The organism is Ignavibacteriales bacterium (genome assembly GCA_020635255.1).
Lineage (GTDB): Bacteria > Bacteroidota > Ignavibacteria > Tepidaquicellales > Tepidaquicellaceae > JAEYVS01.
On sequence record JACKAC010000001.1, the window covers coordinates 885,857 to 1,116,542 of the forward strand.

201 protein-coding genes and 1 pseudogene (2 of these 202 cut by a window edge) are annotated in these 230,686 nt (G+C 40.7%); 127 read left to right on the plus strand and 75 right to left on the minus strand.

Annotated features, from left to right (window positions below; all coding sequences use genetic code 11):
* From H6614_04055 to H6614_04090, 8 genes are all read left to right on the plus strand, one after another.
* Window positions 1-144, plus strand: partial view of an aminopeptidase P family protein gene (locus H6614_04055; protein ID MCB9242820.1) — the final stretch only. 924 nt of this gene lie to the left of the window's left edge; 144 of the gene's 1,068 nt are visible here — the last part of the coding sequence; its start codon lies off the left edge, out of view; the stop codon is at window positions 142-144.
* Window positions 145-176: 32 nt separating this feature from the next.
* Window positions 177-1,454 (plus strand): glycosyltransferase family 4 protein, encoded by a 1,278-nt coding sequence (locus H6614_04060; GenBank protein MCB9242821.1) that lies wholly within the window; start codon window positions 177-179, stop codon window positions 1,452-1,454.
* Window positions 1,455-1,485: 31 nt separating this feature from the next.
* On the plus strand, window positions 1,486-2,778 hold the full coding sequence (gene purD, locus H6614_04065) for a phosphoribosylamine--glycine ligase (GenBank protein ID MCB9242822.1): 1,293 nt from the start codon (window positions 1,486-1,488) through the stop codon (window positions 2,776-2,778).
* Window positions 2,778-3,800, plus strand: a complete 1,023-nt coding sequence (gene galE / locus H6614_04070; protein MCB9242823.1) for a UDP-glucose 4-epimerase GalE — start codon at window positions 2,778-2,780, stop codon at window positions 3,798-3,800. Before purD ends, galE begins: the two co-directional genes overlap by 1 nt.
* Entirely contained in the window at window positions 3,800-4,741 is a 942-nt protein-coding gene (gene meaB / locus H6614_04075; protein ID MCB9242824.1) for a methylmalonyl Co-A mutase-associated GTPase MeaB, read from the plus strand. Before galE ends, meaB begins: the two co-directional genes overlap by 1 nt.
* Before the next feature lie 247 nt (window positions 4,742-4,988).
* The gene (locus H6614_04080; GenBank protein MCB9242825.1) at window positions 4,989-7,133 is read left to right on the plus strand and encodes a peptidylprolyl isomerase; all 2,145 of its coding nucleotides are present in this window, start codon (window positions 4,989-4,991) and stop codon (window positions 7,131-7,133) included.
* A gap of 268 nt (window positions 7,134-7,401) precedes the next feature.
* A complete protein-coding gene (locus H6614_04085) occupies window positions 7,402-9,498 on the plus strand; it encodes a tungsten formylmethanofuran dehydrogenase (GenBank protein ID MCB9242826.1) in 2,097 nt (698 codons plus the stop codon).
* 484 nt (window positions 9,499-9,982) lie between these two features.
* Complete coding sequence (locus H6614_04090; protein ID MCB9242827.1) at window positions 9,983-10,180, plus strand: cold shock domain-containing protein; 198 nt, start codon at window positions 9,983-9,985, stop codon at window positions 10,178-10,180.
* A gap of 387 nt (window positions 10,181-10,567) precedes the next feature.
* On the opposite strand, the gene H6614_04095 is transcribed toward H6614_04090, so the two are convergent.
* The 4 genes from H6614_04095 to H6614_04110 all read right to left on the minus strand — a co-directional run bounded on the left by H6614_04095 (window position 10,568) and on the right by H6614_04110 (window position 16,036).
* On the minus strand, window positions 10,568-11,566 hold the full coding sequence (locus H6614_04095; GenBank protein MCB9242828.1) for a hypothetical protein: 999 nt from the start codon (window positions 11,564-11,566) through the stop codon (window positions 10,568-10,570).
* 338 nt (window positions 11,567-11,904) lie between these two features.
* On the minus strand, window positions 11,905-12,348 hold the full coding sequence (locus tag H6614_04100) for a hypothetical protein (protein MCB9242829.1): 444 nt from the start codon (window positions 12,346-12,348) through the stop codon (window positions 11,905-11,907).
* 15 nt (window positions 12,349-12,363) lie between these two features.
* Entirely contained in the window at window positions 12,364-15,216 is a 2,853-nt protein-coding gene (locus tag H6614_04105; GenBank protein ID MCB9242830.1) for an N-6 DNA methylase, read from the minus strand.
* A 277-nt stretch (window positions 15,217-15,493) separates the two neighbouring features.
* Window positions 15,494-16,036, minus strand: a complete 543-nt coding sequence (locus tag H6614_04110; protein ID MCB9242831.1) for a VCBS repeat-containing protein — start codon at window positions 16,034-16,036, stop codon at window positions 15,494-15,496.
* Window positions 16,037-16,139: 103 nt separating this feature from the next.
* On the opposite strand from H6614_04110, the gene rfbA reads away from it, so the two are divergent.
* The 11 genes from rfbA to H6614_04165 all read left to right on the plus strand — a co-directional run bounded on the left by rfbA (window position 16,140) and on the right by H6614_04165 (window position 27,661).
* Entirely contained in the window at window positions 16,140-17,009 is an 870-nt protein-coding gene (gene rfbA / locus H6614_04115) for a glucose-1-phosphate thymidylyltransferase RfbA (protein MCB9242832.1), read from the plus strand.
* A complete protein-coding gene (gene rfbC / locus H6614_04120; GenBank protein MCB9242833.1) occupies window positions 17,006-17,554 on the plus strand; it encodes a dTDP-4-dehydrorhamnose 3,5-epimerase in 549 nt (182 codons plus the stop codon). The genes rfbA and rfbC overlap by 4 nt, the downstream gene beginning before the upstream one ends.
* A 481-nt stretch (window positions 17,555-18,035) precedes the next feature.
* A complete protein-coding gene (queF, locus tag H6614_04125) occupies window positions 18,036-18,416 on the plus strand; it encodes an NADPH-dependent 7-cyano-7-deazaguanine reductase QueF (protein MCB9242834.1) in 381 nt (126 codons plus the stop codon).
* Window positions 18,417-19,034: 618 nt separating this feature from the next.
* Window positions 19,035-19,376: a hypothetical protein gene (locus tag H6614_04130; protein MCB9242835.1), complete on the plus strand. Its 342-nt coding sequence runs from the start codon at window positions 19,035-19,037 to the stop codon at window positions 19,374-19,376.
* Window positions 19,377-19,467: 91 nt separating this feature from the next.
* Window positions 19,468-19,686 carry a hypothetical protein gene (locus H6614_04135; GenBank protein ID MCB9242836.1) on the plus strand — a complete coding sequence of 73 codons (219 nt, stop codon included), beginning with the start codon at window positions 19,468-19,470 and terminating at the stop codon, window positions 19,684-19,686.
* Between the two features lie 660 nt (window positions 19,687-20,346).
* On the plus strand, window positions 20,347-20,706 hold the full coding sequence (locus H6614_04140; GenBank protein ID MCB9242837.1) for an endonuclease domain-containing protein: 360 nt from the start codon (window positions 20,347-20,349) through the stop codon (window positions 20,704-20,706).
* A 6-nt stretch (window positions 20,707-20,712) separates the two neighbouring features.
* Window positions 20,713-21,936, plus strand: coding sequence for a hypothetical protein (locus tag H6614_04145; protein MCB9242838.1), 1,224 nt, complete (start codon window positions 20,713-20,715; stop codon window positions 21,934-21,936).
* Between the two features lie 9 nt (window positions 21,937-21,945).
* Entirely contained in the window at window positions 21,946-23,175 is a 1,230-nt protein-coding gene (locus H6614_04150) for a hypothetical protein (GenBank protein MCB9242839.1), read from the plus strand.
* A 261-nt stretch (window positions 23,176-23,436) separates the two neighbouring features.
* A complete protein-coding gene (gene fumC, locus H6614_04155) occupies window positions 23,437-24,837 on the plus strand; it encodes a class II fumarate hydratase (GenBank protein ID MCB9242840.1) in 1,401 nt (466 codons plus the stop codon).
* Window positions 24,838-25,130: 293 nt separating this feature from the next.
* Window positions 25,131-26,357 (plus strand): hypothetical protein, encoded by a 1,227-nt coding sequence (locus H6614_04160; protein ID MCB9242841.1) that lies wholly within the window; start codon window positions 25,131-25,133, stop codon window positions 26,355-26,357.
* A gap of 65 nt (window positions 26,358-26,422) precedes the next feature.
* Window positions 26,423-27,661, plus strand: coding sequence for a hypothetical protein (locus H6614_04165; protein MCB9242842.1), 1,239 nt, complete (start codon window positions 26,423-26,425; stop codon window positions 27,659-27,661).
* A 63-nt stretch (window positions 27,662-27,724) separates the two neighbouring features.
* Here H6614_04165 and H6614_04170 read toward each other — a convergent pair whose 3' ends face one another.
* The gene (locus H6614_04170) at window positions 27,725-29,134 is read right to left on the minus strand and encodes a choice-of-anchor B family protein (protein ID MCB9242843.1); all 1,410 of its coding nucleotides are present in this window, start codon (window positions 29,132-29,134) and stop codon (window positions 27,725-27,727) included.
* Window positions 29,135-29,301: 167 nt separating this feature from the next.
* Between H6614_04170 and H6614_04175 the strand changes: the two genes are divergently transcribed.
* Window positions 29,302-29,964, plus strand: coding sequence for a nitroreductase family protein (locus H6614_04175; GenBank protein MCB9242844.1), 663 nt, complete (start codon window positions 29,302-29,304; stop codon window positions 29,962-29,964).
* Here the strand turns inward: H6614_04175 and H6614_04180 are convergent.
* Both H6614_04180 and H6614_04185 read right to left on the minus strand, forming a co-directional pair.
* Window positions 29,961-30,446 carry a TlpA family protein disulfide reductase gene (locus H6614_04180; protein MCB9242845.1) on the minus strand — a complete coding sequence of 162 codons (486 nt, stop codon included), beginning with the start codon at window positions 30,444-30,446 and terminating at the stop codon, window positions 29,961-29,963. The two genes, H6614_04175 and H6614_04180, sit on opposite strands and share 4 nt — an antisense overlap.
* A 70-nt stretch (window positions 30,447-30,516) precedes the next feature.
* Window positions 30,517-31,098: a redoxin domain-containing protein gene (locus tag H6614_04185; GenBank protein MCB9242846.1), complete on the minus strand. Its 582-nt coding sequence runs from the start codon at window positions 31,096-31,098 to the stop codon at window positions 30,517-30,519.
* Between the two features lie 100 nt (window positions 31,099-31,198).
* On the opposite strand from H6614_04185, the gene H6614_04190 reads away from it, so the two are divergent.
* The 4 genes from H6614_04190 to H6614_04205 all read left to right on the plus strand — a co-directional run bounded on the left by H6614_04190 (window position 31,199) and on the right by H6614_04205 (window position 36,223).
* A complete protein-coding gene (locus H6614_04190) occupies window positions 31,199-32,506 on the plus strand; it encodes an acetyl-CoA hydrolase/transferase family protein (protein MCB9242847.1) in 1,308 nt (435 codons plus the stop codon).
* 69 nt (window positions 32,507-32,575) lie between these two features.
* On the plus strand, window positions 32,576-33,259 hold the full coding sequence (gene queC / locus H6614_04195) for a 7-cyano-7-deazaguanine synthase QueC (GenBank protein MCB9242848.1): 684 nt from the start codon (window positions 32,576-32,578) through the stop codon (window positions 33,257-33,259).
* Window positions 33,259-34,410: an AI-2E family transporter gene (locus H6614_04200; protein ID MCB9242849.1), complete on the plus strand. Its 1,152-nt coding sequence runs from the start codon at window positions 33,259-33,261 to the stop codon at window positions 34,408-34,410. The genes queC and H6614_04200 overlap by 1 nt, the downstream gene beginning before the upstream one ends.
* A 25-nt stretch (window positions 34,411-34,435) precedes the next feature.
* Window positions 34,436-36,223: a phosphoenolpyruvate carboxykinase (GTP) gene (locus H6614_04205; GenBank protein ID MCB9242850.1), complete on the plus strand. Its 1,788-nt coding sequence runs from the start codon at window positions 34,436-34,438 to the stop codon at window positions 36,221-36,223.
* A gap of 141 nt (window positions 36,224-36,364) precedes the next feature.
* On the opposite strand, the gene H6614_04210 is transcribed toward H6614_04205, so the two are convergent.
* The 14 genes from H6614_04210 to H6614_04275 form a co-directional block, all read right to left on the minus strand.
* Window positions 36,365-36,730: a nuclear transport factor 2 family protein gene (locus H6614_04210; GenBank protein ID MCB9242851.1), complete on the minus strand. Its 366-nt coding sequence runs from the start codon at window positions 36,728-36,730 to the stop codon at window positions 36,365-36,367.
* 119 nt (window positions 36,731-36,849) lie between these two features.
* Window positions 36,850-37,188, minus strand: coding sequence for a T9SS type A sorting domain-containing protein (locus H6614_04215; protein ID MCB9242852.1), 339 nt, complete (start codon window positions 37,186-37,188; stop codon window positions 36,850-36,852).
* A gap of 1,221 nt (window positions 37,189-38,409) precedes the next feature.
* Window positions 38,410-38,994 carry a hypothetical protein gene (locus H6614_04220; protein MCB9242853.1) on the minus strand — a complete coding sequence of 195 codons (585 nt, stop codon included), beginning with the start codon at window positions 38,992-38,994 and terminating at the stop codon, window positions 38,410-38,412.
* A gap of 19 nt (window positions 38,995-39,013) precedes the next feature.
* Window positions 39,014-39,379, minus strand: coding sequence for a DUF2200 domain-containing protein (locus tag H6614_04225; protein ID MCB9242854.1), 366 nt, complete (start codon window positions 39,377-39,379; stop codon window positions 39,014-39,016).
* 28 nt (window positions 39,380-39,407) lie between these two features.
* Window positions 39,408-40,052 carry a pyridoxamine 5'-phosphate oxidase gene (pdxH, locus tag H6614_04230; GenBank protein MCB9242855.1) on the minus strand — a complete coding sequence of 215 codons (645 nt, stop codon included), beginning with the start codon at window positions 40,050-40,052 and terminating at the stop codon, window positions 39,408-39,410.
* Complete coding sequence (locus H6614_04235; protein ID MCB9242856.1) at window positions 40,053-40,850, minus strand: hypothetical protein; 798 nt, start codon at window positions 40,848-40,850, stop codon at window positions 40,053-40,055.
* A gap of 48 nt (window positions 40,851-40,898) precedes the next feature.
* Entirely contained in the window at window positions 40,899-42,125 is a 1,227-nt protein-coding gene (locus H6614_04240) for a hypothetical protein (GenBank protein ID MCB9242857.1), read from the minus strand.
* A gap of 120 nt (window positions 42,126-42,245) precedes the next feature.
* Window positions 42,246-43,133 (minus strand): hypothetical protein, encoded by an 888-nt coding sequence (locus H6614_04245; GenBank protein MCB9242858.1) that lies wholly within the window; start codon window positions 43,131-43,133, stop codon window positions 42,246-42,248.
* 80 nt (window positions 43,134-43,213) lie between these two features.
* A complete protein-coding gene (locus H6614_04250; GenBank protein ID MCB9242859.1) occupies window positions 43,214-45,364 on the minus strand; it encodes a T9SS type A sorting domain-containing protein in 2,151 nt (716 codons plus the stop codon).
* Between the two features lie 77 nt (window positions 45,365-45,441).
* Window positions 45,442-47,550, minus strand: a complete 2,109-nt coding sequence (locus tag H6614_04255; protein ID MCB9242860.1) for a T9SS type A sorting domain-containing protein — start codon at window positions 47,548-47,550, stop codon at window positions 45,442-45,444.
* Window positions 47,551-47,569: 19 nt separating this feature from the next.
* Window positions 47,570-49,312, minus strand: a complete 1,743-nt coding sequence (locus tag H6614_04260; GenBank protein MCB9242861.1) for a glycoside hydrolase family 3 C-terminal domain-containing protein — start codon at window positions 49,310-49,312, stop codon at window positions 47,570-47,572.
* 27 nt (window positions 49,313-49,339) lie between these two features.
* Complete coding sequence (locus H6614_04265) at window positions 49,340-50,128, minus strand: slipin family protein (protein MCB9242862.1); 789 nt, start codon at window positions 50,126-50,128, stop codon at window positions 49,340-49,342.
* A 93-nt stretch (window positions 50,129-50,221) separates the two neighbouring features.
* The gene (locus H6614_04270; GenBank protein ID MCB9242863.1) at window positions 50,222-51,658 is read right to left on the minus strand and encodes a DUF389 domain-containing protein; all 1,437 of its coding nucleotides are present in this window, start codon (window positions 51,656-51,658) and stop codon (window positions 50,222-50,224) included.
* A gap of 14 nt (window positions 51,659-51,672) precedes the next feature.
* Window positions 51,673-52,626, minus strand: a complete 954-nt coding sequence (locus tag H6614_04275; protein ID MCB9242864.1) for a tRNA-dihydrouridine synthase — start codon at window positions 52,624-52,626, stop codon at window positions 51,673-51,675.
* A 433-nt stretch (window positions 52,627-53,059) separates the two neighbouring features.
* Here H6614_04275 and H6614_04280 point away from each other — a divergent pair, with 433 nt between their 5' ends.
* Window positions 53,060-53,302: a hypothetical protein gene (locus tag H6614_04280; GenBank protein MCB9242865.1), complete on the plus strand. Its 243-nt coding sequence runs from the start codon at window positions 53,060-53,062 to the stop codon at window positions 53,300-53,302.
* 26 nt (window positions 53,303-53,328) lie between these two features.
* On the opposite strand, the gene H6614_04285 is transcribed toward H6614_04280, so the two are convergent.
* The 4 genes from H6614_04285 to H6614_04300 all read right to left on the minus strand — a co-directional run bounded on the left by H6614_04285 (window position 53,329) and on the right by H6614_04300 (window position 57,820).
* Window positions 53,329-54,753: a serine hydrolase gene (locus tag H6614_04285; protein MCB9242866.1), complete on the minus strand. Its 1,425-nt coding sequence runs from the start codon at window positions 54,751-54,753 to the stop codon at window positions 53,329-53,331.
* Window positions 54,754-54,769: 16 nt separating this feature from the next.
* On the minus strand, window positions 54,770-56,158 hold the full coding sequence (locus tag H6614_04290) for an aspartyl protease family protein (protein MCB9242867.1): 1,389 nt from the start codon (window positions 56,156-56,158) through the stop codon (window positions 54,770-54,772).
* Between the two features lie 77 nt (window positions 56,159-56,235).
* Window positions 56,236-57,246 (minus strand): hypothetical protein, encoded by a 1,011-nt coding sequence (locus tag H6614_04295; GenBank protein MCB9242868.1) that lies wholly within the window; start codon window positions 57,244-57,246, stop codon window positions 56,236-56,238.
* Entirely contained in the window at window positions 57,203-57,820 is a 618-nt protein-coding gene (locus H6614_04300) for an RNA polymerase sigma factor (GenBank protein ID MCB9242869.1), read from the minus strand. Before H6614_04300 ends, H6614_04295 begins: the two co-directional genes overlap by 44 nt.
* Window positions 57,821-57,995: 175 nt before the next feature.
* Here H6614_04300 and H6614_04305 point away from each other — a divergent pair, with 175 nt between their 5' ends.
* The 5 genes from H6614_04305 (at window position 57,996) to H6614_04325 (ending at window position 73,390) form a co-directional block, all read left to right on the plus strand.
* Window positions 57,996-60,359, plus strand: coding sequence for a S8 family serine peptidase (locus H6614_04305; GenBank protein ID MCB9242870.1), 2,364 nt, complete (start codon window positions 57,996-57,998; stop codon window positions 60,357-60,359).
* Between the two features lie 207 nt (window positions 60,360-60,566).
* Window positions 60,567-63,674, plus strand: a complete 3,108-nt coding sequence (locus H6614_04310; protein MCB9242871.1) for a T9SS type A sorting domain-containing protein — start codon at window positions 60,567-60,569, stop codon at window positions 63,672-63,674.
* Between the two features lie 97 nt (window positions 63,675-63,771).
* Window positions 63,772-67,017 (plus strand): T9SS type A sorting domain-containing protein, encoded by a 3,246-nt coding sequence (locus tag H6614_04315; protein MCB9242872.1) that lies wholly within the window; start codon window positions 63,772-63,774, stop codon window positions 67,015-67,017.
* A gap of 272 nt (window positions 67,018-67,289) precedes the next feature.
* Window positions 67,290-70,145 (plus strand): T9SS type A sorting domain-containing protein, encoded by a 2,856-nt coding sequence (locus H6614_04320; protein ID MCB9242873.1) that lies wholly within the window; start codon window positions 67,290-67,292, stop codon window positions 70,143-70,145.
* Window positions 70,146-70,351: 206 nt separating this feature from the next.
* On the plus strand, window positions 70,352-73,390 hold the full coding sequence (locus H6614_04325) for a S8 family peptidase (GenBank protein ID MCB9242874.1): 3,039 nt from the start codon (window positions 70,352-70,354) through the stop codon (window positions 73,388-73,390).
* Between the two features lie 30 nt (window positions 73,391-73,420).
* On the opposite strand, the gene H6614_04330 is transcribed toward H6614_04325, so the two are convergent.
* Window positions 73,421-73,627 (minus strand): hypothetical protein, encoded by a 207-nt coding sequence (locus tag H6614_04330; protein ID MCB9242875.1) that lies wholly within the window; start codon window positions 73,625-73,627, stop codon window positions 73,421-73,423.
* A 114-nt stretch (window positions 73,628-73,741) separates the two neighbouring features.
* Here H6614_04330 and H6614_04335 point away from each other — a divergent pair, with 114 nt between their 5' ends.
* From H6614_04335 to ispE, 6 genes are all read left to right on the plus strand, one after another.
* Window positions 73,742-73,972, plus strand: coding sequence for a hypothetical protein (locus H6614_04335; protein ID MCB9242876.1), 231 nt, complete (start codon window positions 73,742-73,744; stop codon window positions 73,970-73,972).
* A complete protein-coding gene (locus tag H6614_04340; GenBank protein MCB9242877.1) occupies window positions 73,969-74,820 on the plus strand; it encodes a prolyl oligopeptidase family serine peptidase in 852 nt (283 codons plus the stop codon). The genes H6614_04335 and H6614_04340 overlap by 4 nt, the downstream gene beginning before the upstream one ends.
* 64 nt (window positions 74,821-74,884) lie before the next feature.
* A complete protein-coding gene (locus H6614_04345) occupies window positions 74,885-75,325 on the plus strand; it encodes a BrxA/BrxB family bacilliredoxin (protein ID MCB9242878.1) in 441 nt (146 codons plus the stop codon).
* A 206-nt stretch (window positions 75,326-75,531) separates the two neighbouring features.
* Window positions 75,532-78,060 carry an ATP-dependent Clp protease ATP-binding subunit gene (locus tag H6614_04350; GenBank protein MCB9242879.1) on the plus strand — a complete coding sequence of 843 codons (2,529 nt, stop codon included), beginning with the start codon at window positions 75,532-75,534 and terminating at the stop codon, window positions 78,058-78,060.
* A 7-nt stretch (window positions 78,061-78,067) separates the two neighbouring features.
* On the plus strand, window positions 78,068-79,078 hold the full coding sequence (locus H6614_04355; protein MCB9242880.1) for a ketoacyl-ACP synthase III: 1,011 nt from the start codon (window positions 78,068-78,070) through the stop codon (window positions 79,076-79,078).
* An 18-nt stretch (window positions 79,079-79,096) separates the two neighbouring features.
* Window positions 79,097-79,999, plus strand: coding sequence for a 4-(cytidine 5'-diphospho)-2-C-methyl-D-erythritol kinase (gene ispE / locus H6614_04360; GenBank protein MCB9242881.1), 903 nt, complete (start codon window positions 79,097-79,099; stop codon window positions 79,997-79,999).
* On the opposite strand, the gene H6614_04365 is transcribed toward ispE, so the two are convergent.
* Genes H6614_04365 through H6614_04380 form a run of 4 tightly spaced genes read right to left on the minus strand, consistent with a single transcriptional unit; the run spans window position 79,962 to window position 84,204 of the window.
* On the minus strand, window positions 79,962-80,873 hold the full coding sequence (locus H6614_04365; protein ID MCB9242882.1) for a hypothetical protein: 912 nt from the start codon (window positions 80,871-80,873) through the stop codon (window positions 79,962-79,964). The genes ispE and H6614_04365 overlap by 38 nt on opposite strands.
* Window position 80,874: 1 nt before the next feature.
* Window positions 80,875-81,609: a tRNA pseudouridine(38-40) synthase TruA gene (gene truA / locus H6614_04370; protein ID MCB9242883.1), complete on the minus strand. Its 735-nt coding sequence runs from the start codon at window positions 81,607-81,609 to the stop codon at window positions 80,875-80,877.
* Between the two features lie 5 nt (window positions 81,610-81,614).
* On the minus strand, window positions 81,615-82,364 hold the full coding sequence (locus H6614_04375; protein MCB9242884.1) for a hypothetical protein: 750 nt from the start codon (window positions 82,362-82,364) through the stop codon (window positions 81,615-81,617).
* A gap of 4 nt (window positions 82,365-82,368) precedes the next feature.
* Window positions 82,369-84,204 (minus strand): thioredoxin fold domain-containing protein, encoded by a 1,836-nt coding sequence (locus tag H6614_04380; GenBank protein ID MCB9242885.1) that lies wholly within the window; start codon window positions 84,202-84,204, stop codon window positions 82,369-82,371.
* A gap of 348 nt (window positions 84,205-84,552) precedes the next feature.
* On the opposite strand from H6614_04380, the gene H6614_04385 reads away from it, so the two are divergent.
* From H6614_04385 to ggt, 5 genes are all read left to right on the plus strand, one after another.
* Window positions 84,553-84,807: a hypothetical protein gene (locus tag H6614_04385; protein MCB9242886.1), complete on the plus strand. Its 255-nt coding sequence runs from the start codon at window positions 84,553-84,555 to the stop codon at window positions 84,805-84,807.
* Window positions 84,808-84,885: 78 nt separating this feature from the next.
* A complete protein-coding gene (locus H6614_04390; protein MCB9242887.1) occupies window positions 84,886-85,488 on the plus strand; it encodes a hypothetical protein in 603 nt (200 codons plus the stop codon).
* Window positions 85,489-85,540: 52 nt separating this feature from the next.
* Window positions 85,541-86,158, plus strand: a complete 618-nt coding sequence (locus H6614_04395) for a hypothetical protein (GenBank protein MCB9242888.1) — start codon at window positions 85,541-85,543, stop codon at window positions 86,156-86,158.
* 29 nt (window positions 86,159-86,187) lie between these two features.
* Window positions 86,188-87,000: an NAD+ synthase gene (locus H6614_04400; GenBank protein ID MCB9242889.1), complete on the plus strand. Its 813-nt coding sequence runs from the start codon at window positions 86,188-86,190 to the stop codon at window positions 86,998-87,000.
* Between the two features lie 290 nt (window positions 87,001-87,290).
* Complete coding sequence (gene ggt, locus H6614_04405; GenBank protein ID MCB9242890.1) at window positions 87,291-88,997, plus strand: gamma-glutamyltransferase; 1,707 nt, start codon at window positions 87,291-87,293, stop codon at window positions 88,995-88,997.
* A gap of 5 nt (window positions 88,998-89,002) precedes the next feature.
* Here ggt and H6614_04410 read toward each other — a convergent pair whose 3' ends face one another.
* From H6614_04410 to H6614_04425, 4 genes are all read right to left on the minus strand, one after another.
* Entirely contained in the window at window positions 89,003-89,299 is a 297-nt protein-coding gene (locus H6614_04410) for a T9SS type A sorting domain-containing protein (GenBank protein ID MCB9242891.1), read from the minus strand.
* 15 nt (window positions 89,300-89,314) lie between these two features.
* On the minus strand, window positions 89,315-90,796 hold the full coding sequence (locus H6614_04415) for a hypothetical protein (protein ID MCB9242892.1): 1,482 nt from the start codon (window positions 90,794-90,796) through the stop codon (window positions 89,315-89,317).
* Between the two features lie 72 nt (window positions 90,797-90,868).
* Entirely contained in the window at window positions 90,869-92,008 is a 1,140-nt protein-coding gene (locus H6614_04420; GenBank protein ID MCB9242893.1) for a lipase family protein, read from the minus strand.
* Window positions 92,009-92,257: 249 nt separating this feature from the next.
* Window positions 92,258-92,569, minus strand: coding sequence for a hypothetical protein (locus tag H6614_04425; protein ID MCB9242894.1), 312 nt, complete (start codon window positions 92,567-92,569; stop codon window positions 92,258-92,260).
* Window positions 92,570-92,836: 267 nt separating this feature from the next.
* Between H6614_04425 and H6614_04430 the strand changes: the two genes are divergently transcribed.
* The 4 genes from H6614_04430 (at window position 92,837) to H6614_04445 (ending at window position 96,432) form a co-directional block, all read left to right on the plus strand.
* Entirely contained in the window at window positions 92,837-93,526 is a 690-nt protein-coding gene (locus tag H6614_04430) for a hypothetical protein (GenBank protein ID MCB9242895.1), read from the plus strand.
* A complete protein-coding gene (locus tag H6614_04435; GenBank protein ID MCB9242896.1) occupies window positions 93,523-94,680 on the plus strand; it encodes a DUF262 domain-containing protein in 1,158 nt (385 codons plus the stop codon). The genes H6614_04430 and H6614_04435 overlap by 4 nt, the downstream gene beginning before the upstream one ends.
* Before the next feature lie 235 nt (window positions 94,681-94,915).
* Window positions 94,916-95,722 (plus strand): CRISPR-associated endoribonuclease Cas6, encoded by an 807-nt coding sequence (gene cas6, locus H6614_04440; GenBank protein MCB9242897.1) that lies wholly within the window; start codon window positions 94,916-94,918, stop codon window positions 95,720-95,722.
* A gap of 251 nt (window positions 95,723-95,973) precedes the next feature.
* Window positions 95,974-96,432: a hypothetical protein gene (locus tag H6614_04445; protein ID MCB9242898.1), complete on the plus strand. Its 459-nt coding sequence runs from the start codon at window positions 95,974-95,976 to the stop codon at window positions 96,430-96,432.
* A gap of 79 nt (window positions 96,433-96,511) precedes the next feature.
* Here H6614_04445 and H6614_04450 read toward each other — a convergent pair whose 3' ends face one another.
* Complete coding sequence (locus tag H6614_04450; GenBank protein MCB9242899.1) at window positions 96,512-96,679, minus strand: hypothetical protein; 168 nt, start codon at window positions 96,677-96,679, stop codon at window positions 96,512-96,514.
* 83 nt (window positions 96,680-96,762) lie between these two features.
* Here H6614_04450 and H6614_04455 point away from each other — a divergent pair, with 83 nt between their 5' ends.
* Window positions 96,763-100,431 (plus strand): multifunctional oxoglutarate decarboxylase/oxoglutarate dehydrogenase thiamine pyrophosphate-binding subunit/dihydrolipoyllysine-residue succinyltransferase subunit, encoded by a 3,669-nt coding sequence (locus tag H6614_04455; protein MCB9242900.1) that lies wholly within the window; start codon window positions 96,763-96,765, stop codon window positions 100,429-100,431.
* Window positions 100,432-100,702: 271 nt separating this feature from the next.
* Here H6614_04455 and mnmH read toward each other — a convergent pair whose 3' ends face one another.
* From mnmH to H6614_04470, 3 genes are all read right to left on the minus strand, one after another.
* Complete coding sequence (gene mnmH, locus H6614_04460) at window positions 100,703-101,875, minus strand: tRNA 2-selenouridine(34) synthase MnmH (protein MCB9242901.1); 1,173 nt, start codon at window positions 101,873-101,875, stop codon at window positions 100,703-100,705.
* 424 nt (window positions 101,876-102,299) lie between these two features.
* Window positions 102,300-103,340, minus strand: coding sequence for a selenide, water dikinase SelD (selD, locus tag H6614_04465; protein MCB9242902.1), 1,041 nt, complete (start codon window positions 103,338-103,340; stop codon window positions 102,300-102,302).
* An 11-nt stretch (window positions 103,341-103,351) separates the two neighbouring features.
* Entirely contained in the window at window positions 103,352-104,014 is a 663-nt protein-coding gene (locus H6614_04470) for a DUF2569 family protein (protein ID MCB9242903.1), read from the minus strand.
* A 113-nt stretch (window positions 104,015-104,127) separates the two neighbouring features.
* On the opposite strand from H6614_04470, the gene H6614_04475 reads away from it, so the two are divergent.
* Window positions 104,128-105,096 (plus strand): transketolase family protein, encoded by a 969-nt coding sequence (locus H6614_04475; protein ID MCB9242904.1) that lies wholly within the window; start codon window positions 104,128-104,130, stop codon window positions 105,094-105,096.
* 50 nt (window positions 105,097-105,146) lie between these two features.
* Entirely contained in the window at window positions 105,147-106,334 is a 1,188-nt protein-coding gene (locus H6614_04480; GenBank protein MCB9242905.1) for a trypsin-like peptidase domain-containing protein, read from the plus strand.
* Between the two features lie 204 nt (window positions 106,335-106,538).
* Here H6614_04480 and H6614_04485 read toward each other — a convergent pair whose 3' ends face one another.
* Window positions 106,539-106,958: a polymer-forming cytoskeletal protein gene (locus H6614_04485; protein ID MCB9242906.1), complete on the minus strand. Its 420-nt coding sequence runs from the start codon at window positions 106,956-106,958 to the stop codon at window positions 106,539-106,541.
* 8 nt (window positions 106,959-106,966) lie between these two features.
* Entirely contained in the window at window positions 106,967-107,797 is an 831-nt protein-coding gene (locus tag H6614_04490; GenBank protein ID MCB9242907.1) for a M23 family metallopeptidase, read from the minus strand.
* A 165-nt stretch (window positions 107,798-107,962) separates the two neighbouring features.
* Between H6614_04490 and H6614_04495 the strand changes: the two genes are divergently transcribed.
* The 10 genes from H6614_04495 to lexA all read left to right on the plus strand — a co-directional run bounded on the left by H6614_04495 (window position 107,963) and on the right by lexA (window position 115,237).
* The gene (locus H6614_04495; GenBank protein MCB9242908.1) at window positions 107,963-109,363 is read left to right on the plus strand and encodes an FAD-binding protein; all 1,401 of its coding nucleotides are present in this window, start codon (window positions 107,963-107,965) and stop codon (window positions 109,361-109,363) included.
* Window positions 109,364-109,410: 47 nt separating this feature from the next.
* The gene (locus tag H6614_04500; protein MCB9242909.1) at window positions 109,411-109,812 is read left to right on the plus strand and encodes an acyl-CoA thioesterase; all 402 of its coding nucleotides are present in this window, start codon (window positions 109,411-109,413) and stop codon (window positions 109,810-109,812) included.
* A gap of 6 nt (window positions 109,813-109,818) precedes the next feature.
* Window positions 109,819-110,211, plus strand: a complete 393-nt coding sequence (locus tag H6614_04505; protein MCB9242910.1) for a hypothetical protein — start codon at window positions 109,819-109,821, stop codon at window positions 110,209-110,211.
* Between the two features lie 2 nt (window positions 110,212-110,213).
* A complete protein-coding gene (gene nadC / locus H6614_04510; GenBank protein MCB9242911.1) occupies window positions 110,214-111,077 on the plus strand; it encodes a carboxylating nicotinate-nucleotide diphosphorylase in 864 nt (287 codons plus the stop codon).
* Between the two features lie 81 nt (window positions 111,078-111,158).
* Window positions 111,159-111,683, plus strand: coding sequence for a hypothetical protein (locus tag H6614_04515; protein ID MCB9242912.1), 525 nt, complete (start codon window positions 111,159-111,161; stop codon window positions 111,681-111,683).
* A 33-nt stretch (window positions 111,684-111,716) separates the two neighbouring features.
* Window positions 111,717-112,148, plus strand: a complete 432-nt coding sequence (locus tag H6614_04520; protein MCB9242913.1) for a hypothetical protein — start codon at window positions 111,717-111,719, stop codon at window positions 112,146-112,148.
* A gap of 74 nt (window positions 112,149-112,222) precedes the next feature.
* Window positions 112,223-112,645: a hypothetical protein gene (locus H6614_04525; GenBank protein MCB9242914.1), complete on the plus strand. Its 423-nt coding sequence runs from the start codon at window positions 112,223-112,225 to the stop codon at window positions 112,643-112,645.
* 28 nt (window positions 112,646-112,673) lie between these two features.
* On the plus strand, window positions 112,674-113,075 hold the full coding sequence (locus H6614_04530; protein ID MCB9242915.1) for a hypothetical protein: 402 nt from the start codon (window positions 112,674-112,676) through the stop codon (window positions 113,073-113,075).
* A gap of 77 nt (window positions 113,076-113,152) precedes the next feature.
* Window positions 113,153-114,580: an oligosaccharide flippase family protein gene (locus H6614_04535; protein ID MCB9242916.1), complete on the plus strand. Its 1,428-nt coding sequence runs from the start codon at window positions 113,153-113,155 to the stop codon at window positions 114,578-114,580.
* A 42-nt stretch (window positions 114,581-114,622) separates the two neighbouring features.
* A complete protein-coding gene (lexA, locus tag H6614_04540; protein MCB9242917.1) occupies window positions 114,623-115,237 on the plus strand; it encodes a transcriptional repressor LexA in 615 nt (204 codons plus the stop codon).
* A 1-nt stretch (window position 115,238) separates the two neighbouring features.
* Here lexA and H6614_04545 read toward each other — a convergent pair whose 3' ends face one another.
* The 6 genes from H6614_04545 to H6614_04570 form a co-directional block, all read right to left on the minus strand.
* The gene (locus H6614_04545) at window positions 115,239-116,531 is read right to left on the minus strand and encodes an adenylosuccinate lyase (protein MCB9242918.1); all 1,293 of its coding nucleotides are present in this window, start codon (window positions 116,529-116,531) and stop codon (window positions 115,239-115,241) included.
* 40 nt (window positions 116,532-116,571) lie between these two features.
* Window positions 116,572-119,091, minus strand: a complete 2,520-nt coding sequence (locus H6614_04550; GenBank protein MCB9242919.1) for a SpoIIE family protein phosphatase — start codon at window positions 119,089-119,091, stop codon at window positions 116,572-116,574.
* Window positions 119,092-119,094: 3 nt separating this feature from the next.
* A complete protein-coding gene (locus tag H6614_04555; GenBank protein MCB9242920.1) occupies window positions 119,095-121,578 on the minus strand; it encodes a SpoIIE family protein phosphatase in 2,484 nt (827 codons plus the stop codon).
* 110 nt (window positions 121,579-121,688) lie between these two features.
* The gene (locus tag H6614_04560) at window positions 121,689-124,439 is read right to left on the minus strand and encodes a patatin-like phospholipase family protein (protein ID MCB9242921.1); all 2,751 of its coding nucleotides are present in this window, start codon (window positions 124,437-124,439) and stop codon (window positions 121,689-121,691) included.
* Window positions 124,436-125,851 carry a sodium:solute symporter family protein gene (locus tag H6614_04565; GenBank protein ID MCB9242922.1) on the minus strand — a complete coding sequence of 472 codons (1,416 nt, stop codon included), beginning with the start codon at window positions 125,849-125,851 and terminating at the stop codon, window positions 124,436-124,438. The genes H6614_04560 and H6614_04565 overlap by 4 nt, the downstream gene beginning before the upstream one ends.
* A 2-nt stretch (window positions 125,852-125,853) precedes the next feature.
* Window positions 125,854-126,492: a thiamine diphosphokinase gene (locus tag H6614_04570; GenBank protein ID MCB9242923.1), complete on the minus strand. Its 639-nt coding sequence runs from the start codon at window positions 126,490-126,492 to the stop codon at window positions 125,854-125,856.
* A 115-nt stretch (window positions 126,493-126,607) separates the two neighbouring features.
* On the opposite strand from H6614_04570, the gene H6614_04575 reads away from it, so the two are divergent.
* Together H6614_04575 and H6614_04580 are read left to right on the plus strand one after the other, a co-directional pair.
* Window positions 126,608-128,746: a BatA domain-containing protein gene (locus tag H6614_04575; GenBank protein MCB9242924.1), complete on the plus strand. Its 2,139-nt coding sequence runs from the start codon at window positions 126,608-126,610 to the stop codon at window positions 128,744-128,746.
* A gap of 35 nt (window positions 128,747-128,781) precedes the next feature.
* Window positions 128,782-129,702 carry a hypothetical protein gene (locus H6614_04580; protein MCB9242925.1) on the plus strand — a complete coding sequence of 307 codons (921 nt, stop codon included), beginning with the start codon at window positions 128,782-128,784 and terminating at the stop codon, window positions 129,700-129,702.
* Window positions 129,703-129,730: 28 nt separating this feature from the next.
* Here the strand turns inward: H6614_04580 and H6614_04585 are convergent, their stop codons facing one another.
* From H6614_04585 to alaS, 3 genes are read right to left on the minus strand one after another with little or no spacing between them, the layout of a single operon-like run.
* Window positions 129,731-131,353, minus strand: a complete 1,623-nt coding sequence (locus tag H6614_04585) for a DUF885 domain-containing protein (GenBank protein MCB9242926.1) — start codon at window positions 131,351-131,353, stop codon at window positions 129,731-129,733.
* Window positions 131,354-131,361: 8 nt separating this feature from the next.
* Complete coding sequence (locus tag H6614_04590) at window positions 131,362-132,366, minus strand: hypothetical protein (GenBank protein MCB9242927.1); 1,005 nt, start codon at window positions 132,364-132,366, stop codon at window positions 131,362-131,364.
* The gene (gene alaS / locus H6614_04595) at window positions 132,363-135,095 is read right to left on the minus strand and encodes an alanine--tRNA ligase (protein MCB9242928.1); all 2,733 of its coding nucleotides are present in this window, start codon (window positions 135,093-135,095) and stop codon (window positions 132,363-132,365) included. Before alaS ends, H6614_04590 begins: the two co-directional genes overlap by 4 nt.
* A 194-nt stretch (window positions 135,096-135,289) precedes the next feature.
* Between alaS and gcvH the strand changes: the two genes are divergently transcribed.
* From gcvH to H6614_04650, 11 genes are all read left to right on the plus strand, one after another.
* Window positions 135,290-135,673 carry a glycine cleavage system protein GcvH gene (gcvH, locus tag H6614_04600; protein MCB9242929.1) on the plus strand — a complete coding sequence of 128 codons (384 nt, stop codon included), beginning with the start codon at window positions 135,290-135,292 and terminating at the stop codon, window positions 135,671-135,673.
* A gap of 21 nt (window positions 135,674-135,694) precedes the next feature.
* On the plus strand, window positions 135,695-136,198 hold the full coding sequence (locus H6614_04605; GenBank protein MCB9242930.1) for a DUF177 domain-containing protein: 504 nt from the start codon (window positions 135,695-135,697) through the stop codon (window positions 136,196-136,198).
* 17 nt (window positions 136,199-136,215) lie between these two features.
* A complete protein-coding gene (gene rpmF / locus H6614_04610; GenBank protein ID MCB9242931.1) occupies window positions 136,216-136,395 on the plus strand; it encodes a 50S ribosomal protein L32 in 180 nt (59 codons plus the stop codon).
* 25 nt (window positions 136,396-136,420) lie between these two features.
* A complete protein-coding gene (gene plsX / locus H6614_04615) occupies window positions 136,421-137,425 on the plus strand; it encodes a phosphate acyltransferase PlsX (GenBank protein ID MCB9242932.1) in 1,005 nt (334 codons plus the stop codon).
* Between the two features lie 56 nt (window positions 137,426-137,481).
* The gene (locus H6614_04620; protein MCB9242933.1) at window positions 137,482-137,691 is read left to right on the plus strand and encodes a hypothetical protein; all 210 of its coding nucleotides are present in this window, start codon (window positions 137,482-137,484) and stop codon (window positions 137,689-137,691) included.
* Between the two features lie 14 nt (window positions 137,692-137,705).
* Window positions 137,706-137,918, plus strand: coding sequence for a 50S ribosomal protein L28 (gene rpmB, locus H6614_04625; GenBank protein MCB9242934.1), 213 nt, complete (start codon window positions 137,706-137,708; stop codon window positions 137,916-137,918).
* A gap of 123 nt (window positions 137,919-138,041) precedes the next feature.
* Window positions 138,042-139,190, plus strand: coding sequence for a tRNA guanosine(34) transglycosylase Tgt (gene tgt, locus H6614_04630; protein ID MCB9242935.1), 1,149 nt, complete (start codon window positions 138,042-138,044; stop codon window positions 139,188-139,190).
* Window positions 139,191-139,267: 77 nt separating this feature from the next.
* A complete protein-coding gene (gene yajC / locus H6614_04635) occupies window positions 139,268-139,555 on the plus strand; it encodes a preprotein translocase subunit YajC (protein MCB9242936.1) in 288 nt (95 codons plus the stop codon).
* Window positions 139,556-139,566: 11 nt separating this feature from the next.
* Complete coding sequence (locus tag H6614_04640) at window positions 139,567-140,799, plus strand: bifunctional 3,4-dihydroxy-2-butanone-4-phosphate synthase/GTP cyclohydrolase II (protein ID MCB9242937.1); 1,233 nt, start codon at window positions 139,567-139,569, stop codon at window positions 140,797-140,799.
* 23 nt (window positions 140,800-140,822) lie between these two features.
* Window positions 140,823-141,305 carry a transcription elongation factor GreA gene (gene greA, locus H6614_04645; GenBank protein MCB9242938.1) on the plus strand — a complete coding sequence of 161 codons (483 nt, stop codon included), beginning with the start codon at window positions 140,823-140,825 and terminating at the stop codon, window positions 141,303-141,305.
* Window positions 141,305-142,216 (plus strand): MCE family protein, encoded by a 912-nt coding sequence (locus H6614_04650; protein ID MCB9242939.1) that lies wholly within the window; start codon window positions 141,305-141,307, stop codon window positions 142,214-142,216. Before greA ends, H6614_04650 begins: the two co-directional genes overlap by 1 nt.
* Here the strand turns inward: H6614_04650 and porQ are convergent.
* The 7 genes from porQ to H6614_04685 all read right to left on the minus strand — a co-directional run bounded on the left by porQ (window position 142,213) and on the right by H6614_04685 (window position 150,609).
* Entirely contained in the window at window positions 142,213-143,166 is a 954-nt protein-coding gene (gene porQ, locus H6614_04655; protein MCB9242940.1) for a type IX secretion system protein PorQ, read from the minus strand. The genes H6614_04650 and porQ overlap by 4 nt on opposite strands.
* Window positions 143,167-143,281: 115 nt before the next feature.
* Window positions 143,282-143,551: an acylphosphatase gene (locus tag H6614_04660; GenBank protein ID MCB9242941.1), complete on the minus strand. Its 270-nt coding sequence runs from the start codon at window positions 143,549-143,551 to the stop codon at window positions 143,282-143,284.
* A 4-nt stretch (window positions 143,552-143,555) separates the two neighbouring features.
* Complete coding sequence (locus H6614_04665) at window positions 143,556-145,532, minus strand: T9SS type A sorting domain-containing protein (protein MCB9242942.1); 1,977 nt, start codon at window positions 145,530-145,532, stop codon at window positions 143,556-143,558.
* Window positions 145,533-145,581: 49 nt separating this feature from the next.
* Window positions 145,582-146,490 carry a DMT family transporter gene (locus tag H6614_04670; GenBank protein MCB9242943.1) on the minus strand — a complete coding sequence of 303 codons (909 nt, stop codon included), beginning with the start codon at window positions 146,488-146,490 and terminating at the stop codon, window positions 145,582-145,584.
* Between the two features lie 3 nt (window positions 146,491-146,493).
* Complete coding sequence (locus H6614_04675; protein MCB9242944.1) at window positions 146,494-147,384, minus strand: decaprenyl-phosphate phosphoribosyltransferase; 891 nt, start codon at window positions 147,382-147,384, stop codon at window positions 146,494-146,496.
* 2 nt (window positions 147,385-147,386) lie between these two features.
* Window positions 147,387-148,871, minus strand: a complete 1,485-nt coding sequence (locus tag H6614_04680; GenBank protein MCB9242945.1) for a glycosyltransferase family 39 protein — start codon at window positions 148,869-148,871, stop codon at window positions 147,387-147,389.
* A gap of 64 nt (window positions 148,872-148,935) precedes the next feature.
* Window positions 148,936-150,609, minus strand: coding sequence for a methylmalonyl-CoA mutase family protein (locus H6614_04685; GenBank protein MCB9242946.1), 1,674 nt, complete (start codon window positions 150,607-150,609; stop codon window positions 148,936-148,938).
* A 332-nt stretch (window positions 150,610-150,941) separates the two neighbouring features.
* Between H6614_04685 and H6614_04690 the strand changes: the two genes are divergently transcribed.
* Together H6614_04690 and H6614_04695 are read left to right on the plus strand one after the other, a co-directional pair.
* Window positions 150,942-152,444 carry a hypothetical protein gene (locus tag H6614_04690; GenBank protein MCB9242947.1) on the plus strand — a complete coding sequence of 501 codons (1,503 nt, stop codon included), beginning with the start codon at window positions 150,942-150,944 and terminating at the stop codon, window positions 152,442-152,444.
* A gap of 246 nt (window positions 152,445-152,690) precedes the next feature.
* Entirely contained in the window at window positions 152,691-154,181 is a 1,491-nt protein-coding gene (locus tag H6614_04695; GenBank protein ID MCB9242948.1) for a hypothetical protein, read from the plus strand.
* Window position 154,182: 1 nt separating this feature from the next.
* On the opposite strand, the gene H6614_04700 is transcribed toward H6614_04695, so the two are convergent.
* From H6614_04700 to H6614_04710, 3 genes are read right to left on the minus strand one after another with little or no spacing between them, the layout of a single operon-like run.
* A complete protein-coding gene (locus H6614_04700; GenBank protein ID MCB9242949.1) occupies window positions 154,183-154,935 on the minus strand; it encodes a hypothetical protein in 753 nt (250 codons plus the stop codon).
* A 33-nt stretch (window positions 154,936-154,968) separates the two neighbouring features.
* Window positions 154,969-155,598 (minus strand): glycoside hydrolase family 25 protein, encoded by a 630-nt coding sequence (locus H6614_04705; protein MCB9242950.1) that lies wholly within the window; start codon window positions 155,596-155,598, stop codon window positions 154,969-154,971.
* Between the two features lie 32 nt (window positions 155,599-155,630).
* Window positions 155,631-155,852, minus strand: a complete 222-nt coding sequence (locus H6614_04710; protein ID MCB9242951.1) for a hypothetical protein — start codon at window positions 155,850-155,852, stop codon at window positions 155,631-155,633.
* Between the two features lie 183 nt (window positions 155,853-156,035).
* Between H6614_04710 and H6614_04715 the strand changes: the two genes are divergently transcribed.
* The 3 genes from H6614_04715 (at window position 156,036) to H6614_04725 (ending at window position 160,556) form a co-directional block, all read left to right on the plus strand.
* Window positions 156,036-157,613, plus strand: a complete 1,578-nt coding sequence (locus tag H6614_04715; GenBank protein ID MCB9242952.1) for a hypothetical protein — start codon at window positions 156,036-156,038, stop codon at window positions 157,611-157,613.
* A 61-nt stretch (window positions 157,614-157,674) separates the two neighbouring features.
* A complete protein-coding gene (locus H6614_04720; GenBank protein MCB9242953.1) occupies window positions 157,675-160,110 on the plus strand; it encodes a transketolase in 2,436 nt (811 codons plus the stop codon).
* Window positions 160,110-160,556, plus strand: a complete 447-nt coding sequence (locus H6614_04725; GenBank protein MCB9242954.1) for a DinB family protein — start codon at window positions 160,110-160,112, stop codon at window positions 160,554-160,556. The genes H6614_04720 and H6614_04725 overlap by 1 nt, the downstream gene beginning before the upstream one ends.
* On the opposite strand, the gene H6614_04730 is transcribed toward H6614_04725, so the two are convergent.
* Together H6614_04730 and H6614_04735 are read right to left on the minus strand one after the other, a co-directional pair.
* A complete protein-coding gene (locus tag H6614_04730; protein ID MCB9242955.1) occupies window positions 160,550-161,317 on the minus strand; it encodes a hypothetical protein in 768 nt (255 codons plus the stop codon). The two genes, H6614_04725 and H6614_04730, sit on opposite strands and share 7 nt — an antisense overlap.
* A complete protein-coding gene (locus tag H6614_04735) occupies window positions 161,239-161,841 on the minus strand; it encodes a sigma-70 family RNA polymerase sigma factor (protein MCB9242956.1) in 603 nt (200 codons plus the stop codon). Before H6614_04735 ends, H6614_04730 begins: the two co-directional genes overlap by 79 nt.
* Window positions 161,842-161,994: 153 nt before the next feature.
* On the opposite strand from H6614_04735, the gene H6614_04740 reads away from it, so the two are divergent.
* The 3 genes from H6614_04740 to H6614_04750 all read left to right on the plus strand — a co-directional run bounded on the left by H6614_04740 (window position 161,995) and on the right by H6614_04750 (window position 165,929).
* Window positions 161,995-162,432, plus strand: a complete 438-nt coding sequence (locus H6614_04740) for a hypothetical protein (protein MCB9242957.1) — start codon at window positions 161,995-161,997, stop codon at window positions 162,430-162,432.
* A 120-nt stretch (window positions 162,433-162,552) separates the two neighbouring features.
* Window positions 162,553-162,924: a hypothetical protein gene (locus H6614_04745; protein ID MCB9242958.1), complete on the plus strand. Its 372-nt coding sequence runs from the start codon at window positions 162,553-162,555 to the stop codon at window positions 162,922-162,924.
* A gap of 254 nt (window positions 162,925-163,178) precedes the next feature.
* A complete protein-coding gene (locus H6614_04750; GenBank protein MCB9242959.1) occupies window positions 163,179-165,929 on the plus strand; it encodes a CHAT domain-containing protein in 2,751 nt (916 codons plus the stop codon).
* Here H6614_04750 and mutL read toward each other — a convergent pair.
* From mutL to H6614_04775, 5 genes are all read right to left on the minus strand, one after another.
* Complete coding sequence (mutL, locus tag H6614_04755) at window positions 165,926-167,743, minus strand: DNA mismatch repair endonuclease MutL (protein ID MCB9242960.1); 1,818 nt, start codon at window positions 167,741-167,743, stop codon at window positions 165,926-165,928. The genes H6614_04750 and mutL overlap by 4 nt on opposite strands.
* Entirely contained in the window at window positions 167,740-168,693 is a 954-nt protein-coding gene (ftsY, locus tag H6614_04760; protein MCB9242961.1) for a signal recognition particle-docking protein FtsY, read from the minus strand. The genes mutL and ftsY overlap by 4 nt, the downstream gene beginning before the upstream one ends.
* An 86-nt stretch (window positions 168,694-168,779) precedes the next feature.
* Window positions 168,780-169,925, minus strand: coding sequence for an acyl-CoA dehydrogenase family protein (locus H6614_04765; GenBank protein ID MCB9242962.1), 1,146 nt, complete (start codon window positions 169,923-169,925; stop codon window positions 168,780-168,782).
* A 91-nt stretch (window positions 169,926-170,016) separates the two neighbouring features.
* Window positions 170,017-170,589: an orotate phosphoribosyltransferase gene (locus H6614_04770; protein MCB9242963.1), complete on the minus strand. Its 573-nt coding sequence runs from the start codon at window positions 170,587-170,589 to the stop codon at window positions 170,017-170,019.
* Between the two features lies 1 nt (window position 170,590).
* Window positions 170,591-171,406 carry a glutamate racemase gene (locus tag H6614_04775; GenBank protein ID MCB9242964.1) on the minus strand — a complete coding sequence of 272 codons (816 nt, stop codon included), beginning with the start codon at window positions 171,404-171,406 and terminating at the stop codon, window positions 170,591-170,593.
* 403 nt (window positions 171,407-171,809) lie between these two features.
* Between H6614_04775 and H6614_04780 the strand changes: the two genes are divergently transcribed.
* The 3 genes from H6614_04780 (at window position 171,810) to H6614_04790 (ending at window position 175,339) form a co-directional block, all read left to right on the plus strand.
* Window positions 171,810-173,474, plus strand: coding sequence for a T9SS type A sorting domain-containing protein (locus H6614_04780; protein ID MCB9242965.1), 1,665 nt, complete (start codon window positions 171,810-171,812; stop codon window positions 173,472-173,474).
* A gap of 231 nt (window positions 173,475-173,705) precedes the next feature.
* Window positions 173,706-174,800, plus strand: coding sequence for a T9SS type A sorting domain-containing protein (locus H6614_04785; protein ID MCB9242966.1), 1,095 nt, complete (start codon window positions 173,706-173,708; stop codon window positions 174,798-174,800).
* A 134-nt stretch (window positions 174,801-174,934) separates the two neighbouring features.
* Window positions 174,935-175,339: a T9SS type A sorting domain-containing protein gene (locus H6614_04790; protein ID MCB9242967.1), complete on the plus strand. Its 405-nt coding sequence runs from the start codon at window positions 174,935-174,937 to the stop codon at window positions 175,337-175,339.
* A gap of 49 nt (window positions 175,340-175,388) precedes the next feature.
* Here H6614_04790 and H6614_04795 read toward each other — a convergent pair whose 3' ends face one another.
* Window positions 175,389-176,225, minus strand: coding sequence for a universal stress protein (locus tag H6614_04795; protein MCB9242968.1), 837 nt, complete (start codon window positions 176,223-176,225; stop codon window positions 175,389-175,391).
* 121 nt (window positions 176,226-176,346) lie between these two features.
* Here H6614_04795 and H6614_04800 point away from each other — a divergent pair, with 121 nt between their 5' ends.
* Entirely contained in the window at window positions 176,347-177,153 is an 807-nt protein-coding gene (locus H6614_04800; protein MCB9242969.1) for an ABC transporter ATP-binding protein, read from the plus strand.
* Here the strand turns inward: H6614_04800 and pta are convergent.
* Window positions 177,142-178,110 carry a phosphate acetyltransferase gene (gene pta / locus H6614_04805; GenBank protein ID MCB9242970.1) on the minus strand — a complete coding sequence of 323 codons (969 nt, stop codon included), beginning with the start codon at window positions 178,108-178,110 and terminating at the stop codon, window positions 177,142-177,144. The genes H6614_04800 and pta overlap by 12 nt on opposite strands.
* 3 nt (window positions 178,111-178,113) lie before the next feature.
* A complete protein-coding gene (gene mnmA, locus H6614_04810; protein ID MCB9242971.1) occupies window positions 178,114-179,211 on the minus strand; it encodes a tRNA 2-thiouridine(34) synthase MnmA in 1,098 nt (365 codons plus the stop codon).
* A 141-nt stretch (window positions 179,212-179,352) separates the two neighbouring features.
* On the opposite strand from mnmA, the gene H6614_04815 reads away from it, so the two are divergent.
* A complete protein-coding gene (locus tag H6614_04815; GenBank protein ID MCB9242972.1) occupies window positions 179,353-181,062 on the plus strand; it encodes a caspase family protein in 1,710 nt (569 codons plus the stop codon).
* Between the two features lie 101 nt (window positions 181,063-181,163).
* Window positions 181,164-181,934, plus strand: a complete 771-nt coding sequence (locus H6614_04820; protein ID MCB9242973.1) for a hypothetical protein — start codon at window positions 181,164-181,166, stop codon at window positions 181,932-181,934.
* A 10-nt stretch (window positions 181,935-181,944) separates the two neighbouring features.
* Here the strand turns inward: H6614_04820 and H6614_04825 are convergent, their stop codons facing one another.
* Window positions 181,945-182,451 (minus strand): DUF805 domain-containing protein, encoded by a 507-nt coding sequence (locus tag H6614_04825; GenBank protein ID MCB9242974.1) that lies wholly within the window; start codon window positions 182,449-182,451, stop codon window positions 181,945-181,947.
* 99 nt (window positions 182,452-182,550) lie between these two features.
* Between H6614_04825 and H6614_04830 the strand changes: the two genes are divergently transcribed.
* From H6614_04830 to H6614_04920, 19 genes are all read left to right on the plus strand, one after another.
* The gene (locus H6614_04830) at window positions 182,551-184,950 is read left to right on the plus strand and encodes a phenylalanine--tRNA ligase subunit beta (protein ID MCB9242975.1); all 2,400 of its coding nucleotides are present in this window, start codon (window positions 182,551-182,553) and stop codon (window positions 184,948-184,950) included.
* 8 nt (window positions 184,951-184,958) lie between these two features.
* Window positions 184,959-185,336 carry a hypothetical protein gene (locus H6614_04835; GenBank protein ID MCB9242976.1) on the plus strand — a complete coding sequence of 126 codons (378 nt, stop codon included), beginning with the start codon at window positions 184,959-184,961 and terminating at the stop codon, window positions 185,334-185,336.
* Window positions 185,337-185,432: 96 nt separating this feature from the next.
* Entirely contained in the window at window positions 185,433-185,732 is a 300-nt protein-coding gene (locus H6614_04840) for a cell division protein ZapA (GenBank protein ID MCB9242977.1), read from the plus strand.
* A 369-nt stretch (window positions 185,733-186,101) separates the two neighbouring features.
* The gene (rny, locus tag H6614_04845; GenBank protein MCB9242978.1) at window positions 186,102-187,754 is read left to right on the plus strand and encodes a ribonuclease Y; all 1,653 of its coding nucleotides are present in this window, start codon (window positions 186,102-186,104) and stop codon (window positions 187,752-187,754) included.
* Between the two features lie 57 nt (window positions 187,755-187,811).
* Window positions 187,812-188,435 (plus strand): dephospho-CoA kinase, encoded by a 624-nt coding sequence (locus H6614_04850; GenBank protein MCB9242979.1) that lies wholly within the window; start codon window positions 187,812-187,814, stop codon window positions 188,433-188,435.
* Between the two features lie 9 nt (window positions 188,436-188,444).
* A complete protein-coding gene (locus H6614_04855; protein ID MCB9242980.1) occupies window positions 188,445-188,741 on the plus strand; it encodes a hypothetical protein in 297 nt (98 codons plus the stop codon).
* Window positions 188,742-189,010: 269 nt separating this feature from the next.
* Entirely contained in the window at window positions 189,011-189,436 is a 426-nt protein-coding gene (locus H6614_04860; protein MCB9242981.1) for an HNH endonuclease, read from the plus strand.
* A gap of 131 nt (window positions 189,437-189,567) precedes the next feature.
* A complete protein-coding gene (locus H6614_04865) occupies window positions 189,568-191,055 on the plus strand; it encodes an aldehyde dehydrogenase (GenBank protein ID MCB9242982.1) in 1,488 nt (495 codons plus the stop codon).
* Between the two features lie 20 nt (window positions 191,056-191,075).
* Window positions 191,076-192,773, plus strand: a complete 1,698-nt coding sequence (locus tag H6614_04870) for a short-chain dehydrogenase (GenBank protein ID MCB9242983.1) — start codon at window positions 191,076-191,078, stop codon at window positions 192,771-192,773.
* A 28-nt stretch (window positions 192,774-192,801) separates the two neighbouring features.
* Window positions 192,802-194,346, plus strand: a complete 1,545-nt coding sequence (locus H6614_04875; GenBank protein ID MCB9242984.1) for an NADH-quinone oxidoreductase subunit M — start codon at window positions 192,802-192,804, stop codon at window positions 194,344-194,346.
* 39 nt (window positions 194,347-194,385) lie between these two features.
* Window positions 194,386-195,648, plus strand: a complete 1,263-nt coding sequence (locus H6614_04880; protein MCB9242985.1) for a sodium:proton antiporter — start codon at window positions 194,386-194,388, stop codon at window positions 195,646-195,648.
* A gap of 63 nt (window positions 195,649-195,711) precedes the next feature.
* Window positions 195,712-197,310 (plus strand): S41 family peptidase, encoded by a 1,599-nt coding sequence (locus H6614_04885; protein MCB9242986.1) that lies wholly within the window; start codon window positions 195,712-195,714, stop codon window positions 197,308-197,310.
* A gap of 85 nt (window positions 197,311-197,395) precedes the next feature.
* A complete protein-coding gene (locus H6614_04890) occupies window positions 197,396-198,199 on the plus strand; it encodes a DUF3108 domain-containing protein (protein MCB9242987.1) in 804 nt (267 codons plus the stop codon).
* A 73-nt stretch (window positions 198,200-198,272) separates the two neighbouring features.
* A complete protein-coding gene (gene lolA / locus H6614_04895; protein MCB9242988.1) occupies window positions 198,273-198,908 on the plus strand; it encodes an outer membrane lipoprotein chaperone LolA in 636 nt (211 codons plus the stop codon).
* Window positions 198,908-199,456, plus strand: a complete 549-nt coding sequence (locus H6614_04900; GenBank protein MCB9242989.1) for a hypothetical protein — start codon at window positions 198,908-198,910, stop codon at window positions 199,454-199,456. Before lolA ends, H6614_04900 begins: the two co-directional genes overlap by 1 nt.
* A 3-nt stretch (window positions 199,457-199,459) precedes the next feature.
* Window positions 199,460-199,756 carry a hypothetical protein gene (locus H6614_04905; GenBank protein ID MCB9242990.1) on the plus strand — a complete coding sequence of 99 codons (297 nt, stop codon included), beginning with the start codon at window positions 199,460-199,462 and terminating at the stop codon, window positions 199,754-199,756.
* Between the two features lie 88 nt (window positions 199,757-199,844).
* Window positions 199,845-200,867: a flippase-like domain-containing protein gene (locus H6614_04910; protein MCB9242991.1), complete on the plus strand. Its 1,023-nt coding sequence runs from the start codon at window positions 199,845-199,847 to the stop codon at window positions 200,865-200,867.
* 29 nt (window positions 200,868-200,896) lie between these two features.
* Complete coding sequence (locus H6614_04915; GenBank protein MCB9242992.1) at window positions 200,897-201,907, plus strand: DUF368 domain-containing protein; 1,011 nt, start codon at window positions 200,897-200,899, stop codon at window positions 201,905-201,907.
* A 118-nt stretch (window positions 201,908-202,025) separates the two neighbouring features.
* A complete protein-coding gene (locus H6614_04920; protein MCB9242993.1) occupies window positions 202,026-202,418 on the plus strand; it encodes a hypothetical protein in 393 nt (130 codons plus the stop codon).
* Window positions 202,419-202,440: 22 nt separating this feature from the next.
* Here the strand turns inward: H6614_04920 and H6614_04925 are convergent, their stop codons facing one another.
* Window positions 202,441-202,758 carry a hypothetical protein gene (locus tag H6614_04925; GenBank protein MCB9242994.1) on the minus strand — a complete coding sequence of 106 codons (318 nt, stop codon included), beginning with the start codon at window positions 202,756-202,758 and terminating at the stop codon, window positions 202,441-202,443.
* Window positions 202,759-203,247: 489 nt separating this feature from the next.
* On the opposite strand from H6614_04925, the gene H6614_04930 reads away from it, so the two are divergent.
* On the plus strand, window positions 203,248-204,246 hold the full coding sequence (locus H6614_04930; protein MCB9242995.1) for a dipeptide ABC transporter ATP-binding protein: 999 nt from the start codon (window positions 203,248-203,250) through the stop codon (window positions 204,244-204,246).
* Window positions 204,247-204,294: 48 nt separating this feature from the next.
* Window positions 204,295-204,918 (plus strand): hypothetical protein, encoded by a 624-nt coding sequence (locus tag H6614_04935; GenBank protein ID MCB9242996.1) that lies wholly within the window; start codon window positions 204,295-204,297, stop codon window positions 204,916-204,918.
* 43 nt (window positions 204,919-204,961) lie between these two features.
* On the opposite strand, the gene H6614_04940 is transcribed toward H6614_04935, so the two are convergent.
* Window positions 204,962-205,402 carry a DoxX family protein gene (locus H6614_04940; protein ID MCB9242997.1) on the minus strand — a complete coding sequence of 147 codons (441 nt, stop codon included), beginning with the start codon at window positions 205,400-205,402 and terminating at the stop codon, window positions 204,962-204,964.
* A 153-nt stretch (window positions 205,403-205,555) separates the two neighbouring features.
* Here H6614_04940 and H6614_04945 point away from each other — a divergent pair, with 153 nt between their 5' ends.
* On the plus strand, window positions 205,556-205,939 hold the full coding sequence (locus H6614_04945) for a helix-turn-helix transcriptional regulator (protein ID MCB9242998.1): 384 nt from the start codon (window positions 205,556-205,558) through the stop codon (window positions 205,937-205,939).
* A gap of 85 nt (window positions 205,940-206,024) precedes the next feature.
* Window positions 206,025-208,595 carry a TonB-dependent receptor gene (locus tag H6614_04950; protein ID MCB9242999.1) on the plus strand — a complete coding sequence of 857 codons (2,571 nt, stop codon included), beginning with the start codon at window positions 206,025-206,027 and terminating at the stop codon, window positions 208,593-208,595.
* Here the strand turns inward: H6614_04950 and H6614_04955 are convergent.
* Window positions 208,592-208,924: a hypothetical protein gene (locus tag H6614_04955; GenBank protein MCB9243000.1), complete on the minus strand. Its 333-nt coding sequence runs from the start codon at window positions 208,922-208,924 to the stop codon at window positions 208,592-208,594. The genes H6614_04950 and H6614_04955 overlap by 4 nt on opposite strands.
* Before the next feature lie 232 nt (window positions 208,925-209,156).
* Between H6614_04955 and purN the strand changes: the two genes are divergently transcribed.
* The 19 genes and pseudogenes from purN to H6614_05050 all read left to right on the plus strand — a co-directional run bounded on the left by purN (window position 209,157) and on the right by H6614_05050 (window position 228,938).
* A complete protein-coding gene (gene purN, locus H6614_04960; GenBank protein MCB9243001.1) occupies window positions 209,157-209,753 on the plus strand; it encodes a phosphoribosylglycinamide formyltransferase in 597 nt (198 codons plus the stop codon).
* A 12-nt stretch (window positions 209,754-209,765) separates the two neighbouring features.
* The gene (purH, locus tag H6614_04965) at window positions 209,766-211,358 is read left to right on the plus strand and encodes a bifunctional phosphoribosylaminoimidazolecarboxamide formyltransferase/IMP cyclohydrolase (protein MCB9243002.1); all 1,593 of its coding nucleotides are present in this window, start codon (window positions 209,766-209,768) and stop codon (window positions 211,356-211,358) included.
* 43 nt (window positions 211,359-211,401) lie between these two features.
* Window positions 211,402-212,418 carry a rod shape-determining protein gene (locus H6614_04970; GenBank protein ID MCB9243003.1) on the plus strand — a complete coding sequence of 339 codons (1,017 nt, stop codon included), beginning with the start codon at window positions 211,402-211,404 and terminating at the stop codon, window positions 212,416-212,418.
* A gap of 80 nt (window positions 212,419-212,498) precedes the next feature.
* Complete coding sequence (mreC, locus tag H6614_04975; protein MCB9243004.1) at window positions 212,499-213,335, plus strand: rod shape-determining protein MreC; 837 nt, start codon at window positions 212,499-212,501, stop codon at window positions 213,333-213,335.
* 13 nt (window positions 213,336-213,348) lie between these two features.
* Window positions 213,349-213,849: a rod shape-determining protein MreD gene (gene mreD, locus H6614_04980; GenBank protein MCB9243005.1), complete on the plus strand. Its 501-nt coding sequence runs from the start codon at window positions 213,349-213,351 to the stop codon at window positions 213,847-213,849.
* A gap of 1 nt (window position 213,850) precedes the next feature.
* Entirely contained in the window at window positions 213,851-215,641 is a 1,791-nt protein-coding gene (gene mrdA, locus H6614_04985) for a penicillin-binding protein 2 (protein ID MCB9243006.1), read from the plus strand.
* On the plus strand, window positions 215,642-216,874 hold the full coding sequence (rodA, locus tag H6614_04990; protein MCB9243007.1) for a rod shape-determining protein RodA: 1,233 nt from the start codon (window positions 215,642-215,644) through the stop codon (window positions 216,872-216,874). It abuts the gene before it with no gap.
* Between the two features lie 36 nt (window positions 216,875-216,910).
* Complete coding sequence (locus H6614_04995) at window positions 216,911-217,447, plus strand: dCTP deaminase (GenBank protein MCB9243008.1); 537 nt, start codon at window positions 216,911-216,913, stop codon at window positions 217,445-217,447.
* 14 nt (window positions 217,448-217,461) lie between these two features.
* The gene (pyrF, locus tag H6614_05000; GenBank protein MCB9243009.1) at window positions 217,462-218,277 is read left to right on the plus strand and encodes an orotidine-5'-phosphate decarboxylase; all 816 of its coding nucleotides are present in this window, start codon (window positions 217,462-217,464) and stop codon (window positions 218,275-218,277) included.
* Between the two features lie 39 nt (window positions 218,278-218,316).
* The gene (locus H6614_05005) at window positions 218,317-220,047 is read left to right on the plus strand and encodes an ABC transporter substrate-binding protein (protein MCB9243010.1); all 1,731 of its coding nucleotides are present in this window, start codon (window positions 218,317-218,319) and stop codon (window positions 220,045-220,047) included.
* A gap of 87 nt (window positions 220,048-220,134) precedes the next feature.
* Window positions 220,135-220,791 (plus strand): C40 family peptidase, encoded by a 657-nt coding sequence (locus tag H6614_05010; GenBank protein MCB9243011.1) that lies wholly within the window; start codon window positions 220,135-220,137, stop codon window positions 220,789-220,791.
* Between the two features lie 107 nt (window positions 220,792-220,898).
* Window positions 220,899-221,822, plus strand: coding sequence for an ABC transporter permease (locus tag H6614_05015; protein MCB9243012.1), 924 nt, complete (start codon window positions 220,899-220,901; stop codon window positions 221,820-221,822).
* 129 nt (window positions 221,823-221,951) lie between these two features.
* A pseudogene (locus tag H6614_05020) lies at window positions 221,952-222,959 on the plus strand (ABC transporter permease).
* 229 nt (window positions 222,960-223,188) lie between these two features.
* Window positions 223,189-224,193 (plus strand): DNA-protecting protein DprA, encoded by a 1,005-nt coding sequence (dprA, locus tag H6614_05025; GenBank protein MCB9243013.1) that lies wholly within the window; start codon window positions 223,189-223,191, stop codon window positions 224,191-224,193.
* Window positions 224,190-224,756, plus strand: coding sequence for a DUF3109 family protein (locus H6614_05030; GenBank protein MCB9243014.1), 567 nt, complete (start codon window positions 224,190-224,192; stop codon window positions 224,754-224,756). Before dprA ends, H6614_05030 begins: the two co-directional genes overlap by 4 nt.
* Window positions 224,749-226,173, plus strand: coding sequence for an RNA polymerase factor sigma-54 (gene rpoN, locus H6614_05035; GenBank protein ID MCB9243015.1), 1,425 nt, complete (start codon window positions 224,749-224,751; stop codon window positions 226,171-226,173). The genes H6614_05030 and rpoN overlap by 8 nt, the downstream gene beginning before the upstream one ends.
* Before the next feature lie 13 nt (window positions 226,174-226,186).
* Window positions 226,187-226,723 (plus strand): ATP-dependent protease subunit HslV, encoded by a 537-nt coding sequence (gene hslV / locus H6614_05040; protein MCB9243016.1) that lies wholly within the window; start codon window positions 226,187-226,189, stop codon window positions 226,721-226,723.
* Window positions 226,724-226,734: 11 nt separating this feature from the next.
* Window positions 226,735-228,207 carry an ATP-dependent protease ATPase subunit HslU gene (gene hslU / locus H6614_05045; GenBank protein MCB9243017.1) on the plus strand — a complete coding sequence of 491 codons (1,473 nt, stop codon included), beginning with the start codon at window positions 226,735-226,737 and terminating at the stop codon, window positions 228,205-228,207.
* Between the two features lie 14 nt (window positions 228,208-228,221).
* Window positions 228,222-228,938, plus strand: coding sequence for a hypothetical protein (locus H6614_05050; protein ID MCB9243018.1), 717 nt, complete (start codon window positions 228,222-228,224; stop codon window positions 228,936-228,938).
* Window positions 228,939-229,003: 65 nt separating this feature from the next.
* Here H6614_05050 and H6614_05055 read toward each other — a convergent pair whose 3' ends face one another.
* Together H6614_05055 and H6614_05060 are read right to left on the minus strand one after the other, a co-directional pair.
* The gene (locus tag H6614_05055; GenBank protein ID MCB9243019.1) at window positions 229,004-230,146 is read right to left on the minus strand and encodes an acyl-CoA dehydrogenase; all 1,143 of its coding nucleotides are present in this window, start codon (window positions 230,144-230,146) and stop codon (window positions 229,004-229,006) included.
* A gap of 45 nt (window positions 230,147-230,191) precedes the next feature.
* On the minus strand, window positions 230,192-230,686 hold the 3' portion of the coding sequence (locus H6614_05060; GenBank protein MCB9243020.1) for a 3-hydroxybutyryl-CoA dehydrogenase. 354 nt of this gene lie beyond the right edge of the window; only the last 495 of its 849 coding nucleotides appear in the window; the start codon falls outside the window, past its right edge; it ends in the stop codon at window positions 230,192-230,194.

Genomic DNA, 230,686 nt, shown 5'->3' on the forward strand with positions numbered 1-230,686 from the left:
CTTAAAGTAAATAATGTTGTTACTGTTGAGCCCGGTATATATGTAGAAGGACTGGGCGGTGTCAGGATCGAAGATGACGTTGTGGTAACCGATGACGGATGCGAGATATTAAACAAAACGACTAAAGACCTTGTTGTTCTTTAGTGCAGGTTTTATTAATTAGCATGAGGTAGTATTTGAACAAGGTTTTAATTATCTCCTATTATTTTCCACCGATGGGCATGGGGGGTGTGCAGAGAACGCTGAAGTTTGCTAAGTATCTGCCCCAGTTCGGCTGGCAGCCGGTTGTCATTACTGACAGCCCTAAAAAATACTTTGCCGTCGATGAGTCGCTTCTCGATGAAGCTCTGCGCAGTAACATCATTATCGAGAGAACTGGTAAGGAAAAGTTCAATCCAAAGAACATACAGATCAAAGCCCCTGCGGAAAAATTCCGTAAGCTGAGAAGCACCTTATCGCAGTTTATTTTTGTCCCCGATAGTAAGATTGGTTTCAAGAAAAAAGCTCTGAAAAAGATTGACGAGATATGGGATTCTTACGGAGGCTTCGATCTTGTTTACTCGACTGCTCCGCCATATACGGACCACCTCATCGGGCTTGAAGTCAAAAAGAGATACAATATCCCTCTCGTGCTCGATTACCGCGACGCATGGGTAGACAGTCCGGTGCTTAATTATTACCCGACTTCTTATCATAAGCTAAAGAATATCCGCCTCGAAAAATCCGTTATCGGAGGCGCTAATAAGGTCATTACAACGAATAGAAGAGTTAAAGAATATATCATAGCACGCTACGGAAATATAGAGTATAATGATGTTCGGATAATCCCGCACGGTTACGATACCGAGGACTTCGAGATCGCCTCGAGAGAGCCCATGGAAAAACCTAAACGCATGAGGATAACTTACTCCGGCAGTTTCTACACCAGGGACCCCGGGTATTACTTTGATGCTATAAAACTTCTCTTCGATAAGTTTCCTGAACTGAAAGACAAGATCGAATTTTGTTTTATCGGGCACGTTACTGAGGAGAATAGAAAGCTTATAAAAGAGTATGGCATTGCGGATAACGTTGTGCTTACAGGTTACCTGAATCACATTGATTGTGTGCGCTACATCATGTCGTCCGATATTCTTTTCCTTCTCATCAGCAGGGGAGAAAACGAAGATGCCGCCATGCCCGGAAAGGTTGGTGAGTATATAGGAAGCAGAAAGCCGATAATTGCGTGCATACCCGAGGGTGTTACAAAGAAATATCTCGAAAACTACGGCGCGATTACTTTTATTCCGGATGAAGATTCCGCGGAGATCGTAAAAGCCGTTCTCGACTATTACGAATTATACAAAAAAGGCGAACTGCCAAAACCGGATGAAGCGGTTGTCACGCAGTTCGACAGGAAAAAAATGACTGAGGAACTTGCTACTGAGTTTAACTACCTCTTGTCTATTGAATAAAATCTGATTCTTTAACAAAATTCTTTTGAAAGTGAATATCCTGCTTGTAGGTAACGGTGGAAGGGAAAATGCCCTTGCCTGGAGGATCTATACTTCTCCTTCTTTTAGAGATTCCGGTTCTAAAATGTACTGCACACTGGGAAGCCCCGGCATTGACCGCTTTGCCGAACCCATTAATATTAAACCCGATGACATTTCTGCTCTTGTAGATTTTGCTAAGGACAATTCGATTGATTTTACTGTCGTCGGTCCTGAAATTCCGCTTGCCCTGGGCATCGTTGATGAATTTACAAAGAACGGTTTAAAAATATTCGGTCCCACAAAGTCCGCGTCACGCATCGAATCAAGTAAAAAGTATGCAAAGGAGTTAATGAGGGCTCACGGCATTCCTACCGCTTCGTTCGAAACGTTTGGTAAAGATAATATCACTGAAGCTGAAGCATATCTTCGCTCGATAAATTACCCGGTCGTAATAAAAGCCGACGGGCTTGCTGCCGGAAAAGGTGTTATCATTGCTGAGTCCTTCGATGAAGCCCTGGCGACCGTAAAGAGTTTTACCGAAGAGAACATCTTCGGAGAATCCGGTTGGAGCTTTGTTGTTGAAGAGTTCATTACCGGCAACGAGGTTTCCGTCTTTGCAATAACAGACGGTGAAAATTATGTTATCCTCCCGTCCTCGCAGGATCATAAAAAGATATTCGACGGCGACGAAGGAAAAAATACCGGCGGAATGGGTGCTTACGCCCCTGCTGATAAATTTCTCGATGAAGAGCTCCTCATGGAAGTAAAAGAAATTATTATAGATAAGACACTGTATGCTCTTAGCGAAGATAAATCTAAATTTAAAGGCTGTCTCTTTGCTGGACTGATGATTGATAAGGATAGAAAACCCTACGTGATAGAGTTTAACTGCCGTTTTGGCGATCCGGAAACTCAGGCATTACTCCCTATAATAAAATCCGACTTCCTTAAACTTCTTCTCGCTTCCGCTGAGGGAAAGATAGCGGATTACAAGCTCGAAACGGAAAGAGGTTCATGCGCATGCGTCGTTATTGCATCGGGAGGCTACCCGGACGACTACGAAAAAGGAAAGGTTATAACAGGTCTGGACGATATGGACGGACCTACGCTGGTATTTCATGCAGGAACGAAGTATGGTGTTGACAAAGAACAGGTCGTTACAAACGGCGGTCGTGTGTTAAGCGTTGTCGCGCGAGGCAGTTCGCTCGCTGAGGCTGTCGCCACTGTCTATGAAAATGTTGATAAAATAAAGTTCGACGGTATGCACTACAGAAAAGATATCGGGCACAGGAGTCTCGGCTAATGAAAGTTCTCGTAACAGGTGGAACGGGTTACATAGGTTCGCATACCGCGGTTGAATTACAAAACGCCGGCTATGATGTCATTATAATTGACAATCTTTCTAATTCCAATATCGAAGTTCTCGACGGCATAGAAAAGATCACCGGCATACGCCCCGCTTTCGAAAAGATCGATCTTACTGACCTTGCTTCGCTGACTGCCTTCTTCGAGAATAATAAAGACATCGAAGCCGTTATCCACTTCGCCGCGTTTAAAGCTGTCGGCGAGTCCGTACTTAATCCCCTAAAATATTACCACAATAATATCGGCGGAACGATAAACCTGGTTAAACTTACAAATGCTCACGGGATAAATAACTTTGTCTTTTCGTCTTCCTGCACGGTTTATGGCGAGACCTCTGACCTTCCCGTTAGTGAAAACTCTCCTATAAAAGAGGCATTTTCACCATACGGCTACACTAAACAGGTTAACGAACAGATTTTAAAAGACACCTCGCGTGTATCTGACCTTAAAGCAATTACCTTACGTTACTTTAATCCCATCGGCGCTCATGAGTCCGCTTTAATTGGTGAACTCCCTACGGGCGTCCCCGATAATCTCGTCCCGTATATTACACAGACTGCCATCGGCAGACGGGAGATACTTACCGTGAACGGAAACGACTATGACACGCCCGACGGCACTAATATCCGCGACTACATTCACGTCGTCGACCTGGCAAAAGCTCACGTAAAAGCTCTCGACAGGCTCGTCGAAAACAAGAATACGGAAAAGTTTGAAGTCTTCAATCTCGGCACTGGAAAAGGCTCCTCCGTTATGGAGGTCATACAGGCATTCGAGAGGGTATCCGGTGAAAAACTGAATTACAAGATAGGTCCGCGAAGAGCCGGCGATATTACCAGTATCTACTCCGATACAAAAAAAGCTAATGAAGTCCTCGGGTGGAAAGTCGAAAAAGATCTCGATGATATGCTCCGCACTGCGTGGAACTGGGAGCTGGCAAACGCAAAGAAACAAAGCTAATGGAAGTGAACGAACAATTTATTAATGATCTGAGAAACGGTGACAAACGCGCCATCTCGCGTGCTATTTCCATTGTTGAGGACGGCTCAGCTGGCAGTACCGAACTACTAAAAGACATTTTTAAATACACCGGCAAAGCTCACCGCATTGGTATAACCGGTCCTCCCGGCGCCGGAAAATCTTCAATTACAAATTGTCTCGCTAAAATGCTCATCGACAGCGGTCATAAGGTCGGCATTATTGCCGTCGACCCGACGAGCCCGTTCACAGGGGGAGCGTTACTTGGTGACAGGATACGCATGCAGGAGGTTGGACTGCTTCCCGAGGTATTTATTCGCTCTATGGCAACACGAGGCAGTCTCGGTGGTCTCAGCAAATCCGTCGTCGAAGCATGCGACATACTCGACGCCTCCGGAAAAGATTTTATTCTTATAGAAACAGTCGGCGTGGGTCAGTCGGAACTAGACATCGCTCAGACCTGCGATACGACCGTTGTCGTTCTCGTTCCCGAATCCGGCGACGCGGTGCAGGCTATGAAAGCAGGGCTTATGGAGATTGCCGATATTTTCGTCGTCAATAAATCCGATAGGGAAGGTGCTGCGGGTGTTGCGACCACGATTAGAAATATCATTCACCTGAAACCCCCGTCCGAAGATAACTGGGAGATCAAAGTGTTAAATACGGCGAGCATCAAAAACGAGGGCATCACAGAACTGCTCGAGGAAATTATGCGCCATACAAATCACCTCGAGGAAAGCGGGTTCCTTCGAAAAAAACGAACCTCTAACCTCGTTAAAAAGATAAACGAGCTGGTAAACGACCGTCTGCAGACCACTTTCTGGAATTCTGCCCATACTGAGGACCTAAAGAAGAATCTTCCCTCTATTTACGAGAGGAATAATGACCCATACACTTATGTCGATAATTTGCTGAAGACTTAGTTTGTCATTCCCGCGAAAGCGGGAATCTAGATTAAGCAATTCTGGACGAGAATATTCCTGCTTTCGGTTACAGTGCTATTTACGAGTTAAGCTTAAGATAATTTGATATTGCTGCATAAAGGCGAGTCTGTTACTGGATAGAGGGTTTATGTCATTGATTTTACTGATTAAAACAGGTAGGTTTCATGTTTGATTTGTTTAATTATTCAATTTAATTACGGTTTTCACAGAAGTATAAACAACTTAAATGGCGAATAGAAATAGATATCATCATAGTACCGGTATAATGAATAAAATGAGGGATAAAATGCCCCTCATCATTATTATACTTATTGTTGCCTTCCTTGCTACCATTGTTTTTGAATGGGGTATGGAATATATGGGAATGAGCAAAGGCGGTAACGTTTTTGCAAAGGTCAACGGAGAAGAAATTACTGCCGCGGATTTTGAACAGGCTGTGCAGTCAAGGATACAACAGATCAGAGCTAATAATCCTACAGCGGATATAGACGATGCCACGATGGAACAGATCAGGACACAAGTGTGGGATGAAATGGTGCAGAATATTCTCCTTAACCAGGAAATGAAAAAGCTTGGCATCAAAGTGAACGATCAGGAAGTTCTCGATTGGATATACAAAAGACCTGAAACACTCCCGGAAAATATTCGCCAGTATTTTATGGACTCCACAGGAGTTTTCAATTACGAATCATACCAGGCCGCGCTCGCTTCTAAAGAACCTCAGGTCGTTCAGTTCTGGAGCCAGGTTGAGCAGGGTCTCAGGAGAACTCTCGAACTTCAGAAACTGCAAAACGTCATCACGGCATCTATCCTCGTTAGCGAACAGGAAGTTTTACAGAAATACAAAGACGATAATTTAAAAGCTAGCTTCGAATACCTGCTTCTACCTGTTAGCGGAGTTACCGACCCGTCGGTCAATAACGTTACTGACGAACAGATGAGAGCTTATTACGAAGCGCATAAATCAGATTTCACTCAGCAGGAAGCCGTCCGCTTCAATTATCTTATAGTGCCGGAGACTCCTTCCGCGCAGGACTCTATTGATACTGAGAACCGCATTAAGGCTCTCCTTACCGAGTTTAAGACTCTCGATCCCGCTGATTCATCTTTCATCGAGTTTGTAAATAACAACTCCGAAACTAAATACGTTGCGGATTTCCAAAAGCCTAACGCTATCAAAAGCGGTGCAATGAAGTTCCTCATGGGCGCGCAAAATGGCGACGTTTCGGACGTAATTAAAGATGAAGACGGTTTCAAGATTGTTAAATTGATCGAATCTAAGGACGGGGAAGATACATACGTAAAAGCTTCTCACATACTTATAAACTTTGGTACCGACACTGCCGCGGCAAAGCAAAAAGCCGATGAGCTGTTGAAAAAAATTAATGATGGTTCCGACTTTGGTGAACTGGCATTCCAGCTTTCTGAAGACCCAAGCGCTAAACAAAATCGCGGTAATCTCGGTTGGTTTACAAAAGGCGCTATGGTGAAAGAGTTCGAAGATGCCTCGTTCAATAATCCGGTTGGTTCTGTAGTCGGTCCTATAAAGACGCAGTTCGGCTATCACATAATCAAGATTGAAGATAAGACTAATAAAGAATTTAAGTTTTCTGAAATAAAAGAATCGATAAAACCTGGTCCAACGACAAAACAGATCGCGAAGGTTAAAGCAGAAGAGATATATAATAAAACTAAGGACGGCAAGACGCTCGATTCGCTCGCAGTCGAATATAAATTCCCTGTCACAAATTCCGGTGACGTATTCAAAAACGGTTCCGTGCCTATCGCGCCCGGTAATACAAGCCTTGTTAAATTTGGTTTTGACAATGACCCCGGTAAAGCGCATTCTCCCGTAAAGGTACAGGGCGGATATGCCGTTATGCAGATCACTGAAAAGATACCCGCGGGATATAAGAACTTCGATGAAATAAAACAGACTCTTATTATGCCTAAGGTGATACTTGAGAATAAATATAATATTCTTAAAGCTAAAGCCGATGCGCTGGCTTCTCAGGTTCAGGGCGGTAATTTCTCCGCTGTTGCCGAGGCAAATAAAGAGGTGGCGTTTGAAACCATTGACAGCATGACTTATGCCGCGCCGTCACCGAATGTCGGGATGGATTATAACCTTCTCAATACTGTCTTTAGTATGGAACCCGGACAGGTTTCCGGTCCTGTAAAAGGTCTCAAAGGCTATTACTTTGTGAAGGTATTGAATAAGACGCCGTTTAACGAACAACTTTATATTGCGCAGGCTCCGCAGATACGCGCGCAGATTTACCAGCAAAAACAACAGCAGGTCGTACAGGCTTGGCTCACTAACCTAAAAGAAAGAGCCGACATAGAGGACAACCGCGACCTCTACCTGTAGTGTATAGTTTGTCATCCCCGCGAAAGCGGGGATCCAGACCCACCGTTTGAACGAGAATTATTTTCTATTCGGTCTCGGTATTTTCTACGATTATAACGCGCCTGAAGGCGCGTTTTTTATACCGGGGTATTATCCCTGAAAATTGAATTTATTCCCACCTCTAAAAAACCTATCTTACATGATTAATTCAAAATTTTCATTACTTATGCCGTTCTTGGTGATGCGCCGTTGTTGGTGTTATCACCAACAAAAATAACCTAAAGACTTAATGTCCGTTTCTATAGACAAAGATACACTCGAAAAAGCCTACCGCCTCATGCGTACGGCGCGTGCAATGGCTCGCATTTACGACGAGAACCGCCAGATAACCAAATACGTCCACTCCACATCTGCGGGACATGAAGCCATACAGCTTTCGCTTGCGTTCCAGATACTGCCTATAGACTTTGTCAGCCTCTATTACCGTGATGAATCCGTGCTCCTCGGTCTTGGCTTCGAGCCGTATGAACTCATGCTCCAGCTCCTTGCCAAAGCCGATGACCCGTTCACGGGAGGTAGAAGCTACTACGGTCACCCGGCGATTAGGCGCGAAGGATTCCCGACCATTCCGCACCAGTCAAGCGCGACAGGTATGCAGGTTATCCCCGCGACCGGTATGGCGCATGCATTATCTTATTTGCAGTCTGCCAGGCTTGCCGACTGGGCAAAAAGCAGCGCAAGCGGAAAGAGTGACTATAAAGGTGAGCTCCCCATTGCGATTTGCTCTCTCGGAGACGGCTCCATTACGGAAGGCGAGGTTGCCGAGGCGTTCCAGATGGCTGTCCTCAAAAAACTTCCCATACTATACTTTGTGCAAGATAATGACTGGGCGATTTCCGCAAGCGGTGACGAGATGTCTGCGATGGATGCTTATGAATACGCCGCGGGTTTCAAAGGAATGAAACGCATGCGCGCTAATGGCTCCGACTTCGAGGACTCCTTCCGAAAGGTTGCGTCGGCGATGAAATATGTTCGCGAGGAACGCGCTCCCATGCTTCTCCATGCGAAAGTCCCGCTCCTTGGTCACCATACATCTGGTGTCCGCAAAGAGTGGTACCGTTCCGATTCTGACTTGGCTAAGCACGCGAAGGACGACCCGATTCCTAAAATGAAAAAACTCCTCGAAAAAGCCGGCGTTCCTGCTTCCACCATCACACGTATTGAAAACGAAGCTGAGGAAAAAGCCGCTGCAGATTTCCAGCGTGCGGTTGATGCCCCTGAACCTGCGCCCGAGGAATTATACAAATACGAGTTTGCTCCTACTCCTATTACTGAAGAGAAGGGGACACGCAAGCCCGATGGCAAAGACCCTGTAGTTATGGTTGATGCCGCGCTCTTTGCCGTGAATGAAATTATGCGTGATAATCCCAACGCCATCCTGTATGGACAGGACGTAGGCAGAAGACTCGGCGGGGTTTTTCGTGAAGCCGCCACTCTCGCAGAAAAATACGGTGACGCCCGCGTTTTTAATACACCTATCACCGAAGCATACATCGTCGGCTCTACGGTCGGAATGTCTGCGGTCGGTGTGCGTCCCTTCGTCGAGATACAGTTCGCGGATTACGCGTGGGCGGGTGTGAATCAGCTCGTCGTGGAAATTTCAAAATCCCATTACCTCTCGTGCGGAAAATTTCCCGTGTCGTGTGTGATAAGGATACCTGTCGGTGCGTACGGCGGCGGTGGTCCTTACCATTCCGATTGTATCGAATCCAGCTTCCTCCCGATACGAGGCATAAAGATCGCGTATCCCAGCAATGCTGCCGACATGAAAGGCCTCATGAAGTCCGCGTGGTACGATCCCAATCCCGTCGTGATGTTCGAACACAAAGGACTCTACTGGAGCAAAGTCCCCGGCACCGATCTCGCGAAATGTCCCGAGCCGTCGGAAGATTACGTCATCCCCTTCGGAAAAGCCCGCGTCTTCCAGTCCGCCGACGATTCTAAAGTAGAAAGAGGGGAGTCCGTCACCGTGATTACCTACGGTATGGGCGTCCACTGGGCGGTCAACGCCTCCAAAAAATTCCCCGGGCAGGTCGAAGTCCTGGATCTCCGCACCCTAAATCCCCTCGACGAAGAAGCCATCTACGCTTCCGTAAAAAAACACGGCAAAGCTCTTGTCGTTACCGAAGAGCAGATACTAAACTCATTCGCTGAATCTCTTGCCGGAAGGATATCCCGCGAGTGCTTCCAATCACTCGACGCTCCAGTACAGTTCGTCGGCTCCGTTAATGTCCCCGCCGTCCCGCTCAACATGGGACTCGAAAAAGAAATGCTTCCCGGCGTTCCCCGCGTCGAAAAAGCCATCGAAGACCTCCTTGGTTATTAAATGTCATTCCTTGTCTTTTTCATTTCGGCCGTGTGTAAGTTGTCGGCTGGATCCCGGCTTGCCGGGAGGAAGTAAAATTGTGAGGCTTTTTGCGCCACTATGCTCTGCAGAGTGCGGGAAAATTCTGTCTGAACGACCCCGAGGATTCGGGGGAGTGAGTTTATTTTCCCGAGCAAAAAACGCAGCAATTGTTAGACAATTTACACCCCGAGCCTTGATTTTTTGGTTCTTTTGCATCAAGGCAAAAGAACATAATTCCTTTCCTTCGTTTTCTCAGTGTCTCCGTGGTTAAATAGTTTTAAAATTCGCATTAATTTGTGTTAATTAGTGGTATAGCCCTTATTTTTTTGCTTGGTTTTTTTCAATTATTATAGTTATTTTTGTACCAGTATTAGTTAAATAGTGTAGTGAGCGTCTAAATTTTACCTCCGCATATACAACTCTTACGAATTTAAAAATTTTTATACATTTTAACACAAGTTTAATGAAAAGTACGATCAAGAGATTGACCGACAAAAATTTCGGCTTCATCGCTGCGGAAAATTCCGACAAGGACATTTTCTTTCACGCCAGCAAGCTCGTCGATGTAAACTTCAGCGACCTCGAAGTAGGTGACGAAGTTACATTCGATGTAGAGAATTCCGAAAAAGGACCTGCTGCTGTAAACGTTCAGCGTGCGTAAAGCTCCTTAAACAAGTCTTACTAAAAAAGCCCTCTTACAAAGAGGGTTTTTTTATGCCCAAAATATCTTTTTGCGGTCTATGACTATTCAGGAAGATGACTCTTAGAGCGTGGTTCTTTCGGCCGTGTGTAAATTGTCGGCTGGATCCCGGCTTGCCGGGAGGAAGTAAAATTGTGAGGCTTTTTGCGTCACTCTGTATTGCAGAGTGCGGAAAAATTCTGTTTGAACGAGCGAAGCGAAGTGAGTTTATTTTTCCGAGCAAAAAACGTAACAATTGTTAGACAATTTACACCCGAGCCTTGATTTTTTGGTTCTTTTGCATCAAGGCAAAAGAACATAAACATTTCTTTCTTTCTTCTTCGGCTTTTCGCCGGGTTGTGTCATTGCCTAAACAACTCCCTTCACATCCTTCTCCCTTATCTCTCCCGCGTTCACGAACAATCTCTTCATCGCACCCGTATCCACCGTACGCGGGTTCCTTATTTTCATCGCGATCAGCCTCAGCATATTCTCCGCCGTGATAAATGACGGGGGACACCCCGTCTCCGACTGCACCCTGAATATCCACGCCGGAGGTATCAGCCCGAATTCCGACGACACCGTAAGAAAATACACCATGTCGAAGCCCCGTCCCGTCAGCACCTTCCTCTGCTCGCGTATGTACTCGCACACCCGCCTGTCATCCGTACCCGGTGTGTAACGGCTCTTCCGCGACTTAGCGTCGTAGATGACCGCGTACTTACTTATCGGGTCCTCCGCGACCCCGTCCGGCATGCGCCCCTTGCCCTGACCGTAAGCCCGCACCTCGTAACCCAGCATCCCGAATGCCTCCGCGCACTTCCTCTCGAATGCCAGCGCCTGCCCGTTCCCGTAAGCCAGCTCTATCAGCCCCGACACCGACGGCGGAACCGACATATAAAGACCCTCGCTCTCCGCCATCTCCGGTTTCCTCTCCCTTCGTTCGGCCTCCGTCAGCAGTCCCTTCCTCTCGATCACCTCCCGCACGTCCGCCCACTCCGGCTTACCCTCAGCCCACGCGTAGAAGACATTGCACATCTCCGCCCACCTGCATTTGAACCGCCTCGTGTAAGCGCTTTGTATCGGTTTCAGCTCCCTGTACAGCCAGTCCGACTGTGTCGGTCTCCTCCCGGTCTCCCGCAAAAATCCCCCCAGGGTCTCCATATAATCCTCGTCCCTGTACACTCTCGACTTAAACTTGTAAGGTGTGTCTCCCGCCTCCTCCATCAGCTCCCCGTACGAGCGGAAGCCCTTTATCACGTCGCGCCTCTTCACCCGTGTTATCCTGTGAAACTCCTCCCCCGAAGGCTTCCTCCCCAGGTTCCGCTTCAACGTATAATAAATGTCTAAGATTTCCTCTCTGGTCATAACTATGAATTCCCTCCTAGTTTATCCCGCACTTGATGCGGGAGAGGGGTGTAGGGGTGGGTTGAATCTGGCTTTAAACTCAAACTCCTCATATGCTCTCCAAATGATTAATTACCAACTCACCCAAAATAGCAAATGCCATCCCCCAAAAATAGGATATAAAGGTTATATACGCATCTATACTTTTTTCTTAAATGTCATTCTGTCCGAAGGACTCCTTCGGAGAGCGGAGCGAAGAATCTTGTTAATGCGCGTAACCTGCCTCGGGCGGGTATCTATACTTTTTTTCTTTGAAAAAAGCGTAAAATATACCATCTTTATTTTTTACATTTAAGTGTCTATATCCTTACAATAGGATTGGGAACCTTTGTAGAAACAATCGTAGATAATCTACCTCTACCGTTTTGATTGTTAACTCCCTGATGCCAATTTTTATATTTTGCTGCAACGATTGCTTTATCTAGTTGCCACCAAACATTGTAATTGCCTTTGGTGCCAGTTTCCTCAAAAAAGATAAAAGCTGAAGTATTATGGAGTAAAGATCCTATCTCAGAAAATCCATTGGTCCTTCTAGTACCATTCGGATACTCTTTAGAAATTGAAATTTTTTTAGTAAAAGGTTTGAATCCTAATTTGTTAGGTGGGAAAACATTAACATTTATGTAAGTAGTCCTTCTGTGGTTTGGGAAGAAAGCTTTTGCTACTCTAAGTACAAATTGAAGTTGCTGTTGACCTCCACCAGTTTCCCAAGCATGTCGTTCAACAATTAAAGTTTTTGCCATGATAATTCTCTTATATTAGTTAGAGTTTTCAATTAATTTTATTTCTCGATTATTTAGTTTGTAAATTGAATATACGTGGTTATTTATCTCGTTATCTAGGGCTTTAAACTTACTTTCATACAGGTTCTTGTCTTTTTCTATTTTAGATTCATATAGTAATTTATTGGTTTTAATTATTTCTTTAACCAACTTTGTCAATCTTTCTATTTTATTTTTATCACTACAAATCTTTATTGGAAACTGGCTTAATTGGTTTATCTTTAATTCCGAGAAGAGCTTACCTTTGCGAGGTTGTATTTTTCGGTAAAACCAGGTCATTAATTTTGAGTTTAAAATACCCAATATATAAAATAAATCGATATCTTTCCCTTGTGGGATGCAAACAAAAACATTATTACTAAAATAATATCCTTCGGTATCAATATTAGCCAAAACAAAATCGCCGGTTCGTCTTACAACAATCTTATCATTTTCAAAATACTCTGGCTTTCCTAGCCCAGCATACTCTCCCTTTTCTTTGTCAATCAACTCTTTTTTGTAGTTTGCCCACATCCCTTGCCATTTCAGAAAATATCTTTTTATTTCGTCTCTTCCAAATATTAATCTTTTACAAAATGGATTGATGTTTTCTGGAATAAATAATTTTCCTCTTATATTTCCTGAATGGATTCCTTCTCTAATGATGAATAAATCTCCGAATTTCGTATATAATTTAAATTTATCAAGGATATTTTTAGTTTCTGCATCTAAGAATAAATTAAATTTAAATCCATCAAGTTCTCGAAACAAACTTTGATGAATTTTCTTTTCAACAGGTTTGTCTTCATTATGAATATATACTTCTATCGAATTAGTTTTATTGTTTGAATTAATTTCTGAAATAATTGAAATTACATCGAGGTTTACACTTTCAAATACCATTCCCCAGTAATCTATTTTTTTTATTTTATGTTGTTCCAAAATTAATTTTCGCGTAGAATCATATTGTTTTAAAAGAAGTATATCCGGAAGGACCAAACCGAAGTATCCTCTTTGTCTTATTAGCTTTGTAGATTTCTCTATAAAAAATCTAAAGAAATCTAGAATACCAATTATTGAGGATGGGTACGTTTTCAGTAAGTATTGCTTTTCAATATTTGAAAATTTGACAGCCTTCTGACCCCAAGGCGGATTACCAAGAACAACGTCAAATCCACCCTTTTTCATAATATCCGGAAACCTATCCTCAAAATTCATAGCGTTTATTTTTTTTTCTTCCTCAGTTGGGAATAGATTTCCCTCGTAAATATCAGTTCCAATAAGGGAATTCCCACAAATAATATTTCGACTTAAATCTGGTAATAGTTTTTCCTTCATCATAACTAATTGTTCATCAGCAGATGCCATAGTCTCATCTTCTAATAATTTAAGGAATAGTGAAAGCTGTGTTACTTCTACTGCCTGATAATCGATATCGACTCCATAAATATTATTTAAAAGTATTTGTTGCTTTTGGTGTAATCTAAGCCCATAAGTACCTTTTTCATCATTATACTTGCATCCCGCTTTTTTTGCTTCATCAGGATGATTATTAAACCATTTCCCGTGGTATCTAATTAAAGTATCAAAAACAGTTATAAGGAATGATCCACTTCCGCAGGAAATATCTGCGAAACTCATTTTTGATATTTCGTTGGGGCTCTTTCCTTCTATAAATTCCTTTATAGTATTTTGAACTATGTAATCAACTATATATTGAGGTGTATAATATACACCACCTGACTTGCGTACTTCAGGTTTTTCCTCAATCGTTGCCATTTTACTTGTCGAGCTAACAACTTTTCCAAGGAATCTTTCATAAATTGAACCTAATATGTGAATAGGAATTTGAGCGAAATTGTATGGAGAATTTACATGGGATAAATCATTACAAATATCTTCAAAGATTTTGTAAGCAGGAGGTTTGAAATCTAATTCATCTATTAAATGTTTTTTAAAAACTAATCCATTATATTTAGTATCAAGCTTTCTACTTTCTGAAATAAATTCCTTCCATAAATCTCCTTTGCTTCCTAGTCCATCTATAATATGTTCTGGTTCTATAAGTTTATCCTCCAAAAATCTAATGAATACAAGTCTGTCAATTATTCTCTGCACTGTCTCTGTTAAAACTTCGCCTGTAAAGGATGGATTTGATTTCTTTATAGCTCGGGCAAGTACTTCCCTAATTTCATCTAATTCTTTTAGAAATGAATCATCAACCTGTTGGAAACCACCTTTAAATAATCCCTTTTGAAAATTTTTCTTAGGTTTAGGCATATACAGATCAGCAAATCTGTCGAGTGACCCTTTTGATACATCCTCTCGGGAGAATAGGTGGTAGATTTTTCTAAATTTTTCTTCAATAGTATATTGGGAGTAGTGGTACTGCTGAATACATCTATCAATAGATGTTTTAACATCTGGTTTAAAACGTGAGTCAATTATGTGAAATTCTTCAAAGTCAGTTAGAACTGCTACGGAATGTTGTGAATTCCACCCATATCTTACTGCTTGAAAATAATCATCAGCTTTTTTTAGAGATTTAGATGGTTTTTTTGCTTCTACATAAAACTTAGAATCAGTGAAGTTTGGTGATAAGCTGAAAGAATAATCAGCCTTTTTTTGAGCTGTTCCAACCTTTACATTTTTCTCTACTTTTACTTCTTGCTCATAAGGATTTTTTTGAATATCGTGATTTACATCCCACCCAAGTGCTATAAAAAATTTATCAATAAAATCTTTTCTAACTTGTGCTTCGGAATATTCAGGAGAAAGGTATTGTTTTTCGTGAGTTTTGAAATCCTCAACTAATTGTTTTACTTGTTCAAATGCGGATTCAAATGACATTTTATAGTATGGATTACAATTTTTTGAAAATACTGTTTATGTTTTGGATTTTCAATAAAGATTATTGTGATACAGGGTGGACTCTACCAAAAAAAGGCGGTCACAGACCGTCTTTAAAACTAGTTTTCTTATTGGGACTATCCCCCATTTTACAAAGGGTCTACGACCTCGTAGAGGGGGACTAAGGGGGGTTATATAAACAAAAAAGGCGGCTTGCGCCGCCTTAATAAAATCTTTTCTCAGTGTCCTTTGTGCCTCAGTGGCAGATCTTTATTCCTTACAAAATCGCTATCAACAATACCACTATCACCAGCACCAGTATTATCGTTATCAAAGTATAATGATCCAGGAACATTGAATTCTCCAGCTTCTGCACCTCGTAATTCGTTGTGTTCGTCTTCTTATCGAACGTCTTACCCATCACCGCAAAAACATCCAGGTCATTATCACCATCCGCGTCCGCGAAAAAGACCGGCACGGGCATCCCGTCGAAGAATGTATTGTACGTCCCCACGTCACCATACTCCTTATCCTCCAGCACAAAGACCGGCGCCTCATTACTTCCCGTATTCCTGTAGAATTCCACGTTACCCTCTGAGCTGAAATTCAGAATATCGAACACATTATCACCATCCACGTCCACTATCGCCGGTTCATTGATTTTTAGATTATTATTAAGAAATTTTTCCGCTATTTTTTCAATATCCTGTTTTGTGTATGTCTTTGGATTAACAGGAGGTTCGTTATCGGCGTATGAACTTGTAAATGCGGTCAGCGAGATAAAAAAGGTCAGGGCGGTAATTAAAATTGTGGTTTTCATTGCTTCGGGGTTTAATTTAATAAAAGATAACCAACACGATTTAAAATTTCAAAAGTAAAAACGTGCCTCGGCTATAAAAGTGGGGCATAGAAGGGATTTTTTAATGAAGGGAATTATTCTTGCGGGCGGTGCGGGGAGCCGGATGTACCCCGTCTCAAAGGTTTACAGCAAACAGCTCACGCTCATCTATGACAAACCGCTCATTTACTATCCGCTCTCTATACTAATGCTCGGACGCATCCGTGACATACTCATAATTTCTAACGAAGAAACGATTCCGCTCTACGAAAAACTCTTCGGCGACGGCAAACACCTCGGCATCAATATCGAGTACGCCTTACAGCCCGCGCCTAACGGAATAGCCGAAGCCTTTATCATCGGCGAAAAATTTATCGGCAATGACAGTGTTACACTCATACTCGGCGATAATATCTTCTACGGTAATCTCTCCTTCTTCTATAACGGTTTGGAGAATAACGACGGCGCGACGATCTTTGGTTACCGCGTCAATGACCCGGAGCGCTACGGAATAGTAGAATTCGATAAATCCGGCAAAGCCATCTCCATCGAAGAAAAACCCAAAGCGCCAAGATCCAATTACGCTGTCCCCGGACTATACATTTACAACAATGACGTTGTCGGCATAGCAAAAAATATGGAACCCTCCGCCCGCGGCGAGCTCGAGATCACCGACGTAAATAAAGATTACCTCTCCCGCGAAAAACTCTACGTAGAAAAGATCGGACGCGGGGTCGCGTGGCTGGATACCGGTACACCCGAGGCGCTCCTCCAGGCATCGAATTTCTTCGGTGTCATCGAGGACCGCCAGGGCCTGAAGGTGGCCTGCATAGAGGAAATTGCCTACGCGCGCGGCTATATCTCGCACGAGGAGCTCGATCGGCTCGTCCACGCGATGCCCGCGTCCCTCTACCGCACCTACCTCACTAAATTCCTCGCGGAGGCCAGCGCGTGAAGGTAACGAAAACAAACCTAGCGGGCGTCCTGCTGATCGAGCCGCGGATATTTCCGGATGAGCGGGGATTTTTTTTCGAGTCGTATAATGAGGAGCGGTATGTGCAGGAGGGTGTGGACGTGAGCTTCGTGCAGGATAATGTGAGTAAGTCGAAGCGGGGTACGATACGGGGATTACATTACCAGGTGGGGGAGTACGCGCAAGGGAAGCTGTGCCAGGTGGTAAAGGGGCGAGTACTGGACGTGGCAGCGGACATAAGGCACGGGTCACCGACATATGGTGAGTATGCCGAGGCAGAGCTGACCGAGGATAATCATATGCAGATATGGATACCACCGGGGTTCGCGCATGGATTTAGTGTTTTGTCGGATGAGGCGATATTCCTTTATAAGTGTACAGCATACTATAATAAGGAAAGCGAGCGGAGTATAATGTATAATGATCCGGATCTCAGGATAGACTGGCGCGTGGAGGCGGAGAACATTTCGGAGAAGGATATGCAGGGAGTGGCGTTTAAGGATATAGGGAAGGATTTTGTATATTAGTTATTTTGTATTTGTTCTTTTGCTTGCCCAAAAGAACACAAAGAAAATTTTTTACGTACTTTTGTCTTGCCACAAAAGTACCCCCGTAGGGGCAGGCAAAAAGGCACGGCTTAATGAAAACATTTGACTTCGTCATAGTTCTTTTGCCTTGATGCAAAAGAACCAAAAGATCAAGGCCAGGCGTAAATACGTCTAACAATTGTTCCGTTTTTTGCTCGGGAAAATAAACTCGCGGTTAAATGCAGTCTTAAATATCAGGTTCACTATTGCTCAAACAATATTTTCCCATCCCGACTTCGTCGGGAGCGCAAAAAGCCTCACAATTTTACCCTCCGACGAGTCGGAGGGACGACGATTTCCGCGATGGCCGGGATTAGAAGGAATTAACTTTTGTAATAATTAGTCAAACGATTTCATAATGCCGTAAGGAACCGCCTTCGGCGATTTTGGGTTAGATTTTTAATAATTAAAAAAGCATTTCATGAAGAAATTTGATGTGAAGAAGACGGATGAAAATAAGGTGAAGCTATTGGAGGTGTTCGATAATTCATTTCCGGGAAGGGATTATATTATCGAGCATCACGCGGACGAGTTCACCTCTGTATGTCCGAAGACCGGGCAGCCGGATTTTGGCATGATAACGATAACGTACATCGCGAAGAAGAAGTGTGTGGAGCTGAAGTCACTGAAGTACTATCTGCAATCGTACAGGAACGAAGGGATATTCTACGAGAACGTTGTGAACAGGATTCTGGAAGACCTGGTGAGCGTATTAAAGCCGAAGTGGATGGAGGTGAAGGGTGAATTCACGGTGAGGGGAGGAATATATTCAGTGGTAAAGGCGGAGCACAGATCAAAGTGAACATTGACTTCGTCATAGTTCTTTTGCCTTGATGTAAATTTTCTCATGTACTTTTGACCGCGCAAAAGTACCCCCGTAAGGGGCAGGCAAAAACGCGCCGGCTTAAAATTTTGTACTTGTTCTTTTGCTTGCCCAAAAGAACCAAAAGGGCAGCCTAACGTAAATCGTCTAAAATTATTTCATTCAATGCTACGGCAAAAAAACTCGCTTCGCTCGGACAGTTTTTGCCGTCCGTTCCGCCTTGCGGGAACGACGCATTTCACTCATAATTTCTTAACGCCGATTTCCGTAATGGCTATCGATCACCTTCGGTGATCATGGACGACGATTTTCGTATGGCTATTAATCACCTTTCGGTGATCATGGCCGACGATTTCCGCGATGGCCGGTTTATAAAGAGGTATAATTAAAGTTTTTTAACGACGATTTTCGTATGGTTTTAGTAGTGTGGTTTTAAGTGCAATTTTATAATGCCGTTTTTATCGTTACACGTTTCAAGTTTGTATTAAGGGATAAAAGTTTTAGAGACGTTTTAAGTACATGGTCTGGATTCCCGTCCTACAAGTCGGATCATAGACTTTCGCGGGAATGACAATTTGAAGGGGTAAATTTTAAAAAATGTTATATATAATAGTCGGGATATTTTTGGTGTCGTCGTTTTTGGGAAGCCGTTTGTTTAAGAGAGTTATAAAGGGTGATCACCCGTCGAAGAAGTTAGCTGCACCGCACGGGATATTGAATGGTATAGGGATAGTTCTTTTGATAGTATATATCTCATATTCTGAGAATATTCCGGTTTTACTTCCTTTTGGAGTATTTTTTATTGCGGCGGGACTGGGATCTGTGATGTTTGTTAGGGACATAATGGAGGTGGAAATTCCGAAATGGCTGGCATACGTGCACGCGGTACTGGCTACGAGCGGGTTATTAATATTGATATTTATGGCATTTTCGGGGTGATAAATATAAAATATTATGAATATTTAAATTGATACTAAAATCTATTCTTTTTATTTTACAATAGTTTCGAAACTAATTATTCAAAAAATCCATGGACGTAAAAGAAATCAAACAATCTTCACACACAATTTTTCCGCCAGCCGGCTCATGGGACAAAGCATGTGAAAAGTCACATTCTATATTTCCTCCGGCAGGATCATGGGAAAATGCGAGCGAGAAATCTCACTCAATATTTCCACCTGCAGGATCATGGGATAATGCAAATGTGAAATCACATTCTATTTTTCCTCCGGCAGGATCATGGAAGTAAGAGTTTATTAGTTTACAAGTTAAAGTCTTGGAGGTATTATACCTCTAAGACTTTTTTTGTTTTACCTCACCCCCAGCCCCTCTCCTTTATAAGGAGAGGGGAGCAAGAGTAAAGTGATCAGGCGGGGTGATCTTTAGTATCAGAAATGTGCGACTTAATTATGGTACCTGTTCTTTTACCTGTTTAAGATATTTTATGTACTTTTGCCTCGCCGCAAAAGTACCAAAAAGGCGCGGCTTAAAATCTTGTACCTGTTCTTTTGCTTGCCCAAAAGAACCAAAAGGGCAGCCTAACGTAAATCGTCTAAAATTATTTCGTTCAATGCTACGGCAAAAAAACTCGCTTCGCTCGGACAGTTTTTGCCGTCCGTTCGCCTTGCGGGAACGACGCATTTCACTCATAATTTCTTAACGCCGATTTCCGTAATGGCTATTAATCACCTTTCGGTGATCATGAACGGCGATTTCCGCGAGGGCCGGTTTAAGAAGGGTATAATGCTGATTGGAACTCGCTATGGGGGTTATGGGTGGACAGTTATGAGCGGACGGATTTTTCTTAATTGGTTAGGGGATTTTACCTCACCCCCAGCCCCTCTCCTTGTAAAGGAGAGGGGAGCCAGAGTAGCTTTGGCATAGAAGCGCATTTATTAAGAATCCGGTAATGACAAAGATTTATAATAAAGTTTCAGAGAAGGAGAAAAGGAGAGAGCTTAGGAAGAAATCAACTGATGCAGAGTCATTTTTATGGGAATATTTGAAAAATGGAAAGGTTGAAGGAATAAGGTTTAAGAGGCAATATAGTGTTGAACGGTTTGTTCTTGATTTCTATGCTCCAAAGTTGAAGTTGGCAATTGAAGTTGACGGACCGATTCACGATAAAAAGGAGCAAGCCGAACATGATGAAATGAGATCAGATTTTTTATTGAATACAGGAATAAAATTTATCAGATTTAAAAATGAGGAAATTCAGAATAACATTTTTAAAGTAATTGAAAGAATTAAAAAAATAGTTAATAAATAAATAGAAATGGATAGGAAAGAGTTAATAAAATTGAAGTGCGACCTGCTGGTGAACGGTTTGCGACTGACAGAGCTAAGGTACGACCTGATGGACCAGGGATGGGACGAGGAGAGGGCAATGTGCTTTTTACCGGCAGAGCTGAGACTTCCTCACGAAATATATTGCCAGATAAGGGAGAACCCGGAAGCAAACTTCAGGCTGAGGATCGGAAACGGCAAGCTGTACGTACAGGATAGGAACAGCGATGAAGTATGCGACGCGGATTTTGTAGGACTGCCCGCGTTCGCGAAGAACTTCACATCAGATCTAACAGCATTTGAGAAGATCGTAGTATATAACGGGACATGCAATTTGAACTTCACCTGGAATTATTATTGTGATTATTTCAGGACGGGACATGAGTGCAGGTTTTGCAACCTGACTCCGGCGCAGGATTTTTACCCGGAAGAGAACATATCAAACGCGAGAAAGAACGCAAAGCAGGTTTCCGACGTAATCGCGGCGGCTAAGAAATATCACACAGATCCAAAGTCAATTCTCACGAGAGGTACACCGCACGACAAGCAGGGGCTTGGCGGAACCATACAGATACTTGAGGAACTCGCTGAGAGATTCCCATTTACGAATGACAGGGAAAGGACAAAGGTATTGATGACTATTTCCCCAACTAAGAACATAGAAGACGTTAAATTGATCCATGAGCTTGGACTGCATTCGGTTTCATATAATTTCGAGGTATTCGATAAGGGATACTGGAAGGCGATCGTGCCGGGCAAGGACGCGAACATAGGCAGAGACCTGTGGGAAGAGTCACTGATAAAAGCGGTCGATCATTTTGGCAGAGGAAGAGTGTTTACAGCAATGATTGCAGGACTCGAACCGAAGAAAACATTGCTGGAAGGTGTGCAGTGGAGCAGTGAGAGGGGAATAATCCCGATCGTTGTGCCGTTTAGTCCGGAGACAGGAAGCCAGTTCGAAGGATTCAGACCTCCGACATACCAGTGGATGATGGATACACACTTGGAAGCGGCTGATATAATTTTAAAGAACATGGATTTTATAGGTACAGAAGAATACTGGAAAGAGGACGCCCCGATATGCGGAGACTGTTTCACGGGCGGGATATTATTCGATATATTAAGAGAAAATGCGGGATTGAACGATCATCATTGCGGACATGAGCTGAGTAAGACGAAACAAGAAGAAGAAAGCTCCGAAGTAACAAATTAATTTTAATTAATGACATTAGACCAGGCAATAAGGCTAAAGGCAGACCTTTTAATAAAGGGGCTGAAGATAACAGATGAAGCGCTGACGACAGTCGGGCAGGGCGGACTCGAGAAAGTCTTTTGGGTCTTCGAGATGACACCGGCAACTCATAAAGGGACGGGGGACGGTACAAGACCTCTTCCAAATGACATGCTATTGCCATACGGATTGTACGCGGATGTAAGGTACAGTCCGACATCGCCTTACACTGTTCACGCGAGCGGAGACGCAATTATATTGATACATGAGGGTAAGGAGCTATGCGAAGTCAAATGGCCGATCAGACCGGATTTTTATGATAAGGTTACGAGAAGCGGTGAGAACATGAAGAAGGTTTCCTCGATGAGAGGGGACTGCGGGTTAAGAGTATGCTTTGACAATGCGTGTAACTACTTTGCGACGAAGGAGCAGTGTAAATTCTGTAACATCGTACCGGCGAGGCAGAGGAACAGGGATCATGTAGTAACGAGAAAAGAGGCGGATGATATATATGATTGTGTGAAGGAAGCAATATTCCATAACCCGGTATGCACACACCTTGCAATGACAGCCGGAGCGGCAAAGGATGACGGGTTAGGAAATCTACCTCAGATACTCGAAGGATTGAAGCCATTGCTGACGGAGAAATATTTCCCGATAGTTACTGCGATCACTGCAACCAGGGATAAGGAAGAAACGGAATATCTTTGCAGTACGGGAATAAGCTCGGTAGCGTTTAATTTGGAAATATGGGACGAGGAGTTATTCAATGTGATCTGCCCGGGTAAGACAAGAAGGGTAGGAAGAGAGAGATGGATAGAGTCGCTTAAGGAAGCGAGGGATCTATTAAAGCCGGCGAGAGCTTTAAGTTCGTTCGTAGTGGGGCTCGAGTCAAAGGAATCGGTGCTGGAAGGAATAGAGTATCTTTCTTCGGAAGGAATATTCCCGATAATGAGCCCGTTCATTCCAATGGTCGGTACTGAGTATGAAGGCAAGGAGGCTCCTACAACTGATTGGATATGGGACGTGCATGAGGAAGCGACCGACATTATTTATAAGAACCTTCCGGATGCGTTTTGTGATGAGATATGGGACGGTGATATTGGAATATGTCCGTCATGTACTACAACGAAGTTGTTTTTTGATTTTATGAGGAGGGTGGTGCCGAGAGAGAATCCGAAGAGGGAAGTGTCGCCGGGGAGCGTCGAGGCGTTTGTTTAGTTTGAATAAGGTTTTTGTTTATAGAGGCGAGCGATGCTCGCCTTTTTTGTTGTAACCCCCCTTAGTCCCACCTTTGTAAAAGGGGGGAAATCTCATTTACGACGAATCAAGTTTTCAAGAAGGAAATAAATACATAAAAGTGTACTAAATAACTGGTCTAGATTCCCGCTTTCGCGGGAATGACATAATTAGAGGGTTATTTTTAAATTTATATTGCTTTGATTTATTAGTATTTTTAAGGATAAAATTAAATTTACGACAATGTCATTCAGGATGGAACACGATACAATGGGTGAAGTGAGGGTGCCTTCGGATAAGTATTGGGGGGCACAAACACAGCGCTCGAAGGATAATTTTAAGATCGGCACAAGGAAAATGCCGAAAGAGGTGGTTTATGCTTTTGCTTACCTTAAGAAGGCGGCAGCAATGGCGAATTATGAAAGCGAGATATTGCCGAAGGATAAGATGGAACTGATAAAGCAGGTGTGTGATGAGATACTGGAGGGAAAGCTGGACGACCAGTTCCCGCTGGTAGTATGGCAAACAGGTTCCGGTACACAGTCTAATATGAATATGAATGAGGTGATCGCGAACAGAGGGCATGTGCTGAATGGCGGTAAACTGGATGACAAAGATAAATTCCTCCACCCGAATGATGACGTGAATAAGTCACAGTCGTCTAACGATACATTTCCTACAGCTATGAATATAGCGGCGATGAAGATGATATGCGAGAATACCATACCGAACGTGGAGAAGCTGAGAAACACACTGGCGGAGAAATCGGAGAAGTTCATGGACGTGGTAAAGATCGGGAGGACTCATTTTATGGATGCGACGCCACTGACACTTGGGCAGGAGTTTTCCGGGTATGTGGCGCAGTTAGATCACGGGATTCGGGCGCTAAAGAATACGCTGGAGCATCTATCGGAGCTTGCGCTGGGCGGATCGGCGGTAGGTACAGGATTGAACGTGCCGGAAGGATACGCTGAGATGGTGGCTCAATATATCAGTGAATTAACCGGATATGATTTTAAGACTGCCCCGAACAAGTTCGAAGCGCTGGCGGCGAATGACGCAATGGTGGAGTCTTCGGGGGCGCTAAAGACGCTGGCGGTAAGTCTGATGAAAATAGCAAACGATATCAGGATGCTGGCGAGCGGACCGAGGAGCGGGATTGGTGAGATATTGATACCTGAGAACGAGCCGGGGTCATCTATAATGCCGGGAAAAGTGAACCCGACACAGGTGGAGGCGATGACGATGGTCTGCGCGCAGGTGATAGGGAACGATACTGCGATATCGGTTGGGGGAATGACTGGACATTTCGAGCTGAATGTATTTAAGCCGATGATGATATACAACCTGCTGAACTCGGCGAGACTGCTGGGTGACGCGAGCAGGTCGTTTAATAATAACTGTGTGGTGGGAATAGAGCCGAACTATCCAATGATAGACAAGCATGTCGAGAATTCCCTGATGCTGGTGACGGCGCTGAATCCGCACATAGGATATGAGAACGCAGCAAAAATAGCCAAGAAGGCGCATAAGGAGAATAAGACTCTTAGAGAGGCGGCGATAGAGCTGGGGTTATTGACGGATCAGGAATTTACTGAGAAGGTGGATCCGAAGAAGATGGTGGGGAATTTGAGAAAGGAATAGTTTTTAACCACCAAGACACGGAGACACAAAGAAAAAGACTTATACCACGAATTACACAAATAGGCACGAATTAAAAAATTATTTCTCCTTGACATAAAGGATGAGATTTTATAATTTAATCCGGTTGTAAAAGCAATCATAAACTACACAATCTACTAACAGAGCAACACTTCTACGTTTTAAGTTTTCATTTACAAATCTAAATCGAGGCGCAGGGAAAGACATATACCTTTTTTAGTGCAAAACCACACTAAATAAAGGAGGTCATAGTGTTGAAATATGTCAAAAGGGGAATGTATTTTATATTCCTTGCGATATCGTCCATTCAGTTCGGGTGTGATGAGGGTGTTACACCGGATCCGCCACAAGCTTACACATTTACTGTCTCCGGAAATATAGGGAGTTTTTGGGGAGAGCCTAAGTCAAACCTAAGAGTTACCGTAGATACAAATACTGTATATACCGATGCGGGGGGAAATTTTACAATTCCTGATATAGCTCCTCCGTATGATCTTAATATTTTCGACACAGATAAGAATTCTTATTACAAACTGGAAGGTGTAAATTATGACAGTGTAAAGTTTTTTACGAAGCTTCCTGAGAGTTATTCCAATCAATGCTATTTATGGGTTACTACTACGCCATCACCGCTACCAAACAATATCAAAGCAAAGTATATATTCACAGACGGTAAATATTTAAATGCATACGGTGACGCAAATCCGTCTACAGGCGATTACATAAGGCTAAGAGATTACAGTTTAATGACAGGCAGGCTGTATCTGATCGGTTACAAAACCGACGCGAGCGGTAAGGTAGTGTCATACGAAAAATTCGGTGAAAAGACCGTAACACTCAACTCAGGGGGGAATGTTAGTGTGAATTTCGATACCTCAGAGATCTCGTTCAATCCTTCAGAGACAACAGTATCAGGTACGTTTACAAATGGAACAGGGACCAGTAACTTTGGGCTTGTAACGCTATCTTTCGGAAAATATGAGACCCCGAATTATGCGACTCCACTTTCTTTTGGCGGCTTAGTCAGCGGAAATAATTTTTCTTTCCTGGTACCGACAAACCTGCCGGGCTTACTAAAAGTGAGAATGTATAATGAATCAGCAGGACCTGATGAACCCAGACAAAAGATGTGGGTTGCAGTGGATCCAAACTCACCGGGAGGTACCTTTGCTCTTAAGGAGATACCGAACTTGATAGAACCGTCCGAAGGCGCGGTAATAAGCAATACAACTACTTTTAAATTTACCGGAGGCAATGATGCCGATATTTATGTGGTAGGTATCACGCATGGACTTAACCGATATTATTTATTTACTAAATCGACTGAGTTTACGGTAACGAGTTTTGCATCACTTGGAATAAGCTGGGATCCGGGGCAGGTTTATTCGTGGAACGTTTCGAGGATAGGGGAATTTTATAACGTAACAAACTATATTCTTAATCCCGCTATTTTGAACAGCTACGAGTCAGTTTCAAAAACACGTACATTCGTGGCGCAATAAGTCAAGTAAATAGTCTAACCACATTAATAAAGGAGGTCGTAATGTTGAAATATGTGAAAAGGGGAATGTATTTTATATTCCTTGCAGTTTCGTCCATTCAATTCGGGTGTGATGACGGTGGAGTTACACCGGATCCGCAATCACAAAACATTATTACAGTATCAGGAAATGTAATAAGTTTTTGGGGGGAACCTAAAGCTAACATCAAAGTATCTACTGACTCAGTGACAGTATATACAGATGCGCAGGGTAATTTTACAATTCCTGATGTAGTGACTCCCTATACTTTATACATTTCAGATTCAGCTTCGAGCCAGTTTTATGTTTTAAAGAATTTAACCACACCTGTGGTTAAATTCTTGTTTACGTCCAGTCCATACGGTATATCTACAAATACCTGTGGATTAAAGGTTATAGTTCCGCAGAATGGATTGACAAATAGTTCGCAGGCAAGATTTATATTTACAGATGGAAAAGGTGTAAATGCATATGGTTTGGTGAACTCGATCAATTATTATGAGCAAATAAGACTTGGAAGTACCTCAGTTGTGAATGGGAAGGTTATAGTATTAGGATACACAGAAGTAAATTCAAAGGTAAATTCCTATGGAAATTTTGGATATAAGAATCTAACCCTAAGTGCCGGATCATTAACAACGATAACTTTTGACTCATCGGAGATCGCATTTAATCCTGATGAAAGTGTAATATCCGGTAGTTTTTTGAATTGTACTCCGGGGAATTTATCCGGAGGATTTACAATTTATTTTGGTGAAAACCACAGTCCAAATTATACATCACAAATGGCATTTGGTTCTCTGAATTCGGATAAGGATTTCAATTATGTAGTACCGGCAAATTTACCTATTTTCTATAAGCCATTTATATTCACACAAGAGCTAGGCTCTCAAAGCAGTTTTAAAAAATGCCGAATCGCAATTAACCCCGGGGCAACCGGAGTAAACTATGAATTGCCTTCCAGTTCGACACTTTTAACCCCTTCTGAAGGTGCAGGAATTGCAGATCTTAATACTGAATTTACTTTTACCGGAGTCAACAGACCGGGTATATATGTATTAAGGATCTATGTGGGATCAAAAAGCTATGCTATTTATACAAACGAATTCAGTTCAACCCTTGAATGCTTAAGGCAGTTAGGATTCACTCTATCCCAAGGGAAAACATATATGTGGTCAGTTCAATATATCGGAGATTATTCGACTTTAGATGGATATGTAAATGATCCCCGAAATTTGACTCAATATAGTTCGGAATCGGATCAAAGAATGTTTACAGCACAGTGATTATTACAATCCCCCGTTCTACCACCGGGGGATCGTTGATTATTCCAATGAGGTACTGCTTTGTTATTTGACAAGTAACATCTTTTTTGTTTGCGAGAGTTCGCCTGCGGTAAGTGTATAGAAATATACCCCGCTGGCCAGTTTAAGCTTAGCAGTTTCGAAAGTAACACTGTGAGAACCGGACTGCATATATCCGTTTATCAATTGAGCGATCTCTTTTCCGTTGGCATCGTAAATCTTCAGGGAGACATCGGCGCTTTTGGGTATAGAGAAGTTTATTTCCGTCGAGGGATTGAACGGGTTAGGGTAATTCTGCTTCAGTTCAAAGCCGTCAACGAGTGAGCTGTTATTTGTTATACCGACGGAATTTCCAAATCCTAGGACAAACAATCCGCGGTTCATATCGGATGCAACGATCTTACCGGAAGGGAATTTAAACACGCCCCAGCATCCGGCGTAATCACTGTTATTATTCTGCGGGTGAGTATCATACCACGCGATCTGAACGGGGTTTTCCGGGTCGGAGATATCGAGTACATAAACTCCTGCAGTGTAGTGCGCAATAACAGCGGTATCTCCGTAAATTTCGATATTATGAATACGGGCGGTTGTGATACCTGTCGGCTGCCACGTGGCAACCTGTACCGGGTTTTGAATATCCTGGATATCCCAGACTTTCAGCAAACGCGGGAGCGCGCCTACTTCATCCGTGGTCATAATATAATTTTTATCAACTGTAAGCGCGGAATTATGCGTCGATGGATTAGGAAGATTAAGCCATTCATGAACCAGCTTAAGGCTGTCTTTATTAGTCGCGTCAATAACACTAAGGTAACCGTCGTTAATACAGGCGGCATAAATAGTATCATCAATTATCCTTGCGTCGTGAACATAATGGTTGTTCCATTTTCCTCTGACGGTTGGATTTTCAGGATCGACGGAGAGGTCCAGTACAACAGTTCCGTGACCAAATCCTGCATTAGCGCCGTTAAGGTAAAGGTAAGGTCCGCTCTGCGAGATAGAATGTGTAGAGCTGTGACCGGGAGCAAGGAATTTGCCGACGTATCTGACCGAATCGGGAAGATACTGGAGGTCGAATATTTTCACACCGCTGGTATCGGCTTCGGAAACAACATAGGCATAGTGAGAATAAACTTTCATTTCACGCCACAGGTTACCCTGGTCGGGTGCGTGCATAGAGTCGATCATAATGAATGCGGCGATCTCTGTTATATTAGAAGAGTCAGTTACGTCATAAAACACGGGACCCAGGGCAGCACCCAGTATAGCATACTCCCTATTATCGGGAGCGACATATCCCCAGATGGCGGCATAATTCCACGGAGCACCGAACTGCGGAGGTATGGCATAATCATCTATATTTGCTATGAGATGCATATTTCCGTTAGGGAGCTGAGCAAAGGATGATGAAGAAATGATGAGGGTGATGATAAGAGTAAGTATCTTATTCATGGGCGGTTTTTTACTGATTATTCGTAATTTAAGTGAAAAAGTTTCAAAGACATTATTATAATGTAAATACTTACAGATGTTAATAAGTTGTGGATAAGTAGGTTTATAATCCTATAAAATTGTTCATAAATATGTTAATATTCTAATTTTTAAGTTAATAAGCGAAAATGGAATATAAATTCGAGAGGTTTACACTCCACAGATACAGCGATGAGGAGATGCGTGAGAGGGGGAGAGAATTTTACGAGATGATGAACAGGAGGCGGACGGTGAGGAAATTCTCGCCGGAGAAATTCGATATAAAACTGCTTGAATACGCGATAATGACTGCGGGGACTGCTCCTTCAGGGGCGCATAAACAGCCGTGGAGATTTGTGATAGTGGAATCGCCGGAAGTGAAGAAAGAGATACGAATAGCGGCGGAGAAGGAGGAAAAGGAGAGCTATGAGCACAGGATGCCTGAAACGTGGCTGAAGGACCTGGAACCGCTTGGAACGGACTGGCATAAGGAATTTCTTGAGACAGCGCCGTATTTGATCGTGGTATTTCGTGTGGATTATGGAGTGGATGAGGATGGTGAAAAATATAAACATTATTACGTGAGCGAGTCGGTGGGGATCGCAACGGGGATGCTGATAACGGCGCTTCACAATATGGGGCTAGGTACGCTGACGCATACACCGTCGCCGATGAATTTTTTAAGAGATATACTGGACAGACCGAAGAATGAAAAGCCGTTCGTGCTGATACCAGTCGGCTACCCGGCTGATGACTGCGAGGTGCCGGTGCTTACAAGAAAGGAAGCGGATGAAATAATGTTTAAGGTTTAGTCCAGGAGTTTCTGTACTGATTCTTCGAATACATCGTATGTTCGTGCCCCAACCATCGTAACGGAGAGCTTGCCGTCCTTATTATACATGAACGTGCCTGGAAGTCCTCCCTCCCAATTAATATCCATATAGTTTATAAGCTGTTCGTCTTTCTCGAAATTGTTATAGTACGTAGTAAAGTCCACGCCCTGTTCCTTCAGGAAGGGGATGGTCTGTGTCTCGAAGGTCTCGGGGAAGTCGAGCGAAACAAAAATGAGCTTGACGCCCTTGTCTTTGTAATTATTGTAGAGCTTTACGAGCTCGGGGAATTCTTCTTTGCATGGCGCGCACCAGTAAGCCCACATATTGAAAACGAGGACATTGCCGATATTGGCTTCGCGAATGCTGTCGAGAGTATTCTGGTCCGCGGGAAGAAAATCCTGCGAGAAGGAATATTGTGAAAAGATGATAAGGAATACGGGTATAATGAGAAATTTTTTCACGCAGATAGAATTTAATAATAAAAAGCCCGGCAGTGCATTAGCATTATCTACCGGGCAAACTTTTTTGTGTTTAGTTCTTAATTGTACAGCCGAATGCTTTTGTTTCGGCAACGGTTATTGTCTCACCGTTAACGAATTGTGTGAGCGCGTTTTTAAGGTCCTGTGAAGTAACCTTACTAGCGTCGCGGTCATCATCTATCCTTCCGTGGTAGATAACTTTCATAGTGCTGTTATCGATCACGAAAACTTCAGGAGTTCTTTCAGCGCCGAATTCAAGAGCTAGTGAGCTGTTCTGGTCTTTAAGAACCGGGAAAGCATAGCCTTTTCCGGCAGCGTGCTTTTCAACTTCCTCCGAACTCTCTGTATTATTGGAGTTCATACCCCAGAATACGATACCCTGTGAAGAAAACTCGTTTGCAAGAGCATTAAGCCTGTCTGTATATGGCTGAACGTAAGGACATTCTACTGACATAAAGACGATCACGGTAGCATTTCCACCTGATTGGCTGAGCGTGTAAGTATTTCCGTCGTAATTGCTGATGCTGACATCGGATACCACGTCACCTACACCGTATCCATTGGACGCGAATGAAGATATTGCGAATGCAAAAACAAAAAACAGTGAAAAAAGAAGAGAATTAATTTTTTTCATTAATGTTCCCTTTCATTATGTTTATATTTAGAAGCTTATTTCCAAAAACACCAATATATCCTAAAAAGTTCTGAGAAAAAATTCACAAAATAACCTATAAATGCAGAAAAAAACTCCTAAAATTGTATCTGCCGAAACGGCTTTAAAAGCCATAAATCCGGGGGATAATGTATTTATTCACTCAAACTGCGCCTACCCGGAGATACTTGTCGAGGCTCTATGTGACCGCTATGAAGAGCTGAGTGACGTAGTAATATCGCACTTAATGACATTCCAGAAAGCCCGCTATGTGGACGTGGGGATGGAAAATTATTTTACACATAATTCACTATTTACAGGGTCTAATGTAAGGAAAGCTGTGAACGAGGGGAGAGCGGATTTTACGCCGGTGTTCCTATCGGAGATACCGATAATGATGGAGCATGGAATAATCCCCGTCGATGCGGTGCTGTTGCAATTGTCTCCGCCGGACGTGCACGGGTTTTGTTCCTTCGGGGTGAGCAATGAGTGCTCGAAAGTGGCGGCTGAGTGCGCGAAGACGGTTATAGCGCAGATAAATCCCAATATGCCGAGAGTGCTGGGAAATAATTTCATAAATATAAATCATATCGATTATATAGTGGAAGCAGACACGCCGATCGCGGAGCTCCCAATGACAGCAAAGAATCTTTCCGATGAGGAGAAGTCGATTTACCAGAGGATAGGCGCGAACATCGCGTCGCTGATAGAAGACGGTTCGACTTTACAGATGGGAATAGGAGTGATCCCGGACGCGGTACTGCCATATCTGACAGAGAAAAACGATCTTGGTATTCACACGGAGATGTTTTCAGACAGTCTCATCGATCTGATAGAGAAGGGAGTGGTTAATGGGGAGAAGAAAACTTTTCTGCCCGGTAAGGTGGTATCATCATTTGTGCTGGGAAGCAGGGGGTTATTTGATTACATAGATAATAACCCGCTGATAGAATTCAGGGGATCAAAGGAGGTGAACGATCCGTTTACGATAGCGAGGAACAACAAGATGATCTCTATAAATTCAGCTATAGAGATAGACCTATCGGGGCAGGTGTGCGCGGATTCGATTGGGACGAAGATATATTCGGGATTCGGCGGGCAGGTGGACTTCATAAGGGGAGCGGCGAGGTCGGACGGAGGAAAGCCGATAATCGCAATCCCGTCCACTGCAAAGGGCGGTACAATCTCGAAGATAGTGCCATTCCTGACGCAGGGAGCGGGTGTGACTACGACGAGGGCGGACGTGCATTATGTGATAACAGAGCATGGAATCGCAAATCTATTCGGAAAAACGATACGCGAGAGGGCAAGGGCGCTGATAGATATAGCGCATCCGGATTTCAGGGATGAACTGGAACAAAAGGCAAGAGAAATTAAGTACTTATGGTGAGGGAGGAGTCAAAAACAGACTTCAATATAAGGCTTATTATTAGTAACTTTTATTTTTACGCGGATTTGAATGGATAGAGAAAAGGAAATAGCTGTGGTGCTGGTGAGTGGTGGAATGGACAGCGCATTGACGGCGGGGTATGCTCACCGTGAATATGAGCTTGCATTTCTGCACGTGAACTACGGTCAGAGGACGGAGGAGAGGGAGCTAAAGGCATTTAATGACATAGCTGAGTATTACGGTGCGGATAGAAGACTGGTCGTGGATATTTCACATCTCAAGGACATAGGCGGATCGTCGCTTACGGATGAAAAGATGGAGGTCGCACAGGCAGACCTGGATTCTAAGGAGATACCGACAAGCTATGTGCCGTTCAGGAACGCAAACATACTTTCGATAGCAGTGAGCTGGGCGGAGGTACTCGGTGCAACAAAGATATACATAGGAGCGGTGGAAGAAGATTCGAGCGGATACCCGGATTGCAGGAAAGAGTTTTTCGATGCATTTAATAAGATGGTAGAGAAGGGTACAAAGCCCGACACGCATATAGAGGTAGTTACACCAATAATCGATCTAACAAAGAAAGATATAGTTTTGAAGTCGGTGGAGATGGGATCGCCTCTTCACCTGACATGGTCATGTTATAAGAACAATGATGAAGCATGCGGAGAGTGCGACAGCTGCGCATTACGGTTGAGAGGATTCAAACAGGCAGGGGTGGAAGACCCCATTAAGTATAAAGTTTTAGCATAATGGATCTAAAGTCTCCCCAAAATACAAAATACCTCAGAGCGCTTACGATCATCGCATCGATATTGCTGGTTGGTTTCGCGGTTTTTGTATTGAAGGAGCTACAGGGAATACTCGTTCCGCTCGTAATAGCAATATTCATAGCGCTGTTATTCCAGCCTTTTTACAGATGGATGAAGTCGAAGAAGATACCGGGGTTTGTAGCTATCATCGTAATCATCCTCATCATTGTAATCATTTCCAACATCACAAGCGTATTTGTCTATGCGGGGATAAACTCCATTACGGCTAACTCAGTATATTATGAGACAAAGTTCACCGAAATGTACATGAACGCCGCTCATTTTTTAAAAATCTCGCCTGACCAGATCGCAAGCATACAAGAATCACTGCAGTTAAAAAACCTCATGATGGAGAGCAGTGTTACGGGCGCAGTATCGGGAATATTTTCCGGGATATTGAGTATATTCAGTAATTTTGTTTTGATATTAATATACGTGATATTTTTGCTGTCGGAATTCGGAAGTATGAGGAAGCGTATTGTCAAAGCATTTACACAAGAGAAAGCGTCCGCTTTGTACAAGACATTTACGGATATATTTGATGACGTAAGGAAGTATATAATCGGAAAGACGTTACTGTCACTGGCGCAGGCGATAGTGATATGGGTGATACTGTTCTTTGCCGGAGTAGAGTTCGCGTTTATGTGGGCTTTCATTTTTTTCATAACGGATTACATACCGTATATAGGTTCGATAGTGGTAACGGTATTCGTAGGATTCGCGATGATATTCCAGTTCGGGGATTTTCTATACCCGGTATTTATTGTCGTGCTATTGACCGTAGTGCAGAACGTAAAGGGTAACATGGTCGAGCCAAAGGTGCTTGGCGACAGGCTGGACCTCAGCCCGATATTGCTGCTCGTATCGCTATTGTTTTGGGGATATGTATGGGGTATTGTCGGAATGATACTGGCGTACCCGATAATGAGCATGATAAAGATCGTGCTAATGAACTTCCCGCAAACAAGGTCTATAGCAATACTGATGAGCTATAACCTGACATCGAAGAATTATATGGAGATGAAAGAGTCGTCCAAGCTGGACAGGCTATTAAAGAAAACAAAAATAAAAGATAAATTAACCGAAGAATAAAAAAATCTAAACTTACGGAGTAAAAATGACTGACAATCAAAAACTCAAAGACTGGGTGGAGGACGTAGCCGGTCTTTGTAAACCTGATAAAATTCATTGGTGCGACGGATCAGACGAAGAAGCGGCGGAGCTGATAAAGCTATGCATCGACAACGGATCCTTTACTAAACTAAATGATGAAAAACGTCCAAACAGTTACCTGGTGAGATCAGACCCAAATGACGTTGCGAGGGTTGAAGACAGGACATTCATATGTTCAGAAAAGGAAATAGACGCAGGACCAACTAACAACTGGAAAGATCCTTCGGAAATGAGAGAAACCCTCATGAAGCTTCTCGACGGAAGCATGAAGGGAAGAACGATGTATGTAATCCCGTACAGCATGGGACCGCTTGGCTCAAACATTTCTCATATAGGTGTTGAAATCTCAGATTCTCCATACGTGGTGCTAAACATGCGTATTATGACAAGAATGGGACAGAAGGTGCTTGACACTCTTGGAAACGGCGATTTTGTGAAGTGTCTGCATACTGTAGGTTATCCGCTGGAAGAAGGTCAAGAAGATATAGCATGGCCATGTAATGACAACAAGTATATAGTTCATTTCCCGGAAGAGAGGAGCATAGTATCCTACGGAAGCGGTTACGGCGGAAATGCGCTACTCGGTAAAAAGTGTTTCGCGCTCAGGATAGCATCTGTAATGGCGAGAGACCAGGGGTGGCTTGCAGAGCACATGCTGATAGTAGGAATTACATCACCAGAAGGAGAGAAAAAGTATATAGCGGCGGCTTTTCCGAGCGCATGCGGTAAAACCAACCTTGCAATGCTCACACCGTCCCTTCCGGGGTGGAAAGTGGAAACGGTGGGTGACGACATTGCCTGGATGAAATTCGGCGAGGATGGAAGACTATACGCTATAAACCCGGAAGCAGGATTTTTTGGAGTGGCGCCGGGAACGTCTTATAAGACGAACGCGAACGCTATGGAAACCATGAAAGAGAATTCGATATTTACTAACGTCGCACTAACCGATGACGGCGACGTATGGTGGGAAGGAATGACAGATGAGAAACCGGCTCACCTGATCGACTGGCATGGAAATGACTGGACTCCGGCATCGGAGACGCCTTCATCGCATCCAAACTCACGTTTTACGACCCCGGCAAGTCAATGCCCGACGATAGACCCCGCATGGGAAGATCCTAAGGGAGTTCCGATCTCGGCAATAGTATTCGGTGGCAGGAGAGCGTCATTCGTTCCTCTTGTAACGGAAGCATTTAGCTGGCAACACGGAGTATTTTTGGGAGCGTCGGTGTCATCGGAAATGACGGCAGCGGCTGCAGGAACGATAGGAAAGCTAAGGCACGATCCGTTTGCGATGTTACCTTTCTGCGGATATAACATGGGAGACTATTTTAATCACTGGCTGGAAATGGGTAAGAACGCACCGGACAAAGAAAAACTGCCGAAGGTATTTTACGTGAACTGGTTCAGGAAAGACGGCGACGGTAACTTCATGTGGCCCGGATTCGGAGATAATATAAGGGTGCTTAAATGGATAACGCAGAGGGTGGATGGACGATCTGACTTTACGGAGACGCCGATAGGGAATCTACCGGCAGAAGGAGCGATAGACACGACAGGGCTGGATATTTCAAACGAAACGATGAACAAACTCTTCACACTGGATAAGGAAGAGGGGCTCAGAGAATCCGAGGAACTGGCAGATTATTTTAAGATGTTCGGCGACAGGCTTCCGAAAGAGATCCAGGAGGAAGCTAATGCGTACAGAGATAGATTCGTGAATTCGTAAGTTGATTGCTATATTGATATAACAAAAAGGCGAGTGAGAACTCGCCTTTTTTGTTACCTCACCCCCAGCCCCTCTCCTTATAAAGGAGAGGGGAGTTAGAGATAAAATTATTATCAAATTCCATGTTAGATATTGAACAAATTATTCAGCTGTGAGAGGTGAATTGTCTATGTAGATAAGATAATCTTTTATCTTATCGCCGTCCATTTTGAATATATTAACAAACTCTACAGGAACAACTTTATCATCGAGGCGAGTATAGGTAACGCGTCCCTGCCAGACGATATCGCCTTCATCATCGACCCAGGTTTTGAGTATTTCGTGAGAGCTTCCTTTTATTGTCGAGAAGAACCAGTCCACGACCTTTTCTATTTCAGCCGTACCATAAACGGCAGGGGCATTACCGAAGCGGAACTGTCCGTCGGGAGTTATGAAAGAAGCGAATTTTTTCGCGTCTCTTGCATCAATCGATGATGCTACATCTTCCAGAAATGATCTTACATCCATTATAAATCAATTTTGTTTTTAGATAATCCTTTAAAATAATAATTTTGGAATTTTTCTTAAACGTAAAAAAACCCCGCATTTATGCAAATACGGGGCTAAAATGTAATTTTGTAAGGAATTTATTTGAGTAATACCATTTTTTTCGTTTCTCTATAGTTTCCGGCTGTAAGGGTGTAGAAGTAAACTCCGCTGGATAGATTCGAGGCGTCGAAATTATATTCGTATTCGCCTGCGGTATGGTAACGGTTAACAAGAGTGGATACTTCTTTGCCGAGAGAATTATAAATTTTTACGACAGCAACGCCGTTAGTTGGTATAGCAAAACGGATCTTTGTTGACGGGTTGAACGGGTTAGGATAATTTGAGTATAATTTATACTCGTTCGGAACGATGCCCGTTTGATTTCCAACATTCACAAGTGTAGATGGATCGTAAAGCGAAATATATTGGCCAACCATTGTTGTTATTGTTCTAACCAACGCGCCGGTAGATGAATTGATCTCATGTAACCCTGCCGGGTTGGTTGTAAGGTAGTTACCGTTTCCCAGTTTGTAAACACCGTAATTGGTTGTTACGCCATTCAAAAGGGAAGTCTGGTTTCCGGCTGAATCGAAAGTCACAATCCCTGCCGCAGTTCCGGTAAGATTAGCAACAGCGAAGCTGTCACCTGGGTGAACGTAAATTTGCTGGAAGAAATTATAAGTGCCGGTAATTCCGACGCCGATATATGTACCGTCGAAAGTATATTTGTTCAATTTTGTACCTGCGCTCATACTGACAAGAAGGTCACCGGAACGGTATGCAAGATTGAACGGACTAGTAATATTGGTATCAATAAATGTGCCAAGATTAACTCCGGCGGTATCGAACTCCTGTATGGTGTTTGTGTTTGCGCCTGCGCCGACTGCAACCAATAGATTGCCATTAGGACGAATAAGTATTCCTCTAACGTTGTCGAGAATAGAGGTATTGACGCCACCCATGGGAGCGAATATTCCGAGAGAAGCACCAGTCGTATCATACTCAAAAACCCCGTCGCTTACTTGATCTGATACAAGGATAGTCGCGCGTGAAGTCAATAAAGCGAGCTTTGGGGTTGCGAAATTAGGAGTGCTATTCGGAAAAAAGTTAGGATCGACCACGTCACCGGTTTGGATGTCAACCATGACTATTCTATCCAGCCCTGAATCAGGCACTAGAAGCCATGGTCCATTACCTCTTTCATGTACTTCAGGATCGAAGAGTCCGTTGGTATTATCGATAAGTTCGCCATTTCCGTAATATATTCTGCCTGTGGAAATATCGTATTGAGCAATCAGTTCGTCGTAGAACATTGTCTTTGAACCGATCTCAGGGTGAGCGAAATTCGTAATTACACCGTAAACTATTTTTCCATCTTCCATACCCATAACATCAATTTTGATATTACCGGGAAGAAGAACACTGAGCGGCATGTGATTAGATCTTGCCAGGTCCCGAGCTTCTTTAAGGTGCGCCTGCCTGTCTTGCTGTTTAAGCAGGAGGTCCATAAAGCTTATGCGCGGCGATGCTGTGGTTGAAAGTGCCGTTATAAAAAGGATACTCACTCCAAGAACGATTCGAAAAAGTAAAGATTTCATTGTTATCCTCCGGATGATTTATATTCTAAAATATAACTTTTAAAAAAGTAAATTAAAACGTTAGTTGTTCTCTTTTTTCAGGTCTTCGATAGTTTTACCTGAAATGACGGATTCGTCTTCTTTCAGAATGTCTTTTTTTGTGGCGTATTCGTCCTTTTTCTTTATGAGGAGCCATGCGTTATCCTGCTTAGCGGATCTCATGTGCACGAGCGCAAATTCTCCTTTGAGTTTTTCGCCGTGAAGGATGAATTTTAGGTCGCCTTTTTTGAGTCCCTCTTCCAACACTTTCTCGTTTTCTTTTAAGCCCGTGACTCCGGGAGCATTATAATAACCGCGGTCCCACACAATTACTTCGCCAGCGCCGTAATTTCCCTTAGGGATAACACCTTCGAAATTCCTGTAGTCGAGAGGGTGATCTTCCACGCGCATGGCTAGGTGTTTTACGGAGGGATCCATTGAGGGACCTTTTGGAATGGCCCAGCTGGGCATTACGCCGTTTAGTTCAAGGCGGAAATCATAGTGGAGGTGGGAAGCATTATGTTCCTGGACGACGAAGTGAAGTTTTCCGGATTCCTTTTCTTTTTTCCCGGCGGGTTCACCGGATTCTTTAGTGTCACGTTTTTCGTTGTACTTTTTGAGAGTCATGGATTCTAAGCGGAGATTTCTATGCTGTTCTTAAAATTTTATCCATCTTTTTCCCTTTAGCTAATTCATCAACTAACTTATCAAGATATCTTACCTGTTTGGTTAGGGGATTGTCAATTTCTTCTATCCGGTATCCACAAATTGTGCCTATTATCAAGTTTGCATTTGGATTTAGCTTTGCTTTCTTAAAAAAGACTTCAAAGGATGCTTTATCATCAATTAATTTTTGAAGCTTTTTATCGGTATAGCCAGTCAGCCATTTTATTACCTGATGGAGTTCATCTTTTGTCCTGCCTTTCTTCTCGACTTTTGTGATATAGTGTGGATAAACCGAAGCAAAGGTCATTTTTGCTATCCGCTCATTATGTTCGGGAGTAATTTTCATTGTTTGATTTATTGTTTTGGTGGTAGATCTAAGGGTTGAGTCTAGTTATCACCCAGTTACCGTTTTCAAGTTTATATGTAATACGATCGTGCAGGCGGTTTTCGCGTCCCTGCCAGAACTCAAATTCATCCGGGACAAGCCTGTATCCGCCCCAATTTTCCGGCATAGGTATTTCTTTCTCGTTGTATTGAGCGGAAGCGATGTTGAATTTTTTAAGAAGTTCATCACGACTTTCCAGAGGGGCGCTCTGATGCGAAACGAATGCTGCTATCTGGCTATCGCGTGGACGTGAGTGGAAATATTCTTCAGATTCCTGCGCAGAGATCTTTTCGATCTTCCCGTCTATCCTGACCTGTCTGTGGTGGTCGCTCCAATAAAAGAGGAGCGACGCATATGGATTTATGAGAAGGTCGCGTCCTTTACGGCTGGAGTAGTTGGTAAAGAATACGAAACCGCTATTGTCGAATTCTTTAAGCAGGACAATGCGCGCGCCGGGGCGGTTATTTTCTCCGCAAGTGGATAGTACCATTGCATTGGCGTCGGGACGATCCTGTTTGAGGAATTCTTTGAACCATGTATCAAATTGTGTGAACGGCTCAGGGGAAACATTCTTTTCGTCCAATTCACCGGACTCATAGTCAAATCTCATGTCTTTCAGGTCGCGGTTTACCATCTATTTCAAATATAATGATTTCATAGAATTCTTTATCGAGTCGGAGATTATTTCTTTGCCAACACCGGAGTTAGAAATCGAAGTGCTGATTATCATTGTATTGTCGTCATTATTGAATTTCTTGTCCCCGTTTGAATCTTCGGTGATATACATATAGATACGGTCGTTTGCATCATCGGTCTTCCAGTCGATGAGCTGTATCCTGTCAGGAGAGATTTGCCTGACATCCTTTCCGTAAAGGGAGCATTTATAGACGGTCTCACCGTCGTCGCCATCTATGTCATTGTCATTATTGTAATCCTGTTCAGATAGTGTGAATATAATGAAATTGCCCTGCGTGGTGTCAGCTCCGCGTTCTGACGGGATGTAAAATTTATTAATAAATGCTTTGCGGTCGAGCAGTGAGTAACACGTACTGTCAGAGCTATTGTAAAATAATACGTTGTACATATTGCCATAGTTGAGCCTATTATAGCTGTCGGAATATCTGGTGTAGAGCTGTTCAGGTGAAAAATACTCACGCTTGAGCTTTCCGAATATATCTTCATCCGTGCTGGCGAGACGTACCGGTATTAATACGTAGGGTGAATTTCCAAGCAGGTACGGGTTTCCGTAAACGATCTTCATTTGTACTTCCTCGGCGTCCTCATCTTCATCTTTGCCGGATCTTTCAAATTTCTCCGACCTGTCTTTATCTTTTTCGGCATCTTCGTCTTTGTCTCTGTCCCTAAAGCGGTTGCAAGCCACCACTACCGCAAAGAGGACAAAAACGGCTAAAATAAATTTAAACTTTCCCATAATCATCCTTTTTTTATTAAAATAACAAAGCTTTTGGTATTAATAAACTTATTTCCTAATCAGATCAATATTGCCGATGTATTTGCTCATAATTTCCTCGGAAGGAAATTCGACATTTTCGTTGTATAGGTATTTATTAAAGTAATTAACCATAAGTTCATCCATCAAAGGGATAAAAGTGATCTGATTGACGTCACCGGTGAAGGATCCTTTGTCGAATACAGGTGGATAGGCTATCATATCGGTAAAAGCAAAGTGGTATGTCTTTGGGATAATAATAGTGTATAGATCGCCGGAGCCGGACTTCAGTATGGCATCGTTCATAAGTTTGTTTGCGTCGCTGTAAATCATAGCGTAGCTGAAATTGAGATCCTTTCCCAGCAGGTCACCATACTGGAAGCCGTCCATATTCATTACAGCTTTGATACGGCTGTCGTAGAGGGCGAGCTGTCCGGACATAGCTCCACCGAACGAATGTCCGAGAGCGCCAATATTTTGTTTGTCCATTTTGTCCAGCAGAAATAAGGGGATCATACCCGACGGACTGTCGAGTTGGTTTAGGAGGAATTCCGCATCTTTTACCCATTCCTTGAGGCTTTCCTGCGCGATGGGGGAGTTTTCAAGAACGCTTTTGGTTGCTTCTATTCTCTCTTCATCCGTCGAGGCATTTTTCATAACGGCATACTCCATGAGATTTTCCTGAAGCATTTGATTAGCGCGTTCTTCAGAAAGGTATATAGATTTGCCCCCGGTTTCGATTTCAACAGATTCATACGGGTGTGTAAGGCTAAGGACGATAAAGCCATTCGATGCAAGTTCCTCCGCCATAAAGGTATAAAGTTCGGGTATTCCCAACCCGTACCCGTGTGAAAAAATAATCACCGGGTATGAAGAGCGGTTGCCGGAGACAGTCGCGTTTACGTAAGAGTTCGTATTAACTTCGCCGATAAGGTCGAAAAGTTTTTCCGGGATGTCGAACATGTTCCAGAAATATTTCAGTGTGTCAGCATTGTAGCCGGCGAGATATTTAAGGGTTACATTCCCGGATACATCATCAGCGGGGTACCACGCGCGTACGGTGAATTCACGGAAGTCGTATTTTTCCTCGGTAAATGTTTCTTCCCGATAAACATCTTTTAGAGTGAAATTCGTTGTGCCTACGCTGTAATTACCTGTGGGGGTAGGGAGTGAGAAGGTCTGAGAGAAACCGTGAAGGCTCAATAAAAGAAGTAAAGCAAAGAAAAGCGTTATTTTTAGCAATATGTATCTTCGCATAATTCAAATTACCAAAGAGGGATCGCAAATAAAATGATATAAAAAAGAAGGGAAGACCGAAGTCTTCCCCGTTCTCATTTAAACGATATCGGAGGGATATCTTGGTAAAATGAGAGACTCTTAGAAAGTGAACGTCATACCTACCTTGTAGGTATCGAAGCTTAGCGGTGCTTCTCCTCCAAAGGGCCAGTTCATCTCTGAGCGTCTTAGCTCGTAGATACCATATGAGTATCCGCTCCTCAAGGCAAAGTTTACGATTGTACCGAGTATAGGAGAGTTGTGCATTACATTATCTATGAATTCACCCAGAAAGAATGAGCCGACAGTTTCAACGAGCATGCTACCCATTTGCACTGCAAAGAGGTGTCTCGGAAAAACGATGGCTCTTTCATATTTAGCCTGCAGTGTGATTAGCGGCACGATCTGCAAGTTAATACCGCTCTCGGTCAGTGTACCGAAGCGGAATGTTTCGTTGAAATTACTAAGGAGATCTGCGTCATTCTGTGATAATGTAACGTTGTCTTTCATGTCAAATCTCGACCATACGAATGCGCCGGAAGTATAAGGCATGATAGCGCTTTTGCCAAGCTCTACGCCATAACCTTCTTTGTAGCCGAGTCCGAATCTCCACGTTTGGGAATTCAGTTCGTTCGTATTGAGATTTGAATTAAGATCTGTGGAAGCGAGACTCAGGAATGAGTACCCGTTTCTGTATTTAAGTACACTCTTACCGTATCTGCTATTGCTTTGAGTAGAATAACCGAGTTTAAGCTCGAGCATTCCGGCGTTATTTATTTTTTCATTAAGTCCATTCAGACTTATATCAGAAATACCATAGGACATTTCCAGGATAGGTTTATCGAGGAACCTGCCCCTGGGGAAATCGTGATTTGTAACGACTTCCTGTTTAAGGTTGCTTAAGTCTATGGTACCAATATCTTGTGAAAATGAATTGTTGGAAAGAAGCAAAAGAAAAGAAAATAGCGAAATAATAGTAGTTTTTGTCATCCTCAGCCCCTCAAAATTAGGTTTATTATAGTTTAGATGTAAGTGGGACCAAAAAGGTTGCATTAAATATGAAAAAAAAATTATTTTAAAAACGTCATTTTTCGTGTAGAAATGAAACTTCCGGTTTTGAGTATGTAGAAATAAATTCCGGATGAAAGGTTCTCCGGGTTCCAACAGTAGCTGTAAGAGCCGGGTTTGAGATCTTGATTTACGAGGGTCGAAACCTCTCTGCCGGTGATGTCATATATCTTCAGCTGAACGAAGCCATTTTTGGCAATATCGAAAGCGATATTTGTAGATGGATTGAAGGGGTTGGGGTAATTTTGATGCAGTGAGAAACCGTCGGGAATTTGCGAAGAAATTTGATTAATGCCAGAGGTAAAATTACCACCTCCGTTAGTTGTTTTTAAAATTGTTGCGTTTTCCCCAACAATAATTCCAGTGTTATCATTAAAAAAATGGATATCATACAAATAATTATTTGTTGGTACATAAAGTGGATACCAGTTCTCACCAAAATTAGTACTTTTATAAATTATACCTGTGCCAGCAAGGTATCCTACACTGTCAGATGAAAAATAAGTATTCTGAAATATTGTGGTTGCAAGAGTTCCGGGCAGTTTTTGAGTCCAATTTATTCCTCCGTTAGTGGATTTAAGAAGTCCTCTACCGGCCGCATATACAGTATTTTGATCGACAGCATATAAAGATAAAATATATTGATTATCCAGGTTTGAAATAAGAGCCCAGTTTTGTCCGGAATTGGTTGTTTTATAAATTGAAGCCATATATGGATGGACATAACCGGAAAGGAAACCGGTATTTTCATCGGCAAAGATAATGTTATCCAATTCAATATTACCAAGATTCATATGTAAAGACCAATTATTTCCTGAATCGGTAGTTCTAAAAATATTTCCGTCATTATCTACAGTATATCCAAGTGTTTGGTTAACAAATTTAATACTTTGTAAACTGCCTGATGGAATAGCAATAGAATCGGCAACGAACCAGTTATTACCCCCGTTCGTTGTTTTAAGCAAATCTCCATTCCAACTATTTCCTCTCACGCAGTATCCTGTTGAGCTGTTAATGAAATCAACATCCGCAATATGATTATAAATTGTTGAAGTAAGGGTATTGACATTATTCCAATTTTCGCCGCTGTTGGTTGTTTTTAAAAGCGCTCCGGTCCACCCTACAACGAAGCCGGTATTTTGGTCAATAAAACATGCAGATAGCAATCTTGTTGAGGCAGTCCCATTTCCTGTAGGACCGCTAATATTGCTCCAGTTTAAACCACCATTTGACGTTGAGATAATATTATTTGATCCAGTGATATAACCTGTATTAACATTATCGAAATGCATTTCTAAGGGATGGAAGATACTGTATTCTTTCTCGGTCCAGTTTGCACCAGAATTTGTAGTAAAGTACAAGCTTTTTCCCATTACGTATCCAGTCGAGTAATCGAAAAAGTGACCGTAGCCGCCTACCAGGGAATCAGGATTACCAAGAGTATCCCATGTTAAGCCACGGTCGGTTGTCAAATAAGTAAGGTAATCGTGAAAAGCGAACCCGGTATCGCTATTAATGAACTGCATGTTGTTAACTAATCCTAGGCTGGTTATTATTACCGTCCAATTAATACCTCCGTTTGTAGTTCGGATCAATGATGCGCCAGGGAATAAAACGTCTCCTCCGCAAACGAGTCCGGTATCCTTATTAAAAAAGTGCAAGTCCCTAACCTCAATTATAGAATTTACAGACCTTGGCGGGCTCCAATTAATGCCTCCGTTCGAGGTGGTGAATAATGAGTATCTCGACAGGAGGAAACCATTATCCGTATCAAGGAATTGAATTGCCCTTGAGGATAAGCCATTTGGGTAGATATCAGTCGATATTACGGACCAGTTTAATCCGGCGTTTGTGCTTTTTATGAAAAAGCCACCATTACCATACGTTGCAGCATAGTAGGTATTTTGGTCGTAACAAGATAGGGCGGTAATATCGAACCTTAGATCCGCAACAGTATTGGAAAACTGCCATGTTACACCCCGGTCTGTTGTCATCTGAACTGTTCCACATTCTCCGACACTTACAAATTTTCCTGAGATTATCTTAAATGTATTAATTGAATTGCCCTGCGGGAATGGGTTTGTCCAGTACCATTGAGCGTAAATATTTGTAAAAGGTATTAAAAGTATGAAAAGAAGTAAAATTTTTTTCATGGCAGAAATTAGTTAATAGCGGGAGCCTTAACTTAAATTAAATATAAGTATTAAATATTTAAATATTCACACTAAATTTATTTCAACAAAAGCATTTTTCGTGTAGAAATAAAGCTTTCTGTTTTGAGTGTGTAGAAATAAATTCCGGATGAAAGGTTCTCCGGGTTCCAGCTGTAGCTGTAAGAGCCGGGTTTGAGATCTTGGTTTACGAGAGTCGAAACCTCTCTGCCGGTGATGTCATAGATCTTCAGTTGAACAAAGCCATTTACGGGAATATCGAAAGCGATATTTGTAGATGGATTGAAGGGGTTGGGGTAGTTCTGGCCTAAAGAAAACTCCTCAGGGACGGTATTGGAAATGGTATGAATTCCAATTATGTCGTGATTATTATAGTAATACAGCCCTCCTTTAAAATTCCCGACGAAAAGATCGGGGTCGGTGTCATTGTCGATGTCCACGAATTCAGGGCAGGAATTGCGTCCGGCATTAATATTTTTGAATGTGTGAGTTTGGAGAACGAAGTTAGGAACAGAAGGAGTGCCCTCGTTTTTATAATATGAAATATAACCGTCACGTTTACCGATGAAAAGGTCATAGTCATTATCACCGTCGATGTCGTAAAAGCGTGGAACGCTTTCATCGCCTACATCAATACCCGCGTAGAATTTAGTGCGGAAGACGAAGTTGAAATTCGATGCAGTGCCGGTATTTTCGTAATATTGTATGCGTCCATTATTGTCGCCTGCGTATAGGTCATAGTCTCCGTCATTATCGAGATCCACAAGAGCGGGTGTATTTGCCTGCCCGAGACTGTCTACTCCGATGGTATTAAGATTTGCCTGGAAGACAAAATTGAAATTTGATTGCGAGCCGGTATTCTTGTAATATTTTGCCTTACCAAGGAAGTAGCTTCCAACTATCAGGTCGAGGTCGCCGTCATTATCGAGGTCAGCCAGCGCCGGGGAGTAATTAAAACTCTCGTACTGCAAGGGCAATGTATCAATTTGCAATGTGAACTGCGGGAGATTAGCAGTACCGGTATTCTTATAGAATGAAACTACCTGGTCGGTAGCACCGACGAGCATATCAGGCAGACCGTCGCCGGTTAAGTCAGCAATTGCGATGTTACTATTACTGCCTACATCCACAGGAACGAGGTAATTGTCTGTTGTTTTTTGGAAAAGCGGATTGTTTGCAGTACCGTTGTTTTTGTATAAGACGAAATTATCGCGTGTCTGTGATGCGTACAGTACGGAAACGAACATGTCCAGGTCGTTATCATTATCAATGTCTACGAGGCGGACGGAATTATATCCGAGCGATTCAAAAGGCTGATTGCCGGGGTAATTGCTGTCCACAATAACCATGTTCGGATCAGAGACAGTGCCATCGTTTCTTATATAATAAATTCCCTTGGAGAACAGGTCGCCAAAGAAAAGATCGAAATCGTTATCATTGTCCACATCGGCGAACTCGAATGCGTTTGCGCCGTGCCGTTCGTCGTCGGTTTGAAGCAGTGAGCCCGGTTTGTCGGCGGGTGAAATAATCAGAATATCTTCCCAGACATCGGTAATGTATTTAAAGTTGAATGCCGATGGAGTGCCGATGTTTTCGTAATACTTGATGCTTCCAATCGAAACCCCGGTGAATAGATCGAGGTCACCGTCATTATCCATGTCCTTAAATATCGTGTGACAACTCTGGTCCGTAAGGATCGTCGTGTCGGTATTTGTTCTTAATTCATTAACAGTGAGAGTGAACTGCGGATTGGTTGGGCTTCCCGTGTTTTTAAAATACCTGCATGTTTGGTTAGCCCATCCCGCGAAAAGGTCATAATCATTATCATGGTCAATGTCGGTAAAGTAGAACCATGTTTTAATATCGAGTCCAAGATATTTTTGAGAAATCAGCTGGAACTTAGCATTCTGCGGTGTGCCGATATTTCTATAAAAGTAAAGGGTTGTATCTTTATCGAAAGTAAACAGGTCATAGTCATTATCACCGTCGATATCGACGAATTGATAGCGGGTATCATCCAAACCTCCATTAAACGGCGCCATAGATTCACTACCGTGAACAATGAATTTTATGCCGTCATAGCTCTGGACAAGATCCTGGGAGTAACCATTTTGCACAAAAAATGCGGTTAGGGACAGGGAAATCAATATTATATACAGGTGTCTCATTAGCTTAAATATATAATATTTATTTCATCAATCCAGTTCCGAATTTATACTCATCTGATATGGAAACAGGAAGTTTTCCGTTGAATTTGATCTCGCCGAATATCGCTCTGATCGTGGCGGATATGGATGATTCACCATCACCGTAAGCGCAGATATACGCGGGGGTTTCAAGAAATCCCTGTATGAGGTATGGATTTCCAAATGAAATGACGATAACCTTTTTGCCGGTTGCAATGAGGCTTTTTATAAGATCGAGCTGTGACTGCGGAAGACCGACAGTGCCGGTCTTTATTTTTACTTTTGCATAAATGGGTACTACTATTACGTCGGCATTTTCTACCGATGCTAATATCTCATTTGAATTTGTTACGTCACCATTGACGGAGGTGTAAGAGTAGTTATTAAATTTACTTTTAGCAACTTTCTCGAATTCATCTTTAAAGAAACCGGTGTTTGCGGTTTCGAGACCGTTATTGATTGAGACGACGGCGCAATTTTTCCCGGACATATCACTAAGGGGCAGGGCATCCATATCGTCTTTTACGAGTGTGATGGAAGCTTCCGCAATTATTTTAGAAAGGTCCTGTGCTTCCTTTGAATTAATTGTGTTCACTGCTTTCTCGACATCTACGATATTGTTTTCGAATAGTCCGAGCCAAAGTTTTGCTTTGAGGATCTTCCTCACGGATTCATTTATTCTTTCTTCTGTTACTGTTCCGTCATTAACTGCTTTTTCGATAGCGTCGATGGTTTCTTTTTCGCCCTGTGGCATAAGAATAAGGTCGATACCGGCTTCAACACACATCACAGCAACCTGTTGCGTAGTAAAATGCTTTTTGATCCCTTCCATATTAAGCGCGTCGGTCACGATAAGACCTTTATAGCCCATGTAATCTATCAAAAGGTCTTTAACGAGCTTTTGAGAAAGTGAAGCGGGCACGAAAGGCTCATGCTCGACAGCCGGAAACGCAAGGTGCGCAATCATAATTGACATAACATTATTCCTGATGGCAGAGAAATAAGGAACGAGTTCGACAGAATCAAGCCTGTCCATGCCGAAATTCAGCACAGGAAGGTCATTATGCGAGTCGATGTCGGTATCACCATGTCCGGGGAAGTGTTTCGCGGTGGCAATAACTCCACCGTCCTGTAGACCTTTTATCATGGCATCTGCTAATTCTGAAACAAGGTACGGATCCTCACCGAAAGACCTAACATTAATAATGGGATTGTTGGCGTTGTTATTTACATCTACGACCGGAGCGTAATTTTGATGAATACCCAGAGCCCGGCATTCCATTGCGATAATCCTTCCCATGTGATAGGCAAGGTTAGGGTCGCGAGTAGCGCCGATGCCCATATTATTAGGGAAGAGGCTTCCGTCATCGAGACGCATCTTGGTACCGCGCTCGAAGTCGGCTGATATTAAAAGTGGAATGTTAGATTGTGTTTGAAGGTCGTTTATCAGTTCCGCTTCATCCCTGGATGTGCCCTGGAAGAAGATGAAACCGCCTACTTTTTCTTCGTTGACAGCTTTTTGCAAGCGCTTGTATTCATCACCGGATTTGTCTAATTGGAATCCTTTAGAAGAGGAAACGAGCATTTGCCCGATCTTTTCGCGCAGTGTCATAGAGGAGAGTTTTTCCTCAATGAAGGCGGATGTGTCGGATGCAGTTGTGACTTTATCGAGTGATCTTTCCGGACCTGTGTAAAGAAATCCCGATAGCATTAATACTACCGGGATTATTAAAAATCTTTTCAATTAAAAACCTCTAGCTTTCTATGTTCTTTATTTTTCTCTGTTGTTTTTGGCAGTCATCGATTCAAAGAACCTCATAATCTCCATTGGCAATGGTACTATCATTGTCGAATTCTTCTCAGCGGCTATCTCAGTCATAACCTGTAAGTACCTTAACTGTAATGCGCTCTCATTCGATGCGAGTATCTTTGCAGCTTCAGCAAGCTTTTGCGCTGACATGTATTCACCTTCGGAATTGATGATCTTAGCTCTTTTGTCTCTTTCGGCTTCTGCCTGTCTGGACATTGCTCTTATCATTTCACCCGGCAGGTCAACGTTCTTGAGTTCAACGTTAAGTACCTGGATACCCCATGGTTCGGTTTCCTTATCTATAAGTTCTTTCAGTTTGCTATTAATGAGCTCTCTGTGAGCAAGAAGATCGTCGAGATCACTCTGACCTGTAACGGTACGCAAAGTTGTCTGTGAAATAAGAGAGGTAGCGTACATATAATCCTCAACCTGTATAACGGCGAGATTAGGATCTTTAACTCTGAAGTAAACAACCGCGTTCACTTTTACGGAAACGTTGTCTTTTGTGATAATATCCTGCGCGGGAACATCGAGAGCGATCGTTCTCAGGCTGAGCTTAACCATTTTATCCATAATGGGGACAAGTATTATCAATCCGGGACCTTTTACAGCGACATATTTACCCAGACGGAATATAACACCCCGTTCATATTCATTGAGTATTCTGAAGGACCTTACCAGTATTATGAATATTATGAAGGCAAATATTCCTCCAAATACAAACAGTACGGAAATTAATGCTTCACCCATTGTAAACCTCCCGGATATTACTTTAGATATCCTTTATTGTTTAATATAATCTAATATAACGTTTATAAATATTATTCTTGAGTCAAATTGAGTTTATTTTGCATATTTGACTATCTGCAAAGTGTCGATCGCGAGTTCCTGTTTGATAAATTCATAAATTTTTGCTTCCTGTTCTTTCTGTTCCGAATTATTAATAGATTCACTCCACTCCATAAGAAGAGTGGGCATTCTTAAAATAATAGTTGTGTCGGGGCGTATCTCTTTTTGATCTATGTATGAAAATCCTAGTTTCCTTATCTCCGGGTTAAAGGTTCGTATGTCCGCAAGCAAACCCGTTATTTTTGATGAGTCCAGCGTTCTGGACTTGAGCATACTATTCAGCCGCTCGATCTCGACATCCCTCTCATCTATCTGATTTTCCTGCTCGATAGTATTCATAATCTCCTGTGTAATATCGCTCTTCAGGTCAGACGAAGATCCCATCTCCCTAATATCGAGGTTGTATCCATCAAGTCCATAATAGGGAAGTATCCCCTGTAAACTGTCTTTTCTTTCGGGGGGAAGTTTATCTCCAACGAGATATATTTTTATTTCTTTTAGCGTGTCACCTTTTTGCTGAATGCGCCAATTAATCACCTGGCTGTTCTCTTTATTCAGGTTTTGATTAAGGAAGGAATTTACCTGGTTCTTTACCTTTGCCTCCACAATAATGCCATAGAAGATATATATGCTCGGTATAATAATTATTATTAGGAATGCATAATATACGATACGTCTTTTCTTTTCCTTTTCCGGGTTAATATGCTCGTGCAGTGGAAACCTTAATACTTTCACCACACCGTACGCGGCGGCGCTTATAAAGACTGAGTTTATAAGAAGAAGGTAAAATGCTCCAAAAAATACCTCCCACATTCCTTTTGCAATACCAAAACCGGCAACACAGAGCGGGGGAATAAGGGCGGTTGCAATAGCAACACCAGGAATGGCGGATGAAACTTTCTTACGTGTGTTTGCAATTATACCGGCGATACCGCCGAATAGCGCTACACCAACATCCAGCAGGGTAGGTTTGACCCTGGCAAGAATTTCCGCAGTGGGTAAACCAAGCGGTGTCAGCCAGAAATATATAGTTGCCGTCAATAAACCAAGCAATACTGTAATAGCGAATTCTCTTATTGAAAGAAGAGCGCCTTTTTCGTCGTTTATTCCCGCAGATACGCCGATGCCGAGAATGGAAAACATTAACGGGGAGATAAGCATAGCACCGATGATAACAGCGGACGAATTCAGGTCGAGACCGATACAGGCAAGTAATGTAGAGCAGATCAGAAACCAGAAATTAGATCCACGTAGGTAGATAGAACCGCGCAAGTCCTCAATACAGGTAACATAGTCGGTTCCTTCTTTTATATTTACAAACTGCTTTAGGGTAAGAAGAAACTTCTTGAAACCGCCGTAAACGGAATCCATTGAATGCTGTGCGCTTTTCTCAGTAGAGCTTTCCGATATTGAAGGTTTTTTGCGGGTCAAGTAGATATATTATTTTATACAATAGCCGGTGTGTATGCACCGATGACCTGTTCGTAATTTTCGCGGAACCAAAGCAGTTTATCTTCGAGAGGAGGAAGCTGCTCGTATTTCATCAGATCAATTCTAAAACCGTTAATATTCCTGAGATTTCTAAAGTATCCTGTGTAATATTTTCTAAATTCTTTTACGCCTAGCCGTTCGCCTTTTAGCTCAACGCATAATCTGAGCTGTAAAAGGCATGTGTCCACACGCTCTTCGATCGTTGGATCGAGTTCATGTTCACCAGTTTTTAAGTAGTGTTTTACCTGGCGGAAGATGAAGGGGTTTAGCATTGCGGCCTGTCCTATCATGACCGCGTCCGGCTGATATGTGTCAAAGACAAACTTTACGTCTTCGGGAGATTTTATTCCTCCGTTGAGTATTATTGGTATCTCAACTCCGGCGTCTTTAATTCTTCTTACCCACGTCCAGTCGGGTTCTCCCTTATTGCCCTGTCCTCTAAGCCGGCAGTGTACTCCGAGAGCCTGTATGCCTATTTCTTCCATAATCTTTGCGACATCGACGATGACAATATTATCTTTATCCCAGCCGAGGCGTGTTTTTAAAGTTACAGGGAGGTTAACGTTTTTTAAGACGGATTCAGCTATTATTCTCATGCGGGGAAGGTCTTTTAAAAGACCAGCGCCCGCACCTCTCAAAGCAACGTTCTTTACCCAGCATCCGCAGTTAATATCTATGAAATCGGGATTGGCTGATTCGGATATTTTAGCGGCTTCAATCATGGAATCCTCCACCCCGCCGAATATCTGAATGGCTATTGGTCTCTCTTCCTCGTAGAAGAAGAGCTTTTCCTTCGATCTTTTCCCGTCACGAATCAAGCCCTCGCTGGAGATAAACTCAGTATAGACGATATCCGCGCCCTTCCTTTTGCAAACGAGCCGGAACGGGGGTTCGGACACGTCTTCCATTGGAGCCAGGAGTATCTTATCCTTAAATATTTTCTGAAAATCGTTCAATTAATCAGCCTTGTTTTTCCTTTTATATGAAAGGTACATCCAGAATATCAGTACAAAGCCACCGGATATTCCCATTACAATGAAAAGATACGGAGTTATATCGAGCATTCAAATTCCATTAAAATTAATCAAAATTAGCTAATATTAATGAAATTATAAATTTAAAAAATAGTAATGAAACTTTTTCCAATATTTTAGAGAACAATATTGAGAACTTTTTGGTTTAATTAGTGACGTTCTAAAGCCTCCTACCGGAGGGCAAACTGGGGCGAAAACGCCTCACTCGAAAATTGTAGTTGTTGTTTTAGGGAGTTTTAAGTTAGGGCATAGATTTTGCAGATTAATTATTAGTAATAGTTAATCATTAAATAATAGGGAGTTTATAATGCGTTTACTAAAATTTTCGAGCTTAACAAAGGAAGAAGAACAAATGGTAGCCAATCCAAATATTACAGATAAAAAAGATAAATATATAGTAATTCACTATCACGATAAATGGGCTGTGTTTGATGAGCTGAGAGAGAAGGTACTTGCCGTTCTCGACAGTTCCGAGATGGCAAATGAAACTGCTCTCATGTTTGCCAGAGTTGAACACAGGAGAGCAGTTCTATTTCAGGATGCGGCGTAGTACACGCTGAATTACTCAGGCATACATTAAGGGGCGTTAAGTTTATCCAGCATTTGCTGTGCGTTCTTATTTCCCGGTTGCATTTTTAGCACGGTCTCGTAATTTTTTATTGCCTCTTCTTTATTTCCTCCCACCATATAAGCTTCACCCAGGCTATCGTAACAATTAGGAATATTAGGGTAAAGTTTGACATTCAGTTTGAACACGGCTATGGCTTCATTTATTAAATCATTTTGCAGTAAGGCATAACCGACCATGTTTAAAGGCAGGTCATCCCGGATCACGTATCCGTTTTCAGAGAATATCTTCTCATAGTTATTAGTAAAGTCATCGATTCCACGTGATTTAATCTCATTGTAAACAAATCTCTCCAAAGGAAGCCGGACTGTTTCCGGTTCTTTACCGTTGAGAACGTTTCTTATTTGTGAATAGAGGGCTTCTGCTGAGGGCTCATCATAATTTGAGAGGACTATCACAGTATAGCGGGGACTGCTTCCGCGCTGTACCAGCATAGAATTCCACCCCGGCGATCCACCAGCCCAACCTACACCGAAAGAATTACTTGATCTTATGCTTTTCCACGAACTGTAATTGCTCTTACCTCCCGGACCGAGGTCATATAGGAGGAATTTGTGCTCATCATTAAGGAGTTTATTGTCCTCCATTAATGACTGCCCGAATTTAAGCAGGTCATATACATTACTGAACATTCCTCCGGCAGAGGTAGGTGCTACATTAAACTGTCTAACATCCATGATATTTCCGTCCGGAGCGATCATATATCCGACTGCTTTATTTTCAGCTTTTGCGTCGTTTCTAATAAAGAGAGACCTGTTCATACCGAGCGGGTCGAGAATTTTTTCTTTTAAAATCTCAGAGTAGGTCTTGCCGTAAATTTCTTCGAGGACTCCGCCTAACACAACATAACCGGAATTAGAATACATTTCTTTTGTGCCGGGGTCGAATAGCAACGGTTCTTTTTTGATCTCTGTGAGTATGTCACCTATAGAGGAATATCTGTCCGGATTTTGAGCTATATCAGGATTATTAAGGTAATCTCCGAAACCGCCCATCATTATCATTATCTCTTTTATAGTAGCATTCTCAGCTCTTGGGTCGGAGAATCCTGTTATATATTTTCCAAGCTTGTCGTTCAGGTCAAGCCTGCCATCCTGGATGAGCTGAAGCAGGAGCACCTTTGTAAACGTTTTCTGTATAGAGCCGATATTGAAAATTGTTCCTATGTTATTTGGAGTCTTGCTTTCCCTGGAAGAGTAGCCGACGGCTTTCTCGAATACAGGAGTGTCATCTTTAACTACAATAACCGTTCCGGAAAAGATTTCCATTTTGTAGTACTCATCAACAATTTGATCGAGTTTTTGAGCAATGTCATCCTGCGCAAATGAATAATGCGAAAATAGTAATGCGAATATTATTAGGAAATACTTCATATTTTAAATAATGGATTTAGTTTAACACAAAAATGTTGTTTTTAAAATCTACGCCCAGGTAAGAGAACTGACTCATAATATCCATACCCAATATCATGACGTCCTTTTCAAGCCCCAGTGCTTTGAGAGCCTGCGGGTCTGACATGACGAGGGTTTTTTGCGGGAGTTGTATCGGACCGATCTCCATTCCCCCCGCCGATAGCGCAACGATCTCCGATTTAAATGGAGTATTATCCATTCCGCGCAGTTCTTTGTATTCGCCTGTGGACCAGTAGGGAACAGAGAGCTTATCAAGTGTAGCCTCAGGGATAATGGAATAGCGTGCTCCCGTATCGACGATGTAGGATATAGGTGATTTATTTATAGTCCCGTCCAGTACAATGAATCCGCCGACCGAATTTACCGGTACGTATGATCCATCCGTTTTTTTGATATAACTGCCGAAAGTCATAACGGAGTTTTCAAAACTGATTGAGGATGATTTCCTCAAAATGTCCATCCCGATCACCCCGATAATATTTCCTTCTTCGACAAGTGTCGGGGGAAATTCTTTTACAACGCGAGGCGTAGCATCTTTAACTATAACATCACCAAACTTGATCGTGATCGGCTCTGTTTTGCCGAGCAGGAGGTCAGTGCTAACAGTGTCATTTGCGCCCTGCATGACTACTTCGACTTTTTTCTCACCGTCCTTAGAGTATTGAGTCGCGACGGGCATTTCGAGATGCGTTCCTTTCGGAACATAATCAACCAGCATCACAGAGCCCGTTGCTCCAAAATCTACGATGAAATTTCCTTTCTTTCCGTCGGAAAATTCTCCCTCTATCAAGAACCATCCGTATTTATGTTTAAAGAAGGGAACCGAGCCTTTGAGGCTTTCACCCACAGCGGAAGTTCGCGTATCATAAGAAAAGAGATACTCTCCGTCCTTTGGCTTGATCTGATCTCCGAACATGTTCATAACCGGTCCGCTATCTTCTTCTATTGTGTCATAATTTTTTATCATGTAGGCCTTTTTAAAACCATTTCCGCCGACGATATTTACTCTTATCTCATATGTTTTGAGGTTCTCATACTTTATGTCCGGTAATGCAAACTCCTGTCCGTCAGGGGAGACCGCTTTAAATTTTATAATGCCATCCCTGTAGGAAAGAACTAGTTTATCTTCTTTATTCTTTAGCTCGATATATTCTCCGGCTCTACCCTGACTTATTGGAAGAACTGCCGTAATAATATCGCTTCCCGAAAAGACAATTGTACCGTTATTTTCTATTGGTACTTTTTCAAATTCAACCCCGTTGGGGGTTTCTTTGATAACGATCACAACCGCGTCATCTTGCGCGGTCGCATAGATACTGCCCGATGTAAGCAATAAAAGGGCAATAATGAAAAATTTCTTAATCATTTTAATGTTACCTTTGTTGTTAATTACATGAAAAAAGGGCAGCCCGGCTATACCAGTGACTGCCCCTATAGGAAAGACTATTTCGTTTCTAGCTTGAGATTCATTCTAGTATTAGACTCCTGGTCGCTTGATTTATTGCTTTTATTGATATTTACCGATACATGTTCACCATCCCGTGTGATCTTTATGTCACTGTCCTGGAGGTTCTGATCTTTGAATCTTTCTTTGATCATCTGCCTGATCTGGTCATCAGTTTTACCTTTAATGTCAAACTCTTCTATAGGTTGGTTACCTTCTTTGCGCATTTCTTCTATTTTCATCTTCTGGTCGCCGTCGTTAATATTCAGCTGGAAACCTTTATTGTTGTTTTCACCAGGAGACATTCTTATATCGATCAACCTATGGTTGTTTTCGTCTCTTTTGAAATCAACAGTCTCGACATTGATTCCGCCTTCTTTTAGCTGGCGCTCAACCTCTGCGCTAAGTTCAGCATCGGTCATATTCTTTGCGTTAATGTCTATCTTGAATACATTGTCCAGCATCATAGAATACAGTGGTCTTTCTACTTCCTCGGTAAGAGGTAATATATTAACGGTTACAATACCCTGTATAGCTTCTAGTTCTTTTGAGTAAGCCATGACCTGGTCCTGTGTCGAGTTAGTCAATACAAGATTGTAAGATGTCAGAACTTTACCATCATCGGTGGTCCACTCACTAACCGACAGGTTGTTTTGATCGACCCACGGGAGCGTCTTTACCTTTTCGATAGCTTCCGGAGTATCGACTGTCCAGCGGATAACATGACCTAGAGTTTCGTTTTGTGTAACAGGCATATTACATGCTGCCAGCAATAGCGCAGTCATAATGACTAAAGCAAACTTTACTTTATGAGTTAAAATATAATTCTTCATTAGTCCGAATTTGTTTTTGGGTTTAGGAATATAACCGGAAGAATTTTTGAGCCACAACTCGGTTTTGTAAAATGAGTCCGAGTGATCTTCCTCTTTTAAAGCAGACCAGTACTTATTCATATTGTCATCCATATTATTTTTCTGCTTTGAGTCCTGCGATGATCCTGATTGTCTCATTTTCCAGATCTCCTATGTGATTTGAATTAACTTTTTCTCCGGAACCGGAGTTACTCTCTAATTGATTTATTATTTTTCTAAGCTTTTCCCTGGTTCTGCTAAGTCTGGATTTTACGGCAGAGAGGCTTTTTTCATTTTCCATCCGGCAAATATCCTCGACCGAAAACCCGCCAATCTCAAAAAGAAGGATAGCAGACCGCTCTTTAGGTTTTAACTGAGAGAGAGCTTTTAACAGGGTAAACCTATCATCGTTGTTTTTAGAACCGTTACCGTTTGTGGAGTTTTTTTCGAATACGTCCGGGATCTGTATCGCCTCAGTCGAAGAAAATCTTTTCCAAAAGTTTTTTCTACGGCTGTTATAAAATTCCCGTGTAATTATAGTGAAAAGCCACGAACGGAACTTGCTATCGTCTTTCAATGATCCGATGTTTTCCAGGGATTTTAACATAGATTCCTGGAAAAGGTCACGCGCATCATCGTATGACAGCTTGTAACATAGTCCCTTACAATAGTTTAGTGCGTCATTGTAATGGGGCTTTAACAGTGAAATAAATTTTTCTGTATCGCGATACATAATTACGTAATTCTAACTTATAAGACACATAAAAGATACGAAAAGTCGCAAATGAAATTCAGTGAATTTTGACAATGTCTTGTAATTTTTTTGAATATGCGGTATTATCAATAACTGGGCAAAATCCCTCGCCGAATTGCATTTTCTAAAAATCCTTTAACAAAAATAACAAAGAATGAAGAAACTATTACTAATTTTAGTTCTGGTTATGTGCTGGGGAAATTTATATTCACAAACTGCTGAAATATCAGAACGTTTGAGGCAGAAGATGGCTTCACCAAATCCGCTGGAATACACAAAGGTACTTGTAATGCTGAATGACCAGGTAGATATGGTGGCGCTAGATTCATACCTTTACCAAGTAAGAGCAGACGCAAAATTAAGAGCGAAGACGGTGATCACCGCTTTAATGGAAAAGGCTCAAAACACACAGGGACCTCTTCTTTCATATCTCAATCAACAAATGTCACTTGGAAAAGTTCGTGTAGTAAAACCATTCTGGATCACTAATACAATAATGTTTGAAGCAACACCGGATGTAATAATTAATGTCTCTAAAAGATCCGACGTCGGAGTAATGGATATCGATGCCGAATTGGATTATGACCGGCCGGTAGATGAACAGCCCGATGTTGATAATCCGGCTTCAACTGAAAATGGTTTGAAAGTTATCAATGCTCACCTGTTGTGGCAAATGGGTGTCACAGGTGTCGGACGTTTGGTTATGGGTGATGATACGGGTGTAGATGAAACACACCCTGCATTGAATTACAAATGGCGCGGAAACACAGTGCCATGGTATCATGCATGGATAGATCCCAACGGCGGGTCGAGTAATCCCAGTGATTGTGACGGTCACGGGACACATACGCTTGGGACGATGTGCGGAAGGGGAACAACGGATACGGTTGGTGTTGCGATAGATGCCGAATGGATAGCAGCAAAGACAATATGCGGCGGTAACTCGACAAGTAATCACATGGTTTCATGGCAGTGGGCAATGAATCCGGACAGCAATGTAAATACGATAAACGATATGCCGGATGCGATTGGTAATTCATGGTGGGATCCGAGTATTTCAAATGAGTGTTCAAGTGTTTATGTAGGTATGCTTAACTCTATGGAAGCTGCAGGGATAGCGATAGTATTTTCATGTGGAAATTCAGGTCCCGGAACGTCGACAATTACCCGACCAAAGAATATTAATACTAATCCCGTAAATGCTTTTTGTGTGGGAAATATTAACGGGAATACTTCCTTTCCATGGACGATAAACAGTTCATCATCCAGAGGTCCTTCGATCTGCGGCGGATCGGGAACATTGCTGATAAAGCCGGAAGTTTGCGCTCCGGGTACCAGTGTCAGATCGTGTGTTCCCGGCGGCGGATACGGATTAAAGACCGGAACATCTATGGCATGTCCTCATATAGTAGGTTCGGTAGCGCTATTAAGGTCGGCATTCCCGAACAAAACCGGTAAGGAGATACTGGAAGCATTGCATAGTACTGCAAGAGACCTGGGTACTCCTGGTGAAGATAATACATACGGAAACGGTGTGATTGATGTATTTGCGGCATACCAGCAATTGTCATCTTCATCGGGTTCAACATCGAATTATGCAATGACCCTTCCAACTCCGGGCGTAAATACGAATTATCTTTCTATACCGCACCAATCAAGTATGGTTGGATTTGGAAATAATATTACCATCGAAGGGTGGATGAATATCGGAGGTTCTACAACATCAAACACTCTTTTGAATAAGGGTGGAAGTTCATTCGACTACCAGCTCGGTATTAATTCAAGCGGTAATCCTTTCTTCAGAGCACAAGGTACGATAGTTATTGCAAATACCATTATAATGCCGGTCGGTATATGGAAACATCTTGCTGTAACATATGACGGTTCTACTGTAAGATTTTATGTAGATGGCATCGAAAGTTTTACGCAAAGCGAGGCACTGACATTTGGGGCATCAACAAATGAAATGCGGATAGGAAGAGGAGGCAGTGATCCGGGTTCCGGTGCGATCGATGAAGTCCGTTTGTGGAGTGTTGCAAGGACACAAAGCCAGATCGATTCTTCCAAATGTCTTAAGTATCCATCGCAGTTCGGATCGGTTGCCGGATTAAAAGCGGTATGGCATTTTGACAGTACATTTGTTGATTCGGTAAGCGGTTATAGCGGAACACCGACTTCGGCAAGTGTTGGGTTCGATACTGCATCGCTGCCATGTGTATTAACAAATCTGACGGGCAATAGTAATATTCTTCCGCAGAGTATTTCTCTAAAACAAAATTATCCAAATCCGTTTAATCCAACAACAAAGATAAGTTTTGATATTCCAAAGCAGGATTTTGTTTCGCTTAAGGTATATGACATAACCGGAAGAGAAGTTGAAACGCTTATTAGCAGGCAATTAAACGCTGGAACATATTTAGTTGATTTTGACGGCAGTCAGCTAAGCAGCGGGGTTTACTTTTATAAGCTACAAGCAGGTAATTTTGTTGAAGTTAAAAGGATGATATTATTGAAGTAAAACCAGTAAGTCACTGTAAAAATATCGCTTGCTAGAGATAAATAATTAGCATATATTATTTTGTGCGAAAATTTCAAAGGGAGGAAATGCGTGTCCTCCCTTTGTCAATTTAAGTGCAAAACCAAGCAGAAAATAAATTTTAAACTCACTCTAATGAAGAGATATTTACTCTATTTACCAATTTTATTGGTAATCGGGGTTATCTTTATGGCTCAATCTCCGGATGAACCCAGCCCACGCTGGATAATTCCGCAGCCAAGGATAACCGATGTGATCCCAGTACAGGAAAATTATGTCCATCCCGTTAAGGATCCGTGGGTAGTACAAACCGATGGAGGTTCTTTTATTGTAAGTCCAAACATAAGAGTACATCCCACATCAGTCACTTCTCAGACCGAAGTAGTTTTAGCAAGTCATCCGACAAATCCAAATATACTATTTGGTTCATCTAATGCTGCAAGATTAACAGGCGGTTCATTTATTAATGAAGGTGTATATGTATCAACCGATGGAGGATTAACATGGGGAGGAAGCTCGGATACAGTTAATGCTCCAAACCTAAACGACCAGAGGGGAGACCCCGGTCCAACAATAGATAAAAACGGACGTTTCATCCAGACTCACCTGACAAGTACGACTAATTTCGGTGGTGTTACAGGTATGGGTGCAAATTATTCAACCAATAACGGATTGACATGGTCCTCGACATTCCAGGTTTCGTTAAGTTCAAATGACGATAAAAACCTTGCTTGTTCAGACAATGTACCATCAAGTCCTTTTTATGGAAATTCGTATATGACATGGTGCCGATTCTCCGGCGGTACTTCCGGAAACAGCATGGTTGCAAGAACAACCGACGGAGGTGTAACATGGGGTTCCCCGATCCAAATAAATTCAACTCCTGCAAGTCACTTTGCACAGGGAAATGACATCAGGGTAGGTCCGGGCGGAGTTGTATACGCAGTCTGGGTAGCCGAGTCATCAACAAGTCCTTTCCCGGCAGATTTTATGGGATTCTCAAAATCAACAAACGGTGGTTTGAACTGGACCACAACTGAGAATGCAGTAGATATGAATGGAAGCCGTTCAGCTAGTTTTGGTGGTTGGGGTACAAGAGTTAACGATTTCATGAGAATGGACGTCGATGTAACGGGCGGTCCGAGAAACGGATGGATATATGCAGTAAATACACAAAACAGTTTATCACCAGCAGGAAGTGACCCTGACATTATACTTTCAAGGTCGACTGACGGCGGTACTACCTGGACAAAGCACAGAGTAAACCAGGATGCAATCAATAACGGAAAAAATCAATGGTTCCCGGTCGTTACAGTTGATAACGGTGGAGCCGTTAATGTAATATTCTTAGATAATAGGAACTTCCCGAATGCAGACTCATGCGGTGTGTGGATTGCAAGGTCTCTAGACGGAGGAACTACCTGGACAGATTTTGAAATTAGTGATCACCATTTCAAGCCGATCCCGGAACCGGGATTCTCAGGCGGTTACTATGGTGACTATATAGGCTTAACATCCAGCGGTGGAAAACTTCACGCATTCTGGATGGACAATAAAGCAGGATTATACAATGCATGGTACTGTAACGTAACTGTTGCAAATAATCCTTTAAATTCATTTAACCTGCAAACACCGTCAGCAGGTGTTACAGTGACGACCTTGCCGGGATCAAGCACTACAACAACATTCACGTGGGATACTTCGGCAACAGGCGCATCGTATAAATGGATATTTGGTACATCGTTACCAACAAGACAGATCACTCAGTCAGCCGGCACGAATAACTTAACAATGACCCTTGGTCAGCTAGATAATATTCTTGCTAATCTAGGTGTGTCACAAGGCGGACAGTTAGTCGGTTCATGGGACGTGTGGGCATTCAGACCCAATCCACCGGCTAATGACTCATTGAAAGCTACGAACGGTCCCAGGACGATCACATTAAGAAGGGGAACTCCGGCATTGAATGCGTTCAATCTCGTTGCTCCGGCAAACAATACAACTATTACTACATCAGGATTTAATAACTCCAACGTTAACTTCCAGTGGACAAGGTCAGGTTCAGGAACGAATTACAAATGGAAATTCGGTTCACCGACTATCGGAACAGTTGTACTCAATCTGCCATCAAATACGGGCGGTACTGATTCACTGTTAACACTTGTAAATTCCGGTTTGGATGTAATGCTCGGAAACATCGGATTAAACCCGGGGGATTCACTAGTAGGGCAGTGGGCAGTGTGGGCATATAATGCAACAGACTCACTGAAATCAACACAGACCTATAATCTTACCCTTAAGAGGCAGGCAAAAGGCGACGTTCTTATCGCTTATGACTCAACACAGGCAAACTGCCGTATCTCAAGGGATTCGGTTGTCAGTGTTCTAAACCTTTTAGGCGTTACATATGACCTTTATAATAGAGGAGTACAAGCCTCTTCCGGTTCTATTACATTCAGAGGTTATAAAAAGGTTATCGTGCTAGGTGAAGGTACAAGCTCATTCAATACGACGATCAAGGATTCATTGATTTCATATTCCACTTCGGGCGGTACTACACCATCGACAAAAGCAAAGATCATTATCTTCTCAGAAGACGTCGGTTATAACTATGCAAGATCAGGATCAACTTACCAGGACTTAAACTTCTCACAAAACGTTCTGGGATTTGATTATATTGCTGACAGACCGACATCAGGTGCTGCTCAGGGACTCATTGGTGATATTATTAATCCTGGTCAGAGGGATAGTACATACGGAGCGTGGCCGGAAGTAATCAAGATCCACTCCGGTACCGGAACACATACACTGGACAGGTTCAGAGTACACAGTGCAAACCCGGACAGCGCAAACGGTGTTGGAAGCTGGAGAACAAATTATAACGTTGCTGTGCTCGGATTAGACGTTGAGTCACTAAGAAATTCGATCGGTGGTGCATCAGGTTCACCGGTTTACAGATTTGTAAAGGGCGCAATGGATTATGTTGACCAGACTATTGTGGGAATCGACCCGCAATCAAATGTTATCCCGGATAGATTCTCGTTATATCAGAACTATCCAAATCCGTTTAACCCAAGCACAACTATAAAATTCGACATACCGAAACAAAGCATCGTAACAATGAAGATATATGACATTGCGGGCAGAGAAGTTGCAAGGTTATTGAACAGCGTTCAATACAATGCCGGCGCGTATGCCATTAACTTCGATGCTTCATATCTTGCAAGTGGTGTTTACTTCTACAGGATCGAAGCAGGTGACTTTGTTGAAATAAAGAAGATGATGCTTATAAAGTAAGGATTGATTTTCTTAGTTGTAATCATTAGTTTATAGTAAGAGTAAGGGCAGTCATATAAATGTATGACTGCCTTTTTTTGTAATAAAAAACTCTACCATGAGAAAAATAGCACTATTTATCCCTATTTTAATATTATCCTATATTTTCTTTACGGGGCAATCAGACCAAATCCCAAATGCAGGTAATGACGATCTGCCCGGCGGGAAAAGAATATATCAAATGAAGGACGGAGGTGGAATAGTAGCAGTAAACCCGCCCAGGATGGTTTTCCAGAGTCCGAACAGGCAGTACAGATTTGCCGAAGCCTTCACACATCCAACAAATCTTAATATCTTCTTTGCTGCTTCAGTTACAGATCTAGGAATAGGTGCATATGCTACTACGAACGGAGGTGTTACATGGATGGGATCGGATACACTAAGCGGGCAAGGAAATTTTAGTGGATATTTTAAACCCTCGATATCTAGCTCCGGAGACTTTTATCTTGGTTTGGCAAGGGATTTATTGCGTTCCTCAAATAACGGATCTACATGGACGTATGCCGCGAGTCCTCCTCAGTTAGGGCATAGTTCATTTAGTATCGATAATAATCCAACAAGCCCTTATTTCGGCAGGATGTACCACACCGGACAGGGAGGCGGCAGCGGTAACTTGCAAGCAAGTGCGACATATAGCACCAATTCCGGTTCGACCTGGGACGCACTTGATACAATAAACAACATAATATTTTTCCCTTTAACATATCCTGAAGGATTTGATCTGGAAATAGGACCTCAGGGAAATGTATATGTTTGTTACGCAGATGTGGAATATGATGTTCCTTTTGATGGACCTTCATTTGTGGTAGAAAGATATTGGTCGGTTTCCCGTTCAACAAACGGCGGTGTCGATTGGCAGGGTCCATTAAGAATTTCTATCAGTGGAGTAGGCAGGAAATACTTTCTAGGAAATACTATTTATAAACTTAACAGTTATCCGAAAATTGATGTTGATAAATCCGGCGGATCAAGGAACGGATGGGTTTATATGACCGGAACGGAGCGGGAAGGAAGCATAGCTCAGGATTCGGCTGATATAGTTTTACGCAGATCGACTGATAACGGAGTATCGTTTCCTTTTCAAACGCGTGTCAATCAAGATACTCCCGGTAATAAAAAATACCAATATACTCCCGCTATCAAGGTAGATTCTTATGGAGGAATTAATATTATTTATTATGACAGCAGGGAATCAACCAGAGAAGATTCTGTAAAAGTATATATGTCGAGATCAGTCGATGGAGGTGTTACTTGGACAGACTTTCCGATAAGTGAAAGGGTCTTCCAGCCAATTGAATCCGGACAGGAGATACATTCATTAGGGATCACTCAATCAGGAAATCAACTCTGGCCCTTCTGGACGAGCATGGAGTCCGGCATGGTAAAGTTATGGACAGCTCCGGTTGAGATCGGACCTGTGATAGTACATGATAAAATAGGTGACTCGGAAAATCTCAGCGGTCCGTATACTGTCAATGCCAGTATACTGGAAAATAACTCTTCGATCAATGGTTCTGAAACAAAAGTATTCTGGTCAAGAAATGGAGGAGCAATAACGAATTCGATAACAATGACAAACTCCGGGGGCAATAACTGGACAGCGAACATTCCCGGAAATGGTTCGCCCGCCGAATATAGATATTACATTACAACGCAAGACGCTCTAGGTAGGGTAAGTACCTCACCATATGGAGCGCCGGTCGGTTATAATACATTCTTTGCGGCTCCGGATACAACTCCGCCAATGATCAAATATGAACAGCTTGATGATAAAGTCGCGCTGGAAGATCTTCCATTCTATATTGATCTGGATGTTAACGAAAATGCTTATATAGATTCGGTTTATGTAAGGCTATACAAAAATGAACAGACAACTCCGACACATGTTCTGCTTCAAAATCTCGGAGGTAACAGGTATGCCGGACAATTGATCGGTAGTGGAGGAGCAGTAGTAGGGGACTCGATAAGATACAAAATATTTGCTGTAGACAATTCTGGTGCAGGCAATGTGGACTCGACTGATCTATATAAAGTTACAATTTATGATGTTCCGTTTTTTGAGACTTTTCCATTGTCCTCTACCGGGGGAGAGCCATGGAACAGCACCAGATGGACTTCTAATGCATATATATATCACCGCCAATATCTTGGCTTTGGGTTCAGATTTCCTTCCGAACCGGCTTTAGGATTTTTTGACAGCCAATATTATGGTACTTTGAATCCACTTAATCTAGGCTCCGCACAAGACACAAAACTTACATTATCGTTTTATCTTTATTGGGGCCATACACAAATGGCTAATGACTCATTACTCATAACATATAAAGATACAAGCAATAACTGGAAACCACTTGCAAGCATACCCGGTCCATTCAATAGTTTCGGAGGAGCTCCATATCCGCCGGTTTCGATAGAATTCCCTCCGGATGTAAATGTTTCTAATTTCCAATTTAAGCTTAGAGCATCCAATAGCTCACACTACGGATTTGTAATTTTCGACGACATTAAAGTATTAAGAGAAAAGCGTAATGATGAAATTGCTCTCAGTGATAATTTTTCATTTCCATTTTTGAATCAGGGCAGTTGGAATCAAACATCAGGAAACTTTAAAGTAATCAATAAAGATAGCGCGATAGGTGGTACATATCCATTTGCTGTTCCATCTGAGCCGTATTTCCTTAGCATAAGAGGAGATGGAACATTGGAGTCACGGAGCAGGGACCTCAGCGGTTTTGCTGCAGCAACATTATTTATGAAACAAAGTGAGTATGATCTCGAACCCGGCGAGACAGTTCATGTCGAGTTTTTTGATCAAACAAGAGCATGGCAGCCGTTGTTCGATCTCAATGGCAGTGATAACAATTCATTTGTTCCCTTTACTGATAAAGTATTTATTCTCCCTACTGCGGCACTTCATTCCGAATTCAAATTAAGATTCAGGAGTGAAGGATTGGAAGCCGATGACGAATGGTTTATCGATAATATCTTTATCAATCAGGGTACGTTTACCGGTAACGAGTTAACACAAAATTCCATCCCGGAGCGGTTTGCACTGCATCAGAACTATCCAAATCCGTTTAACCCCACCACAAAGATAAACTTTGATATCCCCAGGCAGAGTTTTGTTAAACTGAAGATCTATGACATACTTGGAAGAGAAATGAGCACTTTAGTAAACTCAGAATATCCTCCGGGGACACATAGTTTTGATTTTAATGGATCGAACCTTGCCAGTGGAGTTTATTTTTATCGCTTAGAAGCTGGTGACTTTGTTCAAATAAAGAAGATGGTTTTAATAAAGTAACACTGATAGGTACTTTTCCAAAAGGGAGGCACGCCTCCCTTTTTCTTTTTCTCATCCAAAATGTAAGAAATTTCCTACGCTGAAATTTTGATTCTCCTTACACAGCTCTAAAAAATTCCCGTTACTAATTGTAAAATCAGTAAGTTATTATACATGCAAATTGCAAATTTACATGTATATAGACTTCTATCTTAAATATTAATATATTCAATAACATGTAGTAAATAATATTTACTGCAACCAAGCAGAAATTTTAATTAAATCATAGAACAATGACCAAGAAATTACTATGGTTATTTCCTGTTATTGTATTGGGCTTTTTTATCTTTACCGGACAGGATAATCCGGTTAGAGATATAGAAAAATGGAACATTACCCCGGATATGACCGGGATACAAATGACAGGAGAGACCTATACGCCTCTCCCTACGTTACCGAATGACTTTGTTTTTACTACAACCCCACGGGTTGTCAATACCAGGGGAGGTTCACTCGTAGTTAATCCTAGTTTTAGACCCTATCCAACAACAAACACAACACAAAGTGAGGTTGTCATAGTAAGGAATCCGACGAATCCCGCTATTATGTGGGCATCAGCAAATATGTATTATCCCACTGGCGGTTTTATATCGGAAGGTGTTTATGTAACCACAAATGGCGGTGCAAACTGGTTTGGAAATGATACACTTACAGGCGCTCCCATCAGTGGTCACAGTGGTGATCCGGGTCCTACTATTGACAAGGACGGAGTCTTTCTGATCACTCACCTTGGTGGCGGTATTGGAGCAAACTTTTCCACTAATAACGGTTTGACATGGTCTAATACTTTTAATATCATCACAGGTTCACAGGATAAGAACTTATCTAATACAGATGACGTCCCGGGCAGCCCGTTCTACGGAAGAAGTTATACTGTGTGGACGGATTTTAGAACTACAGTGAAACCTATCATGGTTTCATATACTACAAACAACGGTACCAGCTGGTCGACTGCGCAGGCAATTAATAATCCGCCTTCGCCGCTTACTACTTCACAGGGTTGTGACGTGGTCGTGGGACCCGGTGGTGTTGTTTATGCAACATGGAGAGATCACGGCGCTTCACCATTTACAGGTGTAAGGGTTGGTCTCGGTGTTTCAACTAACGGTGGTGTAAACTGGACCGTAACAGACCAGGCTTTCGCAATGAACGGAGTAAGAAGTACGAGCTTTGGTACATATGGTATCAGGGTGCCGGACTTTCCAAGAATAGACGTTGACAAATCAGGCGGTCCAAGGAACGGCTGGATATACATCATAACAAATGAGTTCAATCTTGCCCCTGCAGGTACAGACGCTGATATTATTATGAATATATCGTCAGATGGCGGTGCTACCTGGACAAGGAGCCGTGTCAACCAGGATCCCTTAAATAATGGAAAGTTACAATTCTTTGGCGCAGTTGACGTTGATGATAATGGCGGCGTAAACGTAGTTTATTACAGTAATGAAAATACTGCATCGGATTCGGCTGAAGTATTCGTTGGAAGGTCGATCGATGGCGGTGCGACATGGGATAATATAATTGCCAGCGATCATCATTTCAGACCAAGAGCTATCTCCGGATTAGCGGGTGGTTACCAGGGTGATTATATTGGTATAACCACAGCAAACAATAAGATCTGGCCCGTATGGATGGATAACTCGACAGGTATATACCAGTTATGGACAGCTTCTATCGAGCTTGGTCCTGCTATTTCACATACACCATTGACGAATACAGAGAATACTGCCGGTCCTTATGTAGTTAATTGTACAATTACTCCGGCAGGATCGCCAATAAGCGCTCCGGATACAAAAGTATTTTGGTCGAGAAACGGCGGACCTTTGACTAATAGCGTTACGATGACTAACTCCAGCGGAAACAACTGGACTGCGAACATTCCGGGTAACGGTACTGCGGCAGAATACAGATATTACATATCGACAAAAGATAACCTGAATAGAACATCGACTCATCCTGGAGGTGCACCGGGAAATTTCCATTCATTCATGGCATCACCGGATACTCAAGCACCGAATATTACACATACACCCGTTGGACCAATTCCACTCATTAACTGGCCGGCTTCTGTTTCGGCTACGGTAACCGATAACATTGGTGTCGATTCCGTATTTGTAAAATGGAAAAAGAACTCAAACGGTTCGACAAACACATTTACTCTTGCTAATGTAGGCGGTGATAATTACGAAGGTACATTTAATTCTACTCCGCCTAGCGTAAACCTAACTGATACTATTTACTATAGGGTATTTGCAAACGATATTTCAAGCAATCACAATCTTGATTCAACTTCGCAGCATGCGATAACATTCTTAAATAAATTCTTTATTGAGCCATTCCCAACGACGACGTTTAATACGGCTCACTGGGCAACAATAACCGATGTTCAGATAATCGATGCCAGTGGTGTGGCTACCGGTACATTCCCGCACCCGATTCCATCGTCTCCGTTCTTCCTGACGGTAAAGAATACAGCGGCATTACTTGAGTCTCAGACTATCGATCTAAGCTCGTTTAATACAGCGGCATTGATCATGAAAGAAAGCGAACACGATCTGGAGATCGGTGAGAGGGTTCACCTTGAATACTGGGATGGAGCTGCATGGCAGTCATTGCATATATTCAATGGTACTGATAACGGTTTTGGTGTATTCGAGCCGTTCGATTCGGTTTCATTTATACTTCCGGGCGCAGCTCTCAATTCCACATTTAAATTTCGTTACAGAGGTGAAGGACTTGAAAGCACGGATGAATGGTTCTTCGACGATATTTGTATACTCGGCGATGTCCAAACCGGCTTAACAGTAAATCAGGGAATCCCGGAGAAATTTGGATTGAACCAGAACTATCCTAATCCATTCAACCCGTCCACAAAGATCAGCTTTGATATTCCAAAGCAGTCTCATGTATCGATAAAGATATATGACATTACGGGTAGGGAAATTGCAAAACTAATTAATCAGCAGTTTAGTGCAGGATCCTACACGGTGGACTTTAATGGAGCTAAATTTGCTTCAGGTGTCTATTTTTACAGGCTTGAGGCGGACGGATTTGTTGAAACCAAGAGGATGATGTTAATTAAGTAGTTGATAATATAAAAAATACAAGCTTAAAGGTAAAATTTGCTTGTATTAAACATTCGATTCTTATATATTAATGCCATACCAAGCAGATGGGGGGTGTGAATACACCTCCCATTTCTATTTATACACCGGTCCCAAACGGTGTATGTTCTATTCCGGGGGATTCACATTAAAAATTAAAAAAGTTTTATTCAATAAATTTTATATTTATGATAAAGAAAATTATTGCTTCGATAACGCTGTTTATTTTACCGGTTATACTTTTTACAGGATGGATAAGCAGCGACAATAATATCACGAGCTTTTACTATTATAAAGGACAGCCGTTTAATCTTACACTTAAAACGGACCGGATCTACATAAAGCTCAAAGACAACGTAAGCCCGGACAGAATTCCACAGATAGTATCCGGCATTAGGGAGATTTCGACTCAGGCTCCGTCAGAAAGAGAAAACAAACTTTTTGTTTCGCTGAATTCTCAGCAAAGTGATGCATCTCTTACGGAGATCGCTCGTAGGCTTATTTCGCTGGATGAAATAGAATATGCCTCGCCGGTATTTTCACCCGATAATGGCACTACTCTTATTGGAGTTGAAAACGAGATCATAGTACAATTCAAGCCTAACACTGCAGCATCTTCGATTAACGAGTTCATACAGTCGAAGGGTTTGACAATAAAACAGAATATGGATCTGCAGGGAGGCGCTTCATACGTGTTGACCGTTCCAAATGAAAGATTTGCCATCGATGTTGCCAATGAAGTATATCACAGCGGAATGGTGAATTGGGCAGAGCCTAATCTTTTCTTTACGAATTTGTTATGTTATACGCCAAATGACCCGTTCTTTAGCCAGCAGTGGTCACAAAATAACCAGGGGAACAACGTTCCCGGCGGCGTGACGGGTGTTATTGACTGTGATATGGATGTCGATAGTGCATGGGACCTTACGCTCGGAAGCAGTAACGTTATTGTAGCAATAAGTGATACCGGAATAGATACGCTACACGAAGACTTGAATTGTGTACCCGGAACGGGATTTAACTTTTTCAATAATACCCCCGGTGGGTATGACGATGGTAATCACGGGACTGCCTGTGCGGGTATAGTAGCCGCAATTGGCGATAATAATTTAGGTATATCGGGCAACGCGCCCAAATCAAGGCTCATTCCTTCGAAATGGCTCAGCTCATCCGGAAGCGGTAACTATACAGGAGCAGTCAATGCGACGGTTTGGTCATACCAAAAAGGCGCATGGGTGATCAGCAATTCATGGGGTTTTGTCGGCGGTGCAAGCTCTGCTCTGGACCAGGCAATTAACGATGCAGTGACACTCGGACGTAATGGTAAGGGTTCTTTATTTGTTGTTGCATCGGGAAATGAGAATGGTACTATGCGTTATCCGGCTATCTCACATCCTAATGTGCTGGTAGTGGGTGGTATCAGTCCATGTAATCAAAGAAAATCAACTACAAGCTGTGACAATGAAACATGGTGGGGAGCGAGTTTCGGTTCTAACCTTCACGTTGTCGCGCCTTGTGTAAAAATATATGCTACTGACAGAACAGGTAGTGTCGGTTACTCAACAGGTAATTATTTCGCGACGTTCAATGGTACGTCGAGCGCTACACCTAATGTATCGGGGGTATGCGCGCTTGTCATGTCTGCCGATTCAAACCAGACGTGGGATTCTGTCAGAGCTAGAATAACCCGTTTCTGCGAAAAGAGGGGTTCCTATACATATAACCAGCCCGGACCGCTAGGCACCGGACAATGGAATGATGAAATGGGATACGGTTTAGTTAATGCCTACGCAGTAGTAAAGTATACGCTCGACCAGCTTGGACCTAATATCTCCCATACTCCTTTAGAAAATAGTGAGAACCTAGCTGGTCCGTATACTGTTAATGCCGTGATAACACCATTAGGCTCACCAATTAATCCGTCAGAGACAAAAATATTCTGGTCGAGAGATGGTGGTCCTATTACTAACAGTGTTACAATGACGAATTCAAGCGGTACTAACTGGACTGCAAATATTCCCGGAAACGGAACAGAAACAGAATACAGATATTATATAGTAACCAAGGATAACCTCAATAGGACTGTCACTAATCCTACTGGCGCGCCCGGAAATTTCCATTCGTTTATGGTTATCGGAGATACAATATCACCCTCGATCAATCACACTCCGGTTGGACAGATAGCTCTTGTAAACTGGCCTGCATCTGTACATGCCAACGTAACCGATAATCTCGGTGTTGATTCCGTATATGTAAGATGGCGTATTAATTCAGGTGGCGCTGTAAATCATCTTAAGCTGGTAAATACTTCCGCTGACAATTATGATGCACAATTTAATTCCAGCCCGGGAGCAGTTAGCCTGTTCGATACGGTTTATTACAGGATATATGCAACGGATGTTTCTGCATCGGGTAATCTTGATTCCACGGCGCAGTTTGCAATTACATTCCTCGATAAGTTCTGGCAGGAACTCTTTGCGGACACAACGTTTAATGTAGATAGATGGGTGTCGCACACAGATGTCCAGATAATAGATGCAAATGGTGTGGCAACAGGAACGTTCCCGCACCCTATACCGTCATCTCCATACTTCCTATCAGTGAAGGGAGCAAATGCAATGGTTGAATCGAATATAATCGATCTCGGTTCCTTCACATCGGCGACCATATCGATGTTTGAAAGTGAACATGATCTGGAAATAGGTGAAAGTGTTTTACTGGAATACAAGAATTCATCCGATCAGTGGGATACATTACACTTCTTCGCAGGAACTAACAACGGGTTCGGCGTATTCGAGCCGTTTGATTCTGTTGCGTTCGAGCTTCCGGTAGACGCGCTGTCTCCGAATTTCAAAATAAGGTTTAGAGGTGATGGACTCGAGATAACTGATGAATGGTTCTTCGATAATATTTGTGTAATAGGACAAACCGCAACTGGAGTTACCGGAAATAACTACATTCCGCAAAAGTTTGCGCTGAATCAGAACTATCCTAACCCATTCAACCCTTCTACAAAGATCAGTTTTGATATACCAAAACAGACTTTTGTAACGTTGAAGGTATATGACATATCGGGCAGGGAAGTCGCGAAACTTGCTAATGGAGAATATACACCCGGTGCATACTCAATTGTATTTGATGCGTCGAAGTTTGCAAGCGGTGTTTACTTTTACCGTATTACTGCAGGTGACTTTGTTGAAACAAAACGGATGGTATTAATAAAATAACTAATAAGGGGCGGGAAGCCCCTTTTTTGTTTATAATTGTTGTGAAAGCATTTCAAGCATGTATTCGATTTCTTCGTCATCGAGAGTTGGGTCGAATTCGTGTTTGTGGATATTTCCGTCTTTATCTGTGATACTGAAGTGTGAGGAATCATCGATCGTTCCATCATAGCTTACACTGGCACCTTTCGGTACGAAAAATCGCTGGTTGTACTTCTCGAAGAGTTCTATATGTTCCATTATTTGCAGTTAATTAGTCAAATTTATGGAAATCTGATTAAACTATCATTATCTTTATGCCTTAAAATTGCTCCCGTATTTTTGTATCTTTGAGTTAATATGAAAGAAAATGGTATGAAATATCTTGTTAATCCACCGCAAGTAGGTGAAATATATAGAGTTGAGCATGAAGGACAGGAGGTATACGATGCGCGTATTATCGAACACGATGGCGGGTGTTGGGCAACTGTAAAAGTTGAGAAAGTCTTATCGTCACCGTATATGGATTCATATAAACCGGGTCAGGTGTTTGACCTCAAACTATCAAACTACGCGCTCTACGAGTTCGTGGAAACCGGAGCGTGATCGGAACCGGATTATTGATAAAAGAAATGACCGAGATACATCTTCCTGAGAGGAATATTAACCTCGTAAGGAGCGGGTGGGGAGACTCAGCCGTAGATGATGTTTCTGTCTATAAGATCGTTTATGATTCAGACGGTGTGAATGTAGATGGTTATTTAGCACACCCAAAAGACCTTACCAGGCAGTATCCACTTGTAATATGGAACAGGGGCGGCAATCACAAAGCCGGTCTTATCGATGAATTTCTCGCACAGGGAATGTACGGGGAGATTGCATCATGGGGTTACGTTGTGCTTGCTTCACAGTACAGGAAGAAAGAAGAGTTCGGTGGTGCGGACGTAGATGATATTCTGAACCTAATACCGCTCGCAGAAACCCTTGATTACTGTGACACCGATAATATTGGAATGGAAGGTTGGAGCCGGGGTGGAATGATGGCATATAAAGTTCTCACACGTACCGACAGAATAAAATGTTCCGTGATTATCTCCGGGCTTGCAGATCTGAAAAGGAATGAAGATATGCGCAACGATCTGGATTATATTTACAAGATACTTTTCGGTGAAGGTGCTGATGAAGAGGAATTCGAGCAGAGAAAGAAGGACCGTTCAGCTGTGTATTTTTATAAGGAAATTAATAAAGATACGGCGATATTGTTGATACACGGCACTGGCGATAGAAAAATATCGCATCAGGACTCTATAGATATGTATGAGAAGCTCAAATCGGAAGGAATTACGTGCGAGCTCGTATTAATTGAAAACGGCGACCATTACCTCAAAAAGGACAAAAAGAGGGTTGCGCAACTCAGAAAGGAATGGTTTGACAAGTACTTAAAGGGAAATTAAATTTACAATATTTGTGTTATCATAAAAAGATATATAAAGAGCAAAATAAAAGGAGAAGGAATAAATGTACGATCCAATAATGGTTAAACCGATGAGAGATGAGGCTACAGCGATTGGATTTAAAGAATTATTGACACCGGATGAAGTAAAGGAAGAATTCGAGAAAGAAGGAACAGCCTTCGTATTTGTAAATTCGGTATGCGGATGCGCCGCCGGACAGGCAAGACCAGGTCTGGCTATGGCTATAAAATGGGCTAAGGAAAACAATTTAATGCCGGACAGGCTTTTGACAGTGTTCGCGGGCATGGAAAAAGACGCGGTTGAGACAGCCAGAAGTTATTTTACGGGCTATCCGCCGTCATCACCGCAGATGGCGCTTTTAAAAGACGGGAAGCTTGTAGGGATGATCGAGAGACTGCAAATAGAGAATAATAGTGCTTTACAGGTCGGAAACATGATTGCCGCCATGCTTAAAGAGAATTGTGAAAAGGAACCTTCGGCGTAAAACGGCGTCTAAAAGGAAAAGGAGGTTCTCAAATAAACGTCAAATCAGTAAGACCAAAACCCGTTCTTTCTGGCAATTTTTTACAAGTTTTGTTTATTAAAGTTACAAAATGGTAACTTTTCAACCTGAAATGGAGTTAAGTATTATAGATATTTAGCATTTTTATACTTAACTAAATTTCATAAATTACTTAGAGGAAAATTAAGATGGATAGCAACTTTTCAAATAGAGTTCAGGATGTAATAAGGCTCAGCCGTGAGGAAGCTATAAGGCTCGGGCATGATTATATCGGAACAGAGCACCTTCTCCTGGGTATCATCAGGGAGGGTGAAGGGATTGCTGTCAAGATATTCAAGAACTTAAACGTAGATACGGAGAAGATTAAGAAGGCAGTTGAAGAAACAGTTAGGCAGTCCGGCGGGACATTGACCGTAGGTAATATCCCCCTGACCAAGCAAGCAGAAAAAGTTTTAAAGATAACATATTTAGAAGCTAAGCTATTTAAGTCTGACGTCATCGGTACCGAACACCTATTACTTTCTATATTAAGGGAAGATGACAATCTTGCAGCACAGATTTTACAGCAGTTCAATGTAACATACGACACAGTTAAAAACGAATTAATGAACATACTGAGCGGGAAACCCTCTTCAGGTTCACAGCAGACAGGCGCGCAAAAAGCCCCTGCCGAAAAGAAACCCGAAAGGACAAAGACACCCGTTCTGGATAATTTTGGAAGGGATCTCACTAAACTTGCCGCAGAGGATAAACTCGATCCAATAATCGGCAGGGAGAAAGAGATCGAGAGAGTTGCACAGGTACTGAGCAGAAGGAAAAAGAATAACCCGGTATTGATCGGTGAGCCTGGTGTTGGTAAAACCGCCATTGCCGAAGGTCTCGCTATGAGGATAGTCAATAAGCAGGTATCGAGGGTTCTACACAATAAGAGGGTGGTAACGCTCGACCTCGCCGCACTTGTTGCCGGTACTAAATACCGCGGACAGTTCGAAGAAAGAATGAAAGCCGTTATGAATGAGCTTGAAAAAGCCAAAGACGTGATACTTTTCATTGACGAGCTTCATACAATTGTTGGGGCGGGCGGCGCAAGCGGTTCGCTCGATGCGTCAAATATTTTCAAGCCGGCTCTCGCCAGAGGCGATCTACAGTGCATTGGCGCGACCACATTAAATGAATACAGGCAGTACATAGAAAAAGACGGTGCGCTCGACAGAAGATTTCAGAAGATCATGGTTGACGCAACAACTGTAGAAGAGACGATACAGATATTAGAAAATATTAAAGATAAATACGAGGACCACCATAACGTAAAATATACTGAGAATGCGATCATAGATGCTGTTAAACTCAGTGACAGGTACATAACTGACAGGTTCCTACCCGATAAAGCTATCGACGTGCTCGATGAAGCCGGATCTAGGGTACACCTTGCTAATATAGTCGTACCGGGAGATATCCTTCAGTTAGAGCAGGAAATAGAGAAGGTTAAGCTGGAAAAGAACAAGGTGGTTAAGAATCAGAATTATGAAGAAGCCGCAAAGCTTCGTGATAAAGAAAAGAAATTCCTTGCTGATCTGGAACAGGCTAAGCTGAACTGGGAAATCAAATCCCAGAATGAATCTTTTGAAGTAACCGATCAGAATATTGCTGAAGTTGTAGCGATGATGACGGGAATCCCTGTCAATAGGATCGCCGATACGGAATCCAACAGGCTTGTTAAAATGGAAGATTACCTCAAAGAGCGTATAATTGGTCAGGATGAGCCGATCGAAAAGATATCTAAGGCAATCAGAAGAGCAAGGGCAGGTATTAAAGATCCTAACCGCCCGATTGGTTCGTTTATTTTCCTCGGACCGACCGGTGTAGGTAAGACCGAGCTTGCGAAACAGCTTGCTAAGTTCCTCTTCGATTCAGAAGACGCACTCGTAAGGATAGATATGAGTGAATATATGGAGAAGTTTAACGTCTCTAGGCTCGTAGGCGCTCCTCCGGGATATGTTGGTTATGAAGAAGGCGGTCAGCTTACTGAGAAGATAAGAAGGAAACCATATTCTGTTGTGCTTTTCGATGAAATAGAAAAAGCTCACCCGGATACGTTCAATATACTGCTTCAGGTACTGGATGATGGCGTATTAACGGATGGTCTGGGCAGAAAGGTTGACTTTAAGAATACTATTCTGATAATGACCTCGAATATAGGTACACGCGACATTAAACTCGATAAAGTGTTTGGATTTGGTGAATCAGAAGGTGGCGATAAATATGCCAAGATGAAAACAGCCCTCGATACAGAAGTTAAGAGAGTATTCTCACCGGAGTTTTTGAACAGGATAGATGACACCATAGTATTCAAACAACTTGATCTGGAAAGTATCAGCCAGATAGTCCAGGTGAATTCGAAAGAGCTCTTCAAACGCCTCGAAGAACAGGGAATAACTGTTGAGCTCAAAAAAGAAGCCCTGCATTTCCTTGCGGAAAAAGGCTTTGATCAGAATTACGGCGCAAGACCCCTGAGAAGGGCGATCCAGAAATACCTGGAAGATCCTATCAGTGAAGCTATACTCAAAGGTGAAATAGGCGAAGGTTCTAAGGTTATGGTTAAGCACAAAAAAGGTGAAGAGGAACTGACATTTGACAAAAAACCCGGCTCTAAGAAAGGCGCCTCGCCTGAGGTGATAGAAGAGTCCCATGATGAAACAGGGGAGGACCGGGAATAAATACTCTATGAAGAGCAAATCTCCGTACACAGCTGTAGTTACGTCAGTCGGGCACTATGTGCCCGACGACATTGTTATTCCGAATTCATACTTCGAGTCTTACCTCGATACTAATGATCAATGGATACGAGAAAGGACAGGCATAAAAGAGAGAAGATGGATGTCTAAGGACAAACCCACTTCTTATGCCGCCGTTAAGGCTATCGAGATGCTTCTCGAAAAAAGAGGTATTTCTGCTGAAGAGATAGATGTGATAGTTGTAGCTACGGTTACTCCCGATATGATGTTTCCATCCACTGCATGTATAATTCAGGAAAAGATCGGCGCAAAAAACGCGTGGGGTTTTGACCTTTCTGCCGCTTGTTCGGGATTTCTGTTTGCGCTCGATACTGCCTCGCAGTTTATTAAATCAGGTCAGCATAAGAAAGTTATCGTTGTGGGTGCGGATAAAATGTCTGCAATTACCAATATGGAAGACAGGAATACATGTATACTTTTTGGTGATGCTGCAGCGGCTCTGCTTCTTGAGCCGTCCGATGATCCCGAATACGGTATCATGGATTCGATTCTGCGTGTGGACGGTGAAAAAGGAAAAGGAAAGCTCCATATGCTTGGTGGAGGCAGTCTGAATCCTTCAAGCCATGAGACGGTGGATAATAGATGGCACTATGTTTATCAGGATGGTCGAGCAGTTTTCAAAGATGCAGTTGTAGGTATGGCTGATATATCATGGGAAATAATGAAGAAGAACGGTCTTACAGGTGATGATGTTGCTTATCTTGTCCCGCACCAGGCAAACATGCGTATAATTACTGCATGTGCCGAGAGAATGGGCGTGGGTATGGATAAAGTAATGGTCAATATTGATAAATATGGAAATACCACAGCCGCTACGATCCCGCTCTGTATTTCCGAGTATTTTTATGACGGCAAAGTGAAAAAGGGAGATAATCTCATTCTTTCGAGCTTTGGTGCCGGATATACTTGGGGTGCGATATACATTAAGTGGGCTTATTAACCCTTAAAACAAGCTGTTTTGCCTTCCGCTTCGCTAACATCCTTCGCAAAGATCAATGTTGGTCTTAAGATAATCTCAAAAAGAGACGATGGTTACCACGACCTCGAAACGATATTCTACCCGGTTGATCTCTACGACTATATTGACATTACAATAGAACCGGGTTATCTACAGGTCAATTCTATCAATATCAATTCCGATTTCGAAACACTTCCAAACGACAGCTCTAACATCTGTTATGAAGCTATAGAGCATTTTTTTAATGAGTTTCCACAGAAGGATACATATGCTTTCGACATTTTTATACACAAGAATATTCCCGTGGGAGGGGGACTTGCCGGGGGTAGTTCCAATGCAGGTGCCGTGATAAACTATCTCGCTGAGCATTTTGGAATAGATAATGAGAAAAACTGGGATAGGCTGATCAAAGTTGCCCTGAATACGGGGAGCGATGTGCCTTTCTTTCTCTATGGTAAACCGTGTTTTGCGTCCGGCAGGGGAGAGAAGATTATACCCCTCGAAAGTTTTGAAATAAACTATGATATATTACTTGTAAATCCGAATATTCACGTTTCCACAAAGGAAGCATTCGACGCTCTTGCATATAAACCGGGTGAGATTCACAAATCCGATCTCAAGAGTGTGGAAATATTTGAATTGGGTAATGAGCCGGTGCTCGAAAATGACTTTGAAAGGGTGGTTTTTCCAATGTATCCGGAAATAGCTGAAATAAAAAAACTAATGCTGGAAAATGGGGCGGTTTTTTCTTCTCTAAGTGGAAGCGGCGCTACAGTTTATGGTCTGTTCGCGCCGCAAGAGTTTAAACTCGAAATGTTAATGCAGAACTTTAATGAATCAGGTTATTTTACTTATCTGTCTGAACTTAAAAATCGACAGTCAGATTTCCAAACGGAACTGTGATCCTTCTTCCTTCCTTGCTTGAATATACACTTCTCAATTCAACCGATGTATGCATCTGAATCTCTTTATTGAACATCGTCACAGACCATGCCGCATCAGCCGCGCTTAGTAAGTGGTTGGCTATAACAATATTCGACATTAAGCTTGCATTATCGTAATAATTATTTGCGTCCTGTCTTACACCCATATAAGAATCGATCTGTCCGGGTCTATATGACAGGTAATTGTTCTTGTTTACAACGTTCACGTCACTGTAGCTCCAGCCCGCAACAAAACTTTGATACTTACCGATCACCTCGTAATACTGCTGATCACCGAATTTAGGCAGTGTGTGAGAGAAATTTATCCTTTCGCAATCATTTACCTGGTATCTAAGAGCGTCCCATTCCGACGTACCGGCAACAGGGTCGTTGCTGGGAATGTTAATATTCGATGCTCCGTCGAAGTTATTATCCTTCAGCCATTGAGCATATTTTTTCAGATTCCAGTTATCGTTTGCAATTGCCTCGTACTCATTTGTCTTGGTATCGCCGTTACTCCTGTTCATTGCGTAAAGTGACCACAGTGTAACCTCTGCCGCAAAGAATATCGCGCTCTTTATATAGCTCTTCGCATAAAATTCTCCCGAGCCGGGTACTATAGCTGACATCAATGCGCCAAGATATGGAGATTTCTCACTGCTTCCCGTTTCAACTCGGGTTACTTTTTTGAATTGCTCGTTATATTCGAGTTGTGAGTCTGAATTGATAACTTTCTCCGTCAGCTCGCTCTTTTCGTAATTAGTGAGAGGCTTATCCGATACTTCCTGAGCAAATGACGATGTGAATGTGAATGTCGTAAACAAAACAAGAGAGATATATGATATCGTTCTCATTTTAATAGTAGATTTTGTTTAAAATTAATCCTTTAGCCGGTAGATAAGTTGTCTTTATCTTCTCTCCTTTTGGAAATTTTTGTTTTATTGTTTTTACGTCTGCTTTTCCGCGTCCTGCGTCTATCAGGCATCCTACCAATGCTCTTATCATAGAGTGGAGGAACCTGTTTGCTTCGATGCGGAATATTATTTCTTTATTCCTGTTTCTTCTTTTATAGTCCAGTTTCGTGATATTACACCTAAAATCATGCTTATCCGTTTTGTTCTTACACAATGGCTTAAAACTATGTTCACCTCTGAAAAATTCCGCCAGCTCATCGATCGCCTTAAAATCCAGCTCGTAATTAAGCTTGTAAAAATAATCACCTTCGACGGACTTCTTTCCGCAGCTTACCTGGTAAATGTATTCCTTCTTTTTTGCCGAGTACCTCGCATGAAAATCATCCTTCACCTTCACGGCTTTCTTTACCGTTATTGAGTCCGGCAATACCGAATTAAGTGAATAAACCAGCTTCTTTGTGTCGAGCTTCTTACTCGTTTTGAAGTTTGCCGTCTGGTTCAAAGCGTGAACGCCCGTGTCCGTTCGTCCTGCTGCGATCAGTGTAATATCTTCACCTGTTACTTTTTTTAAAGAACGCTCTATTGTTTCCTGTACTGTCTTTTTAGTCTGCTTCTGTCTCTGCCACCCGAAAAAATCCGTCCCGTCGTACTCGATTACTAGCTTATAGTTATGCACACCGGCTAGAACTGCTTTATTAGGTTTAGCTTCAATCCGTCTATCCTGTTCTCAGGGCTCATGCTTACTTCCGAGTTTATTCTGATATTCGACAGCATACTGTTATACTTATTTGTCAGCAGTAACGCGCTTAGAGCGCTCGCAAGACGGTTTACTATCAGCGCTGATGCAAATATTATCGATGTATTCTTTACTCTTTCACCCTCTCCGCGCTGTGAGTCGTAGCGCAGGAAGTTATTCTCCGTGTCCCAGTTCCAGTAGTATTGATCCACATCGAAATACACTTTGTCATACTCACCCTGGCTCAGCTTTGCGTTGTTGTATTCGTATATGCTTTGGTAATTTCCAATATTAACGTAGTAATCGTCGTCCTTGCCGTCCTGGTTTACGCCTGCGTGATCCACCGCAAAAGTCTCCGACTGATCCTGCAAAATGTTTCCGTAGATATTTACTCCGGCAAGTCCCAGCCATGCCGCGCCGTCCGCCATCATAAAATACTGCCCCACGTCCATCCTGTCTATGTACCAGTGTCCTGCTCCGGGCAGTACCAGCGACAGCAACATCGAAATTCCTGCCGATTTTTTACTCGCTGTCAGATTACCCAGATCTATTTCTTTATCTGAAGTCGGTTCTACTGAATTTACAACCTTATCACTTAGCTCGAGCTTTTTGAAGTTATCGCCTGTGTCCTGCGCTAAAGCGTTCATTGCCAGTGATGCCAATAATACTAATGTGAATAACGACCGTATATGCATGCAGTTAATTGTTTTCTTTTTCTAAGACTGATTCTAATTTTTTCTTGAATTCTTTAGGCTCGAGGAATCCTGTTACTCTGAGGTCGCGTATCTCATTACCCTTCGAATCCATAAATATTACCACCGGTAAGCCCTTGATATCGAACTTATCTGAGATGGCATCATTCTCCTGTGTTAAATCTATTTTAATATTATTAAAGGACTTAGACAAGTCTATAATTTCTTGGTCTGTATATGTGTACTCGTCCAGTTCCTTACACTGGGCGCACCATTCTGCCCAAAAATCTATCATTACTGGCTTTCCTGTGACAGTTATGGAGCTGTCTATCTGCCCAACACTAGTCTGCCATGCAAATTCTACCTCTCCTCCTTCTGTATTTGTGGGTTTCAGATGCCATGTACCGTAAATAAGCGCCGCAATGGCAATCAGATACTTGACTTTCGTAAATCCTACCGATGATTGACCTTTTTTGCTGAATAACAGCAGGTAAACACCGCTGAGAATTATATATAATGGGAATACTATATCAAATATATCATCCGGAATTATCGGGTCCAGCGTATTCAGCGCCATTCCGAATAATACCAATCCAAAGACTACCTTCACGCCCTCCATCCATTCGCCTGAACGGGGGAGTTTACTAAGTGTACTTGAGAATGCCGCAAGGAAGATATACGGAAGTCCGAGTCCCATCGAAAGCACGAAGAATAATAGGAATCCCATTACCGGGTCGCCTAATTTCCCGACATATACAAGCAAACTAAGCACGAACGGTCCGATACACGGTGCCGCGATAAATCCTACCAGCAGTCCCATGAGGAGTGAACCTACCAGCCCTGACCTGTTTTTATTTCCGGCAAGAGCAAGCTTCTGCGGTACACGTATCTCGTAAGCCCCGAACATGCTCAAACCCAGCGTGAACAAAACCAAAGCAACCACACCTATTACAATTGGATTTTGCAGTGCCGTCCCCAGCAAGCTTCCCGTAAGTGCCGCCACTACCCCGAGCGTCGAGTACGTCACAGCCATGCCCAGCGCGTAAAATATACCCATCATTACGCTTTGGAATTTGCTTCCGCCTCCCTGTGCTCCGAAGAAACTTATCGTGATAGGTATGAGCGGATAAATACACGGTGTTAGGTTTAGCGCGAGACCGCCGGCAAATATGAATAGGAGCGCGAGAAATATTCCTTTCTCCGCTACGAAATCCGACACCTGTGTTTCCGAAGACGGAGCTTCGGTCGTTCTTTCGTTTTCCTTTAATCCGGTCTTTTCTGTTTTCTGGGTTGTTTCGGTCGGCTTTGAAAAATCTATCTTTGAAAATACTTCACTGTTCGTTTCGGGTCTTGTCTCGGCGTTGTTTACGACCAGTTCGAGTTCCGCAACTGCCGACGTCGGAGCATAACATGCTTTATCATCGCATGCCTGGTAATTAACCTTGATAGGGAGTTTATATGTACCGTCCTTTACGTCAGCCGGTAATATGACTGTCGCGCCGAAGTACTGCTCTCCTTGGTAAACTCTTACTTCATCATTACTGAATGAAAACTTATATGTACCGTCAGGCGGAAAATACACCGACGTTATCTTAAACTCATCCGAACCCGATGTTATTGTTGTTTTGATAAGCGTGGGATCGTTCACTGCGTATGAGTTTACGTGGTATCCTTCCTTTACGTTTACCTTTAACGCTATCTTTACGGTATCATTAGCCTGGTAGCTTGTTTTATTTAAGTATCCTTCTGATGTAAGATATTCGGTTTTTTGTCCGAGTGAGGGTTTTAGAAAAGTAAATAAGATAAGTAAGGCGAGTAAACTTCTTCCTCCTATTGATTTCATTCAGATAGAGATTTTTTAATTAGCGAAAATCTTATTAACTTAAATGCATATATATATAAATTCAATTTAAAAAGTAAAAATTCCCTTAAAAATACCTGTCTAAAACCTCATAGACGACAAAATTTTGAAACTAAATTATTTAAAAATTGGTTTTAAAAAAAGACAGTAATAAATTACTATATTATTTATGTTTAGCTTTCAAAAGCTTGACATCGGATTCCTAAAAAGCTATTTTTGTATAGTAACTAATTATTAAATTAACTAAAAAGCGAGGTATTATCAAAATAGATTTTACTCCTTTTAGCGGTACAATGTTAAATATAATCTTAATTTAGAAGGAGAAAGACCTTGAAACCAACATCAAAAAGCAAAACCAAGACTGAAAATCCCTTGAGCGATCTGATTGATGACGATGTGTTTAATAAGTTGAAGCAGTATAAACTCCTTGACGAAAAAGCTATTCGAGACTATAAAATCAGGCAGATGTATAAGGACATGAGAAGGGAAATGAGTGCTGGTGAGGCTATTGACAAGATACAAGAGTTATTTCCGTATCTACAATTCGACACAATTCGCAAAATCGTTTATCAAGTTTCTAAATAAATGGTTTACTACTGGTAAAAGAAAGCCGATCAAAAATGGTCGGCTTTTTTGTTATAGAATTCCTACTTTAGTTTTGTAATGGAAACTGTAAAAATTAATAATAAAGTATTTTATATAATTCCTTTTAGTCTCTTAGTTATTTTTTTAATTATATATTATCTAATTTTTACATTTACTTTACCATCAAGTATTGCATGGTTTTTTGAAGGAACAATTTTAACAATATCGTATTTAACTTCAAGGCTGTTTTTGAATTCTTATATTGTTGTTTTATCTTTTTTTGTATCAATTTCTTTTGTTTTACTCTTTAAGCCAATCAAAAACTCTGAAAAAAGAAAAATAAAATTAAGATGTATTATATTATTCATACTAGCTTTCTTAATTATTCTTCCATTTAGTAAAGGAAAAGAATTTATTGATACGATGAATTTTGGAATGAAAATAGTGACTGAGATAAATAATTATAAAAGTGACAAAGGGGAATATCCCTTAAGTCTGAATGATATTCGCCCATCATTTGAACCATTCCAAATTGGAACTATTTCTAGAAATTTTAATTATGAACTAAGATATAATAATGAATTGGTTATTGATTATAAACTTAGTTTTAAGCCTACTTGGCTTAAACACTCAGAATTTATTTATGTAAAGAGAGAGAATAAATTTATTGGTTTCGATTAAATTTTTTCTTTGTGTTCTCTGTGTCTTTGTGGCAAAAATTTCGCCGTTGCAGGTGTTATCACCTGCAACAAAATTTTTACAATTTGCTATGGGATTTTCAAAAGCTACTAATATAGTAATAGGTGTTTTGTTAACGCCGCTTGTATGTTTAACTTTATTCTTTCTGGTTTTAAATAACTCAACTGGATTGGAATGGATCTTTTCCGATTCAGCAGTAATTTCTTCATATAGATTCTCGTCATTATTCTTAAATTCCTACTTTATTGTAATTACTATTTTAATTCTGTTGAGTATTAGTATTTTATATAAACCCATTAAAGAATCTAATAAAACTCTAATACTAAAAAGGTTTATTTTATGTATAGTTATTTTTGTAGTAATATTAATCCCATTTGGCAAAGGTTATGATATAAATATCCTTGAAGAATTAGGTTATAAATTGATTCAGGATATAGATAATTTTCATATAAAGAATGACAGGTACCCGGCTGAGCTGTCAGAATTAGGAAATTTACTCACTTTAGAAGAAAATGAAATAGCCATAAGTAATTTTAATTATTACATTTCAGAATCATCTGGTAATTATGTTCTGGTATTTGTGCCTAATAACAATGGGATGATGGCCTTTTACTATAATAATATTGAAAATAAATTCATCGGTACGGATTAAATCTTTCTCTGTGTCTTTGTGGCAAAAAAATGAAGCTCAATAATAAATACGTCGAAAAAATTCTCACCGGGTTTATATACGATGAAACCCATCGTATTGGTATGTCCAAAGCTGTGATAGGATTGTCAGGCGGTATTGACTCCGCTGTATCCGCATTCCTTGCCGCGAAAGCGCTCGGTCCCGAAAATGTTACGTGTATTTTAATGCCCCATGCTGTAAGCAGTAAAGAAAGCATTACACATGCGAATCTGGTAGTCGAACAGCTTGGAGTGAATTCGGAAACGGTTGATATAACCGGTATGGTAGATGCCTATGCAGGAACTAACGGCGATTTATCCCTACTGCGTAAGGGTAACGTGATGGCTCGCGCGCGAATGATCGTGCTGTATGATAAATCGGCTGAGCTCAACGCACTTGTTATCGGTACCAGCAACAAGACTGAACTTTTATTAGGATACTCTACGATCTTCGGAGATTCCGCCAGCGCGATAAATCCGATCGGCGATCTGTATAAGACCCAGCTTCGCGACTTGGCGCGTTATATTGATGTTCCTGAGGTTATCATCGACAAAAAGCCCTCCGCCGATTTATGGGCGGGGCAGACCGATGAAGGGGAGCTCGGATTTACTTATGAAGAAGCAGACAGATACCTCTACGAAAAAGTGGACGAGAGACGCACTCCTGAAGAACTTAAAAAAATGGGCTTCGATGAAAAGTTTATGGAGAGACTGGATAAATTGATTTACAGGAATCAGTTCAAACGTCTCCCGCCATTAATTGCCAAACTCCAGTCGAGAACGATAAATATTGATTTCAGATATAACCGCGACTGGAATACCTAATTCTTTGTCATTCCCGCGATTCTATGTCTTTCCCGCGAAAGCGGGAATCTAGATCCATTATTTTGGACGGGTGGATTTTCTTATTTCGGTAATCGTAAATTGTTTCGAGTATACAAATATTATTTATGTTCAGTTATTTAAAAGATTACTTATCGAATATCTCTCCTTTTTCTAAAGGGGAGAAGTCACTGCCCTCGACAAAGGAGAGGTTGCAGTGACAGAGGGGTTAAGTAACCGATTTTTCTTTGTAAAACTTTGTGCTCTTCGTCTTTGTGGTAAAAAACATAACTATGAAAATTCCTAAAATCCTTTTCCTTATCCTCTTCCTTGTCTTCACTTCATGTAAAGCCGAGGAAACAACCGACCTAAAACATATTACGGAGAACGGCAACGATCCTGATCGTTATTATAATGGAGTTGTTTCTTCTGCGGATGAACTCGCCTCTATGGTCGGGCTCGACATACTGAAGAACGGAGGAAACGCCATTGACGCCGCTGTAGGCATTGGTTTTGCTCTCGCTGTCGTTTATCCGCGCGCGGGAAATATCGGCGGGGGAGGATTTATGGTCATTCACCTTGCCGATGGCACTAATACATCCATAGATTACAGGGAAAAGGCTCCGTCCGGGGCGTTCCGTGATATGTACCTTGATGCGAATGGTGATGTTGTAGTCGATCTCAGTACAGTAGGACATCTTGCTTCCGGAGTGCCGGGTGCTGTTGCCGGCATGCTCTACGCCCTCGAAAAGTACGGTACTATGACCAGGCAGGAAGTCCTAAAATACGCAATCGACTACGCTGACAATGGTTTTACGGTGAGTGACGCGCTCGCGTCATCACTCTGGGCTTATAATGGTGAATTTGCGCAGTTTCCTTCCACGATGAAGGTATTCGGTGATGTGGAGGCAGGCGATTTACTTGTACAGAAAGACCTTGCGAATACACTCCGCCTCATAAGCGAAAACGGACGCGATGGATTTTATAAAGGTCCCGTCGCCGGTTATATAGTTGCCGAGATGCAGAGAGGGAACGGTATAATTACACTCGAAGACCTCGCGAATTACCAGCCCGTCGAGCGTGACGTTATAAAAGGAACTTACCGCGGATATGATATTATCTCTATGGGACCTCCATCCAGCGGAGGAATTAGCCTTATATACCTGCTTAATATTCTCGAAAATTATGACCTCTCGCAATACATGTACGCCGGCGCGGAGATGATAAATATCATGGTTGAAGCAATGCGCCGTGTTTATTCCGATAGAAGTGAATTCATGGGTGATGCGGATTTCGTTAATGTGCCTGCAGACATTCTAACATCGAAAAAGTATGCTTCGAATAGAATGAAAGACTTTGTGCCCGGACAGGCGGGGAAAAGTGAGAACGTTACACACGGTGATGTATATTACAAAGAGTCGGATCAAACAACTCACTATTCCGTAGCGGATAAGTTTGGCAACATCGTCTCAGTTACAACAACGATTAATGACAGCTACGGTAATAAACTCGTCGTAGAAGGAGCGGGATTTTTTCTCAATGACGAAATGGATGATTTTGTTTCGAAACCCGGTGTGCCGAATATGTACGGTCTGCTTGGAAGTGATGCCAATGCCATCGAACCAAACAAGCGTATGCTCAGCTCTATGACGCCGACCATCGTATTGAAGGACGGGAAGCCTTTTCTTGTTACCGGGTCACCCGGAGGCGGACGCATTATTACAACTGTACTTGAAAACATCGTTAATATCATAGACTATGGTATGCCGCTCGGTGATGCTGTTGACCTTCCGAGATTCCACCACCAGTGGTATCCCGATGAGATACAGATAGAGCGCGGTATGCTTACCGGGGAAGTGGTTTACAATCTCGTAAACATGGGCTATAAGATCAACGAGATACGTGACTATGCCAGCCTGGATGCGATAATGTTCTTCCCGGACGGTGGTATGATAGGTCACTCCGACCGCCGTGGCACCGGAAAAGCCGTCGGATACTAGGTGTATTACTTTGTTAGTATCATTGATTTTGTTTCCCTGAAATCCTCTGTTGTAAGCGAGTAGAAGTAAATCCCTGAACTTAAACCAGCCGCAATAAACGTGACGTTGTACTCACCTCTTTCGAGATATTCATTTACAAGTGATTTTACCTCTTTTCCAGTGATATCGTAAACCCTCAGTGTAACAAAGCCCCTGTTTCTAATTGAAAAACCGATTGTTGTAGAAGGATTGAAAGGGTTTGGGTAGTTTTGAGATAGACTATATGAATCGGAAATGTTTGATATATTTTGAACTTGAGACAGGTTTGGTTCATCTGCTCAAAAATACGGAGAAGAACCGCTTCGTATATCACCGTCAATATCGTCCGTAATTCCAGATATTGCCGAACCCCTTATATTATTATTGCCTATAGACGATCCTGTTAAATGAAGATTGGTATTAGAAACAAAAAATATCTCGTCAAAATATGAGAGTTGCTCATTTGGAATTGCAGCTGCTCTGTACATCGCAAGGTTCGTATATTGAGTTGTTTGCCATATTGAATTTGAGCCTCCGGCGGATGTGTTGTGGTAATCATTTCTATTTACTGAAGAGAAACTGCTTAGGGTCGGATACCATCCCGCAGCCATTATTGCAAAACCCTGTCTGCCCATATAAAATAAATTATTCCTGACATCCAGGTCTATATTGTTTGTAGTATTGTTTTTTATGCATGCTGCGTTAACGCCAAGAATTGTTGATTGTGTCCCTCCGATAAATACAGAGTTATAGTATACGTATAAATTAGCTATCTCTGATCCGTTTAATTCAATTCCAATGGTTGTGATCACATCATTGTTATCCTTTGCCAGGGAAATAAAATTATTCGAGATTTGAAGGTCGGTTAAAAACCCAACATTGCCTGTTAAGAGGATTCCTTTTACTGTTAAACCTACCGCAGTGGAGGAGGACTGTAGGTCATAAATTTTATTTTTGCGGTAATAGTTAGTTCCCGACGGCTGGTATGATATGTTAATGCCAACTATTGCTATTGAATGAGAAACCGGTCCCGTGTGAAATATTTCGTTCTTTTCAATAGTAGTATTGCTCAAAGAACTGAATTGCTTTATACCGTTTATTGCAAAATCATAAACTTTGCATTTGCTGATCGAATTATTACTGCTGGGTACTCCATCAAAACCCCTCAAGTATATTCCCGTTTCGCCTCCTATGACGTTACAACCGGTTATAACATTACTGTTGTTATTAGTTGTCGAAGGGATTCCCCCTACGCAGATATTATATACAGCCGTATCTGAATGGGCAATTGATTTTATATATTGGATGTTGTTATTAGCTGCGCCGGATCTTAACACAATTACTCCGGCATTTATGCTGTCGGTTGCAGTATTTTCTATGGTAAGATTTGCAGTGTCCGGACCTGTCCCTCCCGGTCTTCCGTCAATTGTCATGTAATCTATATTATCAAGTATTAATAGTGGATTTCCTGGCGAGTTTGCACTTATCAGCTCTCCGGAATTTCCCGGCGCCGGACGCATAACGATCTTATTTGTACCGGATGTACCGATTCTTGCGTTAAATGTTATCGGAAATACTTCACTGCTTCCATTGTAGCTGCTATTTATCTCGATTGTATAAGGATGTGTTATAGTGGATGGAATAGCGTTATAAGCTTCCTGGATACTGCTGTATTGATTGATTAATACTCCTGATCCGTCTTTGAGAGAAATTGAGTTTGTTTGGGAATAGAGTAATTCTGTAGTAGAAATTAGAAGTAATAATATTAATATATTTCTCATTTTTATATATTTTGATAGTTTTTTACCTCTTTAAAAACAAAATAACAAAAAAAATAAAAATGTGAAATAAAATTAATTGTTGTCCGTGCTGTCCTTTATCCTTTCATTCGCTTCCTTCATCGCCTTATCCAGCCAATCCGCGTACGTCGAAAGATAATGGTTCGCGTTAAAACTGTGCCGGTTGGATTTAAAATCATGTATGTCGCCTACGTGACTGTACGGGAAAGGGTTCTCCGGTTTTTTGAGGTTCGGCGCGATAGGAATTGGAAATTGCGGTACTATGTCCGAAGTATTATTCACCCTGTGCAGAACCACATTCTTCATCGTATCGATATAGTTCGAGAAAGCCCCGTTGCCCACTCGCGGGCACCCGAATATATACGCCACGATATTATCCACGTCGGGAGCATTCTTATCCAGGTCCGCGCTCAATATCGCCGCGACCGCCGCCCCGGAACTGTGCCCCGCTACCACCACGTTCAACGGCTTCACCGGGTAATTCTTCACCAGGTCCATCACCCCGTTCCTCATATTCAGATACACCTTTAGAAATCCCGTATGCAGCATCACGTCCTTATAATAATCATCCCCCGTGTAACCCAAAAACGCCGCGGGAGTCAGATCGTACTCGATGTCCTCCAGCCACTCCGTGTTTGAGTTCGTTCCCCGGCATATTATAGCCAGCGTGTGCGGATTCTCGTCTATCGACAAAACCATTATAAACGCGTCGCCCCTCGATGCGAACCCCTCATCTGTGAACATCTTCACCAGCTTCGTCCCCGGGGGAAGCTCCAGATCCTTGTCCTTATGTGTGGTAACGTTCGCTTCCAGGCGGATTATTCCGTCCATGCACCAGCGTCCCAGCGCCGGGTCCCAGCGGGTAAAATCCGCCGTATCCTGCTCCGTAAGAGGTCTCGGGATGGGCATGTTTATCACGCGGTTCGAATCTATCCTCTCGTTACTGTTCGTGATAAGCCCCAGCACGGTGTCCTGCACCTTGCCCACGACGAGGAAGTACGTAAAGCCCGTCATCAGCAATAACCCCGCCGCCAGCTCGCCGAATATCATCCACTTCATCCAGCGCGGTGTGCTTTCGCGGATCTTTCTATTTGTAATGATGTGAAGATACGGCAGGAATATCACAGCCGTAAAGCCCAGGACGACCATCAGGAGGTCCTCAAACTTCAGGATATCGAGGAGATCTGTACCCATGCGTAAAAATACTAATATATGGAGTATTTTGTAAGGATTAAATTAATGTAAACCCATTACCGCTATGGACCTTATACCCCCTCATATAAAGAACTGAGCGGAGCCTCGATAATCTGAGACCCCGCTTTAAGGGATGAAATTTTGGTTTGAAGAGCCTCCTTCAGGCTCCCCCTAAAGATATGTTATTTAGGTTAGGCGGAGCCAAACAACCACGTAAAAACTCCGCTAAAAGATTTGTAATGTTGAGAACTAAACTGCGCCCGTTCCGTTCTTCGGGTACCAGAATGCCGAGATATTATCCACCAGCCTGTAAAACTCATCCTCCATTATCTTCATCTTGCTCATGTCCTCGCGGGAAAGCTCCTCGCCCGCGTTCAGCTTCACGATGTACAGCTTAAAATATGAATTGATCTGTATTATCTGCAAAAGGGATTCCTCTGTCAGCCCGTCCAGTATCTCGTTAGCGTTCCTTACGGGTATCTCATCGCCCACGATCTTCACTATATCTCTCGTGATCCCTGTGTTCCTCTCCAGTTTCCTTATCAGTTTTTCTGTTTCCAATTTTTTCTTTCTTTAGTTTTGCGGTGCTTTCCTTACCGCTCTGATACAAATTATAAAAAATATGCCCTCTCCCCAAAGAAAGATTTCGCGATTGTCACAGTAAAATAGGAGATTGTTTTTACATGAGGTTAAGAATTAGGGAAGATGTTTAGAAAAATTAATTATCTATAATTCACCAAGGGTTTAATAGATTAACGCCAAAAGTCCTGTAATAATAATTTTTTTTTCTTATTTTTATATTTTTTATATTCATAATTTCACCTATTGATGACTAATCAAATTGATGAAAAAATAACACTTTTCAAAGAGGACATAAAATCACAGAAACTATCGCCAGAAGAAGTCTTTCAAAAGCATATAATTGATGGTAATTCATTTTTTTATGAAGTATATCAGAATGATTTAGATAGTGAGTATAAGGCAAAGAAGACTATTACTGATTTTCTGATAACGGATATTAATAATATAAGGATAATTGGTTCGGCCAAGTTAGGCTATAGCTTGAAGCCAAACAATTTATTTAAGTTGTTTGACGCAAAGTATGAAGAAACTAATCAAAATAAGGATAAGTCTGATATTGATATCGCTATTATAGATGATATTGTGTTCGAAAGGATTAGTAAGAAATTATTTGAGTATACGAATTCATATTCTATGTCAGAAAGATGGTCGGAAAATGAATATTATAATGGAAATAAATTAGATCGTTTCGAAGGCATTCCTTTATGTTTTAAATATTTTGAATATTATACAAAAGGGTGGTTTAGGCCTGATATGAAGCCTCAAGGATTTGAAATATGTGACAATAGTAATTATGAAGAATTAAAAAAAATATTTTTTATGAATCATAAAAGAAAAATTAGTTTAGCAATTTATAAAAATTGGTTTTATTTTAAGGATTACCATTTAAATAATATTAAAAGCCTTTCATTTAGAATTCAAAGTGAAGTAATATGAAGAATGTAAAATTAGATTCTAGCATTCCCGCAAATAATATTAAAATTATTGAGATTTATAATAAACTAAAAAAAAATGAATTATATTTTGATAGGGGATATCAAAGAAAACTTGTTTGGAGAAAACAACACAAATACAAATTTATTGAAACCATATTGCTTAATTTTCCATTTCCAGAGGTATATTTTGCTCCAGGAGAATTGAATACAGACAAACTTTTACTGAGTGATCAAGTGGTAGATGGACAACAACGTTTAACAACGATTTACAATTATATAGAGGAGAAGGATGTATTTGTGTATGAAAATCTTCCTATTAAAAAGTTTTCTGAATTAGGGAAAGGTGAAAAAAATGAATTTCTAAATTATGAAGTATCAGTTAGATACTTGAAAAATGCTAATCATAAACAAATAAAAGAAATTTTTCAAAGAATAAATAGTACAGAATATTCATTAAACGCAACAGAAAGAATAAATGCCCAATGGGGAGATAGTGAATTTATTTGTTTCTCGAAGCAAATAGTAGAAGTTGACTTAGATATAGATTTAGATTTAATTAATTATAAAATATCTGAAGCAAACAGAACTTTCTTTGTAAATTTTTTCCATAAAAAGTATAATATTTTTACAGAAAATGATATTAATCGTATGTTAGCGCTTCAGTATATTTTAACTCTAGTAACAACATTGTGCGAGAAAGAATATTTTAGAAGAAACACTAAGGTTCAATCATACATAGAAAACTATTTTGATGAATTTATTGATGCTGGGGAGGTTGAATTAAATTTGCTGGAAACTCTCAAATTTATAGATAACTTAAACCTGCCAGATAATTCTTATTGGTTTAATAAGGCTAATATCTTTACACTTATAGTGGAGTGTTATAATTATAATTTGACTAGAGTTAATCCTGTTTTATTTAAAATGGAATTGGAGGAATTGGAATACTATAACTTAAATCATGATTTCGTTTTAATATTTAAAGAGGATATAGAGAGAGGACAACTTAAATTTGCAGAACCTGTAAAAATACCTAAGGATATGATTAAGTATTTTGATTTAGCTAAGGAAGCTGTTAACGAAAAGAATTCTAGAGAATATAGGGGGAAAATGGTTAGAGAAATGTTAGATTCATCTTCAAAAGATGATGCTTAGATCTTTTTGGTTATAAAAATAGTTTCTATAAAAAAGTATATATACGTATCTAACCCTTTCTTCTTTGCATTAAAATACCCTTCCCCTTAAATTCATATATTGAAATCCCCTCCGATGGGTCAACGACTCGACTCGTAGAGAGGGGTGGTCCCGACAAAGTCGGGAGCGGGTCTATGACCTCGTAGAGGGTGGGTTGACTTAGTATCCACACCCGCAATAAATCACACTACCACGAATGAGATATAGGATCACGCTGTCATCTGACCAAACTCAGACAATACCCATAAACTACCAGTACGAACTCTCACGTCTCGTCAATCGTACTATCAAAAACGGCAACCCGCGCCTCTCACGCTTCATACACGGCGGAGGTATCAGCTTCAACCGCAGGCAATACCGCGCTTTCACCTTCTCGCGCCTCTGGATTCCTAACCGTCAGATACTCAATAACCGCATTCTTATTATGCCCGGTGAGATCAAATTCGTTTTCTCCACACCCAGCCTTATGATACGCGACGCTCTCTATGACGGACTCCTAAAGCGTGGTCCCTTCCGCGTCGGCTCCGCGGGCTTCCGTGTTACCGCGGTCGAAGACCGTGCTCAGCCTTACTTCGGACACCGCGCCCGCTTCACCACTCTCTCGCCCGTGGCGCTCTCCAAAAAGAAGGACTTCCGCCGTCCGCTCTCCGGCAAAAATGTAAAACAGACATACCTGCGCCCCGGCGACAGCTTCTTCAATAGCTTCCTCAAAAAAAGTCTCGAAAATAAATATATAGCTCACCGCGTTGCCAGAGGTGAGCCTCTCTCAAAATTCAAAAAACCCTTCTACAGATCTCTCATAGATCATATCAATATACGGGGCAGTCCGCGCCCCAAACTCATCACAATAAAAGAAGGAACAAGGCAAAGCTACCGCGTTCCGTGCGCCCTGTTCGAGATCGAACTCACCGGCTCGCCCGCCATTATCGAATTTGCTTACGACGCGGGCATCGGAAAACACACCTCGCTCGGCTTCGGATGCCTCGACACTTTGTCATGCTGAACCTTGATTCAGCATCTAGATCATCCCCCCTTTACAAAGGGGGGAAAAGAGGGGGGTTAAATAAATAGCTTACCTCCGTTCTTTAACTAAGGGGGGTTAAATAAAAAACCTCACCTAATCAACCTACAAGCGGCAGGCTTTCTCCTTAGAAAGCATCCGTTCCGCGTTCCGTCCTTGACGGGATTAGAACATGTGTAAATTGGGACAATAATTAAACGACTCGCCGTTGTTGGTGTTATAGGCGAAATAAAATGAGCCGTCACCAACAACACTATTACTGTCACCGAACTTTTGCCGTAGGCACTCCTTCGGAGAAATCAACCTCAGAAGGAGATTCGGGAAATTATTGTCACCGAACTTTTGCCGTAGGCACTCCTTCGGAGAAATCAACCTCAGAAGGAGATTCGGGAAATTATTGTCACCGAACTTTTGCCGTAGGCACTCCTTCGGAGAAATCAACCTCAGAAGGAGATTCGGGAAATTATTGTCACCGAACTTTTGCCGTAGGCACTCCTTCGGAGAAATCAACCTCAGAAGGAGATTCGGGAAATTATTGTCACCGAACTTTTGCCGTAGGCACTCCTTCGGAGAAATCAACCTCAGAAGGAGATTCGGGAAATTATTGTCACCGAACTTTAAATCAACCCATACTTGGAACATGTGTAAAGTGGGCGGTCATATGTTCAGTGAGGCGCCGCGCCGTTCTTTAAATCAACCTACCATGGTGCAGAGTGACTTCTGGCCATCATAGAAAAGTAAATAAGTTAAAATTAGGAGGGTCCGCGGGCTTCACGCTTGCCTCACCGCGTCAGCGAAGCCGGATCCCGCGGGCTCTGAGCTTGTCCGGTTCCTTGTCATATTCATCACCTTGAGATTTCTCCCCAATTCCGCCGTTGTTGGTGTTATAGGCGAATAAAATGAGCCGTCACCAACAACACTATTAAGATCTCTCCTCAATTTCTTCACTGAAGTTGACTTTTAAATTAGTTATCTTTGTTAATACATTACATAGCTAAGACAAAAATAACTATATATAAATAATGAGATTAGAAGATCTGACGGAAGAGCAGAGGGAGAAGATCTCCGAGTTTGGCGTTAATACATGGTTTGTGCTCGACCTCTTCAGCGATTATAAAAAAGACCCGTCATCCGTCAGCGATGACTGGAAGGACTTTTTCAAAGATTTCGATTCCGGTGAATTAGGTTTCCATACCAACGGCGGAAACGGTAAGCAATTAACGCTTACCCCGTCACCCAAGCCTGCTCACAGAGAAGAAAGTAAGGTCGTGATGCCTAAGCCCGGCGAAGGCGAAGAGCCTGTCCTGATAAAAGGAGCCGGCGCCAGGATAATCGATAACATGACCGACTCACTGAGCATTCCGACGGCGACCACGTTTAGAGAACTCCCTGTTAAGCTCCTCGAAGAGAACAGGATCGTCATAAACAATTTTCTCAAACAGACCGGCGGTGGTAAGATATCTTACACGCACATCATCGGCTGGGCAATCGTAAAAGCCATCGAGACCGTTCCTAACATGAATAACTCCTTCACTGTAATGGAGGGTCAGCCCTACCTGGTGAAAAAGCACGACGTCAATCTCGGTCTCGCTGTGGATATTCAAAAGAAAGACGGTTCACGTTCGCTGATAGTTCCCAATATAAAGAAGGCGAACGGGATGAACTTCAAAGAGTATTTCGACGCTTATAATGATATCATAGACCGTTCGCGCTCCGGTAAAATAGAGGTAGCCGATTTCCAGGGCACTTCCATTTCACTCACAAATCCCGGTACGATCGGCACCAGCGCTTCACACCCGCGACTTATGATGGGGCAGGGCGCGATAATCGCGACCGGCTCGATAGACTATCCGCCGGAGTTCCGCGCCGCCACAAAAGACGTTCTCGTCACGCTTGGCGTAAGTAAGGTCATGAACATGACCAGCACTTATGACCACCGTATAATCCAGGGCGCTGAATCGGGTATATTCCTGAAACGCATCAACGATCTGCTAATGGGTCAGGATAATTTCTATGATGAGATATTCCGCGACCTCAAAGTGAACGTCCTCCCGGTCTACTGGACCGAAGACGACAACGCCGAAGACTTCGTCGGTATCAACAGCATAAAGGAGATCGAGAAGCAGGCAAAGGTCATCCAGCTTATAAATATGTTCAGAGTACGCGGGCATTTGCAGGCACACCTTGACCCGCTCAGCGACGAGCCCAAGTATCACAAAGAACTCGACTCGTCTTATTACGGGCTCACGATCTGGGATTTCGACCGAGAATTCATCACAGATGGATTAGCAGGATTACGGACCGCATCGCTCCGTGACATACTCGACATTCTGCTGGAGACATATTGCGGAAATATAGGGGTGGAATTTAAACATATACAGGACCCGGAAGAGAAAGAGTGGCTTCAATCGAAAATGGAGCCGGTAAGAAATAAACCGATACTGGATAACCGCGATAAAAAGAATATTCTCTATAAGCTGATGCAGGCTGAGAATTTCGAGAAGTTCATCGATCGCAAATACCTCGGTCACAAGAGATTCTCGCTGGAAGGCTCCGAAACGATAATCGCGGTGCTGGACCACTTGCTGAATATCGGCGCTGAAGCGGGCGTCGAGGAAATGGTGCTCGGCATGGCGCACAGAGGCAGACTTAACGTGCTGGCGAACATTATCGGTAAATCGATGCACGCGATATTCTCGGAATTCGAGGATAACGTGGAGCAGTCAGCGCAGGGAAGCGGTGACGTGAAATACCACCTTGGCGCGACCGGCACATACGAAACCATCCACGATAAAAAGATCAACGTAGCTGTAGCATCTAACCCGAGCCATCTTGAATTTGTGAACCCGGTGGTAGAGGGTATAGTGAGAGCAAAACAGACCAGGCAGGATGACGCACAGCAGGATAAATTCGTGCCGGTATTATTGCATGGTGACGCGGCATTCGCGGGTGAGGGGATAGTGGCGGAGACGCTGAACCTCTCACAATTACAGGGGTACAGCACAGGCGGTACGGTGCACATCGTTATAAATAATCAAATAGGATTTACGACAGCGCCGGTGGACGCACGAAGCACGGTTTACGCGACGGACGTGGCGAAGATGGTGCAAGCGCCGATATTCCATGTGAACGGTGACGACCCGGAAGCAACGATGTGGGTTACGCAACTTGCGTTCGAGTTCAGGCAGAAATTTAATAAGGACGTGGTGATAGACGTATTCGGGTACAGGAGATTAGGGCATAATGAAACAGATGAGCCGGCATACACACAGCCATTGATGTATAAGAGGATACGGTCGATGCCATCGGTAGTAGAAAAGTATAAAGTGAAGCTATTAAAAGAGCAGGCGGTGACGGAAGATGAAGTGAAAGCGATGGAGCATGACATAGATGAGAAGATGGACAAAGATTATAATTTAGTGAAGAATAAAGATGCGGGTACATTCGAAGCGGATGCTCCACTCGCGGTGACTCAGGAAGAGATAAAAGAAAAAATGACCGCGGAGCCAACAAGGGTAAGCGCGGAGGAATTAGATAAGGTCGTGAATGCTCTTACAACAGTGCCGGAAGGATTTACGATACATCCGAAGCTGAAAAAGTTCGTTGAGAGCAGGGGACACTTCCCGCAGGATGCGGACTTTAAAGTAGATTGGGCGTTTGCGGAGTCGCTGGCGTTTGGTACGCTGATGCTGGAGGGTACACCGATCAGATTGAGCGGGCAGGACAGCGCGAGGGGGACATTCTCGCAAAGACACGTGGTACTGACGGACGCAAATACAGGCGCGGAGATAATTCCTCTGAATCAGCTGGACACCCCGGCAAAAATAGAACCACTGGATAGTTTATTATCGGAGGCGGCGGTACTGGGATTCGAATACGGGTACAGCACGGCGGACCCGATAACACTGGTGATGTGGGAGGCGCAGTTCGGTGATTTTGCTAACGCGGCGCAGGTGATAATAGATAATTTCATAAGCTGTTCATATACAAAGTGGGATCTGCCGAATAACGTGGTAATGCTATTACCGCACGCGCAGGAAGGTCAGGGACCGGAACACTCAAGCGCAAGACTGGAAAGATATTTAGCACTGTGCGCGGAGGATAACATGTTCGTAACGAACCCGACGACTCCGGCGCAGTATTTTCATTTATTGAGGAGAAGAGCGAAAGCGAAATTCCCGAAACCGCTTATAATAATGACACCGAAGAGTTTACTCAGGGATAAGATGGCAGTATCCGTCGCGAAAGATTTCACGGACGGGCATTTTCATGAGGTACTAAATGACGAGAGATATTGGGCTGAAGGAAGCGAGAAAGGCAGAGAGAACGTGACGAGGGTAGTATTGACGAGCGGTAAGGTTTACTATGACCTGGTAAAGTACATGGAGAAAGAAAAAATAGAAGGTGTCGCGGTATTGAGAACGGAACAGTATTATCCATTCCCGGAAGAAACGCTGAAAGAGATGCTTGCGGGATATAAGAACGCAAAGGACGTGGTATGGGTACAGGAAGAGCCGGAGAATATGGGAGCGTGGTTATTCATGTCGCATAGACTTCCGAACGTACTGGCAAAGGGACAGAAGCTGGACTACGTAGGCAGGAAGGCGAGCGCAAGTCCTGCACCGGGAAGTAAGAGGAAGTTCGACTCGAGCCAGGAACTGTTGATGAAAAGGGCGTTTGGAGTAGAGTAAATAACCAGCAAGACACGGAGACATCTAAGAAAAAATGGATTCCCGCTTTCGCAGGAATGACAAACTAGAGATTCTTCGCTTCGCTCCCACGCTAAAGCGGGGCAGGCAGAATGACAAGAAATTTGAATGACAGATAGACCCCGGGAGACCGGGGTTTTTTGTTGGTTTATGCTTAGATTCAACCCACCCCTCTCCCCGCAGGGACCGTAGGCAATAGGGGAGTTTTAGAATACCTCACCCCCAACCCCTCTCCTTGTAAAGGAGAGGGGAGTCAATTAATATTTAAAATTTGTAGTAGTTCCTGTTTTGCTTCAATTGGGTTGTCGTTGTTTATGACAGCGAGGGGAGTTTTATGTTTGTCTTTATAAATTTTGTCGTAGTATTTTACCATCATGAGTTCGGTGAATGTGTATGTGTCGCCTGATTCCAGGAGTGAGAGTGCGGTTGTGTATATTTCTTTGCTGAGACGGGATTTAAGAAATGATTCATTCTTCCTCATTATTTCGAGCATGCGTGTAATACCTTTATTCCCTGCACCAAAGTAATCGTTAACAATCCTTTTAACACGAGATTCAAGCGAAGAGCCGACGCTTATCGACGGGCAGATCTTCATGGCATTAAATAGGCTTTTAGGAATGAAGAAGTCGCCTACTTTTTTTGATTCGCTTTCGATTAGATATGTGCTGTGATACTCCGGGAGTTTTTTAATCCCGCGTATGATATCGCCGTAGATATTGTTTTCAAAGGAAGATTGGTTGTGTATGGGTTCATAATTGAGATTATCATAAGGAACCTGTCCGAATATGCTAGAATAGTGGCGTGCGGATAACTCAAGATCGATGACAGGGAAATCGTTTTTCACTGAATTAAGGAGCTCAGTCTTCCCAGAGCCTGTGAGACCGGAGAGTTCGATAAGTCCGAACGGAATAGTATTCATCGAAAAAAGTTCAACGACGAGAGAACGGTAGGCTTTAAAACCGCCTTCAATGCGTGATGGTGAATAGCCCAGGTCAGAGATCATCTTAGCGAGATAACTGGACCGTCCGCCTCCGCGCCAACAGTAGACAAGGATATTCTTATTTTTTGCATCGTGTTCATCGAGGAAGCGAGCGAGTTCGTCCGATTTCGGGTCGGCATATTGCATAGCGAGCCACACGGCGGCTTGCTGGGAATATTTTTTATAAATTAGTCCCGTGAAATGGCGTTCGATAGTTGTCAGGACAGGGAAATTGATAGCACCGGGGAGGTGAGATATATCGAATTCTTTTTCGGAGCGTCCGTCGATGAGCAGAGTGTTGTCATTATATAGAAGAGGGATAGCTTCAGACGCAGAGTAGAGCTTCCAGTCATATTTCTTGAAAATATCTTTTAATGAAGGTACACTGCTGTCAACAACACCTCTGATAAAAGAGAATAGATCTTTTTCCGATTCAAATTGTTTCATAAAAGAATATACCACAAATTATCACAAATTTTTACGAATTTTGCTTGTTGGTGATCGCCGCTAAAGCGGGACAGGTAACACCGCTTAACCTCACCCCCACCCCCTCTCCTTAGTAAGGAGAAGGGAGCTTGGAGTAGATATTATTTTGTTTCCATCTTATTTTTTTAACCCCCGTCCCGATTTCATCGAGACACCCCCCTTTGTAAAAGGGGGGATTATTCTTCTTGTTCGGAAAGGGAGAGGATTCCCGCTTTCGCGGGAATGACAAAATGAGATTCTTCGCTCCGCTCAGAATGACAAAGAATACTCAGAATGACAAAATGTTAATGAAAAGCTAGATTCAACCCACCCCGTTCCCGACAAGTCGGGACCACCCCTCCGTCGGAGGGGAGTGAATTCCCTTCCGTTTCAAACTGTTTCATAATTATTCAAATTCGAAAATCAATTTGCCATTTCCTTCTTCAACTGAGCCTACTATAGAGGCTTTCTCAACACCATTATCTTTTAGCGCGAGAAGAAGTTCCTCGGACCTCTCAACCGGTACGGAAATAAGAAGACCTCCGGATGTTTGCGGGTCGTAGAGCATATGCTCGATGTCCTCATTTATATTTCCTTCATTTATAACATTGTCCTGTGTGTAAACACGGTTAGATTTATCGCCGCGAGTCCATAGTTTTTTCTCTATCGCATCCATAGCGCCTTCCAATACGGGGATGTCACTTACTTTTATTCTCAGAGCTACATTGCTTGCCATCGCCATCTGCATTGCGTGTCCTGCCAATCCGAATCCTGTAATGTCAGTGCAGGCGCTTGCATTAAATTTCACCATAAGTTCAGATGAGGTTTTATTCAATGTGGTCATCGAAGTAATTAGCCCATTATATATGATTTCATCGAGTTCACTGTATTTGACACAGTTATTGAGCAAGCCCGTGCCGAGGGCTTTTGTAAGAATGAGGATATTACCGGGTTTAGCACCTGCATTCGTCTTCAGATCTTTTGGGTCGATCGTTCCCGTAACAGCCAATCCATAGAGAATATTTTCAATGTCGACGGAATGTCCGCCGATAATGGGAGCGCGCGCCTCGGTCATCTTGTCAGCGCCGCCGCGTAGGATATCTTTGAGTATGGTAAGTTCTTCGGTTTGCGGAAATGCAACGATATTAAGACCGTTGATGGGTGTACCTCCCATTGCGTAGATATCGCTGAGCGCATTTGTAGCGGCGATCTGTCCGTAGGTGTACGGATCATCCACAACGGGAGTGAAGAAGTCGGTTGTGAGTATCAGCGCGAGTTCATCACTTATTTTGTAAACTCCTGCATCATCTTTACCATCGAAGCCGACCAGGACTTTATCATTTGTGTACCAGTCGATGCCTTTTAACGCGTCAGAGAGAATGTGCGGAAAAATCTTAGCGGCACAGCCGGCGGATTTGACCATCTGTGTGAGGCGAACATTAGACATAATTTATTAATTTAGTTCGAGAAAGTGGCATTGACTCGCCGGGAGAATACCACATATGCTAAAATTACAATTGATATTTGAAGAAGGAAACTCATATAAATGAAACTCTGATAAACAATTTCGTGATTTTGTTCGAATATCTGCGTGAACAGCAGGTATTTGAGACCGGATATAATGAGATCGAGAGGGAGAAATATTATAACAGCTAGCTTGAATACGCGCTTCTTTTTTGTCGCAAGCAGAATAAGGAAAAGGGAATACAATAGGAGGAAGAAATTAGTCGCAATAATGTATAATATTGCAAGAATCCATAACGAGCTGGGATATTTTTCGTTCTGCGTAGTAAGGAAATCCCACGCATTACTGCCATACAGGAAGAGGCTGTTATAGAAGTTGATGCAATTGATCATAATAATGAAAAGTATCAAAAGGAGAGCTATTCTGAGAAGACCGCGAAAGCCTTTAAGTTTTGGAGGATATTCGTTTGGGTCGTAGTGTTTATAATCGGGTTTTCTTTCGTAAATGAATTTGCCGAGGAAAAAAGTAATAGCAAGAATGATAATGGGTACAATTAGAAGCGGGAAATTCACAGAGCCGAACGCGGAAGTATTGGAATAATGAGTTACGAACTCATGAAGCAGATTGATAGAATAATCGTAATATTTTAGCCCCATTAAAGCAAAGAAAGATAAAATTATTGCAAAAGTCAGGTATCGAACAAATTAATGATTTGAATACATTATTTAAATGGAGTATTTTTAATTTTTGCTAACCAAATCACAGATTAATGCAGTATTACACAGAAAATCCCGAAATGAAGGAAACCAGAAAAGGATTCGCCGATGCCCTGGAACAGCTGGGAGCAGAAAACCCGGATGTTGTGGTGCTTGGCGGAGACGTAACGGGTTCGGTACGCACGAACCAATTCAGGGACGCCTATCCCGACAGGTTCTTTTCGGTTGGAATAGCCGAGCAGGACATGATGGGAACTGCGGCAGGACTCGCGCTGGTAGGGAAGATACCGATCGCATCGACATACGGAGAGTTCGCTACGGGACGGCCATTCGACCAGATAAGGCAGTCGATAGCGTACAGCGAGATGAACGTGAAGATATGCGCTTCACACGCGGGGATAACTGTGGGATATGACGGAGCAACACACCAGTCATTCGAGGACGTTGCCATAATGAGGGTACTGCCTCATATGACCGTGTTGACACCGTGCGATTATAACCAGACATTTAACGCGATAAAGGCAAGCGTGGATTTTGTAGGACCGTGCTACGTGAGATTTTACAGGGAGAACTCGCCGAACTTCACTGACATAAATGAGAAGTTCGAGATAGGGAAGGCGAAGATAATGGTGGAAGGTGACGATATTACATTGATGGCGAGCGGGCTGATCGTGTGGAATGCCATAGTGGCGGCGCATAATCTTGCTAAGGATGGAATAAACGCAAGGGTAGTAAATATGTCTACGATAAAGCCGATAGACAGGGAGATGATATTAAAATGCGCGGATGAGACGGGAATGATAATCACATGCGAAGACCACCAATGGACAGCGGGGCTTTACGGCGCTGTGGCGGAGGTGCTTTCCAAGGAGAGACCGACTCCGATGGATTGGATAGCCATAAATGATACATTCGGGGAAAGCGGAGCCGGTGACCAATTGATGGTAAAATACGGCTTAGACCATACGGCGATCGAGAGGAAGGTCAGGGAGCACGTAAAAACAGCAGTGAATCAAAAATAAGGCGGATACGTAAATTTTATTAAATCCATAAATGTTAAGAATAGAAAAAGATGGAAGCTGTAATAAAAGACAAAACCAATATGAGTAAGCTAAAAGTCGCAATTCCGATAGTAGTGCTGGTAGTTCTAATAGGAGGAGTATTACTGGGTAAGATGTATTTCGGGGGGAATAACGGTCCCAGCGTAAATACTGTAATGACTAAGCAGGAAGCCAACCAGGATATTACGGATGACAGGCAGAATGCTATTACAAGAGTAGTAAGCAAGGTGTCCGATGCTATAGTGGGCATCAATGTAGAGGAAGTGCAGGAGGTTCAGAACCCTTTCATGGACGATCCATTCTTCAGGCAGTTTTTCGGGGAGTCAGCTCCCAGGAAGCAAGTCGTGAGGGGACTTGGATCGGGATTTATAGTTTCCGAGGACGGGTATATAATCACAAACGACCACGTGGCGGGGAATGCAACGAAGATCTCGGTGACATTGACGACGGGTGAGACGATACAAGCGAAACTTGTCGGCAAGGATCCGGTGAGTGACGTGGCGCTTTTAAAGATCGAAAAGAGCGGGCTGCCGTATTTGAAGTTCGCGAATTCGGATAATGTAATGATAGGCGAGTGGGCGATAGCGTTAGGAAACCCATTTGGGTTGTTTGAGATAAACGATAAGCCGACGGTGACGGTAGGTGTGGTCAGCGCGACGAATATGAAGGTGTTTTCGGGGCAGAACAGAGTGTATAGCGACATGATACAGACGGACGCTTCGATCAACGCAGGTAACTCCGGCGGACCGTTGCTTGATGCAAACGGTGATGTGATAGGAATGAACACGATCATCTATACGGGCGGAGGTTACGGACAGGGAAGTATCGGTGTGGGATTTGCAATATCGATAAACAGGGTGAACAGTATAGTAGAAGAGCTTAAGAAGAACGGTAGCATAGACAGGAATTTCAATGTTGGATTTAAAATACAGGCGATAGATGACAGGATTGCTGATTATCTCAAGCTGGATGATACGGAAGGCGCGGTGGTTGTGCAGGTACAGCCGGGAAGTTTATCCGATAACGCAGGATTGAAAACAGAGGATGTGATAATCAAAGTGAACGGACTTGACGTAAAGAATGACCAGGAAGTGGCATTTGCGATAAACGATCTGAGGGTAGGCGACAAGCTAAAGCTGACGATACTCAGAGGCGGAAGCGAGAAAGATATAGAGATGGAGCTGGTAAGAAGTAAATAGAATTTTATAAATGCTTGTTGGTGATAACACCAACAAGGGCAGAATAAATAACACTATATTCGGTGATTGTAGCCCGGTCAAGAATTTGATCGGGCTTTTTGTTTAGCTCTGCCGGGTTTACTTATGGGAGCAATTTTAAAGGTTAGATTCAACCCACCCCCCGCCTACGGCGTACCCCTCCGTCGGAGGGGATTGGAAAATATTCTATTGGATCTCTTCTTCTGCGGTGGAACTATCGTCTATGATGAGCTTTTTCTGAGGCTCCTGGGACATTCCTTTAGTTTTACAGCCGCCATTGAATTTGCCGCCCCGTTCCATCGTAAAGTAGGAAAGGTCGAGATTTCCGTTCACCGTACCGTTTTGCTTAATGGTAAGGCTTTCGGTGGTAATATCACCGGTCACATCACCATAAACAACAACGTCCGGCGCTTTTATATTTCCTTTTATCGAGCCTTTATCACCGACGATAATGCTTTTTTCCCCGGAGAGGTCGCCCTCAATGACTCCGTCAATGCGTGTAGATGAAGGAGAGAAGAGATTTCCTTCAAACTTGCATCCTTCGCTGATCAGTGTGCGAATCTGATCGTTTCCTCCGGAAACCCCGTTTTCTTTTTTGTCAAACATAATAAGTATTATTTAAGATTAATGTAATCCTTTGGGTCAATGTCCGTACCATACCGTCTTATCTCGTAGTGAATGTGTGGTCCTGTGGACCGTCCCGTCGAGCCGAGAAAGCCGATAATGTCGCCTGCTTTGACTTTCTGTCCGGAAAGAACGTTGAATCCGGAGAGGTGTCCGTAAACAGTTTCATATCCGTAATCATGCTGAATAACCACGGCGCGTCCGTAACCGCCCTTCCAATCGGCAAGAGTAACAGTTCCGTCGGCAGTGGCTTTGATCGGGTCGCCTATATTTCCTTTGAAATCCATTCCTGAATGGAATTCGGTGCTTCTGCCTCCAAAGGGGTTGCTTCTATAACCATAAGGAGAGCTTTCCTCACCAATGTACGGAAGTCCAAGAGGTATATTCTGAATATCGTGAATGAGTTTGGAAGTGTGGTACTCGTAAAAATCGTAAACCCTGAAATCGAATCCGCGGTTCTCGTTCACTTCACCGCCTATAGGCTCGCTTTCGTTGTTGATACCTTTTTCTTCGAGGAAATTATCTATCTTGTGTATCTTTTCCTCAATGTTATTGACCTTATTTTTTATATGCAGGCTGTCCATTAGTTTGAGGTCATTCTGCATAACTGTAATTTGCTCGTTGAGCCCGGAATTTTTATTTATTACAAATATTAATCCCACAAGAAGCGCCAGCGATATTATCACCAAACCCGACAGGGCGGCAATCGATCCCTTTATAATTGCTTCTTTTTTCTTAATAAATTTACTAGGAATTTGCAGAGAGAAAGGTTTTTCGCCCTCGCTTCCAACAAAAAGCACGGTAGTGTAATTTTTCTCCATAGTTGAGTGTAAATTTAAGCAGAACTTTAAACATACTAAAAAAGCTTTCTATCTTCAATTTATATCGTACGTCTTTACAGTAATATAAAGCTATCGTAAAAGTGGTCTAAGTATATTAAATATAAGTAAGTTGATTATACTAAGCTAAATAAGTATTTTAAAGAAATGTACACGAAAATCGACCCCCAAATACTCGAAAAACTTGCCTCAATAGCCGGCAAAGAGAACGTAATTACGGATGAATATAACCTGGATGTATATTCAAGGGATTACACGGAAGATTTTTCATTCAAACCCGAAGTCGTGATAAAACCCGGCACTGTCGAGGAAATTTCCCAGATAGTAAAGCTAGCCAATGAAGAGAACATCCCCGTTTACCCGCGGGGGGGCGGAACGGGATTATCAGGCGGAGCGCTTGCGCTTTTAGGTGGGATGTGCCTATCAATGGAAAGGTTTAAAAAGATCATAAAGATAGACGAGGATAACTTCCAGGCGGTAGTGGAACCGGGAGTTATAACGCAGAATTTTCATGACGAGTGTGAAAAGAGAGGATTGTTTTATCCTCCTGACCCGGCATCGAGAGGAAGCTGTACACTGGGAGGCAACCTGGCGGAATGCGCAGGCGGTCCCAGAGCAGTAAAATACGGTGTAACGAAGGATTATGTGCTGGGAATAGAATTCGTAAGCCCGGAGGGTGAAATAATAAACACAGGCGCAGGTGTACTGAAAAACGTGAGCGGGTATAATCTTACGCAGCTGATAGTAGGAAGCGAAGGGACGCTGGGGATAATTACAAAGATAATATTTAAGCTGATACCACTGCCAAAGTATAAGAAGGTGATGATGGCGGCTTATGACAGCCTGGAAAATTGCACAAGGTCGGTCGCGGAGATATTTAAAGCGGGTGTAACACCGTCCGCGCTGGAATTTATGGAGAGAGACGCAATAAAGGCGGCAGAGGACAAGATGGGGAAGAAATTTCCAAACAGCGGAGCGGAAGCCCAGCTATTGATAGAATGTGACGGGAATTACGAGGAGCATGTGGACGCGGACATAGAAAAAATAGCAGAAGTGGTGGAGAGAGAGGGCGCTATAGACATGGTGCTGGCAGAGGATTCTAATAAAATGAATGAGCTGTGGGGACTGAGGAGGTGTATCGGTGAAGCAGTGAAGTCTATATCCGCATATAAAGAAGAGGATACGGTTGTTCCGAGAGCGAACATACCTCCGCTTGTTAAAGGGGTAAAGGACATTACGAAAAAGTACGGAATTACGGCTATATGTTACGGACACGCGGGCGATGGTAATGTTCACGTGAATATACTCAAAGGGAATGAAGTAAATCCTGCATGGGATGAGAACCTGGATAAGGCAATCAGGGAGATATTCGCGCTGACAGTGAGCCTGGGCGGGATGATATCAGGCGAGCACGGTATCGGTTATTCGCAGAAGGAATACCTGGGAATTGCGCTGGAAAAGAATGAAATAGACATGATGAAAAAGATAAAGCAAACGCTGGACCCGAAGAATATACTAAACCCGGGGAAGATCTTTCCGGGAGAGTAACCAGCCACAGAGGCACTGAGTACACAGAGAAAAATTATATTATTTAAATGGTAGAGACTAAAATTCAAATAAGAGTTTTGTATGCTCATACAGATAAGATGGGAGTGGTGTATTACGGCAGGTATTATGAGTATTTCGAGGCGGGCAGGAATGACATGCTTCATAAGCTTGGATACCCTTATGTAGAGATGGAAAAGGAGAACATAATGCTTCCCGTGATAGAGTCGTATTGTAAATACTTTTCCGGGGCGAAGTATGATGATATAATTACGGTCAAAAGTATGCTAAAGGAAGTTCCAACCGTCCGTATAAGAATAGAATATGAAATTATGAAAGGTGATGAGCTGATAGTAACAGGTCACACGGTGCACTCATTTGTAAATGCGGAAAAAATGAAGCCGACACGCCCCCCGGAGAGATTAATACAAATAATTAAGGAAAGAATATAACCTGTTTTGATCAGCGAAGAAAATATCTTATTTATTCTTTATGTAAAAGATCAATCTGTCAGCAAGGATTTTTACAGGAATGTTTTTGCAAGGGATCCCGAGCTGGATGTAGAGGGAATGACAGAATTCAGACTAAGCGATAACTGCCGGATAGGTTTGCTGCCGGAGCGGAATATTTCAAAATTATTGACAGGTATGCCGGCACCTGAAACAGGGAGCGGGATTCCCAGATGTGAAATGTATATATATGTGGATGACCCGGATGAATATGGCAGCAGAGTTGTAAATAATAATGGCAGGCTTATAAACGGGACGGAAATGCGGAGCTGGGGTGACGAAGTATGTTATTGCGCAGATCCCGATGGACACATACTAGCCTTTACAAAAATTAAGAATTAAAATTGGACTATTACAAGAATTTCGATCTCGAGCAGGCGAGGAAGACGATAAAGCTTGCTCTAAAGGAAGACATTGGAAGCGGTGACGTTACATCGGATAATTTTATATCGAAGGATTCCGTGTCAAGGGCAGACATTCTTGTAAAGGAGAATGGTGTAATAGCCGGTTTGAAGATATTCCAGATGGTATTTAACGAAGTAGATCCGAAAGTTAAGGTAAGATTTAGGGTTAAAGATGGAGCTAAAGTAAGGAAAGGGCAAATTATCGGGGAGGTAAACGGAAGAAGCAGGAGCATTTTGAAGGCGGAAAGGGTAGGGTTGAATTTATTGCAAAGGATGAGCGGGATAGCCACCCAGGCAATGAGGGCAAAGGAGGCACTTGGCGATAACAGGATAAGTGTAGTAGATACCCGCAAAACTACACCAAATATGAGGCTCTTTGAGAAACTGGCTGTAAAAATGGGAGGGGGAGCGAACCACAGAGAAGGTCTTTATGATATGATATTGATAAAGGATAACCATATCGAAGCCAGCGGTGGGCTAGAGAAGACTATTGAAAAGATAAAAAAAGTAAGAAAAAAAACGGAACTCAAAATCGAGGTAGAAGTAAAAAATCTGAGAGAGTTCAAATTACTCACCGAAAATGTTAAGGGGCTTGTAGATAGGGTAATGCTGGATAATTTCAGTATTGCCGATGTGCGGAAGGCAATCAGGGGAAACAAAGCCGGGTTTGAGATAGAGATATCAGGTGGAGTAAATCTAAAGAATATAAATAAATACAAAGGTATAAGAGGAATAGGTCTTATTTCGATGGGGTCGCTGACACATTCTGTAAAATCAATGGATATTGCGCTGGATTTCAAATAAAGGTAATTTAACTTGAATAAAAATTCGTTTTAAGTTAATTTTTCAAAGTTTCCAAAACCAAAATCAAGAAATATGCAGAATTTGAAAAACCAATTAGGCTTTTTGCTTGCAATTTTTATTTCAGTTGCAGTGGTCTTTGCATGTAACAAGTTGAAAGAGGAGACAAGCTCTGACGACAAAACAGAAAAGACCGAAAAAACAGAGAAAACCGAAGATGACAGCAAGGATGATAAGAGAACTTCATCCGGTGATAAATTCGATGGATCTAGATTATACTTCTGCGAGAGATATTCATCAGCCAGCGGAGAGGTAGGAGAATCCAGCGTATTTACCATTCCGAGAAGCGGTGGTTACTTAACAGTTATGATCGACCTTCGCCCGGCAGATGCAACTATCGGTACAGGAAAGGTTGACCTCAGAATCTCAAGGTACGAAGGAAGCAAAGAGAAGATAGTTGATACTTTGCCATTCGACGTGCAGCCTGATTGGGATTATATTCACTTTGATAAAGTAACATTCTATAAATCCGGTGATTACAAGGTTACTTTGTTAAAGAGCGATGGTACACCTGTTGCTTCAGGAGAGGTTACCATCAATTACAGATAAGAAACTATTCCTAGGAAACTTTCAAGAATCGGGATGAAGAAAATATTTTTTATCCTAGGCATATTTCTTTATGTATTTGCGACAGACGTTCATTCTCAACAAAAGCAGTTATTATACTTTTGTGAGACTTATGATGAAGCGAACGGGAGGGAAGTAGGGGTTTCTGATATATTCGAGATCCCCCCGACAGGCGGTTACCTGACGGTGATGGTTAATCTAGCTCCCATAGGTACTGTAATAGGAACGACGGACGTCGATCTAAAGATATACAAGGTAGAGAACGGAGAACTAAGATACATTAGTACCGAACCATTTAATGTGGAAACAGATTGGGATTACATTTTTTTTAGTGAGATAACGTTTTATGAGGAAGGAATTTACAAGGTAGAATTGGACAAGGGAGACGGTACGTATGTTTGCTCTGGATATGTGGAGATAGTTTTCCCGGATTCAAACGCTTATTAACGGAACATTTTATAACCATTGAGGTTTACACTAAAGTTTCAAAAATTAATTTAAATAACTAACAGGAGAGTAAAATGAAAAAACTTTTAGTCGCATTTTCTTTTTTAATGTTGCTTTCGCTTTTTGGCATGAACCAAAAGACATATGCTCAGAGCGGACCAGTAATGTATTTCTGTGAAAGATATGATCCGTCATTGGGTGAAATCGGTATCAGTGACAGGTTCACAACCGGCTATCTTACCGTTATGGTAAAGTGTAATTACGAATTAGGTCTGAGCGATGTTTCTATTCAGTTTGACAAATGGAATCCATCCGAGAAGAAGTTTGAATATTACAAGGATTTCAATTACAGTGTCGAGCCGAGTATGAAATATATATATTTCTCAAAGAATTCCGAAAGTGATATGCAGTTTGACACGCCCGGTATTTACAGGGTATTCTTATTGGATAACAACAGGAATACAGTGACAAGCGCATTAATAGAAATTATTCCGTAAGCACAGGTGCTTATAAAGGACAGAGATCATGAAGTATGTAAAGATAGCAGTGTGTGTTATATTATTGTTTGTTGTAAATGAATTATCTTATTCTCAGACATTACAGTTCTGTGAAAAAGTAAGTGACAATGGTACGGCTGTTAACCCCAAGACCTTATTCACGATAGATAAGAGCAAGGGGGGTACGATAAAGTTTTTGGTAAAACTTCCATTCAGCGTAGGGACCGATAAAGTGACATATGAGCTATACACTGTCGACGGTTCCGGAGCCGAGAGTTTTATAAGGAGCATCAGCCAGGATGTAGGTACCGACTGGCTGTGGTTTTGGAAGGATGTAAAATTTGCCAAAAACGGGTCATATAATGTAAAAGTATATGACGGACAGGGAAACCATCTGGTCACGGCACATTTAACAATACAATATAATTGACATTAATTTCATATAATTTTTAAAAGGTTATCCCGATATTATCTTCTAATGATATGACGGGATAACCTTTTTATATTATGCTGGATAAAATAAAAAGCCTTTCAAAAGATACTCTCACATATGGTGTAAGCACCATGGTGAGCAGGTTTTTGAATTTTATCCTCGTACCCTTCTACACTAACTTCATTTCCCCGGCAGAGTATGGTATTGTCGCGAACATATTCGCTTATATTGCGATACTGAACGTGCTATTCTCGATCGGCATGGAGTCGGGGTATTTTAAGTTCGCGTCCTCGCTCGAAGTAGGGAACAAGAAGCAGAATTTTTCTCACCCATTTATTGCGGTTTTTATTAATGCCCTTATATTATCCTCGGTAATATTTTTCTTTCCTGCGGTATTCGAACCGTTCTTCCAGACGGGGTATGATCATCTAATTCTGATAAAATATACCGCATTGATACTATTCTTCGATGCGATAGTACTGGTTCCTTTTGCTTACTTGAGGCTGAACAATAAGGCTAAGATATTCGCTATGTTTAAGGTCATAAACGTGGTCATAAACGTCGCGATGAATCTTATCTTGATAATCGGTTTCAAAATGGGCATAGAAGCAATACTTATCAGTAATGTTATTGCATCATTCTGTACGGTGTTATTGCTTTTACCGGTTATTATAAAGAACCTTGATTTCGAGTTCAACAGTGAGCTCTTTTCAGAATTACTGCGGTTCTCTCTTCCTTATATACCGGCGGGAATAAGTTCGAACATTATCCAGGTGATAGACAGACCTATATTATTGTATTTGACAGATGATAAAGTAACAGGTATTTATACGGCTAATTATAAGCTGGGAATAATAATGATGCTTTTTGTTACGATATTCGATTTTGCGTGGAGACCTTTCTTTTTGAACCACGCGAAAGATCCCGACGCGAAGAAAATATTTTCAAAGGTGATGACATTGTTTATAGCCGTAGGAAGCATGATATGCCTGGCGACGTCGGTCTTTTTGCCAGAGATAATAAAGATATTCGGGCAGGATTTCAGATCGGGCTATTATATAATCCCGGTAGTACTATTGGCATATTTATTCAATGGTATCTATGTAAACCTGATGCCGGGGATATACTTCGAGAAAAAGACAAAGTATCTTCCGCTTATCACGGGTATAGCGGCGGGATTGAACGTGGGAGTGAATTTTCTTTTGATACCGGTTATGGGAATGATGGGGGCGGCATTGGCTACGCTGGTGAGCTATATGAGCATGGCAATAGGGTTATATATAGTTGTGCAGAAATTTTACAAAATCGATTATGAATACGGCAAGATTATGTTTTTGCTTATTTCATTATTTGCCAGCTTCGGGCTGTTTTTATTTCTCGAGAGCGTAATGGGTGTACACTGGTATGTGGGTGTGATAGGGGTGATTGTCTTTACTACACTTGTCTTTGTCTTCAGGGTATTTGATATAAGGATGGCAGGAAGACTTCTTTCAGGTAAATAAATTTTTCCTTGACAATCCTATATAATTATGCCATATTAATATATGGATAAACTCACAGATAAGCAAAGCAAGATATTGGATTTTATCAGGGAATATACCCTGGATAATCCGTATCCGCCTACATTTCAGGAAATTGCGCAGAAATTCAAAATAACTATCGGTACAGTGCAGGATCATATATCAGCACTGCAAAGAAAGGGCTATATCGAAAGGATACCTGACGTAGCCAGGGGATTTAAGGTGGTTGGTGATGATGCGGCTGATGTACCTCAGGAAGATTATATGATCCCAGTATACGGAAATGTTGCAGCCGGTGAGCCGATATTTGCCGACGATAATATACAGGGGTATATCGCTTTGGAAAAGAATATCCGTGGGCATCATCTCCATTTTGCATTAAAGGTTAAAGGTGACAGTATGATAGATTCCGGTATATATGACGGGGATATAGTGATCGTGAAGAAGCAAAACAGCGCTGACGATGGTGATATAATAATCGCTTTGCTGGATGATGAGGCAACAGTTAAGACACTTCGTAACAGCAGGATAAATGCTTATCTGGAAGCATCAAACGCAAAGTACAAATCCATAATCAATAAACCGTTCCAGATAATAGGTAAGGTAATAGAACTAAGGAGACAGCTGGCATCAGCCTAATCTACAGACCGACCCTCTTAAAGATAAAGTCCACATTCTTTTTTGACTTCGAGAAATCGAAAATCTCTTTAAAATCTTTCTCGTCCAAATATTTTTTTATTTCCTTATCATCTCTTAGCAATTTCTCAAAGCTAATCTTCTGCTTCCAGCATTTCATTGCCACATCCTGTACTATTTTGTAAGCCTGCTCTCTTTTCATTTTTTTGTCGATAAGACGAAGGAGAACAGTCTGAGAAAATATGAGACCATTAGTAAGGTTGAGATTTTTTTCGATATTCTCTTTATTAACTACCAGATCTTTTACAATATCGTTGAACTTATGAATAATATAATCCATAAGTATTGTGGAGTCGGGGAATATGATACGCTCTACGGATGAATGTGAAATATCACGCTCATGCCACAGCGGTATATTTTCCATTGCAGCGATGGCATTGCCACGGAATACACGAGCCATACCGGATAACCTTTCTGCAGTAATAGGATTTTTCTTATGCGGCATAGCTGAAGAACCTTTTTGTCCTTTGCTAAACGGTTCTTCAAGCTCGAGAGCTTCAGTTTTTTGAAGGTGTCTTATCTCGGTCGAGTATTTTTCTATACACGATGCTATTATAGCAAGTGTAGCCATAAACTCAGCATGCCTGTCCCGCTGAAGTATCTGGGTAGCAATCTTTGTTGTTTTTAACCCAAGCTTTTTGCAAACGTAAGCTTCAACTTTTGGAGAAAGATGTTCATAGGTTCCTACCGCGCCGGAGATCTGTCCCACTGAAATAACATCGAGGGCTCTTTTCATCCGTCCGATGTTTCTGTTTGTTTCATCAAACCACAGAGCGAATTTCAATCCAAGTGTGATGGGTTCGGCGTGGATACCGTGAGTGCGTCCTATCTCAGGAAGGTATTTATATTTTAGAGCTTTTGTGCGCAGGATCTTTTTCATCTCATTTAGATCTTTCAGGATGATCTCGCCTGCCTGCTTTAGCTGTACCGATAGGGCAGTATCGACAACATCGGAGCTGGTCATGCCCATATGTATAAATCTCGAATCAATCCCCACATATTCGGCAACATTGGTAAGGAAAGCAATGATGTCGTGTTTAACTTTATCCTCGATCTTCAATACCCGTTTTACGTCAAATTTTGCTTTCTTTTTTATATTATTAAGAGCTGATGCAGGTATATTGCCGAGTTTGGTTTGCGCTTCACAGGCCAGTATCTCAATATCGAGCCAGATCCTAAATCGGTTTTCATCTGACCAAATATCAGCCATTTCCTTTCTGGAATAACGGGGAATCATAGATGAGATTGATTACTTTCTAAATAAGAAAATAATCAAATTACTTTGTTTTTACTATGACAAGTGTAATATCGTCGTGCTGGACGGCATCTTTGGTAAATCCCTGTACTGAATCTACAACGGTGTGTATTATTTGGTCCGATGAGTCATATCTAACCGGGCTGATGGTCTGCATTAGTCTGTCCAGACCAAATTCTTCTTTTACAGAGTTCATAGCTTCAGTCAATCCGTCTGAATACAATACGAAAAGGTTGTTAGGTGTGAGATCTATTTCTTTTTCTTCGAGGTGCATTTCAAAGAGATTCTGATCGCCTACACCAAGACCAATACCTTTATTTTGCATCATTTCTATTGTGCCGTTTTGTGAATATAAGGCTGGATTATGACCGGCTCGTGCAAACTTTACCTTCATTTCCTTAAAATCAAAGAGGGCGGCAATAACCGTGACGAAACAGTTCTTTTCAAGTTTATCAAGAAACTGCCTGTTCACTTCTATTAATATCTCACGGGGTGTTTTGAAAACGCTCGCAGCGATCTGAATCATAGCTTGCACTTTTGACATATAAAGCGCTGCAGGAATTCCCTTACCGGATACATCTGCGACAACTACAAGATATTTGTCTTCGTCGATCTTTATAAGGTCATAGAAATCACCGCCAATGAACTTTGCGGGTTTACTGAGCCAGCTTACCTCAATGCGTTCGTCTCTAATTCTTTCTTTGGGTAAGAGTGTATTCTGGATGTTGCGAGCAACCAAAAGTTCTTTTTCTATTCTTTGCTTATTGAGTTCTTCCTGCTGGAGTCGAGCATTTTCGATTGCGATAGCGCTCTGAGACGCAAGAGTCTTGAGCAAGTCAATATCCTCATCCGAGTAAGCCTTGCCGGACGGTTTTTCGCCGAAGTTCATGCTCCCGATAAGATTCCCCTTAAGGAATATCGGTACGGATAGGAATATCTTTGCTTCACGAATAAGCGCTTTATTCTCTTCAGACAATGAGAGCTCGGTCAGATTTGCTTCCGAAAATACTACAGGTGTTCTTTGTATTTTGAAAATCTCTTCGAAGAAGGCAGTGTACTCTTCATGCTTTGTAGAACTTAAGTCTCTAAAACGAGGCTCATTCTCCCTGCTTATAAGTTTTGTATATTTAGAGTCAAAGATGAGTACATCAAAACTCTTTATACCCATCGAGTTATGAACTGCCGTGGAGAGTTTTTTGAGGATCTCATTTATGTTGTTTATGTATGGCAATTCCTGAGAAAAAGATAGAAGAGATTTTCTGTAATTATATCTTTCTCTATAGAACTGCTTATCAACAAATTCCCTGGCTTTATTATTAACGTAGTCGAATGTAAGAGTAATTATCACGATGGTTAATATTGTCAATAGCTGTCGGTTTTCCGTGATGTAATCACTAAGAAGGGAATTGAGCAGATATACAATTGTGAGGTATGCACCAATAATAAATGTAGTCAGAATACCGAACACCAGACCTTTTTTTACGATGAACTCAGTATCGAGTATTCTGTATTTGAAGATCGAGTATCCAAACGAGATCGGAATAGCGAGCACAAGGAACAAAGGCGCGAAATAAATCGGATCAACAAGGAAGTAGGGCTTTCTAATAACGTAGATCATTATAAAGAAGTAGGCGAACCCTAATCCTCCTAATATTAATCCTGCAAGTATAATATTAAGGCTTTTCTTTTGAACAGGATTATCCAGCTTTGAATACGAATATATGAAAGTAACGATGGCGCCAAAAATATATACACCTGTTAATACTATTTTCAGATTGTTGTTTAATCCTGTTACTACCGGAAAAAGTAACCGTTCAATAATGTATGAGACAACCGGGGCGAAATTTACCAGATAGATAATAAGCAGAATCGACTTTCTTGCATTAAACTCGTATTTGATAGGGTACGTAAGGAAAAAATGCCATAGGATAGATGTAAAGAAACAGCTTAATAAGATATAATTATAAAGGACAAACGAGCCTGCACCTAGACTTTCATATGAAATTGTTCCAAAAAGAAGCAGTCCCGGTGATGTTGCTCCAAGCAGGAAGAATAACTGCGAGATAAATTCTTTTGGCTTTGAGTACCCGACAAGGAAACCTACGAATAAAAAGCAAAATGACAGGAGCGCAAAGATAAAATATCGTGTATTGAAGTATTCATACACCCATATATTAAAATCCATTACTTTTCCATCGCGAATAACCGTATAAGTGATAGTTTCATTGTTGAACCTGTTGAGAATATCCTGAGCTTTAAACATCTCTCCGCCGAAGGATTCACCGTTGATTTTTATAAGCAGATCACCGTCCTTTAAACCAGCATTTGCGGCAACCCCTTCGGGTGTTATTTCAATAATATATAATCCCGTATCCTGTGTTACGCCATTGTATTCGTTTACCCAAAGACAGTCATCTATTGTCTGCCTGTCAGTAAACATGGTTTCTACAAAGGATAAGCTAATCAGAAGAGCCGAATATATACCAATTGTTACAATGAATGCTCTGATTGTTCCTTCTGAATATTTATCTAGAAATCTCATATATTATTTTATTTTTACAACAACAATCGTCTCGTCATCGAATTGCTCTGAGTCCCCTTTGAAAGAATCAATAGAGTTCAGAATAGTATTTTTTAGATTCTCGGATGTACTTTCAGTGTGACTTTCTATTATCCCAGCAATCCTATTTATGCCATATAGTTCCCTTTGTTTATCCATAGCTTCGGACAGCCCGTCAGAGTAGAAAACGAATATATTGTCTTTTTCTATGGGGAGGGTTTTTTCTTCAAGAGTATGCTCAAACAATGCCTGTGTACCAACGCCTAACCCTATCCCGTGCAAGTCAAGCGGATTTATCGAACCATTTTTATATATAAGCAGGGGATTGTGTCCTGCTCTACTGATAGTTACCTTTTTATTCTCCAGGTCAAAGAGAGCCATTATCGTAGTGATGAAATTCTTTTTATCAAGAGTGTCTATTATTTGTTTGTTTACTTCCAGAAGGATTTTCCTCGGGGATTCATTGAGCCCCGCAGCAAACTGAATCATTGCCTGTACTTTTGACATATAAAGCGCAGCGGGGATACCTTTACCGGATACATCCGCTACGACAACTAGTAATTTTGTATCACTAAGCTTTATCAGGTCATAGAAGTCACCTCCAATCGATTTTGCCGGTCTGGATGAAGCAGATATGTCCAAACCGTTGAAAGTGGTGTCACCTGCCGGTAAAAGATCGGATTGTATTTTATAAGCAATCTCCAGCTCTTCTTCTATTTCTTGTTTATATATTTCCTCGTGCTGGAGCCTGGAATTTTCGAGGGCAACGGCACATTGCGATGCCAGGGATTGGAGCAGGTCTATGTCTTCGTCAGAGTAAGATTTGTCAGACATCTTTTCTCCAAAGTTAAGGGATCCTTTGAGCTTTCCTTTTAAAACGATGGGGACAGATAAAACTATTTTATTTTCTTTAAACAGGTCTATGTATTCAGTAGGTACTTTTTCATTAACGAGGTTAATATCATTGAGGAATTTTGGATCAAAATCATTTTTATAAAGATATGAGAACGACATGTCATATATATTTCCGTGTCCGTTTGTTTGCATTTTATCCTGGTCTTTTATCCATATGTTTAGATTTTTAACTCTTATTGTGTCCTTTACGGCACTTCCTACCTTATTTATTATCTCATCGATGTCGTTTAAATATGGGAGTTCCTCCGAGAACTGTAAGAGCGATTTTCTATAGTTATACCTTTCCCTATAAAACTGCTTTTCTACGAAATTTCTTACTCTTTTATTTACGAAATCGAACGTAAAAGTTACAATAACAATAAGAGATATTGTAATTAACTGTTTATTCTCAGTTAAGTACTTAGATAAAAGGTTCTCGATAATAAAAACCAGCACCAGATATAGAATTACAACAAACCCCGTGATAATTCCAAAAACAATACTTCTTTTTACAATAAACTCTGTGTCAAGGATCTTATATCTAAAGATCGAATATCCGAATGAAACAGGTATAGCAAGCACCAGTGCGGCAGGAATAATTATTAATGTGTTATTATTTATCAGCCAGTTTACCGGAAATATTTTGGGTACAAGATATAAATAAAGAAATCCGGCGGTTCCAAGCAAAATTCCCCTAAGGATGACCTTAATTGGTTTTTTAAGTTGATCTTCTTTTAGAATTGTAAGCTTTCTATATGAAAGGAGAAAGAAAACCAAACCAAAGAAGAAGTATACAATCAAAGTTGCATTAAGCATAGTAACAAAGAGCATAAAATCAGCAGTAGTAAAAGCAACGGTAAGTATAGTCAATAGGATAACAAAAAGGTAAATAAAAGCAATTATTTTCTTACGGTACTTAGAGTCAAATTTAATCGGGTATGTAAGAAAAAAGTGGGTCAATAACGGGGAAAAGAATATTAACCCAATTTGGTTGTTTATTAGCAAGAACCACTGACCGCTAAAAAATAAGGTTAGATTGGGCAGAAAACTAAATCCCATTGCGGCACAACATCCCAAGAAGAAAAAGATCTGTGATGTGATCTCTTTAGGTTTTGAGTATCCAACAAGGAATCCCACGACAATGAAGCACAACCCCAAGAGAGAAAAGATTATACTAGGTATATTAAAATACTTATAGACCTCAATTTTATATTTTAGTATCTCATTATTTCTATAAACTGTATAGACTACGTCTTTGGTGACATCCAGTTGGTTCAGCAGATTTAGCGCTTCTGCTTCAGAATTAACTTCTTTACCGTTAATAGCGAGAAGGATATCTTTTTCCTGAATTCCTGAGCGGTCAGCCGCGCCGCCGGGGACAATATCTGTAATATACAATCCTCTTTCGGGCTTAACGTTATCAATTTTCTCTCTCCGTTTACAGTCATCCAGTGTGAGAGTGTTTATAAAATTATTATAAATAAATCCCGTTAGCCCTATTGTAAGACAATAGAGCGCGATCAGGGTAAAGATAAGTCTTAAGGTATTTTCTCTCAGATTGTTAAGGAATCTCACTCAAACACTGTTTTTATGTGTAATTGTACGAGAAACTAAGTAAATTAGTTTAGATAAAATATTTCTGCCAGAGCAAACAAAAAAGGGAATTATAAGCCAATTTTAGCTTATTAGAAATTATATCCAATCGAATAATAGAACACATATGGACCAAAGATAAAAGAATCCTTATTTAGTCCCTTTTGTATGAGGAACGTTTTACCAACAGAAAAGCTGGCTTCCCCAATTGGAGTGTCAAATGCGAGTGTGGCACCGAGTCCATGACGAAGGTCTTTGAAGCGAACCGCTTCTGTATTTTCCCAGACACGCCCCAGATCATATCTAAGCTTCAGGTAGGTATCGAAGAAAAGTTTAACCGGAGAATTGAAGCGGTATTCAAGTGATGCTGTGAAGATCTGGTTTCCTTTAAGCTCATCCTCGTACATTCCGAAGAATGAATTTTGTCCTCCCATAGAGAATTGATCCTGAACCGGTGTGGTTTTGTCTGCGAATCCAAATATAAGTCTTGGTCTCAGGTTGTTGTACTTTCCAATGGGGAAGTAATGTTCAAAGTTAATAAATAGTTTGGAAAAGCCAATATCGCTTCCAATACTTTCCTGTGCGGTTTCGTAGTAGAAGTCAATAAGTGATCCTTCATTAGGGAAGGGTATTTTATCCTGTGAATCAATACTGCCTCCAACCTTAAGTTTTAGTACCCTGTCATCACTGACAAGATTTCCCGAACCCTTTATATATCTGAGGTCCAGATCTTCCAGAATTACCTGTGAGAAAAGAATGCCCTGTCTCTGCAATTGTGTTCCTATAAGGAAGCTTACTCCTATTCTTTCTTCACGGTATTCAGCAGTGTTTTCGATCTCAAATGTATTTTCCTGAGAATTGATGCTTTCCTGGTAAAGGTTAACATCATTATACTTAAAAAAAGCAGTTAAGTTATATGTGAATAATGTATTAAAGAAGCGATTAGACCTGAATTGAACGCTGTAGAGGCGGTCTCTGACACCACCGATTGCGGTTAAACCTATTTCATTTCCATTACCAAAGATGTTTTCATCCCGGAGATCTAAGAGCACCTGCACTTTGTGTTCGTTATCTACTCTACCTGCAAGACGGAGATTGCGGGGGCTTCTTTCAACGACATTTACTTTGATCGTGTTTAGATCCTTTTTAGGTATTGCGTCCAGAGTAACCTGTCTGAAGAGGTTAGTACTATAAATATTATTCAGGCTTTGCTCTACCTCGTTATTAAAAACAACTTTCCCTTTTTCTATTGTGAGTTCGCGCTTTATTACATCATCATTTGTAACACTGTTACCGGTTAATTCTATTCTTGATGCTTTGCCGTTTGAAAATCTGATCTCAAGTTGACCGTTATCATCAAGAAAAAATCTATCTATATTAACCAGGCTGTAACCGTTTTCGCGGAGACTGTGAAGGAGCTCATCATAGAATTTATACGCACCTACGGAATTAACGACACGACCGAGATAATCTCTTCCAAAATTATCAATAACGGGTTGTAGAAAGTTATAATCCTGATTAACAGTAACCTTTTCTAGAACCGGGTTATTTTTAAAAAAGTATTTGATCTTTGCACCAACATTATCGCGGTATATTTCTGCCCATACTTTTTGATAATATCCAGTTTTATAGAGAATCTTTAGGTTTTTTTCTATTTCAGTGAATCTTACGAAATCTTTTTCGGATGATTCCATCACGATATTAGTTATGCTATCGGAAAGGTAAGGTGAGTCAAGTATAACTTTTGGATTCGTAATGAAGTTATTGAAGTATTTCGACGTAGTAAGTTCGAGCGAATCAATTGTATTCTTTATTACGTCAATTTGCTGAAGTACTGACTGTTCGCCTTTTTTGATAAGAAGATTTACATTCGAGTAATCGGAATTTCCCATATTTCCAAGATCGGGTGTGATGACAATATCGGCTTTGTCGAGCTGGAGTTCATTGAGCTTTGCAAGAGAAATGGAAAGTACCTGGTCCACCGTATTAAGCGGGTCAGCAAGATCGTCAGGATTTCTAAGGGGGCTGGTAGAATTAACTACAATGGTAAGGTCAGCCCCCAATTTTTTCGCTACATCAACCGGAATATTTGCAGTAAGTCCGCCATCAACTAGATTTTTCCCATTAACCTTTGTCGGGGAGAACAGAATTGGGACTGTAGAAGACGCTTTCATGGCTTCGGTTAGGCTACCCGATGTTATGACAACCTGGTTTCCATCGTCGATATTAGTAGATACTGCAGCAAAATTATATTTGAGGTCGGCAAAGCTATGGGGCGATTTGTATTTTGAGTTAAATGCCAGTACGTTCAGCATCTCAGTTACCTGCTGTCCGCTCGATACCGATGAGGGAAGTACGGGTTTGAATCCATCAAGTGAGATAGTAAGTAAGCTCTTGTCCTGCACTTTTTTTTGTTCGAGAAAAAGATTGCGTCTCTCGTTTTTATCCGATAGGGAAATGACATCGTTCCAGTTTATCTTGTTGAACACCGAATTAAGTTCATTGGAAGTGTATCCGGAGGAATATAAACCGCCGACAATACTTCCTATACTTGTTCCGACAATAAGATCTACGTCGATATCATTATCCTCAAAAACCTTTAACACTCCTATCTGGGAAATCCCTCTTGCTCCGCCGCCGCTCAATACCAGACCGATCTTCTTCTTGTTATATTTCATTGGAAATATATTGAAGTTGAGGCTGTCCAGGTAGTGAGGCTGTCGGAGATCTAACTCGACGATACTAACAGACGAATCTGTGCCGGGCGACTGCGGGAAAAGCCGTGGTGTTGTAAGGATAATAAGTAAAACTATTGAAAATAATATTTTCAGAGATCTAATCAAGTTCCAGCAAGTTCAGGCTTTCTATTAATATTTTGAATAATAAATCCTATGGAATAGATAATAATTCCAACAAATAAACCGGGATACATTGGTTCAATATCGAATGGATAACTAGCGTAACCATCAATTAAGTTAAACTGACCATAGAGCATGCAGATCAACGAAATACTAAATGAAGCTATCATCGCTCCCAGAATAAAAGCCGGCGAGATCGTAAATCTCTTAGTATAAGATGAAATGATGCTAATCAGTAGGGCAGGTATAATTATGCTTCCAACTGTGTACCAAATATTGACAACCGAGGGTATCCATATCACTATAAGTATAGAAACAACTGACGTAATAATAATTCCTATCTTTGAATATTCATTAAGTCTGTTGCCTGTATGTTTAATTCTCGGAATAATGTCGTTTCCCAGAGTAGTGGCTGAAATAAAAATGTATGAATGCAAAGTTGACATAATCGTCGCTATCATTCCGGTAAAAAACAAACCTTTTGCAATAGGGGGCAATATTTTATCGGCAAGGAGGGGGTATGACATCGCAGGATTGTCTATATTTGGTAAATCCGCCCTCGCATATAGCCCCGCAGTTGTAGTTAAAAAATCAAAAATAAACCAAAATATCAGTGAAATAAGTACTCCGTTTTTTGCGATAGAGCCATTTTTCGCAGCGTAGCATCTCTGGTGAAATGATGGATCCACCAGTGCCCAAGCTCCTATGAAGAACCATACAAGCATATATTGGAGTGAATTTCCCCCGGTCAGACTGAGTGATTCTGTCGGGAGATTTGTTTTGAGATAGTCAAGCCCACCTAACTCAAAAAAGCAAAACGGAAGAATTAACCCAAATCCAGCAAACATAATAATAAATTCGACAATATTTACACGCACGTCAGCTAACAATCCTCCTTTGAAAAGATATACGATCGAAAATAAGAGGCAGATAATCATTGCCCAGAATAAGGGGATGCCAAATATAACCTGAGTAATGATACCTAGCATGAGCAGGTATGGCGCCGGTGTAACTAAAAAGAAGATTAGTATTGCTCCAAAGAGACCTACCTTTTTACCGTATGTCTGCTCTAGTTTATCCGGGATAGTAAACAATTCGGTCTTTCTTATTTTACGCGAGAGGAAAAATGCAAAGATGACTATGAAAAAGTAGTAAGGGAATGCGTTAAGGAACCAACTGGAGATACCAAATCTATATGTGAATTCGCCGACTCCCAATACCCCTCCGTAAAAAGTAGATACTAATGTGGCAACGAAAGCGGGTAGTGTTAAAACTCTTCCAGCGACCAGGTAATCTACAGTGCTTTTATCGGATGATTTTGTTCTTAGTCCAACATACAGGACGATGACAAAATAGAGCCCGATTATAATGTAATCGAAGACCGAAAAGCTTATCATGATCACAGAAAATGTTGTTTAAAAAGCAAAAGCGCACCTTTTTCAAACGAAACAGACACATTAGATGCCGAAGATACATTTAGAGTGCCTTCACGAGTGCCGAATTCCAGATCTTCATTGTTCAGCGGATATTTCAATCCTTTTGTTTTAACTTTAAATGCTTTTGGAAGCGGAAGTAGAGAAACCAACTCACCCTTTTTGTAGTTAAACCTGATATTACGGTTGATAAAGGATATTTCTAAGGTGTCGTCCACCATTGAAATATCGAGTTTTTTGGAATAGCGTTTCATAACGCTGTAGTTATTGAGGGTATGGTCTGCTCTTGGGCTCGCGCCCCCGAATACGATTAAATCTTTAAGATTATTTTTCAGGCAAAACATCAGGCATTTTTCGAAATCGGTGGTTTCCTGCTCTTTTATTTTGATAACACGGGTGTTTTTCTTCGTTAAATCCTTTAACCTCGCTGAATCGATGGAGTCCATATCGCCTATGATAAGGTCAGGATTCAGGCGAAATTTTGAGATCTTATTTGCACCACCATCTGCACAGATGATAAGCGAATCTTTTTTCACATACTTCCGTGCAACTTTAATACGGGGCATATCCCCATTTAGAAATATTATGGCATTATTACTTTTCATTTACGACAGCCCGGTTAGTGCATTATTCTTAACTATTTTAAATAACTTATTATCATTAAAATAAAATCTTATAATAGTAAAAACAATTTATAATAAATTGTCGTTTAATTACTGAATGAGTTTTATAAATCCATTAATATTATTTGGTTTAGCAGCAGTTTCCGTCCCCATACTAATTCATCTTTTTAATCTCAGAAAGGTGCAAAAAGTTGAATTTAGTACTTTAATGTTCATAAAAGAACTACAGAAGACTAAATTAAAGAGAATAAAGCTAAAACAATTGATACTGCTTCTGTTGAGATGTTTGGCAATAGTATTTCTTGTTTTTGCCTTTGCTAAACCGGTATTCAAGGGATTTGGAGGTAGTAGTTCAGGACAGAAGACGTTGATAATATTTTTGGATGATTCATTTAGTATGAATGTGAGTGATAGTAAGGGTCTGTACTTCGACCAGTCGAGGGATGCCGTGAAGAAAATACTGGACAACTATAAGGAGAACGATGAAGTATATTTTATCCCGACTTCGGCTGTAAAGATGAAGGATAAAAAGATCTTTTTTGACAGCTTCCAGGATATTGTAGATACACTTGAGAAGCTTGGATTTTCGGATAAATCAGCTTCAATGGATGAAGTGACTCTCCTGGCAAATGAATTACTTAAAACAAGTAAGAATCTCACAAAGGATGTTTTTGTAGTATCGGATTTCCAGAAGAGCAACTTCACTGCCGAGAGCAAAAATACTCTCATCGAAAAGATTCCAGATGCTAATATATACTTAGTAAATGTCGGAGACAGGGACCCGAATAATCTGTCAGTAGATGATTTTGAGGTTGTATCGAAGATCATAGATAAAGACAGAACTGCAAAGCTGAGGGTAAATCTTAACAATCACACAAAGTTTAATGTGTCAAATAAAGTTTTATCATTATATGTCGATGGCAACAAAGTAAATGAGAGGGTAGTGGATGCAGGATCACTTTCTAAGAAGGAGGTTGAATTCGAGTTTAAACCTAACAAAACAGGAAATGTAAACGGGTATATCGAGCTTGCACAGAGCGATCCGCAGGACGATGAGCTAATTAATGATAACCGTATATATTTCTCGCTTTACATTCCGGAAGAGTTTAATGTGCTGATGATATCAGAAAATCCAGATGAAGGGAAATTCGTCGAGGCGGCTTTGCTTTCTGCGGAGAATCTGCTTTCCGATTCAACTTATGAACGTGACAAGTTTGTCAAACTTGATCATGAGAGCAATCTTGACGGAGACCTTAGCTCGTACGACCTTATTTTTGTAACCGGGAAAAGATCTTTTTCGGAGGATGAAGCAGTAAAACTCAAAAACTTTGCTGAAGGTGGAGGCGGTGTATTTATATTCCCAACAGAGGATATCGATGTAAATAATTACAACGACGTATTGTTGTCGAAACTAAACTCCATGAGGATTGCCGGGCTTCAATCTGTTTCGGGGGATGGAGATAATCAGCTTGCATTTGAGAAGATGGATTTTGAGCATCCATTATTATCAGAGGTTTTTAAAAACTCAAATCTCTCTATAACATCAGAGAATATGAACGTGGAGTCTCCTAAAATAAGAAACTACTATGAGCTCTCAAGAGGAAGTAATGCAAACACAATTATATCGCTAAATAATAAAAAAGATTTTTTAATAGAAACAAATGTTGGCGATGGGAAAGTGGTACTGTCTTCAGTACCAGCAGATCTGAGCTATTCCAATTTTCCTTTGAAATCTCTTTTTGCACCGCTTATAATAAGGAGCGTATTTTATCTCGGGAATAATTATGATTACAAAAGAGGCTATACTGTTGGAGATATAAATATAATAAATACAAGGAATCTCCGCTCTGTAAAAGATCTTATTACTCCTAGTGACGAGACTGTCGAATTTCCTGAGAGTATCCCAGCCGGGGATTATTTTACACTTCCTTATAACAGCCATACTGACATTGCCGGTATTTATACATTCTCTGATTCAGCTGGGAACAAATTCTCTTTTTCTTTGAATAAATCACCTATAGAAAGTATTTTAGAAAAAGATAATGAAAGTGAAATAGTTGAGTATTCAAATGGAAAAGGTTTTGAAAATGTGGGAATTATTACTGATATCAATGAGTTACAATATAAAATAAATGAAGCTAGGGTAGGAAAAGACCTTACTTTTTATTTTTTACTGGCTGCGCTAGCTTGTGTAGCCGCCGAGATGTTCCTTTCTAGAAAGATGCAAGATAGCTAAAATCAATTATATTTTTTAAAACAAAACAGTCCGAAATGCAAAACCAAAAAGGTTTAGTTATAATTACGCTTATTATCCTCTCATTTCTGTTAAATGCAAAAGTGTATTCACAATGCTCCGATGCGGGTGTGTGTACGCTGGGAAGCCATAAGCATATGGAAGAAGAGGAGGTACACAGAAATAGTTCTATTTACATTGGGGATAGGATCGGGTACAGCGGTAAAGATGAGGATGTAACTTTTAACAGCATCATTGTATCAGGAAGTTTTGCTTTATCAAAAAATATAAATGGCAGTTTTAGTCTTCCGTATAACATGCAAAGCGGGGCGGCAGGAGATTTTAACGGTATCGGGGATCTAATTGTCGGGTTCTCGTATAACCATCCGGTCAAAAAGAACTCTTCAATCGATTTTCAACTGGGAGGTAAATTCGCCACAGGGGACGCTAACCAGAGCAGTAATTTCTATGGCACTGAAAGTGCTCCCCCCATATATCAAAGCGGTTCGGGTATAAATCATATTCTATTGGGAGCAACTTACAATTATCAGGAATTTGCGGTTACTCTTGGTGGACAGATACCTCTTAATAGAAGCACAAATGAAGCTTATCAGCTTAAAACAGCTCCGGATATTTTGCTCGGATTGAGCTATACATATCCGGCATCGGATAAATTTTATTTTACAGGCGAAATCCTAACTATCAAAAGAACGGCTGAATCCAATGCAATATTTGGAGCTCCAAATAATTCATCGGACAGTATCGGTGTGGATCTTGCTGAAAGTGATTTTCTCCAGATGAACGTACAAGCGACTTTTAATTACCTGATCACCAAAGAAGTTGGAATTAAATTACAGGGTGCGATTCCTTTGCTCAAAAGGGAAACGAACTATGATGGAACAAAGCGGGCATTTACTGTATCAGCTGGATTGAATTACTTTTTTAACATGAATCTATAAAAAAAGCCCTCTTAAAGAGGGCTTTTTGTTAATTTCCATTTAGTATGATTTTTTCCGCAATTTTGAATGGCGGGGCTCCAATAGAGGTCACCCTATTGTGAAAATCCTTTAGTGTGTACTCTCCGTTATACTTCTTAAAGAAATTATCTCTTAATCTTTTCATAAGTATCTTACCCAGAGTATAATTAATATAGCCGGGGTCGTATGTACCTCTTTCTGCTTCAGATCGTGCGGTGGTTTCGTTCATGTGTGCGTTTTTCATAAAGAATTCCGTCGCTTCATCAATTGTCATTCCTTCAGTGTGTAACCCGATAGCTACCAGGTATCTACAGCATCTGATCAATGCTTCTTTGAGCTGAGCGTATCGTACTTTAGGGTCATCCAGATCGAATCCCTCATCTATCATCATTTCCTCCGTATAGTGCGCCCATCCCTCGATGAAAGAATAACTCATGAACACATTGGATATTTTTGATGCCTTTTCGTATGAAGTCATTAAATGTATGTAATGCCCCGGGAAGGCTTCATGTATAGAAATAAGTTTAAGAGTCGGGTAGTTAAAAAGTGATAACCACTCGTCTTTCTTATCCTGAGCCCATTCTTTACCAGGTAGAGCAACATAGTAAAATGATTCATCCGTATCCTCGAATGGACCAGCAGTACCCATAGCGGCGAAGCCTATATTCATAAACTCAGGCATCTCTATGACTTTACAGTTAAGTTTTTCCGGAACGTCAATGATATCTTTTTCTTTAATAAATTCTGTCAGTTCTAGGAGGGTATCTTCCGTTTCGGAGATAAGATTTTCTTCGGTCGGATGCTCATCTTCGATTGAATCAAGCTTGCCAAGCAGATCATGATGAACAATAAGATCATTCATCCTCTTCTTTAGTGATTCCAGTTCGTCTAATCCCATTTCTTTGATTTCCGGCAGCGGCATATCTATTAATTCAGACAGCCTTAGCATCTTTTCGAACTTTTCTGCTCCGATAGGGAAGCTATTATCTGCTTTGGGAACGAGCTTATTCTCGATGAATTCTATATAATCCCGGAAGGCGGCGGTTGTAACATCAATATGTCTCTTATAATCGGTTAGTAACTCTTCATTACCATTCTCTTCGATCGTTTTTCTTAGATCATGCTCGAAGAAATTAATATATCCTGTACAGAAACGTTTAGCATAATCGCAAAATATGGACGGAACCACCTCATTTAGATTAGCTTTTGCTTGTTCAAATACTCTTGGGATCTGTGTCATTATTTTGAATACCGAGCGAACACGGGTTTCGTAAGGCGCATATTCCTTTCCCATTATCATATTTAGAATACCGAAAACAAATGTGTAAGCCATTGGGTTATTTTTATGAGCTTTAAGCTCTAATATATCAAAATCGTATTGCTCCAGTGTCCATTTTATTATGTCATAATCAATCTTTTCGGATTGACTCAATTCATTGTAATCAAAATTATTTAGTTCATCCAGGAATTGACTAAATAGTTCAACAGATTTGTTTAAACCCTCTTCGGAGAAATCAGGTATTATACCATCATATTCATGGAGTCCAAGATAAACAGCTGTTCCTGGGTGAAGGTCAAAATATGATTTTAAAAATTTTTCACTAAATGATTTGAAGTTTTCTGAATTATTCATTTATACTTTTATTTTGAGGATACTTCGGAATTGTCTCCGACGTTTAGTTTCAGTTTTACATTCTTAATGACGCTATTTTCACCTACGATAGAGGAGTCCAGATTGCCATTTTCTATAAGGGTGTCACTTCCTATAATACAATCTTTAATTGTACTATTAGTAATGGTAGAGTTATCATTTATTGTTGCATTTGGTCCTACTACAGAGTTTTTAAACCTTACTTTTTTCCCTATATATACAGGTGGGATTATTTTCGCACCCGTTATGGTATACTTTTTCTTGCTGAAAAGCTTTTCAAGTAAATAACGGTTGGTTTCAAGTAAAGTTTCAGCTTTCCCGCAATCAAGCCATCCTTCGACGTTAAACGTTACAAATTTTTCCTTTTTAGCCAGCATTCTTTCCAGGGCATCGGTCAGTTGGTATTCGCCTCTAGTAGTGACTTTGTTCTTCATTATATAACCTAAGGCAGAAAAAAGTTCTTTAGAGTCTTTTATCTTATAGAGTCCTACGATGGCTTCATTAGATGGAGAAACTTTTTTTGATTTGGGCTTTTCTACAAATCTTGAAACAAAACCTTCGCTGTCTATTTCTACCACGCCGAACCGTTTGGGATCATCAACTTCTTTAACTCCTATAACCGAGTAATCACTATTTACAAACTTTTTCAAATTAACATCAAAAAGTGTATCTCCCAAAATAATGAATGCTTCTTCGTTCTTTTTGAAAAATGGTTTTGCATGATATATCGCGTGACCAAGTCCTTTGGGATATCTTTGTTCGACGTAATGGAATTTAGCTTTACCTTTAAAAGTTGTGTCGATGTATTCCTTCAGTTTCTCACCCATGTAACCGGTTACAAATATAAACTCCTTTGCTATCTTATCTTTTATTATTTGATCGACGATAAAATATATCATGGGCTTCCCGGCAACGTTGAGAAGGGGTTTTGGATTTGTATGTGTGTGCGGGCGAAGTCTTTTGCCGACACCTGCAACCGGGATTATTATTTTCATCCGTTGAGCTTTTCTTTAACCAGGTTTGAAAAACTATTTAAAACCGAATCCAGCTTTTCCACATCTTTTGCGCCTGCAGTAGCGAGATTTGGTCTGCCGCCACCGCCACCGCCGAGTTCTTTAGCGACGGTTCCTATGAGTTGTCCGGCATTCAGTCCTTTATCTTTGACAAGAGTGTCGCTTACACCACAAACCAGATTTATCTTCCCATCCGTTACAATAGCTATCAGTCCAACTCCGTTTTGTAATTTATTTCGTAAAGCCTCACCGACTTCCTTAAGCTCATCCATCGAACTAAGATCCATCTTCGCAGAAAGGATCCTTATACCGTTAGCTTCTTCCGAATTATTGATTAACTCATCCAGCTGGTTAAAGGCTTTAGAAAGATTTTGTTTCATGAGTTCTTTCTCAGCCTGTTTCTTCTCTTCAAGATACCTCTGACGAGTTTCTTCGAGTGAAGATACAGTTGAGTCCTGATGTTTTAACAATTCAGATAGCCGACTGGCATCCCGAAAATCTGTACCGTTAAGATCCTTTGCAAGATTTTCTATAGCTGATTTAAAATTGGTTGAATATTTTTCCGGCAGATCGGTGAGGATCTTTTCAATACCGGCGATATTTTCATCTATTAATCTTATAATCCCTTTGCCCGTCCTGGCAAAGATACGCCTTGTACCCGAAGCGATACTTTCTTCCTTTATAATTTTGAATAATCCAATGTCATCGGTGGATTTTACATGCGTACCTCCGCAAAACTCGACGGAAAATCCTTCATCTATTAGAACTACTCTTACTTTATCACCGTATTTTTCACCAAAGAATTTTTTTACATTTGGGATCTTATTTGCTTCCTCAATAGGGATATCTACAAGTGTATTTACTGCAATATTCTCAGCTATCTTTGCATTAACCATATCCTCGATAGCTTTTATCTCTGAGTCTTCCACTTTTTTAAAGTGTGGGAAGTCGAAGCGAAGGTATTCATTGTGGACAAGCGAGCCCATCTGTTTTATATGGTCACCGAGAACGCGTTTTAAAGCCTCGTGCATAATGTGAGTTGCAGAGTGATTTCGCTGGATGTCCATACGACGGTCGTAGTCGATTTTCGCAATAACATTTTCATCAGCATTGGTAAGATTATCTGAGCCATTAACAACTAGAAATTCTTTTTTAGAATCAAGAACAGGAATTTCCTTTCCCGAATTGGTAACTAAAACACCCGTATCGCTTATTTGTCCGCCTGATTCGGAATAGAAAGGGTTTTCCTTTATGATGATCAACTCTTTATTATGTTTATTATCAGACTCAGTGAAGCAAACCTTTGTATTTAGACCAGTATCATTCGGTGCGTATGGATTATAATCAACTTCAAAAGAATACATTGCGTCAGTAAGTTCATCATCAACTTCCACAAGTGATGCCATTTCTTCCTTGCGGGCTTTTCTTGCTCTTTCCTTTTGCTTATCCATTTCAGTATTAAAAACATCGATATCTACTGATAATACTCGCTCTTCAGCCATTACCTGAGTGAGATCGAGAGGGAAGCCATACGTATCATAGAGTTTAAATGCTTCTTCGCCTGGGAATACTTTTGTCCCCGATTTTTCCAGTTTTTCAGCTACCTCGTTAAATAATTCTATGCCTCTATCCAGAGTTACATTAAAACTTTCTTCTTCCGACTTAATAACTTCCTTTACGAATTCTGCCCTGTCTTTTAATTCCGGGTAAGCTCCGGAGAAATTATTAACAACTGTATCTACCAGCTGATAAAGTAATGGCTGATCATAACCAAGCTTACGAGCCAGGCGTGATGCACGTCGGAGGATCCTTCGCAGTACATATCCTCTGCCTTCATTTGATGGAATTGCACCGTCAGTTATTGCAAATGTGAGACATCTTATGTGATCCGCGATCGCGCTCATCGGATAAGTATTCTCACCGTCGTATTTATGGTTGGTGAGTTCAGAGATCTTATCAATGATCGGTGAGAAAAGATCGGTATCGTAGTTCGATTTCTTGTTTTGTAATACACGCACCAACCGCTCAAATCCCATGCCCGTGTCGATATGCTTTTTCGGGAGGGGAGTCAGCTTTCCTGTTTCATCCCGGTTATATTGTATAAACACCAGGTTCCATAATTCTATCACATCCTCTTTGCCTGCGTTTATGTCTTCGGGACTGCATCCGTTTTCGGAAAGGTCAATGTGAATCTCGGAACATGGACCGCAAGGACCTGTATCTCCCATTTCCCAGAAGTTGTCCTTCTCGTCGAATTTAAGTACATGGTCAGGGTTAATATCGGTTTCTGATTTCCATAACTCCAACGCTTCGTCATCATCTTTATAAACCGATGCCCATAGTCTGTCTTTGGGAAGTTTATAAACTTCTGTGAGCAGTTCCCACGCCCATTTGATAGCATCTTTCTTGTAGTAATCGCCAAATGACCAGTTACCTAGCATTTCAAAGAATGTATGGTGGTAACCGTCCCTTCCAACTTCCTCGAGATCGTTATGCTTACCGCCTGCACGTATACACTTTTGGGAATCGACAGCCCTTTTATAATCACGTGTACCGATACCCAGAAAGACGTCCTTAAATTGATTCATTCCTGCATTTGTAAAAAGCAGAGTAGGGTCGTCATAAGGCACGACAGGGGAAGAAGGAACGATTTTGTGACCTCTTTCCTTGAAGTAATTGATAAATGAGCTTCTTATTTCGTCGGATGTTATCAAAGAATTACATAATTAGATAAATTTCACAAACTTTAAAATAGATTTTATATTTATAAATTTAAATGATATAAGCCATATCAGGTAGTAATATAAAGGATTGGATGTAATAATGGGAATTTTGTGAATTGAATAACATGTATTTAATAGGTAAATTATTGGCTATTTATAAAAACCCATATAACCATAAAACAATGAATATTCCTGAAAATCTACGATATACTAGAGAGCATGAATGGGTTAAAATTGATGGTGATTCAGCTATAATTGGAATAACGGATTATGCGCAGGGAGAACTTGGAGATGTAATTTATGTTGATATTACCGAATCATTGGGCAAAGAAGTGAATCAAGGTGACCCGGTCGGTTCTATCGAAGCAGTAAAAACAGTTTCCGAAGTTTACATCCCGATGACAGGCGATATTCAGGATATTAATATGGATCTGCAGGACAAGGCTTCGCTTTTGAATACCGATCCTTATGGAGAGGGTTGGATTATAAAGATCAAGTTCAGTGACCTTAGCCAGTATGACGGATTGCTCGATGCAAATGCGTACAAAGAATTGATCGGTGAGTAATTTTTAATCTGGGTATGAGAAATGAAAATAAATATCTCAAATCTTAAGGATGGAGAGCATAGTTACGAATTCGAAGAATCACCTGAAGAATTTGATATTGAATCCTTAGACAAAGACAAGAAAGTAAAAGCAGACGTAGTTCTTTATAAAATGGCTAACCAGTTTAATCTGGACATAGATGTGAAAGCCGGATTTATATTTGAGTGTGACAGATGCCTGGAAAATTATAAATCAGATCTGGAATCAAGTTTTAGTCTTATTTATAAATATGATTTTTCGGGCGAAGGTGATTCTGAAGAGGTTAAAGAAGACAATCTGAAATTCATATCACCGAAGACTCACACGATCGATATAAAGGAAGATGTCAGGGATTATCTTATGCTGAGTATCCCGATGAGAAAAGTACCGGAAGAAGTAAATGGTGTTTGTTCTTACTGTAATCGAAAAATTGATGAAATGCTCGGAAAATCCGAAGCAGAAGTGAATAACCCTATTTGGGACGAATTAAAAAAATTAAAGAAATAAATATATAACCAAGAAAAATGGCACATCCGAAAAGAAGACAATCTAAAACAAGAGGCAGAAAGAGAAGGACTCATTATAAGGCTGCAGCTCCTTCACTAATGGCATGTCCTAACTGCGGTGAAATGAAGATGACGCATAAGGTTTGTCCTTCCTGCGGTTTCTATGACGGTAAAAGCATAGAGATACCAAAGAAGTAATTCCCGCTGAATATTAATATATAAAATGAGTGAGAAGATCAGGGTAGCAGTTGATGCAATGGGCGGAGACTTTGCGCCGGGAAATGAAATTGACGGCGCGATCATGGCTCTCGATAAGAAAAAAGACGAACTCGAAGTTATACTCGTTGGTAAGAAGGATATTATTGAAACCGAGCTGGCGAAAAGAAATTACTCCGGCAAGAGCATCAGGATAGTCAATGCAGATGAAGTAGTTATGATGGAAGACTCTCCAACCGAAAGTTATAAAACCAAACCAAATTCATCTCTAGTAGTTTCTCTCAATATCCAGAAAGAGGGTGAGGCAGACGCTACAATAAGCGCCGGTAATACAGGAGCTATGATGGCGGCATCGGTTTTAAAACTCGGAAGGATAAAAGGGGTTGGGCGTCCGACAATAGGAGCGCTTTTCCCGAATGATAACGGTTATACAATGCTCTTTGACGTTGGTGCATCTGTCGATTGCAAAGCTCAGCATCTCCTGGAGTATGGTGTTATGGGAAGTATCTATATGAGCAGGGTATTGGGGATTAATAATCCGAGCGTAGGCTTGCTTAATGTAGGAGAGGAAAAATCTAAAGGGAATGAGCTGACTTTTGAAGCATATGATCTTATGGAAAAATCCGATCTGAACTTTGCCGGGAATGTCGAAGGCAGGGACATACTTGACGGTAAAATAGATGTTATTGTGTGTGACGGATTTACGGGTAATATAATTCTTAAATTTGCAGAGAGTGTTCCCTCGACACTGAGGAGTAAGTTCAGAAAATATGCTTCCCAAAATATTTTTAAAAAGGTCTGGGTTGGAATGATGTACAAGACACTTAAGAATATTTTGAGTGATTTCGATTATCAGAATTACGGTGGAGTACCGCTTTTGGGAGTAAATGGAGTATCTATAATCGGTCACGGCAAGTCCACACCAAAGGCCATTATGAATATGATACTTACGGCGATGAATGTGATAAAAAGCGGTGTAAATGAGAAAATTGCTGCAGCATTGGTGAAATAATGTTCTTTTTTTTGAATTATAATTAAATTATATTTATCAGATAAATAATTAATTTTATGGCTAAAACACAATCATTTGCCGATAAGTTAAACAAGGGAAAGGGTAACGTTGATAGAGTCGTTATGTGCCCGGATACCAATAAAGAAACCAAGCTGATCAATGTCAGGCTAGTTGAATCCGTGAAAACAGAGAAGGGTTCAGTGAAGTTTTTGGACAGGAATGCACTGGTTTATGAATCCACTTACAAACCCTACAAAGGAAACTAAAGGAGAACAGGAAAGTGTCTAAAGTTTGTAAATTAACGGGAAAGAAGCCATTAGCAGGAAATAACGTATCTCACGCTAATAATAAAACTCGCAGAGTTCAGGAGCCTAATCTCCAGAAAAAGAAACTATGGAATGAGAGAAAGAAGAGATGGGAAACTGTAAAAGTATCGGCTAAGGCATTAAGAACTATAGATAAAAAGGGGTACAGAGTATTATTTAAAGATTAATTCTCTGAAACTTAATGCTCTTTTTACAGTAAGTTCATAAAATAAGAATTTAAGAACATCACCATAACATAATACGGTGATGTTCTTCTTTTTTATAAAAAGCGGAGTATAAATCGTAGCCGCATGGCTGAAAAAGAATTTTTCAAGGTTCTTTCAAATAGTTCTGAAGCTGGTGTAAAGGCTCGGGCAGGCATAATTAATACCGATCACGGTGAAATACTTACACCGTGTTTCATGCCGGTCGGTACTCAAGGTACTGTGAAGGCAGTCGAACACCGTGAGCTCGATGAATTCGACACAAGGATAATACTCGGGAATACTTATCATCTATTCTTAAGACCCGGTGATGAGATAATAAATGAAGCCGGCGGTTTACACAAATTCATTAGCTGGAACAAAGCAATACTAACCGATAGCGGAGGTTTTCAGGTATTCAGTCTTGATACCTTGAGGAAAGTTACTGACGACGGAGTCGAGTTTTCATCTCATCTCGACGGATCGAAACATTTTTTCACTCCCGAGAAAGTGATAGGTATACAGAGGAATCTTGGAAGCGACATAATGATGCCGCTTGATGAATGTATGAGCTACCCGGTAGAGAAAAGCTTTGCTGAGAAGTCGATAAAATTGACTACCAGCTGGGAAGCCAGATGCTACGAACATTTTAAGAATACTTCTGATCTTTACGGTTTTAAGCAGAGATTATTCTCTATCAATCAGGGAAGTATCTTTAAGGATCTAAGGAAGGACAGCATCGAACAGCTATCTGAGTATGATTTTGATGGAAACGCAATAGGAGGTCTTGCAGTGGGAGAAGAGAATGAGTTGATGTATGAAGTAACTGATTATTGTACTGATCTGATGGATAGTGGCAAGCCGAGGTATCTTATGGGTGTGGGCACACCGGTTGATCTTCTGGAAAGTGTCGAGAGAGGTGTTGATATGTTTGATTGTGTAATGCCGACGCGAAATGCCAGGCATGGCAGGCTCTTTACAGCATACGGCGAGATAAATTTGAAAAATTCAGGTTATAAGAATAATTTTAATTCGCCTGATCCGGAGTGCGAAACATATACTTCGAAGAATTTTTCGCTGGCGTATTTAAGGCATCTTATGATGTCAAATGAAATTCTCGGTTATCAGTTAGCTTCTATACATAATGTTGGATTTTACTTGAAATTAATGAAAGATATGCGTCATGCAATTATGGAGAACAGGTTCTTAAATTTTAAAAAGGATTTTTTAGAAAAATACTTATCTAATAAAAGATAGATATTCCTTAAGGAGGGAATAAATTTTTGGAGAATTTACTTATAGTATTACTTCAGCAAACAGGCGGTGAAGGACCAATGGGAATGGTAATGTCACTACTGCCTTTTCTTCTAATAATATTAGTTTTTTATTTTCTTATCTTAAGACCGCAGCAAAAGAGACAGAAAGAAAGACAAAATTTATTAAGTTCGCTCAAAAAAGGTGATAAAGTTATAACAGCCGGCGGTATTCACGGTACTGTAGAAGATTTGACGGATAAAGCCGTTACCGTAAGGATTGCTGATAATGTAAAAATAAATGTTGAGAGAAGTTCTATCGCCACAATTAAGGGGTTGATGGAGCATGAGGATTCACAAAAGAAATAATTTTTAGATTAATGAGCAGAGAAAAATTTAAATTTGACTCTATAGAGTCTGCAATCAAGGACTTTAGACAAGGCAAGATGGTTATTGTTGTCGATGATGAGGACCGTGAGAATGAAGGCGACATGATATTCTCTGCGGAGATGTGTACTCCCGAGCACGTTAATTTCCTTACAAAGAATGCAAGAGGATTAATGTGTGTACCTATGGAAGAGGATAGATTAAAAGAGCTTGAATTGGATATGATGGCTAAGGTAAATACTTCGCTTCATGAGACACCATTTACAATGAGTGTCGATTATAAAATAGGTACTACAACAGGCATTTCTGCTTTTGACAGGGATAAGACAATAAAAGCTCTCATTGATCCGGACACAAAACCTGCTGATCTGGGAAGACCCGGACATATTTTTCCTTTGAAAGCTACTCCCGGAGGGGTCTTACGTAGAGCCGGGCATACAGAAGCGGTAGTAGACCTTGCCAGGCTGGCAGGTCATTATCCGGCTGGTGTATTGTGTGAAGTACTAAAGGGAAATGGCGAAATGGCAAGGCTACCGGAGCTTAGCAAGATTGCCAAAAAGTTTGGTTTGAAATTGATCTGTATTAAGGACCTGATAGAATACAGGCTTTCCAGAGAAAAACTTATTGAGAAAATAGTAGAGACAAGGCTTCCAACAAAGATCGGTAAATTTAAGGCGGTATTATTTAAAAGTAAAGTTGATTCTAAAGAGCATATAGCTCTTGTTAAGGGAAAAATAAACTCTAAAGAACCGGTGCTGGTTCGGGTACATTCAGAGTGTCTGACTGGAGACTTGTTTCACTCTCTAAGATGTGACTGTGGGGATCAGTTGGAGAAATCAATGAAGATCATTGAGAATGAAGGAACAGGAATACTCCTCTATATGAGGCAGGAAGGCAGAGGAATCGGGCTTTCAAACAAACTTAAAGCATATAAACTTCAGGATGAAGGACGCGATACTGTTGAAGCAAATGTTGAGCTTGGATTTAAACCGGACCTAAGAGATTATGGTGTAGGGGCTCAGATACTACGAGAACTCGGTGTAAAGAAGATCAGACTACTGACAAATAATCCAAAGAAGGTAGTGGGGCTTCACGGATACGATCTGGAAATTGTAGAGAGAGTGCCGATAGAGATACCGGCTAATCCTGAAAACGAAACATACTTATCCACAAAGCGGGATAAATTGGGTCATTTGATATTAGTAAACGAATCTAAAAAGAAATAATTTAATTAAAAAAATCAATTAAGATGTCGCAGGGAACAGTTTATTTGACAAAAAAGAGACTGGCTGAGCTCGAAGAAGATCTCAGGCATTTAAGATTGAATGCAAGAAAAGAAGTTGCTGAAAGAATCGCCGAAGCAAGGTCACACGGTGACCTTAGTGAAAATGCCGAGTACGATGCAGCAAAGGAAGAACAGTCACACCTCGAAATGAAGATAAGCAAGCTTGAAAACCTTTTGTCGAGAGTAAAGGTATTGGAGAATCATGAAATTCCGGACGGGAAAGTATCCATATTATCAATTGTGAAAGTACTTGACGTGTCATATAATGAAGAAGTAACTTTTAATATGGTCTCTCCAGAGGAAGCGGATTTTGAACAGGACAAAATATCTATTACATCTCCAATTGGACAAGCCCTGTTAGGCAAAGCCGTTAATGAAGTGATAATTGTTGAAGCCCAGGAGGGTAAGAGCGAATATAAAATACTCGAAATATCTAAACAATCATAATGACGAGACAGCATTCTAAGCTTAAGGTAGGTATCTTTGTTTTTATTGCAATAGTCATTGTATTGACGACTGTATTCTGGACAAAAGGCTTCGTTATCGGAGCAGGGCAGAATGACGTTACAGTATATTTCCAGTCCAGTGTGGGAGGGCTAAATGAAGGAGATGCAGTAACCGTTAAGGGTGTCAGGAAGGGTGAAATACAAAAAATTACATTGGTAGGGGACTCAGTAAAGGTTGAGTTTACACTTGCAAAGGACGTTGTTATTAAGTCAGATTATTCTGTAGAAGTAGCCATGACATCCTTTACAAGTGGTAAACAGCTTTATATAGATCCGGGTAAACAAGACCCCGTGATAAATTTCGACAGACCATTAATAGGAAGTGACGCCGGTGATATAAATACTGTCATGAAGCAGATGAAAGACCTATCAACCGAGGTTGGAGTTCTTATCACCAAGTTTCAAACAAACTCTGATAAGCTAAACGATGTATTGATTAATGTTAATGAGATAGTTGGTGACGGACAGTTAAAGATGGACCTTAAAAGTACAATGTCTAATTTCGAGGTCACATCGAGAAATCTGAATGCATTGGTATCTGAAAACAGATCAAGTCTGACAAATATAACTTCAAAGGTTGATAAAACTGTTACAAATGTAAGTGATCTGGTCGATGAAACCAGTCCCGAATTTAAAAGAACATTTTCGGAAATAGCTAATATGACTGTAAAGATCGACAGTCTTATATCGAATTTGAATGGTTTGGTCTCGGATGTTAAGACTTCGGATGGAACGGCAAATCAACTGATTTATGACGACCAGCTATATAAAAATATAAATAAGACTTTAAAGGAAATCGAAAAACTATCCGAACAGATAAGAAAGAAAGGTGTTAAGATAGATTTGTTTTAAAGTTTGAATCCTACATTGATTCTGTGAGTTGCCCCGACCTGTCCTAACGAATTAAATGCGTAATCAAGTTCGTATTTAGTCAAGAATCTAAATCCCAATCCTGCGGAAAAACCTCCTATACCTGTTGTACTTCCGGTTTTAAGATCCTGTCTGAGTTGGTTATTATATCCAACCCTTAGATGGAAATTTTCGCTGAATTTGAAATCCCCACCAAGAGTAACATATTTGAACCTGTCGAAAAAGCTATCCGTTTCTTGTGTCAGGTTGTTAAGAGCAACATTGAATGTGAGCGGAAGATATTCAAGAGACTTACTCGCGCCTATTTTTAAATTTAAGGGGAGGTCTTCCTTTGTATCACCGTAGCTGGAGAGTTGTGTTCCAAGATTAAGCAAGCTTATTCCGATGTTAAGGCTTTGATTAGGCATCCTATATAGCAAACCCCAATCAGTTGCAATACCGGCTGAATTATATTCGTCTATATTCGAATATATGATCTTGAGAGCTACACCATAGCTAAGCTGTGGTGTAAAGAAATTCGAATAGCCGAGACTCAAAGCCATATCTGTTGCTGAAAATGTACCGATCTCGTTGTACTGCTCGTCAAATTTTTGAAAAGATCCATAACTAACAAACCTCAGTCCTGCCGCAAAATATCCTTTATCCTTATATTTCATCCCAAATGCGGCATTTCCTGAATTTACATCGAGCAGGTATTTAAAGAATCCCACGGAAGCTTTAGTTTCGGTCAATGTTGCTATACCGCCGGGATTATAAAATATTGCGCTTAACTCATTTTCTGATGAAATAACACTTCCTGCAAGGGCGGATGACCTTGCATCGACATCGAGATTCAGGAAATTATATACCTTATCACTTTGTGAATAAGTTTGGTTACCTGAAAAAAGTGTAAATAGTGTGATGAAAAATAAGGAAAGGAATGTGCTTCTCATATTGACTTATTCAGATTTTCAGTTAAAATTCGTAAAATATGCCTATGGTATCCTTATTTATTTGGTTTAATAATATATCATATAATCAATATAAACAAGTGTAAAGCTAAGGATTTCAGTACATTTTAAACTCATCATACTTATTTTCATAATTCTCAAATACGTAATCTACCATTTTTACGTTAGATCGCATTGGTCCTATTTTAAGCTCCTTTATGAATCCTAAAATGAGGTACTCTTCGCCTTCTACCTCAACTTCTACTTCGCCATTAAATAAATTTTTTGCGTAGCCGGTAAGCTCGTATTCGGAGGCTTTCTTATAGCAAAAATATCTGTATCCAACTCCCTGAACAAAACCTTTCACTATAATTTTCGCCTTCCGCATGGTATTATTTTAAAAGTATCATCTTTTTTATAGCTGTGAACGTCTCATCCGAACCAACAGTTGTGTTTTCTGCTTCCAATCTATAAAAATAAACACCTGAAGCTAGTGAAGAGCCGTCGAATTCCACAACATATGATCCTTCTCTTTGCTTTTGATTAACTAGCCGTGATACCAATCTTCCGGTAATGTCATACACATTTAGTTGTACATTCGATACATTTCCTAATTCATATGTAATCGTTGTACCAGGATTAAATGGGTTAGGGTAGTTCTGGGCAAGAGTATATGTGATCGGAACATTATGCGTATTGCCGGATTGTTCCTTCAATATATAATTGTCTGGGTCGAAATCCAATGTCAGGGGTTTGCCTTCAATAGTGAAATTGAATATCTGATCTTGAGCATTATTGAAAATTCTGACAGTTGTATCGCCCAATGAAGTATTTATCTTCATGTCGATCGGCATTGTGAAAAACTGGGGAAGTGTATTCACAGATTGCTTTACTTCTACTGAAACCTGATATGTATTACCCTGGATCAGATCGTAATACCAGTCCACAACATACCTGGGATAATTTTCTCCGTACAGCCATTCATCAAAGAAATATGATAGGTTTGTACCGCTTACAGTTTCTGCCACATGTTGGAAATCCCTTATTGTTGCCGAACCGTAAGCTAGTGAAGTATCAGACATGTAAGCTTTAAGAGTTCTAAAAAAATTCTCATCACCCATAACACCTCTCAGCATATGAATAACAACCCCGCCCTTCGCATATGTTCTGTCTCCATCGAATATCTCATCAATAGAATTAATATTCTGCACATATATTGTCCCCACTGCATCCTTTGCTCGCGACATATTCGACTTTATCACGTCATAATATGCTTCCTTTCCGGCGGTTGCTTCCTGGTATAGCGCTTCTCCGTAAACAGCAAATCCTTCATTGACCCAAATATCCTCCCATTTAGCACAGGTTATTTTATCACCGAACCATTGGTGAGTAAGTTCATGTACGATAATACCGTCAAAAAACGCTCCCATTGAGGAAATTGTTTGGTGTTCCATTCCGGCTAGCACACCAAATTCAGCATGTCCATATTTTTCCTTTAAAAAAGGATAAGGACCGAAATATCCTGACATGATATCTATCATACTAGGTGTCTGGTCGAGAAGGCTTTTGATCGAATTTAGATTTTGAGGGTAGATGTAATTTATAACAAGCATCGACTCACTAGGGGAATAATGGTAATATGTTTCGTAGATCGAGTAGTCTGCTATGGCGAGGGAAATAAGATACGGTGCTATTGGATATCTGGATCTCCATTTGTATGTTTTAGTGCCATCTCCGTTATTTATTGTCTCGGTCAGATCACCGTTAGAAACTCCCGTCAAATTATCGGCGACGGTGATCCATACATCGGATGAATCTGCCTTATCAGACGGATTGTCTTTATTTGGAAACCATGTCTTTGCTCCATAGGGTTCACTCAATGTCCATATCGCGGGTACACCCTGGTTTTCGCCGAATTCAAAACTTCCAAGTCCCGTAATATCCGGTAAACCATGATATGTGATAACAACGCTAATATTATCATTTTTATTTGCAGTTTGATCAAGAGTGATATGGAGTTCGTCGTCGGATTGTGAAAAAGTCAGCGAAGTTCCATTAGAAATAACTGAATCCACAACCATATTGTCTTCGAAATCGAGGAAGAATGTATTTAAACCGTTTTGTAAGCTGGTTGCGTTTACGGTTACTATACCGTTTAAAAAATCCGGCGTTGTTGTGACCTTCAGAACGAGTTTATAATAGGTAACGTCAATGGTTGAGTCACCGGGGTAATCTCCAGTGAAACTATTTTGCGATTTGAACTCTTTTTTTCTTGAATTAGAGCATAATATTGACGCATCTTGCTGTGAGAAGAGATTTGATGCACAGCAAAGTAACAAGATGATATATAAAACAAGGCTCTTTGACATGATTTGGATTTAAACCTTATATTATAACAATAAAATAAGCAATATGAGTTTACAATGTCACCTTACTTTTTTTGATATACCCATAAAATTCCGATACAGCCATTCCCGTCAGCATCAATATTGCGCCTATTATCTGGTCCAATTCAAGGCTCTCGTTGATTATTAAATATGCCGAGAAAACCGCAAATACAACCTCCATACTATATATAATGCCCGCTTTTACAGGCGTGGTATACCTCTGGTAATTATTAATTATTAGCCAGCCAAGTAAAGTACAAACGACGGAAATATATAGTATGGAAAAGACCGAAGTAGTATTTATCTCAAAGAAGTATGTCTTAGTTATAATGACTTCCACCAGAGTCATCGAAAGAAATCCCGCTATTGTCATTACCAGGAACTGCCCAAGCACTAACGCGCGATAATCAGCTTTCTTTTCATTTAGGAATTTATCCAGGTAAACTATGTGTACGGTGAAAAAAACCGCGCAGATCAGCGTTAGAAAGTCACCAATATTAAAATTTGCTTCTTTTATCTGTGTCAAAAAGAATAACCCGATCATTACCATGATCACACCAACTATATTTTCCTTTTTAGGTGCCTTCTTGATTATGAGATATTGCGCAAAGGGAAGTAGTACAACATATGTTCCGGTTATGAATGCTGATTTTTGCGATGTTGTTATGGATAACCCTATTGTCTGGGTTATAAACCCTCCGAAAACAAATCCGCCAAGAATAAGTCCGTACTTTAGATCGGTGAACTTTATCTTTGTAAATATCTTTGGATAAAGAATTAAGAAGAGTAAAAGTGTAATTGCAAACCGGTAAAATACTACCGCTTCCGGTGAGCAATACTGAAGCAGGATCTTTATAATAGGAAAAGAGATACCCCAGTTTATAGAAACAAAAAGCAAAAGGAACTCAGCCTTTATCTTTATTTTACCGGATTCATCCAATTATTAAAACCCGAACTTCGCTTTATATATGATTGCAAACGAAATAATAAACCAGAGAAGGGAGTTTATGATTATGGAAACATCTTTTGTAACGATCTGTGTAGGGCTTTCCCCGAGATTTTTTTGGTGAATTAGATACATATAGCGGAATATGCCATAAATTACAAACGGCGTAGTGTAAATTAAATTATCCGAGTGAAATGTCTCGACCGTTTTCTCTGATACGGTATAAAGAGCATATGAAATAATTGTGCCTGTTGCAGCAATTGTGTTCATCTGATCCGTAAATGCTATCGAATACTGCTCCAACACCTTTCTTTGCTTTGGAATATTTTCCTGGTCCGACTGAGATAATTCGGCTCTTCTTTTTGAAATGCCCAAAAATAGTGAAATGAATATAGTTGTTAATATCATCCAGCTGGATAGAGGAACTGATATGGCAAATGCTCCTGCTGCTACTCTTAACATAAATCCAAAGGAGATAAAGAATACATCCAGCAGTACAATATTTTTAACAAAATATGTATAAAGGATGTTGATCAGAAAATATATAGAGATTGCAATATTGAACTTCAGATTCATGAACGAACAGATAAATACCGTTATTGCAAGAAGAATTATAAACACCACCCTTGCTTCAGAAATTGAAACGTCACCGGAAGCAATCGGTCGGAACCGTTTTCTCTTATGAGCACGGTCTGCTTCAACGTCGGATATATCATTAATTATATAAACACAGCTCGAGATCAGACAGAATGCAATAAATGCTTCGATGTTTGTGAGAAGCACTCTGGGATCCATTAGTAAACCGGAGAAAAGAATGGATGCAAAGATAAATAGATTTTTGATCCATTGTTTAGGTCTGAGAAGCTGTATTATTTTAAGGATTTTCAATATTATTTCGTATAGTGGAATTTATAAACTTTCATCTCTTCTCCACCGCAAATAGTATTATCCTCTAATATTGCGGACCTTATGTATTCAAAATTCTCTTTGTATGCATCAATGAATCCCTGAAACCAGTGATCGTATATTATAACATAACTTACATTATTGTTTTTTAAAAGATAATAAGTTGAATCCAGATTATCTTCCCATCTGTATGTTCTGTATCTAAGTATCTGAGGAGTCACTAAACCTGCCATATCGACGATCTTATTATTGGAAATGAAAGTGATTGCGCCGATATCATTTAAAGCTATTGTTTCATTTGGACCGACATTCTCTTTTACCCAATTGGCTAATTCTACCTGCTGGTCGTTAATATTCTGTGTATTCATGCCTATTGCTCTCGCAAAGATAAAATAGTAAAACACTGAGAAGCATAACACTATCACGAGCGCTGTTCTTCGGCTTAAGAATTCCTTTATCTTGATATCTTTTACCTTATCGCGTATTGAGAATAGCATATATAATGCTATCAGATTTATGAATGGCAGCAATGGCATCATATATCTGCCGTGATGTCTGTAATTCGGAATTAGGAATGCGCTTACGATAGGTAATAATATTACCCAGAGAAAGATCAGGTTTAAAATTCGGAGCTGTCCAAAATATTGCTTCCTGAAATTCACAATATAAAATACCCCCCCGGCTAGATAGAGCAATGTTGTAGCTATATTATCCGAGAGCAAGAATTCAAGAGTCTTTAGTATATATGTTTTATTTGGCAGTAGGTGAATCGTTCCACCCTGTCCTCTAAATGTTGTCGGAAGAAAGCTCTCACTGGTAAAATGCGAAAATATGAAATATGGTGTAGTGACTAAAATAAAGATAACTGTACCTGCTCCTATTGGGATAATTATTTTTCTGAAATTCTTCTCTTTGAGTGAAATTATCACTACGTCTATCACATAAAGCCCAAAAAGAAGGAAACCCTCCGGTCGGCTTACTGTTGCAAGTGCAAATAAAATTCCCGGTAGTAGGGTAAATCGCTTCTGTTCGAGATTAATTATGTGAGCATATATACCTGCAATCGTCAAAAATGTGAACATAGTTGTTTCCATACCCGATAATCCGGCCCATGCGAACCTACCGGTCAGTATCGTAATTAGAACAACCATCAATGATATGAATTTCGCGCTCTCTTTTGTTGATTCATTTCTCCCGAATATTTCAAGTGATATTTTGTAAATAAAAATACACGAAAGCATATGAAACAGAGCGGAAAGGAAAACAGAGTTAAATATATAATTCGAAGTTATAAAGCTGAATCCGGCAAGTATAACCACCCACAGTGGAGACGTACTCCCCGCTACGGGCTGTCCTATATTGAATTGGAATAAATATCCTTTGGCGAAGTTTTCGGCATAACGGAAATGTATCCAGCTGTCATCGAGCGGAACACCCATCTTTCCCCCAGTGAAGAAATATTCGGACACTAAATAAAAAGCGTACGTAAATACGCACGCTCCTATAATATATAGATAATTTTTGTCTCTCAATTTAAAAGACAGCTTGTTCTTCGTATATTCCGAATGGTTCTTTGAGTTCAGTACACATTTCCTCTAGTGTTACATACTTTCTTGCGCATTCTAATACTCTAGGCATCAGGTTCGTTCCGTCTTCGGCAGACTTTCTTAGTTCTTTGAGGGCATTTGTTACGTCTTCCTGATTCCTCGATGCTTTTAGATCCTTTACTCTCTTTATCTGCTTATCTTCAACTTCTTTTGAAATATATAAGATCGGGATCTCGATCTTTTCATCTTCTTCAACAAATTCATTTACACCAACAACTATCTTTTCCTTCTTATCTAGTTCTTGCTGATATCTGTATGCGGCATCTGCTATTTCTCTCTGAAAGAAACCGTTCTCTATACATGCAATTACACCACCCTGCTGGTCTATAAGTTCGAAATATTTTTCGGCTTCTGCTTCCATATCATCGGTCAGCTTTTCTACATAGTAGCTTCCACCCAGCGGATCAGCAACGTTTACTACTCCATGTTCATATGCCAGAATTTGCTGTGTTCTTAATGCTATCTTTACGGCTTTGTCAGACGGCAATGCCAGCGTTTCATCCATTGAATTTGTGTGCAAGCTCTGTGTACCGCCAAGGACGCCAGCTAATGCTTCGATCGCTGTTCTTACAATATTGTTCTCCGGTTGCTGAGCAGTGAGTGAACACCCTGCAGTTTGAGTATGGAATCTCAATTTCCATGACTTTTCATCCTTCGCGCCGTATTTATTCTTCATTCTCTTCGCAAATATCCTTCTTGCAGCCCGGAATTTTGCTATTTCTTCAAAGAAGTCAAGGTGTGAATTAAAGAAGTATGATATTCTTGGTGCAAATGCGTCCACGTCCATTCCTCTTTCGATACATGCTTCTATATATGCAAACCCGTCTGCCAATGTAAAAGCAAGCTCCTGCGCTGCGGTTGAACCTGCTTCACGGATATGGTATCCGCTTACGCTGACCGGGTTGAATTGCGGCACTTCATTTGTGCAATACTCTATCATATCGACGATAATCCGCATAGACTCTCTCGGAGGATAGATAAACTCTTTTTGAGCTATATACTCTTTTAGAATATCATTCTGAAGTGTTCCTCTCAATTTATCAAAGGGTACTCCTTGCTTTTCCGCAACTGCCAGGTAATATGCAAAGATCATTATGGCAGGGGAGTTTATAGTCATCGAGGTGGAAACTTTATCTAAAGGAATACCGGAAAAAAGTATCTCCATATCTTCAAGTGAAGAGATCGAGACTCCGCATATTCCTACTTCACCCTCTGAAAGAGGAGAATCGGCGTCCCAGCCCATTAGCGTCGGCAGGTCAAATGCCGTCGACAGCCCTGTTTGCCCGTGCTTGAGCAGGTATTTAAATCTCTCATTCGTATCCTCGGGTGAACCAAAACCCGCAAACTGCCTCATTGTCCATATTTTACCCCTGTACATATTGTGGTGGATACCTCTGGTATAAGGATATTCACCCGGGTAACCTATTTCATTGTAATATTTTTCCTGGTTCACATCTTCAGGGGTATATGCGATATCCAGTTCTCTACCGCTCAAAGACGTGAATTTCATTCCATTAGTCTTAGCCTTCTCTGCTTCTTCCTTCCATTCTTGCTTCGATGTGCTTTTTTTCGGTTCTATGGGCTTATTGTTATCGGGCATATTATATTATTAATTTCGTGAATTTTAACGATTCGAATATAGATTATTTAATTCGTAAATTAAATTCAGAAATTTTCCTTGAAGATAAGGGGATGAAACTTACGATTTTCATCCCCTTTGCATTTTAAGAAATGTTTTCTCATCTCTTATGTGGTAGGCTCTACTTCAAAAATAAATAAGGTATACTAATCAATCAAAGAATCTTTGTAACCTCGGTTGCGCATATTTTTCCCTTAATTTTTTCAAAAGAATTTATTATCTACTGTATTAATAATATTTATAGCAATATCTTTTCGGAGATAAGTTGCACTAACTAATTAACTTACCACAAAATGAGAGATATAAAAGCATTAACAATTTTAAAAAGCTTTTCAAATAAAGAAAGAAAGGATTTTGCTTCATTCCTTGCTTGCCACGCATTTGTTTCACGAACTAAACCAAAACAGCTATATGGGATTCTCCTCCAGGATTATCCGGATTTGAACGAATCTGATTTGGATAAAGTAAAGCTATATAAAGAGCTTTTTCCTGTTGAATATAAAAGTAATGGCTATAATGCATCTTCTTTGCGCCATTGTTTCCACGAACTCCAGCGGGCTGCTGAAAAATTCCTTGTGTTTATGAAAATAGAAAATGATGAAGTTCATTATGATGAGGTGCTGAGGAGGGAATTCCGTGATCGCCATCTGGATAAATTATATATGAAAGCACTCGATGAATCAGATAAGAAATTTGCGAAAGTGAATGAACTAAGTAGTGAATATTTTTTAGCTAAATATAAACTAATACTTGAAAGGATTAACTTTGAGAGTATGTATGAGGATTTCACTATTAGGAAAAGTAAAACAGTTGGTATCGATAACATAGAAAGGGCAGTAAAGTGCTTGGGCTATTTTTTCATGATGGAGATGTTTTATCACGAAGGAGCATGCTTAATGTATTCGAACCGCTATGGATATAAATTTGAAGATAGTTATGTAAGAAAATTCTGTGATAAGATTAATTTTGAGGATTTATTTGCCCTTTTAAAAGCTCATGTCTCTAATGAAAGTGAATCAATTCTATTCAAAATTTATGTTGATATAATAGAACTTTACAAAGTAAAAAATCCCAAAAGAAATAAGGATAAATATATAGGGATAAAAAAATATCTACTCAAGAATATAGAATGTGTTGGGACAAACGAAAGATTTGAGTTTTTTGGGAAGCTAATACGATATTTGCAATATTGCTTCGACTTTGAAGAAATTCATAACATATTTAAAATAATAATTGAAAATGGTTACTATAAACATACAGAAGGTACTTATTTCCAGGCAGATTATTATTTACTTATAATTAGTCATGCAATGACACAAGATAAGCTTGGATGGCTCGAAAAATTTCTGGTAGATTTTAAACCTTTACTTCAGCCTGAATTGCAAGATGTCTCTTTTAATTTTGGAATGGCAAGATTAGAGTTTGAAAGAGGAAGCTATGTAAAATCCTTAATCTATTTGAATAAGATAAATGTAGATTATTTCGATTATGCCTTTCATATAAAGGTTTTATACATAAAAATTTTTTATGAAATGAATTATTTACATGAGGTGCTTAGTTTAATTGCATCAGTCAATAAATATATTTTAGACAGTAAAAAAGTAACAAATACTAATAAAGCAGTTATTAGAAGATTTATGAACTTTACCAAAATTCTTGTGAAAATAAAAGAAACGCAATCAGTCGAGGGATTATCGGATCTAAAAGATAAAATTAAATCTGTTATTGTTAGAGAAAAACCTTGGCTTCTTGAAAAGATCTCCGAACTGGAGTTAAAAAAGCGGGTTAAGAGCTAAGATTTAACCCGCTTCGGTTATCTAAAAGAGTCTGTCTCACTTCCCCATATACCAGGTATGCCAAATCAATTACCTGAACAAAACTAGTCATTCACATGTATATGAATCAAAGAAACTTACTTATTGTATTTATGGCTTTTTCTTCGAGAAACCTCTTAACAAGATTGATTATTTGTTGAAATATTAATATTTTACTCATGAAGATAACCCGTTTAAGTTGCATATTTTTCTTGTAAATACTTGTAAATGAAGCAGACTGCAGCCCTAAAACTACTCAATTCATTCACACCTTCCGAACAAAAAGAGTTTAAGCTATTCCTTGCTTCGCCAGCTTTTGTTTCACGGACAAAATTAAAACAGCTCTATGAGATACTGCTCCGAGATTACCCCGAGATGGATGAATCTGCATTCGATAAGAAAAAAATATATAAAAAGCTTTTTCCCGATGAATACAAAGCTTCTGGTTTAAATTCCGCCACACTGCGTCATAATTTCTATGGACTCCAACTCGCCGCGGAGAAATTTCTTGTAATGAAAAATGTGCAGTCCGACGATGTTCTTTATAATAGGATTTTAAGGAGGGAGCTCAGGAACAGGCATCTTGATAAACTCTACATTCGCGCGCTCGAAGTCTCCGACAAGGAATTTGAGGATGACAACCAACTTTCCAGCGAGTACTTCCTGAATATATATGATCTGCTTCTTGAAAAGAAGAATTTCGAAAGCATGTATAGCGACTTTCTTATTAAACGCAACCGGAAGGTTGGCATCGAGGAGATCGATGAAATTGCAAAATACCTGACATACTTTTTTATACTTGAGCTCATGTATCTGAATGATGGTGCTGATAAATATGCCAAACGCTTCGATAACTCGTATGAGCATAGTTTCATCAATAAACTTCTTCAAAAGATAGACATAACCGGGTTTATTTCTTTCCTCAAAAACGAATCCGATCCTGGGTCTGCCGGCAAGCTCTTCGATATATACGACAGGTTCTTCAGACTTTTCGAAAAAGCTGATACAAAAAATTACAAAGATCTTAAAAAATATGTACTCGGCAATATCGATCTCCTCGGAACCAACACTCGCTCACACATCTTCTTCCAGTTCGTAAAATACTGCTCCATAAATTCCATGGATAGCCGGAACGATAAGGAATTTCCTGGCGAACTCTTTAACATCCTTAGGATAATGGCGGACAATGGCTACTATGAGCATACGGAAGGCACGTACTTCCAGATAGACTTTTACAGGATATTGTTTTTAATGGGATGTGATGAAGGTGAAATCGACTGGACCGAGATCTTCCTCAAAAAATTCGCTCCGAAGCTTCCGCCCGAATTCCGCGAGACGGCATTTAATTGCGGAATGGCATATGTGAAGTTCGCTCACGGGAAATATGACTCCGCCCTCGAAAGCCTCTCTAAAATGAAAGATGAGTATTTCAATCTCGAGATAGATAAAAAGATACTCCTGATAAAGATCTTCTACGAAACGGGATCCTACGAACAGGCGATATCACTCATAAACTCCATGCAACGGTATATAGATGAAAGTAAAAAAGTCTCGCACACCCTGAAAGAAAAGATAAACAACTTTTTAAAACTCACCCTGAAGCTCATAAAATTATCTGGCAAAGTGAGCTCCAGGGGAGATTATGTTGATCTCAAATATGAGATCGAAGTAGAGAATAAACTCCGCGCCAAAAAATGGCTCATGGAGAAAGTTGGGTGAGTTATTCTACATATACGTTCAAAGTAGCTTTAGCACCATTTCTGTCTATTGTATGGATTCCATTTAAGTAGTTTTGAACTGATAGAGATGAGAAATGGAAATCTTGGATTACATCATCGTCATTATTTTTTAAGGATGTAATTACGCTGCTAAAAAATAGATCGAAACCAGTCTTTAGAAGGAGTGTAGCAGGATTAGATAATGAAGTAAACTCAAGAGCTTTATCGATTAGGTCGTTAATCTTCTCTTTTTGAGCAGTCTCTTCTAAGATTTCACCTAGTTTTCTATATCCATCGTCATCATCCATAATCGCAACATGAAGAGAGAGTAAACCCTTTGGATCCTTAGGGCCATAAAGTGTTAATCCATTACCAAGCAATGGAAGATCCATATTGTCTTCAATATTATTAAAAATAGGGGAAACCGATATGTTAATTTTATCAGTCATATTTCTAGCAATGTTTTTAAAAATGGATGACTTTTTATCGGGAAACAAACTATTAATATCTTGTCCATCACCTGCAAGGTCAACTGAAAGGCAAACAACATAAACTTGTGCTTTGCCATCTATAATTGGCCAGACACCTGTTTCTTGATTGTCTTTAATGAAACAATTTGGAATTGTAACTGTGACTTTTTTTTCAACTTGTTCAGTTACTGACTCTGTAATTCCTAAGGATGGCAAAAAATTTTCATTTTTTTGCAGATTCTTAAGTATTTTTTCTACACTTAGATTTTTAAGAATAGATGCCATGATAATTTTATTTTAAAAGTTTATGGTAAAATTTTATATTTTGTTTGATTCCCAAAATTCTTTTAGAGCATATTCCTCTCCATTAAACTTATCCCTGTCGCAATTTCCACTGATACCATCAACTTTATGTGGTTCAGGTCCATTTCCATCGCCAGTGTACTGCCATAAAGTCCATTTATCCCATATATTCTTTGGCCAGTTTGGATTATTATCCCAATCAATAAGCCATAGCCAACATTTTTTGAAAATTGAATTATTGGTTATCTGACTGTGTAAAAAAGTTCCTGAGTAAATACCAGGATAGAGATTAAATCTTTCATGAATTGCTTCAATGAAATCCTCTCCTTGTTTCTTATGAATAGTATCGTATGGTTTGGGATCATTACGCTCAAAATCCAGTGCAATTATTGTATCGTTATTGTTATCAATATGATTTAAAAAATGATCAGCTTGATTCTTACCATTTTTATCCGTTCCAAAATGATATGCTCCCCATAGTAACCCGTTTTCAAGCGCTTCTTTTTTTCTTTCCCTATACTTGTCGTCTACAAATGAAATACCTTGGGTTGCTTTATGAATTACTCCTATGATTCCTGCTTCTTTTACTTTTTCAAAATTAATACGTTCATTATGATGAGAAATGTCAATTACTCTATTTATCATTTTTCTTTTTTAATTTTGTAAAAATTTTCCCTTTACTCCTCCATCTCATATATTTCTACAAGGACGCCGTCCTTATAGACGTACACATATGTTATTCCGTCGATCGTTACATACTCATAGATCACACCATTTCCATCTGTGATGTCGGTTACAGATGAGGTACTGCCTGGAGTCGCTCCGCTTACATTACCCGGCGACAGAGTTCCGAAGCTCAATACAAATAGGGCGCAAATAAAAAGTAATAGTGATCTCATTTTTCTCTCCTTTTTTAAATTTTGAAGATTAATGAGAAATTATTCCTAATTGCTCAAGAGTGCAAAGAAGCTTGGAAGATTATGTTGCAGGATTTTGTGAAGTAGTGGGTAACTAAATATTGATTTTTTCTAAAGAAATGAATATATTACAAGCTTATTTATATTTCAAATGTTGCAAATAAAGTGATCAGGAATAGCAAAATATTCGATATTCTCAGGACTTTCTCACGTGAAGAGTTTAAGGACTTTCGTAAATTCCTAAATTCTCCATATTTTATTTCGCGTGAAAAGCTGAGTGAACTGTATGATCTCTTATTAAAGCACGCCCACCATAAGGATTTTCGTAGCGTGGACGCTTCTTTTTTGTATAGAAAACTTTTCCCTGAAGAATTTAGAGAGCGTGGATACTCTGATTCTACGATGAGATTTTTCCTGAACGCGCTGTATCACGCCGCTGAAGATTTTCTGGCGGTTAGAGCATTTAGAAAAAAAGATATGCTTAGATGCGAACTTCTTAGAGAGGAGCTTCTTTCAAAGGGTTTGCATGGACCATTTTCTATTAATCTGGCAAGTGCAGAGAAGCATCTTAACGAGTCTGATATTTCCGATCCCGCGTTCTATCTTCTCCGCTATAATCTCGAGCAGGAAAAGCTTAATATCACCAATGTGATGAGCGGTCAAAAAATAAGGAAAGGTAAAAAGCAGGATACGAGTGAGCATAAGCTTGCCGCAAAATATCTCTTCAATTATTTTACTATAGAGTTGACAGGTTTGGCAGATATATACGTAAAATATTGCAAACAAAAGAACGTACATATTGACGAGAGATTCCTTGAATATATGTACCAGAGCATAAATATAGAAAAGCTGATCGAATTCCTGAACACTGTCTCGGATAAAGATGATAAAAAGAAAGTGGATATTGCTGAGATATACTTTGCAAAATACAAAGCGTTCACATTTATGGATAATGATAAATATTATGAAGATTATAAGAGGATGCTTATTTCCCGCGCCCGCGATATTGAGATAGATTACAGGCACCACTTCTTTGCCCGGCTCCTCGATTATTGTGTGCTAAAGCGCAGGTCTAAGCCAAATATTAAAAAATACGCTCGTGAACTTATATCCGTTTATAAATTGGTTATCGAGAATGGTCTCTACAGACACTCTAAAAACAAAAACTTTCCTATGGACTTATTTAGGAATGTGATTATAGCCGGTCTCAGAGAGGGTGAAATTAAATGGATAGAAGAGTTCATAGACAGGTTTGGACCTAAGCTTCATAAGGATCTTAGAAAGGATGCCATTCATTATGCTAAAGCCCGCCTTATGTTCGAAAAGAGGGATTTCTATGGAGCAATTAGCAATCTCGGAAAAATGAAGAACGAGTATCACCAGTTTACCGTCGAAAAAAAGGCTTTCTATTTAATGTCTCTTTACGACCTTGCAAAATACGAAGAAGCACTGAAATTTATTGACGCATTTAGACATTACCTCGATAATACGGATTATATTTCATCTCGTATAAAGAAGATCAATAAAAGATTGGTTTATTTCGTTGGAAAACTGATTCGCGAGCACGGAAAAGTGAATAGCATTTCAGACGGGTATATCCGTAGAGAAATATTTAAGGAGGAAGATGTTTACAGCAAGGACTGGCTCCTCAAAAAAGCTGATGAACTCATCCGGAGAAAGCCAAATCAGAGTAAATCCACACGTAAATTACGTCCTCACAAGACCACCCGCTTTAGCATTTAACCTTTTCCCCATATTTCGTATCTTGTATTTTACCAATAATTAAGAAGAAAATTGCGCATATATGTCGAAAGCTAACCAAAAATCAGGTAAACAGACCAATAAAGCAGACAAGAATTTTGATCAGTATAAAAACGAAGTAATTGCGGATTATAAGCTTGCCGTCGAAAGCAGGGAAGCCAGCCTCCTTGGCAGGAAGGAAGTTCTCACCGGGAAAGCTAAATTTGGAATATTTGGCGACGGTAAAGAGATAGCCCAGCTGGCTATGGCAAAAGCCTTTAAAAAGGGTGATTTCCGCTCAGGTTATTACCGCGACCAGACTTTTGCTTTCGCAACAGATATGTTTACCATTAAAGAATGGTTTGCTCAATTATACGCCGACACGGACGTTGAACATGATCCTGCATCTGCAGGAAGGATGATGAATTCACACTTTGCGACACGGAGCCTGGATGAGAAAGGTAATTGGAAGAACTTAATGGAGATAAAAAACTCCTCGCCTGATATCTCACCCACAGCCAGCCAGATGCAGAGACTGCTCGGTTTGGCTTACGCATCCAAATTATATAGAAATAACGAACAACTTCATTCCATGACCGAATTTACCGACAAAGGAAATGAAGTTGCTTTTGGCACTATCGGTAATGCCAGTTGCGCGGAAGGAATGTTCTTCGAAACCATAAACGCCGCCGCGGTTCTTATGGTCCCGATGGCAATATCGATCTGGGATGACGGCTATGGTATCTCCGTTCCTAATAAATACCAGGTAGCGAAATCAAATATTTCCGAAGTCTTAAAAGGTTACGAATACGATGAGGAATCCGGGCAGGGCTTTAAAATATACATTGGTAAAGGCTGGGATTACGAGGGACTTTGTAAAATTTATGAGGAGGGGATACAGGTGTGCCGTGAGAAGCACATCCCTGTAATGTTCCATATTCAGGAAGTCACTCAGCCTCAAGGACACTCTACTTCAGGGTCCCATGAGCGCTATAAATCACCCGAGCGCCTTCAATGGGAAAAAGACATGGACTGCATAACTAAAATGCGCGAATGGATGCTTTCGAACGCTATTGCCGAAGAGAAGGAACTTGATGAAATAGAAGCCGAAGCAAAGAAGTTCGTTAAAGAATCACAAAAGCAAGCGTGGGATGAATTTCTCGATCCGATCAAAAAAGATGCTAATGAAACCGGTGAACTCTTCCTCGCGGTTGCTGATAAGAGTACGGCAAAGGATGACATTAAAGTTGTCTATGACTCGTTAAAGAATTCTCTAGACAAAAATAGAAAAGTTATCTCGTCGGCAGTTATGGATGTCCTACGCCTTTCTAGAAATGATGATACACCTGAAAGAAATTCTCTTATTGATTGGTATAACGAATTTAACAAGAAGAATTTTGAGAGATACAGTTCATATCTGTACAGCGAATCTGAGCATAATGCTTTGAGTGTACCAGAGGTCAAACCTGTTTATAGTGATGGAGCTGAAAGACTAAACGGCAGTGAAGTTCTTAACGCTTTCTTCATGAAGGCATTCGAGCGTGACCCGAGGATCTTTGCGATTGGTGAAGACATAGGAAAGCTCGGCGATGTAAACCAGGGAATGGTTGGTATACAGGAAAAGTTCGGCGATCTGCGTCTTACTGATACGGGTATTCGTGAAGCTACAATTGTAGGCCAGGGTATCGGTTCGGCAATGAGAGGACTCAAACCAATTATTGAAATCCAGTATCTCGATTATCTTCTCTATGGATTGCAAATTATTAGTGATGACCTTGCAACCGTACTTTATCGAACAAAGGGTGGACAGAAAGCCCCGATGATAGTTCGTACACGCGGACACCGACTCGAAGGTATTTGGCACTCCGGTTCACCAATGAGTGCTGTACTCGGTTCTTTTCGCGGTTTATATGTTTGTGTACCTCGTAACATGACAAAAGCAGCCGGTTTTTATAACACACTTCTCCAGTCAGACGAGCCCGGCTTAATTGTCGAGCGTCTTAATGCTTATCGTTTGAAAGAAGCTCTCCCGGATAATATTGGCGATATTACAGTGCCGCTCGGTGTTCCGGAAGTGGTCAAAGAGGGAACGGATATTACTATTGTTACCTATGGGGCTTGTGTAGACATTGTATCCGATGCCGTTAATAAGCTCGATGATGTTAACATCTCTTGCGAAATTATTGATGTGCAAACACTCATACCTTTTGACATTAATGCCGTCATTAAAAAATCACTGAAGAAAACAAATAGAGTTCTATTTGTCGATGAGGACGTCCCGGGTGGTGCATCAGCATATATGATGCAGAAGGTGGTTGATGAGCAGGAAGGATGGCGCTACCTTGATTCGAAACCGTCTTGTCTCCCGGGGCAGGAACACAGACCCGCCTACGGTACGGACGGGGATTATTTCTCAAAACCAAATGCTGAGGACGTATTCAGGGCCGTTTATAATATTATGAATGAAGCAGATCCTTCAAGTTATCCAATGTTCTATTGATGGAATTTGAAACTTACGACATATTGTTCGGTAAGAAGCTCGACTCTTTGAAGGAAGAGCTCCTTGCATATAAGAACGAAGAGGATATCTGGAAACTCCACGGTGATATCAAAAACACTCCCGCAAATCTTGCCATGCACCTCTGTGGCAACCTTAAACATTTTTTTGGTGCAATTATTGGCAATACCGGCTACGAACGTAACAGAGATTACGAATTCACCGTGAAAGACTTATCACGGGATGAAATAGTTAAGGAAATTGAATCGACTAAAGAAGCGATTATGCCTGTTTTGAAAAGCCTTTCACTGGATGATCTGAATAAGAAATATCCAACTGATGACTTTGGAGAAAATCTGACTGTCGGCTGGGTAATAACGGGATTGGGGTATCACTTAGGATATCATCTTGGACAGATAAATTATCACCGAAGGATGTTTAACTATTGAATATCCTTTAGGTTTTTTATAATTCTTTTTGCAGAATTGTATTCGTTGCTTTCAGTTCCTAGCTTCTCAAAAATTGATATTGCCTTGTTAACATCGTAACTTTTCAGATAAGTTAGGCCAACATACCATTCTGTTTGTTCCCTAAATACATTATTCTCGATTTTTAAAAGCTTGTTAAATTTGGTTCGTGCTTCTTTGTACTTTCCAATATCTAGCAGAGAGATCCCGCAATAAAATAATGAATACACGTCCTTCGGTTTATCTTTAAGTATTTTTTTGAAAAGGGTTACCGCATTATTGTAGTTTCCTTCGGAATATTGTTTCATTGCCTCATTTAGGTACTTGCTACGATCCGAGCGGACGGTGACAATGTTTTCGTAAGGTGAGAAATATTTTTCAAAGATCTTATCAATAAAATTACTCACCGACTGGTTTAGATTATCTAAGCTATCACTCTGTAGATTCTTTTTTTTTATACTCCTTTTATGAATTTTTACAAGCTTTTTTTTAATTTCAGATCTACCGTAGGTATTTATTGCTATTTGCGAAAGTTTGAAATTCCTGAATTGGTTTGCAAAGGCAGGGTTATTTTTTAGGTTCTTCTTAAATTGTGAAAGTTGATTCCCGGTCAACTTGCCCGATAGATACTTCTCGAATCTATCTATATCTTTAAACTCTTCTTTCATAAACTTAGAAACTCTTTTAATATATTTCGCTTTTGCATGGAAGAATCCATAATGTTCATTAATTCTTTCATACATTTATATTTTTTGTTTTTCATGGCTTGTTCACTTTTATATCCTTCGAGATTCATGATCTTTCTCATTGACATATTATCATAGTAAAATGCTATAAGGATCTCTTTGCATTTTTTACTGAGTTTGTTAATTAGATTGTTTAGCGTTTGAAGTACTTTTTCATTGTCAATTTCACTTGCCTCATCATCTACGGGTACAAATTCCTGTATATCTTCTATTCTTAAAGAAGATCTCATTTTACTCTTAAGCCTTTTAAGCCATAGATTTCTTGATACCGAGTAAAGATATGTCGTAATATTACAGGATAGTTCAAGATTGCCTTTTTGCACCTTTTCATAAAATACAATAATTGCATCTTGGAAAATATCCTGTGCTTCGGTCTCATTCCCGTTATTGCCGAGAATAAACCTTGATATAATAGGGTAATTTGATTTATAAAGATACTCAAGACAAAGGTTAATTTTCTTAGCTTCCCCTGATTGAATTCCCTTTAAAATCTCCCCGTCACTTATTTTGTTCTGCCTCAACTAACCCTTAGTTATTTAAATACAATACTATAAATAACTTATGTAAATAACTAAGAAAATTCAATTAATATAATATGATACTCTTAATACCAAAAAAAGGACTTAGGTAATTAAAATGGGGTTACCTAAATAACTGATTATGTATAAAAGTTAATGAAGATTTTGACTTTAATATTATTAACTTTGCTGGCTTTTCTCTATTCTTGCGAAGAGCCGTTGAATCCAATTCCTGATATTTATAGGTCGATGGTTAATGGAAATGATTTTGTCCCATTAAGTGAATCCGGTGTATTAAGGATAAGATTCTTAAAGTATGATTCGAATGAAAAACTGATCAAAGCAAGGGTCAAAATTGAATCATCGGATAAAAAAGAAAAATATTTATTGACTGATACATCTGGAGTAGTAAAAATTCCGGTCAATAACAATAACTTCATTCCGGGATATTGGAATATAGAGATCTGTTACTCACATGGATCTGAACAATATTATGGAACCCGTTCTTTTTATATGAATATGGAAATGAGTTCTTTACTCGATGTTTTCATTAGCAAGGGAATCTGTGAGAAAAAGTTTATAAAAGTCGAATAAAATCTTTTACTAGTTACCCTTGACCCCTAAAACGTATTAATAATAACATTTCCCGATGTCGGTATGCCTTGTGATTCTAAATTAGAATTTTATTTTTAAAACTTTAAATTAAACAGATCAATGAAAAAAGCAATTTCTTTAGTTTTCGTGATAGCAGTGATTTTCACTGCAGTAGTTTTCCTTGATAATTCTGAAGCCACCTCTAAACCTCAAGGTCGATACAATACATGGGTTCAGGTTGATGCAAGCACATGTCCTGACTATACCGTATGGATAGTTCCCGCTGACGAGAGCTCAGGACCCGAAATGATGGATCTAGCAGGCACATGCTTGTTCGGATACTATATAGACCCTGCAGATACAAATGAATATATAGTATATATCTGCGCGGGTGCTGTTCATGGTGAATCAGTGGTGAAGCATACTGCCGAGGGTGGGGACAGCTATACTGTTATTACTTTAGAATCTGGTTCATGTCCATATGGAGAATAAATTTTAAGTCAATCCCTAATTGATTTCTAAAAGAGAAAGTGGTCATCACTTTCTCTTTTTATTATAAGGTGTTTTATCTTTATAATAAAAGAAAGACATGGATATAAATCAATTTATTCCCCGAAAAGCATTAATTAATAGCATTCACCGATGCCGGTGTGTCTTGTGATTTATTAATTTGAATTTTATTTTTTTAATTTTGTTGGATTAAAACGCTTGTCCATAGCAAAGCTAAAACTTATATCAATAGATTTGTGAATTATATTACAAAAGCTGAAGAATATCTTAGCAAAGACAATTATAGTACAGCATTAAACTATTACAAGAAGGCTATATCCAGAGCAGAAGGAGAATTATCGCTTTCCGCTTTGTATTATAAGTCAGCTTATTGTTGCTATCAATTAAATACTCTCGAAGAAGGGATTAGATTGATTGACAAGGGATTCGCTTGTCTAAAATTACTTCCTTCTGCTGATAGAGATAAGTGCAAAATGGATCTCCTAAGACTCAAGAGTACAATTTACCATAATAAAGGAGAGTTTAATAGCTCGATCAATTGTGCATTGGAAGCTGAAAAGGTTTTATTGAACGGTAACTACTTTTATCCAATAGAACTTTCGCAAATTTACAATACGCTTGCAAACCTTTATTCTGGGTTTCAGGATTTTCAAAAGTCGGTAAAATATCGGTTCCAGTCAATTAGGCTGGTCGAAACGAATCACCCTGATGAAACCGAGCTATTAGGGGTTTATTATAATAATCTGGCTGTAACATTCGCTAAGATCTCTTATAGATTTAACTACGAATTGATTGAATATGGTAACCATAACTATTTAAAATACTATAAGAAAGCTCTGTTTTATCTTAGTAGAAATCTTTCGCTACTAAATAGAAACCTGATTGCTACTATTTCTGATAATATTGCTGTCCATTATTTGAAATCCGGAAACTTTAAAAAAGCTCATTACTATTTTACTAAATCTCTGAAGGAATATAGAAAGTTACAAGATTATAAACCTCATACTTATCATATCCCTTATCTTTATTTAAATATGGGAATTTACTACACTGATAAGAAAAATTATAAAAAAGCTCAAGAATATTTTTGTAAATCCCTAAAACTAAGGCTCAAACAGTTCGGTAACAAAAACTCTCTACTGATTAGAATATATAGTCTCTTAGGCGAAAGTTATTATCTAGATGGAAAGCTTGACACGGCACTTTCCACTTTTCAGAAGGCATTAAACATTTTAAATATTGGAAATCCTATAAGATCCTGGTTCAAAAATCCTGATATTGAAAATATTACTTTCTTTCCTGAAATTTCTGATGTACTCTTTAAAAAAGCTTTAACATTAAAGGCAATTTTTGCAAAAAACAACGACATCAGATATTTAATAACCGCTTATGACTGTTTTCTGCGATTGTCGCGACTGAAAGATAATGTGAGGAAAAACCTTTCTGATGAAGAGTCAAAAGTCATATTATCTGCAAACAGTAATTCAATCTTTCAGCAGGCAATTGATACTTTATTGACATTATCCGATAAGACTTCCGATCCTGTTTATTTTCAAAAAGCATTCGAATTTGCCGAAAAGAATAAAGGACTGATACTGCTGGAAAATATAAATGAGCTAAAAGCAAGAGAGTCATCAGGTATTCCGGATGAGATCCGGGAAAGGGAAAGAAGTTTAAAAAATGAGATTTCTTTCTATAAGAAAAAAATATTCGATGAAAAAAGAAATAAAAATGGAGTAGATAGGGTTAGATTAAGTACCTTTGAGAGCGAGCTATTTTCAGCTAAGAAAGCTTTGGAAAAAGTTGTAAAAGATATTGAGAAGAACTACAAACAATATTATGATTTGAAATATAATTATGATACCGCAACTGTTGAAGAGATCCAAAATATTATTGACCATGATGAGGCAGTTATAGAATATTTTCTTGGAGAAAAGTTCATCTTTGTATTCAAAATAACTAAGACCGAATTTTCTGTTAATAGGATTGATAAAAGTAAGAGTTTTGACACTAAGTTAAAAAAATTCCGTAACTGTCTCTCTCTTTCTGCTAATTGCATTAGTGACAATCTAATTAATTTTTCCCGTTTGAGCCACTATTTATATAAAGTACTTCTAAAGGATTTTATATGCGATGACGACAGTATTAGAAGATTAACTATAATTCCGGATGGTTTACTAAATTATATCCCGTTTGAAACTCTAATAACAAAAAAACCCGGCGTTACCGGAAGTAGTTTTAGGAGTTTAGCTTATTTACTCGAAAAGTATGATATCAGATATAGCTACTCTGCAACCCTATTGGTTAATAACACTAAAAAAGTTAAAAAAAGAAAACAAATAAAAGTTCTTGCTTTTGCGCCTTCTTTTAAGAAAAGGGATAATACATTAAAGAAAGCCGATGTCCTGCGCTCTGAATTATGTAATCTAAAATGGAATGTTAAGGAGATTCGTAATGTTAAAAAATATTTTAATGGTGATGTATATATAAATAAAAAAGCATCAAAGAAAGATTTTTTAAAGAATGCCGGGCATTATCCGATTATTCACCTTGCGACACATGGCATTGTAGAAGATACAAACCCCATGTTTTCAAAGATCGCTTTTACATCTGATAATACATCCATTGATGAAGGATATCTTCATACCTATGAGCTTTACAATTTAAGATTGAACTCTGAGCTTACTATACTCAGCGCCTGCGATACGGGGTATGGAAAACTTGTAAAAGGGGAGGGGGTAATGAGTATAGCTCGGGGGTTTTTATATGCGGGAAGCCGGAGTATTATGATGAGTCTGTGGCAGGTTAGTGACTTTGCCACATGTAAGGTAGTGAATTACTTTTACGAAGGTCTATCGAAAGGTATGGAAAAAGATGAAGCACTGCGCAAGGCAAAGATAAAATATATTAGATCATCCGATAATATCAAATCAAATCCAGCCTACTGGGCGCCCTTTGTTCTGATAGGGGACGCACACCGCCTTTAGCTCCTGCTGAACCTCTTATCGAGTTCTTCTGTCGTTATCCTTATCATCGTCGGTCGTCCGTGAGGACATACATACGGCATCTTTGCCGAGAATAAATTATCCACCAAAGCCAGCATTTCCTTTTGTGTCAGAGCATCATTTGCCTTTATCGCGCTCCTGCATGCGAAGGACTTTGCAAGGTTGTCCCTCTTTTCCAGGTTTAGCTTCAGCTCATATTCCTTGTACTGGTCTATCAATTGCTGGAATATCTTGTTCTCATCTCCTACTTTTACGTCCGACGGCAATCCATATAACTCTATAATATCGTCCGGAAGTATTTTAAAATTAAATCCTAGATTGCTCAATTCCTTTTTCAATCCCTCTGCGATCTTAAGATCTATCTTGGTGAGTTTCACCTGAATCGGTATCAGTAACTGCTGTGAAAAAGACGATTGTGATTCCAGCCACAGCAAAGCTCTCTCATACAGTATCCTTTCGTGAGCCGCATGCTGATCTATTATCAGTACGCCTGTTTCCGTTTGGCACATTATGTATTTTTTTTGGAACTGCCATATATTAAATCTCTCTGTCTCCGACTTTGGCGAGTGCTCGAATACGTTTGCCTGTTTCTCACTATCGAGTATATCCTCTTCTTTCTCCTCTGCCTGCTTAGATGCTTCAAATATTGAGTGTATCGTCGCGTCTTTTTTCTGCGTAAATCCGCCTCCGCTCGAATGGTTTCCCATCGAGGTTATCTTGGCTTCGTTTCCATGGCTTTTATGAAAGAACGATTCACTCTTCTCTGGTGTCTCATCGTAACTACCGAAACCTATCTCAAAAGTAAGGTCCGCATCCTTCAATGCGTTTCGCATAGCGTTCACAATAAACCCGAATACCGCGCCCTCTTCCTCGAATTTTACCTCTAATTTTGACGGGTGTACATTCACATCCACCTTCTTAGGATCGGTACCGATGAATAAAAAGAATGATGGGTAGTTTCCTTTCTCGATTAAATGGTCATACCCTTTATATACGGCGAAATTCAGGTTCTTGCTTGTGAAATACCTGCTATTGAGGTAAAAGAACTGATCCTGCTTTGTCTTCTTTGTGAAATTCGGCTTTGCAATAAATCCGCTTATCTTTATAAGCTGGTTTCCGTGTGCTACCGGGATGAGAGAATCGGTGAATTCATTTGTGAATATATCACTCAGTCTATCGAGGAGTTCCGCTTTTGGAAGGTCGAATATCCTTTCGTCGTTGTTCCAGAATGAAAATGATATTTCCGGGTGAGATATCGCCAGCCTTACAAAAGTTTCGTATATATGTTTAAATTCCGTCTGGTTTGATTTAAGAAAATTCCTTCTGCCCGGTGTATTGTAAAATAAATTCTTTACGGCGATAGAAGTTCCTATTGGAGTAGTGGTCTTTGTGACTTCCGTTACTTCGTTTCCTTCGACGCGTATCAGCGTTCCGACATCATCTCCGGCTGTCTTTGTCTTCATTTCTACTTGCGAGATTGAACATATTGATGCCAGTGCCTCACCTCTGAATCCCAGCGTATTAATCGCTTCCAGGTCATCATAGGAATATATTTTGCTTGTGGAGTGCCTCTGGAAGCTCATTATGGCATCTTCCTCAATCATTCCGGAACCGTTATCCACGATTTGTATCAGAGACTTACCGGCGTCTTTTATTATAACACTGATATCCGTCGCTCCGGCATCGATGGAATTCTCTACCAGCTCCTTCACAACGGATTCCGGCCTGTTCACTACCTCGCCCGCAGCTATTTTATTAGATAATGCCTGTGGTAATATTTTTATAGTTCCGCTCAATTATTATGACTGCTTGTTTCTTTTTCTTCGAACAATGCTTTTACGAATTTTTCTTTATCGAATATCTGCAGATCATCTATCTGCTCCCCGACACCGATGAATCTTACCGGGATACCCATCTCCTTGCTTATCTTCATTACTATACCGCCCTTTGCAGTTCCGTCCAGCTTGGTGAGTATCAATCCCGTCAAGCCGTTCAATGCTTTCGAGAACTCTTTCGCCTGGTTTAGGCCGTTCTGCCCGGTGGTTGCGTCTATTACAATAAATATTTCATGCGGAGCATCAGGTATGACTTTCTTCATCACCCTCATAACTTTGTTAAGTTCATCCATGAGATGAGACTTATTGTGAAGCCTTCCTGCTGTATCTACCAGCACTACGTCTATATTTTTTTCTTTAGCCATATTTATCGTATCGAATGCCACCGATGCCGGGTCCTTTGCATCCGGCTTCTGGAGTATTTCCACATCAGCTCTTTTTGCCCACGTCTCTAATTGCTCATTTGCCGCAGCCCTGAATGTATCAGCTGATCCGATCAGTACACTTTTCCCTGCATTCTTAAAGTTATATGCCAGCTTACCCACGGATGTCGTTTTACCAACGCCATTCACGCCTACTATCATAACCACAAACGGTTTCTTATCCGTATTAAATGAAAATGTGTTAAACTCCGAGAGGTTATCGGTGAGAACTTTTTTAATTTCATCCCTTATCAGTTCATTTAGCTCCGCACTGTCTTCGAATTTGTCTTCTTTAGCTCTTGATCTAATATTCTCTATCAGGATTTCCGCTGTATCATATCCCATATCGGACGAAAGGAATATCTCCTCCAGCTCCTCTATGAACTCATCATCTATCTTTGACTTTGCATTAATAAGCCGGTTAACCTTTCCAAAAAGGTCTTCCTTGGTTTTAGTCAGTCCCTGCTTTAGTTTATCGAATATCGACATAAATATAATTTACTTTAATTGTAGTTTAATCCAAACAAAAAAAGCCAACCCACCTGGATCGGCTTTAATATGATGCTTACATCTTCTTAAAACAATTCCAGCACGTTTCTTGCTATGATCATCTTCTGAACTTCCGATGTACCTTCACCGATTGTCATCAGCTTTACGTCCCGGTACAGTTTCTCTACAGGAAATTCCTTCATAAATCCGTATCCGCCGTGAATTTGTATCGCCTCGTTAGTTGCTGTTGTTGCAATCTCTGACGCGAAATACTTCGCCATTGCCGCGCTAAGATTTATCGGTCTTCCTTCATCCCTGTCGGTTGCTGCTCTGTAAACTAAAAGTTTTGCCGCTTCTATATCCGTTGCCATGTCTGACAGCTTGAACTGAATTCCCTGGAATTCCGATAATGACTTCCCGAATTGCTTCCTTTCTTTCGCATATTTAAGCGAAGCCTCGAAAGCGCCTTCTGCAATACCCAGTGACAATGCCGCGATTGCTATCCTTCCGCCGTCGAGTATCTTCATCGCCTGTATAAACCCTTCACCTTCGTTACCGACCAAATTCTCTGCGGGCACTTTTACATTCTCGAATATCAACTCGGCGGTATCTGAAGCTCTCATGCCGAGCTTGTTCTCTTTTTTTCCGACCTTAAAACCATCCCATCCTTTTTCTAATATGAATGTGGAAATACCTTTGCTTCCTTTTTCTTTATCTGTTACTGCCATTACTACTGCTGTCTCGCCAACTGCTCCCTGCGTGATGAATAACTTACTTCCGTTTAGAATATAATGTCCGTTTTCTTTCACTGCGGTTGTTGCCATACCTGCCGCATCGCTTCCAGAGACATTCTCGGTAAGTCCCCAGGCTCCGAGTTTCGCGCCTGAAGCAAGGTCAGGAATATATTTCTTCTTTAGTTCTTCGCTTGCAAATGAATAAATGTGATTCGTACATAGACCGTTGTGTGAAGCGATCGTTAATCCCAGTGACGGATCCACTTTGGAAATTTCTTCGATTATTATAGCGTACTCCATCATTGAAAAATTCGAACCGCCGTACTCTTCCGGGAAAATAATGCCCAAAAACCCAATCTCGCCGAGCTTTTTGGCAATATCCATCGGAAATTCCTGCGCTTCGTCGTACTTCATTACAGTGGGAGCTATCTCGTTTTGCGCAAAATCCCTCGCGAGCTTCTGCACTTCGAGTTGCTGTTCTGTTAACTTAAAATCCATATTTTGGTAATTTTATGTAAAGGAATAATTAATAAACCATAAATATACCTATTTTACAGCTTTGCTGAAATGTAAAATAAGTGTATTAGTTTTATAAATACCTGCTTCCGGGAGTAGTAATTGGAATTTCGGCAAGCCAGTCAGGTACTTCATCGGGATGAAATTTTACAACATCTACAGTTGCTAAAGCCTGCGTATCATACCCGAAATCTACCTTACCGTTGCTTCTGTCTATTATGAGTCCTATTCCAACAATGTTGCCTTTCATTTTTTCCACCATCTCTACTACCTCTTTCACGCTTCCCCCTGTAGTAACAATATCCTCGACAATTAAGATGTTCTCACCTTCCTTTATTTCGAATCCTCTCCTCAGCGACATCACGCCATTCTCCCTCTCAGCGTAAACATTGGGTACTCCCAATTGCCTTCCTACCTCTGTGCCAAGCACAATTGCGCCGGTAGCCGGAGCCACCACCTTATCTATCTTCTTATCTTTGAACTTCTCCACTATCGCCTCGGCAAATGCGCTGTTATATTCCGGGTATTGAAATACCTTCGACTTTTGGAAATAATGCGGGCTGTGATCCCCTGAGGTCAGCACGAAATGCCCCTCCAGGTACGATCCCGACTTCTTAAAAATTTCTAATACTTCTTCACCTGTCATATTATGTAAGTTTTACTTTTTTGATTTCGCTGATCTTCTTTCCTAGGAATCTCTCACTGATACTCTTAAAATTCACCGGGAAGTCCGTTACAAAAAACTTGTGGTAACCGTTCTTTTTTTGCTTATTCAATAGATTTCTTTCTGAAAGGACTTTTTTTACCTCTTTTGCCGTCTCTTCACCCGGATCTATAAGGTTTATTTTAGCTCCCATTGTCTTCTGAATAGTATCTCGTAGTATAGGGTAGTGTGTACACCCCAAAATCATAGTATCGATACCGCTTTTTTTAATGTCCGTAAGATATTCTTTTGCTGTCAATTCCGCTATTTCGTTATCAGTCCACCCATCTTCAGCTAATTGTACAAATAAACTGCAGTTCTGTGAAAATACTTTAGCTTTTTTGTCTAACTTCTTTATTTGCTTCTGATAGGCTTCGCTATTTATAGTAGCTCTTGTACCTATCACCCCAATCTTATGATTTTTAGTAGTTTGCGTAGCTGCCGATGCTCCCGGATTGATCACACCTAATACCGGTACTGTAGTTATCTTACTTAGGAATGGTACGGAAATTGCAGACGATGTATTGCAAGCAATTACTATAAGTTTGACTTTCTTCTTCAAGAGAAACTTTAAGCATTCTATTGAATATAGTATGATTGTTTCTTTTGATTTGGTGCCGTAGGGGAGTCTCGCTGAATCCCCCAGGTATATAATGTTCTCATTAGGTAGGAGCCTAAATATTGACTTTGCCACTGTTAATCCGCCAATTCCTGAATCAAATACTCCGATGGGGCTCCTGGAGGTAAATTTCTGCTTCAATATCGTTTAATTTGAGTTATAAAGTACATTTTTTTTATCAATATATAAATGTATTAGATAGTGCTGTCAGTGAAACTAGTTCTTACTAGACAAAGCTTATTTGCTAATATTTTAACCCAAATATTAGTCTTGACATTAAGTTTTAATTCATTTATAGTTTAGGTGGCTAACATTACAATTTGTTAATAATTGCCTGAAAAGGAATTTTTTAAGTTCTTTGCTTAATATTTTACTTGAGGTTCGCTGTAGTTAGATTACTACAAGTCAACTTATTTTTGTGTTTGAAAGTATCTATCAAAAAAATTATTATAAACTTATACTAACTATTTTTAATTCAGTGAGTTTTTTTCTGGGCTTTGAAAATTTTTTACTAAACAATAACAAAATTTTTAGTGAGGTCTTTATGAAAAGAAATTACTCATTAATTTTTAGATCTGCTCTACTCAGCCTGATACTACTGTTTTCTTTTTCGGTCACTGATTCCAATGCGCAAAACTTTGCAGCGCTTGGAACAGGAGTAAACGGTGTTACGGTGAGAGCAGTTGTAGTTTACAACGGGAACCTTATTGTCGGAGGCGATTTCACAACTGCAAGCGGCCTGTCGGTTAATAGAATTGCAATGTGGAATGGTACAAGCTGGTCTGCGCTTGGCTCCGGTATGAACGGTGATGTAAGGGCATTACAAGTTTTTGGAAACGATCTCTACGTAGCTGGTAATTTTACCACTGCAGGCGGCAACTCCGCTAATAGGATCGCAAAATGGAATGGTTCGTCTTGGACCAACCTTGGACTCGGACTCAGTGGTGCTGCTGAAGTTCTAGAAGTCCACAATAGTACTCTCTATGTAGGCGGTACATTTGCAACTGCTGGAGGTATTACTGTAAACAACATAGCCTCATGGAATGGAACTGCCTGGTCAGGACTTGGCGCAGGCACAAACTCTACCGTGAGCGCTCTTAGATCTTTTAGTAACGAACTTTATGTTGGTGGTACTTTTACTACCGTCGGTGGTGTTCCTGTTGGCAGGATCGCCCGGTGGAATGGTAGTAACTGGAATACAGTCGGATCGGGTGTTATTACCGGGTCTGCTGTATATTGCTTTGAACAGCTTGGTTCTAACCTCGTTATTGGTGGTTTCTTCACCAATATAGGCGGTGCTACCTCTGAAAACATTGCCTCTTGGAATGGATCTTCATTCTCAAATATGGCTTCTGGTGTTACAGGCGGTAGTGTGAGGGCTATGACCCTTTACCTTGGTGAGCTTTATATTGGAGGTTTATTTACGGGTATTGGCGGTGGTGGTTCTTTAAGCAGAATTGGAAGATGGAATGGTTCATCGTTCACTGCTCTTGGAACTGGTACAAGTTCTGATGTTAGAACTCTTGGTGTCTTTGATGCAAACCTCATTCTTGGGGGATCGTTTACTAATGCTGGACCCAATACTGTAAATAGAGTGGCAAAATGGGGAAGCATCCCTGTTGCACCAACTCTGGTAAGTCCTTCTAACGGTGCTGTCGGTGTTTCACCTACTCCGCTTATGGAATGGGGTGCTGTTACAAACGCCTTTGATTACAGGATTCAGATTTCTAATGATCCTAACTTCGGGTCGTTTGTGGTAAATGAAGCTGGTGTCGATGCCGCGGAATATCAGGTTGGTAGCGGAGCATTAAATGGAAGCACGGTTTATTTCTGGAGAGTGAATGCAAGGAACGGAATGGGTACGTCTCCGTTCTCTACTATATTCTTCTTCACAACTACGATAACAGGTATCGTGAATGTTTCTTCTCAAGTGCCGGAGAGATACGGACTCTTTAATAACTATCCGAATCCGTTCAATCCTTCTACTAAGATAAAATTCGATATCCCTGCATCTAATGGTACTTCAAATGTCAGGCTTTCCATATTCGACGCTTCAGGTAGGGAAGTTTCTACCCTGATAAATAGTCAGATTTCGCCGGGAAGCTATGAGTTTGAATTTAATGCAAAAGATCTGACAAGTGGTGTTTACTTCTACAGATTAACGGCTGGCAATTTTGTCGAAACTAAGAAGATGATGCTCGTAAAATAATTCTTCAATAAATATTGGTCCGCAAGGACTAAACCTAAAACCCCTGGATATTAATCTTTCAGGGGTTTTCTATTTCCTAAAAGTAGAATAAGTTTTTTTACTAATTATTAGATAGAAAATTAGTATTGACATTTAGATTTTAGAGTATTATGTTGTTTTAATGTCTCCCTGGGCATTTTTTAAAACAATTAAACATAGTTTATTTACTATGAAACTTAAAAACCAAAGTAAATGGAAACATTAAAATTTACAATTTTGGGTTTGCTGTTAGGGTTAACTTCATTGAGCTACTCTCAGTCACCGGTAAATATGTATGAAACCTTCGAGAGTGGTGCTATTCCCCAGGGTTGGAACTTAACTGGATTTTTTGTTGATAATACTATGAGCCATACCATTGGGGGAACATACAGCGCGAGGAGTTCGCAGGGAGCGCCTCCGCAAAATAATTATCTGAGATCGCCAAAGTTTTCCGTTAACGCCGGAGAAAGAATTGAGCTCAGATTTTTTGCATTAAGGACAGGTGGTGGTCAGGATCCGTGGAGCAGTGTGAGGATCAAAGGAGCAACCTTAGATTACTCATTTGACACAGTTGTTATATCCAACACTACATGGCAGGCATTTAACCTCAGCCTGGAAAATGTTCCGGTTAGTGATTCGGTCTATATTTACTTTTACTGCAATACTAATCCCGGAAGTCAGAGAGCAATATTCGATGACATTTCCATTGTAAAGTCTGTTATTGTCGCAGGCTTGCCGTCTGAACCTACTGCGTTGACTGCCCTTGCCAATTCATCTACTAATATTAATTTGAGCTGGGCTGATAATTCTACTAATGAAACGAATTTTATCATTGAAAGACGGATGGAGGGAAGCGCTGTTTGGAATGTTATTGATACCGTTGGTGAAAACATTGTCACATATTCCGATAATCCTTTGAATGCTAATACGATATATCACTATAGAGTATACGCTAATAATATTGCAGGTAATTCACCTTACTCGAATATAGCCTCGGATACTACCTTTGCTGTAACGGGTATAATCTCTAATTCCAATACGCCTGCTGAATATAATCTGTATAATAACTATCCTAATCCGTTTAATCCATCGACCAAAATTAAGTTCGACCTTCCCAATAATGCCAATGTTAAGCTGTTGGTTTACGATATCAATGGCAGGGAAGTCGCTTCTATAATTAATAAAGGTCTTTTGGCAGGCAGTTATGAATATAATTTCGATGCCGCGGCTCTATCGAGTGGAATATATTTCTATAGTCTGATTACGGATAGTTTTATCGATACAAAGAAAATGATTTTAATAAAATAATTTCATTTTTTCTCTTTTCTTTATCTCCCACTAAAAATTTAACCCGCGGGGCTTGTCCCCGCGGTGTGTCACTGATGTTTCACTGCTCATTATCGGCAAAAAACATTTTTATAAACTAAATAAGTGGGAGCTTTATGAAAAAGCATTATCTTTTCGTGATTAAGCTTATTGTAAGCTTGGTCATCCTTCCGATGATCTTATCATTGTCTCCGGTCAAAGCTGTTTCTTTTTTCGATGTGCATTCAAAAACGGATTCTAATGAGCAATTTACTAAATGGAATCTGTATAGAAATTACCCTAACCCTTTTAACCCGTCAACTTCTATTAAATTTGAAGTACCGGGGAATACATCTGGGATCGTTAAACTCGTTGTGTATAATTCTGCCGGGGAAGAAGTTCGTTCGCTCATTAATTCTGAACTGGCACCGGGAGTTTACGAAGTTCAGTTTAGTGCAGGCGATCTTGCAAGTGGTGTATACTACTATAGCCTTATTACGGAGGGTTATATCAAAACTGAAAAAATGATATTGGTTAAATAAAATTTGTAATTATTTACGCTGCTGAGACCCCGCTCCATGCGGGGTTTTTTTATCTGTGATATACCAGCAATGGTATCTTTGAATGGAATGACATTTCCTCCGCTAGGCTCCTGTCGAATAGCCGTTTGAATAAACTCCTTTTCCGCGATGCGAGAGCCAGCAGGCTGACATTTTTTAACTGCGTGTAAACATCTATTGCTTCGACCACGTCATCACCGTATATGGCTTCGAAATGTATCTTCTTATAATCTGTCTTGCTTCCTACCAGTTTTATCATCCTTTCGAGGTCGCTCTGTGTCTTTTCCTTGCTGTCATCACTGACGTATACTATGTCTATACGCGCGTCATACGCCCTGGCAAGCTCAATTGCGTCTATAATACTTTCCACTTCATGCTTGTTGCAGGAAGACGCGAATAATATCCGTCTTATCTTTTTGTATTTTGCCAGCTCCGGTATTGCAAGAACCGGACATGGTGCATTGTCTATTACTTTGGTCGCTGTAGTTCCAAAAAGGAATCTAGTTATGTTTCCTCCGCCCTTTGTACCCATTACTATCAGGTCAGCTCTGGATTTTTGTGCCGTGGTGACTATATTATCGACTATTCCGCCCTCGAGCGCCTTAAAGTCCGTTGTTATCTGCTTATCGCTCTTCTGGATTCTTTTTGATTCTTTGCTCCATTCATTTTTCAGCTTATTTATTGTCCGCGTCTTTATCTCCCCGGTAACGGATCTTATAAGCTCATCATATACATACGGACTGATTGATGCCGGTGGGAAGACGTTTACTAATGTGATGCTTCCTCCGAATACTCTGCCCATCTCGATAGCATATATCAGCGCGTCCCTTGCGTAATCTGAAAAATCTGTTGGAACAAGGAATTTCATTGGTATGATTTTGTTATTAAAAAGTAATTAATATAAACCTCCCTTTAAATTCAATTCGGTGTACCTCCGGGAGAATTTTTAGTTTGTTTATTTTAGTTGTAAATAAAGGTATTTTGCCTGAATGATAGAGATAAAAGACTTATATAAGAGGTTCGGAAGTAATGAAGTCCTTCGCGGTGTTAACCTTACCATTCACGACGGTGAAACCATGGTTATCATTGGACGAAGCGGATGCGGCAAATCTGTCCTGCTCAAGCACATCATCGGTCTGCTTGAACCCGATAAAGGAGAGATTTACATCGAAGGACACAATATTGTGGATATGAAGGAAAAGGAAATTTATGAACTACGAAAGAAATTCGGATTCCTTTTTCAGGGTGCCGCGTTGTTCGATTCTATGTCTGTAGGAGAAAATGTAGGGCTGGCGCTTAAGGAAAATACCAACATGTCCAAAGATGAGATTGCCAGGGTAGTCGAAGACAAACTTGAAACTGTTGGCTTATCCGGTATTGAAGAGATGCGCCCTGCCGATCTTTCGGGTGGTATGAAAAAGAGGGTCTCGCTTGCCCGTTCACTGGCGACCGATCCTGAGTACATTCTGTATGATGAACCCACTACCGGTCTCGATCCTGTTATGAGTGACCAGATAGACGACCTGATAAAAGAACTTGCGGATAAACTCAAAGTAACTTCCATTGTTGTTACTCACGATATTTTCAGCGTGTATGATGTTGCCGATAGGGTTGCGATGATGCACGAAGGTAAGATTTATTTCGTTGGTACACCAAAAGAGCTTGTTGAGACCGATGATAAATTGATTAGAGACTTCTTGCATAGGACTGATAAATCACTTGAGATAGAAGAGCTGAAAGAGGAAGCCGATGAAGAGCGTGCCGAGCGCGAAAAAGCTCAGCACTCAGATAAGTGATAACACCAGTGCCATTTTTACAATATCATCCGAACTGCATCCCCTCGATAGATCCATTACAGGTTTTGCCAATCCCTGAACTATGGGTCCCGTCGCCGATGCGCCTCCGATCCTCTCCGTTATCTTGTATGCGATATTCCCTGCGTTTAGATCCGGAAAGATAAATACGTTCGCGTCACCCTTGATCTTTCCTTTCGGGTTTTTTCTTTTCGCGACTTCCGGCACGAACGCCGCGTCGAATTGTAACTCACCGTCCATTATCAGCGAAGGCTCACGCTTTTGTGTCAGCTTCATTGCTTCACGTATCCTTCCCAGCGACTCATGCTCCGCGCTGCCCTTCGTCGAAAAGGACAGGAAAGCTACCCTGGGTTTCTTTCCCGTTAGCTTTTTAAAATTCTTCGCGGTTTGTATCGCTATCTCCGATAGTTGCTCTGCCGTTGGTACGGGTATTACCCCCGCGTCGCCATATACGAACACCTTGTCATTCAGTCTGTGCCTGGTAGGAAACGTAAACAGGAAAAATGATGAGACCGTGTCGTTCTTTGGCTGAAGCCCTACCAGCGATATTGCGTTCCGCAATACCTCGCTCGTCGGGTAAACACTTCCCGCAATGATACCGTCTGCAAAATTCTCCTTCAAAAGCATGCACGCAAAAGTCATCGGGTTAAGCAGGTCCGCCTCTGCCTGTACGTATGTATAATCCTTCTTCTTTTTCTTCTTGATTTTCAGATACTCCTGGATGAACTGCGCAGAAAAACTTATATCTATTATGGTTAGATTGTCCGAATCGTTTAGCCCGATATTTGAAAACCCGTTGTCGATCAATATCACCTTTGCCAGCTTTTTCTTGAGTATGATCTTCACCGCCTCTATCACACGCGGCTCATCCGACTCCGGAAAGATTATTGTCTTCGGATTTCTCTTTGCTTTTGCTTCCAGCTGTTTAAATAGATCCATAGGCTACTCTATTATTTCGTCTATTATACCACCGCCGATCACGTCATCCCCTTCGTAAAACACTGCCGATTGACCCGGCGCGATTGATTTCTTCTTGTCCTTAAATACCACTCTAAACCTGTCGTCATCCATCTGCTCCACGATTGCAGGTGAACCGCTGTCATTATACCTGATCTTTACATTAAGCTCTGCCGGCTTATCCAGTTTTTCGACCTTCAGCATGTTGGATTCCTTCGTCATAAATCCGCTCTTATACAATCCTTCTTCGTCATCGATAAAGACCACATTATGTTCGGGGTCCAAACGCGATACATACACCGGCTTTCCAAGCGCAATGTTAAGCCCGCGTCTCTGTCCTATCGTGTAGTAGGGGAAGCCCTTGTGCGTGCCGACCTTTTCATCGTGATATACCACGTCGCCGTCGGTAAGTGACTCCATCCTATCCGGCAGTCGCAGGTTCAGCAGGGCGCGGTAGTCCTCGTTTGGAACAAAACATATCTCCTGTGAATCCGGAGTGTCCGCCGGCTTCAGGTTCATCTTTCGCGCCATCTCTCTTATTTCCGGCTTTGTATAACTGCCCAGCGGGAAGAGCGTCTTGCTCAGCGCGTACTGTGAAACCCGCCATAGAGCGTATGACTGGTCCTTGTTCCTGTCTTCCGCGACCGAAACGAAATGTCTGCCCTCTGCGTGATTTAACTTTGCGTAGTGGCCTGTAGCGACGTAATCCGCTCCCAGCGATTCTGCTTTCTCCAGAAGCGCGCCCCACTTTATTACCTTATTGCAAAGCACGCAAGGATTTGGGGTGTAACCGCGCATATACTCTGTGATGAAGTTATCTATCACGGTTTCATTGAATTTGTCCGTGAAGTCCAGCGTGTAGTGCGGAAATCCCAGGCTGTCTGCAACGCTTCGCGCGCTGTAGATCGTCTCCAGCGAACAGCATCCGCTGTCCCGCTCCGGGATGTCATCATAGCCCCATGTCTTCATAGTAATACCGATGAGATCATACCCCTCATCCTTCAGTAATGACGCCGCGACCGCAGAATCCACACCACCGCTCATTGCCACAACCACAGTCTTATTTCGCTTATCTGTACTCATAATATTCATACAAAATAAGAACACTGCATGAGTATTTAAAGTTAAAATATAAGAACACAGAATATCAGTGAAATAAATTATTGCTTTTTAACTTATCCTATAGTATTTTTATAAATTATTTAAAGAAAACATAACTAATAAATGAATAAATGTGCTGTTATAATTGGGGTAAATAAAGTGCATGGACTTCCAACTTTGTCGGCGGCAGTAAAGGGTGCTAAGCACTTTGAAAGTTGGGCAGGATCACAAGGATATGATTCAAAGTTATTTATTGATGACGTAGAACCCGTCACTATTTCTCAAATAAAAAACTCGATTAAACAGTTTGTTGAAGAAAGAATTTATTCAATAATGATAATTTATTTTGCCGGTCATGGAATATTAAAGGGACCATGTGATGAACAATGGTTGCTTTCGGAAGCGCCATTAGATTCAAATGAAGCTGTTAATGTGCAAGCTTCAAGATTTCTTTCGAGAAATGCGGGGATTCCGCATATTGTTTTTATCTCAGATGCATGCCGGTCGCATCCGGATAGCTATTTAATGGGAGGAGTCATTGGCTCGGTTATCTTTCCAAACATACTAGTAAATCAAAATCCATGCAGCATAGATATGTTTTATGCGACTATACCAGGGAATCCTGCTTATGAAGTTAAAAGTAATACAAGCAAAAATTACAAAGGGATCTATACAGATTGTCTTGTCAAAGGCTTGAATGGAGCAGATCGAGATATCATCACATGGGTAAATGGAGATTGTGTTGTAGAAGCCTATCCTCTAAGTAAATATCTTGAAGAAGTAGTCCAAGAGCGAATCGAAAATTTCAATATTGGGTTAAATCAATTTCCGGATGCAGAAATCACTTCTCGAGCCCCAAAATATTTATCAATAATTGCCGACGGTTCTGAGATGACTGTAGGATCACCAAAAATTGAAGAAGAAAGAAAAAATAATTTGGTTTATTTAAATGTTATAGACTCCAGGGATCCAGAGATTACTTTTAAAAATTATACGTCTGAAATTGAGGATAGTATAAACTTTATTATTAATTCTAAAGGAAAAGAAAGTTCTGAAATTCGTACAGGATTTACTATTGTAGGAGCATCAGATGTTGAACCCGTGTGCAGATCTGATTTTAATGTTTTCTCTGAGAACGATTCTTACCAAATAAACATTACTCCTTTACATTCGAATGACTATGACTATCCCTTGACACTATTATTAAAAATTGACGGCAAAAGTATTCCTTTAGCAGTACTGCCTGATTTTATTGGTACAGTTGTTATAGAAAAAGATCAGATTGCTAATGTAAATTATTTACCAAGCGAAAATTCATATAAATTTGATTTGGCAGTGGAGCGGACGGAAGAAATGAACAAGAGAAGGGCTCTTATTGCTACAGCCGCGCGTAATGGAACTTTTAGAATTAAAGGTGATATGTTCTCAGTGATTTGGGCGGCTAGTTATTTAAGACAAAATAAAGCAACGGATCCGACACTCGGACTTTATGCATCGTATGCCTATGCGCAAGCAGGAAATATTAAACAAGTAAATTCAATATATAGGTACATGCGAAGGGAGAGAGAACCGGTTTTGTTTGATATAATAATGTTTAATGCTATTGATAATAAATTGAAAGTTTCAATCAATAAGTTACAGAGTATGAGAAAAATAGCCCCATTTTGTCCTTTGCTTACTCAAGGATGGTCATATCTATCGATTGATTATAAAAAATTTGATTCAATTTTACAAGAATTAGCCGGATATTTAATTCCGGGTCTATGGACTACTTTTAATAAAGAAGGTACTAAAATTGTTGAAAAATATATTAATGAAGGAAAAATCTTATGAGATTAATTTTAATTCACGGGAGAGCTCAACAAGGAAAAGATCCTGTCAAACTAAAAGAAATTTGGATTGACTCCTTAAAAGAGGGTTTATCAAAAAATGGTTTGGAATTACCTGGAGAGCTAGACATTAGATTTCCTTATTATGGTGACCGGCTTGATGATCTTGTAAATAATAAGGAATTGCAGAATTTAAAAAAGGATGTTATTACCCGTGGTGTTGATTCAGATCAGGAAGCTCAATTCTTCTATGATTTTTTGAATGAAGTAGCTGACAATGCAAAGATAGAAGAAGAGGCGATTACTAAGAACTACGAGGGTGACGTTCTTGAAAAAGGTAATCCGTTGAACTGGGAATGGATACAGGCTATTTTAAGGACGATCGATGAGGAAACAGGATTTGGAAATGAGATTTTAAAAGCCTTTACGTATGATGTATTTATGTACTTAACAAAGCCGGGAATTATGAGAGTGATAAACACAATAATTGAATCAGAAGTGGATAATAACCCTTGTGTGGTTGTGGGACACTCTCTTGGAACGATCATAGGATATAATATCTTGAGGAAAAATGGATCGGCTAATGTTAAAAAATATGTTACATTGGGTTCGCCTCTTGGTTTGAAGTCAATTAAAAATAGATTGGAAACCCCTTTAGTGATGCCGCCGTGTATCAAGGGAGGTTGGTTTAATGCGTATGACGAAGAAGATTATGTCGCGCTTAACCCTTTAGATAAATCACATTTTAACATTATACCTTCAATAACCAATAAGAATGATGTAAAAAATCGTACTGACAGTCGGCATGGTATTGAAGGTTATCTGGATGATAAAGAAGTTGCAAGAGTAATATATGATTCATTAACTTCACAATGATATTCTAACTTTACACTGTTATCTCACTATTACATACTGGGCATGTAAATGTTCTCTCGCCTCCGCGCGTGTACTCCACATCCAGTATTGCTCTGCACCTGGGACACTTGACCGCCCTTGTAAATACATCCTGGTCGGTGGGGTTTTGCGGATCGGGACCATATTGATTAGGACCCACCGTACCCTTCTCGAACATTAGCCTCACAATATAGACAAGATTGAAGATCGGTACCAGCATAAAGAAAAACTTCTCACCGCCCTTATCCAGATCATGAAACCGCCTCACAACTGGGATAGAAAATATATATAACAATAATATTCCTGTTAAAAAATCGGTAAGAAAAAAAGTTGATTTATACTCTTCTGCTACATTCTCATATCCAGTAAAGCCGTAAATATCGGTAATGCCAAATAGCTTCCATAGCATTAAAAATCGGAGATTGGCTAATACGACTATTAGTAGGAAGTAGATTGTAAATCTTAATCGTTGGGTTCTTCCGCGGTAGAATTGTCTCATTACCCAAAGATAGTCTTTCCGCCCCTTAAATCAAATCATAATTCGCCCGTCCCGCCCTTTTCCCATTTATTCTGCAAAAACAATTAATTATATTGCACCATGAAAGTAAGTTTAAACTGGATAAAAACATACCTTCCTGACCTTAAAATAGGCGATATCAACGAGTTCGTAGAGAAGATGTGGGGGCTTGGCTTCGACATCGAGACTGTGGAGTATGGGGGGGAGAGGTTTGCGGGGATGGTCGTGGGGCTGGTGAAGCAGAAGCGGAAGCATCCCAACGCGGACAAGCTGTCCATATGTATAGTGGATGTGGGTGATGACAGGGAGTACCAGGTAGTGTGCGGGGCGCCGAACGTGGCAGAGGGGCAGAAGGTGTGCATGGCAAGGATAGGGGCAGTGATCCCGGTGGGTGAATTTGAGATAAAGAAGGCGAAACTCCGGGGGGAAGTCTCGGAGGGGATGATATGCAGTGAGAAGGAGCTCGGGCTGTCGGATGATCACGAGGGAATCATGGTTTTGAAAGAGGATGCAGAAGTGGGGATGCCGTTCGCAGAGTATCTGGGGGCAGATGACGTAATGATGGATATATGGGTTCCGCCTAACAGGGGAGATCTCTCGTCACACATCGGCATCGCGAGAGAGATAGGCGCTATATATGACATGAACGTCCAGATACCTAAAGTAGAAGTAAATGAAGGTAGTACACCTACCGAAGACCTGATAAAAATCTCAATAAAAAATAACGAGTTTTGTAAGCGCTTCACGGGGCGTGTAATAGAGAACGTTACGATAAAGGAATCACCGGAGTGGCTCAAGAAGAGGCTTACCGCGGTGGGACTGCGTCCGAGGAACAATATCGTGGACATAACCAACTTCGTCATGATGGAGACAGGACAGCCATTGCACTCATTCGATTATGACACGATAAGAGGTAAGGAGATAATGGCAAGCACCGCTAAGGACGGCGACAAGTTTGTAACACTCGACTCAAAAGAGAGGACTCTCAGCGACAGTACTTTAATGATATGCGATAGGGACGGTTATTCAGGTATAGCGGGCGTGATGGGAGGTGAACTTTCCGAAATCACTGACGACACAAAGAATGTATTCCTCGAAGTAGCATATTTCGACCCGGTAAATATAAGGCGAACCGCGAAAAGATTAGGGCTATTCACGGACGCTTCCCAGCGTTTTGAAAAGGGAGTAGATATAGATAACCTCGAATTCGCGTCAAACAGGGCGGCACAGTTAATAGAGGAATTAGCCGGAGGCGAGATCTCAAAGGGGATCATTGACGTTTATCCTGCGCCATTCGAGCCGGTAGAGGTCGGCGTAAGAGCAAAAAGAGCCAGCGACCTGCTGGGTGTAGAGGTAACCGAATCAGAGATTATAAAACATCTCGACAGAATAGATATTAAGTATTTAAAGAACGATGATGACTATATGATATTCGAAATTCCCGAATACAGAAGATATGATATAGAGAGGGAAGTAGATCTGATAGAAGAGATCGGCAGGCTGAACGGGTTCGATAAACTTAACGAAAACGTAACATACAGCACCGATCTAGCCGCGATAAAGGAATACAGTACGGCAAAGATGAAAAAGATATCGGACGTGAGGGAATATTTCATTGGCAGAGGATTCAATGAAATTTTAACAGGAAGTTTGCTCGATAAAAGCAAGTTGAAACACTTTGGCAAAGATTATGTCGAACTGGAGAATCCGTCGTCCTCTGAAATGAATGCATTGAGGACAAACCTGGAATACGGGATGCTTAATTCAGTGAGAAATAATGTAAATCACTCCGGAAAGGATATTGCGTTAAGATTATTCGAAATAGGGAAAATACATGGTTTAGACGGGCGTAAATTCACCGAAAATTACCATTTATGCTTCACCCTATCAGGCATGGATGATACTGTTTCTTTTGATGTTAGGGAGAGGGAAGCCGATATATTCGATATTAAGGGCGAAATCGACATGTTCATGTCTAAATTCAATATTGAAACTTACGCATTATTTTATTATAATGATGCGGAAAAGGGTAAAATAGGTATCCATGTAAGTGATAAAGAGATTGGATACTTAACTAAGGTTAGTAAAGATTTACTTGAACTTTTCGATATCGATGCAAATGTGTTTTTGTGTGAGTTAGATTTAGATGCTCTTTTAAAAGAAATTAACAGAAATATTTATTACAAGGAGATTTCACGTTATCCTGCTGTAAAAAGGGATCTGGCATTTGTAATAAATAAGAACACCGCTTATAATGACATAAAAGAAGCAATTGTAAAGAACGGCGGTGAATATCTGACCGGTGTGAGACTGTTCGACGTTTACACGGACAAGAAACTTGGCGACGATAAAAAAAGCATGGCTTTTTCGCTGAATTTTTCCTCGAACGAAAGGACGCTTACAGATGACGAAATCAACCGTCAGGTGGATAAGATAGTAAAGAGCCTCGAATCAGGGCTGGGAGTTTCATTGAGAAATTAACATACTTAATGTCTCAGGAAGAGAACAACATAGATAGTTTACAAAAAGCAAGGGAGTCGCATTTAATAGCACTTGAGAACCTATTTTCAAAGGCTAGAGCCCTTGTAAACAAGATGAAGGACACCCAAGAAGAGAATAAAGAACTCAAAGAGGGGATTAAGGAATTAAATTCAAAGATAACTGACTTAAAATTACAATTAACAAAAATAAACTCCTTGTGCGTATTAAAGGACAAGGAAATTTCCGACTTAAAAAATTTAGCTTTAAACAAAGATAATAATTCGAATCAAGACAAAGATGAAATAAAATCCAGGATAAAAGAATTAATATCCAGGATAGATTCGCATTTAGAGGAAGCGGAGACACACGAAGAAGAGTATGATTAGATGAGGCGGGCATGAAATCCCGCATTGAGCCGAACCTGAGGGGGAAAGGCTCGGATGTTTGACTGGCACATTTTAAAATTTTTTCGTTCTAAATAAATGGAGAAGACCGGTATTAAAGTAAAAATATTCAATAGCGAATACAACCTACAGGGTGACAACATTCACGAGGTAGAAAAAGTAGCCAATCATGTAGACAGTTTGATGCAGAAGATCGGCTATGAGTCGCCCAATCAATCCGGAGAAACCATAGCAGTAGTTTCGGCGCTTAACATTGCGGAGAGCTATTTCAAGGAAAAGGAAAGGAACAAGGAACGGGAAAAGGAGTACGTTAGTTTTATAGGTGAGTGTAATACCAAGATAAGTGATATTGGTAACATAATAGACGAAAATCTATAAAAGCTCTTTAATATAAGTTTATCCAGCGAGTTTAAACCGCGCGGATAGCCACAGTCAAACATTATAAAGAACCAACAGTATTTACCTGGGAGGTTAGCTCTCGCAAGTGTTAATTGCAGGCCTCGACTACGGGAAACCTGGTTTCGCTTCACCCTTGATCGGGTGAGTCAAGCGGACAGTGGAAGCAAAAGACATTTTGGCGCCACCCACCGTTTTTAAAGACGGGTTCTTTTATAACCTTTGTGCTAGGGCTTTATTTCCGCAGCGGTTTTTTTATTTTAAGGAGAAAAGTTTTTTAAACAATATAATTTAGTAAATATGATCCCGTGATAGCGGGATATCTAAGGAGAAACATTTAGGGGAAAATTTATGGGAGAAACATATATATTAATACCGGTGGTGGTGGCTTTGTGCGCATTGATGTTCTTTATAGGCTGGTACCTACAAGCAAAGACCAGCTCTGCCAAACTTGAAAAAGCCGGAGCAACGGCTGAAAAAATAGTCAAAGATGCTGAAAATAAAGCGTCATCTCTAGTAAACGACGCTGAGAAAAGGGCAAAAGCTTATCAGGAAGATGCTGAAAAAGCCGCCCAGAATCTCAAGAAGGAAAAACTTCTCGAAGTCAAAGACGAATTTTACAGGCGCAAGCAGAAATTCGACGAAGAAGTACAGGAAAGAGAGAAGGATGTCGTAGTTGAGGAAAAAAGGCTTAAGAAAGAGCGGGAACAACTCGAAGAGAAGGCTGAGGAAATCAACAAAAGAACCAGCGAAGTCAGCAAACTTCAGTCCGATTTTGAGACGAAACTTAAGCTCGTCGATGAAAAGGAGCAGGTTATCGCAAAACAGATCGAAGATAACAAGGCTCTCATCGAAGAACAGAACGCAAAGTTACTTAGTATTTCCGGGCTTACGGAAGAGGGAGCAAAGAAGATACTCTTCGACAGCCTGATAGACGAAGTAAAGCTCGAGTGCGCGGCAAAACTCCAGGAAATACGGGATGAAGCCAAGCTCGAAGCAAACAAGCTCTCGCGAGATATTATACTGCAAGGAATACAGAGATCCGCAGCAGACCACTCTGTCGAGACAACCGTAAGTGTGCTTCAAATACAATCAGACGAACTCAAAGGAAGAATAATCGGTAAGGAAGGCCGTAACATCCGCGCATTCGAAGCCTGTACGGGCGTAGATATAATAGTGGATGATACACCTGAAGCGATCATTATTTCCGGTTTCGATCCGTTTAGACGGGAGATAGCCAGGGTAGCAATGGAAAGACTTATTGCCGACGGAAGGATACACCCGGCGAGGATCGAGGAGATAGTAGAGAAGGTCGAGAAGGAACTCAATGAAGAGATCATCCAGGTTGGTGAGAACACTCTCATCGAAATGGGTATCCAGGGAGTTCACAGGGACATCCTGACACTTATCGGAAGAATGAAATACCGTTCAAGCTACGGACAGAATGTACTTAACCATTCGATAGAGGTTGGTTACTTAGCCGGTATAATGGCGGCTGAGCTCGGACTCGATGCCCACATGGCAAAGAGGGCGGGACTTTTCCACGATATGGGAAAGACGATCGATAAGAACATCGAAGGACCTCATGCGATACTTGGTTATGAAGTTGCTAAGAGGTGTAAGGAACACCCGGTAGTATGTAACGCAATAGGCGCTCACCACGATGAAATGCCTATGGAACACCCGATATCGGTTTTGGTGCAGGCGGCTGACGCAATCAGCGGAGCAAGACCGGGAGCAAGAAGAGAATCGGTCGAAGCTTATTCGAAGCGTCTCGAGAAGCTGGAAGAGATCGGAAGTTCGTTCACCGGTGTCGCAAAAACATTCGCTATACAAGCAGGCAGGGAAGTCAGGGTTATCGTCGAACAGGAAAAAGTGGACGATACAAACCAGGACCAATTAGCCGTAGATATAGCAAAAAGGATACAGGAAGAGATGGAATATCCGGGACAAATCAAAGTAAACGTAATTCGGGAACGGCGTTCCATTGCATATGCAAAATAAAATTTATATGTTAAAAGCGGAGTTAATCTCCGCTTTTTTTATCAATTAATCTAATCAATGCATACCATAAAAGATAAGGTTTTGGTGGGAATTACCGGGGGTATAGGTTCCGGTAAGACAGAAGTATGCCGTGTCCTGGAAAAGGAAGGATTTAAGGTCCTCTATGCTGACCAGATGGCGAAGGACCTTTATACAACGGATAAGAAACTCAATGAAAAGATCGTAAAGATGCTCGGTAAGAAAGTGCTGAACTTTAAGAATAAGATCAGTCTTTCAAAGCTGAAGAAAGAAATATTCTCAAACGAAAAGATATATAAGAAGTTCACACATCTAGTTCACCCTGTAGTGATAGAGGCACTCAAGAAGGAAATAAAATCAATGAAAGGTGAGAAGATAGTTCTCATCGAGACAGCGCTAGCATTCGAGAGCGGAATGGACAAGGACCTGGATTATGTGATAATGGTATATTCAAACAAGAAGAACAGGATGGCCCGCATCAGGCTGAGAGATGAATCGACATACAAGGAGATCGAAACAATAATGCATTTCCAGATGGACGAGAAGGAGAAGATAGAAAAGTCAGATTTTGTGATAGTGAATAACAAGACACAGAAGGACCTGGATGCCCAGACAATATTTATAGGAAAAGTTCTAAAAGCGCTCAAGAAGAGGAAGAAGTAAATTTAGGTTATGAGTAACCAGGAAGGCGTAAATTATCTGCTCTTAACAATTAATGCTCTTTTCGTAGGTCTTACCTTCGTAACTCTTACCGGAGACGGTAAGTTTTTTGTTTTATTTGTTGGATGGCTTATGTTTAACGTTGTATTGCTCGCAGTATCTTTACTGATCTTTATTACCTCTTATGTGTCGTATTTCCAAAAACATCTAAAGAAAAATGTTTTATATGTGAGCTGGGCTAACCTGGTTCTTAACTCTGCTTTTATTGCAGGGATATTTGTGCTTAATTCCATGCATTTGTGGGAATGATAAATGAAAAATTACTTAAAGTTAATACTGAGGTAAAGGTTTATCATAAGTTTTAGTGGATTTTGTTCCGGTCATTTAGATTGCATAATTAAATAATTTTCCCTAAAATTTGATATTGTTTTATTAAATTTTAAAGAAAAAGGAGGTTTGTCTTCTACGACCAACACAGGGAAAACGTTAAAAACGGACACAGTTCCCTAAACGGTAAGGTCTTAGTCTTAAATCAAAATTACGAACCCCTTACCGTCTGCAATGTAAGACGCGCGTTCATATTAACCTATCTTGGAAAAGCTGAGATCATCAGCAATAACGGCGCGAAAGTTATTCAAACGGTTTACCAATCATTTGATTACCCCAGTGTAGTACGCCTGGTATTTTTCGTAAAGGTGCCCTTCAAAAAGATAATTCTCTCAAGGAAGAACATTCTAAGGCGTGACGGTCACAGATGCCAGTACTGCGGTACGAGCTCTAACCTCACTGTAGACCACATGATGCCGAGATCGAGGGGCGGGGAAGATACATGGGAAAACCTTGTAACAGCTTGTATTAAGTGCAACAATAAGAAAGGGGACAGGACTCCGGATGAATCCAGAATGCCCCTAAAAAACAGACCGAAAAGACCTTCACACATCACATTCATCAAAAACTTTGCAGGTAAGGTGGACGATACGTGGAAACCTTATTTATATATGTAATTGCATTTATTTAAAGTTTTTAATTGGCTATCTTTGATGATTTGGTGAATCTGCAAAGGTGTCTTTATACTGAGCCCAGCCAAAATTTCGATTTTTAAACGTTTTTATTCATTCAAATTGAATTTCTGATCATGGAAAAGTACCTGCTTTATATTAATGGAGAATTTAAGGAAGGAAGTACGGGAAAGTATTTCAAAGCAATAAACCCTGCCGATGGTTCGGAGATCGCGGAGATAGCCGAAGCAACGGTAGATGACGCAAAAGCGGCAATAGACGCGGCAAGGAACGCATTCGACAGCGGAGTATGGAGTGAGATGTCACGCGAAGAGAGAAGCGCGATAATCAAACAGATCGTCGATAAGATAAATGAGAACAAGGATAAGTTGACGGAGCTCGAAGTTAAGGACTCCGGTTCGACGCTTAAGAAAGCGGGAGAAGACGTTTATCTATCAGCAAGGAATCTAAATACATGCGCTAAGCTGGCGCTTGTGGATCTAAATGAAGTATCGGAAGTATCGAAAGAAGGTGTAAGCAAGAACCTGATAGTTCGTGAGCCGATCGGCGTCTGCGCCCAGATCATTCCATGGAATTTCCCGCTCAAGATGGCAATATGGAAAATAGGACCGGCTCTCGCAGCGGGGTGTACTATTGTATTGAAACCTGCTCCCGAGACATCGGTTACAGCGATGGAACTGGCGAAGCTGGTAGATCAGACAGACCTACCCAAAGGAGTGCTCAATATTATAACAGGTGATGCTGAAGTAGGAACAGAGATGGTAAGCAATCCTAAAGTGGACAAAGTTGCATTTACGGGTTCGACGGAAGTCGGAAAGATAATAATGAGGAATGCCGCGGACACTTTAAAGAAAGTAACGCTGGAGTGCGGAGGCAAATCGGCTAACATCGTATTGGATGATGCGGACATAGATATGGCTGTCGATGGAGCAATATACGCAGGATTTTATCACCAGGGACAGTGCTGTGAGGGCGGAACAAGGCTTTTGATACAGGAGAGCATTTATGATGAATTCATTACGAAGATGAAGGATAAGATGAGCAGGATGAAGATAGGCGACCCAATGGATAAGACAACCGACGTAGGTCCGGTGGTTTCACAGGAGCAGTTCGACCGTGTAATGGGATACATCGAACTGGCTAAAGAAGAAGGCGCGGAAGCATTGACAGGCGGTAAAAGATCAGGTGATAAAGGGTTTTTCATCGAGCCGACGGTATTTGTGAACGCAGAAAACTCTATGAAGCACGTGCAGGAAGAGATATTCGGACCGGTTATATCAGTATTGAAATTTAAAGATGATGCCGAAGCAGTAAAGATAGCAAATGATTCGATCTATGGACTGGGTGGAGCGGTGTGGTCTAAAAATGATGACAGGGCGATGGAAATTGCCAAAAAGGTACGCACAGGCACTATTTGGATCAACGAATATCACCTGATGAATGAGAGAGTGCCGTTTGGCGGTTACAAGCAGAGCGGAATCGGAAGGGAATTTGGAATAGACGGAATAAAAGAATATACGGAGCTTAAACATATTTATATTGACGAAGTAAAGGACAGAGAAAAGAAGTTCTGGTACGGAACGGTCGTACCAAAAGATCAATAAATTTTTAAACAGTACTACCTTTGGATATTAGAAACAAGAAAGTTCTTATACTCGGCGGATGGGGTTTAGTCGGTTCCGCTATTGCAAGAAAGATAGTAGCAGAGGAACCGTCATCAATTGTACTAACATCGCTGAAGGAAAGTGAAGCAAGGGACATTTGTGACGCGCTGACAAAGGAGTTTGGCAAGCCTGAAGGATACTTCGTTCCTTTTTGGGGCAACGTCTTCATCCGCAATAAATATAAAGATACACCGAGAAGCGAGTATGTGCATGACCCCGAAAAGAGGCTAGACCTGCTGGGAGACATTGTAGATGAGCTGAATGAAGAGATACTAAAAGAGTCCGCAATTTATCACATGTTCGCAGAACACAAACCGGATGTAGTGATAGATTGCATTAACACCGCCACAGGAATTGCCTACGCAAACATTTACAAATCATACAACGAAATACTCGGTATTATCAAGAAAGGCGACGGGGACTACGATGCATTAAAAACCTCCGTTGAAAATCTTATAAGTGTTTCGTATGTCCCTCAATTGATCCGTCACATACAATTGCTTTATAATTCGATGAGGGAATTTGGTACATCGTTTTATCTAAAGATAGGAACGAGCGGTACAGGCGGAATGGGTTTGAACATTCCATTTACACATAGCGAGGAGAAACCATCTAGAGTATTACTAAGCAAGGCATCAGTAGCAGGCGCTCATACAATACTTTTGTTTTTAATGGCGCGTACACCGGGCGGTCCGATCGTAAAAGAATTAAAACCAACAGCATCTATTGCGTGGAAAAAGATCGCTTACGGGGAAGTTCTAAACAAAGGTGTACCGATGAGACTATATGACGTTTCAATGGAAAATACAGAAGAGCTCGGAAGCACTTTTTCAAGGAAAGCCGATAAGGAATATAAAGAGACAGGCAAGCTAGAGACGGCATTTATAGATACGGGAGAGAACGGAATTTTTGCGAAAGGGGAGTTTGAGACGATAACTTCGGTAGGGCAGATGGAATTCATTACCCCGGAGGAGATAGCTGAGGCGGCAATCGATGAGATAAAAGGTTCAAATACGGGACACGATATCGTAAACGCGCTGGACGCTTCGGTCATGGAGCCGACTTACAGGGCAGGATTTATGCAGAGCTATGCGGCGGAAAAGCTGGATGAGCTCGAAAAAAAGCACAATACCAGCTCAGTTGCATTTGAGATGCTTGGACCTCCCAGACTGACAAAATTATTATATGAGGCGCAAATAATTCGACTTATATATAAAAATTTCAATAATTATATTAATTCCGATAAAGGATCACGTTCTCAGCAGATCACAGATTTCCTAAAGGAAAATCCAAAACTTGTCAGTGAAATAACATCGGTAGGATTGCCGATATTGATGAGTGACGGAAAGACGATATTGAGAGGTCCGGAAGTGCTAGTTCCCGGTAAAGCGGAAGGTGATAATATCAATGTAACTGACTCGCAAATCAACAAGTGGGCGCATTCCGGCTGGGTAGATCTGCGAACGGAGAACTGGGACAGATGGGAAAGCAGGTTTAAGGATCTAATCAAGCAAGCAAACTATGATGAGGACAGGCTTCACAGTTCAAGATATATTTACAACAAGGATTACTGGGAGAATTTCGAGAATATTAACATAGGAAAAGTTGTCGGCTGGCTGTTTATATATGAGGAAGACGGTTTAAGATTTAAGAGGTAAAAATTATTAACTAAAATTTTAGATCAAATTGCCCGAAAAAATTCTTTCCATTCTGATCTTCGCACCAATCATTCTTTCTCTGCCTATCTTATTATTTAAGAAGGAGAATGAAAAGCTTATAAAGATCTACTCACTGGCAATCTCTCTGCTTACTTTCGTAATTTCACTATTCGTTTATTTTGCATTCGATCCGAACACGGCAGATTACCAGTTCGTAGAAAAATTCACGTGGATAAGCTATATCAATACACAGTACTACCTCGGAATGGACGGGATATCACTCCTGCTTGTTGTGCTGACCACTTTTATGATGCCTTTGTGTATAATAGCTTCATGGAAAGTGATCAAGATACGTTTGAAAACATATTTCCTCCTTCTTCTGATGATGGAGGGAGCGCTGATAGGTGTGTTCTTATCTCTCGACCTGGTTTTGTTTTATGTTTTCTGGGAATTCATACTTATTCCGATGTACTTCCTTATCGGTATATGGGGATCGGAAAACAGGGTTTACGCGACGGTTAAGTTTTTCCTTTATACGATGTTTGGCAGTGTGCTTCTATTAATAGGTGTGATCTGGCTGGCATATTCAGCCTTGCCAATGGTAGGGAAGTTCACAACAGATCTAACGATACTGACCCAGGTTGCTCCTGCGCTGGATATAAAATTACAGGTGTACCTGTTCATTCTTTTCACATTAAGCTTTCTTATAAAAGTACCATTATTTCCATTTCATACCTGGCTTCCTGATGCTCACGTACAGGCACCGACGGCAGGCAGTGTTATACTGGCTGCGCTGTTACTTAAGATGGGTACTTACGGGCTTTTGCGATTTTCGTTGCCGTTATTTCCTGGAGCATTTATAAAACTTACGCCATACATAACGACATTAGCAGTTATCGGTATAATATACGGCGCGTTGCTTTCCATTGTGCAAAAGGACATGAAGAAGCTTGTCGCATACTCTTCGGTGAGCCACCTTGGATTTATCGTGCTGGGTATCTTTGCGCTGACACAGCAGGCTGTGCAGGGCAGTGTTATTCAAATGGTAAACCACGGTCTCTCGACAGGAGCGTTATTCCTTATCGTCGGAATGATATATGAGAGGAGACATACTAAGGAGATCGCAAAGTTCGGCGGTCTGATGAAAGTGATGCCGATTTTTTCCGTGATATTTTTGATCGTGATATTTTCTTCGATAGGTTTACCCGGTCTCAATGGGTTCATAGGTGAGTTCCTTGTATTGATAGGCGCATTTAATTCGGTTAACCTGGGCACGAGCTATTATGTAATATTCAGTACAACCGCAGTAATACTATCAGCTGTCTATCTGCTATGGCTATACCAGAGAGTGATGCTTGGTCCGGTGGATAAAGATGAGAACAGGGACTTAAAAGATATTAATAAAAACGAACTGCTCAGCATAATTCCAATATTGATATTCATAGTATGGATCGGTGTCCAGCCCAATACATTTCTAAAGATCACCGAGAGCAGTGTCAAGAAAGTAGTAGAGAATTTCCAGGATTACAGGGCAAGTTTCCTGGGTACGCAGGAAAATGAGCAGTCGAAGTGATCTGTTTTTCGGCAATCAAAAAGACATGGGTAGGCGGAGATGTTCCTGGATATTATATTAGCAGTACCATTCATTTTACTTTTGCTATCCATTGCGCTGCTACCGTTTTTTCTTTCCCACTGGTGGCATAGAAATTATCCAAAAGTAGTAGTAGTCTTATCGGCAATAATCCTTTTCTATTATTTTGTTGTCGAATCGGAGCCGTCGGAGGTTCTGGATACACTCCATGAGTATCTGAGCTTCATCTCGCTTTTATTTAGTTTGTTCGTTATTTCCGGCGGGATATTTATTAATCTAAAGGGAAAGTCTACACCGCTAAAAAATATCGGTTTGCTATTTACGGGGGCGGTTATTTCGAATCTATTCGGTACGACCGGTGCTGCGATGCTTCTTATCAGGTCGTTCATAAGTTTTAATAAATACAGGATAAAGCCTTTTCATATTATATTCTTTATTTTCATTGTTTGTAATGTGGGAGGATCGCTGACACCGATCGGCGACCCGCCGTTGTTCCTCGGGTTTTTGCGGGGAGTTCCGTTCTTCTGGGTTTCACAGCATTTAATGATAGTATGGATAACGACCATTGCATACCTACTGCTTTTGTTTTACATATTCGATCTTTATTACTATAAAAAAATACCGGTCGAATCCGTTGAGGATATAGAAAAAGAGGAAGGTGAGTTTAAATTTGAGGGGTGGTATAATGTATTATTCCTTTTTGGTATAATTATTGCGGTTTTTATCGAGGAACCTATATTTATGCGGGAATTAATTATGCTGGGTTTAGCGTTTTTATCATATAAGATAACCCCAAATAAGATATATCAAAGAAACAATTTTACGTTTGAGCCGATAAAAGAAGTAGCGATATTATTCTTTGGAATATTTGTAACGATGATACCCGCTCTTTCGCTTTTGAGTAAAAATGCTGAGAATCTGGGATTGACGAAACCGGGCGATTTTTACTGGGCAACAGGGCTTTTGACGAGTTTTCTGGATAATGCGCCAACATATTTGAATTTTCTTACGGTTTCGATGGGATTATTCGACATGGATGTGACGCAAAACGGCGATGTACTTGCTTTTACACAGATTTATCCGGTGTTTTTGGTGGCAATTTCGATCTCGGCAGTGTTCTTTGGTGCTATGACGTATATAGGTAACGGACCAAATTTTATGGTAAAATCGATTGCTGACTACAGTAAAGTGGAAATGCCGACATTTTTGGAGTATATTTATAAGTATTCATTGCCTATTCTACTTCCATTTTATTTTATATTATGGTATTTTTTATTTAGTTAATTTTGTTTGGAATGTGTGTGGAACTAAAAAGTGTTAATTTTGTAATAATTCTAAAAAAGTAATATGAAAAAGAACCGAATTTTAATTCCTGTAGTAACTCTGGTGCTGATATTAGGTGTAGTAATCGGCATGAAGATCCAGAACGCGGTTTCCGATGACAGGGTTTCCGAGCAGGTAAGAAAATATAACGAAGTACTTCAAACAACGAATAAGTTTTATGTCGATGATATAGATTCGCAGAAGCTGACCGAAGCGGCAATAAAAGGAATGCTCGAAGAGCTGGATCCGCACTCGGTTTACATAACTGCGGATCAGTTAAAAAGAGTGAATGAGGATTTCCAGGGTAGTTTTGAGGGAATTGGTGTGGAATTCGATGTTATAAACGATACACTAACGGTAGTCTCGCCTATAAGCGGGGGCCCTTCGGAAAAGCTCGGGATACTAGCCGGTGATAAGATCGTGAAGATCGACGGTGAGAGCGCGATAAAAATTTCGAGAGAGGACGTTCCTAAGAAATTACGCGGACCGGCAGGCACGAAAGTGAATGTGACGATAATGAGAGCAGGTTCATCTAACCCGCTTGAATTTGAAATTACCAGAGATAAAATTCCATTGTATAGTGTGGATGCATCATTTATGTATGATGATGAAATTGGTTATGTAAAGGTGTCAAGGTTTGCAGCAACTACTTATGACGAATTTGTGCAAGCGCTGGATAAGCTCGAAAAGCAGGGAATGAAAAAGCTGGTACTCGACCTTAGAGGAAACCCGGGCGGTTACCTGGATCAGGCATTCAAGATGGCATCACTTTTTATCGAGAGAGACAGAAAGATCGTTTATACGAAAAGCCGTATAAAAGCATTCGAAGAAGAGTATAAATCGAACGGTGGTAAATACAGCGACGTTCCTCTCATTCTCCTTGTGAACGGCGGTTCGGCATCAGCGAGTGAGATCGTTTCAGGTGCTATCCAGGATTGGGACAGGGGACTTATTGTCGGTGAGACTACGTTTGGAAAAGGTCTGGTACAGAGACAATACGACTTATCAGACGGATCTGCTTTTAGGATAACAACAGCAAGATATTATACTCCGGCTGGAAGGCTTATACAGAAGCCTTATGACGGCGCTGAATACAGAAAACTTCTGGTAGAAGATATAGAAGGTGATAACATAGAGCACTCCCACGACAGCGATCTGGATACGACACGTCCGGTATTTAAAACATTCGGGGGAAGGACAGTTTACGGCGGAGGCGGAATTACTCCAGATTACGTAGTGAAGCTCGATACGCTAACCCCATATACGGTTCAACTCAGAAGACTAAACGTGCTGTATCAGTATGTAGAAAACTTCATGAGAGGTCAGAGAAAAAGTATAGAATCCCAGTATTCAAGTTACAGAAAGTTCAGAGATGATTTTGATGTTACGGATTCAATGCTGGATAATTTGAAAGATATGGCTTCGGATAAAGGTGTAACGTATAACAGCTCTGAGTTTTCAAAAGATGAACCATACATTAAGGCATATATCAAATCACAGATCGCCAGAGATATCTGGGGTGATGAAGGAAGCTATGCGGTATTTGTAATGTCAGATGACCAGTTCCTGAAAGCTGTAACATTATTCGACGATGCCATCAGGCTGGCAAATTTGAATAAATAATTTTAAAAAAGTTTTATTATTATAAAGGATTATCAAATTAAAACTCCAGCATTGATATTAGATTATCAATCGGGACTTTATCCAGGTGAGAAAACTATTATTAATAATTCCATTTTGTTTACTGATCAATAATGGGTACTCGCAGGAAAAGGTCATGGAGGTTGGTGAGGAGCTCAAATACAAAGTATATTTCGGCTTTATTCCTCTAGGTGAAGTGACTTTTAAGGTTAATACAACCTATGCTGAGAACGGCAAGAATCACTATACCGCTAAAGCCCAGATCAAGAGCCTCGAAGATATTCCTTTCGTCAATGTAAATTACATTTTCGAATCCGTAATGGTCTTGGATGAGGTGGATAAGGAAAAGAAGATCTATTCCGACAAATTCACCTCATCTGAATTTAAAGAGAAAACCATCACTGCCACACAATACGATTTTAACTACAAAGAAAAGTATATAAAGGTCCAGATGGATAAGGACGGAATGGAAGTTCAGGACTTCAGGAAGGTTCCAATAGATTCCAATACTTATTTCCAGGACGGATTATCACTTTTCTATGATGCGAGGATCCACTCATTTGCCAATAAGAATTTTAACGTTCCTGTTTTTATAAATGAGCAGATATCATCGGTAAAATATTCATTTAATATTAACCAGGACGTCACATCCACCGGAAACATCGATTATGATGTATCGGTCATTAAAGTTGCCGGTGTAGCCGATTTTGTGGGTGTTTTTGGGCTTACAGGGGAATTTGTGGGCTGGCTGTCAAATGATGACCTGAGAATCCCTATAAAAGCCAATTTTAACGTACAAATAGGCAGTATTTCTCTGGAATTATACTCCTATAAGCGAAAAGGTTGGAACCCACCGAAGTTTGAGAAGTAAAATAGGTAATAAATAATTGCTTTGAATAATTTCCGTTTATTATCTAAATTACAGCCATAAATCAACCTAAAGCATGACTAAATTAACTGCAAACCTATCAGCAACGCTGCTTATCCTATTATTGTCCGTTGGAGCCACTTTTTCTCAGGATGCACAGGAAATAATAAAGAAGACGCAGGAAACATACAGCGGTTTAGATAACGCAAAAGCTACTTTTTCTCAAACTACTAAATACAGTTCAGGAAAGTCTGAAAATTCATCAGGTACTTTATATGTAAAAGGTGATGATATGTACAGGATAGAAACCAGCGGAAGAGTTGTAGTAACCGATGGCAAAACATCATGGTCATATTCTCCTAAGAAGAAACAGGTTGTAATAGACAATTATAAGGATGATAAATACACTTTTTCACCTAATAAATTCCTTTTTGATTATCCGAAAGAGTTCTATTCAGACCTCGAAGGTGAAGCAAATCTGAAGGGATTTGACTGTTTCGTGCTTAAACTTACCCCAAGGAACAAAGGAACGGTAAAATCTGCAAAAATATGGATAGATAAGAATGATTACATTATCAGGAAGATCACTATTAGTGATAGTAACGGATCGACAACATATACATTGAATAAAATAACATTTAATCCCGGTATCAGCTCATCAAAGTTTACGTTTGAGACTCCAAACGGAGTGGACGTTATCGATCTCAGGTAATGGATCGTTTACAATTTTATAAAAGTTTGTATGATCAGGAGTTTGAAAAATTAAAAGAATTTCAAAACTCATTAAATATTCCACTTGCAATTATTGTGGTTATAGCTACGGGAATATATAGCATTCTAACTACTTTTCATTATGATAATTTTAATTGTAATTCTATAATTTTTCTTGTATTGTGTTCAATATCTATTTTATTCTTAATTTGGTGTATGTATTATTTTTTAAGAATATTTGCATTTTCACTAAAAGAAGATTCGAAGTATAGGTATATTGAGTTTACTGATAATTTGGAGAACAATTATAAAGATCTAAGACAGTATTATATGGCAATGAGTCCTCCTAATCCTCAACAAGCTTTAATAGATTATGAGAATTCATTATTGGAAAATCTTGCTCTGACCTGCGGTGCGAATGCTAGATTTAATATTAGAAAAGCGGCCTTATTGCAAAGAGGAAAGGAACTTTTAAGTCTATCTTTAGTTTTTATTATTGGTGCTTTTATACCTTATTTTATTAACTTTTTTTACCATATAAAGGGATAAATTATGAAAACAGTTGGAAAGCCACCAGCATTTAATTTTACAAAAAGTTTCTCTGATGTAGATTTACCAAAAATTTTACCAACAGCTAACAGTTTGAATACGGAAATCAAAAAGATTTTAGGTGAAAATAAATCAGGATTAAAAATTAATAAATTGCAAGAAATAATTCAGAATATTTTAAGATCGTATGATGTTACCGGATTCGCGGTTTACAGTGAGATAAGGGATATGATAGCCGAAGGGTCATTAGAAATTGATAATGATGAATTGAATAATGACTCTATAATAAGATTAATTTAAGTAGATATTACATTATAAACTGATTTTTAAAAAGTTAAGTGCTAAATTGGTGCTTAACTTTTTTTGTTTATATATACGGTGGCTATAATTGTCAGATAAGACTAAAAACATACTTAAGTTCGTAATCTTTTCGGTAGTGATCGTCTTGCTGATGTACCTGGCATTTAAAGACGTAAATTTCAATGAACTCCTCACCCAGCTTAAAGAAGCAAACTACTTCATCGCATTAGCGGCGGCGCTGATAGGTGTTGTGATCGGCGGTATTATCAGGGCTTACCGGTGGAAATTTTTCCTTGAACCAATAAAAAAGGACATCCACTTCCGAAATCTCTTTTCATCCATGATGATCGGCTACATGATGAACAGCATTGTACCGAAATCGGGAGAAGTGTCCCGCCCGGTAGTATTCGCAAAGCAGGAGGATGTATCACGCGCGGCTTCATTCGGAACAATAATTGCGGAGCGCATTTTTGACATGCTTTCTTTATTTGTGTCGTTCGGTTTCTGTCTGTTTTATTTTAAAGACAGCATCTTCGACGCGTTTGGGAATGACTTCGAGCAGTATGCGCTGTACGGTTCAATAATTGTGATGGTTGTTGTTATCGTCATTATCCTGATGATAATGAATCTCGAAAAGACGGAATATCTGATAGAGAAATACCTGGTACGCTTTTTGCCACAGAAGATACAGGCAAAGGTGAAGGACATCCTAGTATCCATGATAAACGGCTTTCTATTTATAAAATATCCTAAGAACTACCTTATCATATTTGTTCTTTCGGTTTTATTGTGGACGAGTTATGTGCTATCTACGTATGTAATGTTTTTCGCTTTCGGTATAGATCTGAATTTCCTCGATGCAAACCTGGTGCTTACGATAATAACGTTTACGCTTGTTCTCCCGTTGCCTGGAAACTCTGCCGGTGCATTCCATGTGGTTTGTACGACGGTACTGGTGAGTATATATCATCTTAATAAGGAAGTTTCGCTGAGCTATGCAACGGTTAGTCATTTACTCAATTTTGTTCTGCTGGTTGCTATAGGGTTTTACTATTCCATCAAGGAAAATATCAAGATCAACCTCAAGTACGACAAGGTTGAGACAACATAACCTAACTATAATATATATCTAATTCTTATATGGGAAGATTTGTCCTTTACTTAAAGGGTGTTGCAATGGGGATCGCGGATCTGATCCCGGGTGTTTCGGGCGGTACGATCGCTTTTATAACGGGGATTTACGAGAGGCTGATATCGGCGCTGAAAAGTGTGGATATGCAGGCAGTAAAGCTGTTATTTACGTTTAAGGTAAAGGCTTTCCTTAAAAAGATAGACGGGGGATTTCTGTTCACTCTAATTGCCGGGATCCTAACATCTATTCTGCTTTTGGCGAAGCTGATGAAGTACCTTCTCGAAAACCAACCTGTTTTACTGTGGGCTTTCTTCTTCGGGCTAATACTCTCATCGATATATATAGTTCTAAAAAAGATCAAGAAGTGGAATGCAATTGGTATATTAATGTTCGTCCTTGGAACTGTGATAGCGTACCTGGTCACATCCACAAAGAGTGTCCATCTTCCGGACGGACCTTTCTTTGTATTTCTGTCCGGGGCTATAGGTATTATTGCCATGATACTCCCGGGTATTTCGGGTTCGTATATACTTCTCATACTTGGTAAGTACTCATACGTCATCGGGCTTGTAACAACTTTAACGGATTACCTCAAGGACTCCGTAAGCGCGGTAGTTCACGGTGATCTTTCATATATAACCGCAAGCTTTCCAGCGTCAGAGGTAGGTATGCTGTTATTATTCCTGTGTGGTACAATATCCGGGCTTGTTGCCTTTTCAAGAGTGCTGAACTGGCTTTTTAAGCATCATCATGATATGGCGGTATTTTCACTGGCGGGATTTATGCTTGGATCGCTGAATATCATCTGGCCATGGAAGAATATTATTGGTACAGAACCCGACCATAAGGGAGTAATGCAGAATATATACGAAAATACGCTTCCGCACGAGTTTAACCAGATGTTTTTTATAATTATAGGACTCATGGTGGCCGGATTTGCGGCTGTTTACCTGATAGATAGGATCTCTGTCCCTCCGGTCGATAAAAAAGACGAAGAACACCCCAAAAGTGAAGTTTAATTTGTCAAATCCCTGCCTAAAAGCAGTTTTTTTATTAATTTTTACGTTTCATAAGTCCCTATAATTTGTTACATTTCTTTTAATATTTTAAGCAAATCCATAAGTAAATCATTGTTTAATGAATGAGTTAAAATTAAAGAGAGGGGCAGATGAGACGAGTGTCTTCGTTGCTCAGGATAACGAATTTCATCTGAAAAAGGGTGCCAGCGACTTTAATACGTGGGTTTTGGAAGGGCATGAGGTAAAGCCTAAGCTTGGCGCTCATACTTACAATACATATCTTTGGGATGGAAAGGAGTTTAAACCCAAAACAGGTGCTAACGGTCTTAATACGTTTGTATTTAACGGCGAGGAGTTAAAGCCAAAGATCGGAAAAACCGCTGATACTACATGGATATTTAAGTCCAAGGAGTGGAAGCCGCTCGAGGGCGCCAGTGGTACAAATACCTGGGTTGTGAAGGGTGATATTCCTGTTCCGTTCGTCGCATTAAAGCTGCTGGGATTGGTTTAAACCAGTTAGTTAGAAAACCGTTTTAGTCATAACCAGACGATAGAGCAAGTAGTCCTAGTCTAATAATTAGGTAAATAATATCTAAACTGAATATCAGGAATAGAGCTGAATTAAAGATCGATGCTATTCGGTCGATTTTGTTGATATTTCCTTCCTTATTTTTATAGCCGGCATTTACTTCCCTTAATATTATCAGAGATATGCCAAACAGAGGTAGGCTAGATACCATTCTTAATGTCGATATAAGCCGCACTATAAAAAATTCATGAAATAGAAATGAAGGTAGAAAGACAATTCCCACGATAAGGATAATGTAATTAAATATTCTGATAGTGCTCATTTGTTACTTCCATTGGTTTCTAGTATCTATACAATTTTTTTAAAAAGAAATGTATAGAGGGTGAATCCCGTGAAAACCAAATAGAGCAAAGAGTTTATACCAGCAATTTTTTTATCCATACCACTGATTATTTCAGAATTATTTTTATTTAGCTGTCGAATCTCAAAAAGAAGAAAAATAGATATTGAAAACAAAGGAACACATACAAACATACTACAAATTCCAAATATGTAAAGCTGATTAAATTCAATAAAATGTAGATATTCAATGTTCACATAAACTGCCAAAAAAAGAATTGCCAGCAAGAACGTGATGTAATTGTATATTCTAATCGCCTTCATAACAATAAATTAGTATTTACAAGTAATATTTACAAATAATTTTAGCCATGACCTAAGAATGTGTGGTTGAATTATTATATAGGGTTTTTTATTGTATTTTAATCATTCTACTCCTATATTTGCCTTAAATAATTAATAATTACGCAATATGCCCGAAACTCTTCTCGAAGTCAATAATCTCAAGAAATACTTTCCCATAAAAAAAGGTTTATTCTCAAAAACGATCGGTTATGTCAAAGCAGTGGATGATATAACCTTTTCCATTAATAAAGGGGAAACACTCGGACTCGTTGGTGAATCGGGATGTGGAAAGACGACCGTAGGCAGAAGCTTATTGAGGCTTATCGAGCCAACGGGTGGGGAAGTTAAGTTTGAGGGGAAAGATGTTACGGCAATGAATTCCCATGAGTTGAAATCTCTTCGTAAAGAGATGCAGATAATATTCCAGGATCCGTATTCATCGCTCAATCCGCGTATAACGGTAGGCGGTATGCTGATGGAGATATTGAAGTTCCATAAGATAGCCGAGGGAGAGGCGGCAGAGAAACGTGTGGAAGAATTGCTCGAGCGTGTCGGGCTTCGTCCTTTCCATGCTAAGAGATACCCGCATGAGTTCTCCGGCGGACAGAGACAGCGTATCGGTATCGCACGCGCTTTATCGGTAGAGCCGAAGTTTATTGTTTGTGACGAGCCGGTTTCGGCGCTCGACGTGTCAATTCAATCACAGATTCTGAATCTTCTGATGGACCTTCAGAGGGAGATGAACCTTACATACCTTTTTATATCACATGACCTTTCCGTTGTAGAGCATATTTCCGATAGGGTTGCAATTATGTATCTTGGTAAGATAGTAGAGTTTGCCAACGTGGAGGACATTTACAAAGATCCAAAACATCCATATACCGAGGCGCTTCTATCGGCAGTGCCCATACCTGATCCGGATAATAAGTCAAAGCGTATAATTCTTACAGGTGATATACCTTCGCCGGCTAATGTCCCGTCCGGGTGTTATTTTCATCCGCGCTGTCCGAAGGCGTTTGCCGATTGTCCAAGGATCGTACCGGAGCTGGAAGGGAAGGGAGAGCATAAGGTCAGATGTCTGCTCTATCCTGAATCATATCCGCACAGCAAGACAGAAGCCGCGTAAACGGAACATCCTTTTACTTTATCCAGTTTAAAAGTAAAAATTCCACCAATGAAAAATTTAATACCTTTTTCGGTTTTTTTTATCCTTTTACTAAGCAGTCTTTCTTATGCTCAATGTGATACAAGTTTTACTGTTAGCATAAAGCCCGGTGCTGAATTCGATTTCTGTATAAAAAAGGACGGAGATATTATCAGCGAAATAAGTTATAAAGTACGTACAGAAGCTAATACATTAACAACTCCTCCTAAAATTGAATTTACCGAAGATGATTATGTACATTATCTGGAATTTGAAGATTATAACTTCGACGGCTACCTCGACATGTATGCTCACGACCCTTGTATGATACTTGGTAACTGTTTTGGTAAAGTATATCTATTCAAAAACGCTGAATTTGTTCACGAGCCTCAACTCGACGATCTCACCACAGTAACTCCGGACCCAAATACCAAAACAATTTTCTCATCGAACCGGAGCGCGGCAGGTGCACTTTTTACTAATGAGACATTCAAGTGGGAGGGCGATAAGCTAATTCTCATAAAGCGAGTCTCACAGGATTATGCTCCCGGTTATGACAGCCAGATGTTTCTATATAAAGTCGAGGAAAGGGATGCTGACGGAAATATGGTTGTCACGAAGCAGGAATATGTACAGGAGCCATATCTAGAATAATAAGGGCTCAATAGAATTATACCTATGAGCCCATAATTGTATTTCACGCGGCTATTTGGGCTTTACTTGTCTGAGAACTAAAGTTCTCTTTCTTTTCTTCAATGCTCTCTCCGAGGCTTAATGGACCCGAACCAAAGTATGACACTATCAGGGCTCCGCCCATTATCGAGATATTCTTCATAAACATCACCATTTGCATTTGTCTTGCCATCGGGTCGCTTATCGTCCAGAAATTATGCATAGTGAATGTAACCGGGATCAGGAATAAAACTACCAGCCATGCTCCTAATTTTGCTTTGTAACCTGTCATTATACTTAAAGCTCCCAGAGCGGCAATTATTCCCGAAAAGGGTACTGCTATATTAGCCAGGGGGACTCCGCTTGCAGCCGCGTATTCGATCGATTGGCTTGAAAAGTGCGACATTAGTGTCATTAAAAATATTAGTGAGAAAAGTATTCTTCCTGTTAACAATGTGAATTTCATTTTTCGTGTTCCTTATTTTAAAGGTCGTTTTAAAAAAAGATGCATTCGGCCGTGCATTGTTTATATATACAAACTTAAGTATATTTAGTATACTTTAGCAACTAGTTACCTAAAGTATACTACTATACTTTAGTATACCATTAAACGTAAATTATGATAAAACAAATAAAATCCTCAAAGGTAAATCCCGATGTAAGTTCGGTAGAATGCAAAAAGCAGTTACTTCCGGTCAGAGATTCGCTGGACATCCTCAACGGGAAATGGAAACTTCCGATAATAATCGCGCTGAGTTTCGGGAGAAAACGGTTTAAGGTTATAGAGAGAGAAGTCAAGGGAATCACTGCAAAAATGCTCTCAAAAGAGCTGAAAGACCTCGAAATGAATAAGCTCGTAAAGCGTACTGTATATGATACAAAGCCTGTTACTGTAGAATATGAGCTTACCGAATACGGAAAGACGCTAGATGATGTAATCGACGCCTTACGGGATTGGGGAGTTAAGCACAGGAATAAAATACTGGGAAAGCCTAAAAAATGATGATTTTTCACCCTGTTTGAAACTAATTTAATGCCAATTTCGTTACCCTGAGTAGAGAATAATAACCTTATATTCGGAACGATCAATGACGTATAAATTGCTGTTTTTCCTCTTAATAAGTGCATTTCTCTCATTCCCCGGTGCAACAACCCAGGCACAGGACTCAACTATTGTAGATGATGGTGTTATCGAAGGTACGATAGTAGATGAAAACGGTAAGCCACTTCCCGGTATAACGGTTAAAGCCGAAAGTAAAAGTGAATCTTTCGAGCGTGTATCCGACAGCGAAGGTAAATTCACATTTGCCATCCCTGCCGGTAGTTATATGATCACAGTAGAAAATCCGAATTACATTTTTTATGAGATATCCGATTATTATGTCGTTTCGGGGGAATCCCATGAGATCAAGATAACACTTCTTAACAGGACAGAATTTGTTACCGAATCGATCGACGTAGAGGGAAAATTCAAGCAATCACAGGATGACCTTCGCACGAGTTTAATTAACATATCGCCGACGACAGTGAAGGTACTTCCCGGTTCAGTGGAGGATGTAATGCGCTCATTACAGTCTCTTCCCGGTGTAACCGCTCCGAACGATTTCACCGCACAGCTTGTGATACGTGGTTCGGGTCCCGACCAGAACCTTATTATTATGGATGATGTAGAGATATTTAACCCATACCGTCTTTATGGTCTGGTAAGTATGTTCAACCCGGAAACACTCTCGGATATTAATTTAATAACCGGCGGATTCCCGGCAATGTATGGCGACAGGCTCTCTGCTGTTCTGGATGTAACAAACAGAGAAGGAGCAAGGGACAAGAACATAAGGGTAATGAGTAACGTTAATATTGCCAACGCGAACATTGTTCTTGAGGGTAAGACACCATTCAATATTCCCGGCTCATGGATAGTATCTACACGCAGAACTTATTATGATCTTATTGTTGGCCCGTTTGCGCGAAACGCCGGATTGATCACAGAAGATTCATCATTCCCTTCATTCAAAGACCTGCAGGCGCGTCTGACATTAGGACCATTTAAAAAGCATAAATTCTTCCTTAACGGGATATTTTCACAGGACGGTGTGGATATAATCTCAGGTAAAGACCGTACCCGTCCGGACAGCATCGACGTGAATGACGTAACGAACAATAATGTAGTGTCTGCATCATGGCATTATATCCCTAATGACGATTTTATTTCACGCACTACTGCCTCATGGTATAAGAACTCCGGTCAAAATGAATTCGTAGGCGACATACTCGACCCGCTTATTAATAGGGAAGGTCTCGGTCCGGAGCAGGTAGACAGCCTCCGTCAGATCGGCGCACTGCTAGGATTAAAATTTAATTCACGTTATGATTTTATAAAATACTCGATTGGAAACAGGTCTGTCCTCCTGGATAAGAAAAACGATAATAGATATGAATTCGGAGCAGGATTTGACGTTATAAAAACGGATCTCTTTTACCAGCTTGATTTCGATGATCAGTGGAAGTCGTTCATAAGCTCTATTCCGACTGCAAGGGCATTGCAGGATGAATTTAGTATAGAGGGTGTTTATAACTTCCGCGCAAGTACATATGCTTCGGCAAGGTTCAGTGTGGGAGATAAGTTCTGGTACCAGCCTTCAGGACGTGTTGATTATTATTCTTACCTGCAGAGACCGTATTTTTCGCCAAGGTTAAATTTGGGTTATGCTGTAGACCCGCTTACGACCGTCAGGACCTCGGTAGGGCTGTATTATCAGTCGCCCGGGTACGAGAAGCTCGTCGATGGGCGTGTTTTCTATAATCTCACTGATATTGACGGAAAGACACTTAAAGCCGAAGAGTCCATTCATTATGTGCTTGGTATCGACCGCTGGCTTAATAACGAATGGCAGGCAAGGCTCGAGGGATATTATAAGAAGTTTAGCCACCTCATAGAGCAGGAGAGGCTGACTGGGTATGAATATGTATGGACGCTTGCCGATCCAAGTAATACAGACCCGGCTTATGTCGGAGACCCGGATAACTGGATTCGTTCCAATTCAAAGATAGCTTACGATTCTCTGACTACTATCCCGGTTAATTCGGGAAGCGGTAATTCCGTCGGGTTCGAGTTCAGTCTGGAGAAGAAGTACAATAATCCTAATACAAAATTCTACGGGTGGATCAATTACTCGTTCTCCGTTTCTAAGAGGGACAGGGGAGACGGTGTAGTTATCCCGTTCCGTTTCGACCGCACGCACGCGTTGAACATCGTATTGAACTATCGTGTGAACTCATGGCTCGAGCTTGGAGCGAGGTGGCAGTACGCGACGAACTTCCCCGAAACTCCTCCCACAGGTATACAGCCGCGCGTTGTGAATGACTCGCTAGTTGTAAATCCTTTAACGGGAAGAGTGATATTCAACCTGGATTACGGCGACGCATCGAATATATATTCCGAACGCAGACCGGATTATCATAGGCTGGATATACGCGCTTCTGCTTTTGCTAAGTTCTGGAACACAGACTGGACCTTCTATCTCGACGTTATCAACGTCTATAACCGAACGAACGTGCTTGGATATGATTATTACCTCGATGGTGATTACCAGATCCACAGGGACGTGAGGGGTATGATACCGATACTGCCGACAATCGGGGTCAATGCACGGTTTTAATCGATGTAACCTTTTTTAGTTAATTCTTCGTTTATTTTGATTTGCTCAGTTTTATATTTAGTCGCACCTGATGCAAACGCTACAAGTAAAACAACTAAAGCTAAAAAAGCTCTTCCGATATCTGCTATAAAACTTCTTTTAAAGTAGATATTCATAATTATAGCATATGCTATGGGTACAATGATCACAAGTGCTATAAGGAATTGATAAAGCAAACGCTTTAGTTTGTACTTTTTCCTTAATCTTAGTAAGCCGTCAATGTTAATATCTTTGTATGCGTCTTTCTCAGAGTCCGGAAATACAGTTTTTGGGTTGAATTTTGGTAGCATGGTGGTGTTTCATAATATTCTATATTTTATATGGTAAATTCGGGGATTTGTTTCAATCAATCCGCAATGAGTTTCTACTCCGTATCTTCTTATAGGTCTTCAACCTCATCAGGTAGTAGGTGAGGTTAGGTTCTTCCCAAAAAAAGTTAAAAATTACCTCATTTTACCCAATCCCTGCATTGTAAATATTTGGCAAAATAGCTAATTTGCATAAATATATAAACAATAGAGGTTGAAGATCTGCGTGTTCGCTTCCGGAAGCGGGACAAATTTTAAAGCGATATTAGAGAGCAGGAAACAGGGAGAAATAGAATCGGACGTAGGGTTATTAATTACAAATAATTCTTCGTGCGGGGCTGCGGAGATTGCAAGAGAAGAAGGTATAGAGGTTGTACACATCAGCAGGAAAGTCTTTCCGGACCTATCCTCACAAGATTATTCGAATCTGTTTATATCAGCATTAGAGAAAAACGAAACGGACCTCATCGTTCTGGCAGGTTACATGAAGATGCTTCCCGAAGAAGTTGTTAAGAAGTATTCGAACCGTATTATAAACATTCATCCTGCACTGCTTCCAAAATACGGAGGGAAGGGAATGTACGGCATCAACGTTCACAAGGCGGTGATAGAAAACGATGAGAGGGAGACGGGCGTGAGCGTTCATTACGTTAATGAAAATTATGATGAGGGCGAGATCATTTACCAGGAGAGAGTGCCTGTGAATGAAAACGAAACGCCGGAGAGTTTGATGGAGAGAATGAAAGAAGTGGAGCACAGAGTTTATCCGAAAGTGATCAAAAATTTAGAATCAAACAAACATAGATCCTGAATCAAGTTCAGGATGACAAAAGAAGGAATAAAATTGGTAAAACGGGCTATAATCAGTGTTTATGATAAAGACGGAGTGGTAGAGTTCGCGCGGGAATTGGCAGGAATGGACATACAGTTAGTTTCGACAGGGGGTACGCATAAGTTACTTAAGGAGAACGGTATAGAGGTTATATCAGTGGAGGATGTGACGCACTTCCCGGAAATAATGGACGGGCGAGTGAAGACCCTGAACCCGATGATATTCGGGGGGATACTTGCCGATAGGGACAAGCCCTCACACATGCAGCAGGCTGAGAGAGAAAAGATATTCCCGATAGACCTTGTGGTGTGCAGTCTGTATCCTTTCGAGGAGACGATCGCAAAGGAAGGTGTCACTGAAGCGGAAGCGATCGAGCAGATTGACATCGGCGGTGTTACTCTCATCAGGGCGGCGGCGAAGAATTTCAAACACGTAAACGTAATAACGGATAAATCCCAGTACGCGGGTTACATCGGGGAACTAAAAAACACGAATAATAATATCGGTGTCGATTACTCAAGGAAACTTGCATACGAGGCGTTCGAGATCATTACGAATTATGATGATGCTATCGCGGATTATTTTTACGAGATGTCGGGCGAGGATGATGAAGACAGCGTGATCTCTCATAGCAGGGTATTCGATGAGGATGTGGAAGACGTTGTATTGGAGCTGGATGATAAGAAAGTTCTGCGCTACGGCGAAAATCCTCACCAGAGGGCAGTACTATTCAGGGATAATTTCGACGATATATTCGAGATCCTGCATGGTAAGGAGCTGTCCTATAACAATATCCTGGATATAGACGCGGCGTTTAACTTCATGTATGAGTTCAAAGACTCAGGTCCGGCATGTATAATAATAAAGCACGGAAATCCGTCCGGTGTGGCTCTTGGTTCGACGAATAAGGAAGCATACGAGCGTGCATTTGCAACGGATACAAAGTCACCGTTCGGTGGGATAATAATTTTTAATAAGAAGCTGGATAAGGCGGCGGCGGAGGAAGTGGATAAGATATTTACTGAGATAATACTTGCCCCGGATTATGACGACGACGCGCTGGAATTTCTCAAAGGGAAAAAGAACAGGCGGTTGCTGAAGTTCGATTGGGATAGGGATGATTTCGAAGTGAGGAAGGTAGCAGGCGGTATTCTTTACCAGGAGAAGGACAGTAAGGCTGTTACAAAGGGCGAGTTAAAAACTGTAACGGAAAAGAAACCAACGGATGACGAAATTGACGACATGCTGTTTGCATTCAAGGTGGTGAAGCACACTAAGTCGAACGCGGTGGTTTTCGTGAAGAACAAGCAGACTCTTGCCATCGGATGCGGACAGCCTTCGAGGATAGATTCCACTAACATTGCGATAATGAAGTCGAAAGAGTTCGGACACGATCTGCATGGAAGTGTCGCGGCGTCGGACGCATTCTTTCCGTTTCCGGACGGGCTGGAAGCGCTGGCAGATGCCGGTGCAACAGCAGTTATACAGCCGGGCGGTTCGGTAAAGGATGAGGACGTGATAGCGGCGGCTAATTCAAAGGGTATTGCGATGGTATTCACTGGAGTCAGGCATTTCAAACATTAAGAAAGTAGTTTTAAAATTTTAAATACTGTAAGGAAACAGAAACATGGGTTTATTCGGGATGTTCTCAAATGACATAGCTATCGACCTGGGAACGGCAAACACCCTGATATATATGAAGGGAAAGGGGATTGTTCTCAACGAACCATCGATAGTTACTTTTGATGTTGGTACAAGAAAAATTGTTGCGATAGGAGATGAGTCAAAGAAGATGATGGGCAGGGTTCACAAAGAGCTTAACACAATACGTCCAATGAAGGACGGTGTTATCGCGGATTTTGAGATCGCAGAGGGTATGCTTAGATTGTTCATTAAGCAGATCAGCTCTAACTGGATGCCGGCAAGAAGGATCGTTGTCTGTGTTCCAAGCGGTATAACTGAAGTCGAGAAACGAGCAGTGCGCGATACTGCCGAGCACGCCGGCGCAAAGGAAGTTTACCTTATCTCCGAGCCTATGGCGGCGGCAATTGGTATTGGACTGGATGTATTTGCTCCTTACGGTAATATGATAGTGGATATTGGCGGGGGTACAACAGAGATAGCCGTCATTGCATTATCTGGAATCACGAATGGTGTTTCTATACGTGTTGCCGGAGATGAATTAACGGAATCAGTTGTGCGTTACTTCCGAGCAAATCACAACATACTAATCGGTGAGAGAACAGCAGAAGAAATCAAATGTCAGGTGGGTTCAGTAATGCCTCTGAAGGAAGAGGTCATCATCGAAGTAAAAGGACGAGACCTTGTTGCGGGTGTGCCTAAAGTTACTGAAGTAAGCTCGATCGAGATAAGAGAAGCTCTTAATGCTCCCGTTACACAAATGGTCGAAGCCATTAAGGTAGCAATGGAGAAGACAGCACCTGAACTTGCGGCTGACATACTCGATAGAGGTATATTCCTGACGGGTGGCGGAGCACTGCTTAAAGGATTGGATGAAAGGATCAGGACTGAAACCGGTGTACCGGTGCATATCGCGGAGGATCCTCTCACAGCTGTTGCAAGAGGAACAGGGAAAGTACTGGAAGACCTCGATAAGTACAGAAAGGTAATGATTAAAAGGTAATAAAGTTGTTCAGTTTTAAATTAGCTGTAAAATTATTTTCCTCAGTATGATGTTACTGAAGTAAAGTAGAAAAAAGATTCATGAGAAAGTTTGGGGAAATAATATTATCTATAAAAGAGTATCTAATACTCACACTCCTTGTTGTTTTATCCTTAGTAATGCTATTCTCAAACGATAACACGCAGATCCGTTTTCTCCGGGCTGTCGCGATAGGTTTTTTCGGGACGATCCAGAGCGGAGTTTCTGCTATCCCGAACGTCTTCGAGCTTGAGAGCGAGAACCAATTCCTCCGTGAAAAGAATATAAAGCTGGCAAACGAAGTGGCATCACTCAAAGAAGCGCGTCTTGAAAACATTCGACTTACAAAGCTCCTGCAATTGAAAGAAATAACAGGTGCGGATGTGGTGAGCGCCAGTATAGTTAATAAGAGCGTTGTTAAGAAGAGAAATACGATAACTCTGAACGTTGGTGAAGACGACGGTGTGAAACTGAACATGCCTGTAATTACAGATGACGGTCTTGTGGGTAAGATTGTAGCGACCAGTAAGAATTATTCGATAGCACAGATATTATTTAATAATGATCTAAAGGTAACAGTGAAAGGACAGAGGAGCAGAGTAGATGGAATTCTGACATATGATGGTGTGGAGAATCTTATTGTTACGAATGTTCCCAAAAGCGCTGATGTTAATGCCGGTGATATAATCGTAACGTCAGAATATAGTAATACATTTCCGGCGGGTATCCCGGTTGGAGTAGTACGGGAAGCAGGAAATCTGGACAATCTCTTCAAAAAGCTTTTAATCACTCCTTCGGTGGATTTTGGTGTACTGGAGGAGGTATTTGTACTGAAGTATCTTCCAAACGAAGAGCGAAAAAATCTGGAAGAACTTTACAATAAACAAGAAACTCCATAACCCTAATAGCTGTTTGATAATATCGTATATAAAATACATTGTAATCCTCGTTCTTTTGATATTTATCCAGGATCAGCTTATATGGTTATTATCCATTACTAAATACCAGATCACTCCGGATATTGTGATAATAATGATAGCATACATTGCGGCGAAAGAGGGGCAGATGTTTGGTACTATAACCGGATTTGTGGCGGGGATGCTGCTGGACATATTAGGAGGCTCGTTCCTTGGATTATCAGCTCTGTCTTATTCGGTGGCAGGATTTGCGGGAGGATACTTTTTTAATCCGGACAATGATAAATATCTTATCAAGTATAATTTCTTATGGGTTGTGTTTGTATGCGCATTTACAAGCAATTTTATATACTATAATATTTTCTTACAGGGAGCTTTACTATCGTTTTTCGATATACTATTGAAATATATTTTACCTTCGACCACGTATACTATAATAATAAGTTTAGTATATGCGGTAATACCGAGGCGCGGGGAGATGAAAAAAGTTTATTAACATGAGCGATGCGGCAAAGAAATATGTTTTTTACGGACTGGTTTTAATGGTCGCTGTCGTACTGGTATTCAGGCTGGTACAGTTGCAATTGATGAATCAGAGTGAATACGGTAAGGAGTCTATGTCAAACTCCACCAAGACTGTTACTATTATTCCGCCGAGAGGTTTGATGTACGACAGGAACGGGAAGGTTGTTGTGGATAACCGTCCGTCGTACAGCGTTATGATCACACCATCTCAATTCGACACCAACCAGATACAGGAAATAGCCGGACTTATCCAGATGGAACCCGCCGAGATCAGGGAGATCCTTAAAGGAGTTAGAGGTACTAACAGGTTTAATCCAACAAGAATTAAAAGGGACGTCGATTTCCCCGTAATATCATACCTTTCCGAAAATGAAGACAGGTTGATAGGTGTTGATTACCAGGTTGAAGCATTAAGGTATTATCCGAATGATTTCAGAGGGTCGCATATATTCGGCTACACAAAGGAGATTTCAGAGAAACAATTAAAGAATCAGGTCGGGAATTATTATAAGCAGGGTGATATAATTGGAATAAAAGGGCTTGAGAAGGAGTATGAAACCTATTTAAGAGGAGAAAAGGGTTACGAGTTCATCGCGGTCGATGTAAAGGGCAGAGAGATGGGAAGCGTTAACGACGGCAAGGACAACATTGCGCCTATTAACGGTTCGGATCTTATGCTCAGTATAGACAGTGAGCTACAAGCATACGCTGAAAAATTAATGAAGAATTACAAGGGAGCTATTATTGCAATGGATCCCAGGACAGGGGAGATACTGTGCATGGTATCAAAGCCGGATTTTGACCTTTCCATATTTTCCGGTCCAACTGACAAAGCTGTACTCAATGCCTTGATGACAGATGAAGGTAAACCGCTTTTTAACAGGGCGACGATGACAAACTATCCGCCAGGATCGACCTGGAAGATGATGATGGGGCTTGCCGGAATGGGTTCAGGCACAATAACACCGACTTCGACAATAGTATGCGGTGGTTCTTTTACATTCGGAACGAAGACATTCATGGATCACGGTGCATACGGACCAATAAATGTTGTTACAGCAATTGAACACTCTTCAAACGTATTCTTCTATAAGCTTGCTTTGCAAATAGGTCTGGATAATTATCATAAGTTTGGTACGATGCTAGGATTTGGTAAAAAGACCGGAATAGATATTCCGGAAGAGCTTCCGGGCAGATTGCCTTCGGTAGAGTACTATAATAAAGTTTATGGTGAAGGTAAGTGGACACAGGGTTATATAGTCAGTCTCGGCATAGGACAGGGAGAGCTCGGTGTAACACCTATTCAAATGGCAGCATATACCTCGGCAATCGCAATGGACGGATTATACTGGCAGCCGCACTTTGTTAAGAAGGTTGTAAATCCGAACACACAACAGGAAGAAACACCACAGTTCCAGAGCAGGCAGATAGATATACCAAAGAAATATTTTGAAGTAGTGAAGAAAGGCATGTACCTGGTCGTAAATGGAAATGGAACTGCGACAAACATAAAAAATCAAGATTTCAAACTTGCAGGCAAGACCGGAACTGCACAGAATTCAGGCGGACCAAATCACTCTTGGTTTGTTGGTTTTGCACCTTATGATGATCCGAGAATAGCCGTATGTGTTTTGGGTGAAGGAGCGGGCTGGGGTAACGTATTCGGTGCGCCGGCAGCAGGAGCAATAATGGTGAGATTCCTTAGCGGAAATTCTTTGGATATCTTTAATCCTGATTCCAATATAAAATCGGTTGGGGACTAGATGCTGAAAGATTTTTTCAAAAAATTCGACGTACTTCTCCTGCTTACGACGGTTGCAATAGTTACCATTGGTATAATTGCAATATACAGTGCTTCTTTTAGCAATGAAGGTGATACCGATTACTATAAAAAGCAAATGATGTTTGCTATCGTTGGTTTTGTTCTTATGATCGTAATAAATTATGTCCCTTCGAAATATCTCAGTAATACATCATACATTTTATACGCAATATCTTTATTGGGTCTTATTGCGGTTCTTGTAGTTGGTAAGAAAATATCCGGACAAAGGAGCTGGTTTAGTATAGGAAGTTTTGGCATACAGCCGTCGGAGTTTGCTAAGCTGGCGACTATAATGGCTCTGGGAAGATTCTTTGCTGCGGAGGATAAAGAGCGCGATATAAAAAATCCAAAGACATTTATAATAGCGGCGCTTATAGTACTGGCACCGGTTGCTTTGATCATGAAACAGCCGGACATGGGAACGGTGCTGGTATTTCTTGCGATGACGATCCCTATCTTTTTCTGGGCTGGTCTCCCGACATATGTGGTATTTGCAATTGTTTCTCCGGCAATCGTAGCAGTGTGTTCATTCTTTGGGTTGTACTATATGATAGGAGCGCTTGTGTTGGTTGCTATTGTACTATATATGTGGTTTAAACAGCGGTGGATCATTGCGCTTATAATAATGTTCGTGAATATTGCAGCGGGACTATCGGTGGATTACGTCTACGGTAAGCTTCAGCCATACCAACAGAGGAGGATCATGGCAGTATTCGACCCGACATCAGACCCGCTTGGAAGCGGATATAACGTAATTCAGTCAAAAGTTGCAATCGGATCGGGCGGATTAATGGGTAAAGGCTACTTGCAGGGTACTCAAACTCAGCTAAAATTCATCCCTGAGCAGTGGACGGATTTCATATTTTGCATGGTAGGTGAAGAATTTGGTTTTATAGGAGCGATTGTCTTACTCATTTTGTATTTTATTATTATCTTTCAGCTTATAAACAGCGCTTACTTCGCACGGAATAAGTTCCTGAGCATATGCTGTATAGGTTTTGCGACTGTGTTCCTTTTCCATTTATTTGTAAATATAGGTATGACGGTGGGAATAATGCCGGTAATAGGTATTCCACTGCCTCTTGTAAGCTATGGTGTTTCATCGTTGCTGTCGTTTATGATGATGCTGGGTATAGGTATGAATGCATATAGAAATAGAAAATTATATATGTAGTTTTACCATAAACTTTTTAAATAAATACTTCATTTAATGATCCTTACCGACAAGCAGATCCTCAAAGAGATCAAAAACAAAAACATTTTAATTAAGCCTTACCGTAAAGAGTGTCTTGGAACAAACAGCTATGACGTTCATCTCGGCGAATGGCTGGCAGTTTATAATGATGATATACTCGACGCAAAAGCCCATAACAAGATAACCCATATGAAGATCCCTGATAAAGGAATTATTTTGTTGCCATCCAGACTATACCTGGGTGTGACTGAAGAATACACAGAGACTCTCACATGTGTGCCCTTCCTGGAAGGCAAATCGAGTGTGGGGCGTCTTGGGATAGACATTCACGCTACTGCGGGTAAGGGTGATGTAGGTTTTAAAAATAACTGGACACTGGAAATATCGGTAAGACAGCCAGTAAGAGTATATACGGGCATGCCTATTGGTCAGCTTATATATTTTGCGGTCGATGGTGAAGTAGAGACACCTTATGATAAAAAGAAATCTGCGAAGTACAATAAGAAAACTGTAAAGCCCGTCGAATCAATGATGTGGAAAAATAAATTCTAATCAAAATTATACCATTGAGTTACCTACAAAAGCTTGAAAAGATAGTAAAGAAAAACAATTCTAATGTCGTTATCGGTCTGGATACCGACATTGAAAAAATTCCCGCCATTTTCAAAGATGATTCCAACCCAATGCTGGAGTTTAATAAGAGGATCGTAGCCGCAACAAAGAATGATGTCGCCGGTTATAAACTCAACATGGCTTTTTACGAGGAAGCAGGCGGGATAGGTCTCACTGCCATGAGAGAGACAGTGAAGTACATTCCAAAAGAAATGATCGTGATATGTGATGCGAAACGAGGTGACATGGGCAATACGGATGAAATGTACGCGAAAGCTTATTTCGATAATTATGATTTCGATGCGATAACATTCAGTCCTTATCTTGGATCGGATTCTATAGAACCTTTTCTGAAAAGGAAAGGGAAGCTGGTATATGTACTTGCGCTAACGTCAAATCCCGGGGGCAAAGATCTGCAAATGCTCAAAGCCGGGGGCAAATATATATACGAGAAAGTAATAGAACTAGGAATGAAATGGGGTAAGCCGGATAATGTAGGGTTTGTCATCGGGGCAAATCATCCTGCTGAGATAAAGAAAGTGCTTGCGAAATATAAAAATGTGTCGCTGTTATTACCCGGAGTGGGGGCTCAGAAAGCTGATGTTAAAAAGCTGTTGAGTAGTCTCAGCAACAGGAATTTTTTAATAAATTCCAGCCGTTCCATAATATATGCGGCAGGAGATAAATGCAAGGAAGAGGATTTCGAGGGAAAAATACTGGATGCAGTGGATAAGCTGAATGAAACTATAAATGGGAATTTAGACTTATAAATAAAGAATAAATATTTTGTAGAAATCATAACGAGTATAATGAAAAGTAAGATAATTATTTTATCGGTCCTGGTTCTGTCTTTTTTCGTTTCTTCATGCGGAGATAAGCAAGAGGGTACATTTGAAACCCTTAATGGGGGTGTGAAAAGCGGTGGAATCTTCAGGATAAATGAAACCGAGGATATCAGAAGCCTCGATCCGGTAAGGATAAACGATGTGGTGTCGCACCATGTAGCACACCAGATATACGACGGACTTATAGATCTGGATTCCAATTTACAGCTTGTGCCGCAGCTGGCGCAAACCTGGGAGATATCCGAGGATGGGTTGCTATATACTTTTCATTTGAGAAAGGGTGTATATTTCCATGACAATAAATGTTTCCCCGACGGAAAGGGAAGGGAGATAACGGCGAAGGATGTAAAATATTCTTTTGACAGGGTATGCGATCCAAGGACACAGACGATCGGGTATTCATATTACAAGAATTATGTCGAAGGTGCGGAGGAATATTATAACCACATTAAGGAAGCAAGAGATAATAATAAAGAGCCAACCATGGACGGAGTGTCAGGCTATGTTGTAAAAGATGATTCTACTTTTCAGGTAAAGCTTAAACAGCCATTCGGACCATTCATTTATTACATTACACTTACTTACGGATATGTAGTACCAAAAGAAGCAGTAGATATGTACGGGCAGGATTATTTTCAGAACCCGGTTGGAAGCGGACCGTTTATTTTTGTCGATTGGAAGCCCGATCTCGAATTGAATATGAAACGAAATCCAAATTACTGGATGAAAGATGAATTCGGAAACCAGCTTCCATACTTAGAAGGCGCGAAGTTCAGGTTCATTAAAGATAATGCAGCACAGCAATTGGAATTTACGAACGGCTCACTCGATGAAAGTTACAGGATTCCCAATGAAACATTCAGAGACGTAGTAGGTGAGGACGGTAACCTTACTCCTGCTTTCTCGCAATACATTTTACAAAAAGCTCCTACGCTATCTATCCAATATTACGGTTTCCTTACTTCAGGTAACCTGTTTAACAATAAAAAACTCAGACAGGCTCTTAACTATGCGATAGATAAAGAAAAGATAGTAAAGTTCGTTGTAAACGGACAGGCTTTCGGTCCGGCAATTCACGGAATAGTACCTCCATCGATGCCGGATTATCCAATAAATGATATAAAGGGTTATGACTATAATCCAACTAAAGCTAAAGAGCTGCTAACCGAAGCCGGTTACCCGGGTGGAAAGGGTTTGAATGTAAAACTTCAGATCAATTCCGGAGGTGACAGAAATCTACAGGTAGCTGAAGCAATACAGGCTATGCTTAAAGAAGTTGGCGTAAATATGAGCCTCGAGATCATACCATTTGCCCAACATCTGGATAATATCGATGCCGGAAGGGCGGATATGTGGAGATTGGGTTGGGTAGCTGATTACCCGGATCCCGAGAATTTCCTTAATTTATACTGGGGAGCCAATGTTCCCAAGGATCCTAAGCAGATCAGCCCTCTAAACAGTACTCGATATATTAACCCGGAATTTGATAAATTATTTGAGCAAGCTATTAAAACTACTGATAAAACAGAAAGGTATAAATTATATGCTCAGGCAGAGCAAATTGCGGTAGATGATGCACCTATGATGTATCTTTACTACGACCAGGACTTCCGATTATTACAGCCCTATGTACGCGGATACGCCCTAGATCCAATGCATAGAGTAAATTTTAGGCTCTTATGGCTTGATAAATAAGTTTATTCTTTTTATTTTGAATAGATTTTTAAGGGGTTTTACTTATATTTTTTTAACTCAACTAATTTTTCAGGGGAGAAAAACCACATGGAGAAATTAAGATACTCCGTGCCAGTAGCACTTTTGTTATTATTAGGAATTATGCTAACAGGATGCTCGACCGGTTCGGATCTATCAAGGGATGAAAGAGATCAAAAAGACGCTCGTGATTACAAGACTTCACAAATTGTATCCACTAGCGAAGTTTTAAAAGAGAAGTCATCCATCGATAAAGATAATTTAGAATCTTTATCAAGTTCACTAGAAAGATTCATAGTCGAATCAAACCTTCTATCATCAGCAGATCAAGACGAAGTGATGTACAAAGTTATCGAGTACTTAAATACTCCTTATCTTTGGGGCGGTACTTCAAAGAGAGGTATTGACTGCTCTGCATTTGTGCAGACGGTTATGTACCAGTCTCTCGGGGTATTACTACCCAGGACATCGCTCGAGCAGTCTTCTGTCGGTGAAACTATTGAAAGGGAAGATCTTAAATTCGGCGACCTGCTTTTCTTTGACACAATGAACAAAGGCAGAACAACACACGTGGGAATTTATCTTGAGGACGGATATTTTGTTCACTCAGGTTCAAGGACCGGTGTTGCAGTTGCTTCATTAAACTCCGATTTTTACTCAAGCCACTTCTTACACGCAAAAAGAGTAATAAACCCGGAAGACCTTAAAACAAGCGACGAAGAATAGCATTCTAGAGATCTATTAGAGTTATAAAAGTCTCGAAATCCAATTCGAGACTTTTTTTTATGTCCGTAAATTTATATTTTACACAAACATTTCTAACCTGGCGGACGATGTGGCAGTATATAGTTAAAAACTTCTTTCAGTCAATTCTCATAATAATCGGGGTTATTACCGTAACTTTCTCACTATTATATATAGTGCCGGGAGATCCTGCCAGAATGCTCCTTGGACAGAGAGCCGATGTGGAATCAGTAGAAGCCGTTCGCGAAGAGTTAGGATTAAATAAACCATTATACGTTCAATATTTCAATTTTCTCGAAAAAGCTCTACACGGCGACCTGGGTAGGTCGTACTCCACAAACCGAGAAGTAGTAAAGACGATCCTCGACAAACTTCCTGCGACAGCTTTACTTGCATGCAGCGCGATGTTTATCTCGGCAATCCTGGGAGTGCTGATAGGTGTTATTTCATCCGTAAAACCATATTCCTTTACAGATAATGCAGCGATGGTTTTTGCTCTCTTTGGGATATCTATACCCCAATTCGTCTTTGCACTTATAATGGCGTTAATTTTCGGCTCGATATTGAAGTGGTTTCCAATATCCGGGTACATAAACCAGGGGTGGCAGTATCTTATTCTGCCTATGGTCACGCTTGCACTAAGACCTTTATCTATTATTGCGAGGGTAACGCGGTCATCGATGATGGAGGTGATGAATAAAGATTATATCAGAACGGCAAAAGCCAAGGGTTTAAATAAAAACGTTGTTATCTTTAAACATTCATTGAGAAACGCACTTAATCCGGTGGTTACTACATTAAGCGCATCGCTTGCGGCTACGCTCGGCGGGCAATTTTTCATAGAGTATATCTTTAACTGGCCGGGCATTGGTCTGCTCGCTGTAGATTCAATATTAAAGCTAGATTTTCCTATGGTACAGGGAACAGTACTTTTTGCGGCTATTGTATTTGTGGTAATAAACTTCCTCGTAGATATAATCTACGCATGGCTGGATCCTAAAGTAAAACTGTAATTAGATTTATTGGAAGAAAATAAGGACATAAACCAGGAACCGGAAATAGTAAAAGAGGGTGACGAGAGGCTCGAACAGCCGGATTTCTTCCTCGCGGAAGGAAAGCCGAAAAGCCTCTGGTATTATTCATGGAGAAGGCTGAAAAGGAACCGCCTGGCGATGGCCGGTTTGTATGTGCTGATATTCATGGTTCTCGTTGCACTCCTTGCCGATTTCATTGCGCCCTTTAATCCTAATGCTCAGATACTGGAATTTGCTACAAAGACGATGGGCTTTAAAGGAAATGTTCTTGTCAAAAACGTCGATCCAAACGAATCGGAAAACCCCTACATACCTATACAAAGTGTAACCAAAGAAGAGAACGGAACCGTTTATTATAAAGATTATGCAGGGAGGGATATGGAGATCCCGTTAGCAGATCTCGCTCCCGGTGGAAGAGAAAAGTGGAATAGAACGCTGACGTTCATACTCGGAACAGACAGGTTCGGCAGAGATATACTCAGCAGGCTCATTTATGGTGCAAGGATAAGTTTATCGGTTGGTTTGATCTCTGAAACGATAGCAGTATTTATTGGTGTATTAATGGGAGCGTTTGCCGGATTTTTCCGGGGAGCTACCGATAAGGTTATAATGTGGGTAGTAAACGTCGTCTGGGCATTTCCATCTATATTATTTGTAATTGCGATATCGGTTGTGCTGGGAAAAGGATTTTGGCAGGCGTTTGTTGCCATCGGTTTGACGGGATGGGTAGATGTAGCGAGGATAGTTCGCGGACAGTTCTTCTCTCTAAGGGAAACAGAGTACGTAGAAGCAACCCGTGCGGTAGGTTTTAAAGCACCGAGAATAATTCTCCGTCACATATTGCCAAATTCCCTGGGACCGGTAATTGTTATTGGTACCGCAGGATTTGCAACAGCAATTATTTTCGAAGCCAGTTTAAGTTTTCTTGGATTGGGTGTTCAGCCTCCCACGGCAAGCTGGGGACAGATGATATTTGACGGATATAAGTATATAATTGCCGGTACAAACTGGGGGCTGGCTGTATTTCCATCACTTGCTATTATGATAACGGTTTTCGCTGTGAACCTGCTTGGGGACGGCATAAGGGATGCTTTCGATCCGAAATTAAAACGGTAAATATTTTTTAATTTTTAATTTTGTTATATTTAGTGGTGCCGAACTGCAATTTTGGTGCCATTTTTTCATTTAATAAGATAATTAAATTGGGTAGTTTTGTTGACCAGTGGATAGCCGGGAAAATTTAAAATATCTCTATTTTTTAACGAAAGTTAAGAATCTTGGCAATGTCCGGATTCGAAGGTTGATCTCTGTATTCGAAAGTCCGAAGGAGTGTTTTGAGGCACCATTGTCGGAATTCAGAAAAATAGATGGCTTTGATATTGGTATTATAAGTGATCTTAGCAGGGTCAAAGATAAACAGAATCTGTATGAAGATGAGTTCAATAAGATTCTGGATAAATGTGATGCTGATGATGTGAAAATGGTTTCGATCCTGGACGAAGATTACCCGGTTAACCTTCGGACGATATTTGACGCGCCTGTTCTTTTATATTACAAAGGAAGTTTAAATGAAAATGATAAGTATTCATTAAGTGTGGTGGGTACTCGTGTGCCAACTGAATATGGTAAGATTATCTGCAAACAACTAGTCGAGGGGATATCGGAGCTTGGAATTCCAATTATAAGCGGGATGGCAAACGGTATAGATACTGTTGCTCATATGACTGCTTTAGATTGCGGGAATATTACTTACGCGGTGTTAGGATCAGGTCTCGATGTGATATATCCGCCGGAAAATGTGAAACTATATGAGAAGATAACACAATCCGGGGCTGTGATATCGGAGCTAGATTTTGGAAGCATACCGGATAGAGTAAATTTTCCGCGCAGGAACAGGATAATATGCGGGATTTCGCTTGGTACACTTGTTGTAGAGTCCGGTGCAAAGGGAGGTTCTTTGATAACCGCCCAGCTTGCGCTGGACCAGAATAGGGAAGTATTTGCTGTGCCAGGATATGCTAATTCTAAAAAATCCTCCGGTACTAACGAGCTTATAAAAAGAGGTTATGCGAAAATGGTAACGAATGTAGATGATATACTTAGCGAGCTTGAATACAAAGTTGCCCCACTGGTAAGGAAACCGAAGGATGATATGAATGAGGAACTTATTCGCAACCTTAATATTATTGAGAAGCAAATATATGTGAAGTTGGATTACCAACCGATGAATATCGATGCGATTAACATGGAAACCGGTCTGCCGGTTTCTGACTGCCTTGTGAACTTGCTTTCGCTTGAATTAAAGGGTTTGGTCAGGCAGATACCGGGAAAGAATTTCATCAAGGTATGAAGCTGAGCCTGGATGAATATATTATCGATGACAGGATATTTGATGTGAAGTTTTCTTGTGATCTGGAAAAATGTAAAGGTGCATGCTGTACTCTGGAAGGTACTCTTGGAGCGCCGATACTCGAGGAAGAAATTGACAAAATAGAGAAAACAATCCCTTTTGCTAAAAAGTACTTAACTAATAAGCATAAGAAGATATTGGACAGGGAAGAGTTTTATCTGGAGTATGAAGGTGAGTATCACTTGAATAATGTGAATGATAATGACTGTGTTTTTTCATTTTATGAGGACGGTATTGCTAAGTGTTCTATACAAAAGGCGTATTACAACGGTGAAGTAAAGTTTATTAAACCGATCTCGTGCCAGCTTTTTCCTATCAGGGTATCCGGAAAAGGGCGTAATATCTTCAGATATGAAAAAATGTACGAGTGCAGGGATGCCCTGGATAAGGGCAAAGAAGATGGAGTTACAATATTTGAATATGTTAAAAGCGGTATTGAAAGAGGATTTGGTAAAAAGTTTTACAAAAGTTTAAAAGAGAGATTTATTTCAAAAGATGCTTAAACAGACACAAAGTCAGAAATTAAGCCAGAAAGTCCTTCCACAGATAATTCAGAGGCAAAGTTTGCTTGCTGTACCGGCAATTGCCATAGAGCAGATGATAAAAAAGGAATTGGAGGAGAATCCTCTTCTGGATGAAGCCGAATCTACCGAAGATGAAGTAGCGGAAGACGAAAAAGCTGATAAAAAAGGTGATGAGGATCTTGATTTTGGCGATCATTATAATGAAGAATATGATGGCTATAAAACCCACGAATACAGGAAGAGTAAAGAGCACATTAACTACGAGAATATGTGGCGGGACACTGTTACTCTCCAGGATAATCTGACCTCACAACTTCATGTAACAAACCTTACTGATAAGCAGATATTTATAGGCGAATTTATTATAGGTAACCTGGATGAAGATGGCTATTTAAGAATGGGTCTGGATAGTATCAGAGAAGAATTAGATGAACAGTCAAAGGGAACCAGCTTTGAGAATGAAAAGTTTACTGATAAGGAAATCCTCGATGTACTACATGTTATACAACGATTTGAACCGATGGGGCTCGCATGCAGAGATTTACAAGAATGTTTGTTGGTGCAGGCTGATGAGTTGGATATAGAAGATGATATGAAAGAATATGTTTGTGCACTTATCAAAGACCATTTTGAGGATCTGCGGCTTAAGAAATATGAAAAGATAATGAAGGAACTTGCTATCGATAAAGAAACGCTGAATAAAGTATTTGAGACGGTACATAAACTTAATCCAAAACCGGGTTATACTGACGATCAGCTTGAACAGAACTATATCTACCCCGACTTAATAGTTACAAAAGTAAATGACGAGTATAAAGTATTTTTGAATGATAAAATTCCTTCACTAAAAGTAAACCATGCTTATAGGGAAATGATGAATACCGATAAGAATGGAATGACGGATGAGGCGAAAGAGTACATTAAGAATAATTTTGAGAGGGCTAAGTGGTATATCGATGCAATAAATTCACGCCGGGAAACTATGATAAAAGTGATGAACTCTATTCTGATCAGGCAATTTGACTTTTTTGAGAATATGGGGGAAGGATTAAAGCCAATGTACGAAAAGGATGTTGCCGATGATATTCACATGGATATTTCTACTGTTAGCCGAACTGTTCGGGGAAAATACGTACAGACTGATTTTGGTATATATGAGTTGAAATATTTCTTCAGCAACTTCATGACAAATGAGGAAGGGGATGATATCTCTACCAAAGAAATCAAGAAAAAATTGAAAGAAATAATAGAGTCTGAAAACGGAAGTAAACCTTATACGGACGACCAATTAACAACGGAAATGGAAAAAGTAGGGTTTAAAATAGCCCGGAGAACAGTTGCCAAATACAGGGAGTCAATGGGTATTCCAAAGGCAAGACTACGAAGAAAAATTTAAAAAGGAATAAAAATTGAGTAAAATTAGATCAACAACAGTAGTAGGATTAATTAAAGATGGTAAGGCTGTAATAGGCAGTGACGGACAGGTCACGATGGGAAATACCGTTATGAAACACACGACCAAAAAGGTACGAAAACTATATAACGATACGGTACTAGCAGGGTTTGCCGGATCGACTTCGGATGCATTTACATTGTTTGAGAAATTCGAAGGAAAGCTGGAACAATACAAGGGTAATCTTTCCCGCGCGGCAGTTGAACTTGCTAAAGAATGGCGCACGGATAAGTATTTGCGCAGGCTTGAGGCGCTTCTTGCAGTACTTAATAACGAGCAGGCTCTGATAATCTCCGGTACTGGGGATATTATTGAGCCGGATGACAAGATTGTTGCAATAGGGTCGGGTGGACAGTATGCTTTTGCAGCGGCGAAGATGCTTCTCAAATATGCTGACCTTTCTGCAAAAGAAATCGTAAGCGAATCGCTAAATATTGCGGCAGAAATATGTATTTACACAAATGACAAAATATCAATTGAAGAATTAAATTAAAGAAGGAATTAATGCTCGAAAAAATAGGTGAAAAAATTAAAGAGACGGGAAAAATGCTAACTAATGGCAAGATGGAACAATTAACACCATCACAAATAGTTGAAGAACTTGATAAGTACATAATTGGTCAGGGAAATGCCAAAAAATCAGTTGCTATAGCACTAAGGAACAGGTGGAGAAGACAAAATGTAAACGATAGCATTAGAGATGAAATAATGCCTAATAACATTATAATGATCGGACCTACAGGTGTCGGTAAGACCGAAATAGCAAGAAGAATTTCTAAACTTGCTCATGCACCGTTTGTAAAGGTCGAAGCTTCGAAATTTACGGAGGTAGGATATGTAGGCAGGGACGTCGAGTCGATGATTAGGGAACTAACCGATCTATCTGTTAACATTGTGAAAATGGACAAGACTCAGTATGTGGAAAAGAAAGCAAGTGAAAATGCCGACGAAAGAATACTCGATATTTTACTTCCGCCGATCAGATCGAAGGGAAGCAATGGAGCAAAATCTGCATCAGGCATAAAAGAGAGTACAGAAAATCTTATCAATATGGAAAGCGCCACTATTGATGATGAATATGAAAACAATAAGAAAACCCGTGAAAAATTAAAGGAACAATTAAAGGAAGGTAAACTGGACGATAGGATGATCGAACTCGATCTGACATCGGACACGTCGCCGATGTTACAGGTACTTGGTCCCATTGGTCTGGATGACATGGGTATTAACATGCAGGACCTTTTTGGAAGTATGATGCCTAAAAAATCTAAAAAACGAAAACTCACTGTTAAGGAGGCACGAAAAGTTCTCACACAGGATGAGTCGAATAAGCTTATCGATATGGATTCTGTTATAAAGGAAGCTGTCCAGAAGACCGAAGAATCCGGAATAGTATTCATCGATGAGATAGATAAAGTAGCCGGTGGACAGGGGAAAAGCCAATCGGGTCCGGATGTTTCACGAGAAGGTGTGCAGAGAGATCTGCTCCCGATTGTCGAAGGTTCAATAGTTATGACAAAATACGGTCCCGTTAAGACTGACCATATTTTATTTATTGCTTCAGGAGCATTTCATACTGCAAAACCAAGTGACCTAATTCCTGAATTACAGGGAAGGTTTCCTATTCGTGTAGAGCTTGACAGCCTGGATGAAAATGACTTTTATAGGATACTTACTGAACCGGAAAATGCACTCATAAAACAATATACCGCTCTGGTAGAGACCGAGGGAGTAAAAATCACATTTGAAGATGATGCGATTAAGGAGATAGCGACGGTGGCGGCTGAAGTGAATGAAAAAGTTGAAAATATTGGAGCTAGGAGGCTTCACACCATTCTATCTACACTCCTGGAAGAGATATTGTTTGAAATACCGGATAAGTTGAAGCGAAAGAAAATTACAATAAATAAGGAACTTGTTGGTGAGAGGCTCAGTACCATTGTAAAAGATCGTGATTTAAGCAGATACATACTCTAATTAAACCATTTGCCATGAAGAAGATCTCAATTTCATTATTGTTATTAGTGGGTTTATTGTTTTTCACTGATTCACATGCTCAGTTTAAGGACAGGACATCGTCATATTCGTATCTTGGCGGTGGATATACACTGGTATTTTTTACGAACGGGGAAGTAACCGATACCTACCCTGTATTCAATTTAAACAGCTCATCGTTTTTGAGTGAAGTGAACGTATTCTATGGAATGAGATTAAGTCCACTTATGGCAATCGAAATCTCTCCGTCATTTATATTTACCAATTCAACAAGCAACGACGGATTTTATTTCACGAATAGTTCCGGTACAAGGAATTTTTACTATCCGAATGAAGCAAATTTGTTTGCACTGCCGATTAATATAAATTTTAAATTATATCCTTTCTTTGCGGATCCTCTGAGTCCAATGAGCAACATGTATTTAGGCGCCGGTGGAGGAATGATGTACTTTAACGAGGAGTTTGATAATAATGTTTATTCTGATAGTACATTGACGAGTTTCCTTCGTTTTGAAAAGAGTAAGAATAGTTTCTGGACGCAGGATTTCAGCTTGTTTGTTGGATTTGGATCAACAGCTAAGTTCGGATACGCGTTTGAACTGGGTTACAGGTTTGTTCCTGTCGATGGTGATGGTACAAAACCGCAAACAACCTCACTTGTTAAAAACTTCAACAGTGTAAATCTCTCGGCAAAGGTAGTATTCAGTTTTTAAAGTTAGTCAATATAGCATAAAAAAACCCGGTCATAGCCGGGTTTTTTTGTTATATGTAACTTTTTTTATTGTCTTAACAATTCACGTGCGATAACAAGTCTCTGAATTTCGCTGGTTCCCTCATATATCTCGGTAATTTTGGCATCCCTCAAATACCTTTCAACCAGATACTCTCTTACATACCCGTAACCGCCATGAACCTGAATCGCTTCAAGTGCATTTTCTACCGCAACCTTGCTTGAATAGAGCTTTGCCATTGCCGCTTCTTTTATGTAAGACACGTCCTGGTCTTTGCAGTAAGCCGCTTGCAAGGTCAATAATCTGGCAGCGTCTGCTTTTACAGCCATGTCGGCAAGCTTGAATTGTATTGCCTGTAAATTAGCGATTGGGGCATCGAAGGCTTTTCTTTGCTTCGAATATTTTACCGCTGCTTCGTAGGATGCGCTTGCAATACCGACGGCTTGAGCAGCAATACCAATCCTTCCGCCGTTTAATGTCATCATAGCGAATTTGAATCCCTGTCCTTCTTCACCAAGCAGGTTTTCTTTTGGAACTTTGACGTTGTTCAAACCAATCGAACATGTATCGGAACTCCTGATACCTAACTTATCTTCTTTAACACCGGTTTCAACACCTTCATAAGCCTTTTCCACTATAAACGTTGAGATTCCCTTATAGCCTTTTTCCGGGTCTGTCATAGCCTGCATGAAGTAGTAATCTGCTGTAGTACCGTTTGTTATCCAGTTCTTTATACCATTTAAAACATAGTAATCTCCTTCGACTACAGCAGTAGTTCTTTGCTGTGTAGCGTCGCTCCCGGCTTCAGGTTCACTGAGGCAAAATGCACCGAGCTTTTCACCGGATGCCAGGGGTTTAAGATACTTCTCTTTCTGGAAATCATTACCCCATTTTTCAATCCCGTAGCAAACAAGAGAGTTATTTACGGACATTATTACACCTACAGACGCATCTACTTTTGAAATTTCTTCCAGCGCTAAAACATATGATATTGTGTCCATGCCTGCGCCACCCCATTCCGGTGCTACCATCATTCCCATAAAGCCCAATTCACCCATTTTTTTAACGATGTCGTAGGGGAATTCTGCTTTTATATCACGCTGTACTGATGAGGGAGCTATCTCATTTTCAGCAAAATCCCTTGCAGCATCCCTTATCTCTTTTTGGTCTTCAGTAAGTTGAAAATTCATTTACTATAATTTATTTTAATGCAAATTAATAGAAAAATTTAGAAATTAATATTCATAAAAGCCTTTTCCGCTCTTTCTGCCGAGATATCCCGCGGCAACCATTTTTTTGAGCAGGGGACATGGACGGTATTTTGAATCACCCAATCCTTCATGAAGTACTTCCATAATTGAAAGGCATACATCCAATCCGATAAAATCAGCCAGTGTCAGAGGTCCCATCGGATGATTCATTCCTAGCTTCATTACGGTGTCGATTGCCTCAGGCTCAGCTACACCCTCCATCACGCAATACATTGCTTCATTCAACATTGGGAGTAATATCCTGTTTGAAATAAATCCGGGGTAATCCTGTACTTCTACCGGAACCTTATCTATCTTTTCGGATAATTCTTTGATAGTATTAAAGGTATCCTGTGAAGTTGCCAGTCCGCGGATTATCTCTATAAGCTTCATTATAGGAACAGGATTCATGAAGTGCATTCCAATAACCTTGTCCGGACGCTTTGTTACTGCCGCGATTTCGGTTATCGAGATAGACGA

Excerpts from the sequence above, each read along its gene's own strand:
- H6614_04685 (MCB9242946.1), bottom strand. The coding sequence starts at position 150,609 with ATGCCCGATAACAATAAGCCCATAGAACCGAAAAAAAGCACATCGAAG.
- H6614_04415 (MCB9242892.1), bottom strand. The coding sequence starts at position 90,796 with ATGAGAAATATATTAATATTATTACTTCTAATTTCTACTACAGAATTA.
- H6614_04320 (MCB9242873.1), top strand. The coding sequence starts at position 67,290 with ATGACCAAGAAATTACTATGGTTATTTCCTGTTATTGTATTGGGCTTT.
- lexA (MCB9242917.1), top strand. The coding sequence starts at position 114,623 with ATGGATAAACTCACAGATAAGCAAAGCAAGATATTGGATTTTATCAGG.
- H6614_04335 (MCB9242876.1), top strand. The coding sequence starts at position 73,742 with ATGAAATATCTTGTTAATCCACCGCAAGTAGGTGAAATATATAGAGTT.
- H6614_04855 (MCB9242980.1), top strand. The coding sequence starts at position 188,445 with ATGAGTAACCAGGAAGGCGTAAATTATCTGCTCTTAACAATTAATGCT.
- H6614_04765 (MCB9242962.1), bottom strand. The coding sequence starts at position 169,925 with ATGGATTTTAAGTTAACAGAACAGCAACTCGAAGTGCAGAAGCTCGCG.
- H6614_04570 (MCB9242923.1), bottom strand. The coding sequence starts at position 126,492 with ATGAAAAGTAATAATGCCATAATATTTCTAAATGGGGATATGCCCCGT.
- H6614_04215 (MCB9242852.1), bottom strand. The coding sequence starts at position 37,188 with ATGGTTGGCCAATATATTTCGCTTTACGATCCATCTACACTTGTGAAT.
- H6614_04080 (MCB9242825.1), top strand. The coding sequence starts at position 4,989 with ATGGCGAATAGAAATAGATATCATCATAGTACCGGTATAATGAATAAA.
- H6614_04520 (MCB9242913.1), top strand. The coding sequence starts at position 111,717 with ATGAAGAAAATATTTTTTATCCTAGGCATATTTCTTTATGTATTTGCG.
- H6614_04235 (MCB9242856.1), bottom strand. The coding sequence starts at position 40,850 with ATGGGAAAGTTTAAATTTATTTTAGCCGTTTTTGTCCTCTTTGCGGTA.
- porQ (MCB9242940.1), bottom strand. The coding sequence starts at position 143,166 with ATGAGAAGCACATTCCTTTCCTTATTTTTCATCACACTATTTACACTT.
- H6614_04785 (MCB9242966.1), top strand. The coding sequence starts at position 173,706 with ATGGAAACATTAAAATTTACAATTTTGGGTTTGCTGTTAGGGTTAACT.
- H6614_04310 (MCB9242871.1), top strand. The coding sequence starts at position 60,567 with ATGGCTCAATCTCCGGATGAACCCAGCCCACGCTGGATAATTCCGCAG.
- H6614_04885 (MCB9242986.1), top strand. The coding sequence starts at position 195,712 with ATGAAAAAGAACCGAATTTTAATTCCTGTAGTAACTCTGGTGCTGATA.
- H6614_04535 (MCB9242916.1), top strand. The coding sequence starts at position 113,153 with ATGCTGGATAAAATAAAAAGCCTTTCAAAAGATACTCTCACATATGGT.
- H6614_04780 (MCB9242965.1), top strand. The coding sequence starts at position 171,810 with ATGAAAAGAAATTACTCATTAATTTTTAGATCTGCTCTACTCAGCCTG.
- H6614_04170 (MCB9242843.1), bottom strand. The coding sequence starts at position 29,134 with ATGAATAAGATACTTACTCTTATCATCACCCTCATCATTTCTTCATCA.
- H6614_04795 (MCB9242968.1), bottom strand. The coding sequence starts at position 176,225 with ATGAAATTCCTTGTTCCAACAGATTTTTCAGATTACGCAAGGGACGCG.
- H6614_04475 (MCB9242904.1), top strand. The coding sequence starts at position 104,128 with ATGCAGTATTACACAGAAAATCCCGAAATGAAGGAAACCAGAAAAGGA.
- H6614_04710 (MCB9242951.1), bottom strand. The coding sequence starts at position 155,852 with ATGAGATCACTATTACTTTTTATTTGCGCCCTATTTGTATTGAGCTTC.
- H6614_04205 (MCB9242850.1), top strand. The coding sequence starts at position 34,436 with ATGACTGACAATCAAAAACTCAAAGACTGGGTGGAGGACGTAGCCGGT.
- H6614_04430 (MCB9242895.1), top strand. The coding sequence starts at position 92,837 with ATGACTAATCAAATTGATGAAAAAATAACACTTTTCAAAGAGGACATA.
- H6614_04095 (MCB9242828.1), bottom strand. The coding sequence starts at position 11,566 with ATGACCAGAGAGGAAATCTTAGACATTTATTATACGTTGAAGCGGAAC.
- H6614_04930 (MCB9242995.1), top strand. The coding sequence starts at position 203,248 with ATGCCCGAAACTCTTCTCGAAGTCAATAATCTCAAGAAATACTTTCCC.
- H6614_04865 (MCB9242982.1), top strand. The coding sequence starts at position 189,568 with ATGGAAAAGTACCTGCTTTATATTAATGGAGAATTTAAGGAAGGAAGT.
- H6614_04355 (MCB9242880.1), top strand. The coding sequence starts at position 78,068 with ATGAAGAGCAAATCTCCGTACACAGCTGTAGTTACGTCAGTCGGGCAC.
- H6614_04455 (MCB9242900.1), top strand. The coding sequence starts at position 96,763 with ATGAGATTAGAAGATCTGACGGAAGAGCAGAGGGAGAAGATCTCCGAG.
- H6614_04150 (MCB9242839.1), top strand. The coding sequence starts at position 21,946 with ATGACATTAGACCAGGCAATAAGGCTAAAGGCAGACCTTTTAATAAAG.
- H6614_04770 (MCB9242963.1), bottom strand. The coding sequence starts at position 170,589 with ATGACAGGTGAAGAAGTATTAGAAATTTTTAAGAAGTCGGGATCGTAC.
- H6614_04995 (MCB9243008.1), top strand. The coding sequence starts at position 216,911 with ATGATCCTTACCGACAAGCAGATCCTCAAAGAGATCAAAAACAAAAAC.
- H6614_04200 (MCB9242849.1), top strand. The coding sequence starts at position 33,259 with ATGGATCTAAAGTCTCCCCAAAATACAAAATACCTCAGAGCGCTTACG.
- H6614_04850 (MCB9242979.1), top strand. The coding sequence starts at position 187,812 with ATGCATACCATAAAAGATAAGGTTTTGGTGGGAATTACCGGGGGTATA.
- H6614_04800 (MCB9242969.1), top strand. The coding sequence starts at position 176,347 with ATGATAGAGATAAAAGACTTATATAAGAGGTTCGGAAGTAATGAAGTC.
- H6614_04650 (MCB9242939.1), top strand. The coding sequence starts at position 141,305 with ATGACGAGACAGCATTCTAAGCTTAAGGTAGGTATCTTTGTTTTTATT.
- H6614_04620 (MCB9242933.1), top strand. The coding sequence starts at position 137,482 with ATGGCTAAAACACAATCATTTGCCGATAAGTTAAACAAGGGAAAGGGT.
- galE (MCB9242823.1), top strand. The coding sequence starts at position 2,778 with ATGAAAGTTCTCGTAACAGGTGGAACGGGTTACATAGGTTCGCATACC.
- gcvH (MCB9242929.1), top strand. The coding sequence starts at position 135,290 with ATGAATATTCCTGAAAATCTACGATATACTAGAGAGCATGAATGGGTT.
- H6614_04660 (MCB9242941.1), bottom strand. The coding sequence starts at position 143,551 with ATGCGGAAGGCGAAAATTATAGTGAAAGGTTTTGTTCAGGGAGTTGGA.
- rny (MCB9242978.1), top strand. The coding sequence starts at position 186,102 with ATGGGAGAAACATATATATTAATACCGGTGGTGGTGGCTTTGTGCGCA.
- H6614_04840 (MCB9242977.1), top strand. The coding sequence starts at position 185,433 with ATGGAGAAGACCGGTATTAAAGTAAAAATATTCAATAGCGAATACAAC.
- yajC (MCB9242936.1), top strand. The coding sequence starts at position 139,268 with ATGGGAATGGTAATGTCACTACTGCCTTTTCTTCTAATAATATTAGTT.
- H6614_04925 (MCB9242994.1), bottom strand. The coding sequence starts at position 202,758 with ATGAGCACTATCAGAATATTTAATTACATTATCCTTATCGTGGGAATT.
- H6614_04290 (MCB9242867.1), bottom strand. The coding sequence starts at position 56,158 with ATGATTAAGAAATTTTTCATTATTGCCCTTTTATTGCTTACATCGGGC.
- rpmF (MCB9242931.1), top strand. The coding sequence starts at position 136,216 with ATGGCACATCCGAAAAGAAGACAATCTAAAACAAGAGGCAGAAAGAGA.
- plsX (MCB9242932.1), top strand. The coding sequence starts at position 136,421 with ATGAGTGAGAAGATCAGGGTAGCAGTTGATGCAATGGGCGGAGACTTT.
- H6614_04470 (MCB9242903.1), bottom strand. The coding sequence starts at position 104,014 with ATGGGGCTAAAATATTACGATTATTCTATCAATCTGCTTCATGAGTTC.
- rodA (MCB9243007.1), top strand. The coding sequence starts at position 215,642 with ATGCTGAAAGATTTTTTCAAAAAATTCGACGTACTTCTCCTGCTTACG.
- H6614_04165 (MCB9242842.1), top strand. The coding sequence starts at position 26,423 with ATGTATTTTATATTCCTTGCAGTTTCGTCCATTCAATTCGGGTGTGAT.
- H6614_04590 (MCB9242927.1), bottom strand. The coding sequence starts at position 132,366 with ATGAAAATAATAATCCCGGTTGCAGGTGTCGGCAAAAGACTTCGCCCG.
- H6614_05055 (MCB9243019.1), bottom strand. The coding sequence starts at position 230,146 with ATGAATTTTCAACTTACTGAAGACCAAAAAGAGATAAGGGATGCTGCA.
- mrdA (MCB9243006.1), top strand. The coding sequence starts at position 213,851 with ATGAGCGATGCGGCAAAGAAATATGTTTTTTACGGACTGGTTTTAATG.
- H6614_04525 (MCB9242914.1), top strand. The coding sequence starts at position 112,223 with ATGAAAAAACTTTTAGTCGCATTTTCTTTTTTAATGTTGCTTTCGCTT.
- lolA (MCB9242988.1), top strand. The coding sequence starts at position 198,273 with ATGACTAAATTAACTGCAAACCTATCAGCAACGCTGCTTATCCTATTA.
- H6614_04160 (MCB9242841.1), top strand. The coding sequence starts at position 25,131 with ATGTATTTTATATTCCTTGCGATATCGTCCATTCAGTTCGGGTGTGAT.
- H6614_04940 (MCB9242997.1), bottom strand. The coding sequence starts at position 205,402 with ATGAAATTCACATTGTTAACAGGAAGAATACTTTTCTCACTAATATTT.
- meaB (MCB9242824.1), top strand. The coding sequence starts at position 3,800 with ATGGAAGTGAACGAACAATTTATTAATGATCTGAGAAACGGTGACAAA.
- rpoN (MCB9243015.1), top strand. The coding sequence starts at position 224,749 with ATGCTTAAACAGACACAAAGTCAGAAATTAAGCCAGAAAGTCCTTCCA.
- H6614_04970 (MCB9243003.1), top strand. The coding sequence starts at position 211,402 with ATGGGTTTATTCGGGATGTTCTCAAATGACATAGCTATCGACCTGGGA.
- H6614_04190 (MCB9242847.1), top strand. The coding sequence starts at position 31,199 with ATGCAGAAAAAAACTCCTAAAATTGTATCTGCCGAAACGGCTTTAAAA.
- H6614_04500 (MCB9242909.1), top strand. The coding sequence starts at position 109,411 with ATGGTAGAGACTAAAATTCAAATAAGAGTTTTGTATGCTCATACAGAT.
- H6614_04640 (MCB9242937.1), top strand. The coding sequence starts at position 139,567 with ATGAGCAGAGAAAAATTTAAATTTGACTCTATAGAGTCTGCAATCAAG.
- mnmH (MCB9242901.1), bottom strand. The coding sequence starts at position 101,875 with ATGAAACAATTTGAATCGGAAAAAGATCTATTCTCTTTTATCAGAGGT.
- H6614_04815 (MCB9242972.1), top strand. The coding sequence starts at position 179,353 with ATGAATAAATGTGCTGTTATAATTGGGGTAAATAAAGTGCATGGACTT.
- queF (MCB9242834.1), top strand. The coding sequence starts at position 18,036 with ATGAAGAAATTTGATGTGAAGAAGACGGATGAAAATAAGGTGAAGCTA.
- H6614_04175 (MCB9242844.1), top strand. The coding sequence starts at position 29,302 with ATGGAATATAAATTCGAGAGGTTTACACTCCACAGATACAGCGATGAG.
- H6614_05050 (MCB9243018.1), top strand. The coding sequence starts at position 228,222 with ATGAAGAAGATCTCAATTTCATTATTGTTATTAGTGGGTTTATTGTTT.
- H6614_04880 (MCB9242985.1), top strand. The coding sequence starts at position 194,386 with ATGTTCCTGGATATTATATTAGCAGTACCATTCATTTTACTTTTGCTA.
- H6614_04130 (MCB9242835.1), top strand. The coding sequence starts at position 19,035 with ATGTTATATATAATAGTCGGGATATTTTTGGTGTCGTCGTTTTTGGGA.
- greA (MCB9242938.1), top strand. The coding sequence starts at position 140,823 with ATGTCGCAGGGAACAGTTTATTTGACAAAAAAGAGACTGGCTGAGCTC.
- H6614_04420 (MCB9242893.1), bottom strand. The coding sequence starts at position 92,008 with ATGGGTACAGATCTCCTCGATATCCTGAAGTTTGAGGACCTCCTGATG.
- H6614_04305 (MCB9242870.1), top strand. The coding sequence starts at position 57,996 with ATGAAGAAACTATTACTAATTTTAGTTCTGGTTATGTGCTGGGGAAAT.
- H6614_04550 (MCB9242919.1), bottom strand. The coding sequence starts at position 119,091 with ATGAGATTTCTAGATAAATATTCAGAAGGAACAATCAGAGCATTCATT.
- H6614_04530 (MCB9242915.1), top strand. The coding sequence starts at position 112,674 with ATGAAGTATGTAAAGATAGCAGTGTGTGTTATATTATTGTTTGTTGTA.
- H6614_04105 (MCB9242830.1), bottom strand. The coding sequence starts at position 15,216 with ATGTCATTTGAATCCGCATTTGAACAAGTAAAACAATTAGTTGAGGAT.
- H6614_04920 (MCB9242993.1), top strand. The coding sequence starts at position 202,026 with ATGAATGAGTTAAAATTAAAGAGAGGGGCAGATGAGACGAGTGTCTTC.
- H6614_04435 (MCB9242896.1), top strand. The coding sequence starts at position 93,523 with ATGAAGAATGTAAAATTAGATTCTAGCATTCCCGCAAATAATATTAAA.
- rfbA (MCB9242832.1), top strand. The coding sequence starts at position 16,140 with ATGAAGGGAATTATTCTTGCGGGCGGTGCGGGGAGCCGGATGTACCCC.
- H6614_04330 (MCB9242875.1), bottom strand. The coding sequence starts at position 73,627 with ATGGAACATATAGAACTCTTCGAGAAGTACAACCAGCGATTTTTCGTA.
- H6614_04665 (MCB9242942.1), bottom strand. The coding sequence starts at position 145,532 with ATGTCAAAGAGCCTTGTTTTATATATCATCTTGTTACTTTGCTGTGCA.
- H6614_05030 (MCB9243014.1), top strand. The coding sequence starts at position 224,190 with ATGAAGCTGAGCCTGGATGAATATATTATCGATGACAGGATATTTGAT.
- H6614_04225 (MCB9242854.1), bottom strand. The coding sequence starts at position 39,379 with ATGAAAATTACTCCCGAACATAATGAGCGGATAGCAAAAATGACCTTT.
- H6614_04400 (MCB9242889.1), top strand. The coding sequence starts at position 86,188 with ATGAAGCTCAATAATAAATACGTCGAAAAAATTCTCACCGGGTTTATA.
- H6614_04915 (MCB9242992.1), top strand. The coding sequence starts at position 200,897 with ATGGGAAGATTTGTCCTTTACTTAAAGGGTGTTGCAATGGGGATCGCG.
- H6614_04545 (MCB9242918.1), bottom strand. The coding sequence starts at position 116,531 with ATGATTCCCCGTTATTCCAGAAAGGAAATGGCTGATATTTGGTCAGAT.
- queC (MCB9242848.1), top strand. The coding sequence starts at position 32,576 with ATGGATAGAGAAAAGGAAATAGCTGTGGTGCTGGTGAGTGGTGGAATG.
- mreC (MCB9243004.1), top strand. The coding sequence starts at position 212,499 with ATGAGAAAGTTTGGGGAAATAATATTATCTATAAAAGAGTATCTAATA.
- H6614_04210 (MCB9242851.1), bottom strand. The coding sequence starts at position 36,730 with ATGGATGTAAGATCATTTCTGGAAGATGTAGCATCATCGATTGATGCA.
- H6614_04135 (MCB9242836.1), top strand. The coding sequence starts at position 19,468 with ATGGACGTAAAAGAAATCAAACAATCTTCACACACAATTTTTCCGCCA.
- H6614_04445 (MCB9242898.1), top strand. The coding sequence starts at position 95,974 with ATGAGCCGTCACCAACAACACTATTACTGTCACCGAACTTTTGCCGTA.
- H6614_04700 (MCB9242949.1), bottom strand. The coding sequence starts at position 154,935 with ATGGCATCTATTCTTAAAAATCTAAGTGTAGAAAAAATACTTAAGAAT.
- H6614_04295 (MCB9242868.1), bottom strand. The coding sequence starts at position 57,246 with ATGAGACAATCAGGATCATCGCAGGACTCAAAGCAGAAAAATAATATG.
- H6614_04900 (MCB9242989.1), top strand. The coding sequence starts at position 198,908 with ATGGATCGTTTACAATTTTATAAAAGTTTGTATGATCAGGAGTTTGAA.
- H6614_04905 (MCB9242990.1), top strand. The coding sequence starts at position 199,460 with ATGAAAACAGTTGGAAAGCCACCAGCATTTAATTTTACAAAAAGTTTC.
- H6614_04575 (MCB9242924.1), top strand. The coding sequence starts at position 126,608 with ATGAGTTTTATAAATCCATTAATATTATTTGGTTTAGCAGCAGTTTCC.
- H6614_05010 (MCB9243011.1), top strand. The coding sequence starts at position 220,135 with ATGGAGAAATTAAGATACTCCGTGCCAGTAGCACTTTTGTTATTATTA.
- H6614_04720 (MCB9242953.1), top strand. The coding sequence starts at position 157,675 with ATGTCGAAAGCTAACCAAAAATCAGGTAAACAGACCAATAAAGCAGAC.
- H6614_04495 (MCB9242908.1), top strand. The coding sequence starts at position 107,963 with ATGTACACGAAAATCGACCCCCAAATACTCGAAAAACTTGCCTCAATA.
- H6614_04110 (MCB9242831.1), bottom strand. The coding sequence starts at position 16,036 with ATGAAAACCACAATTTTAATTACCGCCCTGACCTTTTTTATCTCGCTG.
- H6614_04380 (MCB9242885.1), bottom strand. The coding sequence starts at position 84,204 with ATGAAATCAATAGGAGGAAGAAGTTTACTCGCCTTACTTATCTTATTT.
- H6614_04745 (MCB9242958.1), top strand. The coding sequence starts at position 162,553 with ATGAAAAAAGCAATTTCTTTAGTTTTCGTGATAGCAGTGATTTTCACT.
- H6614_04790 (MCB9242967.1), top strand. The coding sequence starts at position 174,935 with ATGAAAAAGCATTATCTTTTCGTGATTAAGCTTATTGTAAGCTTGGTC.
- selD (MCB9242902.1), bottom strand. The coding sequence starts at position 103,340 with ATGTCTAATGTTCGCCTCACACAGATGGTCAAATCCGCCGGCTGTGCC.
- H6614_05015 (MCB9243012.1), top strand. The coding sequence starts at position 220,899 with ATGTGGCAGTATATAGTTAAAAACTTCTTTCAGTCAATTCTCATAATA.
- H6614_04100 (MCB9242829.1), bottom strand. The coding sequence starts at position 12,348 with ATGGCAAAAACTTTAATTGTTGAACGACATGCTTGGGAAACTGGTGGA.
- H6614_04695 (MCB9242948.1), top strand. The coding sequence starts at position 152,691 with ATGAAGCAGACTGCAGCCCTAAAACTACTCAATTCATTCACACCTTCC.
- H6614_04220 (MCB9242853.1), bottom strand. The coding sequence starts at position 38,994 with ATGACTCTCAAAAAGTACAACGAAAAACGTGACACTAAAGAATCCGGT.
- H6614_04825 (MCB9242974.1), bottom strand. The coding sequence starts at position 182,451 with ATGAGACAATTCTACCGCGGAAGAACCCAACGATTAAGATTTACAATC.
- H6614_04705 (MCB9242950.1), bottom strand. The coding sequence starts at position 155,598 with ATGATAAATAGAGTAATTGACATTTCTCATCATAATGAACGTATTAAT.
- H6614_04090 (MCB9242827.1), top strand. The coding sequence starts at position 9,983 with ATGAAAAGTACGATCAAGAGATTGACCGACAAAAATTTCGGCTTCATC.
- H6614_04265 (MCB9242862.1), bottom strand. The coding sequence starts at position 50,128 with ATGGGTGAAGCATTAATTTCCGTACTGTTTGTATTTGGAGGAATATTT.
- H6614_04140 (MCB9242837.1), top strand. The coding sequence starts at position 20,347 with ATGACAAAGATTTATAATAAAGTTTCAGAGAAGGAGAAAAGGAGAGAG.
- H6614_04275 (MCB9242864.1), bottom strand. The coding sequence starts at position 52,626 with ATGGAAGACGTGTCCGAACCCCCGTTCCGGCTCGTTTGCAAAAGGAAG.
- H6614_04365 (MCB9242882.1), bottom strand. The coding sequence starts at position 80,873 with ATGAGAACGATATCATATATCTCTCTTGTTTTGTTTACGACATTCACA.
- H6614_04690 (MCB9242947.1), top strand. The coding sequence starts at position 150,942 with ATGAGAGATATAAAAGCATTAACAATTTTAAAAAGCTTTTCAAATAAA.
- H6614_04480 (MCB9242905.1), top strand. The coding sequence starts at position 105,147 with ATGGAAGCTGTAATAAAAGACAAAACCAATATGAGTAAGCTAAAAGTC.
- ftsY (MCB9242961.1), bottom strand. The coding sequence starts at position 168,693 with ATGTCGATATTCGATAAACTAAAGCAGGGACTGACTAAAACCAAGGAA.
- H6614_04830 (MCB9242975.1), top strand. The coding sequence starts at position 182,551 with ATGAAAGTAAGTTTAAACTGGATAAAAACATACCTTCCTGACCTTAAA.
- H6614_04285 (MCB9242866.1), bottom strand. The coding sequence starts at position 54,753 with ATGAAGTATTTCCTAATAATATTCGCATTACTATTTTCGCATTATTCA.
- H6614_04580 (MCB9242925.1), top strand. The coding sequence starts at position 128,782 with ATGCAAAACCAAAAAGGTTTAGTTATAATTACGCTTATTATCCTCTCA.
- H6614_04955 (MCB9243000.1), bottom strand. The coding sequence starts at position 208,924 with ATGCTACCAAAATTCAACCCAAAAACTGTATTTCCGGACTCTGAGAAA.
- purH (MCB9243002.1), top strand. The coding sequence starts at position 209,766 with ATGACAAAAGAAGGAATAAAATTGGTAAAACGGGCTATAATCAGTGTT.
- pta (MCB9242970.1), bottom strand. The coding sequence starts at position 178,110 with ATGGATCTATTTAAACAGCTGGAAGCAAAAGCAAAGAGAAATCCGAAG.
- tgt (MCB9242935.1), top strand. The coding sequence starts at position 138,042 with ATGGCTGAAAAAGAATTTTTCAAGGTTCTTTCAAATAGTTCTGAAGCT.
- H6614_04280 (MCB9242865.1), top strand. The coding sequence starts at position 53,060 with ATGCGTTTACTAAAATTTTCGAGCTTAACAAAGGAAGAAGAACAAATG.
- H6614_04935 (MCB9242996.1), top strand. The coding sequence starts at position 204,295 with ATGAAAAATTTAATACCTTTTTCGGTTTTTTTTATCCTTTTACTAAGC.
- fumC (MCB9242840.1), top strand. The coding sequence starts at position 23,437 with ATGTCATTCAGGATGGAACACGATACAATGGGTGAAGTGAGGGTGCCT.
- H6614_05005 (MCB9243010.1), top strand. The coding sequence starts at position 218,317 with ATGAAAAGTAAGATAATTATTTTATCGGTCCTGGTTCTGTCTTTTTTC.
- H6614_04835 (MCB9242976.1), top strand. The coding sequence starts at position 184,959 with ATGTCTCAGGAAGAGAACAACATAGATAGTTTACAAAAAGCAAGGGAG.
- H6614_04950 (MCB9242999.1), top strand. The coding sequence starts at position 206,025 with ATGACGTATAAATTGCTGTTTTTCCTCTTAATAAGTGCATTTCTCTCA.
- H6614_04565 (MCB9242922.1), bottom strand. The coding sequence starts at position 125,851 with ATGATAAGCTTTTCGGTCTTCGATTACATTATAATCGGGCTCTATTTT.
- hslU (MCB9243017.1), top strand. The coding sequence starts at position 226,735 with ATGCTCGAAAAAATAGGTGAAAAAATTAAAGAGACGGGAAAAATGCTA.
- H6614_04350 (MCB9242879.1), top strand. The coding sequence starts at position 75,532 with ATGGATAGCAACTTTTCAAATAGAGTTCAGGATGTAATAAGGCTCAGC.
- mnmA (MCB9242971.1), bottom strand. The coding sequence starts at position 179,211 with ATGAGTACAGATAAGCGAAATAAGACTGTGGTTGTGGCAATGAGCGGT.
- H6614_04145 (MCB9242838.1), top strand. The coding sequence starts at position 20,713 with ATGGATAGGAAAGAGTTAATAAAATTGAAGTGCGACCTGCTGGTGAAC.
- H6614_04585 (MCB9242926.1), bottom strand. The coding sequence starts at position 131,353 with ATGAATAATTCAGAAAACTTCAAATCATTTAGTGAAAAATTTTTAAAA.
- H6614_04250 (MCB9242859.1), bottom strand. The coding sequence starts at position 45,364 with ATGAAAAAAATTTTACTTCTTTTCATACTTTTAATACCTTTTACAAAT.
- H6614_04490 (MCB9242907.1), bottom strand. The coding sequence starts at position 107,797 with ATGGAGAAAAATTACACTACCGTGCTTTTTGTTGGAAGCGAGGGCGAA.
- pdxH (MCB9242855.1), bottom strand. The coding sequence starts at position 40,052 with ATGGTAAACCGCGACCTGAAAGACATGAGATTTGACTATGAGTCCGGT.
- H6614_04390 (MCB9242887.1), top strand. The coding sequence starts at position 84,886 with ATGGAAACTGTAAAAATTAATAATAAAGTATTTTATATAATTCCTTTT.
- H6614_04725 (MCB9242954.1), top strand. The coding sequence starts at position 160,110 with ATGGAATTTGAAACTTACGACATATTGTTCGGTAAGAAGCTCGACTCT.
- H6614_04185 (MCB9242846.1), bottom strand. The coding sequence starts at position 31,098 with ATGAAAAAAATTAATTCTCTTCTTTTTTCACTGTTTTTTGTTTTTGCA.
- H6614_04245 (MCB9242858.1), bottom strand. The coding sequence starts at position 43,133 with ATGACAAAAACTACTATTATTTCGCTATTTTCTTTTCTTTTGCTTCTT.
- H6614_04945 (MCB9242998.1), top strand. The coding sequence starts at position 205,556 with ATGATAAAACAAATAAAATCCTCAAAGGTAAATCCCGATGTAAGTTCG.
- H6614_04345 (MCB9242878.1), top strand. The coding sequence starts at position 74,885 with ATGTACGATCCAATAATGGTTAAACCGATGAGAGATGAGGCTACAGCG.
- H6614_04325 (MCB9242874.1), top strand. The coding sequence starts at position 70,352 with ATGATAAAGAAAATTATTGCTTCGATAACGCTGTTTATTTTACCGGTT.
- H6614_04085 (MCB9242826.1), top strand. The coding sequence starts at position 7,402 with ATGTCCGTTTCTATAGACAAAGATACACTCGAAAAAGCCTACCGCCTC.
- H6614_04255 (MCB9242860.1), bottom strand. The coding sequence starts at position 47,550 with ATGAGACACCTGTATATAATATTGATTTCCCTGTCCCTAACCGCATTT.
- ggt (MCB9242890.1), top strand. The coding sequence starts at position 87,291 with ATGAAAATTCCTAAAATCCTTTTCCTTATCCTCTTCCTTGTCTTCACT.
- H6614_04240 (MCB9242857.1), bottom strand. The coding sequence starts at position 42,125 with ATGCGAAGATACATATTGCTAAAAATAACGCTTTTCTTTGCTTTACTT.
- H6614_04730 (MCB9242955.1), bottom strand. The coding sequence starts at position 161,317 with ATGTATGAAAGAATTAATGAACATTATGGATTCTTCCATGCAAAAGCG.
- cas6 (MCB9242897.1), top strand. The coding sequence starts at position 94,916 with ATGAGATATAGGATCACGCTGTCATCTGACCAAACTCAGACAATACCC.
- H6614_04605 (MCB9242930.1), top strand. The coding sequence starts at position 135,695 with ATGAAAATAAATATCTCAAATCTTAAGGATGGAGAGCATAGTTACGAA.
- H6614_04315 (MCB9242872.1), top strand. The coding sequence starts at position 63,772 with ATGAGAAAAATAGCACTATTTATCCCTATTTTAATATTATCCTATATT.
- H6614_04300 (MCB9242869.1), bottom strand. The coding sequence starts at position 57,820 with ATGTATCGCGATACAGAAAAATTTATTTCACTGTTAAAGCCCCATTAC.
- H6614_04740 (MCB9242957.1), top strand. The coding sequence starts at position 161,995 with ATGAAGATTTTGACTTTAATATTATTAACTTTGCTGGCTTTTCTCTAT.
- H6614_04375 (MCB9242884.1), bottom strand. The coding sequence starts at position 82,364 with ATGCATATACGGTCGTTATTCACATTAGTATTATTGGCATCACTGGCA.
- H6614_04485 (MCB9242906.1), bottom strand. The coding sequence starts at position 106,958 with ATGTTTGACAAAAAAGAAAACGGGGTTTCCGGAGGAAACGATCAGATT.